Origin of the sequence: Bradyrhizobium sp. HKCCYLRH2015 (assembly GCF_051168215.1) — a bacterium.
Lineage (GTDB): Bacteria > Pseudomonadota > Alphaproteobacteria > Rhizobiales > Xanthobacteraceae > Bradyrhizobium.
On record NZ_JBNPUO010000001.1, the window covers coordinates 680,300 to 910,985 of the forward strand.

The 230,686-nt window shown below is 64.7% G+C and carries 194 protein-coding genes, 5 tRNA genes and 1 pseudogene (1 of these 200 only partly in view); 159 read left to right on the forward strand and 41 right to left on the reverse strand.

What is annotated here, in order from left to right; all coding sequences use genetic code 11:
* From ACQR1H_RS03060 to ACQR1H_RS03070, 3 genes are all read right to left on the reverse strand, one after another.
* A protein-coding gene (locus ACQR1H_RS03060) for a SprT-like domain-containing protein (RefSeq protein ID WP_434907095.1) crosses the window boundary here: on the reverse strand, positions 1-342 show its 5' end (the start). The gene continues 360 nt to the left of window position 1, outside the view; the window shows 342 of its 702 coding nt (coding positions 1-342); it begins with the start codon at positions 340-342; its stop codon lies beyond the left edge, outside the window.
* A gap of 2 nt (positions 343-344) precedes the next feature.
* On the reverse strand, positions 345-746 hold the full coding sequence (locus tag ACQR1H_RS03065) for a hypothetical protein (protein WP_434907096.1): 402 nt from the start codon (positions 744-746) through the stop codon (positions 345-347).
* Between the two features lie 159 nt (positions 747-905).
* Positions 906-1,670: an XRE family transcriptional regulator gene (locus ACQR1H_RS03070; protein ID WP_434907097.1), complete on the reverse strand. Its 765-nt coding sequence runs from the start codon at positions 1,668-1,670 to the stop codon at positions 906-908.
* Positions 1,671-1,717: 47 nt separating this feature from the next.
* Between ACQR1H_RS03070 and ACQR1H_RS03075 the strand changes: the two genes are divergently transcribed.
* A complete protein-coding gene (locus ACQR1H_RS03075; RefSeq protein WP_434907098.1) occupies positions 1,718-1,960 on the forward strand; it encodes a transcriptional regulator in 243 nt (80 codons plus the stop codon).
* Positions 1,957-2,151, forward strand: coding sequence for a hypothetical protein (locus ACQR1H_RS03080; RefSeq protein WP_434907099.1), 195 nt, complete (start codon positions 1,957-1,959; stop codon positions 2,149-2,151). The genes ACQR1H_RS03075 and ACQR1H_RS03080 overlap by 4 nt, the downstream gene beginning before the upstream one ends.
* Position 2,152: 1 nt before the next feature.
* On the opposite strand, the gene ACQR1H_RS03085 is transcribed toward ACQR1H_RS03080, so the two are convergent.
* The gene (locus ACQR1H_RS03085; protein ID WP_434907100.1) at positions 2,153-2,374 is read right to left on the reverse strand and encodes a hypothetical protein; all 222 of its coding nucleotides are present in this window, start codon (positions 2,372-2,374) and stop codon (positions 2,153-2,155) included.
* 60 nt (positions 2,375-2,434) lie between these two features.
* Between ACQR1H_RS03085 and ACQR1H_RS03090 the strand changes: the two genes are divergently transcribed.
* The 13 genes from ACQR1H_RS03090 (at position 2,435) to ACQR1H_RS03150 (ending at position 9,182) form a co-directional block, all read left to right on the forward strand.
* Positions 2,435-2,797 (forward strand): hypothetical protein, encoded by a 363-nt coding sequence (locus tag ACQR1H_RS03090; protein WP_434907101.1) that lies wholly within the window; start codon positions 2,435-2,437, stop codon positions 2,795-2,797.
* 21 nt (positions 2,798-2,818) lie between these two features.
* Positions 2,819-3,481: a helix-turn-helix domain-containing protein gene (locus tag ACQR1H_RS03095; RefSeq protein WP_434907102.1), complete on the forward strand. Its 663-nt coding sequence runs from the start codon at positions 2,819-2,821 to the stop codon at positions 3,479-3,481.
* A gap of 29 nt (positions 3,482-3,510) precedes the next feature.
* Positions 3,511-4,146, forward strand: coding sequence for a hypothetical protein (locus ACQR1H_RS03100; protein ID WP_434907103.1), 636 nt, complete (start codon positions 3,511-3,513; stop codon positions 4,144-4,146).
* A gap of 10 nt (positions 4,147-4,156) precedes the next feature.
* Positions 4,157-4,345, forward strand: a complete 189-nt coding sequence (locus tag ACQR1H_RS03105; protein WP_434907104.1) for a hypothetical protein — start codon at positions 4,157-4,159, stop codon at positions 4,343-4,345.
* Positions 4,342-5,232, forward strand: coding sequence for a YdaU family protein (locus ACQR1H_RS03110; RefSeq protein ID WP_434907105.1), 891 nt, complete (start codon positions 4,342-4,344; stop codon positions 5,230-5,232). Before ACQR1H_RS03105 ends, ACQR1H_RS03110 begins: the two co-directional genes overlap by 4 nt.
* Before the next feature lie 53 nt (positions 5,233-5,285).
* Entirely contained in the window at positions 5,286-5,786 is a 501-nt protein-coding gene (locus tag ACQR1H_RS03115; protein WP_434907106.1) for a DNA N-6-adenine-methyltransferase, read from the forward strand.
* A 15-nt stretch (positions 5,787-5,801) separates the two neighbouring features.
* Positions 5,802-6,086, forward strand: a complete 285-nt coding sequence (locus ACQR1H_RS03120; RefSeq protein ID WP_434907107.1) for a hypothetical protein — start codon at positions 5,802-5,804, stop codon at positions 6,084-6,086.
* Positions 6,083-6,334 (forward strand): hypothetical protein, encoded by a 252-nt coding sequence (locus ACQR1H_RS03125; protein ID WP_434907108.1) that lies wholly within the window; start codon positions 6,083-6,085, stop codon positions 6,332-6,334. The genes ACQR1H_RS03120 and ACQR1H_RS03125 overlap by 4 nt, the downstream gene beginning before the upstream one ends.
* Positions 6,335-6,531: 197 nt before the next feature.
* Positions 6,532-6,609: transfer RNA gene (locus ACQR1H_RS03130), tRNA-Met, on the forward strand.
* Positions 6,610-6,633: 24 nt separating this feature from the next.
* Positions 6,634-7,080, forward strand: coding sequence for a hypothetical protein (locus ACQR1H_RS03135; protein ID WP_434907109.1), 447 nt, complete (start codon positions 6,634-6,636; stop codon positions 7,078-7,080).
* Between the two features lie 108 nt (positions 7,081-7,188).
* On the forward strand, positions 7,189-7,683 hold the full coding sequence (locus tag ACQR1H_RS03140; RefSeq protein ID WP_434907110.1) for a terminase small subunit: 495 nt from the start codon (positions 7,189-7,191) through the stop codon (positions 7,681-7,683).
* The gene (locus ACQR1H_RS03145; RefSeq protein ID WP_434907111.1) at positions 7,683-7,850 is read left to right on the forward strand and encodes a hypothetical protein; all 168 of its coding nucleotides are present in this window, start codon (positions 7,683-7,685) and stop codon (positions 7,848-7,850) included. The genes ACQR1H_RS03140 and ACQR1H_RS03145 overlap by 1 nt, the downstream gene beginning before the upstream one ends.
* A gap of 3 nt (positions 7,851-7,853) precedes the next feature.
* Positions 7,854-9,182: a PBSX family phage terminase large subunit gene (locus ACQR1H_RS03150; protein WP_434907112.1), complete on the forward strand. Its 1,329-nt coding sequence runs from the start codon at positions 7,854-7,856 to the stop codon at positions 9,180-9,182.
* Between the two features lie 181 nt (positions 9,183-9,363).
* Here the strand turns inward: ACQR1H_RS03150 and ACQR1H_RS03155 are convergent, their stop codons facing one another.
* On the reverse strand, positions 9,364-10,134 hold the full coding sequence (locus ACQR1H_RS03155) for a hypothetical protein (protein WP_434907113.1): 771 nt from the start codon (positions 10,132-10,134) through the stop codon (positions 9,364-9,366).
* A 428-nt stretch (positions 10,135-10,562) separates the two neighbouring features.
* Between ACQR1H_RS03155 and ACQR1H_RS03160 the strand changes: the two genes are divergently transcribed.
* The 14 genes from ACQR1H_RS03160 (at position 10,563) to ACQR1H_RS03225 (ending at position 26,229) form a co-directional block, all read left to right on the forward strand.
* A complete protein-coding gene (locus ACQR1H_RS03160) occupies positions 10,563-12,734 on the forward strand; it encodes a portal protein (RefSeq protein WP_434907114.1) in 2,172 nt (723 codons plus the stop codon).
* 2 nt (positions 12,735-12,736) lie between these two features.
* Positions 12,737-13,156: a hypothetical protein gene (locus ACQR1H_RS03165; RefSeq protein WP_434907115.1), complete on the forward strand. Its 420-nt coding sequence runs from the start codon at positions 12,737-12,739 to the stop codon at positions 13,154-13,156.
* A gap of 9 nt (positions 13,157-13,165) precedes the next feature.
* The gene (locus ACQR1H_RS03170) at positions 13,166-14,209 is read left to right on the forward strand and encodes a hypothetical protein (RefSeq protein WP_434907116.1); all 1,044 of its coding nucleotides are present in this window, start codon (positions 13,166-13,168) and stop codon (positions 14,207-14,209) included.
* Complete coding sequence (locus tag ACQR1H_RS03175) at positions 14,209-14,982, forward strand: hypothetical protein (RefSeq protein ID WP_434907117.1); 774 nt, start codon at positions 14,209-14,211, stop codon at positions 14,980-14,982. Before ACQR1H_RS03170 ends, ACQR1H_RS03175 begins: the two co-directional genes overlap by 1 nt.
* A 48-nt stretch (positions 14,983-15,030) precedes the next feature.
* Positions 15,031-15,999, forward strand: a complete 969-nt coding sequence (locus ACQR1H_RS03180) for a hypothetical protein (protein WP_434907118.1) — start codon at positions 15,031-15,033, stop codon at positions 15,997-15,999.
* Between the two features lie 159 nt (positions 16,000-16,158).
* Positions 16,159-17,226: a N4-gp56 family major capsid protein gene (locus ACQR1H_RS03185; RefSeq protein WP_434907119.1), complete on the forward strand. Its 1,068-nt coding sequence runs from the start codon at positions 16,159-16,161 to the stop codon at positions 17,224-17,226.
* 66 nt (positions 17,227-17,292) lie between these two features.
* Positions 17,293-17,706, forward strand: coding sequence for a hypothetical protein (locus ACQR1H_RS03190; RefSeq protein WP_434907120.1), 414 nt, complete (start codon positions 17,293-17,295; stop codon positions 17,704-17,706).
* Positions 17,707-17,802: 96 nt separating this feature from the next.
* A complete protein-coding gene (locus ACQR1H_RS03195) occupies positions 17,803-18,429 on the forward strand; it encodes a hypothetical protein (RefSeq protein WP_434907121.1) in 627 nt (208 codons plus the stop codon).
* Positions 18,429-19,910 (forward strand): hypothetical protein, encoded by a 1,482-nt coding sequence (locus ACQR1H_RS03200; RefSeq protein ID WP_434907122.1) that lies wholly within the window; start codon positions 18,429-18,431, stop codon positions 19,908-19,910. The genes ACQR1H_RS03195 and ACQR1H_RS03200 overlap by 1 nt, the downstream gene beginning before the upstream one ends.
* Positions 19,907-20,215 carry a hypothetical protein gene (locus ACQR1H_RS03205; RefSeq protein ID WP_434907123.1) on the forward strand — a complete coding sequence of 103 codons (309 nt, stop codon included), beginning with the start codon at positions 19,907-19,909 and terminating at the stop codon, positions 20,213-20,215. Before ACQR1H_RS03200 ends, ACQR1H_RS03205 begins: the two co-directional genes overlap by 4 nt.
* Complete coding sequence (locus tag ACQR1H_RS03210; protein WP_434907124.1) at positions 20,199-20,609, forward strand: hypothetical protein; 411 nt, start codon at positions 20,199-20,201, stop codon at positions 20,607-20,609. Before ACQR1H_RS03205 ends, ACQR1H_RS03210 begins: the two co-directional genes overlap by 17 nt.
* Positions 20,609-21,478, forward strand: coding sequence for a tail fiber domain-containing protein (locus tag ACQR1H_RS03215; protein WP_434907125.1), 870 nt, complete (start codon positions 20,609-20,611; stop codon positions 21,476-21,478). Before ACQR1H_RS03210 ends, ACQR1H_RS03215 begins: the two co-directional genes overlap by 1 nt.
* A gap of 3 nt (positions 21,479-21,481) precedes the next feature.
* Positions 21,482-22,909: a hypothetical protein gene (locus ACQR1H_RS03220; protein WP_434907126.1), complete on the forward strand. Its 1,428-nt coding sequence runs from the start codon at positions 21,482-21,484 to the stop codon at positions 22,907-22,909.
* Between the two features lie 29 nt (positions 22,910-22,938).
* Positions 22,939-26,229 (forward strand): hypothetical protein, encoded by a 3,291-nt coding sequence (locus ACQR1H_RS03225; RefSeq protein ID WP_434907127.1) that lies wholly within the window; start codon positions 22,939-22,941, stop codon positions 26,227-26,229.
* Here the strand turns inward: ACQR1H_RS03225 and ACQR1H_RS03230 are convergent.
* The gene (locus ACQR1H_RS03230; RefSeq protein ID WP_434907128.1) at positions 26,205-26,369 is read right to left on the reverse strand and encodes a hypothetical protein; all 165 of its coding nucleotides are present in this window, start codon (positions 26,367-26,369) and stop codon (positions 26,205-26,207) included. The genes ACQR1H_RS03225 and ACQR1H_RS03230 overlap by 25 nt on opposite strands.
* A gap of 26 nt (positions 26,370-26,395) precedes the next feature.
* On the opposite strand from ACQR1H_RS03230, the gene ACQR1H_RS03235 reads away from it, so the two are divergent.
* The 8 genes from ACQR1H_RS03235 (at position 26,396) to ACQR1H_RS03270 (ending at position 32,068) form a co-directional block, all read left to right on the forward strand.
* Positions 26,396-27,028, forward strand: a complete 633-nt coding sequence (locus ACQR1H_RS03235) for a phage tail tip lysozyme (protein ID WP_434907129.1) — start codon at positions 26,396-26,398, stop codon at positions 27,026-27,028.
* Positions 27,029-27,030: 2 nt separating this feature from the next.
* On the forward strand, positions 27,031-28,038 hold the full coding sequence (locus tag ACQR1H_RS03240) for a phage tail protein (protein ID WP_434907130.1): 1,008 nt from the start codon (positions 27,031-27,033) through the stop codon (positions 28,036-28,038).
* Between the two features lie 1,223 nt (positions 28,039-29,261).
* Positions 29,262-29,792 (forward strand): lysozyme, encoded by a 531-nt coding sequence (locus tag ACQR1H_RS03245; protein ID WP_434907131.1) that lies wholly within the window; start codon positions 29,262-29,264, stop codon positions 29,790-29,792.
* A gap of 3 nt (positions 29,793-29,795) precedes the next feature.
* A complete protein-coding gene (locus ACQR1H_RS03250) occupies positions 29,796-29,960 on the forward strand; it encodes a hypothetical protein (protein WP_434907132.1) in 165 nt (54 codons plus the stop codon).
* A gap of 1 nt (position 29,961) precedes the next feature.
* Positions 29,962-30,363, forward strand: a complete 402-nt coding sequence (locus tag ACQR1H_RS03255; protein ID WP_434907133.1) for a hypothetical protein — start codon at positions 29,962-29,964, stop codon at positions 30,361-30,363.
* Between the two features lie 196 nt (positions 30,364-30,559).
* A complete protein-coding gene (locus ACQR1H_RS03260; protein ID WP_434907134.1) occupies positions 30,560-30,841 on the forward strand; it encodes a hypothetical protein in 282 nt (93 codons plus the stop codon).
* 206 nt (positions 30,842-31,047) lie between these two features.
* Complete coding sequence (locus ACQR1H_RS03265; RefSeq protein WP_434907135.1) at positions 31,048-31,653, forward strand: hypothetical protein; 606 nt, start codon at positions 31,048-31,050, stop codon at positions 31,651-31,653.
* Positions 31,640-32,068 carry a hypothetical protein gene (locus ACQR1H_RS03270; protein ID WP_434907136.1) on the forward strand — a complete coding sequence of 143 codons (429 nt, stop codon included), beginning with the start codon at positions 31,640-31,642 and terminating at the stop codon, positions 32,066-32,068. The genes ACQR1H_RS03265 and ACQR1H_RS03270 overlap by 14 nt, the downstream gene beginning before the upstream one ends.
* 958 nt (positions 32,069-33,026) lie before the next feature.
* Here the strand turns inward: ACQR1H_RS03270 and ACQR1H_RS03275 are convergent.
* Positions 33,027-33,101: transfer RNA gene (locus ACQR1H_RS03275), tRNA-Thr, on the reverse strand.
* A gap of 194 nt (positions 33,102-33,295) precedes the next feature.
* Positions 33,296-33,760 (reverse strand): hypothetical protein, encoded by a 465-nt coding sequence (locus ACQR1H_RS03280; RefSeq protein WP_316177037.1) that lies wholly within the window; start codon positions 33,758-33,760, stop codon positions 33,296-33,298.
* Between the two features lie 370 nt (positions 33,761-34,130).
* Here ACQR1H_RS03280 and ACQR1H_RS03285 point away from each other — a divergent pair, with 370 nt between their 5' ends.
* Both ACQR1H_RS03285 and ACQR1H_RS03290 read left to right on the forward strand, forming a co-directional pair.
* The gene (locus tag ACQR1H_RS03285) at positions 34,131-34,592 is read left to right on the forward strand and encodes a hypothetical protein (RefSeq protein ID WP_315801025.1); all 462 of its coding nucleotides are present in this window, start codon (positions 34,131-34,133) and stop codon (positions 34,590-34,592) included.
* 67 nt (positions 34,593-34,659) lie between these two features.
* The gene (locus tag ACQR1H_RS03290; protein WP_315801024.1) at positions 34,660-35,118 is read left to right on the forward strand and encodes a hypothetical protein; all 459 of its coding nucleotides are present in this window, start codon (positions 34,660-34,662) and stop codon (positions 35,116-35,118) included.
* A 56-nt stretch (positions 35,119-35,174) separates the two neighbouring features.
* Here the strand turns inward: ACQR1H_RS03290 and rlmB are convergent, their stop codons facing one another.
* Positions 35,175-36,005 (reverse strand): 23S rRNA (guanosine(2251)-2'-O)-methyltransferase RlmB, encoded by an 831-nt coding sequence (gene rlmB / locus ACQR1H_RS03295; RefSeq protein WP_316177041.1) that lies wholly within the window; start codon positions 36,003-36,005, stop codon positions 35,175-35,177.
* Between the two features lie 217 nt (positions 36,006-36,222).
* Between rlmB and ACQR1H_RS03300 the strand changes: the two genes are divergently transcribed.
* The 7 genes from ACQR1H_RS03300 (at position 36,223) to ACQR1H_RS03330 (ending at position 59,365) form a co-directional block, all read left to right on the forward strand.
* Positions 36,223-36,308, forward strand: a tRNA-Tyr gene (locus tag ACQR1H_RS03300).
* A 574-nt stretch (positions 36,309-36,882) separates the two neighbouring features.
* Complete coding sequence (locus ACQR1H_RS03305; protein WP_316177042.1) at positions 36,883-38,412, forward strand: TolC family outer membrane protein; 1,530 nt, start codon at positions 36,883-36,885, stop codon at positions 38,410-38,412.
* Positions 38,413-38,664: 252 nt separating this feature from the next.
* Positions 38,665-40,848, forward strand: a complete 2,184-nt coding sequence (locus ACQR1H_RS03310; RefSeq protein WP_434899274.1) for a type I secretion system permease/ATPase — start codon at positions 38,665-38,667, stop codon at positions 40,846-40,848.
* Position 40,849: 1 nt separating this feature from the next.
* Positions 40,850-42,184, forward strand: coding sequence for an HlyD family type I secretion periplasmic adaptor subunit (locus tag ACQR1H_RS03315; protein WP_316177046.1), 1,335 nt, complete (start codon positions 40,850-40,852; stop codon positions 42,182-42,184).
* 601 nt (positions 42,185-42,785) lie between these two features.
* Positions 42,786-43,466 carry a transglutaminase-like cysteine peptidase gene (locus ACQR1H_RS03320; RefSeq protein ID WP_434880653.1) on the forward strand — a complete coding sequence of 227 codons (681 nt, stop codon included), beginning with the start codon at positions 42,786-42,788 and terminating at the stop codon, positions 43,464-43,466.
* Between the two features lie 80 nt (positions 43,467-43,546).
* Positions 43,547-43,897: a hypothetical protein gene (locus ACQR1H_RS03325; RefSeq protein ID WP_434890694.1), complete on the forward strand. Its 351-nt coding sequence runs from the start codon at positions 43,547-43,549 to the stop codon at positions 43,895-43,897.
* Positions 43,898-44,308: 411 nt separating this feature from the next.
* Positions 44,309-59,365, forward strand: coding sequence for a VCBS domain-containing protein (locus ACQR1H_RS03330; RefSeq protein WP_434907137.1), 15,057 nt, complete (start codon positions 44,309-44,311; stop codon positions 59,363-59,365).
* 94 nt (positions 59,366-59,459) lie between these two features.
* On the opposite strand, the gene ACQR1H_RS03335 is transcribed toward ACQR1H_RS03330, so the two are convergent.
* Positions 59,460-59,939 (reverse strand): hypothetical protein, encoded by a 480-nt coding sequence (locus tag ACQR1H_RS03335; RefSeq protein ID WP_434907181.1) that lies wholly within the window; start codon positions 59,937-59,939, stop codon positions 59,460-59,462.
* A 234-nt stretch (positions 59,940-60,173) separates the two neighbouring features.
* On the opposite strand from ACQR1H_RS03335, the gene ACQR1H_RS03340 reads away from it, so the two are divergent.
* Positions 60,174-62,072 carry an acyltransferase family protein gene (locus ACQR1H_RS03340; RefSeq protein WP_434907138.1) on the forward strand — a complete coding sequence of 633 codons (1,899 nt, stop codon included), beginning with the start codon at positions 60,174-60,176 and terminating at the stop codon, positions 62,070-62,072.
* Here ACQR1H_RS03340 and ACQR1H_RS03345 read toward each other — a convergent pair.
* Positions 62,069-63,970 (reverse strand): acyltransferase family protein, encoded by a 1,902-nt coding sequence (locus ACQR1H_RS03345; RefSeq protein WP_434907139.1) that lies wholly within the window; start codon positions 63,968-63,970, stop codon positions 62,069-62,071. The two genes, ACQR1H_RS03340 and ACQR1H_RS03345, sit on opposite strands and share 4 nt — an antisense overlap.
* A gap of 372 nt (positions 63,971-64,342) precedes the next feature.
* On the opposite strand from ACQR1H_RS03345, the gene ACQR1H_RS03350 reads away from it, so the two are divergent.
* From ACQR1H_RS03350 to ACQR1H_RS03360, 3 genes are all read left to right on the forward strand, one after another.
* On the forward strand, positions 64,343-65,164 hold the full coding sequence (locus tag ACQR1H_RS03350; RefSeq protein ID WP_434907140.1) for a hypothetical protein: 822 nt from the start codon (positions 64,343-64,345) through the stop codon (positions 65,162-65,164).
* 159 nt (positions 65,165-65,323) lie between these two features.
* Complete coding sequence (locus ACQR1H_RS03355; RefSeq protein ID WP_434846301.1) at positions 65,324-65,935, forward strand: TMEM175 family protein; 612 nt, start codon at positions 65,324-65,326, stop codon at positions 65,933-65,935.
* Between the two features lie 424 nt (positions 65,936-66,359).
* Positions 66,360-66,433, forward strand: a tRNA-Gly gene (locus ACQR1H_RS03360).
* A gap of 137 nt (positions 66,434-66,570) precedes the next feature.
* On the opposite strand, the gene ACQR1H_RS03365 is transcribed toward ACQR1H_RS03360, so the two are convergent.
* Both ACQR1H_RS03365 and ACQR1H_RS03370 read right to left on the reverse strand, forming a co-directional pair.
* Positions 66,571-66,894 carry a hypothetical protein gene (locus tag ACQR1H_RS03365; protein ID WP_434884252.1) on the reverse strand — a complete coding sequence of 108 codons (324 nt, stop codon included), beginning with the start codon at positions 66,892-66,894 and terminating at the stop codon, positions 66,571-66,573.
* Between the two features lie 83 nt (positions 66,895-66,977).
* Positions 66,978-67,934 (reverse strand): LysR family transcriptional regulator, encoded by a 957-nt coding sequence (locus ACQR1H_RS03370; protein ID WP_434907141.1) that lies wholly within the window; start codon positions 67,932-67,934, stop codon positions 66,978-66,980.
* A 107-nt stretch (positions 67,935-68,041) separates the two neighbouring features.
* On the opposite strand from ACQR1H_RS03370, the gene ACQR1H_RS03375 reads away from it, so the two are divergent.
* The 8 genes from ACQR1H_RS03375 (at position 68,042) to ACQR1H_RS03410 (ending at position 77,434) form a co-directional block, all read left to right on the forward strand.
* Complete coding sequence (locus tag ACQR1H_RS03375; RefSeq protein ID WP_434907142.1) at positions 68,042-68,923, forward strand: NAD(P)-dependent oxidoreductase; 882 nt, start codon at positions 68,042-68,044, stop codon at positions 68,921-68,923.
* A 10-nt stretch (positions 68,924-68,933) separates the two neighbouring features.
* On the forward strand, positions 68,934-70,463 hold the full coding sequence (locus ACQR1H_RS03380) for an aldehyde dehydrogenase family protein (RefSeq protein WP_434907143.1): 1,530 nt from the start codon (positions 68,934-68,936) through the stop codon (positions 70,461-70,463).
* A gap of 75 nt (positions 70,464-70,538) precedes the next feature.
* Positions 70,539-71,495: an N-carbamoyl-D-amino-acid hydrolase gene (locus ACQR1H_RS03385; protein ID WP_315801008.1), complete on the forward strand. Its 957-nt coding sequence runs from the start codon at positions 70,539-70,541 to the stop codon at positions 71,493-71,495.
* 225 nt (positions 71,496-71,720) lie between these two features.
* Positions 71,721-73,322, forward strand: coding sequence for an ABC transporter substrate-binding protein (locus tag ACQR1H_RS03390; protein WP_434864133.1), 1,602 nt, complete (start codon positions 71,721-71,723; stop codon positions 73,320-73,322).
* A gap of 12 nt (positions 73,323-73,334) precedes the next feature.
* A complete protein-coding gene (locus ACQR1H_RS03395; RefSeq protein ID WP_315801006.1) occupies positions 73,335-74,276 on the forward strand; it encodes an ABC transporter permease in 942 nt (313 codons plus the stop codon).
* A complete protein-coding gene (locus ACQR1H_RS03400) occupies positions 74,273-75,190 on the forward strand; it encodes an ABC transporter permease (RefSeq protein ID WP_434907144.1) in 918 nt (305 codons plus the stop codon). The genes ACQR1H_RS03395 and ACQR1H_RS03400 overlap by 4 nt, the downstream gene beginning before the upstream one ends.
* A 283-nt stretch (positions 75,191-75,473) precedes the next feature.
* Positions 75,474-76,463: an ABC transporter ATP-binding protein gene (locus tag ACQR1H_RS03405; protein WP_315801004.1), complete on the forward strand. Its 990-nt coding sequence runs from the start codon at positions 75,474-75,476 to the stop codon at positions 76,461-76,463.
* Positions 76,460-77,434, forward strand: a complete 975-nt coding sequence (locus ACQR1H_RS03410; protein WP_315801003.1) for an ABC transporter ATP-binding protein — start codon at positions 76,460-76,462, stop codon at positions 77,432-77,434. Before ACQR1H_RS03405 ends, ACQR1H_RS03410 begins: the two co-directional genes overlap by 4 nt.
* 600 nt (positions 77,435-78,034) lie before the next feature.
* Here ACQR1H_RS03410 and ACQR1H_RS03415 read toward each other — a convergent pair.
* Complete coding sequence (locus tag ACQR1H_RS03415; RefSeq protein ID WP_434894026.1) at positions 78,035-78,442, reverse strand: hypothetical protein; 408 nt, start codon at positions 78,440-78,442, stop codon at positions 78,035-78,037.
* Between the two features lie 371 nt (positions 78,443-78,813).
* Here ACQR1H_RS03415 and ACQR1H_RS03420 point away from each other — a divergent pair, with 371 nt between their 5' ends.
* The 5 genes from ACQR1H_RS03420 to ACQR1H_RS03440 all read left to right on the forward strand — a co-directional run bounded on the left by ACQR1H_RS03420 (position 78,814) and on the right by ACQR1H_RS03440 (position 84,157).
* Positions 78,814-78,990 carry a hypothetical protein gene (locus tag ACQR1H_RS03420; protein WP_434880624.1) on the forward strand — a complete coding sequence of 59 codons (177 nt, stop codon included), beginning with the start codon at positions 78,814-78,816 and terminating at the stop codon, positions 78,988-78,990.
* Positions 78,991-79,177: 187 nt separating this feature from the next.
* Positions 79,178-80,152 (forward strand): AraC family transcriptional regulator, encoded by a 975-nt coding sequence (locus tag ACQR1H_RS03425; protein WP_434907145.1) that lies wholly within the window; start codon positions 79,178-79,180, stop codon positions 80,150-80,152.
* A gap of 155 nt (positions 80,153-80,307) precedes the next feature.
* On the forward strand, positions 80,308-81,300 hold the full coding sequence (locus tag ACQR1H_RS03430; protein WP_434874287.1) for an AraC family transcriptional regulator: 993 nt from the start codon (positions 80,308-80,310) through the stop codon (positions 81,298-81,300).
* Between the two features lie 509 nt (positions 81,301-81,809).
* Positions 81,810-82,181 (forward strand): tRNA-binding protein, encoded by a 372-nt coding sequence (locus tag ACQR1H_RS03435; protein ID WP_315800998.1) that lies wholly within the window; start codon positions 81,810-81,812, stop codon positions 82,179-82,181.
* Positions 82,182-82,201: 20 nt separating this feature from the next.
* Positions 82,202-84,157, forward strand: a complete 1,956-nt coding sequence (locus tag ACQR1H_RS03440; protein WP_434907182.1) for an alpha amylase C-terminal domain-containing protein — start codon at positions 82,202-82,204, stop codon at positions 84,155-84,157.
* 85 nt (positions 84,158-84,242) lie between these two features.
* Here the strand turns inward: ACQR1H_RS03440 and ACQR1H_RS03445 are convergent, their stop codons facing one another.
* Together ACQR1H_RS03445 and ACQR1H_RS03450 are read right to left on the reverse strand one after the other, a co-directional pair.
* Complete coding sequence (locus ACQR1H_RS03445; RefSeq protein WP_316177081.1) at positions 84,243-85,172, reverse strand: sugar kinase; 930 nt, start codon at positions 85,170-85,172, stop codon at positions 84,243-84,245.
* Positions 85,159-86,196, reverse strand: a complete 1,038-nt coding sequence (locus ACQR1H_RS03450; protein WP_434907146.1) for an SPFH domain-containing protein — start codon at positions 86,194-86,196, stop codon at positions 85,159-85,161. The genes ACQR1H_RS03445 and ACQR1H_RS03450 overlap by 14 nt, the downstream gene beginning before the upstream one ends.
* 107 nt (positions 86,197-86,303) lie before the next feature.
* Between ACQR1H_RS03450 and ACQR1H_RS03455 the strand changes: the two genes are divergently transcribed.
* A complete protein-coding gene (locus ACQR1H_RS03455) occupies positions 86,304-87,044 on the forward strand; it encodes an NUDIX hydrolase (protein WP_434907147.1) in 741 nt (246 codons plus the stop codon).
* Between the two features lie 138 nt (positions 87,045-87,182).
* Here the strand turns inward: ACQR1H_RS03455 and ACQR1H_RS03460 are convergent, their stop codons facing one another.
* On the reverse strand, positions 87,183-87,758 hold the full coding sequence (locus tag ACQR1H_RS03460) for a hypothetical protein (protein WP_434838361.1): 576 nt from the start codon (positions 87,756-87,758) through the stop codon (positions 87,183-87,185).
* Positions 87,759-88,128: 370 nt separating this feature from the next.
* On the opposite strand from ACQR1H_RS03460, the gene ACQR1H_RS03465 reads away from it, so the two are divergent.
* The gene (locus tag ACQR1H_RS03465; protein WP_316216030.1) at positions 88,129-89,355 is read left to right on the forward strand and encodes a CaiB/BaiF CoA transferase family protein; all 1,227 of its coding nucleotides are present in this window, start codon (positions 88,129-88,131) and stop codon (positions 89,353-89,355) included.
* A gap of 164 nt (positions 89,356-89,519) precedes the next feature.
* On the opposite strand, the gene ACQR1H_RS03470 is transcribed toward ACQR1H_RS03465, so the two are convergent.
* Both ACQR1H_RS03470 and ACQR1H_RS03475 read right to left on the reverse strand, forming a co-directional pair.
* On the reverse strand, positions 89,520-89,765 hold the full coding sequence (locus ACQR1H_RS03470) for a hypothetical protein (RefSeq protein WP_434907148.1): 246 nt from the start codon (positions 89,763-89,765) through the stop codon (positions 89,520-89,522).
* Between the two features lie 33 nt (positions 89,766-89,798).
* Positions 89,799-90,467 (reverse strand): TetR/AcrR family transcriptional regulator, encoded by a 669-nt coding sequence (locus ACQR1H_RS03475; protein WP_315800991.1) that lies wholly within the window; start codon positions 90,465-90,467, stop codon positions 89,799-89,801.
* 226 nt (positions 90,468-90,693) lie between these two features.
* Between ACQR1H_RS03475 and ACQR1H_RS03480 the strand changes: the two genes are divergently transcribed.
* Both ACQR1H_RS03480 and ACQR1H_RS03485 read left to right on the forward strand, forming a co-directional pair.
* Positions 90,694-91,929 (forward strand): acyl-CoA dehydrogenase family protein, encoded by a 1,236-nt coding sequence (locus tag ACQR1H_RS03480; RefSeq protein ID WP_316177088.1) that lies wholly within the window; start codon positions 90,694-90,696, stop codon positions 91,927-91,929.
* Positions 91,930-92,237: 308 nt separating this feature from the next.
* A complete protein-coding gene (locus ACQR1H_RS03485; RefSeq protein ID WP_434884241.1) occupies positions 92,238-93,296 on the forward strand; it encodes a phosphotransferase family protein in 1,059 nt (352 codons plus the stop codon).
* Between the two features lie 121 nt (positions 93,297-93,417).
* Here ACQR1H_RS03485 and ACQR1H_RS03490 read toward each other — a convergent pair whose 3' ends face one another.
* Positions 93,418-93,696 (reverse strand): hypothetical protein, encoded by a 279-nt coding sequence (locus ACQR1H_RS03490; RefSeq protein ID WP_434880619.1) that lies wholly within the window; start codon positions 93,694-93,696, stop codon positions 93,418-93,420.
* A 1,058-nt stretch (positions 93,697-94,754) separates the two neighbouring features.
* Complete coding sequence (locus ACQR1H_RS03495) at positions 94,755-95,540, reverse strand: SDR family NAD(P)-dependent oxidoreductase (RefSeq protein WP_315800987.1); 786 nt, start codon at positions 95,538-95,540, stop codon at positions 94,755-94,757.
* A 145-nt stretch (positions 95,541-95,685) separates the two neighbouring features.
* Between ACQR1H_RS03495 and ACQR1H_RS03500 the strand changes: the two genes are divergently transcribed.
* Complete coding sequence (locus ACQR1H_RS03500; RefSeq protein ID WP_434838358.1) at positions 95,686-96,393, forward strand: histidine phosphatase family protein; 708 nt, start codon at positions 95,686-95,688, stop codon at positions 96,391-96,393.
* 152 nt (positions 96,394-96,545) lie between these two features.
* Complete coding sequence (locus ACQR1H_RS03505) at positions 96,546-97,313, forward strand: SDR family NAD(P)-dependent oxidoreductase (RefSeq protein WP_315800985.1); 768 nt, start codon at positions 96,546-96,548, stop codon at positions 97,311-97,313.
* 294 nt (positions 97,314-97,607) lie between these two features.
* Here ACQR1H_RS03505 and ACQR1H_RS03510 read toward each other — a convergent pair whose 3' ends face one another.
* Positions 97,608-98,843 (reverse strand): serine hydrolase domain-containing protein, encoded by a 1,236-nt coding sequence (locus ACQR1H_RS03510; RefSeq protein ID WP_434892430.1) that lies wholly within the window; start codon positions 98,841-98,843, stop codon positions 97,608-97,610.
* Positions 98,844-98,993: 150 nt separating this feature from the next.
* Between ACQR1H_RS03510 and ACQR1H_RS03515 the strand changes: the two genes are divergently transcribed.
* A tRNA-Trp gene (locus ACQR1H_RS03515) sits at positions 98,994-99,069 on the forward strand.
* A gap of 89 nt (positions 99,070-99,158) precedes the next feature.
* On the opposite strand, the gene ACQR1H_RS03520 is transcribed toward ACQR1H_RS03515, so the two are convergent.
* Complete coding sequence (locus ACQR1H_RS03520) at positions 99,159-100,379, reverse strand: ABC transporter substrate-binding protein (RefSeq protein WP_434907149.1); 1,221 nt, start codon at positions 100,377-100,379, stop codon at positions 99,159-99,161.
* 359 nt (positions 100,380-100,738) lie between these two features.
* On the opposite strand from ACQR1H_RS03520, the gene ACQR1H_RS03525 reads away from it, so the two are divergent.
* From ACQR1H_RS03525 to ACQR1H_RS03595, 15 genes are all read left to right on the forward strand, one after another.
* Positions 100,739-102,604 (forward strand): invasion associated locus B family protein, encoded by a 1,866-nt coding sequence (locus tag ACQR1H_RS03525; protein ID WP_434907183.1) that lies wholly within the window; start codon positions 100,739-100,741, stop codon positions 102,602-102,604.
* Between the two features lie 288 nt (positions 102,605-102,892).
* Entirely contained in the window at positions 102,893-103,084 is a 192-nt protein-coding gene (gene secE / locus ACQR1H_RS03530) for a preprotein translocase subunit SecE (protein ID WP_315800982.1), read from the forward strand.
* Positions 103,084-103,641, forward strand: a complete 558-nt coding sequence (nusG, locus tag ACQR1H_RS03535) for a transcription termination/antitermination protein NusG (RefSeq protein WP_009031827.1) — start codon at positions 103,084-103,086, stop codon at positions 103,639-103,641. The genes secE and nusG overlap by 1 nt, the downstream gene beginning before the upstream one ends.
* Positions 103,642-104,023: 382 nt before the next feature.
* Positions 104,024-104,452 (forward strand): 50S ribosomal protein L11, encoded by a 429-nt coding sequence (gene rplK, locus ACQR1H_RS03540; protein WP_012045056.1) that lies wholly within the window; start codon positions 104,024-104,026, stop codon positions 104,450-104,452.
* Positions 104,453-104,458: 6 nt separating this feature from the next.
* Positions 104,459-105,151, forward strand: a complete 693-nt coding sequence (rplA, locus tag ACQR1H_RS03545; RefSeq protein WP_315754183.1) for a 50S ribosomal protein L1 — start codon at positions 104,459-104,461, stop codon at positions 105,149-105,151.
* 76 nt (positions 105,152-105,227) lie between these two features.
* Positions 105,228-106,178: a 2-hydroxyacid dehydrogenase gene (locus tag ACQR1H_RS03550; protein ID WP_434907150.1), complete on the forward strand. Its 951-nt coding sequence runs from the start codon at positions 105,228-105,230 to the stop codon at positions 106,176-106,178.
* A 214-nt stretch (positions 106,179-106,392) separates the two neighbouring features.
* Positions 106,393-106,857: a (2Fe-2S)-binding protein gene (locus tag ACQR1H_RS03555; protein WP_315800980.1), complete on the forward strand. Its 465-nt coding sequence runs from the start codon at positions 106,393-106,395 to the stop codon at positions 106,855-106,857.
* A 2-nt stretch (positions 106,858-106,859) separates the two neighbouring features.
* Positions 106,860-109,043 carry a molybdopterin cofactor-binding domain-containing protein gene (locus tag ACQR1H_RS03560; RefSeq protein WP_434907151.1) on the forward strand — a complete coding sequence of 728 codons (2,184 nt, stop codon included), beginning with the start codon at positions 106,860-106,862 and terminating at the stop codon, positions 109,041-109,043.
* Positions 109,040-109,687, forward strand: coding sequence for an Isoquinoline 1-oxidoreductase subunit (locus tag ACQR1H_RS03565; protein WP_434894029.1), 648 nt, complete (start codon positions 109,040-109,042; stop codon positions 109,685-109,687). The genes ACQR1H_RS03560 and ACQR1H_RS03565 overlap by 4 nt, the downstream gene beginning before the upstream one ends.
* A gap of 723 nt (positions 109,688-110,410) precedes the next feature.
* Entirely contained in the window at positions 110,411-110,929 is a 519-nt protein-coding gene (gene rplJ, locus ACQR1H_RS03570; RefSeq protein WP_434880768.1) for a 50S ribosomal protein L10, read from the forward strand.
* 60 nt (positions 110,930-110,989) lie between these two features.
* Positions 110,990-111,367, forward strand: coding sequence for a 50S ribosomal protein L7/L12 (rplL, locus tag ACQR1H_RS03575; protein WP_172108050.1), 378 nt, complete (start codon positions 110,990-110,992; stop codon positions 111,365-111,367).
* A gap of 548 nt (positions 111,368-111,915) precedes the next feature.
* Positions 111,916-116,034 carry a DNA-directed RNA polymerase subunit beta gene (gene rpoB, locus ACQR1H_RS03580; RefSeq protein ID WP_315800977.1) on the forward strand — a complete coding sequence of 1,373 codons (4,119 nt, stop codon included), beginning with the start codon at positions 111,916-111,918 and terminating at the stop codon, positions 116,032-116,034.
* A gap of 131 nt (positions 116,035-116,165) precedes the next feature.
* Positions 116,166-120,365 carry a DNA-directed RNA polymerase subunit beta' gene (gene rpoC / locus ACQR1H_RS03585; protein WP_315800976.1) on the forward strand — a complete coding sequence of 1,400 codons (4,200 nt, stop codon included), beginning with the start codon at positions 116,166-116,168 and terminating at the stop codon, positions 120,363-120,365.
* Between the two features lie 338 nt (positions 120,366-120,703).
* Entirely contained in the window at positions 120,704-122,767 is a 2,064-nt protein-coding gene (locus ACQR1H_RS03590; RefSeq protein ID WP_315800975.1) for an FAD-dependent oxidoreductase, read from the forward strand.
* Between the two features lie 86 nt (positions 122,768-122,853).
* Positions 122,854-125,178 carry an ABC transporter ATP-binding protein gene (locus ACQR1H_RS03595; protein WP_434907152.1) on the forward strand — a complete coding sequence of 775 codons (2,325 nt, stop codon included), beginning with the start codon at positions 122,854-122,856 and terminating at the stop codon, positions 125,176-125,178.
* Here ACQR1H_RS03595 and ACQR1H_RS03600 read toward each other — a convergent pair.
* Positions 125,106-126,338 carry an FAD-dependent oxidoreductase gene (locus tag ACQR1H_RS03600; RefSeq protein WP_315800973.1) on the reverse strand — a complete coding sequence of 411 codons (1,233 nt, stop codon included), beginning with the start codon at positions 126,336-126,338 and terminating at the stop codon, positions 125,106-125,108. The two genes, ACQR1H_RS03595 and ACQR1H_RS03600, sit on opposite strands and share 73 nt — an antisense overlap.
* A gap of 649 nt (positions 126,339-126,987) precedes the next feature.
* On the opposite strand from ACQR1H_RS03600, the gene rpsL reads away from it, so the two are divergent.
* The 34 genes from rpsL (at position 126,988) to ACQR1H_RS03770 (ending at position 148,826) form a co-directional block, all read left to right on the forward strand.
* Positions 126,988-127,359, forward strand: coding sequence for a 30S ribosomal protein S12 (rpsL, locus tag ACQR1H_RS03605; RefSeq protein WP_006611834.1), 372 nt, complete (start codon positions 126,988-126,990; stop codon positions 127,357-127,359).
* A 30-nt stretch (positions 127,360-127,389) separates the two neighbouring features.
* Entirely contained in the window at positions 127,390-127,860 is a 471-nt protein-coding gene (rpsG, locus tag ACQR1H_RS03610) for a 30S ribosomal protein S7 (protein WP_006611835.1), read from the forward strand.
* 33 nt (positions 127,861-127,893) lie between these two features.
* Positions 127,894-129,966 (forward strand): elongation factor G, encoded by a 2,073-nt coding sequence (gene fusA, locus ACQR1H_RS03615; RefSeq protein WP_316177107.1) that lies wholly within the window; start codon positions 127,894-127,896, stop codon positions 129,964-129,966.
* Positions 129,967-130,005: 39 nt separating this feature from the next.
* Positions 130,006-131,196: an elongation factor Tu gene (gene tuf, locus ACQR1H_RS03620; protein ID WP_006611837.1), complete on the forward strand. Its 1,191-nt coding sequence runs from the start codon at positions 130,006-130,008 to the stop codon at positions 131,194-131,196.
* Between the two features lie 90 nt (positions 131,197-131,286).
* The gene (gene rpsJ, locus ACQR1H_RS03625; protein WP_002712302.1) at positions 131,287-131,595 is read left to right on the forward strand and encodes a 30S ribosomal protein S10; all 309 of its coding nucleotides are present in this window, start codon (positions 131,287-131,289) and stop codon (positions 131,593-131,595) included.
* Between the two features lie 57 nt (positions 131,596-131,652).
* On the forward strand, positions 131,653-132,372 hold the full coding sequence (gene rplC, locus ACQR1H_RS03630) for a 50S ribosomal protein L3 (RefSeq protein WP_006611838.1): 720 nt from the start codon (positions 131,653-131,655) through the stop codon (positions 132,370-132,372).
* A complete protein-coding gene (rplD, locus tag ACQR1H_RS03635) occupies positions 132,373-132,993 on the forward strand; it encodes a 50S ribosomal protein L4 (protein WP_006611839.1) in 621 nt (206 codons plus the stop codon). It begins immediately after the preceding gene.
* Positions 132,990-133,289, forward strand: coding sequence for a 50S ribosomal protein L23 (locus ACQR1H_RS03640; RefSeq protein WP_172108066.1), 300 nt, complete (start codon positions 132,990-132,992; stop codon positions 133,287-133,289). Before rplD ends, ACQR1H_RS03640 begins: the two co-directional genes overlap by 4 nt.
* Positions 133,290-133,301: 12 nt before the next feature.
* Positions 133,302-134,135, forward strand: coding sequence for a 50S ribosomal protein L2 (rplB, locus tag ACQR1H_RS03645; protein ID WP_006611841.1), 834 nt, complete (start codon positions 133,302-133,304; stop codon positions 134,133-134,135).
* Between the two features lie 12 nt (positions 134,136-134,147).
* Complete coding sequence (gene rpsS, locus ACQR1H_RS03650; RefSeq protein ID WP_006611842.1) at positions 134,148-134,426, forward strand: 30S ribosomal protein S19; 279 nt, start codon at positions 134,148-134,150, stop codon at positions 134,424-134,426.
* A gap of 10 nt (positions 134,427-134,436) precedes the next feature.
* Complete coding sequence (gene rplV, locus ACQR1H_RS03655) at positions 134,437-134,817, forward strand: 50S ribosomal protein L22 (protein WP_315714562.1); 381 nt, start codon at positions 134,437-134,439, stop codon at positions 134,815-134,817.
* Positions 134,818-134,838: 21 nt separating this feature from the next.
* Positions 134,839-135,549, forward strand: coding sequence for a 30S ribosomal protein S3 (gene rpsC / locus ACQR1H_RS03660; protein WP_012045041.1), 711 nt, complete (start codon positions 134,839-134,841; stop codon positions 135,547-135,549).
* 40 nt (positions 135,550-135,589) lie between these two features.
* The gene (gene rplP / locus ACQR1H_RS03665; RefSeq protein ID WP_008963467.1) at positions 135,590-136,003 is read left to right on the forward strand and encodes a 50S ribosomal protein L16; all 414 of its coding nucleotides are present in this window, start codon (positions 135,590-135,592) and stop codon (positions 136,001-136,003) included.
* 5 nt (positions 136,004-136,008) lie between these two features.
* Positions 136,009-136,215, forward strand: a complete 207-nt coding sequence (gene rpmC / locus ACQR1H_RS03670) for a 50S ribosomal protein L29 (protein WP_006611846.1) — start codon at positions 136,009-136,011, stop codon at positions 136,213-136,215.
* 10 nt (positions 136,216-136,225) lie between these two features.
* The gene (rpsQ, locus tag ACQR1H_RS03675) at positions 136,226-136,474 is read left to right on the forward strand and encodes a 30S ribosomal protein S17 (protein WP_015667612.1); all 249 of its coding nucleotides are present in this window, start codon (positions 136,226-136,228) and stop codon (positions 136,472-136,474) included.
* A gap of 99 nt (positions 136,475-136,573) precedes the next feature.
* Positions 136,574-136,942, forward strand: a complete 369-nt coding sequence (rplN, locus tag ACQR1H_RS03680) for a 50S ribosomal protein L14 (protein ID WP_006611848.1) — start codon at positions 136,574-136,576, stop codon at positions 136,940-136,942.
* Positions 136,942-137,256, forward strand: coding sequence for a 50S ribosomal protein L24 (gene rplX / locus ACQR1H_RS03685; RefSeq protein ID WP_315737601.1), 315 nt, complete (start codon positions 136,942-136,944; stop codon positions 137,254-137,256). Before rplN ends, rplX begins: the two co-directional genes overlap by 1 nt.
* Positions 137,249-137,806: a 50S ribosomal protein L5 gene (rplE, locus tag ACQR1H_RS03690; protein WP_315800971.1), complete on the forward strand. Its 558-nt coding sequence runs from the start codon at positions 137,249-137,251 to the stop codon at positions 137,804-137,806. The genes rplX and rplE overlap by 8 nt, the downstream gene beginning before the upstream one ends.
* Positions 137,807-137,849: 43 nt before the next feature.
* Complete coding sequence (gene rpsN / locus ACQR1H_RS03695; RefSeq protein ID WP_315800970.1) at positions 137,850-138,155, forward strand: 30S ribosomal protein S14; 306 nt, start codon at positions 137,850-137,852, stop codon at positions 138,153-138,155.
* 13 nt (positions 138,156-138,168) lie between these two features.
* On the forward strand, positions 138,169-138,567 hold the full coding sequence (gene rpsH / locus ACQR1H_RS03700) for a 30S ribosomal protein S8 (RefSeq protein WP_315714559.1): 399 nt from the start codon (positions 138,169-138,171) through the stop codon (positions 138,565-138,567).
* Between the two features lie 13 nt (positions 138,568-138,580).
* The gene (gene rplF / locus ACQR1H_RS03705; protein WP_172108074.1) at positions 138,581-139,114 is read left to right on the forward strand and encodes a 50S ribosomal protein L6; all 534 of its coding nucleotides are present in this window, start codon (positions 138,581-138,583) and stop codon (positions 139,112-139,114) included.
* Positions 139,115-139,125: 11 nt separating this feature from the next.
* The gene (gene rplR / locus ACQR1H_RS03710) at positions 139,126-139,488 is read left to right on the forward strand and encodes a 50S ribosomal protein L18 (protein WP_006611854.1); all 363 of its coding nucleotides are present in this window, start codon (positions 139,126-139,128) and stop codon (positions 139,486-139,488) included.
* Between the two features lie 48 nt (positions 139,489-139,536).
* A complete protein-coding gene (gene rpsE, locus ACQR1H_RS03715) occupies positions 139,537-140,109 on the forward strand; it encodes a 30S ribosomal protein S5 (protein WP_006611855.1) in 573 nt (190 codons plus the stop codon).
* 44 nt (positions 140,110-140,153) lie between these two features.
* A complete protein-coding gene (gene rpmD / locus ACQR1H_RS03720) occupies positions 140,154-140,345 on the forward strand; it encodes a 50S ribosomal protein L30 (protein WP_006611856.1) in 192 nt (63 codons plus the stop codon).
* A gap of 11 nt (positions 140,346-140,356) precedes the next feature.
* On the forward strand, positions 140,357-140,842 hold the full coding sequence (rplO, locus tag ACQR1H_RS03725; protein ID WP_009031841.1) for a 50S ribosomal protein L15: 486 nt from the start codon (positions 140,357-140,359) through the stop codon (positions 140,840-140,842).
* Between the two features lie 156 nt (positions 140,843-140,998).
* Positions 140,999-142,333, forward strand: a complete 1,335-nt coding sequence (gene secY, locus ACQR1H_RS03730) for a preprotein translocase subunit SecY (protein WP_315714557.1) — start codon at positions 140,999-141,001, stop codon at positions 142,331-142,333.
* Between the two features lie 84 nt (positions 142,334-142,417).
* Positions 142,418-143,287 carry an adenylate kinase gene (locus tag ACQR1H_RS03735; RefSeq protein ID WP_316177111.1) on the forward strand — a complete coding sequence of 290 codons (870 nt, stop codon included), beginning with the start codon at positions 142,418-142,420 and terminating at the stop codon, positions 143,285-143,287.
* A gap of 195 nt (positions 143,288-143,482) precedes the next feature.
* The gene (gene rpsM, locus ACQR1H_RS03740; RefSeq protein ID WP_315714555.1) at positions 143,483-143,851 is read left to right on the forward strand and encodes a 30S ribosomal protein S13; all 369 of its coding nucleotides are present in this window, start codon (positions 143,483-143,485) and stop codon (positions 143,849-143,851) included.
* Between the two features lie 129 nt (positions 143,852-143,980).
* The gene (rpsK, locus tag ACQR1H_RS03745; RefSeq protein ID WP_006611861.1) at positions 143,981-144,370 is read left to right on the forward strand and encodes a 30S ribosomal protein S11; all 390 of its coding nucleotides are present in this window, start codon (positions 143,981-143,983) and stop codon (positions 144,368-144,370) included.
* Between the two features lie 112 nt (positions 144,371-144,482).
* Positions 144,483-145,514, forward strand: a complete 1,032-nt coding sequence (locus ACQR1H_RS03750; RefSeq protein ID WP_315800968.1) for a DNA-directed RNA polymerase subunit alpha — start codon at positions 144,483-144,485, stop codon at positions 145,512-145,514.
* A 117-nt stretch (positions 145,515-145,631) separates the two neighbouring features.
* Positions 145,632-146,045 (forward strand): 50S ribosomal protein L17, encoded by a 414-nt coding sequence (gene rplQ, locus ACQR1H_RS03755; protein WP_006611863.1) that lies wholly within the window; start codon positions 145,632-145,634, stop codon positions 146,043-146,045.
* Positions 146,046-146,367: 322 nt separating this feature from the next.
* Positions 146,368-147,162 (forward strand): SDR family NAD(P)-dependent oxidoreductase, encoded by a 795-nt coding sequence (locus ACQR1H_RS03760; protein WP_316237733.1) that lies wholly within the window; start codon positions 146,368-146,370, stop codon positions 147,160-147,162.
* 8 nt (positions 147,163-147,170) lie between these two features.
* Positions 147,171-147,467, forward strand: a complete 297-nt coding sequence (locus ACQR1H_RS03765) for a DUF1330 domain-containing protein (protein WP_316237734.1) — start codon at positions 147,171-147,173, stop codon at positions 147,465-147,467.
* Between the two features lie 21 nt (positions 147,468-147,488).
* Positions 147,489-148,826 (forward strand): chloride channel protein, encoded by a 1,338-nt coding sequence (locus ACQR1H_RS03770; protein ID WP_316237735.1) that lies wholly within the window; start codon positions 147,489-147,491, stop codon positions 148,824-148,826.
* Positions 148,827-148,965: 139 nt separating this feature from the next.
* Here ACQR1H_RS03770 and ACQR1H_RS03775 read toward each other — a convergent pair whose 3' ends face one another.
* A complete protein-coding gene (locus ACQR1H_RS03775; protein WP_316177119.1) occupies positions 148,966-150,429 on the reverse strand; it encodes a hypothetical protein in 1,464 nt (487 codons plus the stop codon).
* Positions 150,430-150,788: 359 nt separating this feature from the next.
* Between ACQR1H_RS03775 and ACQR1H_RS03780 the strand changes: the two genes are divergently transcribed.
* On the forward strand, positions 150,789-151,085 hold the full coding sequence (locus ACQR1H_RS03780) for a hypothetical protein (RefSeq protein ID WP_434907153.1): 297 nt from the start codon (positions 150,789-150,791) through the stop codon (positions 151,083-151,085).
* A gap of 79 nt (positions 151,086-151,164) precedes the next feature.
* On the opposite strand, the gene chrA is transcribed toward ACQR1H_RS03780, so the two are convergent.
* Complete coding sequence (gene chrA / locus ACQR1H_RS03785; protein WP_434907154.1) at positions 151,165-152,394, reverse strand: chromate efflux transporter; 1,230 nt, start codon at positions 152,392-152,394, stop codon at positions 151,165-151,167.
* A 211-nt stretch (positions 152,395-152,605) separates the two neighbouring features.
* Between chrA and ACQR1H_RS03790 the strand changes: the two genes are divergently transcribed.
* Positions 152,606-153,001: a hypothetical protein gene (locus tag ACQR1H_RS03790; protein ID WP_315800961.1), complete on the forward strand. Its 396-nt coding sequence runs from the start codon at positions 152,606-152,608 to the stop codon at positions 152,999-153,001.
* Positions 153,002-153,232: 231 nt separating this feature from the next.
* Here the strand turns inward: ACQR1H_RS03790 and ACQR1H_RS03795 are convergent, their stop codons facing one another.
* The gene (locus ACQR1H_RS03795; protein WP_434847973.1) at positions 153,233-154,249 is read right to left on the reverse strand and encodes a zinc-binding alcohol dehydrogenase family protein; all 1,017 of its coding nucleotides are present in this window, start codon (positions 154,247-154,249) and stop codon (positions 153,233-153,235) included.
* A 117-nt stretch (positions 154,250-154,366) separates the two neighbouring features.
* Between ACQR1H_RS03795 and ACQR1H_RS03800 the strand changes: the two genes are divergently transcribed.
* From ACQR1H_RS03800 to ACQR1H_RS03810, 3 genes are read left to right on the forward strand one after another with little or no spacing between them, the layout of a single operon-like run.
* Positions 154,367-154,744: a winged helix-turn-helix transcriptional regulator gene (locus ACQR1H_RS03800; RefSeq protein ID WP_431334774.1), complete on the forward strand. Its 378-nt coding sequence runs from the start codon at positions 154,367-154,369 to the stop codon at positions 154,742-154,744.
* A gap of 60 nt (positions 154,745-154,804) precedes the next feature.
* Positions 154,805-156,199: a DegQ family serine endoprotease gene (locus tag ACQR1H_RS03805; RefSeq protein WP_315800958.1), complete on the forward strand. Its 1,395-nt coding sequence runs from the start codon at positions 154,805-154,807 to the stop codon at positions 156,197-156,199.
* On the forward strand, positions 156,196-157,530 hold the full coding sequence (locus tag ACQR1H_RS03810) for a replication-associated recombination protein A (RefSeq protein ID WP_434907155.1): 1,335 nt from the start codon (positions 156,196-156,198) through the stop codon (positions 157,528-157,530). Before ACQR1H_RS03805 ends, ACQR1H_RS03810 begins: the two co-directional genes overlap by 4 nt.
* 156 nt (positions 157,531-157,686) lie before the next feature.
* Here ACQR1H_RS03810 and ACQR1H_RS03815 read toward each other — a convergent pair whose 3' ends face one another.
* Positions 157,687-158,634, reverse strand: a complete 948-nt coding sequence (locus ACQR1H_RS03815) for an alpha/beta hydrolase (RefSeq protein ID WP_315800956.1) — start codon at positions 158,632-158,634, stop codon at positions 157,687-157,689.
* A 106-nt stretch (positions 158,635-158,740) separates the two neighbouring features.
* On the opposite strand from ACQR1H_RS03815, the gene ACQR1H_RS03820 reads away from it, so the two are divergent.
* Entirely contained in the window at positions 158,741-160,123 is a 1,383-nt protein-coding gene (locus ACQR1H_RS03820; RefSeq protein WP_434892442.1) for an RluA family pseudouridine synthase, read from the forward strand.
* Between the two features lie 51 nt (positions 160,124-160,174).
* On the opposite strand, the gene ACQR1H_RS03825 is transcribed toward ACQR1H_RS03820, so the two are convergent.
* Positions 160,175-160,615: a hypothetical protein gene (locus ACQR1H_RS03825; RefSeq protein WP_315800954.1), complete on the reverse strand. Its 441-nt coding sequence runs from the start codon at positions 160,613-160,615 to the stop codon at positions 160,175-160,177.
* A gap of 89 nt (positions 160,616-160,704) precedes the next feature.
* Here ACQR1H_RS03825 and ACQR1H_RS03830 point away from each other — a divergent pair, with 89 nt between their 5' ends.
* The 4 genes from ACQR1H_RS03830 (at position 160,705) to blaOXA (ending at position 164,377) form a co-directional block, all read left to right on the forward strand.
* Complete coding sequence (locus tag ACQR1H_RS03830) at positions 160,705-161,487, forward strand: ATP12 family chaperone protein (RefSeq protein ID WP_434907156.1); 783 nt, start codon at positions 160,705-160,707, stop codon at positions 161,485-161,487.
* A gap of 61 nt (positions 161,488-161,548) precedes the next feature.
* Positions 161,549-163,198, forward strand: coding sequence for a flagellar hook-length control protein FliK (locus tag ACQR1H_RS03835; RefSeq protein WP_434907157.1), 1,650 nt, complete (start codon positions 161,549-161,551; stop codon positions 163,196-163,198).
* Positions 163,195-163,476 carry an EscU/YscU/HrcU family type III secretion system export apparatus switch protein gene (locus tag ACQR1H_RS03840; RefSeq protein ID WP_315714536.1) on the forward strand — a complete coding sequence of 94 codons (282 nt, stop codon included), beginning with the start codon at positions 163,195-163,197 and terminating at the stop codon, positions 163,474-163,476. The genes ACQR1H_RS03835 and ACQR1H_RS03840 overlap by 4 nt, the downstream gene beginning before the upstream one ends.
* An 82-nt stretch (positions 163,477-163,558) precedes the next feature.
* Entirely contained in the window at positions 163,559-164,377 is an 819-nt protein-coding gene (blaOXA, locus tag ACQR1H_RS03845) for an OXA-1091 family oxacillin-hydrolyzing class D beta-lactamase (RefSeq protein WP_434907158.1), read from the forward strand.
* Between the two features lie 164 nt (positions 164,378-164,541).
* Here the strand turns inward: blaOXA and ACQR1H_RS03850 are convergent, their stop codons facing one another.
* From ACQR1H_RS03850 to ACQR1H_RS03860, 3 genes are all read right to left on the reverse strand, one after another.
* On the reverse strand, positions 164,542-165,027 hold the full coding sequence (locus ACQR1H_RS03850) for a hypothetical protein (protein WP_316216053.1): 486 nt from the start codon (positions 165,025-165,027) through the stop codon (positions 164,542-164,544).
* Positions 165,028-165,127: 100 nt separating this feature from the next.
* Complete coding sequence (locus ACQR1H_RS03855) at positions 165,128-166,096, reverse strand: dienelactone hydrolase family protein (protein WP_316177144.1); 969 nt, start codon at positions 166,094-166,096, stop codon at positions 165,128-165,130.
* 307 nt (positions 166,097-166,403) lie between these two features.
* On the reverse strand, positions 166,404-166,838 hold the full coding sequence (locus tag ACQR1H_RS03860) for a DUF4260 domain-containing protein (protein ID WP_434907159.1): 435 nt from the start codon (positions 166,836-166,838) through the stop codon (positions 166,404-166,406).
* A 125-nt stretch (positions 166,839-166,963) separates the two neighbouring features.
* Between ACQR1H_RS03860 and ACQR1H_RS03865 the strand changes: the two genes are divergently transcribed.
* The 5 genes and pseudogenes from ACQR1H_RS03865 to ACQR1H_RS03885 all read left to right on the forward strand — a co-directional run bounded on the left by ACQR1H_RS03865 (position 166,964) and on the right by ACQR1H_RS03885 (position 171,066).
* Positions 166,964-168,496, forward strand: coding sequence for an acyl-CoA carboxylase subunit beta (locus ACQR1H_RS03865; RefSeq protein ID WP_315800948.1), 1,533 nt, complete (start codon positions 166,964-166,966; stop codon positions 168,494-168,496).
* A gap of 384 nt (positions 168,497-168,880) precedes the next feature.
* The gene (locus ACQR1H_RS03870) at positions 168,881-169,339 is read left to right on the forward strand and encodes a hypothetical protein (protein ID WP_434886662.1); all 459 of its coding nucleotides are present in this window, start codon (positions 168,881-168,883) and stop codon (positions 169,337-169,339) included.
* A 176-nt stretch (positions 169,340-169,515) separates the two neighbouring features.
* Positions 169,516-170,220: an alpha/beta hydrolase gene (locus ACQR1H_RS03875; protein ID WP_410051913.1), complete on the forward strand. Its 705-nt coding sequence runs from the start codon at positions 169,516-169,518 to the stop codon at positions 170,218-170,220.
* Positions 170,221-170,276: 56 nt separating this feature from the next.
* Positions 170,277-170,590 (forward strand): annotated as a pseudogene (locus tag ACQR1H_RS03880) (hypothetical protein).
* A gap of 128 nt (positions 170,591-170,718) precedes the next feature.
* The gene (locus ACQR1H_RS03885; protein WP_434907160.1) at positions 170,719-171,066 is read left to right on the forward strand and encodes a twin-arginine translocation signal domain-containing protein; all 348 of its coding nucleotides are present in this window, start codon (positions 170,719-170,721) and stop codon (positions 171,064-171,066) included.
* Between the two features lie 95 nt (positions 171,067-171,161).
* On the opposite strand, the gene ACQR1H_RS03890 is transcribed toward ACQR1H_RS03885, so the two are convergent.
* Complete coding sequence (locus ACQR1H_RS03890; RefSeq protein WP_316216059.1) at positions 171,162-172,166, reverse strand: alpha/beta fold hydrolase; 1,005 nt, start codon at positions 172,164-172,166, stop codon at positions 171,162-171,164.
* Between the two features lie 105 nt (positions 172,167-172,271).
* On the reverse strand, positions 172,272-172,970 hold the full coding sequence (locus ACQR1H_RS03895) for an ArsR/SmtB family transcription factor (protein ID WP_315714525.1): 699 nt from the start codon (positions 172,968-172,970) through the stop codon (positions 172,272-172,274).
* 75 nt (positions 172,971-173,045) lie between these two features.
* Between ACQR1H_RS03895 and ACQR1H_RS03900 the strand changes: the two genes are divergently transcribed.
* Both ACQR1H_RS03900 and ACQR1H_RS03905 read left to right on the forward strand, forming a co-directional pair.
* Positions 173,046-173,360, forward strand: a complete 315-nt coding sequence (locus ACQR1H_RS03900) for an NIPSNAP family protein (protein ID WP_316177153.1) — start codon at positions 173,046-173,048, stop codon at positions 173,358-173,360.
* A 46-nt stretch (positions 173,361-173,406) separates the two neighbouring features.
* Positions 173,407-174,225, forward strand: a complete 819-nt coding sequence (locus ACQR1H_RS03905) for an isocitrate lyase/PEP mutase family protein (RefSeq protein WP_434907161.1) — start codon at positions 173,407-173,409, stop codon at positions 174,223-174,225.
* Between the two features lie 67 nt (positions 174,226-174,292).
* Here ACQR1H_RS03905 and ACQR1H_RS03910 read toward each other — a convergent pair whose 3' ends face one another.
* Entirely contained in the window at positions 174,293-174,601 is a 309-nt protein-coding gene (locus ACQR1H_RS03910; RefSeq protein WP_434907162.1) for a hypothetical protein, read from the reverse strand.
* Positions 174,602-174,814: 213 nt separating this feature from the next.
* Entirely contained in the window at positions 174,815-175,231 is a 417-nt protein-coding gene (locus ACQR1H_RS03915; protein ID WP_316237753.1) for a hypothetical protein, read from the reverse strand.
* Between the two features lie 149 nt (positions 175,232-175,380).
* Here ACQR1H_RS03915 and ACQR1H_RS03920 point away from each other — a divergent pair, with 149 nt between their 5' ends.
* Complete coding sequence (locus ACQR1H_RS03920) at positions 175,381-176,025, forward strand: trimeric intracellular cation channel family protein (RefSeq protein WP_316177159.1); 645 nt, start codon at positions 175,381-175,383, stop codon at positions 176,023-176,025.
* A gap of 63 nt (positions 176,026-176,088) precedes the next feature.
* On the opposite strand, the gene ACQR1H_RS03925 is transcribed toward ACQR1H_RS03920, so the two are convergent.
* On the reverse strand, positions 176,089-176,265 hold the full coding sequence (locus ACQR1H_RS03925) for a hypothetical protein (protein WP_316177161.1): 177 nt from the start codon (positions 176,263-176,265) through the stop codon (positions 176,089-176,091).
* A gap of 77 nt (positions 176,266-176,342) precedes the next feature.
* Here ACQR1H_RS03925 and ACQR1H_RS03930 point away from each other — a divergent pair, with 77 nt between their 5' ends.
* From ACQR1H_RS03930 to ACQR1H_RS03970, 9 genes are all read left to right on the forward strand, one after another.
* Complete coding sequence (locus ACQR1H_RS03930) at positions 176,343-179,834, forward strand: indolepyruvate ferredoxin oxidoreductase family protein (RefSeq protein WP_434848747.1); 3,492 nt, start codon at positions 176,343-176,345, stop codon at positions 179,832-179,834.
* Between the two features lie 1,032 nt (positions 179,835-180,866).
* Positions 180,867-182,015 carry a thiolase domain-containing protein gene (locus ACQR1H_RS03935; RefSeq protein ID WP_316183709.1) on the forward strand — a complete coding sequence of 383 codons (1,149 nt, stop codon included), beginning with the start codon at positions 180,867-180,869 and terminating at the stop codon, positions 182,013-182,015.
* Positions 182,015-182,404 (forward strand): Zn-ribbon domain-containing OB-fold protein, encoded by a 390-nt coding sequence (locus ACQR1H_RS03940; protein WP_434848249.1) that lies wholly within the window; start codon positions 182,015-182,017, stop codon positions 182,402-182,404. The genes ACQR1H_RS03935 and ACQR1H_RS03940 overlap by 1 nt, the downstream gene beginning before the upstream one ends.
* A gap of 437 nt (positions 182,405-182,841) precedes the next feature.
* Positions 182,842-183,702 (forward strand): MaoC/PaaZ C-terminal domain-containing protein, encoded by an 861-nt coding sequence (locus tag ACQR1H_RS03945; protein ID WP_434848749.1) that lies wholly within the window; start codon positions 182,842-182,844, stop codon positions 183,700-183,702.
* Positions 183,703-183,861: 159 nt separating this feature from the next.
* Positions 183,862-184,740: an SDR family oxidoreductase gene (locus ACQR1H_RS03950; RefSeq protein ID WP_434874583.1), complete on the forward strand. Its 879-nt coding sequence runs from the start codon at positions 183,862-183,864 to the stop codon at positions 184,738-184,740.
* A 118-nt stretch (positions 184,741-184,858) separates the two neighbouring features.
* The gene (locus ACQR1H_RS03955; protein WP_316237756.1) at positions 184,859-185,812 is read left to right on the forward strand and encodes a dihydrodipicolinate synthase family protein; all 954 of its coding nucleotides are present in this window, start codon (positions 184,859-184,861) and stop codon (positions 185,810-185,812) included.
* Between the two features lie 2 nt (positions 185,813-185,814).
* Positions 185,815-186,618 carry an NUDIX hydrolase gene (locus tag ACQR1H_RS03960; RefSeq protein WP_316182079.1) on the forward strand — a complete coding sequence of 268 codons (804 nt, stop codon included), beginning with the start codon at positions 185,815-185,817 and terminating at the stop codon, positions 186,616-186,618.
* 112 nt (positions 186,619-186,730) lie between these two features.
* Positions 186,731-189,412: a PAS domain-containing protein gene (locus ACQR1H_RS03965; protein ID WP_434838333.1), complete on the forward strand. Its 2,682-nt coding sequence runs from the start codon at positions 186,731-186,733 to the stop codon at positions 189,410-189,412.
* 125 nt (positions 189,413-189,537) lie between these two features.
* On the forward strand, positions 189,538-189,993 hold the full coding sequence (locus tag ACQR1H_RS03970; RefSeq protein WP_434907184.1) for a hypothetical protein: 456 nt from the start codon (positions 189,538-189,540) through the stop codon (positions 189,991-189,993).
* Between the two features lie 16 nt (positions 189,994-190,009).
* On the opposite strand, the gene ACQR1H_RS03975 is transcribed toward ACQR1H_RS03970, so the two are convergent.
* A complete protein-coding gene (locus ACQR1H_RS03975; protein WP_434907163.1) occupies positions 190,010-190,393 on the reverse strand; it encodes a VOC family protein in 384 nt (127 codons plus the stop codon).
* A gap of 222 nt (positions 190,394-190,615) precedes the next feature.
* Between ACQR1H_RS03975 and ACQR1H_RS03980 the strand changes: the two genes are divergently transcribed.
* The 4 genes from ACQR1H_RS03980 (at position 190,616) to ACQR1H_RS03995 (ending at position 193,029) form a co-directional block, all read left to right on the forward strand.
* Positions 190,616-191,326: a hypothetical protein gene (locus tag ACQR1H_RS03980; RefSeq protein ID WP_434907164.1), complete on the forward strand. Its 711-nt coding sequence runs from the start codon at positions 190,616-190,618 to the stop codon at positions 191,324-191,326.
* 114 nt (positions 191,327-191,440) lie between these two features.
* Positions 191,441-191,905: a hypothetical protein gene (locus tag ACQR1H_RS03985; protein WP_315804851.1), complete on the forward strand. Its 465-nt coding sequence runs from the start codon at positions 191,441-191,443 to the stop codon at positions 191,903-191,905.
* Positions 191,906-192,099: 194 nt separating this feature from the next.
* Positions 192,100-192,513 (forward strand): DUF3775 domain-containing protein, encoded by a 414-nt coding sequence (locus tag ACQR1H_RS03990; protein WP_315804852.1) that lies wholly within the window; start codon positions 192,100-192,102, stop codon positions 192,511-192,513.
* Positions 192,514-192,582: 69 nt separating this feature from the next.
* The gene (locus ACQR1H_RS03995) at positions 192,583-193,029 is read left to right on the forward strand and encodes a host attachment protein (protein ID WP_315804853.1); all 447 of its coding nucleotides are present in this window, start codon (positions 192,583-192,585) and stop codon (positions 193,027-193,029) included.
* A gap of 66 nt (positions 193,030-193,095) precedes the next feature.
* Here ACQR1H_RS03995 and ACQR1H_RS04000 read toward each other — a convergent pair whose 3' ends face one another.
* The 3 genes from ACQR1H_RS04000 to ACQR1H_RS04010 all read right to left on the reverse strand — a co-directional run bounded on the left by ACQR1H_RS04000 (position 193,096) and on the right by ACQR1H_RS04010 (position 195,618).
* Positions 193,096-193,290 carry a hypothetical protein gene (locus tag ACQR1H_RS04000; RefSeq protein WP_315804854.1) on the reverse strand — a complete coding sequence of 65 codons (195 nt, stop codon included), beginning with the start codon at positions 193,288-193,290 and terminating at the stop codon, positions 193,096-193,098.
* A 161-nt stretch (positions 193,291-193,451) separates the two neighbouring features.
* A complete protein-coding gene (locus ACQR1H_RS04005) occupies positions 193,452-193,634 on the reverse strand; it encodes a hypothetical protein (RefSeq protein ID WP_315804960.1) in 183 nt (60 codons plus the stop codon).
* Between the two features lie 796 nt (positions 193,635-194,430).
* The gene (locus tag ACQR1H_RS04010; RefSeq protein WP_316216072.1) at positions 194,431-195,618 is read right to left on the reverse strand and encodes an acyltransferase family protein; all 1,188 of its coding nucleotides are present in this window, start codon (positions 195,616-195,618) and stop codon (positions 194,431-194,433) included.
* 134 nt (positions 195,619-195,752) lie between these two features.
* Between ACQR1H_RS04010 and ACQR1H_RS04015 the strand changes: the two genes are divergently transcribed.
* The 9 genes from ACQR1H_RS04015 (at position 195,753) to ACQR1H_RS04055 (ending at position 230,559) form a co-directional block, all read left to right on the forward strand.
* The gene (locus ACQR1H_RS04015; protein ID WP_315804856.1) at positions 195,753-196,043 is read left to right on the forward strand and encodes a hypothetical protein; all 291 of its coding nucleotides are present in this window, start codon (positions 195,753-195,755) and stop codon (positions 196,041-196,043) included.
* A 166-nt stretch (positions 196,044-196,209) separates the two neighbouring features.
* Entirely contained in the window at positions 196,210-196,605 is a 396-nt protein-coding gene (locus ACQR1H_RS04020) for a hypothetical protein (protein WP_315804857.1), read from the forward strand.
* Between the two features lie 222 nt (positions 196,606-196,827).
* Entirely contained in the window at positions 196,828-197,580 is a 753-nt protein-coding gene (locus ACQR1H_RS04025; protein ID WP_315804858.1) for a hypothetical protein, read from the forward strand.
* A gap of 7 nt (positions 197,581-197,587) precedes the next feature.
* On the forward strand, positions 197,588-201,217 hold the full coding sequence (locus ACQR1H_RS04030) for a hypothetical protein (RefSeq protein ID WP_434838331.1): 3,630 nt from the start codon (positions 197,588-197,590) through the stop codon (positions 201,215-201,217).
* Complete coding sequence (locus tag ACQR1H_RS04035; protein WP_316237764.1) at positions 201,214-202,629, forward strand: hypothetical protein; 1,416 nt, start codon at positions 201,214-201,216, stop codon at positions 202,627-202,629. Before ACQR1H_RS04030 ends, ACQR1H_RS04035 begins: the two co-directional genes overlap by 4 nt.
* Before the next feature lie 15 nt (positions 202,630-202,644).
* Positions 202,645-213,189, forward strand: a complete 10,545-nt coding sequence (locus ACQR1H_RS04040) for a LysM peptidoglycan-binding domain-containing protein (protein ID WP_434907165.1) — start codon at positions 202,645-202,647, stop codon at positions 213,187-213,189.
* Positions 213,190-214,215: 1,026 nt separating this feature from the next.
* Positions 214,216-227,634, forward strand: coding sequence for a polymorphic toxin type 50 domain-containing protein (locus ACQR1H_RS04045; RefSeq protein WP_434907166.1), 13,419 nt, complete (start codon positions 214,216-214,218; stop codon positions 227,632-227,634).
* A 439-nt stretch (positions 227,635-228,073) separates the two neighbouring features.
* A complete protein-coding gene (locus tag ACQR1H_RS04050) occupies positions 228,074-230,011 on the forward strand; it encodes an ABC transporter substrate-binding protein (protein ID WP_434907167.1) in 1,938 nt (645 codons plus the stop codon).
* A 77-nt stretch (positions 230,012-230,088) separates the two neighbouring features.
* Positions 230,089-230,559, forward strand: a complete 471-nt coding sequence (locus ACQR1H_RS04055) for a hypothetical protein (protein ID WP_434907168.1) — start codon at positions 230,089-230,091, stop codon at positions 230,557-230,559.
* The last annotated feature ends 127 nt before the right edge of the window (positions 230,560-230,686 follow it).

Below are 230,686 nucleotides of genomic sequence, written 5' to 3' on the forward strand. Positions count from 1 at the left end.
GGCGCGGCGCGGCATCCTGCCGAAGTGCTTCTGCCAGAGGTGACACATCTCGTGCACCAGGGTTGACAGCGTCTGCCGCACGGTGCGCGTTGAGAAATGTGTGGGGTTGAGGGCGATTTCGTCGGCCACCTCGCCGTCGCGCGATCCGAAGCGTTCCGGCGAGAAGTAGCCGTAGGCGCCCTTGTGCCGCTGCATCGTGATCAGGCAGCGCGGAAGCTCTCCGCCGAACAGCCGATCGTTGAAGAAGTCATAGGCGCGGTTCAATTCGCCGTAGGTCGTGACGGTTGGGCCGGCATCAAGCGGGATTTTTGTTTCGTACGATGCAGAGACGAGATTGCTCATGATCAGGCCGCCTTGATCGCGTCGATCGCTGCATCAATGCTCGACATGATCGCGCTGGCGCGGGCCCGCGCCTCGGCGGTGTCCTCGATCTCCTGCCAGCGGTCGCCAGTCTCCTCGGAAACCTCGCCGGTGCGGAGGACTTCCGCGACCGTCTCATCGAACAGCGAGCGGGCGGCTGCAGTGTCGGTGCGCCACGCCTTATCCGCTGCGTCGCGCGCGGAGTAGAAGGCGTCTCCGGAGAGCCGCACCGCCTCGGCCATCGCGGCGTCATAAGCCGATTTCTGGAGCTTGGTGGCGCTCTGGAAGTACCAGAGCGCGGTTTCCTCGGCACGCTCCTGGCGTTCACGATCCTCGCTGCGGTCCGGAGCGGCGTAGTGGGGATTGGCGGCATAGTAGCCCGACATGGCGAGGTCTCCAGCGATCTGATGGAGACAATGAAAGCATAGCTTTCAATTCACGGCAAGCAGAAATGAAAGTATAGCTTTCAAAAAAATGAAAGCATGAGCGACAGCCCGATTCGGTCCGGAATATGCGGGGCGGGCAGGGCGGTGGCGGCTGCGGTCTTAAGCCGGGCCGCCCATGATGATGCGGTGAACCGCAATCACCTTCGACCGCGGCCAGGTCAGCACCTTCCGCGGATTGAGCTGCAGAACCTTGAGCTGCTTGCCGTCCATGGAGATGAAGCGTTTGACAAAGCCGTGGGGTGGCTCGCCGTCACCCATGCTGATCTGAATCACGCAATCGTCGTCGCGCCGGACCGGCGCATAGGGGTGCACGAAGCAGACCTCGCCGTGTCGGTAGCGCTCCAGCATGCTGTCGCCGACCATATAGACGGCGTAAGCGTCCGGAACGTCGGCGAGGGCCGGAGGCGCAAGAACTTCGCCCAGGTACTGCTCGCCCAAAATCACGTAACCGTCTTTGCCGCCCATCGCCACGCCGCGGATCGGAATTCTTGCAAACCCGCGCGCGGCCTCGCCGATGCGAGCATTCTGCTGCGGTTGAACGGTAACGTTGTATGGCTTTTCTCCCGCCGTCAACCCCGGTTCGGCAGGTGAGTTAACAGTTTCGGGGATCTCGCCGCGTCCAAATTCGAGCCAATCGAGCGGCACGGCGAACTTGTCAGCGATCGCGGCGAGATTCGCCCGGCTGATGCCCTTTCCAAGCTCCCAATTGCCGACCGCGCCGCGGGACACCTTCACCCCGTCAACGGTGCCGAGCGTCTCCGCAAAACGCTCCTGCGACAGGCGAGCGCGCTTGCGGACGAATTTGATCCTGTTGGCCAAGTTTCCCATGGCTGGCACCATGGACGATCCGTTCAAAACTTTCATCGAAAGAGCTGCTTGCATTCCATTGAAAGCTATGCTTTCAATTCGGCATGAGCGAAGATCGAGACATCTCCGAATTGAAAGCGCTCGCGTTGGGCGAAGCGAAACGGGCTGCCAAGGGTAACACCGGGCTCTCTCGCGCTCTCAACAGCGAAATCACTCCGCAGGCCGTTGCTCAATGGAAGCAGGTGCCTGCCGCAAGGGTGCTCATGGTCGAGCGGGCCACCGGTGTGCCTCGGCATCTCCTGCGTCCAGACATCTATCCGGCTCCAGGTGCGGAGGCGGCGCAGTGAGCGATACCAGCGAACAAACCCGCAAGAAGATTGGCAAGGGCATTCGCGAAAGCGTCTGGCGCCGACGAGCGCGGGATAAGCGCGAGGCGATGCAGAGCAGCAGCGGGTATTTCGATCAGGACTACGCGACGCCTCGCACTCAGGTTCGCCATCGATATCTTTGGGAGGAGCGACATGAAGCCTCGTACTGACCTATCTGCGGTTGCTTTCGCCGCGTGCTCGCCGCTCGAACGCGGCCAGTTCGCGCAAGCGCTTCTCGACATACTCGCGGTGCTCGCCTGTTTGCTGCTGATCGTCGCGACCGGTGGCGGTATCGCCTTCGCAGTTTTCATTTTGTTGTTTGTCGCTCTGTAGCAGCCGCGCGGCGAACGTGCCGATCGGCTGGAAGGGCAGGGGATCATTGTCGCTGCTCATGGCCGGAGTAGAGGCCGCGAGCTCTCCAATTGTTGGAAAAGGATTCCGGAGGGGAAGTGCATGCGTACCGAGATCTCGATTTTAGCAGGCCCGCGGCAGTGGGGTGACACGCGCGAAAGCTGGCTCTCGCGGGTGCCAAGAGCAGTCAAAGACACGCTTCGGACGCGCGTCGAGACAGTGTCGTTCCGGACGGTCAAGAGCCTTTGGTACGGCGAAATCAGTGATCCGGAGCACCACGCGGCGCGCGATGTCCGGAAGGCGGCGGAGATCATGCAGGCGCGGAAGGACGCGCTCTCGCTGGTCGGACGCTATCGATCAATCATTGGGGGACTGAATGCCAAGAACCCGGACTTTTATCGCGAGGATATTGCTCGCCTCGAGCGCGTGGCTCGCATGCTGTGCGGTGGCGGTGGGACCGAGTGAGATGTTTTCTGGGGGGCGCCAATGATCGGGCCAACCCCAACTCAGGTTGATGCTTTGGAACGCCGCCGGAAATTCCAGCTCGCAATCAGCGAGCGGGCCGCCGCGCTGCTGCAGCAGAAGCAGGCGGAAGCAAGAAACTCCGCTTCAACAACGGTCGAGCGCCCAAGCAGCGAGCAAGGTGCAGGCACTGCCACTGCAGCGGTTCAAGCGAAGTATCCCAGCATCAAGCACATTCAGAAAACGGTGTGCGCGCATTTCGGGTTGCGGTTGCTTGACATGGTGTCGCCCCGCCGATCGGCGGCGGTGGCGTGGCCGCGTCAGATCGCAATGTACCTCGCATGTGAGCTGACGCCGCATTCGATGCCGACCATTGGGCGAAGCTTCTCGCGCGACCACACGACCGTGCTCTACGCCTCTCGCCTGGTGCCGAAGAAGGTGTGGGCCGATGCGGCGGCAGCGCATGACGTTGCGACCTTGACGCGGCTCATCGCCCCCGCGTCGGAATATGGCGGGGCGCTCGATGAGATCATTGAGTGCATTGTGCGAATGTGGGCGCGGAAGTTGGACACGGCTGAAATCGCGGAGGCGCTTGGGCTGCTGGAAAGCTTCGTCGCCGGCGAGCTGGCGCGGGTGCGGGACGCAGAGAAGTCTCAGTCGGTAGAGGCAAGCGGGGTGTCTCCGTGAGGTGCCTCATCGGGTGCGAGACATCGGGGATGGTTCGGCGCGCGTTCGCCTCACTCGGGCACGATGTATGGTCCTGTGATCTTCTGCCGGCTGAAGACGGCAGCAACCGGCACATCGTTGGCGATGTTCGCGACTACCTCGACGTGGGATGGGATTTCCTCGCGATCATGCATCCGCCCTGCACGCGGCTGTGCAACAGCGGCGTACGCTGGCTTTCCGTGCCGCCACCCGGCCGGACGCTGGCCGATATGTGGGCCGAGCTCGACGAGGGCGCGGCGCTGTTCTCGGCCTGTTGGAACGCGCCTATCGACCGGATCGCCGTAGAGAACCCGGTGATGCACCGGTACGCCAAGGAGCGCATCGCGAATTACCGACCGCCGACGCAGACCATTCAGCCGTGGTGGTTCGGAGATCCGGCCTTCAAGGCTACCGGCCTCTATCTGAAGAACCTCGCGCCGCTCGCGCCGACGCGCCGGCTCACGCCACCGCGACCGGGCACCGCCGAGCACAAGGCCTGGTCGCAGGTTCACCGCGCCGGGCAAAGCGCTGACCGTTGGAAGCGCCGTAGCCGCACCTATCAGGGAATCGCCAGAGCGATGGCGGGGCAGTGGGGAGGCGACGTGAGAGAGCAGGCGAGCTTAGCGCATTCCTCGACGGCAAGCTGAGAGGCGAGCTTTGAAACTTTGGGCCAACGTCTACGTGCCGCTCAACGGCGCCATGGGATCAATCTACGCGACGCGAGCGCTCGCCGATCAGATGGCGGGACGTGATCGCATCACCTGTATCGAAATCAATATTCCGCGCGACGCCGCGGACCTCATTGCATCGTACGATCCAAAGGAATGGAAGCTGCAACAGTCATGAGCCAGCCGTGGTTTCCATTCTACGTCGGCGACTACCTCCGCGACACGGCGCGCCTCACGACGGAAGCGCATGGCGCATACCTGCTCCTGATCCTCGACTATTGGTCGAACGGCGCTCCGCCCGACGACGATGAGACCCTGTGTAGCATTGCTAGGCTTTCGCTAGGCGATTGGCAGCGGCTCCGCCAGAAGCTTGCCCCGTTCTTCCAGATCGAGGCGGGACGCTGGAACCACAAGCGGATCGACAAAGAGCGCGAAACCGCGGCCGAAAAGCACCTTCGACGGGTCAATGCTGGCCGTGCCGGCGGCAATGCCAAGGCAACAGCACAGCAAAGCTCTAGCAATGCTACAGCAGAGCTACAAGCATTGTCCTACCAATCACAATCACAACCACAATCAGATAAGAAAGAACTCTCTCGGTCGGACGCCGACGCGCCGCGACCGGCGCGCGAGCCGTCTCGTTTCGACGAATTTTGGACGGCCTATCCGCGCCGCGACGGTCCGAACCCGCGCAAGCCGGCGGCGGTGAAGTTCGATGCGCTGGTGAAGTCCGGCGGTGATCCGCAAGTGATGATCGATGCCGCGCGCAAGCTTGCCGCCGATGAGGCCGCGCGCGGCAACATCGGGACGCGGTTCGTCCCGCAGGCGGTGACGTGGCTCAATCAGCAGCGCTGGGACGATCACGCGGCGGTCGCGGCGGCGCGGGCCAGCGAGGCGGGGCCTGATCAGATCGAGGAGGCCGTGCGGATGTTCGCGCGGATCCGCCGGTGGTCGCGCTGGGCAGGGCCTGAGCCTGGAATGCTGGGCTGCCGGGCGTCGGTCGAGCTGCTGGCGAAACACGGGCTCGGGCCTGACGGGCGGAAGTTGGCGGCGAATGCCGCGGCATGATGGGGAAGATCGTGGGACGTGTGACGGGGATGGGCGGGCACCAGAGCTCCGCCATGGTGAAAGACGAATGGTTGACGCCGCCACCGATATTGGCCGCGCTCGGTCCGTTCGACCTTGACCCATGTGCACCGATTGTCCGGCCGTGGGACATGGCGCGCGAGCACTACACGGTTGAGGACAACGGCTTGCTGAAGCCGTGGAAGGGGCGCGTCTGGTTGAACCCGCCATATGGGCCGCCGCCGATCGTTGGCCCCTGGATGCGCCGGATGGTGCAGCACAATCGCGGCATGGCGCTCATCTTCGCGCGGACGGAAACCGAGCTGTTCTTTGAGACGGTATGGCAAAGCGCGAGGGCAGTCCTGTTCGTGCAGGGGCGGCTCTACTTCCATCACGTTGACGGCACGCGCGCCGCAGCGAACAGCGGCGCTCCATCTGTGCTGATCGCTTACGGCGATGAAGACGCGGAGATCCTGCGCGCGTGCGCGATCCCGGGGCACTTTGTTCGGCTCGATAAGCAGCCGGCGCGCGCCATCGCAATTTCTGGCCTGTTCTGAAATGGGGGAGAAAGCATGAAAGCGAAGCTGTTTGAGCCTGTGAGCGTCGAGAATCGGCGCGGCTATCGGATCTCGTGCAGCTGCGGCGCGGTGGCGCGTGTCCCAATGAACACGGTCAGGTGCAGCAATGGCCGTGACAGCGATTTCGAGCGTCGATTGGTCGAGCGGAAATTTGAGAAGCTCGGTTGGCAGATCGGCGAGAAGGCAAGCGAACATGTCTGCCCGACCTGTGCGAGGGCCCGTGCCGCTGAGCGGCTGTCGGCGATGATCGGCCGCGCTCGGGGGAGGGGATTGGGATGAAGCGGAGCGATTTCGCGGATGAGAGCCGGCGCCAAATCCTTGCGCTTGCGGACGCGGTGCAAGCTTGCATGCCGGGCCTGATGGTGGAGGTGAGGCGCAACGGCGTTGCGTTCATCTGGCCGCAGGGCGGAAAGGGGATTTTCGTCGTGTCTCCGGAATATGCCGCCGGCACAAAGCCGGGCGTACCGTCCGTGCAAGCAGTCGTGGACAATCTGATGATGGTGGGGCCGGTGCTCGGTCACGCGTAGAGAGTTGTTATTCCCGCAATTATCTCATTCGTTCGGGCGGGCCAATTGAGGCGGACGGCGCTTTCGCGTTTTCCTTCGACGGGTCGTTTCATTCCAAGCGAAAGCCGGGGACCACGTGGGCGATGCGATGCTTTGTCCTCATGGGTTGATCCGGTCGGTAGGGCCAGCCGGCGGGCCGAATGCGTCAGCGACTTTTCTGCGGGGTAGAGCAGCTCGGACAGCTCGGGGCGTTCATGCCGCCCAGGTCGCCGGTTCAAATCCGGCCCCCGCAACCACTTCACACGTTTGAGGGGCTGAGAATGTCGATTGCCGATCTCAAGACGCGGCTTGCTGATGTCCATGGCATCGAGAGCCTGAACATGGAGCTGCAGGGCGGGCGCATCCTCCTGCGCTGGGGCGATTACTCGGCCTCGGCCGATGCCGCGGCGTCGGATGCCGAGATTGAGGCGGCGGTGCGCAATGCGCTCAAGCTTGCTCCCGTTGCCGCGATCCCTGACAAACCCGCTCCGGCTCCTGTCGTGTCGCCGGCCGGTCACACAGGCTCTGTGGCTCAATCCGTCGCGCAGATCATGGAGAGCCACGTTCGGCTGATGGCAGAAGGCCATGCGGCCAACGTTGCGCGGCTTCAGGTGTCGCTGCAGCGACAGCGCGACGCGCTCCAGGCCGTGGGCAACTTCGCCGACAAGATCGACGCTCAGACCGACGATTTCCTGTCCGTCATGGGCCAGTACACGAACGCGCTGTGAGGCCGCTGTGAACCTGCATGGAATTTGGTTGTTCGCTGGCATCGGAGCCGCTGGCTTTGTCGCTGCTTGTATGTGCGCCTGGTCGCTGGTCCATTGGTTGGTGTCCTGATGGCCGCGCCGATTGGAAACCGCTTCTGGATGGCTCGCACCACGCATGGGCGCGATCTCCTGTTCTCCTCGCCTGACATCCTGTTGGCCGCCTGCGTGGAGTATTTCACGTGGGTAGAGGAGAATCCTCTGTACGAGACCAGGGCGTTCTCGTCCAAGGACGGCATCCTCACGGCCGAAATTCCCAAGATGCGGGCTATGTCCGTGTCAGGACTCTGCATTTTCCTGGATATCGTCCCGCAGACCTGGGCGGACTATCGCAAGCGCGAAGGTTTTTCAGAAGTCTGTACGCGCGTAGACGAGATGATCCGGACGCAGAAGTTCCAGGGCGCGGCGGCCGAGCTGCTGAACCCCGCGATTATCGCGCGTGATCTCGGGCTTGCGGATCGCTCGGAGCTGTCCGGCGTCAACGGCGAGCCGATCAAGTCGGAAACCAAGATCACCAGGATTGAGCTTGTGCCGGCGCCTTTCCCGGATCGCGAGGGCACGGCCTGATGAACGTCTACATCCTGGCCGTTACCGAACAGCCCCCGCAGTGGATCGCCTGCGGCCGCACTCGTGCGGAGGCGGAGCACTGGTACGCGAAAGCGATTGCCGATGGCAGCGGCGCGCAACCGCTCTATCGCGTCATCGTCACTCGCAAAGCCGGTCGTGAGGGCTGATCCGTGAGCACCGCGCGCGTCATGCTGCCTCCGAAGCTCGTCCCGGTTTTCACCGGGGAAGCGATGTTTCGCGGGGCGTATGGCGGGCGCGGCTCGGCCAAGACGCGCTCGTTTGCGCTGATGACGGCGATCCGCGCGCATATGTGGGCGGAGGAGGGGCGCTCTGGCTTGGTCGTGTGCGGTCGTGAGTTCATGAACTCGCTGGCCGATAGCTCGTTCGCGGAGATTGCGGCGGCCATTCGCTCGACGCCCTGGCTTGCGGCTCATTTCGACGTCGGGATCAACTACATTCGCACGAAATGCGGCAAAATCTCGTTCGCATTCGTTGGATTGCGGCACAATCTCGACAGCATCAAGTCCAAAGCGCGCATCCTGCTGTTGTGGGTCGATGAGGCGGAGAGCGTTTCCGAAGTCGCCTGGACCAAGGCAATCCCGACCGTGCGCGAGGAAGGCGCGGAAATCTGGGTCACCTGGAATCCGGAGCGGAAGAAGAGCGCAACCCATCAGCGCTTCCGCGCGAACCCGCCGGCCGGCGCAAAAATCGTTGAGCTGAATTGGCGCGACAATCCGTGGTTTCCCTCGATCCTCGACACCACGCGGCGCGACGATCTGGCGAACCGTCCCGATCAATACGAATGGATCTGGGAAGGCGGAATGCGCACGGTCGTTGAGGGCGCCTATTACGCCCCGAGCCTGGCGCAGGCGAAGGCGGAGCGGCGCATTGACGCGGTCGCACGCGATCCGCTGATGCGGGTGCAGGCGTTTTTCGACATCGGCGGCACCGGCGCGACGGCAGACGCCGCGGCGATCTGGATTGCTCAATTCGTCGGGCAGAAGGTCAACGTTCTCGACTATTACGAGGCGCAGGGCCAGCCGCTGGCGACGCATGTCAATTGGCTGCGCGAGCGCGGCTACGGCTCGGCGCTGATCCATCTGCCGCACGATGGCGCGCAGGGCGACAAGGTCTTTGCCACCTCCTACGAAGGCGCGCTGCGGGAAGCCGGCTTCGACGTCATCGTGATCCCGAACCAGGGCCGCGGCGCTGCAAAGGCGCGCATCGAGACGGCCCGCCGCATCTTCCCGAAGGTCTGGTTCAACGCTGACACCACAGAAGCCGGCCGCGAGGCGCTCGGCTGGTACCACGAAAAGCGCTCGGACGATGAGCGCAACGTGGGCCTCGGCCCCAACCACGATTGGAGCTCCCACGGCTCCGACGCCTACGGCCTTATGTGCATCGCATACGACGAGCCGCAGGGGCGCGGGCGCAGCGAGCGGAAGCCTTACTCCGGCACGCGCCGCCGCTCGGGCGGTGGATCCTGGCAGGCGGCGTAGGGAAGCCAAAGGTCGAGCCGCTGTCACGACTGCGAGGGGGCGCGCGCCGATGGCGATCACGAATAAACTCATGATGCCACTCGACGGCTATGATCAAGAAGCCAACAACATCACGGACCAGGCCAACTTCCCCGAATCCGTGTTGACGCATTGCCACAAGTTCATTTTTGGGAATCCGAATTCAGGGCTCAAACGGGGCGCCCACTTCTTGACGTCGACACGCGACGTCAAACCAAGTGCACAGGTAGCCCTGGGTTGCATCTGGCTTAGGCGCAAACTTGGACATCGTGCTGATAACGTCCCACCTCAAGAACTCTACTGTTTGGGCACGCAAATCGCGGACCAGTAAGCCCTTGTCGAAAACCCGCAGCAGGACAAGGCGGCGAGCGGGGCCTTGACTATCTTTGAGCGCAAGGGCGTATACATCGTTGGACTTAGCAAGGTCCAAATAGCCAGTGCTTACGCCGTATCCATACGCGAGCAGCGCAACGTAAGCAAAAAATGCGCCAAGTCGCCATCGTTGTAGCCGCTCGCCCTCCGTCTTCAAGCCACGCGTCAGGAAGAAAACTACGGTCACGCCCATGAATGATAAGACCGCTAGAGAGGCAGTCAGTCCACCAAATAGGAGATAAAGAACTACTGAGATCGCAGCGATTGCCCAAATAAAATAGAAGAATCCTCGATACTTTATCTGGTGCTTCGTTTGTCCATCGTCAGTCTTTATTTCTTCAATCTCCATGGCGCTACTTAGGAACTGTACAGATAATATCGATCCCATCGCCGTCGGCAGCCAAATAAATGCATTGGCCAGATAGTCGTATGTCGTCGCAATCGTCTGCAAGTGGGATCCGACCACGCCGAAATATCCGTACTCATGTACGACAGTGAGGGTGAGGACCATAGCCGACAGAACCGCAAGAAATTTTGGTGCGAGGTCCAGAAGATCTTTCATGGACTTACATCCCTGATCTCGATTGTTTCTGTCAGTATACCCGTCATGATTGTGCAGGGCATGCCTGACCTCGACGCATCCACATCTTTATGCGCCTTGCTGGCTTCGTTGTTGAATTCGCTGAGCATTTGCTAAAGCGCCGCCGCCCCGGACATTTCTGCGCAGTATCGCCAAGAACACGCGAGTGTGCTCCCTGCTTGCAGCGCAAGGGGGAAGCCGTCAGGTGTAACTACGCCGATGGTTGGTCGCCGCGTCGGCGTGGCGCCACTGAATAGGTCGAACAACTTGCAGACGGCGCTTCGTGGCGCGCCCGAAATTCGGGATGAAAGGCTCGCGCCTGTTGCCCTGATCTTCCGCCATGCATCGTACGAGCGAAGTCAGGCGACAACAGCGTGTGAGCGCGACGCAAGCAAGGTGTAACCCTGACGATGGACGATCACGACACCGGCGACGCCGGAGCACGCCAGGAGATGGCTCGCGAGGTGGTCGGCGACGCTGACGCGCTGTTCGGCAAGCTCAAGCGCTGGTTCAAGCGCGACTATGGGAGCGAGGCGCAGACGAAGTGGCGCACCGAGGCAAAAGAGGACTACGCCTTTGAGGCCGGCGATCAACTGACCGACGACGACAAGAACATTCTGAAGGACATGAACCGGCCGATCGTCGTGTTCAACCGAATCGGGGTGACGGTCGACAGCGTTGCCGGGCAAGAGGTTGCCAACCGGCAAGAGGTGCAGTTCCTGCCGCGCCAGCAGGGCGCGGTGAAGAAAAACGAGCTGCTGACGTCGGCGGCGAAGTGGTTCCGGCAGCAGTGCGACGCAGAGGATGAGGAAAGCGACGCGTTTCGCGACGTCGTTGTCTGCGGCATGGGATGGACCGAAACATGCCTCGACTATGAGGAGAACCCGGAAGGCGAACCCCGCGTTCATCGCGTCGACCCGCTCGAAATGGTGTGGGACAGCGGCGCGAAGAAACGTAATATCGTCGATGGTCGGCGGTTGTTTCATGTGCGCCGTGTCACGATCGATGAGGCACGCGCGCTCTGCCCGGGCGATCCTGATCGGCCGTTCGAAGATGCCGATTACAACGCTTCCTGGGTCGATGGTCGCGACAGCGACAGGCCACACGAGGTTGACGCGAACTTCTACACCCGTGAGGAGAACAACGGGAAGGACGATGACGACGATGCAATGGTGACGCTGGTTCGCGCGCAGTGGTGGGAGCGCGTGCCCGTCTACCTGATGGCAGACCCTGAGAACCCTCAGAGCATCAAGACGCTGACCGCGGAGGAGCATGCAGAGCTGAGCAAGAAGTTCAAGCTTGCCGGTGCTCCCATGCCCAAGACCGTCAAGTCAACCCGGAAGGTCTACCGCCAAGCCTATCTCGGCTCTGTGCTGCTTGAAATCGGCGATGCGCCGGCCAAGGGGCATTTCAGCTTCAAGGCGATCACGGGCAAGCGCGACCGCAACAAGAACACGTTTTTCGGCATCGTCCGAGCGATGAAGGACCCGGCGCGCTGGTCCAATAAGTGGATGTCGCAGACGATGCACATCATGAACTCAAGCGCCAAGGGCGGCATTGCCGCGGAGCGCGGCCAGTTCTTCGATGACGATCAGGACGGCGAGGCGAGCTGGGCGAAGAACGATCAGGTGACGTACCTGAAACCCGGTGCCCTGTCGGGCGCGAACCCGAAGTTCATTCAGAAGCCGGTCGCGGAGTTCCCGGCTGCGTCGTTCAACCTGATGCAATTCGCGGTGCAGTCGCTGCCGGCCGTCTCGGGCGTCAATGTCGAGATGCTCGGCATGCAGGGCGCGGCCGACCAGGCGGCCTCGCTCGATCGCCAGCGTAAGCAGGCGGTCATGCTGATCCTGCAGCCACTGTTCGATGGTCTGCGGCGATACCGGAAAGAGCAGGGGCGCTTGCTGCTGTTCTTGATCCAGAACTATCTTTCGGACGGGCGGCTGATCAAGATCGAAGGTCCGGAGGAGGCGCAGTTCGTGCCGCTGATCCGGCAAACCGACGTCACCTATGAGGTGATCGTTGACGAAGCACCGACCAGCGCGAACCAAAAAGAACTGACCTGGACGCTGCTGCAACAGATCCTGCCGGTGATTGGCAAGATGCTGCCGCCCGCAACGTGGCTTGCACTGCTGAAGTATTCGCCGCTGCCGACGTCGGCGCAGAAGGATATCTCGGACAGCATCCAGCAATCGCAGCAGCAGCCGGACCCGGAGCAGCAGAAGCGCGACGCCGAATTGAAGCTCCAGAACGACAAGGCGCAAGCCGACATCGAGAACCACCGCAAGCTCACCGATGCCAAGATTGAGAGCATGACCCGTGAGCAGGAGGCGCGGGCGCAACTGGACCTGCAGAAGGCGCATCAAGACGCGCTGACGCAGGCTCTGACCGCGCCTCCGGCGGTGGGGCCAGATGGGTTGCCCGCGCCGAACCATGGCGAGCAAGCTGCGGCGCTGATCATGTCCGTCCTCGGCGAGATGCGCCGGGACATGAACATGCTGGCGCAGGCCTTCAACGCACCCAAGCAACTGATCCGTGATCCGCAGTCCGGCGAAATCGTCGGCATCGCGCCAATGAGGGGCTGAATATGGCGACGTTCAACAAATTCAATTCGTTCGTCGCCGACCTGGCACAGAAGGTGCACAACCTCAACACAGACACGCTCAAGATCCTGCTGACGAACACGGCACCCGTCGCCGCCAACACGGTCAAGGCCAACATCACCGAGATTGCCGCTGGGAATGGCTATACGGCCGGTGGCCTCACGGCCTCGCTGGTGTCCGCTGCCCAGACTGCGGGCCTGTACAAGCTTGTCCTGTCACCCGTCGCTTTCGTTGCGGCCGGCGGCAACATCGGGCCGTTTGAGTGGGCGGTGCTCTACAACTCGACGGCCGCAAGCGGCAATCTGATCGGATGGTGGGACTATGGCACGGCCATTACCCTGACGAACGGCAACACCTTCACGGTCGCGCTCGACCAGACCAACGGCACCTTGCAGCTCCAATAAGAGGCGACCATGGCCGCTTTCCTCGACGCCTGCCGCTTCACGTCGACCGCGGGCGGTACCACGGACTGGACCTTCTCGACCGCGGTGCAGGGCTACAACAGCCCCGCCCTCGCTGGCGTGGTGAACGGCCGTGCCTACAAGTACCGTGCAGAGAGCGCCGACCTGTCGCAATGGGAAATCGGCGAGGGCACCTACACCACCTTGACCGGCGTACTGACGCGGGCTGCGGTGCTTTTCAACAGCTCTGGCACCGGCACTGCGGTGGGACAGACCGGCGCGGGTGCTAAGATCAACTTTGTCGCCGCGCCGCAAATTGCGATCGTGGCGCTCAAGGAAGACTTGATCGCTGTTGAGGAGGCCAACAGCTTCACGGCAACACAGCAGGCGCAGGCCCGCGCGAACATCAGCGCGGCAGCGGTGCCGAGTACACGGACCAGGACCGTCCTCACCAATGGTTCGGGAACGTACAGCCTGAAGCCGGGATGTAAGGCGCTCTTGGTTCGCATGGTCGGCGGCGGGGGAGGAGGAGGGGGCGGCGGCACCACCGGTGCTGCATTCGGTAGCGTCGGCGGCGACACAACGTTCGGCTCGTCTTTCCTGACCGCCTCGGGAGGAGCAAACGGCGGTCCATACGGCAACGCTTATGCGAGCGGTGGTGGGGCTGCCGGTGGTGATCTGAACATTAGGGGAAATCACAGCGCGCCAACCGATGGTGCGGGTGGCGCTACGGGCGCAACTCTTCAAGGCAAGAACGGTGGGAGTTCCGTATTTGGAGGTTGCGGCGCTGGCGGATGGGTCGGTTCTGCAGGGAGTGCGGCTGCGACGAACAGCGGCAGCGGCGGCGGTGGCGGCGGTGGCACCGATGGCGGTTCTGGCGGGCGCGGTGCCACTGGCGGCGGCGCCGGTGGTTACCTTGAGAAGTACATCGCCAGTCCGGCAGCAACATACGCATACTCGGTCGGAGCAGCGGGCAGCGGTGGCACGGCGGGTGCGAATGGCACTGCTGGGGGGGCCGGCGGCTCCGGCGTTATCATCATTGATGAGTACTACTGATGTCGCTTCTTGGCTTTGACGCGCTCGGCCGTCAGTCGCTCGGCGAGCTTCCGCGCCAGACGCAGACAATCAGCCTTCCGGCGGCGGTCGGAGCGCTCGCGCTGTCGTCTCCGGCGATCGGGCTCAACGTAGCCCAGCTGGTGGCAGGATCGGCGCTTGCGCTGTCTGGCATCGCCGCGACGTCCAAGATTTCCACGCCCGACGCTTTCGGCGCGTTCGCGTTTACCGGGATCGCTGCTGCACTCAAGATCTCGGAGGCGCCGGCAGCCGGTCAATTCGCGTTGAACGGCGCTCCGGCTGCGTTCAAGATCTTCGAGCCGGCGGCGCTCGCGTCCTATGCGCTGACGTTCAAGCCCGCTGGGCTGATCCCGGCCATCGACGCAGCGCCTGGCGCATTCGCTCTGTCCGGCTTTGCAGCGAATGAACCGATCGTGGAAGTCGCGGCCGGAGCGACGGTCGCGGTCACCTTCAACCCGGCGAACCTGATCCGCTCGGGTGACGACTACGAGTTCAAGCTCGGCGGCGTTGGTCACTTCCTGCTCGAAATGGAGGAAGCAAAGCGGCTGCAGCGCATCACACGCGTTCCGCCGCCGCCGATCGACCGGCGCACCGCTCCGACGTTCGGGCCGATAGGAAGGCCGCAGAGCGCGCCCGCGGCGCCGGTGGTGGATATGGCGGCCGTCGCGGCGCGACGCATGGCCGCCGAAAAGCAGGCCGCCCAGGCAGCCAGGAAGCGACGAGACGAGGAAGCAATCCTGCTGCTCGCCTGCTGACGTTGCATCGTACGAAACAGTTCTGAGTTTCCCGGATGATCCGGGTCCGTGCGTGGCGATCCGCGCAACCTGAAGGGCAAGACAATGGCGTTGGACGAAAGCTCACTGACGGCCGAGGAGAGCAAGTTTTTCGAGACAGGTGGTGAAAGCGGCATTCCGACCGGGGAGAGCGAGAGCGGCGCCGCAGATGCCGTATCGAGTTCTGATCCCGGCGCGTCAGGCGGGGAGGGCGAGGGCCGGTCTGCGTCTGGCGCTGGCGACAAGCAGGCGGGCAACACCCATGTGCCGCTGGCCGCTCTGCAGGAGGAGCGCAACCGGCGGCGCGCGATCGACAAGGAACTGCGCGAGGCGCGCGAGAAGCTGGCGAATTTCGAGGGGCGGTTTGCGGTTCTGGAGCGCGTCGGCAAGGGCGGGGAGCCGGCGCAGCAACCCGGCGCCGAGGGACCGCCGAACCCGGAAGACGACATCTTCGGCGCGGTCAAGGCGATCCAGACGCGCTTGGACGGCCAGGACAAGGCGACGAAGGATGCCGAAGCCGAGCGCGAGCGGCAGACCAAGTTCGTTCGCGACTATCAGGCCGACGCCAACCAGTTCAAGCAGACCAATCCGGACTATATGGAGGCGTACAACTTCCTCCTGAAGTCGCGCGCCGCCGAGCTGCAGGCGATCGGCTACGACACACCGGAAGCGCTCCACAACGCGCTCACGGCCGACGAGTTCGGCATCGCAGAGATGGCGATGTCGAGGGGCAAGAGCCCGGCCGAGATGATCTACGCGCTGGCGAAACAGCGCGGCTATGCGGCGAAGTCGGTGGGCGAGAAGAGCGAGCCGAGCGCGGCCGAGCGGCTGGCGACCATCGAGCGCGGGCAGGCGGCGAATAAAAGCCTGAATAACACGGGCGGTTCGACCGGCGATGCAGACATGACGGTTGAACGCCTGCTGGCAATGCCTATGAGTGAGTTCGAGACCTGGGTGGAGAAGAACCCTGCCAAGGCCAAGCGGCTCATGGGTGGCTGATCTGCACCCATCTGACTAAGGGCCCCGCGCGAGCCTCAATCGCGTGTCTCGGCGGCGCTCCGTATGCGCCAGCCCGCGCCGAAGGCGGAATTTCGGTGGTGCGCTCGATCGCTGCGCAAAGCGGTCAATCCCCACCAATTCCCCTTCGGAGAGACAGCCGTGTCCACCACGACTTACGCGGTCAATGATCCGCTTTCCAACAAGCTTTGGGCGAAGAAGCTCAACGCCGAGATGCTGAAGCCGACCTATTTCGGCCGCTTCATGGGCGAAGAGTCCGACAACATGATCCAGGTCAAGACCGAGCTGGATACCAATGCTGGCGACAAGGTCACCATCGGCCTGCGCGTGCAATTGACCGGAGATGGCACCACCGAGGGCCAGGCGCTTCAGGGCAACGAGGAGAACCTGAGCACCTACAACGATGCCCTGGTGATCAACGAGCTGGCGCATGCTGTCCGCGTCAAGAACAAGGGGACGATCGACGCCCAGCGCGTTCCGTTCAACCTCCGCAACGAGGGCAAGAACGGCCTGCGCGACTGGTTCGCCGATCGCTTCGACCGCTGCATGGCCAACCACCTCGCCGGCAACACGCTGGTGACCGATCCCCGCTACATCGGCAACAACGCGGTGACCGCTCCGACCTTCTTCGTGCGGCCGAGCAGCTACACCGACGACGCCTCGGTGAATGGCGACAACACTGCCAAGTTCAACCTTTCGCTGATCGATGTGTGCGTGGAGCGCGCCGAGACGGCGTCGCCCGTGATGCGACCCGTCATGGTGCAGGGCGAAAAAAAGTGGCTGATGTTCCTGCACAACTATCAGGTGACCGACCTCCGCACCAATACGCAGACCGGTCAGTGGCTGGACATACAGAAGGCCGCGCTTGCCGGCGGCGCGGCGTCGAAGTCGCCGGTCTACACCGGCGCGCTCGGCGAGTACAACAACGTCATCCTGCACAAGTGGTCGCGGCTGCCGCAGGGCATTTCCAACGCGAACGCCTATCAGGCCAACACCCGCCGCGCAGTCTTCTGCGGAGCGCAGGCCGGCGCTGTCGGCTTTGGCAAGGAGTTCGCGAAGGGCTCGCACTTCAAGTGGGTAGAGGAGCTGTTCGACTACGAGCGCGAGCTCGGCGTCTCCGGTCAGACCGTGTGGGGCATCAAGAAGTCGGTGTTCAACGGCCAGGACTTCGCAACGATCGCCTGCACCACGTACGCCGTCGCGCACTGACGCGGTGAACCTCCCGGCGGCTTGACGGCCGCCGGCTTGCTCCCAATCTCAGCAGAGGAAAATCCTATGTCCACCGCTCGCAAGAATGCCCTGCAACTCGTGCACTATCTCCGCTTCAAGGTGAACTTTAACGATGCCGGCATTGCGACCGGTCTCAAGAAGCAAACCTTGCCGAAAGGCTCGCTGATCACCGGCACCGACGTGTTCGTGACGCAGGCCTTCAATGCGGCGACCACGAACGTCGTCACAGTCGGCTCCGCCGCCGGCTCGAACGCCGACATCGTCGCCGGTGCCGACGTGAACGAGGCCGCGACCGGACTGACGCAGAATGTCAAGCCGTCGGGCGCAATGCTCGGGCCGCTGGTCGCCGACACCGATGTCTACGCGCAGTTCACTCAGACCGGCTCCGCCGCGACGGCAGGCGCAGCCTATGTCGTCATCAAGTACATCCCGGACAACGATCTGAACGCCGGCCAGTAATGGATCCGGCACTGTTTCTGACACACTTCAGCGCGGAGCTGGCTGAGCAGCCGGCTCCCGCCGTTCTCCCGGCTCCCAAGATCGCGGCGGCGGACAATGGGCTCGTATCTCGACCTGCAAAACAGCATCGCAAGCGATCTGACGCGCGACGATCTCGGAAGCCAAATCCGGGGCGCGATCCAGGACGCGATCAAGCAGTATGAGCGGCAGCGTTTCTGGTTCAACACCACCCGCAGCATGACGTTTCAGACCGTGGCCGGGCAGACCGCGTACACCGGCGCCGATCTGGCGCAGATCCCGTACGCGATCCGCATCGACGATCTGTTTCTGCGCTGGAGCACGAGCACGTTTCCGCTCGATCGCGAGGAGCCGGACAAATTCGAGTTCCTGACCGGGCTTCCTAATCGGGGCAAGCCGACCACGTGGACCTATGTCGATAACCAGATCATGCTGTGGCCGATCCCGTTGATGGCCTACACCGTGCGGCCGCACATGCACTATCGGCTCACGCCGCTGTCCGCCGACACCGACAGCAATGCGTGGACCAACGAGGCCGAAAACCTGATCAGGGCTCACGCCAAGCTGATCCTCTACACCAACGTGGTCGAGGACCCGGAGGGCATGCAGCGTATCCAGGCCGAAATTCCAGGGCTCAAAGCCGGGCTCGACTATGAAACCTCTGCGCGCTCGGCGACGGGCCGCATTCGCGCGACGGATTTCTGATGGCACTCATCCCGTTCGCCGAATATCGCCCCGACGTCTCGGACTACCAGGCGGCCACCGGTCGCTCGGTGCTCAACGTCGTGCCGCGCGGTGACGGCTACGGGCCGTTTCCGTCGCTTGCCGCGCTGTCTCAGTCGCTTGGGCAGCAGTGCAGGGGGGCGTTTGCCGCCTACAAGACTGACGGCTCAGTCGTCGTGTTCGGCGCGACCGCTACCGACCTCTACGTCATGAACAACACCACCTTCGGCTGGGGTCGCGTGTCGAAGGGCGGCGCCGCCTATGCCGCGATCTCGGCCGGCGACCTCTGGCAGTTCCGGCAGTTCAACAATCTCGTGATCGCGGTGCAGGCGAATACCGTGCCGCAGGTCTACGACATCTCGTCAGCCTCGGCCTTCGTCGATCTGGCCGGCAACCCGCCGCAGGCGCGTTACATCGACATCGTCGGCCGTTTCGTAGTGCTGGCCGGACTGCTGTCCAACCCCAACCGGGTGCAGTGGTCGGGCCTCAACGACGTCAACGGTCCGAACTCCTGGACGCCCGGTCTCAATTCGAGCGACTATCAGGACCTCGCGGACGGCGGGTTTGCGCGAGGCATTGCCGGCGGCGAAACCGGCATCATCCTGCAGGACACCATCATTCGCCGCATGATCTATCTGCCAGGCGACTCGCGCGTCTTTCAGATCGAGAAAATCGCTGAAAAGCTTGGAATATATGGGTCATACAGTCTGGTGCGCTCCGGCGCTTCGGTGTTCTTCTATTCGCTGAAGGGCTTCCATCGCATCGACCCCGGCGGTTCCCCGGTTCAGATCGGGCGCGAGCGCGTCGACCGCTCGTTCTTTGCCGATCTGGACGCCTCAAGCCCGCAACTGTTCCAGGGTGCAGCGGACCCGCGTTCGTCGCGCGTCTTCTGGTTCTATCGATCGGTCAATGGTCAGGCGAACCAGTTCGACAAGGCTCTCTGCTATGACGCGGTTCTCGACAAGTTCACGCCGCTGCGCGTGTCGGGTGAATGCGTTTTCGAGCTGTCGCAACCCGGTATCACCTTGGAAGCGCTCGACACACTGGTGAATGTGAACCTCGACGCAATGACGCAGTCCCTCGACAGCTTCCAAGCGGCGATTGTCCCCGAATTGGCAGCGTTCGATAGCGCGCACACGCTCGGCTTTTTCCGGGGGCCGAACCTGGAAGCGACCTTGGAAACGGCCGAGCAGGGCACCGCCGGGCTGCGCATCAAGGAAAAAGTCGGCATCCGGCCGATTACCGATGCGCCCGTCATTTACGGTTCGGCGTCGCGGCGCGAGAATTTGCAACAGGCCGCAGTCTACGGAGCCGAAAGCCGCGTCAACGCGGTGACGGGCCTTTGCAACATGCTCTTGGACACCCGCTACAGCCGCTTCAAGTGCCGCATCCCGGCGGGTGCTTTTTGGACCTTCATCAACGGCGTCGAGCCAGCAAGTTTGCGCACAGGGGGCAGGCGATGACGGCTTTCAGCGTTTCGACGCAGGAGCGCGACCTGTCGAAATTCGCGCTGGCGATCCAGGCCGCGTTGAACGGGCGATCGAATGCGTCTGGCTCGGTGACGCTGGCTTCCGGCGCGAACAGCACCAGCGTCACCGCGCAAACCTGCGCTCCGCAAAGCGCCGTGTTGCTGTTTCCGCGTACGGCGAACGCCGCGGCGGCGCTCGCTTCCACCTTCGTTTCTGTGGTCGGGAAACAGCAATTCACGATCACGCACGCCAACAGCGCTCAATCAGATCGGACGTTTTTCTATGTTTGCCTCGGCTGAACTGGTGTGCGTTCCCCGGCATCAAGTGCCGCTCGCCTGGCCGCTGGTGCGCGAGCGGCTGCGCGCGGCCTATCTGCGCACTGATCTCGGGCACACCACCGACTTGGAGCATGACGTGCTGAACGGAGACGGGCTGCTGTGGCTCGCCGTCTCCGGATCGGTGATCGAGGCGGCGGCGGTGACGCTTCTGGTTCGGACCGATCGGCATCTTGTCTGCCAGATGACGGCGCTTGGCGGCGCGAACTTCGAGCATTGGGCGGGCCTGCTCGACAAGATCGAGGATTGGGCTCGCGCCGAGGGCGCGGCCATGGTCCGGATCTTCGGGCGCAAGGGCTGGGTGCGCCGGCTGAAGCACTACCGGGTTTCAAACGTCGTTCTCGAAAGGGGTCTGTGATGGGCGGGACCAGCAAAACCAGTCAAACGCAGACGTCGCAGCTGACCGGCTACGAGCCGGCGATGTCGACAGTCAACGGCATCCTGGGCAATCTCGGGGCCATCGCGGGCAGCACCGGCACCACGCCGAACGCAACGCAGACCGCGGCCATCAACGAGCTCGAGGCGAACGCCGCGGCGGGCAAGACCTATGCGCCGCTGATCGGCCAGAATGCGATCGGGCTGCTCAATGGCGGTGGCGCGACGAAGAACGATGCCGTAATCAACGCCAATTACGAGCGGTACCAAGGGCTGCTCAACTCGACAGCCAACGGCTCAGAGATCGGCGCGAATTCCGCGCTCAAGCCGCAGTTGGATCAGATCACGCGCGACGTCACCGATCAGGTCAACGGCTCATGGGCGGCGGCGGGGCGGGACGGCTCGCCGGGCAACGCGCAGGCGCTGGGGCGGGGCATCGCGGCCGGCGTCGCGCCTGTGATTGCGGCTCAGTACAACACGGACAAGACCAATCAGCTCAACGCCGCTTCGTCGCTCTACGGGGCCGGCAACACCACTTATGGGATGCTGAACCAGAACCAGGCGGCGGCAAACGCCAACCTGACGAACGGCGTCGGCATGGCGTCATCGGCGCTCGACGCGAACAACTACGGCGCAAACGCCACATTGGCGGCTGAAGCCCAGCGCACGGGAATTCCTCTCAGCACGTACCAGACCCTGCTGGGGATGGTTTCCCCGGTCGCGGCGACGTTCGGAACACAGAACGGCACCGCTACGGGATCGAGCACGATGAGCGGCGCACAGCAGTTTGCGACGATCGCGCAAGGGATCGGCTCGCTCTGGCCGAAGGGCAACATTTCGTTTGGGACGTGATCAATGGGCATTCTCGATTTCTTGACCGGTAACGATCAGGCGGCGTCGCCCTGGGGCGCGCTCTATCCCTCGTCGCTGCTCGCTCTTGACCCGCAGCAGCAGGCGGCGCGGGACGCGGCCGCTTACGGCTCTATGGGGCTCGATCCGTCTGCCGCGATGCGGCCCGATCAGTTCGGGGATCCGTCGAAAACCTCGGTGGTCAATCCGAATGCCCCGCCCAAGCCTGCGACCGGGTTTGGTGCGGGCGTCGTGCCGTTTGGGTTCGCCGGCCCTGGTTCCATGAATGTGCAGCCGTCGCAGATTGCGACCGTGGGGGCATCGCAGCCGGCGCCGGCTCCCGCCGCGCCGCAGACCCCGTCCGTGCCGCAGGCCGCGCCCGTGCCGTTGCCGGCGCCGCGGCCGGCGGCTGCTCCGGCCGCGTCGGCTGCAGAGGGCGGTGAGGATACTCCGGCAACCGTTGCTCCGGGCGGTGGTCGTAATGCGCCGTTTTCGCTTGGTGGCGTCGGCATCGGCGATCGGCTGGACAAGGGCGCGCGCGGGTTCTTCGGCAACATGGCGCTCGGCCCTGTCGGGGCGATCATGGGCGGTCTGGGCGCGCTTGCAACGGGCAGGAGCACGGACCCGGCGAGCATTCAGCGCGAGCAGGCTAGCGCGACCGTGCAGGCTCTGCTTTCGCGGGGCGCTTCGCCCGCCGACGTGCGGGCGGCTGTGGGCAATCCGGCACTGATGAAAGCGCTGGTCGATCAGTATTACGGCACGGGCAAGTACAAGGTCGTTCAGACCGGCGAGGATGCGCAGGGCGGAAAGTCGTTCCAGGTGCTCAACGAGCAGGACGGCACGTTGCGGCCGGTCGGTGCTCCGGCGAGCTCGGACCCGACATCAGTCATGGGGCCCGATGGGAAGCCGATCCCGATCCCGTCCGGCGTCAACGTGAAGGAGTTCGTCAAGCGCGTGACGGAAGCCTCGGCGGACGCGGCCACCGGAAAGAAGACGGAGGCCCAGGCCAAGGCGTCATCATTCGCCGCGCGCATGGAGCAGGCGGAAAGGGCTGTTGGAGGCCTGCAGAACGAGGGCCTGAGCTGGATGAGCAAGGGCCTCGATGCGCTGCCCGGCGGCGTCGGGAACGGCGTCCAGTCCTCGAACTATCAGAGATATTCGCAGGCCAAATCGGCATTCATCACCGCGTTGCTGCGTCAGGAGAGCGGCGCGGCAATCAGCAAATCCGAGTTCGAGCGCTACGACCGCGAGATGTTTCCACAACCCGGCGATGGTCCGGCGGTGGTTCAGCAGAAGGCGCAGCTGCGCGCGGCGGCCATCGAGCAGATGCGCGGCGCGGCTGGCCCCGGATATCACTCGACCGCGCCGGCAAGTCCGGCGGCGAGCGGGACGGTCTCGATCGGCGGCGCCTCTATCCCCTGGAGCGTGAAATAATGCCCGAATTGACGATTGGTGATCGGACGGTGACGGTCGGCGACGCGTTCCTGAAGCTCTCACCGGAGCAACAGAATGCAGCCGTGCAGGAAATCGCCTGGCAGATCGGCGCGAAGGCGGCGGCGCCGTTGCCCGTGACCGCAAACGAAGTCCTCGGCGCAGCGGCGGAAGGTGTGCCGATCCTCGGAGGCATGCGCAATCAGGTCAACGCGGCCGTGAACGCGACGCTTGCGCCGTTCATTGAACCTCACCTGGCGCCGAGCGAAAACGACATCAGTCGACACGGAGAGAACTGGACGGAGCGCTATGCGAAGTCCAAGCAGATGCTGGACGACCACAATCGCCAGTTCGCCGAGCAGCATCCGATCGTGAATGCCGGATCTCAGATCGCGGGGTCTGTGCTCTCCATGGCCGGGCCGATGTCCGCGGCGCCGAAAGCGTTCGGCCTGGTCGGCAGTGTGCCGCAGATGGTGCGCAACGGTGCGATCTCGGGGGCGGCGCTTTCTGGCGCGGATGCGGCGGTCCGCGGCGCTGATCCTGCTGGGGCTGCCGCGGTCGGCGGCATCGTCGGCGGCGCCGCCGGCCCGGTCGGCAAGGGCATGGGCAAGGTCGTGGCCTCAATCGCCGATCGCGTGCGGCCGGCCGCGCCCATTGCGCAGAATGTGGAGCGCGTCGCGGGTGTCGATGTTCCGCTGTCGTCATCGCAGGTGACGCAGAACCCGGCTCTTTCGGCCGAGGAGCAGGTGATCTTGCGCGGCGGTCGGGGCGAGGCGGCGCAGGCCAGCGCGCAGGGCTTCAAGGATCTGCAGGATGCGCGGATTGCGGAGGCGCGCGACAAGATCGCGGCTGGCTTCGACGCGACCGGGCAGACGGCGCGCACGCTGCCGCAGGACGCGGCGGAGCAGATTGCGGCCGAGCTGATTGCGCAGGAGCAGGCGCGGCGGTCCGCCGACGCCGCGCGCGTCGCGCAGGTCGGGCAGGAAGGGCAGGCGCTGGCGCGCTCGCTCGATGCCGGCGGACAGGTCCGCGCGCCGACGCCGTATGATGCCGGCGAGATGCTGTCGGAGCGGATCACCGCAGCGCGCGACGCGGCGAGGGCGGACTATCGCGGGAAATATGATCTCGTCGGACAACAGCCGGGCGAGTTCGCTCCCGGCTCGGCCGCCGGCTTCCGCAACGACGTGGAAGCCGGACTGAATAATGCCGAACGCCCGGTGTCGCTCGATCCGACCAACACGCCGCGAGCGCTGCAGGGGCTCGACATCATCGACGGCCGTATGAACCTGTCCGGTTCTGGGCGGCCGGGGGCGCCAACTACTGGCGCGGAGGGCTTCGGCGCCGAGCATGTGCAGAACGTTGCCGACATCCGGGCGAAGTTCGGCGATCAGGTGGCAGCGGCCTACGATCGGCAAAAGCAGAGCGCAGCGGCGCCGCCAAGCCTGCTGCAATTCATCGCTTCAAAGGGCGGCCTGGCGCCGAATGCGGAGTTGGAGGCGATCGGCCTTGCGACCGGGCACCGCGAGCAAATTCCTGGTCAGAAGGGCTTTTTCAGCGTCGTCAACAACCGCGGGACGAACCTCGATCGGATGCGTGAGGCAGCGGAGGAGGCCGGCTATCTGCGCGGCCAGAACGGCGCGACCGCGACGCCGCGCGATCTCCTCGACGCGATCGATGCGGAGCTGCGCGGGCAGAAGCGCTATCCACAAGGTTTCGAGGGCGCCAAGACCAAACGTGAAACCGCGCTTCATTCAGAGCGGGCGCAGCACGAGCAAGACGCGTTCATGCGTGGGTTCGAGGACGACTTGGCCGCTGCGGGCCACGGCGAGCTTGGGCCGGACGTCAAGAACCGCGCCGCGCGCCTGATGGCGGATGAAGGCCTCGACGCCGATACGGCGGTCGAGCACGCCATCCGCCAGCTCGAGCAGGAGGATTTCGCGACCCCGCGCGGCGCCGGCTTTCCTGGCGACCGCATCGAAGCGCCGAAGGTCTCCGCAGATGCTGCACAGGGTGGCGCCGGCTTCACCATGCGCGACGTCGAGCAGGTGCGAAAGCAGCTCGTGACGCTCTACAAGGATGCCCGTTCCAAGATGATGGCGGGCGGCTCCGGCTCGGACGTCTATGCGCTCGAACACATCATGGAGCAGTTTGACGCCCGCGTGGAACAGATGGTGGCGGCCGGCAAGTTTTCCGGCGATGGCCCGGCGGTGCTGCAGATGCAGCGCGACGCACGGGCGGCGTTCGCGGACTACAAGGCCAAGTTCGCCAGGCGCGGCTCGGGCGACACCGTCGGCGCGGCGGTCGAGAAGATCCTCGGCAAGTTCGCCGACACTGCGGCGACGCCGGACGAGGTCGCGCGGCTGGCCTATGGCTCGGCGGCATCGCCCGGCGGGCAGATGCCCGTGCAGATCGCGCAGCGCATCGCTTCGATTTTCGGGCGCAATTCGGAGGAATTCAGTGCTTTCAAGCAGGGCCTGCTTGCGCACTTGACCGCAGGCGAGCCCGAAAAGGCGGCGGCGCGGGTCAACGAGTTTCTGACAGGGACGCGCGGGCGGCTGCTGGCACAAACCGTGTTCTCGGCCGAGGAGCGCGCGGCGCTGTCTGCGCATGCGAACCGGCTCGCCTCGATCGCGCCGCGGCCGAATGAGCCGGGCCCGGCTGCTGCGGCGATCCGCCGGCTTACCGGCGCCGATGGCGCGCCGCCGGCATCGCCGAACCAGCTGGTCAACGATCTGTTCGGCGCCACCGGCAAGGGCGCCGGACGAGCGGCTGTGCCGCTGGCGCAGGAGTTGAAGCGTACGCTTTCGCCGGACGGCTGGACAGCGGTCCGGCAAGGCATGTTCGAGAAGCTGACCAGCGCGGGCGAAGGGAAGATCGAATTGGAGGCGCAGGCTCTTTCCCAGCGGCTGCACGAATTCCTGAATGAAGGCGGAAAGCAGCTTGCGCAGGTGCTCTACAGCCCGCAGGAAATCGAGCTGATGCGTAAGCTGGCCTCCGTCTACAAGCAGATGATCCCGGTGAAGGGGACCACGAACCCGTCAGGCACGGCGCCGATGCTGGCGCGGGTGGCGAGTGGGCTGCGGCAAACGCTGCTGCCGCTGCTCGGGCTGACGCAGGGCGGCTTGCCGGGGGCGGCGGTTGCGGTGGCTGCTGACAAGGGACTGAGCGCGGTCGGCAATCTCAATGCCGCGCACAACGCAAGGAGGCTGTTCTATGGACCGCAGCCGGGCCGGCAGGTGAGCAAGGGACTCATGCTCGCCTCTGGCCTGCGCGCTCAAGCAATGATCGAGCAGTCAAATCAGAGGCGTCGGCGCTCGGAATAGACGGCCGCACCATACATCGCGGCGATCGTCACCAGCCCGCCGATAACTCCGAAGTGCCCGACAATCTGATGGGCAGCAAGGTTAACTGCTTCCATCGCTGCGGCATACGCCGCGATGCAGATCAAAATCACCGGCCTCATGTGGCCGCTCTCCCGAAGGTGCGTCGATGAACGGGGATGATATCTATCACGGATTGCTTGCCCGCGGCTACAGCCCTGCCGGCGCCGCTGCGCTCGCCGGAAACATTCTCCAGGAGAGCGGAGGAGATCCGACCCGCGTCAACTCGAAAGAGGGGGCCTACGGGCTTCTGCAGTGGCGGCTGGATCGGCGGAAGGGCCTGGAAGATTACGCGACCTCGCGCGGGACGTCCGCCGACGATCCAAACACGCAGCTCGACTACATCGGCATTGAGATGGGCGGCCCCGAGCGACGCTCGGCGGCCGGCTTCTTGAATTCTAGCGACGTCGCCGCGGCCAATACGGCGCTGAAATCCTACATCCGATATGGCGACGACAGCCATGGCAAGCGGCTCGCCTATGCACAGGGCTTCTTGAACGACGGCTCGAAGGCTGCGCCGATGGCGATGGGTGGCCCGCAGGCGGCCGCCGCATCGGCTCAAGCCCCAGCAGCTGCACAGGCGACGCAAGCCGCTCCGGCAGCCTCGGCGCGGCCTTCTGCGCCGGATCAAGCCCCGGTCGATCTCGCGGCGCTCGCCGCGGTCCCGCAGCTCCGCAACATCCTTGCGGCCCGGCCGAGCTATTTCGCCCGGCGCGCCGCTCCATTCTCTTTCAGGGGGTAACAATGACGCTCTACAAGTGGTCCCAGCTCGCGGGCAATAATGGCCTTGCTGACAGCTCCTGCCAGTTTCCAGAGGGCATGGCGCCCTCAGCAGTCAACGACGGCGTGCGCGGTGCAATGGCCGCGGTTGCGAAGTATCGCGACGATACGGCGGGAGGCATCACGACAGCGGGCACGTCATCAGCCTACACGCTGGCATCATATGAGCAGTTCGACAGCTTGCCGCATCTCGCGGGGCAGGTTGTCGCCTTCACGCCGCACGCGACCAATGCAGGTGCCTGCACGCTGAACGTTGACGGCCTTGGGGCCAAGCCGCTGCGCTCCGCGCCGGGCGTCGAGCTCCCTACCGGAACGATTGTCCAGGGCACACCCTATGTTGCCCTCTACAACAACAGCGATGGAGCGTTCTACCTGCATGGCCTTTTCGGAAACCCATACAATATCCCGATCGCCGGCTGTATTGACTATATTGCGGCGACGGCGCCGAACAGCTATTTCGCGCTTCCATATGGCCAAGCCATCAGCCGAACGACCTATGCCACGCTGTTTTCTCTGATCGGCACTACTTACGGGCCCGGCGACGGTTCTACCACGTTCAATATCCCGGATTTCAGAGGGCGCGTGTCTGCTTGCCCGGATAACATGGGCGGAACAACGGCGAACCGGCTAACGAGCGGGAGCATGGCCGCTATCAGGCATAGCCTGGGCGGTGCTGGCGGGGAGGACGCTCACATTTTGGCACAATCGGAGCTTCCAACCGCGATCGGCGCGACCCAGTCAACGTCAACGATAGCGCAGTTTACTTATGACGTAACCGCGCACTCCAACGGCAGCGCGGGGGGGTTCCAGGCCGTTGGCCCAGGTCAGATCGCATCCAGCGGCTTGTCAGGGACTGTGACGACGCAACCCATCACCATCCCCAGCGTCAGCGTTACTAACGCCGGAGGGGGCGCCGCTCACAACGTGATGCAGCCCACCTTGTTGGTCAACCGCATCCTGCGGATAATTTGACCGAAAGCATTCGTGCGCCATCAACTCGCGCACGAATGCCGCCATCCCGCGTTCTGATGGATGGTAAGCGTCTATGAAGTTTTCCGGATCTGCTCCGAGCGGGGAGCGGGCGAGATCGACGAATTCTATCCCTAGCGATCTCAGCCAAGCGCCCGTTCGCTGGCTCTCGAAATCATGCCAGACGCCGTAGAAGCGGTCAGTGGGCGCCGTGCGGTCCAAGAAGTCCACTGCATCATGCAGGTAGGGGAGCTGGACGGCGATCAGCTTGATGTTCCGCTCCTTCGCCAGGGCAGCGATTTCTTCGATCGGACGTTTCTGCCGCTCCGAAACCAAAGATCCGCCGGGAATTGCATCCAGGAGAAATCTCACGTTTCGGTACTGCTTGATCGTCTGCTCGATATGCTCCTGGGTGAAGAGCCATGAGCCATCGCTTCTGAACCCTTCTCGGGTGACCATGGTCTGAGGACCAATGAAGCGCTCTTGGGCGGCGTCTAGCGAGGACCAATTCTTGAGAGCTTGCTGGGCGAAGTTGCCAAGGCTTGACTTCAAATATCTCAGCGGTTGCCCGATGATCATCGACCGCGGCTCTCTAAGCTGCTCCTCCCAGCGATCGGTAAACAGGAAATAATCGAGAGAGATAATCGCCACCTTAGGACGAGCGCGCTTCGTCGCCTTATCGAAGGCTTCGGCCAACTGGTCGGTTGTCCAGGCTGTGAATGACATGTTGTAGAACGTCAGAGGTTTGAACATCTCGGCCATTGCCGATCCGACGCGTGATGTCCCAAACCATGCGATGTCCGGGGTCACGGTCTCGATCCGCCTGATCTTGAAGGCGAGGTTATATCTGATGTCGAACGGCAGAACGATCGCGTTTGGATGTTCGATTTGCAGATCCGCAAGCTCTTCCGGTTGTTTCGTCGCCCCAAAAGGCTCCGCCAATCGATACAGCAAACCGGTTGCCCCCAGACTAACCATTGCTCCTATTGAGAGTACTGCAAGGTAGCTTCGCAAGCGCATGATCACGGCCGAGTTGGGACGGTGCGCCGGAAACAACCACGTGCGGCGCGCAATGGCAAGTTGTTCCCACATTCCTCTGCTATTTCCGTCCCTACCCGACATTCGACTTCCGCCCAGCAGTAGTGTCGCTGCGTTTTCCAATGGGGGGCGGAATGAAGACGAGGCACAAGCTTGCCGCCGGCGCGGCTGCTATCATCGCAGTTTGCGTGCCGTTCACGGCCTCATGGGAAGGGACCGACCTTACCGCCAAGGTGGACAAGATCGGCACCGGCCATCCCGTCACATATTGCCACGGCCAGACCAACGACGCCGGAGCGGTCAAGGTCGGGCAGCGCTTCACTCCCGCGCAGTGCGATGAGCTGCTGAAACAGTCGCTGCCGAAATATCTCGACGGCATCCGGCCGTGCATCAAGGTCCAGTTGCCGGTGAAGACGGAAGCCGCGCTGCTCGATGCCGCCTACAACGCGGGTCCGGCTGCTGTGTGCAGCTCGCCTATGCTCAAGAAGATGAATGCGGGCGATCTTCGCGGCGGCTGCGAGGCGTTCGCCTCCTGGTATGTGCGCGCCAATGGCGCCGCGATCCAGGGGCTGAAAAATCGCCGCGCGGGCGACTCGCGCAAGGGCGAAAAGCAACTCTGCCTGGAAGGTGTCGCCGAAGGGCTGCCCGTGCCGGAGCAGGCCCCGTCCTCCCTCACTCGCATCCTGTTTTGGCTTCTCAGTCTGTTCGAAAGGATCTGACCAATGGCGCTGATCGATATCCCCGTGTTCTTCGCAGGTGTTGCGCTCGGCGCCTGGCTGTTTCGCAAGTATGGCCTTCAGGGTGAGGCGTTGGCGAAGAAGCTGGAAGCCGACGCCGCCGCGCTCCAGGCCAAGGCTGCTGCGATCCGCGCGGCGCTTGGCGCCTGAGATGTGGGGCGCGCTCGCAAAGGCCGTGCTCGGCTTCGTCGGCGGTCCGGCCCTCGCTGGACTGGTCGATATGTACAAGGCCAAGCTCGCGGCCGGCAATGATGCCGCGCGCATCGCCGCTGATCTCGCCGCGAAGGAATTGGAGCTCGAACGACGCGAGCGCGAGCTTGCCGATCGGCGCAACGATGCCGATGAGGGCAGGTGGTGGACCGCTGCGCCGCGCGCCGTCGTGTGTTGGTCGTTCGCGCTCTACGTCGTCTACATGGTGGTGTGGGTCGGAATGTTTCATCTCGGCGTGGCGTTCGAGCTGAAAGGCAACCTCGGCCAATGGGCCGGCTGGCTGATGGCACTTTGGTTTGGTGGCCGCTCGGCTGAGAAAATCGCGAGGATCTTCCGGAAATGACCAGGCTCCTGATCGCGCTGTCCGCCGCCGCGTTGCTCGCGGGCTGCGCCGCCGGTCCGACGCCTCGGGCGGCGCCTCAAGCCCAACACCGCGCCGTCCCGGCCGTGAAGGCCAAGGCAAGCTCGGCGACGCCAGCGCCAGCCCCGCCGGCGGCTTCTGCGTCTGGCCAGCATCTCCGCTTGAAGTGGTTCCACTGATGACCCCGGCCGAAATCCGCAACATCGTGGCGGCGGTTCTCGCCGAGCAGCAGGACCGCTCCCGATCGACGGCGGAGGAGGCGGCTGCGGCCGTCCTGCGCGCGTTCGGGCTGGACGATGAGGATCACAAGGAGCTGCGGGCTGATTTCCAGCACCTGCGCCGGTGGCGCAAGAGCGTCGAGGGTGCGCAGGCCCTCACTTTCAAAATCACCCTCGGGACGATCGTGAGCGGTCTCCTCGGGGCGATTTGGCTCGGCTTAAAGGTGATCCTCAACAAGTAATTGGACCCGCATGGGAGTATCCGGTGAGGAACGGATAAGAACGACCGTTTGAGTCGCGCGTCAGTGCTCTTTCGGTCAGGCCCGTGAAATCTTTTGCCAGAAGAAGCCGCTTGTAAAGCTCGGCTCCGCGCCCCACAAGGGCGCGGCTGCAGTACAAAAAGTGAACAATATGGCGCCGCAGGGCCTCAGCGATTAGATTCGCGACAATGGGTTGTGCAGCATCCCTGAATCGAGCAACGCTGGATCGCCCAGCGCCGCGAATCGGCAGCTCATTCGATTCCCCTTACCATTTGTTGACTTTTAAATCAGCAAAGTTGTTGACCCATATGGCTACATTCGATAACCTTTTGCAGGACGGTACTATCGTGCGGGTCAAGCTCCGGTTGCCTCGCGGAAAGTTCGATGAACGTGAGTTGTATGCATATCCAGAGTGTCTCAATTGGATGAGGAAGACGGTCCCAACAATGGTGACCGGTCGTGTTCAAAGCGCCTTTACCCCCGCCGAGCAGCTAATCAACCGTTTGATTCAGTGGATTACCGGTGAACCGATGGTCCATGATCGGATGTTCAAGGATATGGAGCCTCAGCGTGATGGCGTCTGGGAATTGAAGACTGCCGATCTGAGAATATTTGGCTGGATGTACAAACCGAAGAAGTTCATCGCGGTATGCGGTGGTTATACGGATGACTACAAGGAGCCAACTAAGATCAAAAATTACGCCGACGACAAGCGAGCGGTGATGACGGCAAGAAACGCTCTCCCGCTAGACGGAGAGAAGTTCGTAATGGGAGATTTCGATGAACTCGTATGAGCTGGACATCATTGACGAAAAATCGCAGGCAGGTTCTGCGTTTATGGATCGTGTTGCAAAGGAGCTGCGACGCGCGTTGATGGCCGAAAAAGCCTCTCGGAAGATCACTCAACAGTACCTTGCGGAGCAAATTGGCACGAGCCGAGCTGTAGTGAATCGGGAAGTTCAAGGGCTGGAAAATTTGACATCCCGCAGAATCGGAGAGCTGTTTTGGGCCCTTGGATGGGAGCCGTTTTTCGAGGCCCGCAAACCGCCCGTTGGCGATAACAACTTTGTGTCAAAGGATCGTATCAAACAAGCCTCCGAGCCGTCACGCTCCGCAACTAGTAGCTCGCAAGAAGCATCTCGCGTTGTCGTTAAGCGCGCACCGGAAGGCGTGAAAATCACAGTAGACGCGAGCTTGACGGCCCAATGAGCGAACTTCCTACTGGCTCCCTTGCTGATTTTTTCGGTCACTCCCTTTTTTGTGACGATATTCGCTTCGAGGTCGATTCGAAGGTTACGTACGTTGGCGCTTACGCGGGGTCAATGTTTGTCCGCTCCGAATTCCCTGCGGTTCTGCCGAAATTCGGGATTCACGTAATGTTTTTTCAGAAATGCGAGTTGTACGATCCGTCGATAACAATCTGTATTTTTCTGCCGGGCGACAGTGAAGGGGCCCCTTCAATCGAAGCAGAGTTGCAGCCGGGTCAACCATTTCCCCCGGAATCGATCGGAGACGTAAGAGGGATTGGATCAAATCTCTTGTTTTCACCCTTCCAAATCAAAGAGCCGGGATTGATCAAGGTTCGAGCCCTTCGACAAGGTGTTCTCCATAGGCTTGGATCTTTGAACGTTCAGGCCGCCCCAAGCATTTCTGCCGCGCCAGGGGCAAGTTCCAATGCTTCCGAGCCTTCTCAACGCGGGGCGTCGGAGACTTAAGTTTCTCCAACGAGCGCTCGGATAGTTCATTATCGACCGCTGCTGCGAGGCGATCTCGCACCAATTCGGCGAATGTCTTGGAGGAGGCAAGGTCAGGCGGATCGATGTGAGATTGGCGTATTGTTGGCGTTCGCTTCAGTCGCGGCGAAGGTGGAGCGTGGAGCGCGCTCGGCCTCGATCGTCACAACTTCTCGCCGTCCCTCAATATTCTTTGCGAGCCCCACGACTGCCCAACCCGGCGGGAGATCTGCCCGCGCTCCCGTTTCAAAAGTGAAGAATTTCCGCTCTCTCATTGCTGCCTCCGCTTGTGAATGGCGGGAAACTACAATGGGAACATAAAATGAACAAGTGTGCCTGTTTTTGAGTCTTGCGAAAACGCACCCGTTCGCCATTCGTGCCGACTTTGCCGAGCGCGGGTGGAGCCAAAAACGTAAGAAGTCCAGGCGTTTTGCTGGTGCCGGCTGAGGGGATTGAACCCCCGACCTTCGGTTTACAAAACCGCTGCTCTACCGCTGAGCTAAGCCGGCGAAGGCACATTGGTGGCGCAGATCTCGTCGTCAGTTTGCGACGAGGTCTCGCGAAGCGCGGTGTTCCTACCAGAGTTGATGCAGTCCGGCTACTCCCCGCGTGAGCGCCGCTTCTCCCCATCAGCCCAGCAAAAAGGGCGGCCGTTGGGCCGCCCCTGTCGGAGCCGATCGTCGAAGCCGCTCCGGCTCGATCTTTACTGGCAGATGTGCATCAGCCCGTCGCTGCCCTTGAACATGGTGCCGGGGCGGCAGACCAGGCCGTTGCGGGTCGCGTAACTGTTCCAGTCGCCATAGTAGCCGTTCGGGCCGCGATCATAGCTCGGTTGGCCGTAAGAGGGGCCGGGACCGTAGGCATAGGCGTCGGCGGTGCGGAACGGTGCGGTGGCGATGGCGCCGGCGGTTCCGATGGCTGCGCCAGCAACACCCGCGGCGGCGCCGACGGCACCGGCGGCGACGTCAGCCGGCCAGAAGCCGGTGCCGCGGCGATTCCAGTCGTTGTTCCAGCCATTGTTGGTCCAGCCGGCGTCGGCGCGCTGCTGCTGCATCATCGCGCCGTCGTGGCGGGCCATGTGGTGGCGGTGGTGCATGTCGCGCGCCATGGCCGGGCCGGCCAGCGCGGTCGCGAGAACAGCAGCCCCGAGAATTGCAGATCTGATCATGGATGACTCCGTCGTTGCGCCCCAACTCCTAAGTTCCTCCGGCCGCCGCCGTTCCGCGGTCACGCCGTTTTTCACGACGGCCGGCGGCGCGCGTTGTCGACACTGATCGCGATCGTCGCGTGCGGGGCTAGCGGGCCAACCGGGCGGTTGAGGGAGCCGTCGGGCTGGTGACTCCACGATCGGGCTGCGCACGATGGTCGCGACCGCGCGGGCTGATGATCAGGCATTAACCCTCACGCGTGAACCCGACCGGAGCTTTAACCCGGAATGATGGCTCGCGCGTTAGTCTTACCGGCAGATTGATGTGCGCGTTTAACCCATCAGGGCGCGCGTTGCGGTATTTGTAGGACGGCAACCGGGGCGTGAATTCATGCGTATTGCAACGGCTTTTGTGATTGTGATCGGGACCTCTTCCGCCGCGCTCGCGAGCGAAGGCTTCGAGATCGTCATTCCCCAGCGACCCGGCGTGCCCGTCGTCATCGACGGCATTGATGCCTCCTATGCTGTCGTCGAAGGCCAGTCCAGTCTCGGCAAGGGTCAATACATGCAGCCCACGATCTATGGCGGCCGCACGGTCCCGCCCGAGCCATATGTCGGCCATTACTATCCGACCCTCGGAGCGAGGCCCGGCTATGGCCGGATGGAGATCGAGCCGCCGGCCGATCGCAAGCTGCCGAAGCCCGCCGAGAGCTATTCCCGCTCGTGGGGCGCTCAATCCCAGATGCAGCCGCCGGAGCCGGCGGTGCCGATGTATCCGCCTGCCGTCATCCTGGCTCCGCCCGATGGTGATCCACGCGGCTATCCCAATCGGCCGCCGGCCTACCGCCGCTAGCGAGCAATTCACCATCGACAGCCAAACACAAGCAAGACAAGCAAGAACAGATCAACAGGAGAGAGTTATGCGTGGAGTAATTTCAGGACTTGTCGCGATTGCCGGTCTCGCCGTCGCCGGCGGCGCACCGGCCGCGGCCTGCGGCGCCACCGCCTGCGGCCCGTGCGGCTATGCCACCCCCTGCGCGCCGCAGGTCACCTATCAGCCGACGGTCACCTATCAGCCGACCGTGACGTACCAGCCGACGGTGACGTATCGGCCGCAATATTTCTATCAGCCCGGCTACACCTATGGCCACGGCTGCGGCGCCTGCGGCGCGAGCTATGAGCGGCTGTCCGAGCCGACCCGGCAGTATTATTACGTCAACCAGGGGCCGACCTACAGTGGTCCAGGCGCCTTCGCGCCGTATCCGGCCTATGAGGAGCAGGCGCTGCCGGTCTACAGCTATCACCATCGCCGCCACGCCTATCGCTGGGGCGCCTCCCCTTACTATCACGGCCAGCGCGTGCTGCGCCGCTACTACTGATCAGCCGGACATTCGTTCAGGCCAACGCCCGTGCGCCTCGGCGCGCGGGCGTTTGATCATTTCGGCATCAATCCGATCCGGGTCGCGCCGATATAGAGCGCGAGCACGGCGGCATTGGAGACGTTGAGGCTCTTGATGGCGCCGGGCATGTCGAGCCGTGCCACGACGCTGCAGGTCTCGCGCGTCAATTGCCGCAGGCCCTTGCCCTCCGCGCCCAGCACCAGCGCGAGCGGCTCGCGCAAGGCGACCGCCGCGATGTCCTGCTCGCCCGCGCTGTCCAGCCCCACCGTTTGGAAGCCGCGCTCGTTCAGGCGCGTCAGGGCGCGAGCGAGGTTCTGCACCGTGATGATCGGCACCAGTTCGAGCGCACCGGAGGCTGATTTGGCCAGCACGCCGGTGGCCTCCGGGCTGTGGCGGGCGGTGGTCACGATCGCCTTCACGTCGAATGCTGCCGCCGAGCGCAGGATGGCGCCGACATTGTGCGGGTCGGTGATCTGGTCGAGCACCAGGATCAGCCCCTCGGCCGCGAGCGTGTCGATGTCCGGCGAGGGCAGGGGATCTGCCTCCGCCAGCAGGCCCTGGTGCACGGCGTCCGGACCGAGCCGCTGGTCGATCTGGCTGGGGCGCACGATCTCCGGCGTCACCCTTGTTTCGATCCGCTCGTCGGCGAGCCGCCGCGCAGCGTTCTCGGTCAGGTAAAGTTTGCGAATCCTCCGCTTCGGATTGGCCAGCGCCAGGGTCACGGTGTGCCAGCCATAGAGAATGACGGGGCCATCCGAGCCGTGGTCGCGTTCACGCCACGGCTGCGGCCGCTCGAATCCGCGCGGTTTGCCGGAGAATTTGCCGCCCGGACGGCGAAAAGGGGGCTTTCGGTCGCGTTCGCTCATGGCACGAGCTTCTGTCACGGCCTGCGGATTCTGGCAATTTGGCACCGCTCAGGCGGGAAAATTCGTCGTCCCTTGGTTGACTTCGAGGGGCGGGTTCGATCATAAGGGCCCCGGCCGCGCGCGCCCGCTCATCCGGGCCCCGCGGTCTTACCGTCTCCATGGCGCTGATGGTCCCCGACGCCGCTGTTCCGCGGCCGGCCCGAATTGCCATCGATACGGGGGAGTGTCCCGAGTGGCAAAGGGAGCTGACTGTAAATCAGCCGCCTCATGGCTTCGCAGGTTCGAGTCCTGCCTCCCCCACCATCTACTGCCTTTCAGCTCGACGAGATTTTTCGAGGGCAATGGACCCCCTTAGCCATTGTTTCGCTGCAGACCGTGCGTCGAAATATATGCCTCGCATCTCGGGCCCGGCGGTCGGTCGCGATATTCATTGGATCCTTCGTTGTTCCTTGATGCCGGGGCGGCGATTGCTCACGGCCGTCGTGGCGGGCCGGCGTGGCAATGGCGTGCGACTGATCGCCTGTTGCCGTTCCGCTGTGTCGCTTGAGGGCCCATCTCACTTAATGGCGCGGAAGCGGTCCATATTGAAGACAAACACGAAAAACTCGACATTCTCCGAGGCGAGATTTTTCTTTGTGAAATAAATAGCTGACTTTAAATCACCGCCTCGGCTTTACTTCATTCCCACTGCTTTGATTTTGCTTCAGATTCTGAAATCTCCGCTCCGGAGAATATGGCGGAGCGTAGCTATTCTGCCACAACCGGTCGATTTTTCGCCGCAACTGTGGCGAGTCGCGTTGCGAGCCGATCTCGGGTTTGTTATCGGTTCCGTATGTTCAAGAGCATATATACACCCATTTTGATATGCGTTGTGGGAATGAGCTTTAGCCCGGCATTGGGCGCTGAGCCGTTCACCATTCAGGATGCCATCAACCAAGCGGTGAAGACCAATCCCGGCGTCGGGGAGGCCGCAGCCAATCGGCGGGCCACCGAAGCCGAGCTTCGCCAGTCCCAGGGCACGCTGCTGCCGCAGGTCCGGCTCGATGCGAGCGCCGGGCCGGAGATGCTCAAGCAGTATGTCTCGCCGGCGCCGAGCAATAATGGCCGCTACCTGCGCGGCCGCGAGGCCGGCGTGGTGGTCCGCCAGTTGCTGTTCGATGGTTTTTCCTCGATCAATGAAGTGTGGCGACAGGCCGCGCGGGTCGATGCCGCCGCGTACCGCGTGCTGGAGCGAACCGAGCTGATCGGTCTCGATGCCGCCGAAGCCTATGTCGACGTGGTGCGCTACTCCAGGCTGGTCGCGCTGGCCGACAAGAACCTCAAGGTTCATCTCGAGCTGCGCAAGAACGTGCTGGCCCGTTTCCAGGGCGGCCGGGCCGGCGAGGGCGACACGCAGCAGGCCGAGGAGCGGGTCGCGGCAGCACAGGCCGTGCTCGAAGAATTCCGTCTCAGCCTCGAAGTGGCGCGGGCGAAGTACCGCAAGGTCGTCGGCGTCGAGCCCTATAATCTGCGTTTCCCCGGCCGGCTGTCCGACATGCCGCGCGACAAGGCGGAATCGCTCGACATCGCCTACAAGTTCAATCCGACCCTGCGCGCTGCCGCGGCGGACGTGACGGCCGCCAAGCGCGGCTTCGATGCCACCACCGGCACCTTCCTGCCGACGCTTTCGCTGGAAGGCCGCGCGACGACCGGCAAGGAATCGATCACCTACAACAATCGTTACGACGAGGTCAGCGGCAAGGTCGTTGCGTCCTGGGATATCTTCAACGGCGGCCAGAACAGCTGGCGCCGCGAGGAAGCCGCGCAGCGGATGATCCAGGAGCAGCAGAAGCATGCTCGCCTGCAGCGCGATGCGCTGGAGTCGATCGACAAGGCCTGGGCGGCTCGGATCATCACGGCTGATCGCGTCTCAGCTCTCGTCCGCGATGTCGAAGCGGCCCGCCGCACCTTCGTCGCCTACAACAAGGAGTATGAGCTCGGCCAGCGCACGCTGATCGATCTCCTCAACTCGCAGAACCAATACTTCAACGCCAACGTGTCGCTGGTGTCTGCGCGCGGTGTGGTGGTGTTCGCGGACTATCAGCTGCTCGCCGCGATGGGCCAGATGCTGAACTACCTGAAGACCGGGCATCCTCCGGAGACCGAGCCGGTGGATACGCCGAGCGGCTTCATCGGCTACAGTCTGGCTCCCATTCGGCTGAGTGCGCCGGCGCCCGGACCGCAGCCGCTGAGCTCTGCAGGCCCGGTGCCGCTGTTCGGCCTGCATGATGGTACGCCGAAGCATCCTGCACCGATTACCTTTGGGGATCGGTGGGCCTCGAGCGATCCCGAGGATACGACGTTGTTTGTTACCTCCGGAAAGTACGGCGGATTTGCTCAGAGCCTCAACGGGCCCGCGTCGAAATAGCTGCAACTAACAAAAGCCGGCGCATCTCGCGCCGGCTTTTCACCATATGCATTTACTTTGCGCTGAGATTGTCGAGAAACACCCGTAAAAGTCTCGAAAAAGTCGGGTGCAGGCCAAAGAACTAGGCTAGAGCAAATTATTAGCAAGAAGCAATGGGTGCAGGCCCGCGTGGGTCGTTGGGCCAGATGGATTTCCGAGGCGTTGTTGAATATTCGTCCGACAAGGTTCGAGCTCGAAGAGACGGCGCATGTGATGCCGCAGATGAGCACAGCCGTACCGGCAGCTGATCCTCTCAGCGACAGTCTGCTTTACCTCGCAGCTCATCACGGCCGCGCCTTGAGCCGCAGCGCGCTGCTGTCCGGACTGCCGCTCGAAAGCGGCGTGCTCAGCATCGCGCTGTACGAGCGCGCCGCGCAGCGGGCCGGGCTCGAGGCGCAACTGGTCGAACGGCCGCTGAGCGAGATCCCCGCGCTGGTGCTGCCCTGCGTGCTGATGTTTCACGACGGCACCACGCGCATCCTGCTGACGATCGACGAGGCCGCCGGCCGTCTCACCATCGTCGATCCCTCGCGCCGTGAACAGCCGGCGATCGAGCGCTTCGACGCGGTCGCGGCGCGATATGTCGGCTTCGCCTATCTGGTGCGGCCCGCCGCAGTCGTCGATCCGCGCGTGGCGGCGGCCGGCGAGGTGTCGAAAACGCACTGGTTCTGGTCGGTGGTCAGCCGCTTCGGCGCCAACTACGGCCATGTCGCGATCGCCGCATTCATCGTCAACATCCTGGCGCTGGCGGCGCCGCTGTTCACGATGAGCGTGTACGACCGGGTGATTCCGAATGGCGCGATCCCCTCGCTGGTCGCGCTCGGCGTCGGCCTCATGCTGGCCATCGGATTCGACTTCCTGCTCAAGGTGGTGCGCAGCCGCATCATCGACATGACCGGAAAGAAGATTGACGTGGTGCTCGCCGCCAACATCTTCGAGCACGTGATGTCGCTGAAGATGGACAAGCGGCCGCCATCGGTCGGCATCCTCGCCAACCAGCTCCGCGATTTCGATTCGGTGCGCGAGTTCTTCACGTCCGGCACCGTGGTCTCGGCGACCGACATGCTGTTCGCGGTCGTTTTCATCATCGTGCTGTTCATCATCGCGGGTCCCATCGCCTGGATTCCGCTGCTGATGCTGCCGGTGATGATTGCCGTCGGGCTGCTGATCCAGCGGCCGCTCGAACGCGCGATGCGGCAGATGCAGGCGCAATCCGCCGCGCGTCACGGCATCCTGGTGGAATCGCTCAACGGGATGGAGACAGTCCGCGCGGTCGCCGGCGAGAGCCGGGTGCAGACGGTGTGGGAGCGCTCGGTGGCGGCGCAGGCGCGCTCCAGCGAGGATGTCCAGTTCTGGGCGTCGATGGCGATGACCGCGGCGAGCGTCGCGAGCCAGTTCTGCAGCCTGCTGCTGGTCGTCGTCGGCGTGTTCCTGATCCTCGACGGCAAGCTCTCGGTCGGCGCGCTGGTGGCGGCCAACATGCTGTCGGGGCGCGTGCTCGGTCCGATCGCAGGCATCGCCGGCCTGATGACGCGCTTCACACAGACGACGTCGGCGCTGCGCTCGATCGACCGGCTGATGTCGCTGGACCGTGAGCGTCCGCCGGAAAAGATCTACGTCGCGCGCGAGATCAACCAGGGCCGCATCCAGTTCAAGAATGTCAGCTTCTCCTATCCGGGAAGCCAGACCAAGGCGCTCGACAACGTCTCCTTCGACATCAAGCCGGGCGAGAAGATCGGCATCATCGGCCGCGTCGGCTCCGGCAAGACCACGGTCGGCCGTCTCGCGACCGCGTTCTATCCGCCGACCGAAGGCAGCATCCTGATCGACGGCATCGACATCCAGCAATACGATCCGGCCGATCTGCGCGCCGGCATCGGCTTCGTGCTGCAGGACACCGACCTGTTCTACGGCAAGCTGCGCGACAACATCACGCTCGGCCGCCCCGCAGCGACCGATGAGGAGGTGCTGGAGGCGGCGCGGCTCGCCGGCGTCGAGACCTTCATCGCGGGCCATCCGCAGGGCTATGAGATGATGATCGCCGAAGGCGGCCGCAGCCTGTCGGGCGGGCAGAAGCAGGCGATCGGGCTGGCGCGCGTGCTGATCCGTAAGCCGCGCGTGCTGTTCCTCGACGAGCCGACCGCGCATTTCGACGTTCGCAGCGAGGGCGAATTCCTCGAGCGCCTGAAGTTGCTGGCCAAGGGCGAGATGTCCATCATCGTCTCGACCCACCGGCCGTCGTTGTTGTCCCTCGTCGACCGCATCCTGGTGTTCGACTCCGGCAAGATCGTCGCCGACGGGCCGACCGCGCAGATCCTCACCATGCTGCGTCCGCAGCCGCCCGCGGCGGCGCCGGCCGCGAGCCACACCGCGAAGCCGGTCCAGGGGACGAGGTGACATGGCGCACAGCGATTTCGCGTTCTCCAACGACATCCGCGCTGCCGTCGAGCTGCGCACGCCGAAGACAGCGCGGATGCTGCTGCTCGCTTCGCTCGGCCTGTTCTTCACCTTCCTGATCTGGGCGCATTTCGCCGTGCTCGACGAGGTCAAGCGCGGCAACGGCAAGGTCGTGCCATCGCGCCAGACCCAGGTGGTGCAATCGCTGGAAGGCGGCATCATTGCCGATCTCCTGGTGCAGGAAGGCGCGATCGTCGACAAGGATCAGCCGCTGGCGCGGATCGAGGACACCAATTTTGCTTCGCAGTTCGGCGAGATCCGCGAGCGCCGCGGCGCGATGGCCGCCCGGGTGATCCGGCTCGCGGCGGAGACCGAGGGCCGCAGCCCGGTCGAGTTTCCCGATGACCTCGTCGCCGACGCCCCGCGCGCGGTCCAGAGCGAGCGCGCCGTGTTCGATGCGCATGCGCGCAAGCTCGCGCAGGATGTCGACGTGGTGCAGCAGCAGGAGCAGCAGAAGAGCAAGGAGATCGACGAGCTCAGGGCGACCGAGAAGCGCTTCTCGGAGACGCTGGCGCTGCTCAATCGCGAGCTGGGTCTGACCCGCAAGCTTTATGATCAGAAGGTGGTGCCGGAGATCGAGATGCTGCGTGCCGACCGCCAGGCCACCGACATGCGCGGGCAACTCGCGGTGGTGCAGGCGAGCATCGTGAAGACCGAGGCCGCGGTGCAGGAGGCGCGTTCGCGCCGGCTCAACATCGTCACCGCCTTTCGCGCCCAGGCCGAAGACGATCTCGCGAAATCCCGCGGCGATCTCGCCGTGCTCGACGAGAACATCAAGTCGGCGCAGGACCGGGTACGGCGCACCGAATTGCGCTCGCCGGTGCGCGGCATCGTCAACAAGCTCAACGTCACCACCATCGGCGCCGTGGTCGCGCCGGGCGCCAGCCTGATGGAGATCACGCCGCTCGACGACACGCTGCTGGTCGAGGGCCGCATCCGTCCGCAGGACATCGCCTTCATCCGCCCCAACCACGAGGCGGTGGTCAAGCTCAGCGCCTATGATTCGTCTGTGTACGGCTCGTTGCACGGGCGCGTCGAGCGCATCAGCGCCGACACGATCACCGACGAGAAGGGCGACAAGAACGAGCGCGGCGAGACCTTCTATCGCGTGATGGTGCGCACCGAGAAGAACCATCTCGGCACCGCCCAGCAGCCGCTTCCGATCCTCCCGGGCATGGTCGCGACCGTCGAGATTCTGACGGGCAAGAAGTCGGTGCTGGACTATCTGGTCAAGCCCGCGCGCATGCTGCGTGACGAGGCGCTGCGCGAGCGCTGAGCAAGGAGCAGGGTGCCCGCGCTGGGTACGGGCTTCGCGAAGGCATGCGTGCCACCGGCGCCGCTGCGCTCATCCGGGCCCGCCCCGAGCGGCGGGCAGCGTTACCAGAATCTGAATCGTTCAAATGCGACACGGTTCGGTTGGCCTTGATTAGTCGCGTTCGCAGCTTGGCGGCGAACATCATTGCGGTTTAACCGGCCCGAAGCAGCGCCGGCCCTATCCCTGATCCGATAACGACCGGGACAGGGATCGACGCGATGACGTCGGCCGATGCCCCGGAGCATACGGGGCGTCACTGATGTTGCGGATCGATCGGCCGCGGGTTCTCCCGCGTGCGCTGGGGCTTGTGCTTGCCTTGTCGGTGGGGGCCGGTTGCGCCGGCGCCGCATTTGCCGAGACTTCAAACCGCAGGTCTGCGCAGGGCACTGCGGATAGCGCGCTGCCGGTGCCGCCGCCCGTCCGTTTCTTCACAATCAATGCCGTGCTCGCCAAGCATGACGGCCTGCGTCGCTCCGCCTCTGGACCCGTGGAAGTCGCATCGACCGATGCATCCGGGCGCGCCGGAGTCGTCAGCGACGCCCCGCAGGCACCAGCGGTCGCGATGCCAAGCGACGAGCCGTTCGGCCTGATGACGTTCCGTGCCCCCGAGGGCGTGCTGTGGGTGAAATGGCGCGGCATCCAGGGCGCGATGGCAAGCGAGCGGATCTCGGTCGAACGTTGCAACGGCGACGACGCACGCTGCTCGGCGTCGGAGCGGATCTTCGTCGCGCTGACGCGGTCGGCGGCTGCGGCTGGCGACGGCCGCGCGCGCGCGGAAATGATCAATCGCGGCGTCAACCAGGCGGTGCGCTACGTCAGCGACGACCAGCAACACGGCGTGCCGGACGTCTGGAGTTCGCCATTGCAGACCTTGCGCAGCGGCCTCGGCGACTGCGAGGATTACGCGATCGCCAAATACGCGCTGCTGCTGGCGGCGGGAACGCCCGAATCGGATCTCAAGCTGCTGCTGGTCCGCGACCTCGCCGTGCGGCAGGATCACGCCGTCGTCGCCGTGCGGCTCGACGGCAAATGGTCCATGCTCGACAACCGGCGGGCCGCTCTGATGGAAGGCCGCGATCTGCAGTCCTTCATGCCGCTGTTTGCCATCGATCATCGCGGCGTCAGCCTGTTCGCGGCGCCCTATGCCGAGCGGCCGCACCACGAGAGCGAGAGCGACGTCGCGCCGGCGGCGGAAGCCGATATCGGCGGCGGCCGGGATCCGGGTCGGCCGCTGCTGCTCTGAATGTCGCAGGCGGACGACTTGTAGCCGAGATCATTTACGGTCTTAATGCGCGCAGGGAAGCTGGCGAGCAGGGGGCCGGGGTGAATATCAAACAAGTGATGATTTGCGGGGCATTGGCTCTGGCGGCGATCGGTGGATTCATCGGCCGCGCGCAGGCTCACGCGGTGATGCTGCCGGGCGCGGCGTTTTCGATCGCCTGCGAGAATGGCGGCAGCTACATGCTGCGCTCACGCCCCGTGCTTGCGCCGGGCGAGATCGTCACCGCACAGCTCTACCTCCATCCCCATCGCGCGATTCCAGTTCGTCTCGTCCCGATGGGCGACGGCTATCGCTATGCGGGCCGCGGGGTGTGGCTCGATGGCATCGGTGACCAGGCTTTGTTGTATTTCGGCAAATACGAACCGGTGGCCTGCGTCGTCAGTCGCATCTGAGGCAATCTGCCGCGACTTCAATCCTCTTCAAGAATAATTCCTGCCTTTCGCAAATAATTCGCGAGAGGCCGGTTCCATTTCGGCCGTTTGATGGCGGCAAGCTCTTATTCCCAACAGCGTGCGTGGTGTTCCCCGAGTATTGCGCGATTGAATAACTGCGAATTGGCAGTAATTCTGCAGGCCTCGCCTCCATTTATTCTTGTCGTTCAGGCAGCTCCGCCCCTTAGGCGGAAGCATAGGCACAGCCTTGTTTACCTTCGCAAATGCCGCTGCACTTGACTGCATTTACCCAAAGTCCCTAAAGTCTGATTAACAAGAACCGGTAATATTGACCCGTATTCTCGTTTAATAATAGTTTAACGATAGAAATGGGGCGCCACCAAAGCGCCCCATATTTGGAGGTTTTGGCGCATGAATGCTCCTGTCCTGCTGGCCCAGTTGACCGGCACGTCCACGCAGCCATCCAGCGCCTCGGCCAAGCACCTCAAGATCGGGAAGCCACAGGGCAACCAAGCCGTCACGGTCCATCTCGACGGCTCGAACCAGATCGATTTCAGCGACATTGCCAGCGAGCGGCTGACCTTCGTCAAAATCGGCAACCGCCTGATCATCCTGTTCGATAATCAGTCGACGGTCTCGATCGACCCGGTTTTCGACACCAACGGCGCCCCGCTGAAGGATGTCAGCTTCGAAGTCGGCCCCGATCGAATCATCAATGGCGATCAGTTTGCCGAACTGTTTCCGATCACCACCGACCAGTCGGTGCTGCCGGCCGCGGGGACGCCCGGAGCGCCGGGCGTGCCTGCCGGCGCGAACTTCGGAACGTTCAAGGTCGACCCGCTGACTGTCGGCACGCCGCTGGGGCTGCTGGGAGCCGAAGACATCGGCACTCAATTCGGCGACAGGCCAGTCACGCCGAATCCGACGCCGATCGCCGGCGTTGCCGACAGCGTCGTGCTCAACGAGGACGGATTGTCCGAAGGCCGGCCCGGCGGCAGCGGCGATATCGGCGGCGTGGCGACGAGCTTCACCGGTTCGCTCAACGTCGACTTCGGCACCGACGTGATCGGCCGCGCCTTTGCGTTCGCGGCGTCGCAGCCCGGTCTCGCCGGACTGACCTCCGGCGGCCAGGAGGTGCATTTTGCGATCACCACCGTCAACGGCCAGCCTGAGCTGATCGGCTATATCGGCAGCGATCCATCGATTACCGCCAATCACGTCTTCACCGTCACGCTCGACGCCAACTCGACGATTGCTGGCACCTATACGGTCACGCTGCTGCTGCCGCTCGATCATCCGGTCTTCGGCACCGAAGACACGCTGAACCTCACCTTCAACGTCATCGCCATCGACGGCAGCGGCGACACCGCGCCGGTGACGATCGTGATCGGCATCAACGACGATTCGCCGGTCGCCGGCACCGTCGAGGCGATCAATGTCGCCGAGCACACCGGCGGCGGCAGTGAGGGCGGCGGGGAGAGCGAGCTCGGCGCCAAAATCGTGGGCGACGCCAAGCCCTCGGGCGGCGACGGCTTCGAGCCGACCACCGCGAGCGTGGACCTCCACATCGGCTGGGGTGCCGACAACGGCAACAGCAAGGTCGATGGCGGCTCCAACGGCACCGTGGTCGACGGCGACCGCTCGCTGGTGTTCGACGCGTCCGAGATCGCGACCCTGCAGGCGCTGGGCCTGACCTCGAACGGCGAGGCCATCTCCTACACGCTGTCGGCCAACGGCACCGAGATCATCGCGACGGCAGGTGAGGGCGAGGGCGCGCGCACCATCTTCAGCGTGTCGCTGTCCGACACCGGCTCCGGCAGCGCCACCTTCACGCTGTCCGACAACATCGACCACAACGGCGCCAACGACGCGTCGCTGCCGCTGACCTTCAAGGTGGTCGCGACCGACGCCGACGGCGACCCCGTCAACAGCGCCTTCACCGTCAACGTCGCCGATGACGGCCCGAGCTTCGGCGAGAAGCCGAGCTATTCGGTGGTCGACGAAGACGGCCTCGGCAACGCCGGCAACAGCTACGCCGACAGCCACGATGCCTATGGCGAGGATCTGACGGTCACCGATACGCTCGGAATCCGCTGGGGCTCCGACGACGCCAACAACAATGTCGACGGCGGCATCAACGGCACGCCGGTCAACGGCGACCGCGCCGTCACCTTCGCCGCGAACGTGGTGGCCTCGCTCGAGGCGCAGGATCTCACCTCCGACGGCTTTGCCCTGCGCTATGACGTGTCGGCGAACGGCACCGTGCTGACCGCCTATCGCTACGATGCCGCGCACGAGACCTATGTCGATGCCAACGGCAAGCCGCTGGAAGGCGAGGGTCTGTCGGGCGCCGTGGTGTTCACGGTGTCGCTGTCAGACCAGGGCCACGGCTCCTACACCTTCGCGCTGTCGGGCAACCTGGATCACCCGGTGCACGGCACCGAGGACGACATCACCCTCAACATCGGATTCGTCGCCACCGATTCCGATGGCGATGCGATCACCGACACCTTCACGGTGAAGGTCAATGACGACGCACCGACCTTCGGCGAGAAGCCGAGCTATTCGGTGGTCGACGAGGACGGCCTCGGTAACGCCGGCAACAGCTACAAGGACGACGGCGACGCCTATGGCGAAGACCTGAAGGTCACCGATACGCTCGGCATCCGTTGGGGCGCCGACAGCGCCAACAGCCATGTCGATGGCGGCATCGATGGCACGCCGGTCAACGGCGACCGCGCCGTGACCTTCGCGGCCGACGTGGTCGCGACGCTCGACGCCCAGAATCTCACATCGAACGGCTTCGGTCTCACCTATGTCGTGTCCGAGAACGGCACGCTGCTGACGGCCTATCGCTACGACGCCGAGCACGAGACCTATGTCGGCGCGGATGGCAAGCCGACGGATTCGGCCCATGCGACGGTGTTCACCGTGTCGCTGTCCGATCAGGACCACGGCTCCTACACCTTCGAGCTGAAAGGCAATCTCGATCACCCGGTGCACGGCACCGAGGACGACATCACGCTCAATATCGGCTTCGTCGCCACCGACTCGGACGGTGACGCGGTCACTGACAGCTTCACGGTGAAGGTCAATGACGACGCCCCGGTGTTCGGCGATGCGCCGAGCGCCGGCGTGGTCGACGAGGACGGCCTCGGCAATGCCGGCGACAGCTATCCGCACGGCAGCGACGTCGTGGGCGCCGATCTGACGGTGACCAGGTCGCTCGCGATCCTGTGGGGCGCCGATAGCGCCAACAGCCATGTCGACGGCGGCATCGATGGCGCCCCGGTCAAGGGTGATCGCGCCGTGACTTTCGCTGCCGACGCCGTGTCCTCGCTCGAGGAGCTGGGGCTGACGTCGAACGGAACGGCGCTGAGCTATCAGGTTTCCGAGAACGGCACGCTGCTGACCGCCTATCGCTACGACGCCGCCCACGAGACCTATGTCGACGCGAACGGCAAGCCGACGGAGGACCTCGCCAGCGCCACGGTGTTCACCGTGTCGCTGTCGGACCAGGACAACGGCTCCTACACCTTCAATCTCACCGGCAATCTCGATCACTCGGTCCACGGCAGCGAGGATAATCAGGGGCTGAATTTCAGCTTCGTCGCCACCGATTCCGACGGCGATGCGATCCACGGCAGCTTCAATGTCGAGGTCAATGACGACGCCCCGGTGTTCGGCGAACGCGTCAGCTACTCGGTGGTCGACGAGGACGGTCTCGGCAATCCCGGCAACTCCTATGCGGACGGCAAGGACGCTGCGGGCGCCAATCTGACGGTGACCGATTTCCTCGGCATCCGCTGGGGCGCCGACAGCGCCAACAGCCATGTCGACGGCGGCATCGATGGCGCCCCGGTCAATGGCGACCGCGCCGTCACCTTCGCCTCCGACGTGATCTCGACGCTCTCCGCACAGCATCTGACGTCGAACGGCGTGGCGCTGAGCTACACCGTGTCAGCCGATGGCACGCTGCTGACGGCCTACCGCTACGATGAAGCCCATCACACCTATGTCGACGGCCAGGGCCATGCCACCGGCGACTTGACCAAGGCCGCTGTGTTCACGGTGTCGCTGTCCGACCAGGGGCAGGGGTCCTACAGCTTCACGCTGATCGACAACATCGATCATCCGGGCCAAAATACCGAGGACGACGTCACGCTCACCCTCGGCTTCGTCGCCACGGATTCGGATGGCGATGCGGTCTCCGACACCTTCAAGATCAAGATCAACGACGACGCGCCGGTGCTGAACCGGGAGATTGCGACTGGCGTGGTCGATGAGGACGGGCTTGCCACCGGGCTCGCGGGCGGGCTTGGCGACGTTCCCGGCCAGAACACCGTCGCAACGGGTGCTCTCGGCATCTCCTGGGGCGCCGACAGCGCCAACAATCTCGGCAATGTCGGGATCACCGGTGCGGCACCGGTGAACGGCGACCGCGCCGTCACCTTCGCTTCCGACGCCACCTCCTCGCTCGCCGCGCAGCACCTGACGTCGAACGGCGTCGCGTTGTCCTACGCCGTCAGCGAAGGCGGCACGCTGATCACGGCCTACCGCTTCGACGGACAGCATTACATCGACGGCAACGGCAACTGGACCAGCAACAAGGCCAATGCCGCCGTGTTCACGGTGAAGCTGTCCGATCTCGATTCGGGCTCCTACACCTTCACGCTGCTCGACAATCTCGACCACCCGGTGCCCAACACCGAGGACAGCATTGCGCTGACTCTGAAATACGTCGCCACCGATTCCGACGGCGATCAGATCGGCGGCACGTTCAAGGTCAGCGTCAACGACGACAGCCCGGAGGCGCATACCGGGACGGCCAAGAGCATCAACGAAGCCGATCTCAACGCCGGCGGCGGCGATTGCGGCCCCGATTTCGGCGGTCATGATGGCGGCAGCCATGATCCCCAGGTGACCGGCGCGCTCAACATCAAATGGGGTGCCGACAACAACGACAACGGCGCAGCCGATCGCTCGGTCCGCTTCACCAACACGTCCAACGCCGCCGCCGACGTCCATGTGACCAACGGCAGCGATGTCGGTCTCAGCGGCCTGACGTCGGACGGTCAGCAGGTGAAATACGCCTTCGATCATGGCGTGCTGGTCGGTTACACCGGCAACAGCCTCAATTCCGGTCAGCGCGTGTTCGAGGTCTCGCTCGATGACGACGGCACCGGCACCTACACATTCAAGCTGCTCGGCAATCTCGATCATCCGGCGGGGCAGGGCAGCAACGTCGTCAAGCTGACCTTCGACTACACGGCGACCGATTCCGACGGCGATGCGAGCAGCAGCACCTTTACCGTCACCGTCGTCGACGACGTCCCGACGATCGGGCACGCCGAGAGCGAGACGGTCAGCGAATCCAACCTGCCGACCGATCTCTACGACGTCTTGTTCCCGGATTCGCCGTACTCGACCGTGCAGACCGGGCATCTCGCGATTTCCTGGGGCGCCGACGACAATGATTCCGGCGCGACCAACAACCGCTCGGTGGCGTTCTTCGACACGACCGCACCGGCAGGGCTGACGTCGAACGGCTATGCAATCAGCTATGTGGTCTCATCCGACGGCACCACGCTGAGCGCGGTCACTACCGATCACCGCACGGTGTTCACCGTCACGCTGAGCGATGACGGCGACGGCAGCTACAAGTTCACGCTGCTCGACAACCTCGACCATGGCAAGTCGGGTGCCGACAGCCTGGCGCTGAGCTTCGGCTTCAAGGCCACCGATTCCGACGGCGACAGCGCCACCAGCAGCTTCACGGTTGCGGTGACCGACGACGTGCCGACCGTCGGCTGCGCCGAGGACGAGACCGTCAGCGAGGCCAATCTGCCGACCGACGGTTACGACACGAGCCACCCGGATGCGTCGAACTCGACGGTCCAGACCGGCAGCCTCGCCATTTCCTGGGGCGCCGACGACAACAATACGGGTGTCGGGCACAACCGCGCGGTGGCCTTTACCACCGTCGCCGGCGCCACGGGCCTGACCTCCGACGGCTCGGCGATCAGCTACACGATCTCCGGCGACGGCACCTTGCTGACGGCGGTCACCGCGGATCACCGCACCGTCTTCACCATCCAGCTGTCCGACACTGGCGACGGCAGCTACAAGTTCACGCTGTACGACAACATCGACCACCCGGCGTCCGGCCAGAACGGCACCAGCCTGCCGCTGACCTTCGGCTTCAAGGCCACGGATTCCGACGGCGACAGCGTCAGCAGCAGCTTCAAGGTCAACGTGCTCGACACCGCGCCGGTGGCGGCGGCCGGTGATGCCAGGACCGTCGACGAGGACGATCTGCCGAGCGGCACCGATTCTTCCAAGGAGTCGACCTCGGTCAGCGGCGACCTCAACATCAACTGGGGCTCCGACGACAGCAACAAGACCGCGGGCGGCGGGCTCGGCGACCGCTCGGTCACCTTCCGCTACACCAGCGCCGGCGCGAATGTCGACGCCGAGGACAGCGCGGGCCACAATCTGACGCTGACGTCGGACGGCCAGACGGTGAAGTACAGCTTCGAGAACGGCGTGCTGGTCGGCTACACCGGCAGCGATCTCGCTCACGGCACCCGTGTGTTCGAAGTGTCGCTGAGCGACCAGAACGACGGCTCCTACAGCTTCAAGCTGCTCGGCACCCTGGATCACCCCGCCGGCAGCGGCGAGAACATCGTCAAGCTGTCCTTCAGCTTCACGGCGACCGACGGCGACGGCGACACGTCCAGCAACAGCTTCACGGTCTCGGTCAAGGACGACGTGCCGGTGCTCGGTTCGGCGGCCGCCGCGACGCTGACCGAGAACACCACGGGATCAGCCGGGTCCGAGGTGTTCCAGACCCAGACCGCGGCCAATGTCGCGCTCAACATCAATTGGGGCGCCGACGACAACAATTCGGGCGCGGCCAATCGCAGCGTGGCGTTCGACAGCGCGATCCATACCGGCGATGTGGTCAAGACCACCGGCGCGGGCAGCCCGACCCTGACCTCGAACGGCACGGCGGTGCAGTTCATCCGCGTGTCGGACACCGAGATCTGGGGCGTCGCCAACGACAATGGCGGCCAGCTCACGACGAACGACCGCAAGGTGTTCCACATCACGCTGTCCGACGATGGCTCGGGCAGCTATACCTTCGAGCTCCTGGACAATGTCGATCACGTTGGCTCGGGCCAGACCAACGCGCTGTCGCTGAAGCTCGGCTTCACCGCGACCGACGCCGACGGCGACACCGCCTCGGGCGGCAACTTCACTGTCACCATCAATGACGACAACGGCCGGCCTGCGATCGGCACGGCTGACGCCGGGACCGTCGACGAGGATGGTCTTTCCGGCGGCAACACCGGAGCGGCGACTGGCGACGTCGCCGGCGCCAATGTCACGGCCAACGGTTCGCTGGCGATCTCCTGGGGCGCCGACGACAACAACAGCGGCAGCGTGAATCGCGCGGTCGCGTTCAGCGGCATCACCAACGGCCAGAACGCCACCTCGGACGCCGGTCTGCTGACGGTCGAGGGCGTCCAGGTCAAGCTCTGGGTCGTCGGCAATACGGTCTATGGCTACACCGGCAGCAATCCGACCAACGGCAATCCGCCATCGGCGGCCAACCAGGTGTTCAAGGTCTCGCTCGATGATTCCGGCGCGGGCAGCTACAGCTTCACGCTGCTGAAGCATGTCGATCATCCGGCCGGCCAGAACGAGAACGACGTCAAGCTGAGCTTCGGCTTCACCGCCACCGATGCGGATGGCGACAGCGCCAGCTCCTCGTTCGCGGTGACGATCGACGACGACACGCCTGTCGCGACCGCGGCGGTGCTGAGAGCCAGTGTCTACGAGAGCGAGCTGCCGAACGGCACGGTGGTGACCGCCACCGGCAACCATGGCGGCGACCTCAACGGGGACGGCAACGGCAACGACTCCTACTTCACAGGCAATCTGAGCTCGCTGGTGTCGTTCGGCGCCGACAAGCCCGGCACCTATACGGTCGAGAAGACCAACCTCGCGCCCGAGCTGCTGTCGCTGACGTCGAGCGGCGTAGCGCTGACCTACAGCATCGGCGTCGACAACACGCTGATCGCCAAGGCCGGCGGGGTTACGATCTTCGAGTTCCAGGTCGACCCCAACACCGGGCAGTATTCGTTCCGTCTGAAGGGCGCGCTGGACCACGTCGGCACCGGCCATGACAACGCGCTCACGCTCGATCTGTCGACCGCGGTGACCGCCACCGATTCGGACGGCGATTCCGTCGCGCTGCACGACCAGATCATCATCACCGTCAACGACGATGCCCCGCAGTCGCAGGATGTCGACATTGTCGCGGTCTCGGAGGCGGCCGGCAATGTCTCGACCGGCGCGGTCGATCTGCGCATCACCTACGGAGCCGACGGCGACAGCTCCGGTCCGTCGGTGACCTTCTTCGGCTCGTCGCCGGTCCGCGTCTACGATGCGGCCAATCACCAGCTCTCCGGGCTGACCTCGCTCGGCTTCGGCCTGACCTATGTGATGTCGGCGGATCATACGACGCTGACCGCCTATCGCATGAGCGGTGGCAGCTATATCGGGCAGAACGGCCAGGTGACGGGCAATGCCGCCGATGCGGCGGTGTTCACGGTGACGCTGTCGGAGGCCGGCACCGGCTCCTACAACTTCATTCTGCTGCAGCCGCTCGATCACCCCGCGCCGATCGGGACCCCGAGCGCGGCCGATCAGTATCTCGACCTCAACTTCGCGTTCGCGGTCGAGGATCGCGACCACGACGTCTTCACCAACAATTTCACCATCCGGGTCGATGCCGCAGGCACCGTGACGACGACGCGCTATGACGCGCCGAATTCGCCGGTGTTCGTCAATCTCGGCGACAGCTCGGCGACGGTCCTCGGCGAGACGGTCGGCGCCCACAGCGTGACCGACCGTGCCTCGGTGACCGACAAGGTCGTCGGCACCGACAAGCTGGGCGGCGTGACCGAGGCCCACGGTTCCGGCGGCGACGACATCCTGGTCGGCGGCAGCGGCGCCGATGCGCTGTATGGCGGTGCTGGCAACGATGTCATCAAGGGCGGGGCAGGCGACGACCGGCTGTTCGGCGGCGCCGGCAACGACACCTTCCTTTACACGGTCGGCGACGGCAGCGACATCATCGACGGCGGCTCGGAGACCGGGGCGACCTCTCCGAACTACGACGTGCTGGCGATCACCGGCGATGCCAATGCCCGCAATTTCGCCATCGGCAAGACCTCGACGGGCACCGAGATCAATCCGACACTGAACGACCCCTCGGCCAGCAACGCCACCGACATTCTGGTGCGCTACGACGGGCCGAATGGCGCGACCATCCGCGCCGACGAGATCGAGCGCATCACCATCACCGGCGGCACCGCCAGCGACACGGTGACGATCACCGATATCAGCGGCACCGCGATCGCGCCGTCGACCATCGTGTTCAACGGCGGCTCCGGCAACGACACGCTGGATCTCGTCCGGTTTGCCGGCAACACCAGTGTCGTGTCCGACGGCGGCGCCGACAGCGACACCGTCAAGTTCGGCTTCAAGTTCGCCGACGCGACCTACACCAAGGTGTTCGCGACGGACGGCGTGACGCTGATCGGCGTGCAGGTCACCCACAACGGCCTGACCGATACGTTCACGAACTATGAAAGCTTCGCCTTCACCGACGGCACGCGCACGCTGACCGGCGTGTTCAACACGCCGCCTGTGGCTCACGACGACACGGTCCAGGCGAGCGAGGACGCTCCGCTCACCATCAATTCCCTGCTGAGCCTGCTCAACAACGACACCGACGTCGACCACAACACCCTGACCGTCACGGGCGTCGGCAATGCGACGCACGGCACGGTTTCGCTCACCAACGGCAACCCGGTGTTCACGGCGGACAAGAACTTCTCCGGTATCGCCGGCTTCGACTACACGGTCAGCGACGGCGATGGCGGCACCGCGACCGCGCATGTCACGGTCGACGTCGCGCCGAAGGCCGACTCGCTGACGCTGAGCTTCATGAACCTCGGCCCGGCCTCTGGCGCCGAGGATCAGACGATCGACCTGAAGCTCATCAGCGCCGCCGTTACCGACACCGACGGCTCCGAAAGCCTGCGGCTGCTGATTTCGGGCTATCCGGCCGGGGCGACCTTCTCGGTCGGCCATGCCGGAACCGGCGCCGACGCCGGCAAATGGGTGATCGACGACGCCGCAGCGATTGCCGCGTTCGACAGCCATCCGCTGCAGGTCACGCCGCCCGCGAACTACAACGGCACGTTCTCATTGTCGGTCGTCGCCGAGGTGACCGACCACGCCACGTTGTCGGACGGCAACGTCCATACCGATGTCGTCAACACCGCGCTGCAGACGATCGACGTCACGGTGACCCCGGTCAACGACGCGCCGCAGATCCATGCGCCGACGCAGGTGACGACGAACGAGGACACGCCATTTGCCTTCACCGGCGCGAATGCGTTCACCTTCTCGGATGCGGACGGCGACGTCGTCGAGTTCGTGCGGTTCGACATCTCCGGCGGCACGCTGTCGGTTCCGTCACTCGGCGTCGTCGACGCCAGCCAGACGCTCACGATGAGCGGGTTCAAGATCAGCGATCTGAACACCTATCTGGCCTCCGCCGTGTTCACGCCGACCGCTGACAACGACGCGACGGGATCGGTCACGATCACCATCAACGACAACGGCAATATCGGCAGCGGCGGCAATCTGAGCGCGACGCAGACGATCACCATCAACATCAACCCGATCGAGGACGCTCCCACGGCCGTGGACGACACGGCCAGCGTGAACGAGGACACGACGCTGACCGTGTCCGATCCCGCACAGGGCGTTCTGCACAACGATCGCGATCCGGACACCGGCGACACGCTGAGCGTGGTGGCGGGCGACTTCACGACAGCCAAGGGCGGCACCATCCACTTCAATGCCGACGGCACCTATGTCTACAAGCCGAAGGCGGACTTCTACGGCGCGGACACCGTGGACTACACGGTGCGTGATGCGGCCGGACAGACGGACACCGGCACGCTGACCATCAACGTGACACCGGTGAACGATGCACCCGAGGTCCACGCCCCGACGCACGTGACCGCCAATGAAGGCGCCGCGTTCGCTTTCACCGGCGCCAACGCGATCACCTTCTCCGATGCGGACGGCGATGTCGTCGAGTCCGTGCGGTTCGATATCTCCGGCGGGACGTTCTCGATCCCGTCTCTCGGCGTCATCGACGCCAGCCAGACGCTCACGATGAGCGGGTTCAAGATCAGCGATCTGAACACCTATCTGGCCTCCGCCGTCTTCACGCCGAACAGCGACCATCCGGGTTCGGTCACGATCACGATCAACGACAACGGCAATGTCGGCGGCGGCAATCTGAGTGCCACCCAGACCGTCAGCGTCGAGGTCATCCCCGCCAATCACCCGCCGGTGACGAACTCCGACACCCATGCGGTGCTGGAGGATGGCAGCCTCAACATCTCGGCTGCGAACGGCGTGATCCGGGGCTCGACCGGCGGCTCGGTCGCCGACAGCGACGTCGACACCCCCGTTACCTCGTTGGTCGTCTCCGGCGTCGTCGCTGGCACCGGCAGCGTGACGCAAGGGGCGGGCGTCGGCACCTCGATCGAGGGCGCCTACGGCCATCTGACGTTGAATTCGGACGGCTCCTACACCTATGTCGCCGACAAGGCCAATGCGCTGGCCGCAGGCGTCAACGCGGTCGACACCTTCACCTATACCGACAAGGATCCGTCGGGCGCGGTGTCGAACACCGCGACGCTGAAGATCACGGTCACCGGCGTCAACGACGCGGCCGTGATCAGCGGCGATGCCACCGGCACGATTGCGGAGGAGGGCGGCATCGCCAACAGCCAGAGCAGCCCGCTCTACGGCATCGCCCGCGGCGACCTCAACTCGACCGACGTCGACGGTCACAACGACGTGTGGCAGGCGGCCTCTTCGAACACGGCCAATGGCTACGGCTGGTTCGACATCGGCAGCGACGGCAAGTGGACCTACGGGCTCTACAACAACAATCCGACCGTCCAGGCGCTGAAGGAAAACCAGACCACGCTGACCGACAGTTTCACGGTCTATACCGAGGACGGCACCGCCAAGACGGTGACGATCCAGATCATCGGCAACAATGACGCGCCGACCTTGCAGAACGCGCTGGCCGACCGCAGCTCGGCGGAAGACCAGCCGTTCAGCTTCGCCATCCCGTCCAACACCTTCGCCGACGTCGATGGACGTTTCGACGGCAGCAATGGTCCGCTGACCTTGTCGGCGAACCTGAGCGACGGTAGCGCCCTGCCGGCGTGGCTGCATTTCGACGCGACGACGGGTACCTTCAGCGGTACCCCGCCGGCAAATTTCGCCGGCGCGGTCAACGTCACTGTCTATGCCAGCGACGGCGAGTATGCCGCCTCTGACGCCTTCACGCTGACGATCACGCCGGTCAATGACGGTGCTGCGACGGTGACGGTGTCGGGCACGGCGACGCAGGGCCAGACGCTGACCGCGAATCTCGGCAGCGATCCGGATGGTGCCGCGTCGAACGTCGTCTATCACTGGCTGCGGGACGGCGCCGTCATCAACGGCGCGACGGGCTCGACCTACACGCTGGGGTCCAACGACGTCGGCCACAAGATCTCGGCCAACGTCACCTACACCGACGGCCAGGGCTTTGCCGAGAACGTGACCAGCGGCCAGACCGGCTCGGTCACCGCGCCGAACCACGCGCCGACCTTCGGAGCGGGCACGACCACGGCGAGCGTCACCGAGGACGCCTCGTATGCGGCCCCGGCCGGCAACCTGATCCAGAACGGCTCGTTCGGCTACTACAACGGCAACTTCTATACGCTGGATGCGTGGACGGTCGGGGGCGCCCATGCCGTCACCGTCGTGGGCGGCCGCACGGATGGCGGCTCGGCCGATTTCTACGGCGCATCGAGCTCGATGAGCCAGACCATCAGCACCGTCGTCGGCATGACCTATACCGTCGACTTCTACGTGATGACCTACGGTACGGCCGTGACGTCGGGCGTCGACGGAACGACCGTTCTGACGACGGGCGCCTGGAACCTCGGCTGGACGGAGCAGACCTACCAGTTCACGGCGACGTCGACGACGACGACCATCAAGTTCGCGAGCGCGGGCGGTGCCGTCATCGACGACATCTCGGTGCAACCGAGCACGGCCCTGACGCCCGGCGTGGAGAAGGCGTCCGGTGCGATCGCCTTCACCGATGTGGATGGCGACGCCCAGACGGTGACCACCACGACCCCGGCGGGGAGCAACTATTACGGCTCGTTCAACGCCACCGTGGACAACGCCGGCCACAAGGTGAACTGGACGTTCACCGTCAACGATTCCGACATCCAGTCGCTGCGCGCCAGCGACCATATCGATCAGACCTACACGGTGAAGATCGACGACGGCCATGGCGGGACGACCACGCAGACCGTCACCGTCACGGTGAACGGCGTCAACGATGCGGCCTCGATCACCGGCACGGCAAGCGGAACGGCCAAGGAGGACGGCACGCTGACGGCCGGCGGGACCTTGACGGTTGCCGACGTCGACAGCGGCGAAGCCCAGTTCCAGACGCCGGCGTCGCTGGCGGGGACGTATGGCACCTTCACCTTCAATGCGGCGACCGGGGCCTGGGGCTATACGCTGAACAATTCGGCGGCCAACGTGCAGGCGCTCAACAATGGCGACGTCAAGCACGACACGCTGACGGTGAAGTCGGTCGACGGCACGGCCAGCCAGGTCATCGACGTGACCATCAACGGCACGAGCGAGCCCGCGCCGCTGTCGGTTGTGGACACCACGAGCGCCGATGGACGCTACGCGCTGTCGAAGAACACCGACTCGCCGAACATGATCAGCCTGGACGCAGCGACGCTGTTCGCAGGCGGAACAGGGACGGTTACCTACACCTACAGCCTCGTCTACAGCTCGACCGGCGACGACAGCTGGATCCACCGGACCGGGAATCAGTTCACTGGAGATCCGAACAACAACGACGCGGGCCTGTACGTCTACAAGGTCACGGCCACCGACTCGGTGTCGTCCGTGTCGACCTATCTGGCCTTCAACGCGCTCGATAATGGCGCCTTCAATCTCACCATCAACTCGCTGTCGGACAAGTCGTGGGTGGCCGGCTCGGCACCGTGGCTGTCCGGCTACAGCGCTAATGACGGTGACGCGATCACCGCCACGGTCGACAACCCGCTCGAAGCGAACGCCAACAACGGCTACGACGTGATGATCGGGTCGAGCGGTGGCAACAACTTCAACGGCGGCGCCGACGATGACGGCATCTACGGCCTGGGCGGCAACGACACGCTGCTCGGAGGCGCCGGCAACGACTATATCAACGGCGGCGCCGGCAACGACTCGATCCGGGGCGGCAGCGGCAACGACGTCACCATCGGCGGCTCCGGCAACGATACCTTCTATTGGGGCGTCAACGACGGCGTCGACACCGTCGACGGCGGCACCGGTACCGACACCCTCGTCATCGAGGGGACGTCGTCGCAGGACCTGATCTACGTCACGGTGGCCAACGGCGTGATCACCGACGTCAACGGAACCAAGCTCGGCAATATCGAGGCGGTGACCGCCGATCTTGGCGGCAACAGCAGCGACACGCTGACCTACATCACGAACGAGGACGTGACGGTCAATCTCGGGGCCGGCACCGCCACCGGCTTCAGCTCGATCGCCAACATCGAGCGCGTGACCGGTGGCTCGGGCGACGACGTCTTGATCGGCAGCAGTGCCGCCAACACGATCAATGGCGGCGACGGTGACGACATCATCCGCGGCGGTGGCGGCAACGACACCATCGACGGCGGGGCAGGGATCGACCTGCTCGACTTCTCCGATGCGACCGCCGGCTTTACGTTGACGCTGACTCAGAGCTCGACCGCCACGAACGTGTCCATTCCTGGTCTCGGCACGGACAGCTACAAGAATATGGAAGGCGTGATCGGATCGAACTACAATGATACGATCAATGGGTCGGGCAGCGCGGACGTTCTGATCGGCGGCGCTGGTTCCGACCAGCTCACGGGCAATGGCGGGTCCGACACGTTCAAGTGGAACGCCGGTGACCTCGCCGGCGGCGGGCTCGACACCATCCTGGACTTCCAGACCGGCACCTCCGGCGACGTCATCGACCTCTCGGGCCTCTTGTCCAGCGTGTCCGGCAACCATGCCGACGCGGTGCGCTTCGTCGACAGCGGCGGGCACACCAGCCTGGCCTCGGCCAACGGCAGTGCCGTGCTGAACAACGGCGACCTGACGCTGCAGATCAATGCCGGCTCCGGCTGGACCAACGTCGCCACGATCAAGGACACCGGCGGCAACCTTACGGCCGGCGACGACGTGATCAAGATGATCCTCGACAACAGCCACGCCCAGACGCAGGTCCACGTCTGATCCCGGCCCGCATGGGACGCGCGAAAGCAAAGGGCCGCCCAAGAGGCGGCCCTTTTTCATGGCTAAAGGCGGCGGCGCGTCGATGCGTTGCGGCTCAGATCTTCTGCCCCGCCGGCCCGACGCCGACGTTGATCATGATCCGCTGCACTTCGGTGCGGCCCTGCGGGAACTTGACCTCCAGCGTCACCGTGTCGGTGCCGGCGAAATCGGCCTTCGACTGGTAGAAGGCGATGAAGCCCGGCACTTCCAGGGCGAGGCACTGCTTGTAGTTGGTGGCGCTGACCTTGCCGCGCTTGATCGTGACGGTGCCGTTGCCCGGCGGCGTCACCAGGCGGATGGCGGGAAGCGGCCCGGATGAGCAGTCGGGCTGGACGTTGAGATAGATGCCGACCTGGATCGGCTTGCCGGCGACGCCCTTGGCGTTGCGCTCGACCGTGGTCTGAGCGGGAGCAGGCGCTGCGGCGCCGGGAGCCGGCGTCTGGGCTTGCGCCGAGGCTGCGGTGGTCGCCGCCAGCAGCGCCGCGACGGCTATTCCCGCGAACGCTGCCCGCCATTCTCTTCGCAACAGGTTCATCACCGCCCTCAGCCCCGCATTGTCCCTCAGCGCCGCCAGATTGCCGTATTCAAGCCGATCGTTCAACGGATTGCCGAACTTGCGGCCGACTTCGGCAGACCCCCTTCACGTCCGCCACGCCGCCGCCGGCGCGGTGTCATCGGATGGGTCCGATGACGTCATGACTGTTTCCTGCTGTTGCCATCCGTGTCTGCGCAACTCGTCCGCCTCGAGGAATGCGCGGAGTGGACGACATTGGAACGCAGTCATCGGGCTGACATCGATGCCCTCCGGGCGATCGCCGTCGTCATCGTCATCCTCTTCCACCTGAGGATCACCGGCTTCTCGGCCGGCTATGCCGGCGTCGACATCTTCTTCGTCATCTCCGGCTATCTCATCACCGGGCAGATCCTGCGCGATGTCGGCGCCCGGCGCTTCTCGCTGTCGGAGTTCTATCTGCGGCGGGCAAGGCGCATCCTGCCGGCGCTGGTTGTAACCATTGCGGCCACGTTCGCGGTCGGCTGGCTGTTCCTGTCGCCGGAAGCCCTGCGCCAGCTCGCCAAGGAGGCGACGCATGGGCTGCTCTCCATCGCCAACATCCAGTATTGGCGCGAGGCCAGCGCCTATTTCGCGCCGAGCGCGGATGAGTTGCCGCTGCTGCACCTGTGGTCGCTGTCGGCGGAGGTCCAATTCTACGCGCTGGCGCCGCTGCTGCTGATGTGGCTCGGCACGCGCCGACATGTGTTCCGCGCCATTGCCGCGATCGGGTTGTTGTCCCTTGCCGCGGCCGCACTCTGGTCATCGCGCGATCCGGACGCCGTGTTCTTCCTGACGCCATTCCGGGTGTTCGAATTCGCCATCGGCGCGCTCGCCATTCCGCTCGAGGCTCGCCTGGCAGCGTCGCCGCGCGCCCGCTCTCTCGCCGCCGCCTGCGGTGATGTTCTGTTGTTCGGCAGCCTTCTCCTCATCGGCTACTATCAGTCCCAGGCAGGCGTCGCCGCGCTGCTGCCCTGCATCGCCACGGCCGTCATCATTGCGGCCAATGCCCCGACGTCGCTGGTGATGGCTCACCCGGTTCGCGCTGTCGGCGCCGCGTCCTATTCGCTCTATCTCGTGCACTGGCCGGTGATCTTCTTCGTCCGCTTCATCTTCGGCGATGCGGCGCAGACCGCGGCGGGACTGGCAGCGCAGCTCGCGCTGATGGCAGTGCTGACCACGCTGATGTTCGCCATCGTCGAGCGGCCGCTGCGGCGGTTGCCGTGGCCGCGCGTCGCGCAGGTGGCGAGCTTTGCAACGGTGCTTATCGTCGGTGCCGCGCTCACCCACGTCACTTTCCGCGCCAACGGCGTCGTGTCGCGGCTGCCCGACGATCAGCTCGCGCTGTTCCAGCTGCAGGGCTTCGGCCTCAACAAATGCGGCCGCGCCGTCGGCCGGCTGTGCGCGTTCGGCGATCTCGAGGGCACGCGCGGCGTCGAGCTGCTCGGCGATTCCTACGTCCAGCAATATGTCGCCGCGCTCGATGCGACGCTGAAGGCGCGCGGCATGATCGGGCACGTCTCCACCATGAGCGGATGTCCCACCCTCGCGGGGCTCACCGCCGAGGGACCTCGCGCCCAGGTCTGCGCCGAGCTGCGCGACAGCGAGCTGCCGCGGATCCGGCAGTCGCCGGCCGATTTCGTCGTGATCGGGCAGGCATGGCAGCACTATCTCGATCTCGGTGATGGGCCGGCGGCGCGGACCCGCAACGCCGCGGTCGCCGGTCATCTCGCCGAGACTATCCGTCTGCTCGACCGGCCCGGCCGGCATTTCCTCGTCGTCGGCGGCCAGGTCCGTCCGGTGAATTGCGCCTTCGATCAGTTGCGCATGCTGCCGGGGCCGCGCTGGCACGCACCCGCCAAGCCGTGCGATGCCGTGCCGAAGAGCGAGGCGATCGCGACCAACCGCGTGATCGACGCCGTTCTGTCGGAGGCGATCAGGCCGCTCGCCAAGGTGACACTGCTCAGGCCCTCGGAGGTCTATTGCGACCAGGATTGCCCGGTCGTCGAGCATGGCGTGTGGCTGTTCCAGGATGCCGGCCATTTCACCGTGGCAGGGGCCGAGCGGATGGGCGAGCGCGCCGCGCCGGTGTTTGCGAGATTCCTGTCGGACGACTAGTTGGCGCTGTTCGCCGTCAGTTGCGGCGCGCTTGCGGCCGCGGCCAATGCCGGCGACGCCGCGACGATCCGTGGCCCTGCGAGCTCCGAACCCTGCGCCGTGAGATGGCCACCGTCCCAGGCGAGCGGCGCGCCGTCGGAGGTCTGGAGCACGCAATCTCCGGCCGGGCACAGCAGCGCGAGCAGCGAGACGTAGTCGGTCCGCGCTGAATCCTTCAGCAGAACACGCATGAAGCCGTCGACCTCGCCGAGACCATCCAGCATGTGCCCGTCGGTCGAGACGCCGAAGCGCTTCGCGGCAATCAGCAGATGCGGCAGTGGGCGGTCGAACTGCGGGCTCGGCCCGACCACCACCACCTTGCTGCCGTTGTCCGTGATCGCCTTGATCGTGGCGAGCAGGCTCGCCTGTGCGGCCGGCGTCATCGCGGTGCGCGTCCAATTGCCCGAGAGAACGACGATGTCGGGTGTGAGCTCGCGCACCAGAAGTGGCAGCCGGCGGTTGAAATCCGCACAGGCGGCGGACTGGCCTGCTTCGGCGTGAGGAACGCATTGCGCGAGGCTGGCGCGCAGCAGCGAGGCCTGGGGCAGGGCTCGCTTCAGGCCAGGGATGAGGTGAGCGGCGTGGCTGTCGCCCCACACCAGGATGCGCGGGCGCGGGCCTTTGGCAAGGCACGACGGCTGCAACGCCTCGAAGGTCTGGCCCGGATCGAGGAAGCAGGTGCCGCTCTCATAGGCGGACTGATGGTCGTAGCTGATGAATTCCGCCAGCGTCCGCTCCTGCGGCGAGAAGCGGGCGGGAAATCCGGCAAGCCCGATGATCGCGAGTGAGGCCAGCAGCACGACCGATGCGCTCGCGACCAGCGCGCGCACCGTGACCGGCGACTGCGCGCGCCTCGCCGGCTGCTCGATCAGATAGAAGCTCGTCAGCGCCATCGCGGTGCAGGCGCCGAGCAGCGCCAGCTTGTGCTGAATAGAGCTCGGCGGACCCCAGACCGCCGTCGCCAGCGAGACGACGGGCCAGTGCCAGAGATAGAGCGAGTAGGACCACAGCCCGACCGCGATCATCGGTTTGACCGCGGTCAGCACGGCCTTGCTCGGGGACGGGTTGGCCCAGATCACGGCGGCGGCGCCGAGGCACGGCAGCAGCGCGGCCGTGCCGGGATAGGGCGTGTGCGGCGAGAACAGGTTGACGGCGGCGCCGAGCGCGATCCAACCCAGTGCGGCCAAAGTGATCCTGAGCCACTGGCTGTGCGGCGCCGGCGGGGCTTCCATGGCCAGCAGCGCGCCCAGCGCGAGCTCCCAGACCCGGGCCGGCAACAGAAAGAACGCGGCGGCGGGCTGCAGCCGGGTCTGGATCACGCAGAGCAGGAACGAGGTCGCGCAGATCCCGGCGAAGCTCGCAAGCATCAGCGGCCGCCGCAGCGCGAAGGCGGCGAGCGCCAGCATGGGAAACAGCAGATAGTACTGCTCCTCGACCCCGAGCGACCAGGTGTGCAGCAGCGGCTTGGTGATGGCGGCGGCGTCGAAATAGCCCTGCTGCGACCACAGCAGGACGTTGGAGCAGAAGACGAGCACGGCCAGCGCCTGCTGCGCCACCGCCACCGCGTCCCCAGGCAACAGGATCACGCTGGCGGCGAGCAGGGTCACGCACAGCATCGCCAGGGCCGCCGGCAGGATGCGCCGGGCGCGGCGCCGGTAGAACGCCGCGAACGAGAACGTTCCGGTCTGCACCTCCGCATGAATGATCCGCGTGATCAGGAAGCCCGAGATGACGAAGAAGATGTCGACGCCGACATAGCCGCTGCGAAACGGCGAGATGTCGTAGTGGAACGCGATCACCGAGATCACTGCGAAGCCGCGCAGGCAGTCGATGTCGGGACGATAGCCGGTTGCGCTCAAGGGTTCTGTCCGGACGCTCGCATCTGGCGGCGGCCGTCAATTCCCGACGGTCACTGCACGCAGGCGACCCTGGTAGGCTCCGATTGCAACCGCATTGAGGGATTCCTGCGGCACCGTTGGTCGTGCAAACAGGACACAATGCCATCGAATTGAGATCGCAGCGGGAATCCGCGGCTTGCCTTCACAGACTTGCCTCAATGGCGTGATGGCCTTGCCGGAGTTCATGCGTCGAGCGAGCGTGTCATGCGTACATTGGGGCAGAAGGCCGGCCGGGCCGGATTGTTGTGCGGCGTTGTTCTATTTCAGGTTGTGGTTGGCGTTTCGCTTGCGCGAAGCGCCGAGCCCGGCGGCTCCTCACCACCCGCAGGCGAGGTGGCCAAGGATCAGGGCAAGGAGAGCGGGCCGTTCGGCGGATGCGAGCCGATCGGGTTGACGGCATCGGGCGAGCTGGTGTTCCCGCTGGACTGCAAGAAGCTGATCAAGAAGCCGGTCGAGGCGCCCGTCGCCGAGGACAAGACCCCAGCCGACGACAAGACCGCGTCGGTCGATCCCGCGCCATCCGTTCCGAGCCAGGCGGCCAGCGCCGACATTCCGGCCGGTCCCGAGGTCAAGCCTGCCGCGGCTGCGGAAGCGGTTGCGACGATACCCACCGCGTCGGCTGAGCCGAAGCAGGCCGCAGTTACGGACAAGCAGGATGCGGTTCAGAAAGCTGCCGCGGCAGAGCCAGTCGCCGGCAAGCCTTCCCTGACCAAGCCGTCCGTGAAATCGCCATCGATGGCGGCGCCAGCGACCAGGCCGTCCTCTGCCAAGTCGTCCTCTGCCAAGTCGTCCTCTGCCAAGCCGTCCTCTCCCAAGATGGTCGCGGCCAATCCGCCTGCGACGACGCCATCCCCAGCCGGCGCCCCATCGGGCAAACCGTCATCCGGCAAGGCGGCCCAGGCGCAGGCCGTTGTGGTCGCCGCCAGGGATGCAGCGGCCAAGGATGCCGGCAGGACATCGCGCATGGTCGCCAGCCGGCCGATGATCGTGATGGCAAGGCCTGCCACCGCAACCCCGGCCTCGGCCCGGCTGCAGGCGGAGGGCAGGCCGCGACTGCGCACCGCGGGACTGCCGGCCTGCGTCCAATTCCGCAGCTACAATCCGGCGACGCACAGCTATCGCGGCTTCGATGGCCACACCTATGCCTGCCGGTGAGCGCTGACGCTCGAGGGCCGGTGGTCTGGAGGCCGGCGGCGAGTGACGTGACGGCCTGCCGCCCAAGGGCGGCAGCGAAGTCGAGCAGCGCGGCGCCGGAGCTGCTATAGAACCGGAGTCCTCATCTCCGTCCCTCGCCGCGGTTGCTTCCGATTCGACATGGCAGAGCCTCAGTCCGACCTGTTCGAGATGCGCCGGCTGGAATCGCTCTCCAACACCATCTTCGGTGTTGCGATGACGCTTCTCGCCTACGACCTGCCGAAGCCCAATTTCGCGCATATGCCCGGTTGGATCGACCTGGTGCACACCTATTCCGGGCGGCTCGCCGGGCTGGTCCTCAGCTTCATCATCGCCGGCGTGTTCTGGATCAGCCACCACCGGCGGCTGGCCCGGCAGCCGTTCGCGGGCCGGCCCGTGGTCATCCTGAATCTGTTCTTCCTGTTGTCGATCGTGCTGCTGCCGGTGACCAACGGGCTCTACGGCGGCTACAGGCTGAGCAGCGCGGTGGCCGTCCTCTATGGCCTGCATCTGACGATCATTGCGTCGCTGAACGCCGCGCTGTGGTGGCTCGCGCTTCCCAGCGGCCGCCATGCCGAAATCGCCGGCGCGATCTTTCCCGTGATCGTGTTCGTGCCGGGCATCGTCATCGCGGCGATTGCCCCGGAGTACGTGCAGTATTTCTGGATGCTCGGCTTCGGCGGCTTCCTGGCGCGGCGGTTCGTCCGCAGCCCGCCGGCGGCGCTGGCCGGCGAGCAGGCGGAGCTGCCGTAAAAAAACGCGGCGGGCCGTGAGACCCGCCGCGCTTCCGTTCTTGAACTCGCTGGTCCAGGGCCGAGACCGCCCCGTTGCCGAGCCGCGATGGCGCTGAAACGCTGACGAATCATGCGCTCACACGTCGCTCATGAAGAGCCGCTCAGCGGGCGATCCCAGCGAGGTGACAGCGCTTGGTGAAAGACACTGGATCACCTCCTTTCGTTGTTGATGGTGACCGGAATATAGGATGGTCCGGGCCGCGAGGGTAGGGGGGGCCGATTACGGAACCCACCAGCCGCCGCCGTCGTGCTGCGCTGCGGCTCGGGTCGCGGATTCCGCTCGATTCCGGCCGTTCCAACCGCGGATCCCGATGCATCCGCCTCCAGACCCCGTGGCGAAGAGGTTGAGAGCCGCCGCGGACCATGTTAGGGAACGCCCCGATGCGGGTGTAGCTCAATGGTAGAGCAGCAGCCTTCCAAGCTGAATACGAGGGTTCGATTCCCTTCACCCGCTCCAAGGCTTCCGCGGCCACTCCGTCATCCGACCAGAAGCGATCCTCGTCATGGGGCGCTCACGCGATGTCGCAGTCCCAATCTTCTGGGGACGTCGGTTTCCCTGGTCGTCGGTGCAGACTCCCCAGCCGGTCCGGCCGATTAGTCGCAAGCGACGCGATTGCCCATCCGCCGGCACGTCCTGCCGTCGCTGAAATAGGTCGTGTTTCCGATCGTATGCGCCGACGTGCCATCGCTGTAGTAGGTGTGATTGCCGATCTGCTGCGAGCTGCTGCCGTCGTTGTTGTAGGTGAAGCGCCCGATCTGCTGTGACGAGGAGCCGTCGTTCCAATAGGTATTGGTGCCGATCCGCTGCCCCGACGTCCCGTCGTCGCACAGGATCTGGTTGCCGATGAGCTGGCAGGTCTCGGCCTGAGCTGCTGTCGCCGCCCACAGGCCGAAAGCGATCGCGAGAACGTGGCGCATGAGATCGACTCCCGAAATTGCAACATCCAATCTCAACCCCTGTGCCAGCGCAACCGGAAACGATCCGTGATGATCGGCGCGGATCAACGTCCGGCGCCGCGTGTCCTGGTCTTGCCGGCGGCTCCGCCGACCCGGAACGCCCGCATCTGGCCGCTGAGAAAGCGCAGCAGATGGCTGGCGGCATGCGGCAGCTCGCGGCCGCGCCGGGTGATGACGCAGGCTTCGCTCGACGACAGCAGGCGGTTGTCGACCGGCACCGCGGCGAGCGAGCCGTCGGCAAGATCGGCGGCGATCGCGAAGGCGGGCAGGAGCGTCAGGCCGAGGCCGCCCTTGACGAAGTGGCGGAGCACGTTGATCGAGCTGGTGATGAGCTTCGGCGACAGAGCGATGCGCTCGGCGGCCTCCGCCATCGCCACGATCTGACGCGTGCCGTAGCTTGCATGCATCAGGCCGAGCGGGTGGTCGGCGAGCTCGCGCAGGCGCAAGGGACGGCCGAGCCGCGCCAGCGCGTGATCCGGCGGCATGATCGCGCAGAGCGGTTGGCGGCTCGCGGTGGCGATCCGGATGCGCGGATCGGCTGATGGATTGAACACCAGGCCGATGTGATGGCGATCCTCGGCAACGGCATTGACGACCTCGTTGGTGCCGGCGAGGTCGAACGACATCGTGAGGTCGGGATGGCGCTGCCAGAACCGACCGAGCGGGCCGGACATCAGGTCACTCACAAAGCCCTCGCCGAGCACGATGTCGACATGGCCGCGCTTGAGCCCCTGCAATTCGCGCAGCTTGGCGACGGTGTCGGCCTGGTCGGCCTGCCATTGCCGGAAGCGCTCGACCAGCAGCGCGCCGGCCTCGGTGGCGCGGATGCCGCGGCTGAGGCGCTCGAGCAAAGTGAGGCCGAGTTCCTTCTCCAGCAGCGCGATCTGCCGGCTGATGACCGACGCGTTGACGTCGAGCGCTTCGGCGGCGGCGCGCACCGAGCCGAGGCGGATCGTCTCGTGCAGATAGTGCAGGCGGTGGTGATCGAGCAGGGCGGACATGGCCTCGGACAGTGTTGACTAGAGGTCAACACTAGCGGTGGAGGGCGCTGATGTCTGCCCCGGAATCGCGCGGTTACGCTGGCGGGGCAAATCGGGCAGGAGGCTTCGTGACCGCCGTTGGCATCATCGGACTTGGCAAGATGGGGCGCGGCATGGCGCTGACGCTGAAGGGCGCCGGCTTTGCCGTCACCGGCTACGACACGCTGGCCGCGACGCGCGCGGCGCTGGCGGCCGAGGGCATCGCGATCGCCGACGGCATCGGCGGCGTGATCGCCGCAGCCGACATCGTGATCCTGTCGCTGCCGACCGCCGGGATCGTCGCCGATGCCGTGGAAGGCCCCGGCGGCATCCTCGCGCATGCCAGGGCCGGCGTCGTCATCGTCGACACCTCGACCTCGCATCCCGAGACCTCGCGCCGGCTTGCGGCCGTTCTCAAGGCGCGCGGCATGGGCTTCGTCGATGCGCCCGTCAGCGGTGGCCCAAAGGGGGCGGCGACGGGCACCATGACCATGGTGATCGGGGCCGATGAGGACGACCTCGCGCGTGTGCTGCCGGTGCTGGAGCGGATGAGCGCCAAGCGCGTCCATGTCGGCGGCGTCGGCGCCGGCAACGTTGCCAAGATCGTCAACAATCTGCTCTGCGCCGCCCATCTGCTGACCGCCGCGGAGGCGCTGCGCATCGCTGATGCGGCGGGTGTCGATGCCGGGCGGCTGCTCGAAGGCCTGAATGCCGGCTCCGGCCGCTCCGGCGTCACGCTCGTCAACGTGCCCAATTGGATTCTCAACGGCGCCTTCGATTCCGGATTCACCATGCTGTTGATGCGCAAGGACGTCAGGCTGGCGGCGCAGTTCATCGGTGAACTCGGACTGTCGCTGCCGATCGCAAGCGATACCGCGCGCATCTGGGCCGACAGCGCCGCGAGCATCGCCGACGCCGATGATTTCAACCGCATCGTCGAGCTGCAGCTCGGCCCGATGCCGAAGCCGTGAGCGTACCGCCATGACCCATTTCATCGATCCCCGCCTGCGCGCCGCAGCGCTGCCGTTCTGGCCGGATCTGAAAGCCGTCGGCTCCCATGTCGGCGGCGACGTCATCGTCGGCGAAGGCGCGACGGTCTCGGTCAACGATCCCGCCACCGGCCGATTGCTGTTCACCTATGCCGATGCCGGCGCCGACGTCGCGGCCAAGGCGGCTTCTGCTGCCGCGGCGGGGCAGGCGGAGTGGGCGAAGCTGACCGCCGCGGGCCGCGGCCGCGTGATGCAGGCGGTGGCGCGGGCGATCCTCGCCGCGGCCGAGCCGCTGGCGCATCTGGAAGCGCTGTCCGCCGGCAAGCCGATCCGCGATACCAAAGGCGAAGTCGCCAAGGTCGCGGAGATGTTCGAGTACTATGCCGGCTGGGCCGACAAATTCCACGGCGACGTCATCCCGGTGCCGTCGAGCCATCTCAACTACACGCGCCGCGAGCCGATGGGCGTGGTGCTGCAGATCACGCCGTGGAACGCGCCGGTCTTCACCGCGGGTTGGCAGATCGCACCGGCGATCAGCATGGGCAACGCCGTGCTGCTGAAGCCGTCGGAGCTGACGCCGCTGACCTCGCTGGCGCTGGCGGGGATCGCCGAACGCGCCGGATTGCCGAAGGGCGTCGTCAACGTGCTCGCGGGTCTCGGCCACACAACGGGGCAGGCGGCGCTGGCGCAGCCCGCCGTGAAGAAGGTCGTGTTCGTCGGCTCGGTGCCGACGGGGCGGCTGATCGGCGAGGCCGCGGCGCGCAGGCTGCTGCCGTCGGTGCTCGAGCTCGGCGGCAAGTCGGCCAACATCGTGTTCGCCGATGCGGACCTCGAACGCGCCGCCATCGGCGCGCAGGCCGCGATCTTCGGCGGTGCCGGCCAGAGCTGCGTCGCCGGCTCCAGGCTGCTGGTGCAGGGCGCGGTCTATGACCGCTTCGTCGATCTGGTCGCGCAAGGTGCTACGAAGATCAGATGCGGCGATCCGCTGTCGGCGGAGACCGAGATCGGGCCGATCAACAACGCCAGGCAATATGACCACGTGCTGTCGCTGATCCGCGAGGGCGCCGCCGAGGGCGCGGAGATCGTCACCGGCGCGAGCGGCGGCGTGGGCGAGGGCGGATATTTCGTCAGGCCGACCGTGCTCAAGAACGTCACCAACGCCATGGGCATCGCGCGCAAGGAGGTGTTCGGACCCGTCGTCGCCGCGATCCGTTTCGATACCGAGGCGGAGGCGATCGCGATCGCCAATGACAGCGAGTTCGGCCTCGCGGGCGCGGTGTGGACCAGGGACGTCGCGCGCGCGCATCGCGTCGCAGCACAGGTCAAGGCCGGCACGTTCTGGATCAATGCGTACAAGACCATCAACGTCGCTTCGCCGTTCGGCGGCTACAACAACAGCGGCCATGGCCGCTCCTCCGGCATCGAGGCGCTGTACGAATACACGCAGGTGAAGAGCGTGTGGGTCGAGACCGCGGCCGAGCCGGCGGTGGCGTTCGGCTACGCGCCGGGCTTGCGCGACTGAGCAAGCATGGCATGATCGGTGCAAGAGCTGCGCGCCACGGAACGACCACTTAGTTCCGAAATAAGGAACGGAAACATGCCGCGCTTCGTCAACGTCGCCATTGGTCAGCTCGGCCCGATTGCCAAGAGCGAAACACGGACCGCGGTGGTTGCGCGACTGATGGCGTTGATGCGGCAGGCGCACGCCAATGGCTGCGACCTGATCGTCTATCCCGAGCTCGCGCTGACGACGTTCTTCCCGCGCTGGTACATGGCCGATCAGGCCGAGATCGATCAATATTTCGAGCGCGAGATGCCGGGGCCGGAGACGCAAGTCTTGTTCGCGCTCGCGAAGGATCTGCGCATCGGCTTCTGCTTAGGCTATGCCGAGCTCGCGGTCGAGGACGGCATCGTGCACCGCTACAACACCGCCATTCTTGTCGACAAGACGGGCACCGTCGTCTCGAAATACCGCAAGGTGCATCTGCCGGGACATGCCGAGCACGAACCGTGGCGCAAGTTCCAGCATCTGGAAAAGCGCTATTTCGAACCGGGCAAGAGCTTTGGCGTCGCCAACGCCTTTGGCGGCGTCATCGGCATGGCGATCTGCAACGACCGCCGCTGGCCCGAGACCTATCGCGTGATGGGCCTGCAGGGCGTCGAGATGGTGCTGATCGGCTACAACACGCCGGTGCATAATCCGCCGGCGCCGGAGCATGACGACCTTTCGCTGTTCCACAACCGCCTCGTGATGCAGTCGGGTGCCTATCAGAACGGCACCTGGGTGATTGGCGTCGCCAAGGGCGGCGTCGAGGAGGGCATCGACCACATCGCCGGCAGCTGCATCATCGCCCCTTCAGGCGAGATCGTCGCGGCCTGCGCCACCAAGGGCGACGAGATCGCGCTGGCACGCTGTGACCTCGATTTGTGCAGATCCTACAAGCAGACGATCTTCAACTTCGACGTCCATCGCCAGCCGCACGCTTACGGCATGATCGTCGAGCGCAAGGGCGAGACGCTGATGGCCGACGGCTCGCCGGTGCGGAAGGCATGATGCGTTCGGCAATCGCGCGCAAGTCCGTAGCCCGCATGAGCGCAGCGACATGCGGGTTCACACGAGGAGTCTCGGAGAACCCGGGGTCGCTGCGCTCGCCCGGGCTTCGATAGGCTTGCGCCCCATGCCTCATTTGCGTTCAAATGAACGCGCTCCACACGCGTGGCATGGGCCTTGCTTACAATTTCGGCAATTGAACTTGGGCATGTTGCATCAGGAGAGAACATGGATCGCAGAACGGTATTGAAGGGATTGGCGGGCGCGGGTGGTCTGGCGCTGACGGGATTTGCGGCGCCGGCGATCGCCCAAGGCGCTGCCGCACGCACCTTGCGTTTTGTGCCACAGGCCAATCTCGCCAATTTCGATCCGATCTGGGGCACCCAATATGTCGTGCGCAACGCAGCCGCGATGGTGTGGGATACGCTGTACGGCATCGACGATCAGTTCGTGCCGCAGCGCCAGATGGTGGAATCGGAGGAGGTGTCCTCCGACGGCCTGACCTGGACCTTCAAGCTGCGTCCCGGCCTCAAATTCCACGACGGCGAGCCGGTGCTCGCCAAGGACGTCGTCGCCAGCCTCACGCGCTGGTCGGCGCGCGATCCGATGGGCCTGATGCTCAAGGCGATCCAGAACGAGCTCACGGCGGTCGACGACAAGACCTTCAAATGGGTGCTGAAGCAGCCTTATCCGAAGATGCTGTTCGCGCTCGGCAAGGGCAACGCGCCGTGCGCCTTCGTGATGCCCGAGCGCATCGCGCAGACTGATCCGTTCAAGCAGATCTCCGAATATGTCGGCTCCGGCCCGTTCAAATTTGCCAAGGGCGAGTGGGTGCCGGGTGCGAAAGCCGTGTTCGAGAAGTTCGCCGACTACCTGCCGCGCCAGGAGAAGCCGCTGTGGCTCGCCGGCGGCAAGCAGGTGCTGGTCGACCGCGTCGAATGGGTGATCATGCCGGATCCGGCGACGGCCGCGGCCGCGCTGCAGAACGGCGAGGTCGACTGGTGGGAGAACCCGATCACCGATCTCGTGCCGGTGCTGAAGGGCAACAAGAACATCGGCGTCGACATCGGCGATCCCCTCGGCAATGTCGGTGCGTTCCGCATCAATCATCTGTATCCGCCCTTCAACAATGTGAAGGCGCGGCAGGCCATCCTCATGGCAATGAGCCAGGAGGACTACATGCGCGCGCTGGTCGGCGACGACAATGCGCTGTGGAAGCCGCTGCCCGGCGTGTTCACACCCGGCACGCCGCTCTACACCGAGGAGGGCGGTGACATCCTGAAGGGCAAGCGCGACTTGGCGAAAGCCAAGAAGCTGCTGGAGGAGGCCGGCTACAAGGGCGAACCGATCACCTGCCTCGTCGCGCAGGATCAGCCGATCACGAAGGCGTTCGGCGACGTCACCGCGGATCTTCTCAAGAAGCTCGGCATGAACGTCGATTTCGTCGCGACCGACTGGGGCACGGTCGGTGCCCGCCGCGCCTTGAAGACGCCGCCGGCGCAGGGCGGCTGGCACATGTTCCACACCTGGCACGCCGGCGCCGACTGCATCAATCCGGCTGCCTACAACGCGCTGCGCGCCAACGGCGACAAGGCCTGGTTCGGCTGGCCGAACAGCGAGCCGGTGGAGAAGGAGATCACCAACTGGTTCAACGCCAAGTCGCTGGACGAGGAGAAGACCGTCGCCGCGCGCATCAACAAGGCCGCGATCGACGACGTCGTGTTCGCGCCGACCGGCTTCTTCCTCGGCTACACCGCGTGGCGCAAGACCGTCTCCGGCGTGACCAAGGGGCCGATCCCGCTGTTCTGGGGCGTGTCGAAGACCGCATAGGCACTGACATCCATGCTCGCTTATGCGCTCCGACGCGTGCTGTCGACCTTGCCGGTGATGGCGATCGTCGCGCTGTTCGTCTTCAGCCTGCTCTACATCGCGCCGGGCGATCCGGCCGTGGTGATCGCGGGCGACCAGGCGAGCCCGGCCGATGTCGAGCGCATCCGCGCCAATCTCGGACTGGACCAGCCCTTCCTGGTCCAGTTCGGAAGCTGGGTGTGGCGCCTGCTGCACTTTGATCTGGGCACCTCGATCTTCACCAATCTCCCGGTGGCTTCGATGATCGCCCAGCGCATCGAGCCGACCTTGTCGCTGATGATGGTGACGCTGTGTCTCACCATCATCATCGCCGTGCCGCTTGGCGTCATCGCCGCGTGGAAGGCCGGCACCTGGATCGACCGGATCATCATGGCGTTCGCCGTGTTCGGCTTCTCGGTGCCGGTGTTCGTGGTCGGCTACATCCTCGCCTATGTCTTTGCGCTGAAGTTCGATTGGCTGCCGGTGCAGGGCTACACGCCGCTGTCCCAAGGATTCTGGCCGTGGCTGCAGAACCTGATCCTGCCGGCGGTCGCGCTCGGCTGCGTCTACATCGCGCTGATCGCGCGCATCACCCGCGCCGCAATGCTCGAAGTGCTGCAGCAGGACTACATCCGCACCGCGCGCGCCAAGGGCCTGGGGCAGGGCGGCATCCTGTTCATTCACGCGCTGAAGAACGCCGCTGTGCCGATCGTCACCGTGGTCGGCATCGGCATCGCGCTCCTGATCGGCGGCGCCGTCGTCACCGAGAGCGTGTTCGCGATTCCCGGCCTCGGCCGGCTCACCATCGATGCCATCCTGCGCCGTGACTATCCGGTGATCCAGGGCATCGTGCTGTTGTTCAGCTTCGTCTACGTGCTCGTCAATCTCCTGATCGACATCACCTACACCCTGGTCGACCCGAGGATCCGCTATTGACCGTCACGACATCAACATCGCCGCCGCCGGGCCTCGTCCTCGCGCCTGTTCTGCCGGACCTGATGGTCGCGCCAAAGATCCGGCGCGGCGCCATCGGCTTCCTGCGCAACCATCCGACGGTCGCGATCGGCGGCGCGCTGCTGTTGCTGCTCGTCATCATCGGCGTATTCGCGCCGTTCCTGTTCACCGTCGATCCCACAGCGATCGCGCCGGCCAAGCGCACGCGGTTGCCGTCGGCGGATTTCTGGTTCGGCACCGATGCGCTGGGACGCGACGTCTATTCGCGCGTGCTCTATGGCACCCGGGTCTCACTCACGGTCGGGCTGTCGGTGGCGCTGGCGGCGTCGCTGATCGGCCTTTCGATCGGTCTCGTCGCCGGCTTCCTGCGCTGGGCCGACGGCGTGCTGATGCGCTGCATGGACGGGCTGATGTCGATCCCGCCGATCCTGCTCGCGGTGGCGCTGATGGCGCTCACGCGCGGCAGCGTCGGCAATGTCATCCTCGCCATCTCCATCGCCGAGATCCCGCGCGTGGCCCGGCTCGTCCGCGGCGTCGTGTTGAGCTTGCGCGAGCAGCCTTATGTCGATGGCGCGGTTGCCTCGGGCACGCGCACGCCGATGGTCATCCTGCGCCACATCCTGCCGAACACCATGGCGCCGATGCTGGTGCAGGCGACCTACATCTGCGCCAGCGCGATGATCACCGAGGCGATCCTGTCCTTCATCGGCGCCGGCACGCCGCCGACGATTCCCTCCTGGGGCAACATCATGGCCGAGGGCCGCGCGCTGTGGCAGGTCAAGCCCTACATCGTGTTCTTCCCGGCCGCGTTCCTGTCGGTGACCGTGCTCGCCGTCAACCTCGTTGGCGACGGCCTGCGCGACGCGCTCGATCCGCGCATGGCCAAATCACCATGAGCAGCGGAGTGAGGCGGGCGAGCCACGAGGTCCGAGCAGGGGCCTGGCCCTTCGAGACACCCGCCTTCGGCGGGCTCCTCAGGGTGAGGGGTGGGAGCATTTCACATGGCGACGCTGCTCATCGCCGATGTGCAGCACCGGCCTCGGCGCTAACGCCTCATGGTGAGGAGCGCCGCGCCGAGTTGGTCGTGATATTCGGCAGTCGCAATGCGCGACGCGTCTCGAACCATGAGGCCCCTATGTCTCCGCATGAGGCCCCAAACCGCGGCCGGGAGCCGATCTGATGCCGCTGCTCGAGGTCGAGAACCTCCAGGTCCATTTCCGTACGCCGACCGGCATCAACCGTGCCGTCGACGGCGTCTCCTTCCACGTCAACCCGGGCGAGACGCTCGCCATCGTCGGCGAATCCGGCTGCGGCAAGTCCGTGACCTCGATGTCGATGATGCGGCTGATTCCGGAGCCGCCGGGCAAGATCGCGGGCTCGATTCTGCTCGAGGGCCGGGACATCCTGACGCTGTCCGACCGCGAGATGCGTCAGCTCCGCGGCAACGACATCTCGATGATCTTCCAGGAGCCGATGACCAGCCTCAACCCGGTGCTGACCGTCGGCCGCCAGATCGGCGAGACTCTGCGGCTGCACCAGGGGCTCGACCAGGCGCAGGCCGAGGCGCGCGCGGTGGAGATGCTGACGCTGGTCGGAATCCCTGAGCCGGCACGGCGCGTGCGCGAATATCCGCACCAGCTGTCCGGCGGCATGCGCCAGCGCGTGATGATCGCGATGGCGCTGGCCTGCAATCCAAAGCTCCTGATCGCGGATGAGCCGACCACCGCGCTCGACGTCACCATCCAGGCGCAGATCCTCAAGCTGATGCTGGAGCTGAAGCAGCGCGTCGGCGCAGCGATCATCCTGATCACCCATGATCTCGGCGTCGTCGCCGAGGTCGCCGAGCGCGTGATGGTGATGTATGCCGGGCGCAAGGTCGAGGAGGCGCCGGTGAAGGAGCTGTTCCGCACCCCCCGCCACCCCTACACGCAGGGCCTGCTCGGCGCGCTGCCCAAGCTCGGCTCGTCGCTGTCGGGCGAGACGAAACGCCTCGCCGAGATTCCTGGCCAAGTGCCGGATTTGAAGCAGCGCATCGAAGGCTGCGTGTTCGCCGGCCGCTGCGCGCTCGCGACCGACCTGTGCCGTCAATATGCGCCGGGGCTGGAGCAGAAGGCCGCGCACCACATCGCCGCCTGTCATTTCGCCGCCAAGGAGCAGGCCGCCGCATGACCATGCCGCTGCTCCAGGTCAACGACCTCAAGAAGCACTTCCCGATCTCCAGCGGGCTGTTCGGCCGCAGCAAGAGCAAGGTGCATGCGGTCGACGGCGTGTCATTCGAGATCGCGCGCGGCGAGACGCTCTCCCTGGTCGGCGAATCCGGCTGCGGCAAGTCGACGGTCGGCCGCGCCATCCTGCGGCTGTTCGACGTCACCGCCGGCCAGATCGTGCTCGACGGCCAGCGCATCGACGATCTTCCCCCTGGCAGCCTGCGCGAGATGCGCCGCCGCGTCCAGGTCGTTTTCCAGGATCCGTTCTCCAGCCTCAATCCGCGGATGCGGATCCGCGACATCCTGGCCGAGCCGATCAACAATTTCGGCCTCGCGAAGACCGCCGCGGAGCGCGACGCGCGCATCGCCGAGCTGATGGAGATCGTGCGGCTGCCGCGCGACGCGGTGAACCGCCGGCCGCACGAATTCTCCGGCGGCCAGCGCCAGCGCATCGGCATCGCCCGCGCGCTCGCCGCCAAGCCGGACCTGATCGTCTGCGACGAGGCGGTCTCCGCGCTCGACGTCTCCGTCAAGGCGCAGATCGTCAACCTGCTGCAGGATCTGCAGCGCGAGTTCGGCCTGGCGCTGCTGTTCATCAGCCACGACCTCGCGATCGTCGAGCACATGACGCACCGCGTGGCGGTGATGTATCTCGGCAAGATCGTCGAGATGGCGCCAAGGCGGCAGATCTTTGCCACACCGGGTCATCCCTACACCAAGGCGCTGCTGTCAGCCGTGCCCATTCCCGAACCCGGCGCCGAGCGCACACCGATCATCCTCAAGGGCGACGTTCCGAGCCCGGTCAACCCGCCCAAAGGCTGCCGCTTCAACACCCGCTGCCCCCTGGCCTTCGACCGCTGCCGCGTAGAGGCTCCCGAGCTGCGGCTGAAAGGCGAGGACCAGTGGGTGGCGTGCCATTTGGAGAATGTGTAGTTACGTCCTTGCGCAGGATTGGCAAAGCGGCCGCCGAAGGCGGCGGCGTGCTCACTAAGCAGGTGCAATGACAGCTTGATGCGCGACCGCCGCGCCAATCACGGAGGAGAGACGGTGCGTTTCTCATGCGGATCTCGGTGCGGCGCGTAGCCCGCATGAGCGACAGCCGGCGCGTGGGACACGTCGGCGCCAGCCGACGTGCGGGGCCTCACGTGTCGTGTCGGTGAACCGGGATGTCGCTGCGCCCATCCGCGCTACGTGGCGACTGAACGAAACTTCGATGGCACGCAACATCGCTGCGCCGCGCGCCGTCGCTGCCCATCATGTTTTGAGGAACGGTATCGCAGCCGCGCCCGGTTGCGACCAGGCATCGGCTCACCGGGTACGGCTCTCGCCAGCTTTAGGCTGCAAGCGACCGATTGAATCTCGTCCAACAGAACGTCGCAAAGCGCGATCTGCGACAACAGGTCGGCCTCTAGGGACTGGCACGACGTCGGCCGATCGAGGCGCAGCTTTGCTGTGCGGATTCTACTTAGCGATTTCAATACTGCAGGATTGGACAGGTCGCCGCCTCGAATATTGGTCATCTTTGCACCACGACTACACCAGATCCGCCGCGGCAGGACCGATTTGGTTCGATGCAATCGGTATGCCGCGAATTGGGGCGGGAGCGGACGACGCAACCTTGCGGTACCCTCCGGCGTCTGCAAAGCAGCGGCCAGGGACATCAATTGGCGGTTTACAGTCGTTTCCGAATTTGGAAATTGGCACGGTGTATGCTGGCCTCTGTACGGGTGCTTTGTTGTTGAGTTGACGCGTTGCTTGCCAGATCGCCAACTTATCGCCTTTGGTCGAGCGATTGGCGATCTGCTGATAACGTATTGCAGTGGTGCCAGATTGGAAGATGGTCGCTGTGCCCGGCGAGGGGATGGCATGGTGTACTGCCACTGAACTGGTAATGCCTACAAGATAAGTGATAGAATGCAACGTGACCGTCTTGATAAGCATGACAGAACTCACTCCATACCGACTCATATCGACAGGCGTGTGGACGTTGCCAGGTTCGCGTTGTGACGAAGTCATAAGTCCATCGTCTCGGTGACCTGCTTCGCAAGATCGGGTATCTCAAGCGCCCAGCGTCGACGGTTGGGTGGCGCTTGTCTTGCTCTGCTGATCCCATTGCGCCTCAAAGCCGTCGAGCAGGTGGCGAGCGAGACCGGCTTGAGCTTGAGAGCCAATCATGAGGACTGTGTCCCATGGGAAGTGTGTCAGTGTTCCGAACATCATCGTCTCCCAAAAGTGCCGCGGTTCTCAGCTTGTTCGGGTCACGTTCACCCTTGGCTGCCGCTGCCAGGATGCGCGCAGCGAGCTTTGACTTCATGGTGGAGTTCTGCTCGGCCTTTGCCGCCACGTTCGCCTCCTCGCTTGCCGCCGCATTCTGGAGAGACGGCCGCCTTGCCCCTCTCAACGAGATTGAAGCGCGTCGCGCGGCGATTCTGAAGTCATTCTCAAGTCCAAACTCTGCAAACATCGCTCAGGATTTGCTGCATCATTAGCCAATTACCGCCTTCAAAATAACATGCGATAAATCGGGGACGTGATCGAACTGTTGCGCCCGGCCGCCGGCCGCCCGACGGGAGCTTTTCCGATGTTGACTTGGATCAGTCCGGAAGACTTGCGCTCCAGTATTTTGACAGAGCCTTATAAGCGAGGACTGATCCTTCGATGGACTTGGAGCGATCCGTGAGCCCGCTGAGCCGCGCTCCCGTCATTCGTACAGACGATCCGGAGGCGATGGAGCACGCGTTGCGGACGGTCTACGGGGCAACCGGATTCGCAGTCACCAACGCAGATGAATTCCAGGGGGTTGGCAACTATCTTCAGCTCGGGAGCATCGGTCTCGGCTTTTGTGCATATAGCGGGGCAAGGTCGCTCGTCGAGTTCCCGGAGAGCGACTTCGCGCGCCTGCAAATCGGCCTCAAAGGCAGCGCTTTGACCGTTCTAAATCGCACGGCGATCGCAATAAACGAGCGGCAGTCCTGCATAGTTGCGCCGGGCGAAGCCAACAAGATTATGTTCGAGCCAGGTTATGAGCAGCTCATTCGTCGAATAAGCGCGAGGGCGTTGGAGCAGACATTGACGATGCTGCTCGGTGCAAAGCCAGCCGGTGTTCTCAAGTTTGATCCCATTGCCGCAGCGGTTCAGCCGAACGCTCTGGTCTTGCGCGATCTGGCGATGTTCCTCGCTCATCAGTTGGATGCGGCGGCGACAGAGCTGCCACGCACGGTGCTCGTCGAACTGGAGCAGGCTCTCATCGTTTCCTTCCTGTCGGCTCACCGCCACAATTTCAGCGAGCTGTTGAAGAGAGGCGAAAGAGATGTCACCCCGCGGATCGTTCGACTGGCCGAGGAATATATCGAGGCCTCTTGGGACCGCGCCATCACGATCGAGGAGCTGGCTTCGCAGACAGGCGTCAGCGTCCGCGCGCTCTATGCTGCGTTCAAGAAGAGCCGCGGATATTCGCCGATGGCGTTTGCGAAGACGGTGCGATTGCGTCGGGCAAAACAGATGCTCTCGCTGCCAAATCAGCGTACCTCCGTCTCTGCAGTCGCCTTCAATTGCGGTTTCGGAAATCTCGGACACTTCGCAAGAGACTATCGCGACGTGTTCGGTGAGCTTCCATCCGAAACTCTGTCGCGCGCGCGGCGCGCCGCCTAGCTCGCCTGACAGACGCGTCGGCCACACCATTCTCAAGAGCGCTGGGACGGCCTCAAAAGCTATATCGGCTTTCACGAAGATCGAGCTGCGACACCGCGCCGCTGACCGGGTTTTTCCCAGGTTTGAGTTCGGTCAATCTGAGATACTATCTTTGGATGAACCTGGACCGATCCGTAAGCCTGCTGAGCCGCGCTCCCGTCATTCGTACAGACGATCCGGAGGCGATGGAGCACGCGTTGCGTACGGTCTATGGGGCAACTGGCTTCGCAGTCACCAACGCAAATGAATTCCAGGGGGTAGGAAACTACCTTCAGCTTGCGAATATCGGCCTTGGCTTCTGTGCATATGGCGGGGGAAGGTCGGTCGTAAAGTTCCCGGAGAGCGACTTCGCGCGCCTGCAAATCGGCCTCAAAGGCAGCGCTTTGACCGTTCTAAATCGCACGGCGGTCGCGATAACCGAGCGGCAATCCTGCATAGTTGCGCCGGGCGAAGCCAACAGGATTGTGTTCGAGCCAGGTTATGAGCAGCTCATTCTTCGAATAAGCGCGAGGGCGTTGGAGCAGACACTGACGACGCTGCTCGGTGCAAAGCCGGCCGGTGTTCTCAAGTTTGATCCGATCGCCGCGGCGTTGCAGCCGAACGCTCTGGTCCTGCGCGATCTGGCGATGTTCCTCGCTCATCAGTTGGATGCGACGGCGACAGAGCTGCCACGCGCGGTCCTCGTCGAACTGGAGCAGGCTCTCATCGTTTCCTTCCTGTCGGCTCACCGCCACAATTTCAGCGAGCTGTTGGAGAGAGCCGAAAAGGACGTCGTGCCGCGGATCGTTCGGCTGGCCGAGGAATATATCGAGGCCTCTTGGGACCGCGCCATCACGATCGAGGGGCTGGCTTCGCAGACGGGCGTCAGCGTCCGCGCGCTCTATGCTGCGTTCAAGAAGAGCCGCGGATATTCGCCGATGGCGTTTGCGAAAACGGTGCGATTGCGACAGGCAAAGCAGATGCTCGAGGGGCCCAATCAGCGTACCTCCGTCTCTGCAGTCGCCTTCAATTGCGGCTTCGGAAATCTCGGACACTTCGCAAGAGACTATCGCGACATGTTCGGTGAGCTCCCATCCGAAACTCTTTCGCGCGGGCGGCGCGCCGCCTAGCTCGCCTGTCAGAAGCGCCGGCCAGGACCATCCCAAGAGCGCAAGAGCAGTGAGGCAGCAACGCGCGGCAGGCAGGTTGTGCCTGGCGACGGGTGCTGACGATGTCCGCTATTCGCGGGCAGGCTGAGCCTCCGTGCTGCGTCTGGAGGCAAAAGCGAACGAACTGCGACATTACAGGTGACGTGTCAGGGTCATTGCGCTCGGCGGCGGGCATGCTGCAGGACGGGGAAACGCGCGCATGCGACGATGTGGCGGGTAGCAGCACGCCATGGCGATTCACGGAACTCCGCTCGGCGATGCAGAAAGCCGGTACCCCGCTTGCTCGCCAGAGATTGGAGGCTTCTCAGCCTGCGACCGGCCCGCCACACCAACGCAGCCAATCGTCCATATGCCGTGCCGTCGCCGGGCGGGTGCATTGTCAGGAGCCCGTATGGCCATTAAAGATTCCGGCCCAAACCGCGTCGGGATCGCAAGCCTTCCCGCGCGGTCCCGCGTTTGATGAGGCCGCCATGCATCTCTCCCACGATCCGACAGCACCGGCGGCAGCAGGGATCGGCTTTGACCAGTTCCTGGCCGTCGACATCCGCGTCGGCACCATCGTCGCGGCCGAGCCCTATCCGGAGGCGAAGAAGCCGTCGCTGAAGCTGACGATCGATTTCGGGCCCGGTATCGGCACGAAGCGCTCCAGCGCGCAGATCGCGGCGCTGTATGATCCGGCCACCCTGGTCGGCCGCCAGGTCGCCGGCGTCGTCAACTTCCCGCCGCGTCAGATCGGCAAGTTCATGTCCGAGGTCCTGACGCTCGGCTTTCCCGATGAGCAGGGCAACGTCGTGCTGTTCCAGCCCGACAAGGCCGTGCCGAACGGCGCGCGGCTGTTCTGAGCGGAGGGCCGGCCGTGGATATGCTGCTCGAACCTGTTACGCTGCCGCCGTTTCCCGAAGGCCTACGGATATCGCTCAGGCAAATGCATCTTCTCCAGGCTCCGATGGGTGGCACCCTGGTGACCGGCGGCGCCACCTTCCGCGTGTTCGCGCCGCATGCCAAGGCGGTCTACGTCTCCGGCCCGTTCAACGACTGGGCGCAGGATGCGAGCTGCCGTCTCGCGCCGATCGGCAACGGCCATTGGGCGATCTTCGTGCCGTCGCTCAAGGACGGCGACGCCTACATGTATTTCGTCGAGGGTGAGGGCTCGTCCGGCTACAAGCGCGATCCGCATGCGCGGCTGCTCACCGTCGATCCGCCGTTTCCCCAGGCGCACTCGGTGCTGCGCAATCCCGGCGCGTTTCCCTGGCACGACACCGACTTCACGCCGCCGCCCAACAACGAGCTCGTGATCTATCAGCTCCATGTCGGCACCTTCGACATGAAGGCGGGCAATCCCGACGGCTGCTTCTTCGACGTCATCGAGCGCGTGCCGCATCTGGCGAAGCTCGGCGTCAACGCGATCGAGCTGCTGCCGGTGCAGGAATTCCCGACCATGTTCAGCATGGGCTACAACGGCACCGACCTGTTCAGCCCGGAGACCGAATATGGCGAGCACGAGCAGGCGCATCTCGCGGCCTACTTCAAGCGAACCAACGAGATCCTCTCGGCGGCGGGCGCCATGCCTTACGCCGATGTCAGCGTGGTCAGGCATTGCGACGACCAGCTGCGCGCGCTGATCGACGTCAGCCATGTCCATGGCATCGCCGTGCTGTTCGATGTCGTCTACAACCACGCCGGCGGCGGGTTCGACGAGAGCAGCGTCTGGTTCTTCGACCGCCAGGCCTATGGCGATCCCAACCGCAGCCTGTATTTCACCGACCAGGGCTGGGCCGGCGGCCAGGTGTTTGCCTATTGGAACGCCGACGTGCGGCAGTACCTCGTCGACAACGCCATCATGATCTATCGCGAGTATCACGCCGACGGCCTGCGCTTCGACGAGGTCAGCGTGATGGACCGCTTCGGCGGCTGGGCGACCTGCCAGCAGCTCACCGAGGCGCTGCGCGCCGAGAAGCCGGATGCGATCCAGATCGCCGAATACTGGCCTGTCAACCCGTGGGTGGTGAGGGACATCGCGCAGGGCGGCGCCGGCTTCGACGCGACCTGGAGCGACGGCCTGCGGTTGTCGGTGCGCGGCGCCATCGCGAGCGCGGCCGGCGGCGCGGGCGCTGTCGTCCCGATGCAGCCGATCGCCGCGGCGATCGCCGATCTCAGCCTCGACAAGCGCTGGCGCGCGGCCAACTCGATCGAGAACCACGACATCGTCTATGCCGGCCGCGAGCCGCGCATTCCGCGCCTCGCTGATCCCGTCGACAGTCGCTGCTGGTATGCGCGCAGCCGCAGCCGCGTCGCCACCGGCCTGTTGCTGACCGCGCCGGGCATCCCGATGCTGTTCATGGGCCAGGAGCTGTTCGAGGACAGACCATGGAGCGACACGCCGAGCCTGGACACCACGATCCAGTGGTCGCTGCTCGACGGCGAGGACAAGATCACCGCGGATGCGATGCGCTTCACGTCAGAGCTGATCGCGATCCGCCGCACCCATCCGGCGCTGACCGCGGAGGGCTGCGCCATCGTCCACGTCCATGACGGCAACCGCGTGCTTGCCTTCCACCGCTGGGATGGCCAGGGCGACGACGTCATGGTGATCGTGAGCCTGAGCGAGACGCCATGGCGCGACTACGCCATCGGTTTTCCGGCAGGCGGCACCTGGCTCGAGGTGTTCAACAGCGACGTCTACGACAACTGGGTCAACCCGGGCGTCGTCGGCAACAATGGCTCCGTCACCGCCGGCGGCCCGCCGCTGCACGGCCAGCCGAGCTCGGCTGATGTGACGATCCCGGCGAACGGCGTGCTCGTGTTCGCGAGGAAATGAGGATCGTAGGGTGGGCAAAGCGGCCGCCGAAGGCGGCGGCGTGCCCACCATCCAGCAGCGAACTGCAGCGGCGTTCGGTATCGGTTCACACGATCAGCCGTCCCTGCCGCTCCGCGATCCCGATCACCGCTTCCGTTCCGGCATTGAAATCGAGATTGTCCGCCTCGATGCCGTCGGAGAAGATCACGCCGTTCTCGGGCATCAGCGAGCGCAGGCGCAAGGTTTCGGCGCCGTTCAGCCCGCCGCAGACCAGGGAGGTCTGCGACGTCCTGCTCGGAAACGGCTCGCGCACGGCGAAGCGCAAGCTCCGGGCGTCCCAGGGCAGGGCGGTGTAGTCGCCGTCGCCGTGGCCGCCGTAACGGCCGGCTATGGCCAGCGCGCCGGTGACGATGCTCTTGAACCAGGCGGTCGAGCCGAGCCCGGTGGCGACGATCAGTCCGCTCGACGACTGCCGTTCCTGACCGTCGCGCGTTGCGATCTCATAGCGGGCGGAAACGTGGGTACGCGCGCCGATGAAGAGGTCGTTGACCGCATGCAGCGCCTGGCCGTCGGCGAGACTCGCGCGCGCCATGGTCACGGCCTTGGCGGCGCGCTTGTCGGCGGCGACCTCGGGCAGCAGGCTTGCGAGGTCCTCCGGCGCGAACGGCAGCAGCACGCCGTCATGGCGCTGAGCGTCGGGGTTCAGTCCGAGCAGCGGCTGGCCGTCGAGATATTTCATGGTGTTGGCGACGAGCCCGTCGGGGCCGAGCGCCGCGACGATGTCGGCGGGGCCGAAGATGAAGTTCGGCAGGAAGCCGCGGTCGACGATCTGGTAGCGGCCCCAGCGCTCCAGCGTCTGCGTCGCCGTGGCGCGCGCGGCCTGGTAGGCCGCGTGCTCGCGCTCGTAGTCGGAGAAGTCGGCGCCGAGATGCTCGACATAGAAGCGGGCCTGGTCCGCGGTGAGGAACCTTGCGATCAGCTCCTCGAGCCGCGTTCTCCGGACGACCAAGACCACCTTGCGGTCATTGCCGGACACGGGGCGCCTCCGCGGGCTTCTGCATCAGGCTGTTCAGCAGCTCCGGCGAGACGTTGAGCTGCCCGATCTTCTCGGCCTTCTCGGCGAGCCCTGAGAACGCCTGCGCGATCAGCTGGCCCGGCTGCATGCCGGTGGCGGCCAGCGCCTGAATCACGCGGGTGTCGACGCCCTCGAAGATCTTCATCAGCGCGCCGACGCGATAGGCCTCGGCGTCCGCCAGCGTGCGGGTGTTCGCCGCATTCAGCGACACGAAGTCCTTGCGCTTGGCCTCCAGCCCGATGTCGGCGACCATGCCGGCCTCGCGCAGCTCGTTCTTCTTTGCGGCGACGCTGGCCTCCGCATCCATCTGCGTCTCGCGGATCGAGCGCTTCTTCTGCTCGACCGCGATCTCGGTGTCGAGCTCGCTCTCGCGGATCGCCCGCTCGCGCTCGACCGCAAAGTTTCGCCGCGCGAAGATGGCCTCATCCGCGGTCTTCAGGATCGCCTCGCGCGCCTCGGCCTCCAGCGCCTTGGCGGTCTCCGGCGTCGGCTTCACCGCGCGCACGGCGACGCCGAGGATCTCCAGACCCAGCGCATCGATGTCGGCGCGGCGCTTCAATCCGGCCGCGATCACCTCGGCAATGCGGTCGGAGGCGCGCAGCGCTTCCTTCAGGGTCATGTCCTTGACGGCCTGCTGCGCCAGCACCTCGACCGCGCCGAGCACGCGCTGCGGCAGCTCCTCCGGGTCATCGGACTCGTAGGTCTTGCCGTCGCGCTTGAGCGTGAAGTTCAGCATCGCGGCCGCCTTCCTCGGCTCGCCGATGCGGTAGGTCACCTGGCCCTGGATCGTCAGCGTCTGAAAGTCGCGGGCGATCTGCTGGAAGATGAAGGCGGCATCGCGGCTGCCGATCGGGATCGCGACCAGCGAGGTCGCGGGCCCATAATAGAAGGTGGAGAGCCCGGCGCCTTCCTCGACCACGCTGCCGGCGCGGTACTTGAGGAGATAGGTGGTGGGTTGGGCCTTGATGAAGCGTAAGCCGAACATGGCGGCCTCCTGACGTTGACTGGCGTAAGTGTGTCACGCCAACTTAGTAAGTTTGACAGTACAACTAAGTATGCTAGTGTCAAGGGACGAATTCGGGGGCGGGCGGTATGGCAGCACGGCAGGGGCAGGGCGGCGGAGCGGCCGCGAGAGCGGGCGGACTGGATTTTCCGCGGCCGCTGACCACGGTGGACATCGTCATCTTCACGATCCGGCTGGAGGCGCTTCACGTGCTGCTGGTGCGGCGTGGCCAGGGCGAGGGGGAGCCGTTCCCGGACGCCTTTGCATTACCAGGCGGCTTCGTCGACGTGGCCAAGGACGATGATCTCGAAGCTTGCGCGGGGCGGAAGCTCGCCGAGAAGACCGGCGTCCTCAGTCCCTATCTGGAGCAGCTCGGCAGCTGGGGCAGCGCGCACCGTGACCCGCGCGGCTGGTCGGCGACGCACGCCTATTTCGCGCTGATCCCGGCGTCAGCAGCGGAGGCCGCGCTCGCGGCCGATGCGCAATGGTTTCCGCTCGCGGGCATGAGCGTGAAGCCGAAGCTCGCCTTCGATCATGCCGAGATCCTGCAGGCCGCCGTGCGGCGGCTGCGCAACAAGGTCGAGTACACCTCGCTGCCGGCCTATCTGATGCCGGAGGAGTTCACTCTGCCCGAGCTGCAGCGGACCTACGAGATCGTGCTCGATCGTCCGCTGGAGAAGAGCGCCTTCCGCACCCGCATGCTCTCGGCCGACCTGATCGAGCCGGTCGCCAAGATGCGCAAGGGACCGAACCGGCCGGCCCAGCTCTACCGCCTGAAGGCGGCGGCCGCGCCGGTGTATTTTGCGCGGACATTCAACGCGCCGGAGTGAAGCCCCGTAGCCCGCATGAGCGTAGCGACATGCGGGGCTCACGCGCTGGCTGGGAGAACCCGGCTGCCTCGCAATGACCAGGATGAGAAGACGGTGCGCCACGAGGCCGTGCGGACTACGCGGCGCGTCTTCGTTCGGTCACGCCGAGAAGTCCACCACCAGCGACTTGCTGGTCGAGCTCGACGAACTGGTGCCGCTGGCGCCGTAGGACGAGGTCGTGCTGCTGTTCGAGCTCTGCAGCGCCTCGAGCAGCTTCTTCAGGAGCTCCTCGACCTGGGACGAGGACGATGACGACGACGAGGACGAGGTGCTTGAGGTGGTGTCGCTGCTGCTGTCGTCGCTCGGCGGCGGACCGGGTGGCGGGCCACCGGCACCACCCGCGCCGCCCGGGCCGCCGGAGAAGGCGTTGGCGAACACGTTCTTCAGCTCGCTTGCCTGGTCCGACGTCAGCTTGCCGCTGTCGACCTCGCTCTGGATGAGATCGTCGATCTTCGACTGCATCTCCTTGGGCGAGGGCGGTGTGCTGGAGGTCGATGACGAGGACGAGCTGCCGCTGCCGCTCTTCAACGCGGAGTCGATGTCGTCGAGCGCCGACGACAGGGCGGTCTGGTCGGTCGAGCTGACCTTGCCGGCCGAGACTTCCTTGGTGAGCTCCTGCTTGAGCAGGTCGAGCGGGGAAAAGCCGCTCATCGAGGAGGCAGAGATCGACGTCATGGCGTGCTCCAGAGGGTAAGACATCAAACCTGCCTCCAGCTGTGGCTGTAACGCTTAACGGCTCCTTGTTCCCTGTGTCCGGATGTGTCTGGACTCCGGTCGCACACAAAATGAAGCAAGAAAGTGGCCGGCCGTCGCGAATCCGGCAATGTCCGCGCCGGAGCGGCCGTCTTGGAGCGGCGACGAGTTTCCACCGCCCAGGATTTGGGTCGCCCGGGGCGCGGTGCTCGGGGTGACGTCCTCTGCCGGGCAAGGCGGCATGCCGCCAGCGCAGTGCTCCGAGTCGCGAAATGGTGTATCGGCGGGTGACGGGCGGGGCCCTCGCTAGGGCATGTCCGCGCCAAGGAATAAGAACTCCCGGAGGAACTCCATGTCGGCCCTGCCGCTTTCTGGCATCAAGATTCTCGATCTGACCCGCGTCCTGGCCGGACCGCTGTCGGCGCAGATGCTGGCCGATCTCGGCGCCGAGGTGATCAAGATCGAGCGGCCCGGCACCGGCGACGACGCGCGCGCGTTCGGTCCGCCCTACCTCAGGGATCCCGACGGCAAGGCCAACAACAACAATTCCTTCTACATCTGCGCCAACCGCAACAAGAAGTCCGTCACAGTCAACATCGCCTCGCCGGAGGGGCAGGAGATCATCCGCGCGCTCGCCAAGGACTGCGACGTGTTCATGGAGAACTACAAGGTCGGCGATCTCAAGCGCTACGGCCTCGACTACGAGGCCATCAAGGCGATCAATCCCGACGTGATCTACTGTTCGGTGACCGGCTTCGGCCAGACCGGGCCGTATTCACCGCGCGCCGGCTATGATGCGATCTTCCAGGCCATGGGCGGGCTGATGAGCGTGACCGGCCACATGGACGGCGAACCGGGGGCGGGGCCGATGAAGGTCGGTCCCTCGATCGTCGACTACATGACCGGCATGAACACCTCGATCGGCATCCTTTCGGCGCTGTATCACCGCGACGTCAATGACGGCGGCGGCCAGCACATCGACGTCTGCCTGTTCGACACCGTGATCGCGTCGCTGTCGCACTACGCCCAGATCTTCCTGGTCAACGGCAAGTCGCCGCCGCGCCGCGGCACCTGGGGCAATGGCGGCATGCCGGCCGGCGTGTTCCGCTGCACCGACGGCGAATTGATGCTGGTGGTCGGCAACGACGCGCAATTCGCGCGCACCTGCGCCGTGCTCGGCTCGCCCCAGCTCGCCACCGATCCGAAATTCGTCAGGAACAACGACCGCGTCGTCAACGGCAAGGAGATCATGGCGATCTTCGCGGGCCTGTTCCTGAAGAACTCGGTGGCGCATTGGCTGGAGGAGCTGGAGAAGGCCGGCGTGCCATGCGGGCCGGTCAACGATTTTGCGCACGTGTTCGCCGATCCGCATGTCCGCTCGCGCGGCATGGAGGTGAAGGTCGAGCACCCGTTCGAGCCGCAGCTGTCCCTGATCCGCAACGCGCTGACCTTCTCCGGCACCCCGATCACCGAATATCGCGCGCCGCCGCTGCTCGGCGAGCATACGCAGGACGTGCTGTCGGGGCTCGGCTATGACGAGGCGAAGATCGCGGCGTTGAAGCAGCAGGGCGTCGTGTAGGGCACCGCTAGTCGCGTCATTCTCCGGTGTCGTCCCGGCGAACGCCGGGACCCATAACCACCGGCCGGCGTGCTGACTCTCGATATCTCTCCGCGTGCCTCAAGACGGATCATGCGGTATGGGTCCCGGCGTTCGCCGGGACGACCCGTGGAGAGAGTTTGCTCCTAATTGTGGCTGTGATGACGGTGCCGCTTCGCCTTGTGCCGCGGCGCATGATAGCGCGGCTCTACAACGTACCGGGCGGGCGGTGGCGCGCCAAGCTGCTGCCGCGATTCCTGCAGACGGCGCTGATAGCCCGGCGAGTTCATGATGCTGGCGGCGGCGCCGCGGGCCAGCACCGGCTCGCTGGCGGTCACCATCAAGAGCGTGGACGCGACGAAGGCGAGTAACAGGTGCGGTCGGTACGTCACGAGTGGACTCCATGGTGGATGGTGGGATCCCGGCTACGGGCTGCGCGCTGCAATCTTGACCTTCGACTTTGCCGCCTGATCGCGCGCGGTCAAGCCGAGCACGGCGCCGCGCACCACCCGCGCGATCACATCCTCGACATCGTCGAGGTCGCATTGACCGTCGGAGAGCTTGGTGAGGCGCTCACTCTCGCGGATGGTGTGATGCGCCATGGCGAGCGCAAAATGCAGGCCCCAGAACAGATCGACCTCGGAGCTGTCGGGCAGGGCGCGCTGCATTGCGCTTGCGAACTTCCGCAGATGGTCGATTTCCTTGGTCTTGATACGGCGAATTGGCGGCACCGATTCGATCGAGGCGCGGATCATGAACTGCGCCACCGCCGAGCGCTGGTTCTCAGGGCCGAGGCAGCCGCGCAGGATCGGGCCGACGAGGGCGCGCAGGATGTCGGAGATGTCGGCGCGGCCGCCGCCGGCATCCTCGGCTTCACGCAATTCGCGCAGGCGCTCGCGGTTGAGCGCGATCGAGCGCGTCACGAACAGTTCGGCGATCAGCTCGTCCTTGGAGCCGAAATGATAGTTCACCGCGGCGAGATTGACGTTCGCCTCCGCCACGATGTCGCGCAAGGTCACGTCGGAGAAGCCGCGTTCGGCATAGAGCCGCTCGGCGGCGATCAGGATCGCAGTCCGGGTCTGGTCGGTCGCCATGCTCGTCCTCCCGAACGATGAAGCGGGGAGTTGCGTTTCAAACAATTGTATGAAACTATTGTTTGAGACGGCCGCAATGTCAATCACGGTTCTTCCGTGGGGCGACATTTCGGCGCTGCAGCGACGGTTCGCGCGGTCGTGTCGCGCAAGATCACACTTGCACGGACGCCGTGGGCGGGCCGACACTGCGGCCAAAATTTCAGAGGAAACACCCAAGGAGAGTCCCATGGACTTCACGATGTCGGCGAAGCAGCAGGAATGGCTGGAGCGCGTGCGCAGCTTCATGACCAAGCATGTCCGCCCGGCGGTGCCGATCTACAAGCAGCAGGACGCCGAGGGCGATCGCTGGAAGGTGATCCCGATCCTGGAGGACCTCAAGGCCAAGGCGAAGGCCGAAGGGCTGTGGAACATGTTCATGCCGCCGTCGCCACATGAGGACGACGAGTTCCGCGGCGCCGGTCTGTCCAATCTCGAATATGCGCTGCTGTCCGAGGAGATGGGCCGCATTTCGTGGGCCTCCGAGGTGTTCAACTGCTCGGCGCCGGACACCGGCAACATGGAGGTGTTCATCCGCTACGGCACCAAGGAGCAGAAGCGCAAATGGTTGCGCCCGCTGATGGACGGCGAGATCCGCTCGGCGTTCCTGATGACCGAGCCGGCGGTGGCGTCGTCGGATGCCACCAACATCGAGACGCGGATCGTGCGTGACGGCGATCATTACGTCATCAACGGCCGCAAATGGTGGTCGTCGGGCGTCGGCGATCCGCGCTGCAAGATCGCGATCCTGATGGGCAAGACCGATCCGTCGGCCGCCAAGCATCAGCAGCAGTCGCAGATCCTGGTGCCGCTCGACACCCCCGGCATCAAGGTCGAGAAGATGCTGCCGGTGTTCGGCTTCGACGACGCGCCGCACGGCCACGCCCAGGTGCTGCTCGAGAACGTCCGCGTGCCCGCGGAGAACATCCTGCTCGGCGAGGGCCGCGGCTTCGAGATCGCGCAGGGCCGCCTCGGCCCCGGCCGCATCCATCACTGCATGCGCACCATCGGTAAGGCCGAGGAGTCGCTGGAGAAGATGGTGCGCCGGCTAATGACGCGCACCGCGTTCGGCAAGAAGATCATCGAGCATTCGGTGTGGGAGCAGCGCATCGGCGAGGCCCGGACCAATATCGAGATGTGCCGGCTGTTGTGCCTCAAGGCGGCCGACATGATGGACAAGGTCGGCAACAAGACCGCGCAGGGCGAGATCGCGATGATCAAGGTCGCCGCCCCCAACATGGCGCTGAAGATCATCGACGACGCCATCCAGGCGTTCGGCGGCGCCGGCGTGTCGGATGATGCGGGTCTTGCCAAGGACTACGCCAACATCCGCACGCTCCGTCTTGCCGACGGCCCCGACGAGGTGCACAACCGCGCCATCGCCCGGCTCGAAATGAAGAAATACGCCAACGAGCCGCGGCATTGAACTCGTAGGGTGGGCAAAGCCTCCGGCTGTGCGCAAAGCGCGCAGTCGGGGGCGTGCCCACCATTGTCGAGCGCGAAGCAAGATGGTGGGCACGCTTCGCTTTGCCCACCCTACGTAACTGAGCCCTCTCACGGGCATTGCAGGCGGCGCCCGCAATCACGACCTCCGTCATTGCGAGCGTAGCGAAGCAATCCAGAGTCGTGAGCGGAATCCTGGATTGCTTCGCTGCGCTCGCAATGACGAAAAAAAACGAGCGACGGCAATCGCCGCCGCTCGTAGGATGAGACGTAACACCAAGGGAGTTCGTCGTGGCCGACGGCGTCAAGAAGGACGAAGAATTCTCCGGCACCAAGCCGGTCGAGGAGCGGCATCGCTTCGACGAGGCCAAGCTCGCGGCCTGGATGGCCGAGCATGTCGAAGGCTATCAGGGCCCGCTGACCGTGCTCCAGTTCAAGGGCGGCCAGTCGAACCCGACCTATCGCCTGAACACGCCGGCGCGTTCCTACGTGCTCAGGCGAAAGCCGTTCGGCAAGCTGCTGCCGTCGGCGCATGCAGTCGATCGCGAATTCCGCGTCATCGCAGCACTCGGCAAGCAGGGCTTTCCGGTCGCCAAGGCCTATGCGCTGTGCAACGACGACAGCGTCATCGGCGCGGCCTTCTACATCATGTCGATGGAGGAGGGCCGGGTGTTCTGGGATCCGACCCTGCCGCATGTCGCAGCGCCCGAGCGGCGCGCGATCTTCACCAGCAAGATCGAGACCTTGGCGAAGCTGCACAGCTATGATCCGGCGGCGATCGGCCTCGCCGAGTTCGGCAAGCCGGGCAACTACTTCGCCCGCCAGGTCGATCGCTGGACCAAGCAATATCGCGCCTCCGAGACCGAGCACCTGCCGGAAATGGAGAAGCTGATCGAGTGGTTGCCGCGCACCTTGCCGGTGCAGCAGCGCGTCTCGATCGTGCATGGCGACTACCGGCTCGACAACATGATCTTCCACGCATCAGAGCCGCGCGTCATCGCGGTGCTCGACTGGGAACTGTCGACGCTCGGCGATCCCATGGCCGATTTCACCTATCTCTTGATGCAGTGGATCATGCCGGGCCTCGACGGGGTCGACCTGAAGGCGCTGAACATCCCGACCATGGAGGAGGCGGCCGCGATCTATCGCGGCGTCACCGGCACCGAGCTGCCGGACCTCAACTGGTACTTCGCCTACAATCTGTTCCGGCTCGCCGGCATTTTGCAGGGCATCATCGGCCGCATCCGCGACGGCACCGCCGCCAACGACAAGGCCATCGAGTCGGTCAAGCGCATGGTGCCGATGACCAAGCAGGCCTGGGCCTACGCGCAGAAGGCGGGAGCGGCGTAGCTTGGTAGCCCGGATGAGCGTGAGCGTAAGCGACATCCGGGTTCTTCACCGGCAGAAGTGCTGAACCCGGATGCCGCTTTCGCGCATCCGGGCTCCTCATCAGGCCCGCGTTGGTGCGGGCTCAGCGCCCACCGCCGCCACCACCACCACCTCCGCCGCCACCACCGGCCGCGGTCAGCGCGCCGCTGTAGCGCGGATCGGTCTGCTTCATGTAGATCGGCGAGGTATCGCGGCTCTGGCGGCGCTGCGATTGCTGCACCTGTGCATCGGTGCCGCAGGCCGTCCAGGAGACCAGCTCACAGCCCGGCCATTGGGTCTCGCGCGCGCTCGCGCCCGTCATGGCCGCGCCGGCCGCCAGGGCGCCCAAGGTGAGCAGGGCTAGTTTCGACAATCTCGACATCTGATCCATCCTTCGGTTTCGGCGAGGCCGGAATGGTCCGCTTGCGACGTTCGACGGAGGCTCGAAGCAGGCGGTTCGAAGACGTGGGCTGAAAAAATCGCAGCGAGCGCCGATGCCTGCGCTTGAACCGGACCGCTGTCCGCTGCGACACGACGCGGTCGCGCCGGCAAAGAAAGATTGCGAGCGTGATCAAGGTGATCGCCTCGTTCAGCCTGGGCAGGCGAAAGATTTTACTTTCGCTTTTTCGGAATTTGTGATTTGATGGCCGCCATCCCGCCTCACTCGGAAGGGGCGTTGCGCGCGATCGTCACGACACGCGAGGCGGGGAGGCGGTGGCCGCGGAGATGTCGCAGCGTAGCTTGCTACGCGGACGAACGGCAGTTCGCGGACGTGAAGTCGCAGGGTCCTGATACCCCGATGCTGGTATCAAGTCGCGTTGGCCTGAGCGCCGCGCGGCGATGGTGGCCAACAAGCCCGGCGCACCAGGGAGACTGCGTATAAGCGTTAAGACCATCGCGCAGGGAAGGCCGGGTGTTCTCGGCTGCACCTGTGGTACCTGCCGCCTGCATTTCTTTCGCAGGCGGGCCGCAGGCGTCAGCCGACGCCTGGCCTTCCCTGCGCCCTTCGATTGCGAAGGGCGGTGAGTTTCTTGGGATCACTCGGGCGCGGATGCGTCGCGGGAATGAACGCGCATGTTTGGATATCGTCATTGCGGCCAAGCATCGACAGCGTGAACGCGCTGGCGGTGCGCAGAGCCGGGATCCATACGCCGCAGCAGATGTGTTGGGCCAAAAGCCAACCGTCGGCCTGCCTCAAACCGCTCCCTGGGGGTATGGGTCCCCGCGTTCGCGGGGACGACAGCGGTGGGGATGGCGGGCAATCGTGGTTTAGGGGCCGCAGTCGTGCGGCAACAACAGGTGTCGTCCCCGCGAACGCGGGGACCCATACCGCGTGATCCATCGAGGGATGTCGCTGTCAGTTACCTGCCTCACCCCGGCCGGTGGTTATGGGTCCCGGCGTTCGCCGGGACGACAGCGGAGAGTGAGGCAGCCATTCAATTAGATCGGCTTGCCCGCATACGGCATCGACGCCGTGAGGCCGCCATCGACCGGAAAAGCCTGGCCGTTGACGTAGGAGGCCTCGTCGCTGGCGAGGAACAGGGCCATGGCGGCGATCTCATGCGGCTGGCCGGCGCGCTTCAACGGATTGAGCTGGCCGATCTTGCCTTCGGTGCCGCGCTCCTTGGCGCCGTCGAAGATCGGCTTGGTCATGCCGGTCTCGATCAGGCCGGGACAGACCGCATTGATCCGCACGCCGGTGCCGGACAGCGAGTAGGCCGTGGTCTGCACCAGGCTGATGACGCCCGCCTTGCTCGCCGCATAGGGATGGCCAGAGGCGCCGGACTTCAGGCCCGCAACGGAGGCCGTGCAAACGATGGCGCCGCGCTGCTGCCGCACCATGTGCGGCATCGCGTATTTCACCGCGAGGAACGGGCCGATCAGATTGATGCGCAGGATCTCCTGCCAGTGCTCGACGGTCTGTTCGGCAATCGGGATCAAGCCGCCGGAGATGCCGGCATTGGCCCAGATGACGTCGAGCTTGCCGTAGGTGGCAACGGCGCGATCGATGAAGCCGCTCACGTCGGCTTCCGAACCGGCGTCGGCCATCACGGCCTCCGCGATGCCGCCCTGCTGCTTGACGAGCTCGACCGTCTCCTTGACGCCTTCGCTGCGATCGACTGCGATCAGCCGCGCGCCTTCCCTGGTGAACATCAGCGATGCGGCGCGGCCGATGCCGCTGCCGGCGCCGGTGATGATGACGGATTTGCCTTCGAGGCGGCCCATGTTTCCTCCTGCTTCAATTGTGATCAGTTGCGTGCCGCGCAACGGAATTCAAACGCAGTTTCAAACGTGCTGAGATCGCCAAGCGGCTTGAGACGATCTGGGCCTTCACGTACAGCGAGAGACGAGCGGAGGGAAGGGTTGAGCGATGTCGGTTGATGCAACGAAACCTTCTGTCGTCACCACGCGCTGGTGGTGGGTGCGTCACGCGCCGGTGCGCAGCGACGGCGGCAATATCTACGGCCAGTCCGACATCGCCTGCGATACCTCCGATCGCGAGGTGTTCGAGGCGGTCGCAAAAATCCTGCCGCGCAGTGCGGCGTGGTATGCGAGCAATCTGATGCGCACGCATCAGACCGCCGAGGCGATCTGGGCCGCCGGCTTCCCGCGTCCCGCAGCGATGGTCAGGGAGGCCGCTTTTGCCGAGCAGCATCTCGGACAATGGCAGGGCATGAACCGCGCCGCGTTCCTGGCCAGCCGTCCCGCGGGCAGCCACTGGTTCGCCGCCATCGATGAGCCGGCGCCGGGCGGCGAGAGCTACATGGATCTGTACACCCGCGTCACCGCGGCGATTGCTCGTATCACCGTTTCGGAAGCCGGCCGCGACGTCATCGCCGTCGGCCATGGCGGCACCATCAAGGCCGCGGTGGGCCTCGCGCTCGGCGGCCTGGTCGAGAAGGGGTTGGCGTTCGACATCGACAACTGCTCGGTGACCCGGCTCGACCACATCGTGGCTGGCGACGTCAGCACTTGGCGGTTGCCGATGGTCAACCAGCAGCCATGGATCGCCGATGCCGCGCACCGCGCGATGCACCAGCCGGCCGGGCCGGAGGTGACGACGAGCAAGCTGGCGTAGTGAACTTCGTAGCCCGGATGAGCGCAGCGACATCCGGGTTCACCGTTGCAGCGCGTGAGACCCCGGATGTCGCTGCGCTCATCCGGGCTACGCGACCGAGCTCGCGGCTGCCATTCCGCAACTCATAACAACTCAACCCAGGAGGACTCCCCATGACCCTGTTCGACATGACCGGCAAGGTCGCCGTCATCACCGGATCGACCCGCGGCATCGGGCTCGCCATTGCCGAGCGCATGGCCGAGCATGGCGCCAAGGTGGTGATCTCGTCGCGCAAGGCCGATGTCTGCGATGCCGTCGCCAAGGAGCTCAATGACCGCTTCGGTGCAGGCACGGCGGCGGCCGTCGCCGCCAATATCTCCAGCAAGGAGAACCTGCAGAACCTGGTCGACGAGGCCAACCGCATCTACGGCAAGATCGACGTGCTGGTCTGCAACGCCGCCTCCAATCCCTATTACGGGCCGCTCGCCGGCATCTCCGACGATCAGTTCCGGAAGATCCTCGACAACAACATCGTCGCCAACAACTGGCTGATCAGCATGGTCGTGCCGCAGATGATCGCGCGCAAGGACGGCTCGATCATCATCGTGTCGTCGATCGGCGGCCTGAAGGGCTCGACCATCCTCGGCGCCTACGCGATCTCCAAGGCTGCCGACATGCAGCTCGCGCGCAACCTCGCCTGCGAATACGGCCCGCACAATGTGCGCGTGAACTGCATCGCGCCCGGCCTGATCAAGACCGATTTCGCCAAAGCCTTGTGGGACAATCCGGACAACCTCAAGGCCTCCACCGCGCGCTCGCCGCTGCTGCGCATCGGCATCCCCGACGAGATCGCCGGCGCGGCGGTTTTCCTCGGCTCCGCCGCCGGAAATTTCATGACGGGCCAGACCATGGTGATCGACGGCGGCGCGACGATCAGTTGAGGGGAACTATTCGCGTGGCCGGCGTTGCGGCCTCACCCAACAGTGTCGTCCCGGCGAACGCCGGGACCCACAACCACCGGCCGTCATGAGGCAGGCAACTGGCAGTGACATCCCACGACAGATCACACGGTATGGGTCCCGGCGTTCGCCGGGACGACAGTTGTGATTGTCGCTGCATCCGGGCAAACGTCATAGGCCCCGTAGCCCGCATGAGCGGAAGCGACATGCGGGTTCACACGAAGAGTACGGGAGATCCCGGATGTCGCTGCGCTCATCCGGGCTACAAACGCCCCCTCACTCCACCGCGGCATACACCACGTCGCGCACCAGCGTGCGCAGGTAGTCGCGCTGTCCGGGAGCCTGGGCCATGAACACGCAGAACAGCTCCTCCTTCGGATCGATCCAGAAGAACGTGCCGGCGATGCCGCTCCAGAAGAAGGTGCCGGGCGAGCCGGGGAAGGGGGCGATGCCGGCCTCGCGGCGCACGGCGAAGCCGAGGCCGAAACCGTGACCGGGCGACAGCAGGGTGCCCTGCGTCTTCACATGAGGCCCGAGATGGTCGGAGGCCATCAGCTCCAGCGTCTTTCGGCCGACCAGCCTGATGCCATCGAGGCTGCCGCGGTTGAGCAGCATGGCGCAGAACCGCGCGTAGTCCATGGTGGTCGCGACAAGGCCGCCGCCGCCGGATTCCATCAGAGGCTGCTCGGTCATCTTGAACAGGTTGACCGCCTCGCCGGTCCACGGGTCCTTGGCGAACGGCTCGGCGAGCCGGCCGGCATTGACCTCCGCGGTGAAGAAGGCGGTCTCGTTCATGCCGAGCGGCTTGAGGATGCGCGCGGCGAGGAAGGCGCCGAGCGATTGGCCCGAGACGACCTCGATGATGCGCCCGAGAATGTCGGTCGAGCGGCTGTAGTTGAACTCGGCGCCCGGCTGGCAGATCAGCGGCAGGCCGGCGACGATTGTCGCGTGCTCGGCATTGGTGATCTTGCGGCTGCGCACCCGCGACTGCTGGTAGAGCTGGTGCACCGGCCCGGTGCCGGTGTGCTCATACGCGAGGCCCGAGGTGTGGCGCAGCAGGTCCTGGACCGTCATCGGCTGGGCGACCGGCACCAGCTCCAGCTGGCCGCCGGTCTCGACGCCCACTTTCTGCTCGCCGAATTCCGGGATGAACTTGGCGACCGGATCGGACAGCAACAACTCGCCGTCCTCGACCAGCATCATGATCCCGAGCGAGACGATCGGCTTGGTCATCGAGAAGATGCGGAAGATCGAATCCGGCCGCATCGGCGTGTCGGCGTCGGGCGTTTGCCGGCCGATGGCGTCGAACCAGCCGATCCGGCCGCGGCGGCCGACCAGCAGGGTGGCGCCGGGGATGGTTCCCTTGTCGGCCTCGCGCTTGAATGCATCGGAGGCCCGCTGCAGCCGAGCCTGGGACAGGCCCAGCGCCTCGGGGCGGTCATCCGGCAGCGGCGGCGTCAGCGAGCGGAGCGCGGAAAGGGGCGCGCTGGATGCGGCGGTCGGCGGGGTCATGGGCTCTCCCTGAAGTCCTGTTGTCGGTTTGCATCAAGTCTGGCGCGGAAGTTGTGGTCTGACCAGTCGATTTGCCCCATTGCACCCTTGCATTCGGGGGGAGGTCTATGCTTCAAAGCGCGCGAACCGGCGACACTGTCCCGGCTCGCTAGGAGTGTAGCTCAATTGGTAGAGCACCGGTCTCCAAAACCGGGGGTTGGGAGTTCGAGCCTCTCCACTCCTGCCAGCGAGATCAAGCACTTAAGCCAAAAATCGACGAGACAGGTGAGGCCGGGGCCCGCGATGCGCGAGCCCCGAATGCGTTTCGGCGACCTCTTATTGCTTCACATAGGGACAGTTGCCGTCCTTCAGCGGCCGGAACACCTGGTCGCCGGGCACCTCCGCCAGCACCTTGTAATAGTCCCACGGGCCCTTCGATTCCTCCGGCTTCTTCACCTCGAACAGGAACATCGAGTGCACCATGCGGCCGTCCTCGCGCAGCACGCCGTTGTCCGTGAAGGCGTCGCGCACCGGAGTCTCGCGCATCTTCGCGAGCACCGGCCTGGTGTCGCGGGTGCCGGCGGCCTTCACGGCATTGAGATAGTGCAGGGTGGCGCTGTAGGTCGCGGCCTGGTTCATGGTCGGCATCCGCTTCATCCGCTCGAAGAACTTCTTGCCGAAGGCGCGGGTGCGGTCGTTGAGATCCCAGTAATAGGCCTCGGTGATGATCAGGCCCTGCGCCAGCTTCAGGCCGAGGCTGTGGATGTCGGAGATGAACATCACGATGCCGGCGAGGTTCTGGCCGCCGGCGACGATGCCGAACTCGGCGGCCTGCTTGATGGTGTTGATGGTGTCGCCGCCGCCATTGGCCATGCCGATGATCTTGGCCTTGGAGGCCTGGGCCTGCAGCAGGAAGGACGAGAAATCCTGGTTGTTGAGGGGATGGCGGGCGCTGCCGACCACCGTGCCGCCGGCGGCACGCACGACGTCGCCGGTGTCGCGCTCGATCGAATGGCCGAACAGATAGTCGGCGGTGATGAAGAACCAGGTGTTGCCGCCGTTCTTGACGATGGCGCTGCCGACCGTGTGCGCATTGCCGTAGGTGTCGTAGGTCCAGTGCACGGTGTAGGGCGAGCAGGACTTGCCGGTGATGTCGGAGCTCGCGGCATCCGTCACGATCATCAGCTTCTCGAACTGCTTCGACATCTCCATGCCGGCGAGCGCGGTGGCCGAGGTCGGCATGTCGATGACCATGTCGACGGCCTCGTTCTCATACCATTTGCGCACGATCGCGGCGGCGATGTCGGCCTTGTTCTGCGGATCGGCGCTGATCACCTCGATCGGCTTGCCGAACATCGTGCCGCCGAATTCCTCGATGGCGAGCTTGGTCGCCTCGAGATTGCCCTGGCCGCCAATGTCCGAATAGACCGACGAGAAGTCGCTGAGCACGCCGATCTTGAGCGGCGCCTGGGCGCGGGCGGGGACGGCGGTGAGGACGAGAGTGGCAAGGCCGATGGCCGCAAGGCTCATCACGCCCTTCCGCGGGGCAGACATCATGGATTTCCTCCGGATCATTGTTCTTATGGGCTGCAGCATGCGGGCCCGAATCATCATGAGCAAGCGCGGGCTGCGCATGAACCACGGCATTTCGTCGCGGTGCTCCGCCGTTCTCCCATCGCGCGGAAAGACAGGGGCGGCAGCGGTAATCCGTGGCCAGCCTTCGGTGCCCGCGCGGCCGTCGAGCGAATGCGCGTTGTCGGTCGGGCAGGCGCTGTTTTTTCCGTGCCGCGAACCCGGCAACACGGTAGGCTGCCGTTCAACCCTGCATTGAAGGCGCGAAAGAGGTTGGGAGCATGAGGAGTTTTGCTGCGCTGGCGGTCGGGAGCGGCATCGCACTGGCGCTCGGCTTGTTGTCGGTGCTGGCCTCACCCGCGATAGCGCAGACCAAGCCCGCGCAGGAGATCAAGCTGTCGTATTCGCCATGGGCGAAGGCCTGTACGCGCGAAGCAGATGTTGACGGCAAGCAGATCTGTTTCACCACCAAGACAGCGCGGTCCGCCGAGAACGAGCGAGTTGTCGTGGCCGTGCTCGTCGAGAGAGACGGGGAGGCCCGTAAGGTCTTAAGGGTGGTTCTCCCGCTCGGTCTGCAAACCGTTCACGGAACGCGGATCATCGTCGACGCGGAGAAGCCGATCCAGAGCACCTATTTGTTCTGCGGCGCAGACGGCTGCGTCTCGGACTACAATGCGACGCCTGAGCTGATCGAAATGCTGAAGAACGGCAAGAGCCTGGTCGTTCAAGCCATCAATGCGAATGGCGCACCGCTGTCGCTTCCGCTTCCGCTCGCCGATTTGGCCCAGGCGCTCGGTGCCAAGGCAGGCAACTGGAATGCTGTCGACGAGCAGCAAAGAAAGATGTTCGTGGCTCTGTTCAAGATCAGGAACAACAAGAGCCTCCCGATTTTGAAACCGAATCTCTCTGTCATGGCGCCCTGGACCAAGTTCTGCCTGAAGGGCAAGGACGCCGATGCCAAGTTGGTCTGCTTCACGGGCAAGGACGGCCGGATCGAAACGGGCCAACCCTTGCTCGCGGCCGTGGTCATCGAGCCGGAAGCCGACCCGAAGAGGCTGCTGCGGATCACGCTGCCGTTGGGCATGGATTTCGCCGAAGGCACCCGGTTGATGATCGACAGCGAGCGGAGTCTGCAGAAGCCGTTCATCATCTGCTTCAAGAACGGTTGTATGTCGGACTACGAGCTCACCCCGGAACTGTTGGGCAGCCTGCGCCGCGGTCAGACCATCAACGTTCAGGCCACGATGAATACCGGGCAGGTGGTTTCGATGAGCCTGCCCTTGCGTGACTTCAACAAGGCCTATGACGGGCCTCCGACGGACCCAAAAGCGTTCGAAGCCCAGCAGAAGAAGCTGCAGCAGGAGCTGGCGCAGCGCGCGAAGGGATCCAAGACGGGGCAGCAGGCCAACATCGCCGACGCCATCGGCGCCGACGCTGCGCCGCCCGCCCAGACCAAGCCGGCTGCCCTCGGTGCCGTTCTTGCTTCCGGCCACTCACCCGGCAAACGGATCGCTCTGGTGATCGGCAATTCGGCCTATCAGAACGTTCCGGCGCTCCCCAATCCTGGCCGGGACACCGCTCTGGTGGCGGACGCGCTACGTCGGGCGAATTTTCAGACCGTGATGCTGGAGAACGACCTGGGCAGAGATCAACTCGTCGGTGCGCTGCGCGAGTTTGCACGGCAGGCCGAGTCCGCCGACTGGGCCGTCGTCTATTACGCCGGACATGGCATGGAGGTCGCAGGAGTCAACTATCTCATCCCGGTCGATGCCAGGATCGCAAGCGATCGCGACATCAGCCTCGAAGCGGTCTCGATCGATCAGGTGCTCAACTCTGCGGAGCGGGCCAAGCAACTGCGCCTGGTGCTGCTGGATGCATGTCGCGACAATCCCTTCGCCAGTCAGATGAAGCGAACCATGACGGTGGCGTCCAGGTCCGTCAGCCGCGGTCTGGCGCAGATGGAGCCCGATCCCGGGACGCTGGTCGTGTTCGCCGCAAAGCATGGCGAGACCGCTCTCGACGGCGATACAGCGAACTCGCCGTTCGCCACGGCCTTCGTCAAGAACATGCAGGTTCCAGGTCTCGAGGTTCGCCGCCTGTTCGACAACGTGCGCGACGACGTGATGGACATGACCGAACGCCGGCAGCAGCCGTATACCTATGGCTCGGTGCCGGGGCGGGTCGACTTCTATTTTGCGACGCCGAAGTGAAACGCGTCGGCCGCACGCGCCCGGGGCAGATCCACCAACCGACCGGGCCGGAGGGCCGTAGGAGCGTCGTTCACCTCGGTACCTTGACCTTCGGCCGGGTCGACAGTAGATATCGAGGACCTGCAGCCGGCCCGCTACACGCGGATATCCGGCGCGGCTTTTCACTCCCCGAACAAGCGAGCCCGTGGATTCGGCTCATCTCTCCGACAAGAGGGTGGGCCACGGTCGGCTGTTCGGTTTTCCCAGTCAACTCTTCAATCGTCCGATGACGGACGAGGACCCCTGACGATGGCTACCAGCCCGTTCAAATTCCTGCAGGAAGTGCGCTCGGAGACCGCCAAGGTCTCGTGGCCGAGCCGTCGCGAGGTCACCATCACCACGATCATGGTGTTCGTGATGGTGGCGCTGGCCTCGATCTTCTTCTTCGCCGCCGATCAGATCATCCGTTATCTCATCACCCTCGTGCTGGGCATCCACTGATGGCAATCGCAACGCAAAGCTCCGACAAGCGCTGGTACATCGTTCACGCCTATTCGAACTTCGAGAAGAAGGTCGCGGAGTCGATCCGCGAGCAGGCCAAGCAGCGCAATCTCGAGGATCTGTTCGAGCAGGTGCTGGTGCCGATCGAGAACGTCACCGAGGTGCGCCGCGGCCGAAAGATCAACGCCGAGCGCAAGTTCTTCCCCGGCTACGTGCTGGTGAAGATGAAGCTGACCGACGAGGCGTTCCACCTGATCAAGAACACGCCCAAGGTGACCGGCTTCCTCGGTGCCGAGAACAAGCCGATGCCGATTTCCGAAGGCGAGGCGATGCGCATCCTGAACCAGATGCAGGAAGGCGTGGAGCGGCCGAAATCGTCGGTGTCGTTCGAGATCGGCGAGAACGTCCGCGTCGCCGACGGCCCGTTCGCCTCGTTCTCCGGCGTGGTCGAGGAAATCGATGAGGCCCGCTCGCGCCTCAAGGTCGCGGTGTCGATCTTCGGCCGCGCCACCCCGGTCGAACTCGAGTTCAACCAGGTCGAGAAGGTCGTCGGCTGAGGCCGGCGATCCACGCTTTCTCCGCCGTCAGAGCTGAGCCCGGAATCCATAGCCTCGATCGGGAATGGGACGGCGAAGTGCCAGCTCCAGCGTGCCTCACGCGGCACCCTGTGGCTATGGAGTCCGGGCTCGCCCTGCGGGCGCCCCGGAATGACGGGAGGAGGGAGCTTTGCCCTCAACCCTTTCCTTTTCGTCCGATCTCGTGTATCGGGCGCGCTTCGCTCCCCGGACGGGGGCGATTTCGTTCGTGGGAGGCGTGACCGGCTTTGCCAGCCGGGCCAAGCGCGCCGGACCACGGTCCCAAACCTCGCCTGACGGGTTTTGTCGCCCCAAGGCGTTGCGTTCGCATCAGGCAAGGTCGCGAGCGCATTGGAGAATCCCAATGGCAAAGAAAGTAACCGGCTACCTGAAGCTTCAGGTGCCGGCCGGCGCGGCCAACCCGTCGCCGCCAATCGGCCCGGCGCTCGGTCAGCGCGGTCTCAACATCATGGAGTTCTGCAAGGCGTTCAACGCGCAGACCCAGAAGGAAGAGAAGAACACCCCGATCCCGGTGGTCATCACCATTTACGCGGACCGGTCCTTCACCTTCGAGATGAAGACCCCCCCGATGTCCTACTTCCTCAAGCAGGCCGCCAAGATCCAGTCGGGCTCCAAGGCCCCGGGTCGCGACAAGGCCGGCAAGGTGACCAAGGCGCAGGTGCGCGAGATTGCCGAGAAGAAGATGAAGGACCTGAATTGCGACTCGATCGAGTCGGCCATGAAGATGGTCGAGGGCTCCGCCCGCTCGATGGGTCTGGAAGTTGCGGGGTAAGCGGCCATGGCACTCGGAAAGCGTTTGAAGAAGGCCCGCGAGGGTATCGACCGCACCAAGCTCTACCCGCTTGCTGACGCGATCAAGATGATCAAGGAGCGGGCCGTGTCGAAGTTCGACGAGACCATCGAGGTCTCGATCAACCTCGGCGTCGATCCGCGCCACGCCGACCAGATGGTCCGCGGCGTCGTCATGCTGCCGAACGGCACCGGCCGTACGCTGCGCGTGGGCGTGTTCGCCCGCGGCGCCAAGGCCGAGGAAGCCAAGGCCGCCGGTGCCGACGTGGTCGGCGCGGAGGACCTGGTCGAGAAGGTGCAGAACGGCAACATCGACTTCGACCGCTGTATCGCCACCCCCGACATGATGCCGCTGGTCGGCCGTCTCGGTAAGGTGCTCGGTCCGCGCGGCATGATGCCGAACCCGAAGATCGGCACCGTGACCATGGATGTCGCCGGTGCCGTCAAGGGCGCCAAGGGCGGCTCGGTCGAGTTCCGCGTCGAGAAGGCCGGCATCATCCAGGCTGGCGTCGGCAAGGCCTCGTTCGCCGAGGACAAGCTGGTCGAGAACATCAAGGCGCTGGCGGATGCGGTGGTGAAGGCCAAGCCGGCCGGCGCCAAGGGCACCTACGTCCAGCGCGTCGCTGTGTCCTCGACGATGGGCCCCGGCGTCAAGGTCGAGCCGGGCACCGTGCTCGCGTAAGCGGCCGGGCATAGGTTAGTTAGAAGGGCGGGATCGTTCATCGATCCCGCCCTTCGCATTTGGAGTGCCTGCCGCCATGCCCGACAAGGTCCTGATCTATTCCCGCCTGCCGAAGTCGCTGACCCAGCGCTTTGCCGACCGCTTCGAACTGCTCGACAGCGGCGGCAAGCCGGCGCACGAGGTTTTTCCGGCGGACGAGGTCGCGCGGATCCGGGCGCTGATCACGGCCGGCGGCACGCCGCTCGGCGCAGTCGACATGGACAGGCTCCCGGCGCTCGGGGCGATCGTCTGCTATGGCACCGGCTATGACGGGGTCGACCTGAAGGCGGCCGCGGCCCGTAACATCGCCGTCGCACATAGCCCGGGCGCCAATGCCGCGGCGGTCGCGGACGTCGCTGTGATGCTGATGCTGGCGAGCACGCGGCGGCTGATGGTGGCAGACGCTTACGTCCGCGACGGGGGCTGGGCGTCCGCAAAACCATCGCCGCTGATGAAGCCGCCGCCGAGCCTCGCCGGCTGCAAGGTCGGCGTCTACGGCATGGGCGAGATCGGCCGCAAGATCGCGGCCCGGGTCGTGGCGTTCGAGACCGAAATCGGCTATTTCAGCCGCACGCGCTACGACGACCTGCCGTATCAATATTTTCCGAGCCTCGAGGCGCTCGCCGAATGGTGCACCGTGCTGATGATCGCGGTCCGTGCCAGCGCCGAGACCACTCACGTCGTCAACGCCGGGCTCCTGAAGCGGCTGGGGCCCGACGGCCATGTCGTCAACATCTCGCGCGGCTCCGTCATCGACGAGCGCGCGCTGCTGGCGGCGCTACAGGACGGCACCATCGCCGGCGCCGGCCTCGACGTGTTCGAAACCGAGCCGCATGCGCCGGATGAGCTGACCATGCTGCCGAACGTGGTGGTGACCCCGCATATCGGCGGCAACACCAGGGAGGCGCACGTCGCCATGCAGGCCTGCGTGGTCGCCAATCTTACCGCGTTCTTTGCGGGCGAGACGTTGCCTCATCAGGTGAAGTAGCCGCAGGACGCGTGTCGTAGCCCGGATGAGCTTCGCCTTCGCCCTTTCGGGCGCAGCCGTCCGCTCATTCGGGCTACGGATCTCGCTCCGTCGCTGCCGGATCGTTCCGCGCCGGTGCAGAAATATTTCGATGCACTGCACGGCTCTGTGAATTGCGAGCCATTCTCGAATGCATCTAACTCGCGTTGTCGAACGAAAGACAGCGAGGGCGGCAATGGCGGCGTTCACATTGAAGATCAACGGGCGCGAGCATCAGGTCGATGTCGATCCCGGAACTCCCTTGCTCTGGGCCATCCGCGACAATGTCGGGTTGACCGGCACGAAGTATGGCTGTGGCGTCGCGCAGTGCGGCGCCTGCACCGTCTATGTCGATGGCCAGACCGTCCGCTCCTGCTCGTTGCCCGTCTCGGCGGTCGGAAAGAGCGAGGTGACCACGATCGAGGGGCTGACCTCCACTGAAGCCGTCGCCGTGCAGAAGGCCTGGGCCGCGCACGATGTGCCGCAATGCGGCTACTGCCAATCGGGGCAGGTCATGAGCGCGGCCGCGCTGCTCGGCCTCAATCCCAAGCCCACCGACCAGGACATCGACCTGGCGATGAACGGCAACATCTGCCGCTGCGCGACCTATGTCCGCATCCGCGCTGCGATCCATTCCGCCGCCAAGTCGCTGGAGGGCTGACGATGAATGCATATGTGAAGCCCGCTGCCTCAACCGCATTGTCCCGGCGTTCGCTCCTGAAAGCCGGCGCAGGCCTGGTGCTCGCCACCTATGTCGCCCGCAACGGTGTGGCTTACGCGCAGGATGGCGCCGCGGCCAAGTCCGTCAACATCGCGCCGAACACGTTTCTGGTGATCGGCCAGGACGACACCGTCACCGTTCTCTGCAAGCACATCGAGTTCGGACAGGGCCCGTTCACCGGCATGGCCACCCTGGTGGCCGAGGAGCTCGATGCCGATTGGTCGCAGATGCGCGCCGATCACGCGCCCTCGAATCCGGTGCTCTACAAGAATCTCTTGTTCGGGGTGCAGGGCACTGGTGGCTCGAGCGCGATCGCCAATTCCTACGAGCAGATGCGCAAGGTCGGCGCCGCCGCGCGCGCGATGCTGGTGGCTGCGGCCGCCGACGAATGGAAGGTGCCGGCTGAGGAGATCACGGTCGATAAAGGCATCGTCCGACATCCCTCCGGCAAACAGAGCGGTTTCGGCGCGCTGGCCGCGAAGGCGATGCAGCAGCCGGTGCCGGCGAATCCGCAGCTCAAGGATCCCTCCGCCTTCAAGCTGATCGGCAAGGAAGGCGCCGTGACCCGGCTCGACAGCGTGGCGAAGTCGAACGGCTCGGCCGAGTATACGCTCGACATCAAGGATCCGGGGACCTTGACCGTGCTGGTGGCGCGCTCGCCGCGCTTCGGCGGCAGGGTGGCCTCGTTCGACGCATCAGCAGCGAAGGCCGTGCCTGGCGTCGTCGACGTCAAGGAGGTGCCAAATGGCGTCGCCGTCTATGCCGAGGGCTTCTGGCCGGCCAAGACCGCGCGCGACCTGCTCGAGATCTCCTGGGACGACAGCAAGGCGGAGACGCGCGGGACGGCGCAACTGCTGGAGGAGTTTCGCGCGCGCGCAAAGAAGCAGGGCGCGCTGGTGAAGCAGGAGGGCGACGTTGACGCCGAGATCGCCAAAGGCGGCAGGCTGATCGAGACCGAGTTCGTCTTCCCGTATCTGGCCCATGCGCCGATGGAGCCGATCAACGCCTTCATCCACTGGAAAGGCGACACCGCCTCGGCGCGCTATGGCAGCCAGTTTCCGACGCCTGATCACGCCGTGATCGCGCAGGTGCTTGGGCTCGACATCGCCAAGGTCGATCTCAAGACGATTCTTGCTGGTGGCAGCTTCGGCCGGCGGGCGCAGCAGTCGACCCACGTCGCCACAGAGCTGGCGCAGGTCGCCAAAGCGATCGGGCCGGGACGTCCGGTCAAGCTGGTGTGGTCCCGCGAGGATGATATGCGCGGCGGCTACTACCGACCGTTCAGCCTGCACCGGATGCGTGGTGTGGTCCGCGACGGCAAGATCGTGGCGTGGTCGGATACGATCGTCGGGCAGTCGATCATGAAGGGCTCGCCGTTCGAGGCGATGACCATGAAGAACGGCCTCGATTCGACGGCCTATGAGGGCTCCAACGAGATCCCTTACCAGGTGCCGAATTTCCGCTGCGACCTGCATCAGGTCGATGTCGGCGTGCCCGTGCTGTGGTGGCGCTCGGTCGGCCACACCCATACCGGCTACGCCGTCGAGGCGTTTGTCGATCAGTTGCTCGAAGCCGCCGGCCAGGATCCTGTGGAGGGACGACTGGCGATGATGGCCGACAAGCCGCGTCACGCCGGTGTGCTCAAGGCGGTCGCCGAGCTCGCGGACTGGAAGGGCGCCAAGCTCGAAGCGGGCCGTGCCCGCGGTGTGGCCGTGGTCGAGAGCTTCAACACCTACGTCGCCCAGGTGGTCGAGCTGTCGATGGGCGCCGACGGACCGGTCGTGCATAAGGTCTGGTGCGCTGTCGACTGTGGCGTCGCAGTCAATCCCGACATCATCCGCGCCCAGATGGAGGGCGGCATCGGCTTTGCGCTAGGCCACATCCTCTATGCGCAGCAGCCGCTCGACGAGGGACGACCGGTGTCGGGCAATTTCGACACCTACCGCTCGCTGCGCATCCACGAGATGCCGCAGATCGAGGTTGCGATCGTGCCGTCGGCCGAGAAACCCTCGGGAGTCGGCGAGCCCGGCGTGCCACCGCTGGGACCTGCCGTCGCCAACGCCATGGCCAGGCTAGGTCTGCCGCGGCCGACCCAACTGCCGATCCGGCCGGGAGACACCGCATGAGCCTGTTCAGAACGGCGACGATGGCGCTGCTCGCTGGCAGCCTGGCTGCGGTTGCGATCGTAGCCCTGCCGGCACTGCGGCGCGCCGATGCGGCGCCCGAGGCGACGCGCGTCGCCGGCGTGCTCAAGCCGGTGGCGGACTTCGCCAGGATCAAGAGCAAGGACAAGCGCGCCGTGGCGCTGTTCGAAGAGGCCGGAAAGGTGCTGCAGTCGCCGCGATGCATGAACTGCCATCCGGCCGGCGACCGGCCGACCCAGACCGACAGGATGATTCCGCATCAGCCGCTGGTGGTCCGCGGCGAGGCCGGCATGGGTGCGCCCGGCGGGCTCGCCTGCACGACCTGCCACCACGAGGCCAATTTCGACGCGGCGCGCGTGCCGGGTAATCCCAAATGGCAGCTGGCTCCGATCGAGATGGCTTGGCAGGGCAAGTCGCTCGGCCAGATCTGCGCACAGATCAAGGATCCAAATCGCAACGGCGGCAAGACCATGGCGCAGCTGATTCACCATATGGCTGAGGATGAGCTGGTCGGCTGGGGCTGGAATCCGGGAGCAGGGCGGACCCCGGCCCCGGGAACCCAGAAGCAGTTCGGCGAGCTGATCAAGGCCTGGGCCGACGCCGGAGCGGCCTGTCCGAAGGGCTGAGGCGGGATTGCGCCCTGCGCGCGCAATGCCCGGTGGCCCTGATGAGCGCAGCGACATCCGGGTTCTCCGGCAGGGCACGTGAGACCCCGCACGTCGCTATCGCCGAACGCGCGTCCCGCGCGCCGGCTGTCGCTCATCCGGGCGACGGGGCTCCTACCCGGCTCCACGGCATGGCCCAACTGGTGCGATTTTTGCTCTTGGGGTCTTGGCAAGTCGCGATCGAGCGGTTAAAGAACCGGCTTCCAGGCGGGCCGGCTGTTGCTGGCGCGCCTGTGCGCGCATTCCGAAAGTTGAGAGGAGCCAGCATTCCTTTTGAGGATATCCGTTTGGATTTCTCGGAAGGAAGAAGGATCTTTCTGCTCTCGAAAATGCCGCAGGGGAGGTCGGTCCGCCGATCACCCCGATCCTGTCCGAGACTGCAGGCGCCGGCGTGGAATCCAATTTCCTCAATGGCTTAATCATCCAGCCTGCATAGACGGGTGAAGACCGGATTTCGGCATGTCCACTGCCTTCGTCGTGGTGGCATGCAGGTTTGGTTCGAACCTCGACACTCCGCGAGCCTCCCAGGGATCCCTGGGGCTTTCGGAAGGGCAGGCTATTCATCGCCGTTTTGCCTTGCGTGTCCTCGGGTTCTTCCGTCCGGAGGTCAGGTTTGGTGGGACGGCGGGTGCAACCCGGCGGTCCCGCTTTCGGGCGAAGGCCGCCAACCGGAGAGAGCTTGCTGTGGAACGAGCGGCAAAAAAAGAGGCGGTCGAGCAGCTGCACGAGGTCTTCAAGACCACGGGCGTTGCCGTCGTCGCTCACTATTCCGGCCTCACCGTGGCCCAGATGCAGAAGCTGCGCATGCAGATGAAGCAGGCTGGCGCGTCGGTGAAGGTCTCGAAGAACCGTCTCGCCAAAATTGCTCTTGAAGGCACGGACGTCGTCGGCATCGGTTCCCTGTTGAAGGGGCCGACCGTGATCGCAACTTCGAGCGATCCTGTCGCGGCGCCCAAGGTTGCCATCGAATTCGCCAAGGCGAACGAAAAGTTCGTCATCCTCGGCGGCTCGATGGGCTCAACCGTCCTGAATGTCGACAGCGTCAAGGCTCTGGCCTCGCTGCCGTCGCTGGACGAACTGCGCGGCAAGCTCGTCGGCCTGATCCAGGCTCCGGCGACCAAGCTCGCCCAGCTCGCCAATGCACCCGCGGCCAAGGTCGCGCGCGTCATTCAGGCTCATGCCTCAAAGGGCGAAGCGGCCTGACGCCCTTCGCAAACACTCACAACCTGGTTTCGAACCGAACCAAATCAAGGAACTACTTCAATGGCTGACCTGCAGAAGATCGTCGACGACCTCTCGGCCCTCACCGTTCTCGAGGCCGCTGAGCTCGCCAAGCTCCTGGAAGAGAAGTGGGGCGTGTCCGCCGCGGCCGCCGTGGCCGTCGCTGCTCCGGGTGCCGGTGGCGCCGCTGCCGCTCCGGCGGAAGAGAAGACCGAGTTCACCGTTGTCCTGGCTTCGGCCGGCGACAAGAAGATCGAGGTCATCAAGGAAGTCCGCGCCATCACCGGCCTGGGCCTGAAGGAAGCCAAGGACCTCGTCGAGGGCGCTCCGAAGCCGGTCAAGGAAGGCGTCAACAAGGACGAGGCCGAGAAGATCAAGGCTCAGCTCGAGAAGGCTGGCGCCAAGATCGAGCTCAAGTAATCGCTTCGATTACGCGAACGAAGTCCCCGGGCTGCCATGGGCAGGTCCGGGGCTTTCGAGAGATTATGATGGCCGGGTGGTAACATCGCCCGGTCATCATGTGGACAAGGAGTTTTGCAGGGGTATTGGGCGCGGCTCGGAATCACTGCAAAAGGCGTGCAACGGAACCGTCTGTTGTGGGCTGAACACGGAAAAGTGTGGAGATTTGGGGGCTTCGCTCTCGAATCTCGATTATTGTCAACCCATATTGGGTCGGCAGCACGAAAAGCCGGTTGATCGGTGGAGTGGCGTCTCCGTCCGTAAGCCGCTGGGAGATAGGCAATTTCGGGCTTTTGCAGTCCGTGACGAGATGGTTGTGACGAGCGGGTGCGTCCTCGCGCCTCGCGCGTCGTTTTGCGTTTTGCTGGTCTGAAGAACAGATCTGGGACGTTTCCGTTCCGGCTTTGAGCCTCAGATCCTCGAAATGGATCGAAATTCAACCCGAAGGGGCGGTGGCAGCCGCTGTTTCGGAAGGTTCGCCCCTCCGGGCGACGAAATGAGAGGCCACGATGGCGCAGCAGACATTCACCGGTCGCAAACGCGTTCGCAAGTTCTTTGGACACATCAAGGAAGTCGCGGAGATGCCGAACCTCATCGAGGTTCAGAAGGCGTCCTACGACCAGTTCCTGATGGTGGACGAGCCCACGGGCGGGCGGCCGGATGAGGGCCTGCAGGCGGTGTTCCGCTCGGTGTTCCCGATCTCCGACTTTTCCGGCACCTCGATGCTGGAGTTCGTCCGCTACGAGTTCGAGCCGCCGAAATATGACGTCGACGAGTGCCGTCAGCGTGGCATGACCTTCGCTGCGCCGCTCAAGGTGACCTTGCGCCTCATCGTGTTCGATATCGACGAGGAGACCGGCGCGAAGTCGGTCAAGGACATCAAGGAGCAGGACGTGTACATGGGCGACATCCCGCTCATGACCATGAACGGCACCTTCATCGTGAACGGCACCGAGCGCGTCATCGTCTCGCAGATGCACCGTTCGCCGGGCGTGTTCTTCGACCACGACAAGGGCAAGACCCATTCGTCGGGCAAGCTGCTGTTCGCCGCCCGCGTCATCCCGTATCGCGGCTCCTGGCTCGACATCGAGTTCGACGCCAAGGACATCGTGTTCGCGCGCATCGACCGTCGCCGCAAGCTGCCGGTGACGTCGCTGATGTTCGCGCTCGGCCTCGACGGCGAGACCATCCTGTCGACCTTCTACAAGAAGCTGATCTACAAGCGCATCAAGGAAGGCTGGCGCGTTCCGTTCGACGCCAACCGCTTCCGCGGCTATTCGACCGTCAACGACCTGATCGACGCCGACACCGGCAAGGTCGTGCTCGAAGCCGGCAAGAAGCTCACCGTCCGCGCCGCCCGCCAGCTCCAGGAGAAGGGGCTGAAGGCGCTGCGCATGTCGGACGAGGAGCTGCTCGGCAACTACATCGCCGAGGATCTCGTCAACCCGAAGACCGGCGAAATCTACGCCGAGGCGGGCGAGGAGATCACCGACAAGCTGTTCAAGGTGCTGAACGAGCAGGGCTACAAGGACCTGCCGCTGCTCGACATCGACCACGTCAATGTCGGGCCCTACATCCGCAACACGCTCTCGGCGGACAAGAACATGACGCGTGAGGACGCGCTGTTCGATATCTACCGCGTGATGCGTCCGGGTGAGCCGCCGACGCTCGATTCCGCGCAGGCGATGTTCCAGTCGCTGTTCTTCGATGCCGAGCGCTACGACCTCTCCGCGGTCGGCCGCGTCAAGATGAACATGCGCCTCGAGCTGGATGCGCCGGACACCCAGCGCACGCTGCGCAAGGAAGACATCCTGGCGGTCATCAAGACCCTGGTCGACCTGCGCGATGGCAAGGGCGAGATCGACGACATCGACCATCTCGGCAATCGCCGCGTCCGCTCGGTCGGCGAGCTGATGGAGAACCAGTACCGCATCGGTCTCTTGCGCATGGAGCGCGCCATCAAGGAGCGCATGTCGAGCGTCGACATCGACACCGTGATGCCGCAGGACCTGATCAACGCCAAGCCGGCCGCGGCCGCGGTGCGCGAGTTCTTCGGCTCGTCGCAGCTGTCGCAGTTCATGGACCAGACCAATCCGCTGTCGGAGATCACCCACAAGCGCCGCCTGTCGGCGCTTGGACCGGGCGGTCTGACCCGCGAGCGCGCCGGCTTCGAGGTGCGCGACGTGCATCCGACGCATTACGGCCGCATCTGCCCGATCGAGACGCCGGAAGGTCCGAACATCGGCCTGATCAACTCGCTGGCGACATTCGCCCGCGTCAACAAGTATGGCTTCGTCGAGACGCCGTACCGCAAGGTCAAGGACGGCCGCGTTACCGACGAGGTGGTGTATCTGTCCGCCATGGAGGAAGGGCGCTACCGCGTCGCGCAGGCCAACGTGCCGCTCGATGCCAAGGGCCGCTTCACCGAGGACCTCGTGGTCTGCCGTCATGCCGGCGAAGTCGTGCCGATGACGCCCGACAAGGTCGACTACATGGACGTGTCGCCGAAGCAGCTGGTTTCGGTGGCCGCGGCGCTGATCCCGTTCCTCGAGAACGACGACGCCAACCGCGCGCTGATGGGCTCGAACATGCAGCGCCAGGCGGTGCCGCTGGTTCGCGCCGAGGCGCCGTTCGTCGGCACCGGCATGGAAGGCGTGGTCGCCCGTGACTCGGGCGCCGCCATCGCGGCGCGCCGCTCGGGCGTGATCGACCAGATCGACGCCACCCGCGTCGTCATCCGCGCCACCGAGGATCTCGATCCGACCAAGTCGGGCGTCGATATCTATCGGCTGATGAAGTACCAGCGTTCGAACCAGTCGACCTGCATCAACCAGCGTCCGCTGGTGAAGGTCGGCGACATCGTCAAGAAGGGCGACATCATCGCCGACGGTCCGTCGACCGATCTCGGCGAGCTCGCGCTCGGCCGCAACGTGCTGGTCGCGTTCATGCCGTGGAACGGCTACAACTTCGAGGACTCCATCCTGCTCTCCGAGCGGATCGTGAAGGAGGACGTCTTCACCTCGATCCACATCGAGGAATTCGAGGTGATGGCCCGCGACACCAAGCTGGGTCCGGAGGAAATCACGCGCGACATTCCGAACGTGTCGGAAGAGGCGCTGAAGAACCTCGACGAAGCCGGCATCGTCTACATCGGCGCGGAAGTGCGCGCCGGCGACATCCTGGTCGGCAAGATCACGCCGAAGGGCGAGAGCCCGATGACGCCGGAAGAGAAGCTGCTGCGCGCCATCTTCGGCGAAAAGGCCTCGGACGTCCGCGACACGTCGCTGCGGGTGCCGCCGGGCGTGCAGGGCACGATCGTCGAAGTCCGCGTGTTCAACCGCCACGGCGTCGACAAGGACGAGCGTGCGCTGGCGATCGAGCGGGAAGAGATCGAGCGTCTGGCCAAGGACCGCGACGACGAGCAGGCGATCCTGGACCGCAACGTCTACAGCCGTCTCGCCGACATGCTGGATGGCCGCCAGGGCATTTCCGGTCCGAAGGGCTTCAAGAAGGACACCAAGATCACCCGCGCGGTGCTCGACGAGTATCCGAAGTCGCAGTGGTGGCTGTTCGCATCGCCGAACGACAAGCTGATGGCCGAGATCGAGGCCATGCGGAAGCAGTACGACGAGTCGAAGAAGGGGCTGGAACAGCGCTTCCTCGACAAGGTCGAGAAGCTGCAGCGTGGCGACGAGCTGCCGCCCGGCGTGATGAAGATGGTCAAGGTCTTCGTCGCCGTGAAGCGCAAGATCCAGCCGGGCGACAAGATGGCCGGCCGTCACGGCAACAAGGGCGTCGTGTCCAAGATCGTGCCGATCGAGGACATGCCGTTCCTCGAGGACGGCACCCATGCGGACATCGTGCTGAACCCGCTGGGCGTGCCCTCGCGCATGAACGTCGGGCAGATCCTCGAGACCCATCTGGGCTGGGCTTGCGCCGGCCTCGGCAAGCGTATCGCCCAGACGGTCGATGCCTACCTGTCGAAGCAGGACGTCAAGCCGCTGAAGGAGACCTTGAAGCGGATCTACGGCGACGACGAGACCATCAAGTCGCTCAACGACAACGAGTTGATCGAGCTTGGTCACAATCTGAGCCGCGGCGTGCCGATCGCCACGCCGGTGTTCGACGGCGCCAAGGAGGCCGACATCGAGGAGATGTTGAAGCTCGCCGGCCTCGACGCATCCGGTCAGTCGACGGTCTATGACGGCCGCACCGGCGATGCATTCGATCGCAAGGTGACGGTCGGCTACATCTACATGCTGAAGCTGCACCATCTGGTCGACGACAAGATCCATGCGCGTTCGATCGGCCCGTACTCGCTGGTCACCCAGCAGCCGCTGGGCGGCAAGGCCCAGTTCGGCGGCCAGCGTTTCGGCGAAATGGAGGTGTGGGCGCTCGAAGCCTACGGCGCGGCCTACACGCTGCAGGAGATGCTGACGGTGAAGTCGGACGACGTCGCCGGCCGCACCAAGGTCTACGAGGCGATCGTGCGCGGCGACGACACGTTCGAGGCCGGTATTCCGGAATCGTTCAACGTGCTGGTCAAGGAAATGCGCTCGCTCGGCCTCAACGTCGACCTGCACAACTCCAAGCTCGGACCGGCGCCGACGTCGGAAGCCGCCGAGTAGGTCAAGAGATCAGGCCCGGCCGTCTCGGACGGCCGGGTGCCGGCGCCTTCCCCCGCGGGTCAGGACAAGGCGCCCGTTGAGAGATTTTCGAATTTGCGGCCGACCCCCGATCGGCCCGCGAGGAGAATACGATGAACCAAGAAATTATGAATCTCTTCAATCCGACGACGCCGGCTCAGGTCTTCGACCAGATCCGGATCTCGATTGCGTCTCCGGAGAAGATTCTGTCCTGGTCCTACGGCGAGATCAAGAAGCCGGAAACGATCAACTACCGTACCTTCAAGCCCGAGCGCGACGGCCTGTTCTGCGCCCGCATCTTCGGGCCGATCAAGGACTACGAGTGCTTGTGCGGCAAGTACAAGCGGATGAAGTACAAGGGCATCATCTGCGAGAAGTGCTCGGTCGAGGTGACCTTGTCGCGTGTCCGGCGCGAGCGCATGGGCCATATCGAGCTCGCCGCTCCGGTCGCGCACATCTGGTTCCTGAAGTCGCTGCCGTCGCGCATCGGCCTGCTGCTCGACATGACGCTGAAGGATCTCGAGCGGATCCTGTACTTCGAATACTACGTCGTCCTCGAGCCGGGTCTGACCGCGCTCAAGGACCGTCAGCTGCTGTCGGAGGACGAGTACCTCAAGGCGCAGGACGAATACGGCCAGGACAGCTTCACCGCCATGATCGGCGCCGAGGCCATCCGTGAGCTGCTGCGCGGCCTCGAGCTCGAGAAGCTCGAGCAGACGCTGCGTGCCGAGATGCAGGAGACCGACTCCGACATCAAGCACAAGAAGCTCGCCAAGCGCCTGAAGATCGTCGAGGCGTTCCGCCACTCCGGCAACAAGCCGGAATGGATGATCATGACCGTTGTTCCGGTGATCCCGCCGGATCTGCGGCCGCTGGTGCCGCTCGACGGCGGCCGCTTCGCGACCTCGGACCTCAACGACCTCTACCGTCGCGTCATCAACCGCAACAACCGCCTGAAGCGGCTGATGGAGCTGCGCGCGCCGGACATCATCATCCGCAACGAGAAGCGCATGCTTCAGGAGGCGGTGGATGCGCTGTTCGACAACGGCCGCCGCGGCCGCGTCATCACCGGCGCCAACAAGCGTCCGCTGAAGTCGCTCGCCGACATGCTGAAGGGCAAGCAGGGCCGCTTCCGTCAGAACCTGCTCGGCAAGCGCGTCGACTATTCCGGCCGCTCGGTCATCGTGGTCGGTCCCGAGCTGCGCCTGCACCAGTGCGGCCTGCCGAAGAAGATGGCGCTCGAGCTGTTCAAGCCGTTCATCTACTCGCGGCTCGACGCCAAGGGCCTCTCGACGACCGTCAAGCAGGCCAAGAAGCTGGTCGAGAAGGAGCGCCCCGAGGTCTGGGACATCCTGGACGAGGTCATCCGCGAGCATCCGGTGCTGCTGAACCGCGCCCCGACCCTGCATCGTCTCGGCATCCAGGCGTTCGAGCCGGTGCTGATCGAGGGCAAGGCGATCCAGCTGCATCCGCTGGTCTGCTCGGCGTTCAACGCCGACTTCGACGGCGACCAGATGGCCGTGCACGTTCCGCTGTCGCTCGAAGCGCAGCTGGAAGCGCGCGTCCTGATGATGTCGACCAACAACATCCTGCATCCGGCCAATGGTCAGCCGATCATCGTGCCGTCGCAGGACATCGTGCTCGGTCTCTACTACGTCTCGATCATGCGCGAAGGCATGCCCGGCCAGGGCATGGCGTTCGGCAACATGGCCGAGCTCGAGCATGCGCTGCACGCCAAGGCCATCCATCTCCACAGCAAGATCAAGTACCGCTGGGAGGGGATGAACGAGGAAGGCAAGATCGCCAAGCGCTGGATCGAGACCACCGCGGGCCGCGTGATGCTCGGCAACCTGCTGCCGAAGCATCCGCGCGTGACGTTCGAGGTCATCAACAAGCTGATGACCAAGCGCGAGATCTCGGGCGTGATCGATCAGGTCTATCGTCACTGCGGCCAGAAGGAGACGGTGATCTTCTGCGACCGCATCATGGCGCTCGGCTTCTACAACGCCTTCAAGGCGGGCATCTCGTTCGGCAAGGACGACATGGTCGTGCCGGCGGGCAAGTGGAAGATCGTCGACACCACCCGTACGCTGGCGAAGGATTTCGAGCAGCAGTACAATGACGGTCTGATCACCCATGGCGAGAAGTACAACAAGGTCGTCGACGCCTGGTCGAAGGCCTCGGAAGAGATCGCCAAGGAGATGATGAAGGAGATCTCCGTCACCAAGAAGACGGCGACGGGGGCGGATGCCGACATCAACTCGATCTACATGATGTCGCATTCCGGTGCCCGCGGTTCGCCGGCCCAGATGCGTCAGCTCGCCGGCATGCGCGGCCTGATGGCCAAGCCGTCGGGTGAGATCATCGAGACGCCGATCATCTCGAACTTCAAGGAAGGTCTCTCGGTTCTCGAGTACTTCAACTCGACCCACGGCGCCCGCAAGGGCCTCGCGGACACCGCGTTGAAGACCGCGAACTCGGGCTACCTGACCCGCCGTCTGGTCGACGTGGCGCAGGACTGCATCATCACGCAGGACGATTGCGGCACCCATCTCGGCATCAAGATGCGCGCCATCGTCGATGCCGGCACGGTCGTGGCCTCGCTCGGCTCGCGCATCCTGGGCCGCGTGCCCTGCGACGACGTGCGCGATCCCGCGACCAACGCGGTGCTGGTCAAGGCCGGCACCTTGATGGAGGAAAGCCACATCGACGCCATCCAGCAGGCTGGCGTGCAGGAGGTGAAGATCCGCTCGGCGCTGACCTGCGAGCTGGTCAACGGCATCTGCAAGATGTGCTACGGCCGCGATCTGGCGCGCGGTACGCCGGTCAACCACGGTGAGGCCGTCGGCGTCATCGCCGCGCAGTCGATCGGTGAGCCCGGCACCCAGCTGACGATGCGCACTTTCCACATCGGTGGTGCGGCGCAGCTGAACGAGCAGTCCTTCGTGGAATCGAACTTCGAAGGCAAGGTGGTCATCAAGAACAAGGCGATCGCCCGCAACAGCGAGGGTCACCTGATCGCGATGGTCCGCAACATGGTCGTGACGATCGTCGACCCCGACGGCACCGAGCGTGCGACGCACCGCATCCAGTACGGCGCGCGCATGCATGTCGACGACGGCGACATGATCAAGCGCGGCCAGCGCATCGCCGAGTGGGATCCTTATACCCGTCCGATCCTCACGGAAGCCGAGGGTACGATCGGGTTCGAGGATCTGACCGAGGGTCTGTCGATCTCGGAAACGCTCGACGAATCCACCGGTATCGCCAAGCGCGTGGTCATCGACTGGCGTGGAACGCGCGGTGGCGCGGATCTGCGTCCGGCAATCGTGATCAAGGGCAAGGACGGCAAGGTGCTCAAGCTCGCCCGCGGCGGCGATGCCCGCTACATGCTGTCGGTCGACGCGATTCTGTCGGTGGACGTCGGTTCGACGGTGAAGCCGGGCGACATCCTGGCGCGTATCTCGACGGAAAGCGCCAAGACGCGCGACATCACCGGCGGTCTGCCGCGGGTGGCGGAGCTGTTCGAAGCGCGCAAGCCGAAGGATGCCGCGATCATCGCCGAGATCGCCGGCACCATCCGGTTCGGTCGCGACTACAAGAACAAGCGTCGCATCTCGATCGAGCCGGTCGACAAGACCGAGGAGCCGCGCGAGTACCTGATCCCGAAGGGCAAGCACATCCATCTGCAGGATGGCGACATCGTCGAGAAGGGCGACTTCATCGTCGAAGGCAACCCGGCGCCGCACGACATCCTGGCGATCAAGGGCATCGAGGAGCTCGCGGCCTATCTGGTCAACGAGATCCAGGAGGTCTACCGGCTGCAGGGCGTGCTCATCAACGACAAGCACATCGAGGTGATTGTCCGTCAGATGCTGCAGAAGGTGGAGATCACCGACCAGGGCGATACCGACATGATCTCGGGCGAACAGGTCGACAAGATCGAGTTCGACCTGCTCAACGCGAAGGCCGTGGAGGAGGCGAAGAAGCCGGCCACGGGCACTCCGGTTCTGCTCGGCATCACCAAGGCGAGCCTGCAGACCCGGTCGTTCTTCTCGGCGGCCTCGTTCCAGGAGACCACCCGCGTCCTCACCGAGGCGGCGGTCAACGGCAAGATCGATCCGCTCGAGGGTCTCAAGGAGAACGTCATCGTCGGCCGTCTGATCCCGGCCGGCACCGGCGCCTCGATGGCCCGCATCCGCGAGGTCGCCTTGAAGCGCGACAAGCTGATTCTCGACGAGCGCGAGAAGCAGGCGGCGATCGTGCCGGCGCAGCCCGAGCCTCAGCCGCTCGCGCTGCCGCCGGCAGAGTAACGGACGGTTGCGGCATGACCCTGACGGTGTCGGGGTCTGCCGTGCGTTCATCACGCGTAGAAAAGGCCGGCGTTTGCCGGCCTTTTTTTGACATTTTCTTCTCCTGTTGCCGCGCTGCTGCCCCGTTGTTCATCTTCCCTTCAGGGACAGAGGCGCTTTTGGAAGCATCAGATCCGCTGAGCTGATTTCCGTCGACTCCCGTGGCGATGCGCCGATTTGCTCCGGCGCAAACCTTCTGCGGGCCGGGTAGGCTATGGCCGATCGAGCCCCGAGGGTGGCAGGACCCCTGATATGGACGACCGGCAACGTCGCTGACAGCCGGAGATGGCGGAACTTCGATGCTTGACCTTGCGATTGTTGGTGGCGGTCCGGGTGGCCTGATGAGCGCCTGGTATCTGAGGCGCAAACTCGGCGATCTCTGCAAGGTGACGATCTACGAGGCATCCGACCGGCTCGGCGGCAAGATCGTGACGCGCAAGTTCGATACCGCTCCGGCGATGTACGAGGCTGGTGTCGCAGAAATCTACGACTACTCGATGACCGGCCCTGATCCGCTGCGCGAGCTGATCCAGCATTTCGGGCTGCAGACGATTCCGATGGATGCGCTGCAGGTCCAGCTCGACGGCGAGCTGCTCGACGACGTGCCGGGGCTGCGCCGCAAATACGGGCCGAAGACGGCTGCCGCGGTCGAGGCGTTCCGCAAGCGCTGCACCGACGTGATGTCGCCGGTCGAATATTACGAGGGCGTCGGCGCCCACGACAACGAGCACCCCTGGGCCTACAAGACCTGCGAGGAGCTGCTCGATGAGGAGGTCGAGGATCCCACCGCCAAGCGCTTCTTCAAGGTGATGTCGCGCTCCGACCTCGCGACCGAGGCCCACAACACCAACGGCCTCAATGCGCTCAAGAACTTCGTGATGGATATCGACGACTATATCGGCCTGTACTCGATTCAGAACGGCAACGAGCAACTGATCGAGTGCCTGCGCTCCGAGGTCGATGCCGACATCCAGCTCAATCATCGCGTGCTCCGCATCGGCAAGACGGAGGCGGGCCGCTACCGGCTCAACATGATGAACGGCAAGGGGCCGGAGACGCGCGAGTTCGATCTCGTGCTGGTGTGCCTGCCGCATTCCTGGCTGTCGACGGTCGGCTGGGAGGGCGAGAAGCTGCGCCAGTCGATGATCAAGCACATCGCCTATTTCGATCGTCCCGCGCACTACCTGCGCGTCTCGATCCTGTTCGACGAGCCGTTCTGGGGCGAGAAGATTCCGGGCTCCTGGTTCATGTCTGAGGCGTTCGGCGGCTGCTGCATCTACAACGAGGGCTCGCGCCACGATGTCGGCAAGCACGGCGTGCTCAACTGGCTGATCGCAGGCTCGGATGCGCTCGCCTTCGCCAACCTGTCGGACCAGGAACTGATCGATGCCGCGCTGAAGTCGCTCCCGGCGGCGCTCGGCGACGCGCGCGCGCACTTCATGGAAGGCAAGATCCATCGCTGGCTGTCGTCCGTCAACGCGCTGCCCGGCGGTCTGCCGGTACGCGACGTCATGACCAATCACCGGCCTGAGCCGAAGGAGCACCCCGGCATCGTCGTGGTCGGTGACTACCTGTTCGATTCGACCTTGAACGGACTGCTCGATTCCTCGGACGCCGCCACCGACATCATCCTGACCGAAATGATGCGGCTGCGCCGCGTCCGCTCGCAGGCCGAGATGCCGCTGTCGGACAAGATCGACCGAGACTATTTCGACAATTATCGCGGGCAGGGGCCGTACAGCGAAGCGTGGTCGCAGTTCACCGATCCGGACTATCTGACCAGCCTGATCAAGATCGTCTGGAACCGGGCCGGCAAGGGCAAAGGCTACAAGCTCCTGGTCGCCGGCTCCGCGAGCGGTGAACTGGTGGGAGCGCTCCGCGAGCGCGGCATCGATGCCTGGGGCATCGAAAACAACCGCTACATCCACGGCAAGACGCCGAAGGCGCTCAAGAAGTACAACAAGCTCGGCTCGATCACGGACATGCCGTTCAAGACCGGCGAGTTCGATTTCGTGTTCGAGACCAGCCTCTGCCACCTCGGTGACAAGCAGGTTGCGCGCGCGATTCGCGAACTGAACCGCGTCGTCAAGACCGGCCTCGTGTTCGGCTCGATCACCTCGGACATGGCTCCGGCGCTCGTCGACCGCTACGACCTGCTGCGCGGGGTCAAGAAGCTCGGCACCTGGTGGGAGTGGTCGGAGCTGTTCTTCGGCAACGGCTTCGATCTTGCCATGCATCGCCGCGACTGCACCGACGAGGTGTGGGCCGCGACGCTCGCGGCCAACAAAGGCCCGGGCCAATGGTACGCCGACGCGGACAGCCTGCGTTACTCGTTCTTCGACAAGGTCGAGGACGAAGACTGAGGACGCTGGCCGCGGCGCCGTGCAGATGTTAAAGGCCTGACGCGCAAGGCTGGCGCGTCGTCGGTCACGCTGCTTCGGTTGGTTGCATGGCGCCCAAGAAACCAGAGTCCAAGTCAGGGTCGGGTCCGGCCTCCAAATCAGGCTCGAAGCGAGGCTCGAAACCCGGTTCGGTCTCGGCTGCGCCCGGTCAGACCGAAGACGATCGGATCGCTGGCGAACGAATTGCGGCTGCCGCCGGCGCCGCTGCCGAGATCGCAAAGCGGCTTTCCGGAACCGCCGCGACGCCAACGACACCCGAATCGCCGCCGGCAACTCAAGCACCGGCCGCCGCCCTGCCGCCGGCCACCGAAGCGCTGCAGCCCTCCGAGCCGTTACTGGCCGGCACGCCGCCGGAGGCGACCAAGCCGGCACAGCCGCCAGAGCCGGCGCCGCCTTCAAAGCCGGCGCAGCCCTCAAAGCCGCCACAAGCCAGCAAGCCTGCGCCGCCGCCTTCCGACGATGATGACGACGAGGACGGCGAGGACGAGGACGACGAGCTCGACGACGACGATGACGACGAAGACCTCGTCGTCTACACCGCGCGCGAGGCCGCCGGCGCGCTCGCGACCATCTACGGCTTCGTCTCGCCGCTGCTCGCGAAATACAAGAAGATGCTGGCCTTCGTGTCGATCGGCGTGCTGATCGAGACCCTGTTCAACGTCATCATGCCGCTCAGCCTCAAGTTCCTGATCGACGATGCGCTCGGCGAAGAGGATTTCGAGGCGCTCTATCGCATCCTCGGCGTGCTGGCGGTTGCAGGCATCGTCACCTCGATCATTGCCGTGCTCTACGAGCGCTGGGATGCGCGGCTGGCGGCCTGCGTCATCTCGGATGTCCGCACCCGGCTGTTCGACCACGTGCAGAACCTGCCGGCGGCCTATTTCCAGCGCACCAAGCGCGGCGAGATCCTGTCGCGCTTCTCGGTCGACATGTCGGCGTTCGAGAACGTCGTGAAGAGCTTCGCCAACAGCGCCGTGCTGCCGTTCCTCGAGCTGATTGCGGGCATCATTCTGATGCTGTTCCTGAACTGGCAGCTCGCTGCGATCGCGCTCCTGGTGTTTCCGATCACCCTGATCGGCCCGCGCATCCTGACTCCGAAGGCGGTTCAGGCCAATTACGAGCAGAAACTGAACGAAGCGTCGCTGCTCGGCGTGATCCAGGAGAACATCGCGGCACAAGCCGTCATCAAGGCCTTCAGCCTGCACCGCAAGGTCTTCGGCTGGTTCAGCTTCCGCAACGACGCGGCGCGGCGCAAGATGGCCGATGCGATGTTCCTGTCGACCATGGTCGAGCGCACCGTCACGATCTCGGTGCTGCTGCTGCATCTCGTCGTGCTCGCTCTCGGCGCCTATCTCGCCACCAAGGGCCAGATCACGATCGGCACCTTCGTCACCTTCGAGAGCGCATTCTGGGAGGTGTCCTACAACATCGCCCATGTCATGCACTTCGTGCCGGTGTCGATCTCCTCGGCGGCCGCGATCCGGCACATGCAGGAGCTGCTGGACGAGCCGACCCGCGGTGCCGACCGGCCCGGCGCGCCGGATCTGCCCCGCATCAGCCACGACATCACCTTCGAGCGCGTGACCTTCCAGTACGAGGGCAGCCAGACGCCGGTGCTCGACAATCTGAGCCTCAAGCTCGACGTCGGCAAGCGGATCGCGATCGTCGGTCCGTCGGGCTCGGGCAAGAGCACGCTGCTCAACCTGATCCTGCGGCTCTACGTCCCCGATGAAGGCCGCGTCACCATCGACGGCGTCGACATCCGCAAGGTGACGCGCGATTCGTTGCGCGGCAGCATGGCCGTGGTGTTCCAGGAGAACATGCTGTTCAACATGTCGCTGCGGGAAAACATCCGGCTCGGCAAGGAGGGCGCCACCGACGCGGAGGTGGAGGAGGCGGCCAAGAAGGCCGAGATCCACCGCTACATCATGAGCCTGCCGCAGAAATACGACACCATCGTCGGTGAGCGCGGCGACACGCTGTCCGGTGGCCAGCGCCAGCGCATCGCGATCGCCCGCGCCATCATCCGCAACCCGTCCGTGCTGCTGCTCGACGAGGCGACCTCGGCGCTGGACCAGACCACGGAAGCCGCGATCAACCGCACCCTGCTGAAGGTCGCCAAGGGCCGTACCATGATCTGGTCGACCCACCGCCTGACCTCGGTGGTCGAGATGGACGAGATCATCGTCATCTCCGGCGGCCGGGCGATCGAGCGCGGTAGCCACGCCGAGCTCCTGGCGAAGAATGGGACCTATCGCAAGCTCTGGGACGACCAGGGCCATCAGCCGAGCCGGCTCGATCAGGCCGACGACGACAGCGATGATGAGGAGGATGACGACGACGAGGAGGATGATGACGATGACGAGGAATAGACGTTGAGCGGCGCATTGGTCTTCGTCAGCCGCTGCTGAATCCCGCGGCCGAGCGAGACCGCAAAGCGCGCCCAGCGTTGTGCCTGCCAATAGGGGCTGGCCCCGATCGAGACCGATCGGAAATTCCAGGCCTTGTCGAGCGACCACGCATCGCAGGCGATCTTGACCGGGTCGGCATAGAAGGCCGCGATCTTGGCCTCGCCCATGCCGTCAGTCGCCAGCCAGCGCGGAATGTGGACGTTGCAGAGGCGCTCGACGTCGGTGAACACCTTGTCGGAGCCGGTGCCGGTGACGGGGCAGGTGGTGCAGAAGGCATCGCCGATGAGCACGACGCCCGGCATGCGGTATCCAGTGTTGATGGTGAGGTCGGCGGGGCGGACCTTCACTTCCCCCCTCACGGCGTACGGGCCGGTGATCCGCCGCAGGCCGGGCAGGGCGGCCATCAGCGTTTCGACCGGGGCGCGCCGGATCGCCCGCAGCCAGGGGTCGTCCACCTCGCGATAGGCGAACAGGTTCGCCCGCATGCGCTCGCCGATCGGGAACAGGGTGATGTAGGGCACCCGCGCGTCGGCCCGCTCCTGGAAGTAGGTCATGGCCGGGAACGGGAAGGCGGCGCGGCCGGCCGGCGTCAGGTCGAACCCGATCGAGATCGAATGGGCGGGGCTGGTGATCTTGCGGGTGATTCCCAGCATGTGCCGCAGCCCAACGTTCAGCCCGTTGGCGAGCACGACGAGACGGGCGGAGATCGTCTGCCCGTTGGACAGCACGACCGACTGGCGATCCTCGCCTGGCGTGATCGCCACGGCCTTGGCGACGATTCGCGTCACGCGGCCGCGGATCTCGTCGCGCACGGCCGTCACCAGCGTGTCGTAAAGGATGCCGTATTGCGGGACCGGAGCCCGTTCGAGCACGTAGCCGAATCGGGCGATCCAGTTCTCCGGGGTCAGGGTGGCTTGGGTTAACGCCTTGTCGGCGATCCCGGTGCGACGGAATCGGCCGATCTGCCCGGCACCGGAGATCTTCTCGATTCGAAAGTCGGGCGGGGAGATCGCGTGGGGATCGACCAGAATCGCCGGGATGCCGGCACGCCCGAGCATGGCGGCCGTGATCGAGCCGGCCAAGCCGCCGCCAATGATCGCAATATCGGTATAGTCTGTCACGGGGCGCCTCGTCGTGGGCGCCATCCTTGTCGGCCAAAGCCAAAAAAAGCCTTATCTTCAATGTCTCTGGATATGTCCCTGGGTTGGAGAGGGGCTGGGCCGGCGCGGGCAGGGCTCTGCGGTCTACAGATACCTTAGGATGTAGGGGCGCGGTCGGAGCGGAAACTGCAGCGGCCAGAAGCGCTTCTTTGCGCGTCCTGCGGCGTCGTTTTGCTTGACTTGGATATTTACCGCTTATAAAAGGCCGGCACTCAACGACAGGCGGTGAGCTTCGCCAGCGTCGGTACGGATCACCCAGACCACCCGGAACAGGGCGGGACGGGCACCACCCTCGACGAATGCCGCTCAAACGCTGTCGATCATAGCTAGGCAATGCCAAAACGATATTAGATCTCTCGAGCTCGTTCTCTGGAGACCAATTTCGGATGCATGACCTCGGTAGGCCGCCCGCCAGCGCAAGCTGTTTGGTGGTGATCGCGGTCCTCTGTGGCGTCAAGCGCTTTCCGTTCAGCGATGAACGGTTGGCGCGATTTCGTTTTGCGCGGGTTTTGATCGCGCGAAACGGCCCGGTGAGGCGGGGAACCTCGAACAGAATTTGCGGAAGCCGGTCGCGGTCTCCGTGCGAACGTTGAGAAGGGTGAAGGCCAAGATGCCGACGATCAACCAGCTGATCGCAAATCCGCGCGAAGTGCAGAAGTCGCGCAAGAAGGTGCCGGCGCTGCAGCAGTCGCCGCAGAAGCGTGGCGTTTGCACGCGCGTCTACACCACGACCCCGAAGAAGCCGAACTCGGCGCTTCGTAAGGTCGCCAAGGTGCGCCTGACCAACGGCTTCGAGGTGATCGGCTACATCCCGGGTGAAGGCCATAACCTGCAGGAGCACTCGGTGGTCATGATCCGCGGCGGCCGCGTCAAGGACTTGCCGGGCGTGCGCTACCACATCCTCCGCGGCGTGCTGGATACCCAGGGCGTCAAGAACCGTAAGCAGCGCCGTTCGAAGTACGGCGCGAAGCGTCCGAAGTAAGACGTTCGAGAGAAGCGGGAACAAGATCACATGTCGCGTCGCCATTCAGCCGAAAAGCGTGAAGTGCTTCCGGATCCGAAGTTCGGGAACATCATCGTCACCAAGTTCATGAACTCGGTGATGTACGCCGGCAAGAAGTCGGTCGCCGAAGGTATCGTCTACGGCGCGTTCGGCATCATCGAGGCCAAGACCAAGCAGAGCCCGCTGACGGTGTTCGAGCAGGCCCTCGAAAACGTCATGCCGACCATCGAGGTCCGCTCCCGCCGCGTCGGCGGCGCGACCTACCAGGTGCCGGTCGAGGTTCGTTCGACCCGCCGGCAGGCGCTGGGCATCCGCTGGCTGATCTCGGCCGCGCGCGACCGCAACGAGAAGACGATGACTGAGCGGCTTTCGGCGGAGCTGCTCGACGCCTCGAACAATCGGGGTAACGCCGTGAAGAAGCGTGAAGACGTGCACCGGATGGCGGAAGCCAACCGCGCCTTCTCGCACTACCGCTGGTAACAGCGGCCCGAACGGAAATCAGGGAACACCTTCATGCCCCGCCAACATGCCATCGAGGACTACCGTAACTTCGGTATCATGGCGCATATCGACGCCGGTAAGACCACGACGACCGAGCGCATCCTCTATTACACCGGCAAGAGCCACAAGATCGGCGAAGTGCACGAAGGTGCCGCGACGATGGACTGGATGGAGCAGGAGCAGGAGCGTGGCATCACGATCACCTCGGCTGCCACCACCGCGTTCTGGAACGGCAAGCGCCTGAACATCATCGACACCCCTGGCCATGTCGACTTCACCATCGAGGTCGAGCGTTCGCTTCGCGTGCTCGACGGCGCCGTGTGCGTGCTCGACTCCAACCAGGGCGTCGAGCCGCAGACCGAGACCGTCTGGCGCCAGGGCGACAAGTACAAGGTGCCGCGCATCGTCTTCGCCAACAAGATGGACAAGACCGGCGCCGACTTCTTCAAGTGCCTGGCCGACATCGTCGACCGCCTGGGCGCGAAGCCGGTTGCGATCCAGCTGCCGATCGGTGCTGAGAACAACTTCAAGGGCTGCATCGACCTCGTGACCATGAAGGCGATCGTCTGGAACGACGAGGCGCTCGGCGCGAAGTTCGACTACGCCGAGATCCCGGCTGATCTGGCCGATCAGGCCAAGGAATATCGCGAGAAGCTGGTGGAAGCCGCCGTCGAGCTCGACGACGACGCGCTCACCGCGTTCCTGGACGGCAAGGAGCCGGACGAGGCGACCCTGAAGCGCCTGATCCGCAAGGCGGTGCTGACCGGCGCGTTCTATCCGGTGCTGTGCGGCTCGGCCTTCAAGAACAAGGGCGTGCAGCCGCTGCTGGACGCCGTCGTCGATTATCTGCCGTCGCCGCTCGACGTTCCCGCGATCAAGGGCACCGACGACAAGGGCAACGAGGTCGTGCGCAAGGCGGACGACAAGGAGCCCCTGGCGCTGCTGGCGTTCAAGATCATGGACGACCCATTCGTCGGCACGATCACCTTCTGCCGCATCTATTCGGGCATCCTGACCTCGGGCACCGGCGTCGTGAACTCGACCCGCGAGAAGAAGGAGCGCATCGGCCGCATGCTGCTGATGCATGCGAACAACCGCGAGGACATCAAGGAAGCCTATGCCGGCGACATCGTCGCCCTCGCTGGCCTCAAGGAAGCCCGCACCGGTGATACGCTGTGCGATCCGTCCAACCAGGTGATCCTGGAAAAGATGGAATTCCCGGAGCCGGTCATCGAGATCGCGATCGAGCCGAAGTCGAAGGCCGACCAGGAGAAGCTCGGCGTCGCGCTGGCGAAGCTGGCCGCGGAGGATCCGTCCTTCCGCGTGTCGACCGATCACGAGTCGGGGCAGACCATCCTCAAGGGGATGGGCGAGCTCCATCTCGACATCAAGGTCGACATCCTCAAGCGCACCTACAAGGTCGATGCGAACATCGGCGCGCCGCAGGTGGCGTTCCGTGAGCGTATCACCAAGCCGGCAAATGTGGACTACACCCACAAGAAGCAGACCGGTGGCACGGGCCAGTTCGCGGCCGTGAGCCTCGTGGTCGAGCCGAACGAGCCGGGCGGCGGCTACGTGTTCGAGTCCAAGATCGTCGGCGGTGCGGTTCCGAAGGAATACATCCCCGGCGTCGAAAAGGGCATCGAGAGCGTGCTCGGCGCGGGCGTTGTCGCCGGCTTCCCGGTGGTCGACGTCAAGGTGGCGCTGGTCGACGGCAAGTATCACGACGTCGACTCGTCGGCGCTGGCCTTCGAAATCGCCTCTCGCGCGGCTTTCCGCGAGGCGCTGCAGAAGGGCAAGTCGGTTCTGCTCGAGCCGATCATGAAGGTCGAGGTGGTGACCCCGGAAGACTACACCGGCTCGGTCATCGGCGACCTGAACTCGCGTCGTGGCCAGATCCAGGGCCAGGACATGCGCGGCAATGCCAACGTCATCAACGCGATGGTGCCGCTCATGAACATGTTCGGTTACGTGAACAACCTGCGCTCCATGAGCCAGGGCCGCGCGACCTTCACGATGCAGTTCTCGCACTACGCTGAAGCGCCGGCCAACGTGTCGGCCGAAGTCCAGAAGAAGTTTGCCTGATTGTCGTTAGCTCAAGTTAGCGACTGAACGGAGAGTCAAATGGCCAAAGCTAAGTTTGAACGTAACAAGCCCCACTGCAACATCGGCACCATCGGTCACGTCGACCACGGCAAGACCTCGCTGACGGCTGCAATCACCAAGATCCTGGCCGAGACGGGCGGTGCGACGTTCACTGCCTACGACCAGATCGACAAGGCGCCGGAAGAGAAGGCTCGCGGCATCACCATCTCGACCGCTCACGTCGAGTACGAGACCAAGAACCGCCACTACGCGCACGTCGATTGCCCCGGCCACGCCGACTACGTGAAGAACATGATCACCGGCGCCGCGCAGATGGACGGCGCGATCCTGGTCGTGTCGGCTGCTGACGGCCCGATGCCGCAGACCCGCGAGCACATCCTGCTCGCCCGCCAGGTCGGCGTGCCGGCGCTGGTCGTGTTCCTCAACAAGTGCGACATGGTCGACGATCCGGAGCTGCTCGAGCTCGTCGAGCTCGAGGTCCGCGAGCTGCTCTCGAAGTACGAGTTCCCGGGCGACAAGATCCCGATCATCAAGGGCTCGGCGCTCGCCGCTCTGGAAGATTCGGACAAGAAGCTCGGCCACGACGCCATCCTCGAGCTGATGCGCAATGTCGACGAGTACATTCCGCAGCCGGAGCGTCCGATCGATCAGCCCTTCCTGATGCCGGTCGAAGACGTGTTCTCGATCTCGGGCCGCGGCACCGTCGTGACCGGCCGTGTCGAGCGCGGCATCATCAAGGTCGGTGAGGAAATCGAGATCGTCGGCATCCGTCCGACCCAGAAGACCACCGTCACCGGCGTTGAAATGTTCCGCAAGCTGCTCGATCAGGGCCAGGCGGGCGACAACATCGGTGCGCTGCTCCGCGGCACCAAGCGCGAGGACGTCGAGCGCGGCCAGGTGCTGTGCAAGCCGGGTTCGGTCAAGCCGCACACCAAGTTCAAGGCTGAGGCGTACATCCTCACCAAGGAAGAGGGCGGCCGTCACACTCCGTTCTTCACCAACTATCGTCCGCAGTTCTACTTCCGCACGACCGACGTGACCGGCGTCGTTCACCTGCCGGAAGGCACCGAGATGGTGATGCCGGGCGACAACATCGCGATGGAAGTGCACCTGATCGTGCCGATCGCGATGGAGGAGAAGCTGCGCTTCGCCATCCGCGAGGGCGGCCGCACCGTCGGCGCCGGCGTCGTCGCCTCGATCATCGAGTAACAACAGCGAATAGGGAATGGCGGGTGGCGAATGGAGATATCCATTCGCCGTTCGCTACTCGCCACTCACTACTCAAAGAAAGATACGGCAATGAACGGCCAAAATATCCGCATCCGTCTCAAGGCGTTTGACCATCGTATCCTCGATACGTCGACGCGCGAGATCGTCAACACGGCGAAACGGACCGGCGCGCAGGTTCGCGGACCCATTCCGCTGCCGACCCGCATCGAGAAGTTCACCGTGAACCGTTCGCCGCACGTCGACAAGAAGAGCCGCGAGCAGTTCGAGATGCGTACCCACAAGCGCCTGCTCGACATCGTCGATCCGACCCCGCAGACCGTCGATGCTCTCATGAAGCTCGACCTGGCCGCCGGCGTCGACGTCGAGATCAAGCTCTAAGTTTTTGGATTCACGTTCGCCCCATCGCGGACATAGATAAGAACAGGAAGCACGCCGATGCGCTCCGGAGTGATCGCACAAAAGGTCGGGATGACGCGGGTCTTCACGGAGACCGGCGAACATATCCCCGTGACCGTGCTGAAGCTCGGCAATTGCCAGGTGGTCGGTCACCGCACCACCGAGAAGAACGGCTATGTCGCGCTGCAGCTCGGCAGCGGCAGCCGCAAGACGGTCTACATGCCGAAGGCGGAGCGCGGCCAGTTCGCGGTCGCCAAGGTCGAGCCGAAGCGCAAGCTCGCCGAATTCCGTGTCAGCGAGGATTCGCTGATCCCGGTCGGCGCCGAGATCCAGGCCGACCACTTCGTCGTCGGCCAGTTCGTCGACGTTACCGGCACCTCGGTCGGTAAGGGCTTCGCCGGCGGCATGAAGCGCTGGAACTTCGGCGGTCTTCGCGCCACGCACGGTGTGTCGATCTCGCATCGTTCGATCGGTTCGACCGGTGGTCGTCAGGACCCCGGCAAGACCTGGAAGAACAAGAAGATGCCCGGTCACATGGGCGTCGATCGCATCACCACGCTGAACCTGCGTGTGGTGCAGACGGACGTCGAGCGCGGCCTGATCCTGGTGGAAGGCGCAGTGCCCGGCTCCAAGGGCGGATGGATCTCGGTGCGGGACGCCGTCAAGAAGCCGCTGCCGAAGGAAGCGCCGAAGCCCGGCAAGTTCAAGGTCGCGGGTGAGCAGGCTGCCGAAGCGCCGGCCGTGCAGGAGGGCGCATAAATGGAACTGAAAGTCACCACCCTCGAGGGCAAGGAAGCCGGCTCCGTCCAGCTGTCCGACGCCATCTTCGGTCTGGAGCCGCGCGCTGACATCATTCAGCGTTGCGTCCAGTGGCAGCTGAACAAGCGCCAGGCCGGCACTCACAAGGCCAAGGGGCGCGCCGAGATCTGGCGCACCGGCAAGAAGATGTACAAGCAGAAGGGCACCGGCGGTGCTCGTCACGGCTCGGCTCGCGTGCCGCAGTTCCGTGGCGGCGGCCGCGCCTTCGGTCCGGTCGTGCGCTCGCATGCGACCGACCTGCCGAAGAAGGTCCGTGCGCTCGCTCTGAAGCATGCGCTGTCGGCCAAGGCCAAGGACGGTGATCTGGTCGTCTTGGAGAACGCCACCCTCGAGGCGGCGAAGACCAAGGCGCTGATCGGCCACTTCTCGGGTCTCGGCCTGACCAACGCGCTGATCATCGACGGCGCCGAGCTGCACAACGGCTTCGCCGCTGCGGCCCGCAACATCCCGAACCTGGACGTGCTGCCGATCCAGGGCATCAACGTCTACGACATCCTGCGCCGTCAGAAGCTCGTGCTGACCAAGGCGGCGATCGATGCGCTGGAGGCGCGCTTCAAATGAAGACCATCGATCCGCGCCACTACGACATCATCATCGCGCCGGTCGTGACCGAGAAGGCGACGTTCGCCTCGGAGCACAACAAGGTTCTGTTCAAGGTGGCCGCAAAGGCGACCAAGCCGCAGATCAAGGAAGCGATCGAGAAGCTGTTCGACGTCAAGGTCAAGAGCGTCAACACGCTCGTCCGCAAGGGCAAGACCAAGGTGTTCCGCGGCAATTTCGGTTCGCAATCGGACAGCAAGCGCGCGATCGTGACCCTCGAAGAGGGCCACCGTATCGACGTGACCACCGGACTGTAAGGCTGAGCTGCCATGGCACTGAAGACATTCAATCCCACGACGCCCGGCCAGCGCCAGCTGGTGATGGTCGATCGTTCGGCCCTGTACAAGGGCAAGCCGGTCAAGGCGCTGACCGAAGGCAAGCAGTCGAGCGGCGGTCGCAACAACACCGGCCGCATCACGGTTCGCTTCCTCGGCGGCGGCCACAAGCAGTCGTACCGCACGGTAGACTTCAAGCGCGACAAGGTCGACGTTCCCGCGACCGTCGAGCGCCTGGAGTATGATCCGAACCGGACCGCCTTCATCGCCCTGGTCAAGTATCAGGACGGCGAGCTCGCCTACATCCTGGCGCCGCAGCGCCTGGCGGTCGGTGACACCATCGTCGCCGGCAACTATGTCGACGTGAAGCCGGGCAACGTCATGCCGCTGGGCAACATGCCGGTCGGCACGATCGTGCACAACATCGAGGTCAAGATCGGGAAGGGCGGCCAGCTCGCGCGTTCGGCCGGCACCTACGCCCAGATCGTCGGCCGCGACCAGGACTACGTGATCGTCCGCCTGAACTCGGGCGAGCAGCGCCTGGTGCATGGCCGCTGCCGCGGCACCATCGGTGCGGTGTCGAACCCGGACCACATGAACACCTCGATCGGCAAGGCCGGCCGCAAGCGTTGGATGGGCCGCAGGCCCCACAACCGCGGTGTCGCGATGAACCCGATCGACCATCCGCACGGCGGCGGCGAAGGCCGTACCTCGGGCGGTCGTCACCCGGTCACTCCGTGGGGCAAGCCTACCAAGGGCAAGAAGACCCGCACCAACAAGTCGACCGATAAATTCATTCTCTTGAGCCGCCACAAGCGGAAGAAGTAAGGAACGACGGACATGGTTCGTTCAGTCTGGAAAGGCCCGTTCGTCGAGGCGTCGCTGCTCAAGAAGGCAGATGCGGCGCGCGCGTCCGGCCGTCACGACGTCATCAAGATCTGGAGCCGCCGCTCGACCATCCTGCCGCAGTTCGTCGGCCTGACGTTCGGCGTCTACAACGGCCAGAAGCACGTGCCGGTGGCGATCAACGAAGAGATGGTCGGCCACAAGTTCGGCGAGTTCTCGCCGACCCGCACCTTCCACGGCCATTCGGGCGATAAGAAAGCCAAGAAGGCTTGAGGATTAAGCGATGAGCAAACCAAAGCGCGAACGGAGCCTCCCCGAAAACGAGGCCAAGGCTGTGGCCCGGATGCTTCGGGTGAGCCCGCAGAAGCTGAACCTGGTGGCGCAGATGATCCGCGGCCGCAAGGCGTCGGCCGCCCTCGCCGACCTGCAGTTCTCGCGCAAGCGGATTGCGGTCGACGTCAAGAAGTGCCTGGAATCGGCGATCGCCAATGCCGAGAACAATCACGAGCTCGAGGTCGACGATCTCGTCGTCTCGCAGGCTTTCGTCGGCAAGGGAATCGTGATGAAGCGTTTCTCGCCGCGCGGCCGTGGCCGTTCGGGCCGAGTTTTCAAACCGTTTTCGCAGCTGACGATCATTGTGCGTCAGGTCGAGGCGAGCGCTTAAAGCAGGCGCTGGGAGAATACGATGGGTCAAAAGATCAATCCGATCGGTCTGCGTCTCGGCATCAACCGGACCTGGGATTCGCGCTGGTTCGCCGGCAAGGCCGAGTACGGCAAGCTGCTGCATGAAGACGTCAAGATCCGTGAGATCCTGCACAAGGAGCTCAAGCAGGCGGCCGTTGCCCGCATCGTGATCGAGCGTCCGCACAAGAAGTGCCGCGTCACGATCCACTCGGCACGTCCGGGCGTCGTGATCGGCAAGAAGGGCGCCGACATCGACAAGCTGCGCAAGCGCGTCGCCGACATCACCTCGTCGGACGTCGTCATCAACATCGTCGAGATCCGCAAGCCGGAGCTCGATGCCACGCTGGTCGCCGAATCGATCGCGCAGCAGCTCGAGCGTCGCGTTGCGTTCCGCCGCGCCATGAAGCGCGCCGTGCAGTCGGCGATGCGTCTCGGCGCCGAGGGCATCCGCATCAACTGCTCGGGTCGTCTGGGCGGCGCGGAAATCGCCCGCATGGAGTGGTATCGTGAGGGCAGGGTGCCGCTGCACACGCTGCGCGCCGACATCGACTACGGTGTGGCCACCGCGTTCACCACCTTCGGCACCTGCGGCGTGAAGGTCTGGATCTTCAAGGGCGAGATCCTCGAGCACGATCCGATGGCACAGGACAAGCGGATGAACGAAGGCGGCGGCGAGAGCTCGCAGCCCCGGTCGCGCCGCGACGCGGCCTGATCGATCAGCCGCGACAAGACAGGTTTGAGGGCTCAAAGCCATGATGCAACCAAAGAAGACCAAGTTCCGAAAGGCGCATAAGGGCCGTATCCACGGCGTTGCGTCCTCGGGCGCGACGCTGGCCTTCGGCCAGTTCGGGCTGAAGGCGATGGAGCCGGATCGCGTCACCGCGCGCCAGATCGAGGCCGCTCGTCGTGCCTTGACCCGTCACATGAAGCGCGCCGGCCGCGTCTGGATTCGCGTGTTCCCGGATCTTCCGGTGTCGAAAAAGCCGGCCGAGGTCCGCATGGGCTCCGGCAAGGGCTCGCCGGAATTGTGGGTGGCCCGCGTCAAGCCGGGCCGGGTGATGTTCGAGATCGACGGCGTGAGCAACCAGATCGCGCGCGAGGCGCTGCTGCTGGCGGCCGCCAAGCTGCCGATCAAGACGCGCTTCGTCGAACGCATTGCGGAGTAATGGTCATGGCCGAGATGAAGATTGCCGACATTCGCGCGATGAGCCCCGACCAGATGGACGATGCGATCGTCAATCTGAAGAAGGAGCGCTTCAACCTGCGCTTCCAGCGTGCCACCGGGCAGCTGGAGAATACCGCGCGGCTGCGTGAGGCGCGCCGCGACATCGCCCGTATCAAGACCATCGCCGCGCAGCAGCGCGCCAAGACGAAGTAAGAGGCTCGACATGCCGAAACGGACCCTTCAGGGCGTCGTCGTCAGCGACAAGCAGGCCAAGACGATCGTTGTGCGCGTCGACCGGCGCTTCACCCACCCGATCTACAAGAAGACCATCCGCCGCTCGAAGAACTACCACGCGCACGACGAGAACAACGAGTTCAAGCCGGGCGACATGGTGTGGATCGAGGAGAGCAAGCCGATCTCGAAGCTCAAGCGCTGGACCGTGATCCGGGGCGAGCACAAGAAAACCGCCTGAGGCGCGAGACGCGGCCCTGTCAAAGGGGCCGGTTTCGCTTTCGGGATCAAACAAGGCGCAGCTTTCCTGCGCAGCAGATGAAGAGGACGAGGTGCATCAATGATTCAGATGCAGACCAACCTCGACGTGGCCGATAATTCCGGCGCACGCCGTGTCATGTGTATCAAGGTGCTGGGCGGCTCGAAGCGCCGCTATGCCACCGTCGGCGACATCATCGTGGTGTCGATCAAGGAAGCCATTCCGCGTGGCAAGGTGAAGAAGGGCGACGTCATGAAGGCCGTCGTGGTGCGCGTCCGCAAGGACATCCGCCGCGCCGACGGCTCGGTGATCCGCTTCGACCGCAACGCGGCCGTCCTGATCAACAACCAGTCGGAGCCGGTCGGCACCCGCATCTTCGGGCCGGTGCCGCGCGAACTGCGCGCCAAGAACCACATGAAGATCATTTCGCTTGCGCCGGAGGTGCTGTGATGGCTGCCAAGATCCGCAAGGGCGACAAGGTGATCGTCCTGACCGGCCGCGACAAGGGTCGCACCGGGGAGGTGTTCGAGGTGCGTCCCGACGAGGGCACCGCGCTGGTACGCGGCATCAACCTGGTGAAGCGTCACCAGAAGCAGACCCAGAACCAGGAAGGCGGCATCATCTCCAAGGAGGCGCCGATCAACCTGTCTAACGTCGCGTATGTCGGCAAGGACGGCAAGCCGACGCGCGTTGGATTCAAGATTCAGGCGGACGGCAAGAAGGTCCGCGTTGCCAAGAGCTCGGGAGTTGAGATCGATGGCTGAGACCGCTTACACCCCGCGCCTGCGCGAGGAATATGATCGCAAGATCAAGAGCCAGCTGACCGAGAAGTTCGGCTACGCCAACGTCATGCAGGTGCCGCGGCTCGACAAGGTCGTGCTCAACATGGGCATCGGCGAGGCGGTTAACGACCGCAAGAAGGCGGAGACGGCGGCGGCCGACCTGTCGCTGATCGCCGGCCAGAAGGCGGTCGTGACCTATTCGCGCGTCGCCATCGCGACCTTCAAGCTGCGCGAGAACCAGCCGATCGGCTGCAAGGTCACCTTGCGCAAGACCAAGATGTACGAGTTCATCGACCGCCTGATCAACGTCGCGCTGCCGCGCGTCCGCGACTTCCGCGGCCTGAACCCGAAGAGCTTCGACGGCCGCGGCAACTATTCGCTCGGCATCAAGGAGCACATCATTTTCCCCGAGATCGACTTTGACAAGGCCGGGGAGAGCTGGGGCATGGACATCACGGTGTGCACCACCGCGACGACCGACGACGAGGCCCGTGCCCTTCTGACCGCATTCAATTTCCCGTTCCGGCAGTGAGACGCTGAACAGCCTCTCAAACGCGGATACCCAGGAGCCAAGCATGGCAAAGAAGAGTTCAGTCGAGAAGAACAACCGGCGCAAGCGGATGGCCAAGAACGCCGCCCCGAAGCGCGCCCGGTTGAAGGCGATCATCGCCGACAAGGAAAAGCCGATGGAGGAGCGCTTTGCCGCGACCCTGAAGCTGGCCGAGATGCCGCGCAATTCGTCGGCGACCCGCATCCGCAACCGGTGCGAGCTGACCGGCCGTCCGCGGTCGAACTATCGCAAGAACAAGCTGAGCCGCATCGCGTTGCGCGAGCTCGGGTCCAAGGGCCTGGTTCCGGGCCTCGTGAAGTCGAGCTGGTAAGGAGGATCGCACCATGTCAACGCACGATCCCATCAGCGATCTGATCACCCGCATCCGCAACGCGCAGATGCGCTCGAAGTCGAAGGTCTCGACTCCCGGCTCCAAGATGCGCGCCAGCGTGCTCGAGGTGCTGAAGTCCGAAGGCTACATCCGCGGCTATGCCACGCTGGAGCATCCGTCGGGCCGCAGCGAGATCGAGATCGAGCTGAAATATTTCGACGGCGAGCCCGTGATCCGCGAGATCGAGCGCGTCTCCAAGCCCGGCCGCCGCGTCTACACCTCGGTGAAGAACCTGCCGCGCGTGAACAACGGGCTCGGAATTTCTGTTTTGTCGACGCCGAAGGGAATCATGGCCGACCATAGCGCGCGTGACGCGAATGTCGGCGGTGAAGTTCTCTTCACGGTGTTCTAAGAAGGATTGAGCCATGTCACGTATTGGCAAGAAGCCTGTGGCGGTGCCGTCCGGAGTGACGGCCTCCGTCGACGGACAGACCGTCAAGATGAAGGGGCCGAAGGGCCAGCTTCAGTTCATCGTCCATGACGACGTGGACGTGAAGTTCGAGAACGGCCAGGTCAAGGTTGCCCCGCGCGCCGAGACCAAGCGCGCCCGGTCGCTGTACGGCACCGCGCGCGCCCAGATCGCCAACCTGGTCGAAGGCGTGACCAAGGGCTTCGAGAAGAAGCTCGAGATCACCGGCGTCGGCTACCGCGCCGCGATGCAGGGCAAGAACCTGCAGCTCGCGCTCGGCTACAGCCATGACGTCGTCTACCAGATCCCGGAGGGCATCACGATCGCCGTGCCGAAGCCGACCGAGATCACGGTCACGGGCATCGACCCGCAGCGCGTCGGCCAGGTGGCCGCCGAAATCCGCGCCTACCGGCCGCCGGAGCCCTACAAGGGCAAGGGCGTGAAGTACGCGGGTGAATTCATCTTCCGCAAGGAAGGCAAGAAGAAGTAACGGAGCCGGACATGTCGAGAGCAAAGGTTACGAATGCCCGGCGCAAGCAGCGCGTGAGGCTGTCGCTGCGCCGCTCCGCCGGCGGCCGTCCACGCCTGTCGGTGTTCCGTTCGTCGAAGCACATCTACGCTCAGGTCATCGACGATCAGAAGGGCGAGACGCTCGCCTCCGCGTCGTCGATGGAGAAGGAGATGCGCTCGGCCGGCAACACCGGTGCCGACATCGATGCGGCGAAGGCGGTGGGCAAGCTGCTCGCCGAGCGCGCGGTGAAGGCGGGGATCAAGGAAGTCGTGTTCGATCGCGGCGGCTATCTCTATCACGGTCGCGTCAAGGCCCTGGCCGACGCGGCGCGCGAGAGCGGGCTGAGCTTCTAACATCAATGGATATGGGCGCGAGAGCCCCTCAGAAGATTGGATAGCACCATGGCAGGTGAACGGGAACGAGGCGGTCGCGATCGCAAGGAGCGCGAGGAGCGCGACAGCGAGTTCGTCGACAAGCTCGTCCACATCAACCGAGTCGCGAAGGTCGTGAAGGGCGGTAAGCGCTTCGGCTTTGCGGCGCTCGTCGTGATCGGCGATCAGAAGGGCCGGGTCGGCTTCGGCCACGGCAAGGCGCGCGAAGTGCCGGAGGCGATCCGCAAGGCGACGGACTCCGCCAAGCGCAACCTGACCCGCGTCGCGCTGCGCGAGGGCCGGACCCTGCACCACGACATCTTCGGTCGTCACGGTGCGGGCCGCGTCTATCTGCGTGCGGCTCCGGCCGGTACCGGCATCATCGCCGGCGGCCCGATGCGCGCCGTGTTCGAGACGCTGGGCATCCAGGACGTGGTGGCGAAGTCGATCGGCTCGTCCAACCCGTACAACATGGTGCGCGCGACCTTCAACGCGCTGAAGCACCAGGATTCACCGCGCTCGGTTGCCGCGCGCCGCAACATCAAGGTGTCGACCCTGCAGGCCCGCCGCGTCGGTGGCGATGCCGAGGCAGCTGCCGACTAACGAACGCGCGCCGCCTCTGGCCGGCGCATCTCGGAGTGAAGACCATGGCTAGCGCCAAGACGATCAAGATCGAGCAGATCGGCAGCCCGATCCGCCGGCATCACTCGCAGCGCGAGACGCTGATCGGGTTGAAGCTCAACAAGATCGGCCGCGTGACCGAACTGCCGGATACGCCGGCGGTCCGCGGCATGATCACCAAGGTTCATCATCTCGTCCGCATCGTCGACGAGAAGTAAGGAGAAGGGCGATGAAGCTCAGCGATATCGCCGACAACGCCGGCGCGCGCAAGAAGCGCATGCGCGTCGGCCGCGGCATCGGCTCCGGCAAGGGCAAGACCTCGGGCCGTGGCGGCAAGGGCCAGACCGCGCGCTCCGGCGTGCGCATCAAGGGCTTCGAAGGCGGTCAGATGCCGATGCATCGCCGTCTGCCGAAGCGCGGCTTCAACAACATCTTCGCGCTCGATTTCGTCGAGATCAATCTCGACCGGATCCAGCAGGCGATCGATGCCAAGAAGCTCGATGCCGGCAGCGTGATCAACGCCGAGTCCCTCGTGAAGTCCGGTGCGCTGCGCCGCGCCAAGGACGGCGTGCGTCTGCTCGGCCGCGGCGAGCTCAAGGCCAAGATCAACATCGAGGTGCATGGTGCCTCGAAGTCGGCGATCGCGGCGGTCGAGAAGGCCGGCGGCACCGTCAAGCTGCTGGCGCCAGCCAAGGACGAAGGCGAGGCGGCGTAACATCTGCGTCATTGCCCTGCTGCCGGCTTGTGCTGGAGAGGGCAGGGCAATGGACAGAACGCGCTCGCGTACCAGATAATATCCGACGTCTGCCCAAGCCTCGCGAGCCCTCGCGGGGCTGATGCGGTCAAGAAGGGCGGCGGGAGAAAGCTAGACATGGCCTCAGCAGCGGAACAACTGGCGGCAAACCTCAATTTCGGCGCGCTCGCGAAGGCCGATGAGCTGAAGAAGCGCATCTGGTTCACCCTCGGCGCGCTGCTGGTCTACCGCCTCGGCACCTACATTCCGCTGCCCGGCATCGACCCGAACATCTGGGACTCGGTGTTCCGCACCCAGGCCGGCGGCATTCTCGGCATGTTCAACATGTTCGCCGGCGGCGGCATTCACCGCATGGCGATCTTCGCGCTGAACATCATGCCGTACATCTCGGCATCGATCATCATTCAGCTGCTCACCACCGTCTCGCCCCAGCTCGAAGCCCTCAAGAAAGAGGGGGAGGCTGGCCGCAAGATGCTGAACCAGTACACCCGCTATCTGACGGTGATCCTGGCTGCCGTGCAGTCCTACGGCATCGCCGTCGGCCTCGAAGGCGCCGGCAACGTCGTCGCCGATCCCGGCCTGTTCTTCCGCCTCTCGACCGCGATCACGCTGACCGGCGGCACCATGTTCCTGATGTGGCTCGGCGAGCAGATCACCTCGCGCGGCATCGGCAACGGCATCTCGCTGATCATCCTGTCCGGCATCGTCGCGGAGCTGCCCTCTGCACTCGCCAACATGCTGGAACTCGGCCGCCAGGGCGCGCTGTCGACCGGCCTGATCCTGATCGTCATCGTGATGGCGGTTGCCGTGATCGCCTTCATCGTGTTCGTGGAGCGCGCCCAGCGCCGGCTCCTGATCCAGTATCCGAAGCGCCAGGTCGGCAACAAGATGTTCGAGGGCCAGTCCTCGCATCTGCCGCTGAAGCTGAACACATCGGGCGTGATCCCGCCGATCTTCGCCTCGTCGCTGCTGCTGCTGCCGACCACGGTCGCCAATTTCAACGCCGGCAAGGGACCCGAGTGGTTCCAGTGGATCACCACCCAGCTCGGCCACGGCCGGCCGCTGTTCCTGGTGCTGTATCTGGCGCTGATTCTGTTCTTCGCCTTCTTCTACACCGCGATCGTGTTCAACCCGACCGAGACCGCCGACAATCTGAAGAAGCATGGCGGCTTCATCCCGGGCATCAGGCCGGGCGAGCGCACCGCGGAATATATCGATTACGTGCTGTCGCGGATCACCGTGCTCGGCGCCATCTATCTGGCGATCGTGTGTCTGATCCCGGAAATTCTGATTTCCTACGCTTCCGTCCCGTTCTACTTTGGTGGCACTTCGCTTCTGATCGTGGTCAGCGTTACGATGGATACCGTGGCGCAGGTTCAGGGTTATCTGCTCGCCCATCAGTATGAGGGGCTGATCAGGAAGTCGAAGTTGCGGGGGCGCCGCCGCGGATAGCGGCGGATCGCGGCCCGGGAACCACCAAGCCAAGAACAAGGTGTGCGGGAGGGTCGCTCACCGTGTGCCGGGGGGCGAAATTCGATGAGACTCATTCTTCTGGGGCCGCCCGGTTCGGGCAAGGGGACGCAGGCGCAGCGCCTGGTCCAGCAATACGGCATCGTTCAGCTGTCGACCGGCGACATGCTGCGCGCCGCGGTCGCCGCTCAAACGCCGATCGGGCTCAAGGCCAAGGACATCATGGCTGCCGGCGGATTGGTGCCTGACGAGGTCGTGGTCGGCATCATCGCGGACCGTATCGAGCAGCCGGACGCCGCCAATGGCTTCATCCTCGATGGCTTCCCGCGCACGGTGCCGCAGGCCGAGGCGCTGGATGCGCTGCTGAAGCAGAAGCAGATGAAGCTGGACGCGGTGATCGAGCTCCGCGTCAACGAGGGCGTTCTGCTCGAGCGCGTCGAGCGCCGGGCCGCCGAGACCCGCGCGCGCGGCGAGGCCGTGCGGGCCGACGATACGCCGGAGGTCCTCACTAAGCGCCTCGCCAGCTACCGCGACCAGACCGAGCCTCTGATCCACTATTATTCGGACCACCGGATGCTGGCGACCGTCGACGGCATGATGCCGATCGAGCAGGTCACCGAGGAGATCGGACGGATCCTGGCCGCCGTCGGTAACACCGGCGGCAGCCGGGCGGCGAAGAAGGCGAGCCCGGCCAAGCGCAGTGCCAAGGCTGCGGGGAAGACCGCGCCGGCCAAATCGGCCAAGAAGGTCGCTAAAAAGGCTCCGAAGGCGCCTGCGCCGACGAAAAAGGCCGCAAAGACAGCCAAAAAGGGAGCAAAGGCGGCCCCCAAGAAAGCCTCCAAGGCCTCGAAGAAGGCTCCCAAGCTCGCTGCCAAGGCGGCCAAGGGAACCCGGAAAACCTCTGCAAAGGCTGCAAAAAAGCGCGCCAAGAGGTGATCGAATCTTGTAGGGGCGGTTGACGACCGCCGTGTGAATCCATTAATAAGCCCGCATCCAAGTCGGATGGTTTTCCAAAGATGCCGGGCCCCACGAATCGAGGGGTGGGCGTCTTGTTCGCGTTTGCGGACGCCTGCCCGAGATAGCGAGAACGAAGACCGGTCCATCCTGGGATCGGTGACAGGAGAGAAGTCCGTGGCCCGTATTGCCGGTGTCAACATCCCGACCAACAAGCGCGTCCTGATCGCGCTCCAGTATATCCATGGCATCGGCCCGAAGATCGCGGGCGAGATCATTGACAAGGTCAAGATCGCCGAGGATCGCCGCGTCAACCAGCTGAGCGACCAGGAAGTCCTGCAGATCCGCGAAATCATCGACCGCGACTACGTCGTCGAGGGCGACCTGCGGCGCGAGACCGGCATCAACATCAAGCGTCTGATGGACCTCGGCTGCTATCGCGGCCTGCGCCATCGTCGCGGCCTGCCGGTGCGCGGCCAGCGCACCCACACCAATGCGCGCACGCGCAAGGGACCGGCCAAGGCGATTGCCGGCAAGAAGAAGTAATCTGGCGAACTGCTGATAGCGGGTGGCGAATAGGGGCGATCCCTGTTCGCTACTCGCTATTCACCATTCGCCTTTCTGGTGTAGCCGCTGGCACTACGGCGGCGTTGAGATCTCGAGAAAGGTACTTATATGGCCAAGGAAGCCGCACGTGTCCGCCGTCGTGAGCGCAAGAACATCGCCTCCGGCGTCGCCCATGTGAATTCGTCGTTCAACAACACCACCATCACCATTACCGACGCGCAGGGCAACACCATTGCCTGGTCGTCGGCCGGCACGATGGGGTTCAAGGGATCGCGCAAGTCGACCCCGTATGCCGCCCAGGTCGCGGCGGAGGACGTGTCCAAGAAGGCTCAGGAACATGGCATGCGCACCCTCGAGGTCGAGGTTGCCGGCCCTGGCTCCGGCCGTGAATCGGCGCTCCGTGCGCTGCAGGCTGCGGGTTTCACCGTCACCTCGATCCGCGACGTGACGACGATCCCGCACAATGGTTGCCGCCCGCGCAAGCGTCGGCGCGTCTAATCTGAAAGAGGCGGACAGCATGTCCGCCTCGTCGTGCTTTTGAGACATTTCGACTGCCGCGATCTGAAGCGCGGTTCTCCAACGCCAGTCAGTCAGATCCCATGACTGGCCCATGGGTGAAACAGTGACGATCCAGAAGAATTGGCAAGAATTGATTCGGCCGAACAAGCTCCAGGTCACGCCGGGCTCCGACGCGACCCGTTTCGCCACCGTGGTTGCCGAGCCGCTGGAGCGCGGTTTCGGCCAGACGCTCGGCAATGCGCTGCGCCGCATCCTGCTGTCGTCGCTGCAGGGCGCCGCTGTGCAGTCGGTGCACATCGACGGCGTGCTGCACGAGTTCTCCTCGATCGCCGGTGTCCGCGAGGACGTCACCGACATCGTGCTGAACATCAAGGACATCGCGATCAAGATGCAGGGCGAAGGCCCGAAGCGGATGGTCGTGAAGAAGCAGGGTCCGGGCGCGGTCACCGCCGGCGACATCCAGACCGTCGGCGATATCGTCGTTCTGAACCCCGACCTGCAGCTCTGCACTCTGGACGAGGGCGCCGAGATCCGCATGGAGTTCACGGTCGCGACCGGCAAGGGCTATGTCGCCGCCGATCGTAACCGTCCCGAGGACGCGCCGATCGGCCTGATCCCGGTCGACAGCCTGTTCTCTCCGGTCCGCAAGGTCTCCTACAAGGTCGAGAACACCCGCGAGGGCCAGATCCTCGACTACGACAAGCTGACCATGACGATCGAGACCAACGGCGCGATCTCGCCGGAGGACGCGGTGGCCTATGCCGCGCGCATCCTGCAGGATCAGCTCAACGTGTTCGTCAACTTCGAAGAGCCGCGCAAGGAAGTCGCTCAGGAGATCATCCCGGACCTCGCCTTCAACCCGGCCTTCCTCAAGAAGGTGGACGAGCTCGAGCTGTCGGTGCGTTCGGCGAACTGCCTGAAGAACGACAACATCGTCTATATCGGCGACCTCGTGCAGAAGTCGGAAGCGGAAATGCTGCGCACCCCGAACTTCGGCCGCAAATCGCTGAACGAGATCAAGGAAGTGCTGGCCCAGATGGGTCTGCATCTCGGCATGGAAGTGCCCGGCTGGCCGCCGGAGAACATCGACGAGCTGGCCAAGCGCTTCGAGGATCACTACTGAGTGGCGGGCGGGTAGGGTCCTACCCGCCACCGTAACCACCCGGGCGAACGCAGGCAGCCCACCTGAGCAACATGTCCGACGAACCGTCGCGGCAGATTGAAATGAAGGACTAACACTATGCGTCACGGCAAGGTTCATCGGAAGCTCAACCGCACCGCCGAGCACCGCAAGGCGATGTTCGCTAACATGTGCGCCGCGCTGATCAAGCACGAGCAGATCGTCACCACGCTGCCGAAGGCCAAGGAGCTGCGGCCGATCGTCGAGAAGCTCGTCACCCTCGGCAAGAAGGGCGGACTCGCGCTGCGCCGTCAGGCGATCGCCGAGATGCGCGACGTCGACCAGGTCAAGAAGCTGTTCGACGTGCTGGCGCCCCGCTACAAGGACCGCAACGGCGGCTACACCCGCATCATCAAGGCCGGCTTCCGCTACGGCGACAACGCCGCGATGGCCGTGATCGAGTTCGTCGACCGCGACGTCGATGCCAAGGGGCAGGATTCCGGCCCGGTGCAGGAGACCTCGGAAGCCGCGTAAGCGGCGATCCGACCCGAGTTTTCAGAATGGCGCCTTCGGGCGCCGTTTTCGTTTGAGGGGGGTCGCTTCTAGGGTGGGCAAAGACGGGTCGACGCCGTCGCCTCGCACGTGCTCTTGGCGGCGCCGCGCCCGCCATCTCACCGAGAATTCGTCGATCGATGGTGGGCCCGCCGCCGCCTTCGGCGGCCGCTTTGCTCACCCTACGGAGGCCGCCGGCGGCATTTGCGCGCGCCATTCACCGTTCTTCTCGAGGATCAGCTCTGCGTTGCGTTGGCGCGACGACGCCCCACATCCGTTGCTTCAGCACAACGGAGAGCTGCTCATGCACATCGACCTCTCGGGAAAGACCGCCCTCGTCACGGGTTCGACCGCCGGCATCGGTTTTGCCATCGCCAAGGGGCTTGCCGCTGCAGGCGCGGAGGTCGTCGTCAATGGTCGCAGCCAGGTCCGTGTCGATGAGGCGGTCGCGAAGCTCAAGCAGGCGGTTTCGGCCGCCAGGCTGCGCGGCGTCGCCGGCGATGTCGCTCAGATCGACGGCTGCAACGCCATCGTCACTGCGCTGCCCGAGGTCGACATCCTCGTCAACAATGCCGGCATCTTCGAGCCGAAGGACTTCTTCGACATTCCCGACGAGGATTGGAGCCGCTTCTTCGAGATCAACGTGATGTCCGGCGTGCGCATGGCGCGCGCCTACATGCAGGGCATGCTGAAGCGCGACTGGGGCCGCATCATCTTCATCTCCTCGGAGTCGGCGGTAAACATTCCGACCGAGATGATCCACTACGGCATGACCAAGACCGCGCAGCTCGCGATCTCGCGCGGCCTCGCCAAGCTGACCCGCGGCACCGGCGTCACGGTCAACGCGGTGCTGCCGGGACCGACGATGTCGGAGGGCGTCGAGACCTTCGTCAAGGATCTCGCCCGCCAGAACGGCCAGTCGGAGGAGGAGGCGGCCTCGTCCTTCGTCAAGCAGCACCGGCCGGCCTCGCTGCTGCAGCGCTTCGCCAGCGTTGACGAGATCGCCAACATGGTCGTCTACGCCGCCTCCAAGCAGGCATCCGCCACCAACGGAGCCGCGCTGCGCGCCGAGGGCGGCATCCTCGACACCATCGCCTGAGGCCGGCCATGGCGGCCTACGTCATCTCCGAGGTCGAGGTGCGCGATGCCCAGGCGATGGAGCGCTATCGCACGCTCGCGGCGCGCTCGATCGCGCAATACGGCGGGCGTTATCTGGTCCGCGGCGGGACCGCGGAGACGGTCGAGGGCAGTCCGCCGGCCAAGACCCTCATCATCGTCGAGTTCCCGTCGATGGCCCGGCTGCGCGAATGGTATGCGTCGGCCGAATACGCGGACGCCCTGGGCGAACGCGGGAAGGCGCTGGACCGCCGGCTGATTTTCGTCGAGGGTGCTGCACCTGCGTAGAGAACGGACTCCGTTGCGCCCATGCTGACCATCACCCCCCGCCGCAAGCGTTGGCTCAAGCTGACCTCGGCGCGCTGGCAGCGGCGGGTGCTGTTCGTGGCTGGCGGCCTGATGGTGGGCGCGGCGGCCGTGGCCCTGGCGGAGCTCGCCGACCTGGCCCAGCTCGCCTTCAACTGGCTGCTGTCGAAATCACGCTACGCCTCACTGATCGTGACGCCCGCCGGCTTCGCGCTGTCGGTCTATCTGACCCAGCGCTTCTTCCCGAATGCGCAAGGCAGCGGCATCCCGCAGGCGATCGCCGCTCGGCACCTGACCGACACGAGCGCGCGAAGCCCGCTGGTGTCGATCCGCATCGCCATCGGCAAGGTGCTCTTGACCCTGCTCGGGTTGTTGTGCGGCGGCTCGGTCGGCCGCGAGGGCCCGACGGTGCAGGTCGGCGCCTCCATCATGTTCGCGCTCGGCCGGCTGTCGCCGCGGCGGCAGCCGGGCTTGATCCTGGCGGGCGCCGCCGCCGGGGTCGCGGCCGCCTTCAACACGCCGCTGGCCGGCATCGTGTTCGGCATCGAGGAGATGAGCCGTGCCTTCGAGACGCGGACCTCGAGCCTCATCATCGCCACCGTGATCGCCGCGGGCCTGACCTCGCTGGCCCTGATGGGCAATTACGCCTATTTCGGCACGACGCCGATCGCGCTCGGCAAGGGCATCGACTGGCTGGCGGTGCCCGTCTGCGGGGTCCTGGGCGGCGCCGCCGGCGGCCTGTTCAGCCGCATCCTGATCACCATGGCGCGCGGACTGCCCGGCGCTGGCGGCCGCCTCATCAAACGCCACCCGCTGCCGTTCGCGCTCGCCTGCGGCTTTGCCGTCGCGCTGTGCGGGCTGGCCTCGGGCGATACGGTCTACGGCACCGGCTATGCACAGGTGAAAGGCGCGCTGGAGACCGGAACGCCGCTGCCGAGCGATTTCGGCGTGCTGAAATTCCTCGCCACCACCTTTGCCGCGATCAGCGGCATTCCCGGCGGCATCTTCGCGCCGTCGCTCGCAGTCGGGGCGGGCATCGGCGCCAACGTCGCCAGCCTGTTCCAGCAGTCGCCGCTGGCGCCGATCATGCTGCTCGGCATGGTCGCCTATTTCGCCGGCGTGGTGCAGGCGCCGATCACCGCCTTCGTCATCGTCACCGAGATGACCGACAACCACGCCATGGTGGTGCCGCTGATGATGGCGTCGCTGATCGCCTACGGCACCTCGCGCCTGATCTGCGAGGAGGGGCTCTATCACGCCCTCGCCAAGGGCTTCGTCGCCAGAGCTGAGACGAAGGCTGAGGCAGCGCAGGAGCCGAAGCAGGTTGCCGCGCCATCCTGATCCCAGCGCTCAAGCAGCGGTTCGGAGCGCGCCGATAACCGGCGTCGGTTCAATCGCTTGATGGCAGATCCTGAGATCTGCCATCGGCTCGAAACGGCAGCGGCCCCGTTGCCGGCACCGCTGCGCAAGCGTCGTCGGTCTACTTCCTGAACGGATCCGGCCGCATCAGGAGCCGGCCGGAGATCGAGTTCGGCACCTCGTAGGGCGAGCCGATCGACAGCACGTGGCTGAGCGCGATCAGCCGGTTCGGCAGCTTGGCCGGCGGCGGCGTCTGGAACGAATAGGACGTCGGGTTGTGGCACAGGAAGCAGTTCAGCACGTTCTTGATCGGCGTGTTGTCGGCGTTCTGCACGAAGGTCTCGGCGGTGGCGTTGGCGAGATTGACCGAACCGACCGCATTGGTCTGGTTGCTGTTCAGATTGTACGAGTTGGGGAGCATCCAGACGGTGCCGTCGAGGGCGTAGTTCGCGAACGTCGATTGCGGGCCCTTCAGGCCGGAGAGAAAGCCCTGGGCTTGCGCCGTGATCGCGAAGATGTTGCCGACGCCGTTGGGCTGGTTCTCGCCGCCGGTCTGGTTTTCGAGCACGACGTTGGTCACCGGCGTCAGCTTCTGGGTCGCCGGATCGAGCCGCAGTTGCGGCCGGTTGGCACCGGGCTGCGCCGCGATGTTGACCTGCGAGAACGGCGTGCTGCCCTTGTAGAGGGTATAGTTCTTCGGATCCGAGCGGCTTGCCGAGGGCGCGAAGGTGTTGTCCGGCGTCTGCGGCGAGTTGTTCTTCAGCTCGAACGTGCCCCACAGGAATTCAGGGTGGTTCTCGGTGTAGCCGACGACGTGCAGGCCGACCAGCGCCACCGTCACCGTGACGAATTTGCCGGGCGCCGGCCGGATCGTGATCAGGCCGGGGGTGACGTTGTTCTCCAGCACCGGCACCTGTGCCTGGGTCGTATAGGCGCCCGCGGGCGGCGCCTGGCCGGGGTCGAGCCGCAGCCACGTCGCCTTGAACACTGCATCGCCCACGGCGAAGGAGGAATCTGCCGGCTGGCTCTGGTAGCCGCCGGTCGCGATCAGGTTCTTGCGCGCGGTGTTGAAATAGCTCTGGTTCATGTGAACCGAGGCGTAGACGGGATAGCCGTTCTGCGCGACCAGCATGTTGCCGTCGGCTTCGACGATGGCGCCGGCGCCTTCGGTGAAGCCGGCCATGCCGTGGAAGACCTGGGCACGGGCCGCCAAGGTCAGCGGGCGCGGCCGTGGGGCGCCGGCATTCTCGGCGTTGTTGAGCAACTCGTCGGGCGTCGCCAAGGTCATGAACCGCGGCACGGCGGCGCCGGAGCCCGAATCCTTCACCAGAGCCGTCGCCCAGACGAAGGCCTCCCACGACCATTGATGGAAATTGCAGTCCGGCGTCGGGATGGTCTTGGTGTCGGAGGTGGGGAAGGCGGCGTCCGGCTTGAGATAACTGCCAAGTCCCTCCGACCAGCCGAATGCCGGGCAGTTCTTCGCCGGCGGAGGCGGGGCGGCGCTCGCAGGGCTGAGGGCGCCGGCAAGGCCGCTTGCGGTGACGGTCGTCGCGAAAGTGAGCATGAGCCACTGAATCGTTCTCATGGCCGGTCTCCATGGATGTGCGCGCTGGGATGGGCCGTTGGTCTCGCCGCCATGCGTCGCCAATGATTGTTAAAAATGATTCATTCAAAAGTAGTGCGCGGCGAACATGCACCCAAAGGTGAGATTTGCAAGACCGGCAGCTCACGCAAGCCGCAATTTTTTTGCGGAGGCCCCCGCGGCGTGACATGCGGCTCCACCCGACGATCGATCACTGCAGCATTCATCGTCATCGGACGACACGCCGTGTGAGCCCGGGCACGGTCGACACGGCCGATCGCGCGCATCCTGGCAGCCGTTCGCTGGAGCCGTGCGGACAATGACGTCTTCACGCCGGTGGACGACAACCACAGGAGAGTGAAATGAAGTCCATCATGGCCGCTGCGTTGCTGCTCGCGCTGACGTCGGGAGCAAGCCTCGCGGGCACGCCGCTGATCGATGCGCGTCAGCGCAACCAGTCACATCGCATCTACAATGGCATCGCGAGCGGACGGCTGACCTATCCGGAGGCGCAGCAGCTCGTCCGCGGCCAGATCCACGTGCAGAAGCTGGAAAACAAGGCCAAGGCCGATGGCGTGGTGACGCCGTTCGAGCGTGAACGCATCAACGTCGCGCAATCCGTGCAGGGCGCGCGCATCTTCTGGAAGAAGCATAATTAGCCGCGCACGGCAGCTCGCTGGGGGCAGAGCGCCGCTTCGGCGGCGCTTTGCCAACCATGTGATGCGGCGGCGCCGCCGCTTACACCAGCGCGGCCGCGACGCCGGCAATGGCGCTGAACGTCACCACGACGAGCGGCGGCGCGCGCCAGGCAACCAAGAGGACGAAACCGACCAGCGCGATGCCAAAATCTGCCGCGTTATGGACGGTGGTTGTCCAGACCGGGTTGTACAGGGCCGCTCCCAGCACGCCGACGACCGCGGCGTTGACACCCCGCATCATGGCCTGGGCGCCGGCGCGCTTGCGGAACGAGTCCCAGAACGGCAGCGCGGCGAGCAGGACCAGCATGCCCGGAAGGAAGATTCCGAGGAGACCGAGCGCGGCCCCGATGATCCCATGCGGCTCCGGAGCGACCACGGTGCCGAGATAGGCGGCGAAGGTGAAGAGCGGGCCCGGGACGGCCTGCGCCGCACCGTAGCCGGCGAGAAAGGCGTCGTCGCTCAGCCAGCCAGGTCCGACGAAGGCTTCGCGCAGCAGCGGCAGCACGACATGTCCACCGCCGAACACGAGCGCGCCGGAGCGATAGAACGCGTCGAACAAGGCAAGCGGCGTCGATCCCGTTGCGCCGCGCAGCAGCGGAAGTCCCGCCAACAGGATGACGAACAGCGCGAGCGCCATGAACCCCACGCTCCGCGGCACCGGGATCGCGACGTGTCCCGACGGCGCCGCCTCGCCGCGGCACAGCCAGAGGCCGGCGAGTCCGCCGAGCACGATGGCCCCGATCTGCGCGGCCGAGGCCGAACTGAGCAGAATGATCAACGTTGCGGCGACCGCGATCGAGGCGCGCGTGCGATCGGGACAGAGCGTGCGCGCCATGCCCCAGACCGCCTGTGCGACGATGGCGACTGCGGTCAGCTTCAGCCCGTGCAGCAGGCCGCTGCCGATCGGTCCACTCAATCGGCCCGCACCATAGGCGAACAGGATGAGCACGGCGGCCGACGGCAGGGTGAAGCCGGTCCAGGCCGCGAGCGCACCGAGATAGCCGGCGCGCATCAGCCCGATGGAGAAGCCGACCTGGCTGCTGGCGGGACCGGGCAGGAACTGGCACAGCCCGACCAGATCGGCATAGGCATGCTCGTCGATCCATTTTCGCCTGACGACGAACTCGTCGCGGAAATAGCCGATATGGGCAATCGGCCCGCCGAAGCAGGTGAGGCCGAGCTTGAGGAAGATGCTGAGGACCTCGAGCGGCGATCCGCTGCGCGGGCCGCGATCGGCGGACGAATGGGTCTCTTGCTCGATGCTGCTCACGGACGCCGTTCCAGATGCGAATGTCGCGCTTCGTTAAAGGAGATCGGCCCGGCCGGCCAGTCCTCGCCCATCATGGCCTCGCGGCCCTCCGAATTATCGAATGCAGGGCGAATATGCAGCCCCTACATGCCGCGCTATGATCCATGATCAAGATCTGCCTGGAGGTTTCTTGTTTCCGGACCCTTCCATCAAATGGCGTCCTTACCCCTCGATGATCGACGGCATCGAACGACCGCCTGCGGTCTTCGATCAAGGTCTCTGGCGCGGCGTGCTCCACCTGATCGTCGTGGCATCGCCGCCCGGTTTGCGCGCCTACGGCATCGAGATCGCGTGCCAGATCTATGCCGGGTTCGAAGAGGTCGCTTACGCGGTGTCGGCGCATGGCGCCGACACCGTCGTGTACGACGGCGGCGTCTATATCAAGGAGGCCGGGCAATCGGCCTTGTTGAATGCCTATGAGGCGATCGATCCGGTCGGCCGTCGACCCCGGCATTTCAGTTTCGTCGGCAGTGAGTACTGCTACGAGGCGCTCGGCTTTTCCGAGCCGGTGATCAGGGCGTTCAGCACTCCCGATGAGGCCTACGCTTGGGGACCAGCGCGGCAATGAGCGACCGGACGCCGTTGCCGCTTCGCTCTCAATGACGGAAAGCTATGAAGCGCGGGCTTGTTAGTTGAGGGTGGCGGTGCCGTAGGGTGGGCAAAGCAGCCGCCGTCAGGCGGCAGCGTGCCACCGTCCGTCAGCGAGCGCACCGGCGAGATGGTGGGCACGGCGCCACCGCGACCTCGAACGTGAAGAGACCAGAGCCCTGCCTTTGCCCACCCGACGAGCTGATTGTTATCAGTCCCACCCCTCCAGCACGATCTTGCCGCGCGATGTGTTGCTCTCGATCAGCGCATGGGCGCGCTTGAGGTTGGCGGCGTTGATGGTGCCGTAGTTGTCGCCGAGGGTGGTGCGGATCACGCCCTTGTCGATGAGATCAGAGACATCGTTGAGCAGGTTGTGCTGCGCAATGATATCGGGCGTCGTGAACGAGGAGCGCGTGAACATCGATTCCCAGTGGATCGAGATCGCCTTGCCCTTGAAGGCTGCGAGTGAGAACTCGGCGGGATCGTCGATCAGGCCGAACTTGCCCTGCGGCGCCATGAAGTCGGCGATCGCCTTGTAGTGCTGGTCGGTGTGGGTGAGGCTCGCGATGAGCGCGACCGGCGGCAGCTTCAGCGCATCGATCTGCGCCTTCATCGGCTTGCCATGGTCGATCACGGCATGGGCGCCGAGCTTCAGGCACCAGTCGCGCGACTCGGGCCGGGTGGCGGTAGCGAGCACGGTCAGGCCGGTGAGGCGGCGCGACAGCTGGATCAGGATCGAGCCGACGCCGCCGGCGGCGCCCGTGATCAGCAAGGTGCGGTCATCGAGGCTCTTGCCGGGGATGGCGCCGAGCCGGTCGAACAGCAGCTCCCACGCGGTGATCGAGGTCAGGGGCAGGGCGGCGGCCTCGGCGAACGACAGGCTCTTCGGCTTGCGTCCGACGATGCGCTCGTCGACCAGATGGAATTCGGCATTGGTGCCCTGGCGCAGGATCGAGCCGGCGTAGAACACCTCGTCACCGGGCTTGAACAGGCTCACGTCCGGGCCGACAGCCTCGACCACGCCAGCGGCGTCATAGCCCAGGATCTTGGTTTCGCCGGCGGGCGGTGCGGCGCGCTTGCGCACCTTGGTGTCGACCGGATTGACCGACACCGCCTTCACTGCGACGCGGATGTCGCGTCCCTTCGGCTCGGGTTTGGCGGTCTCGAAGTCGAACAGCGCGCGGTCCTCGGTGATGGGGAGCGACTGCTGGTATCCGACGGCCTTCATGAACAACCTCCTGGTTGGCTTGGCGATAGGATCTGTTTGTCCTTCTGGCGTCATTTCAGCAAGTACTGTAAAAATGGGGAACTAGTCCCCGTTTGGATACTATTGGGCCAAAACGCGATGAAACGGAAGAATTTCACCCGCCGTCCGGGCTGCGCGGTCGAAGCCACGCTCGATCTGATCGACGGCAAGTGGAAGGGCGTGATCCTCTACCACCTGCAGGGCGGCAGCCAGCGCTTCGGCGAGCTGCGCCGCCTGATGCCCGGCATCACCCAGCGCATGCTGACCAAGCAGCTGCGGGCGCTCGAGGACGACGGGCTGGTGGTTCGCAAGGTCTATGCCGAGGTGCCGCCGCGGGTGGACTATACCCTGTCCGAGGTCGGCGAGAGCCTGCGGCCGGTGATCGAGGTCCTCAGGAGCTGGGGCGAGCGGCACCAGGAACGGCTGTCCTGCGGCCCCGTTGCAGAGACCATCAAAACGCCGCATCAGGCCGCCTGAGCTTGGCCGCGGCGGCCGTTCCGCCTATATCCAAGCCGTCATTTTCCCAGGATTGTTCGCATGACGTTGATTCGCTCCACACTGGTCCTGCTGCTGTCTCTGCTGGCAGCCACTCCGCTCGCGGCGCAGGACCGGCGCGTGCCGCAGTCCGCGGCCGAGCTGCGGCTGTCCTATGCGCCGATCGTGCAGCGCGTGCAGCCGGCGGTCGTCAACGTCTATGCCGCCAAGGTGGTGCAGAACCGCAATCCCTTTCTCGACGATCCGATCTTCCGCCGCTTCTTCGGCCTGCAGGGCGGGCCGCAGGAGCAGATGCAGCGCTCGCTCGGCTCGGGCGTGATGATCGATGCGTCCGGTCTCGTCGTCACCAACGTGCACGTGATCGAGGGCGCCGACGAGGTGAAGGTCTCGCTCGCCGACAAGCGCGAGTTCGAAGCCGAGATCGTGCTGAAGGACAGCCGCACTGATCTGGCCGTGCTCAAGCTGAAGGGCACCAAGGAGCAGTTTCCGACGCTCGACCTCGCCAACTCCGATGATCTCCTGGTCGGCGATGTCGTGCTGGCGATCGGCAATCCCTTCGGCGTCGGCCAGACCGTGACCCACGGCATCGTGTCGGCGCTGGCGCGCACGCAGGTCGGGATCACCGACTATCAGTTCTTCATCCAGACCGATGCCGCGATCAATCCCGGCAATTCCGGCGGCGCGCTGGTCGACATGACCGGACGTCTCGTCGGCATCAACACCGCGATCTATTCCAAGTCCGGCGGCTCGCAGGGCATCGGCTTCGCGATCCCTGCCAACATGGTGCGCGTGGTCGTGGCTTCGGCGAAGAGCGGCGGCAAGGCGGTGAAGCGCCCCTGGCTCGGCGCGCGGCTGCAGGCGGTGACGCCCGAGATCGCCGAGAGCCTCGGCCTGCGCTCGCCGACCGGCGCGCTGGTCGCCTCCGTGGTCGCGAACAGCCCGGCGGCGAAGGCGGGCATCAAGTCGTCGGACCTGATCGTGTCGATCGACGGCCAGACCGTCGATGATCCGAACGCGTTCGACTATCGCTTCGCGACCCGGCCGCTCGGCGGCACGGCGCAGATCGAGCTGCAGCGCGGCGGCAAGCCGGTGAAGGTCGCGGTCGCGCTGGAGACCGCGCCGGACACCGGACGCAACGAGATGGTGATCAACGGCCGCTCGCCGTTCCAGGGCGCCAAGGTCGCCAACATCTCTCCGGCGGTCGCCGATGAGCTGCATCTCGATGCCGACACCGAGGGCGTGGTCGTGCTCGAGCCGGGCGACGGCACCACCGCGGCCAATGTCGGCTTCCAGAAGGGCGACGTGATCATGGCCGTGAACAACCAGAAGATCGCCAAGACCGCCGACCTCGACAAGGCGTCGCGCGAGGCCGCCCGCATCTGGCGCATCACCGTGCTGCGCGGCGGCCAGCAGATCAACGTCACGCTCGGCGGATGAGCCCGAAGCGTCCCCAGCAGGGAGGCCCGAGCCTCTTCGCCGCGGCGGGGATGGAGCACGACGCGCCGCGGCCGCTGCCGGAGCGGCTGCGCCCGCACAAATTGTCCGACGTCGTCGGGCAGGACCACATCCTCGGTCCCGACGGCGCGCTGACGCGCATGCTGGAGACGCGCACGCTGGGCTCGCTGATCTTCTGGGGCCCTCCTGGCACCGGCAAGACCACGGTGGCGCGGCTGCTGGCCGATGCTACCGAGCTGCATTTCGAGCAGATCTCGGCGGTGTTCTCCGGCGTCGCCGACCTGAAGAAAGTCTTCGACGCCGCGCGCGCGCGACGCGAGACCGGGCAGGGCACGCTGCTGTTCGTCGACGAGGTGCATCGCTTCAACCGCGCGCAGCAGGACTCTTTCCTGCCGGTGATGGAGGACGGCACCGTCGTGCTGGTCGGCGCCACCACCGAGAATCCGTCGTTCGAGCTCAACGCCGCTTTGTTGTCGCGTTCGCGCGTGCTGGTGTTCCACTCGCTCGATGCCGCCGCGATCGAGAAGCTCTACAGCAACGCGGAAGCTGTCGAAGGCCGCAAGCTGCCGCTCGACGACGAGGCGCGCGCCGTGCTGATCCGCATGGCCGACGGCGACGGCCGCGCCGCGCTGATGCTCGCCGAAGAGGTCTGGCGCTCGGCGCGCAAGGACGAGATCTTCAACGCGGTGCAGTTGCAGGACATCCTGCAGCGCCGTGCGCCGATCTACGACAAATCGGCCGACGGCCACTACAACCTGATCTCGGCCCTGCACAAATCGGTGCGCGGCTCCGATCCGGATGCGGCGCTGTACTACTTCGCCCGCATGCTCGACGCCGGCGAGGATCCGCTGTTCCTTGCTCGCCGCATCGTTCGGATGGCGGTGGAGGACATCGGCCTCGCCGATCCCCAGGCGCTGGTGATCGCCAACGCCGCCAAGGACGCCTATGATTTCCTGGGCTCTCCCGAGGGCGAGCTCGCGATCGCGCAGGCCGTGATCTACGTCGCGACCGCGCCAAAATCGAACGCCGCCTACAAAGCGTTCGGCGCTGCCAAGCGCGTGGCGAAGGAGGGAGGCTCGCTGCTGCCGCCGAAGCACATTCTGAACGCGCCGACCAAGCTGATGCAGGGCGAAGGCTACGGCGCGGGCTATCAGTACGACCACGATGCGCCGGACGCGTTTTCGGGCCAGGACTACTTCCCCGACGCCCTCGGCCGCCAGCAGTTCTACGATCCCCCCGAGCGCGGCTTCGAGCGCGAGATCAGGAAGCGGCTGGACTACTGGGCGAAGCTGCGGAAGGAGCGGGGTGGGTAGGAGCCCCGACGCCGCTCGTTCTGTCACCGCATGTCGCGCTGCTTATGTTGCGTCATGCTCTCTCCACGTCATTGCGAGCGCAGCGAAGCAATCCCGAGTCCTCGCGACGCCCTGGATTGTTTCGCTGCGGGTAATGACGGTGGAGGGAGCGTGCTACTACTTCCCCGTCTTGACGAACTCCGCAATCTCCCGCGTCAGCCGGTCGTCCTCGGTGTTGATCGCATACACCTCCGACATGTGGCTGTGCTGCGGCAGCATCACCGCGCGGGCGCAGCCGGACGGTCGCTTGCAGGCGGCCTGCTTGAGCAGATCGAACTGCTCGACAAAGCGCGGCGGGTCGAGCTCGGCGGAGACGATCATCAGCGGCAAGGGCGAGGCTTGCAGCCCCTGCAGCGACGAGCGTTCCTTGAAGCGCGAGGGATCGGTGCCGAAATAGGCCATCTCCTGGTCGCCAAGCGGCGTCGCGGTGAGGTCGTAGACGCCCGAGGCCATGATCGCGCCCGCAAGGCCGCCGCCGGCGACCTTGTGGAATTCGGGATGCGCCACATAGGTCGCGACGTGCACCGCGCCGGCCGAATGGCCCATCAGATAGATGCGCGCGGGATCGCCGCCGTTCTCGGCGGCGTGGGCGGCCACCCATTGCACCGCGCTGGCGACATCCTCGACGCCGGCAGGCCAGGAGAATTTCGGCGCCAGGCGGTAGGTGATGTTGACGCCGACGAAGCCGCTCTTCACCGCCCACAGCATGATGTTGTCGTAGAACGGGCCGTCCGGCGTGGTGCGCTTGTTGCCGCCGATGAAGGCGCCGCCATGCACGAAGATCAGCACGGGCCGGGGCGCGGCCGCGGCATCCGGCGTGAAGACGTCGAGCAGATTGCGTTCGGCCGTGCCGTATCTCACATCGCGCTGCACCTTGACGCCGGTGTAGGGTTCCTTGGCCTGCAGCGGCGCGTAGATCGCGGCGGTCTTCGGCGGGGCGATGACCCGGCCGATCTCGATCAGCTTCCAGGCGATGTCGTCGGGCATGGGGCTCTGCTGCGCCTGCGTGGCGGTCGTCGCCAGCGTGGCTGCCAGGATCGCCAGGCCCAGTCGCGTGAGCGTCATTCGAATTCGCTCCGATCAGTATCGATGGCCCAAGCGGCCGACTCACAAGCGGATTTATCGCGATTTCGCCGTGACTGGCAGGGGCTTTTGCGATACGCAACCTGCCATGAGCCGCCGTATCAAGCGAACCCAGACCCGATCCGATCGCCCGACCGATCGCCGCAGCGAGCGGCCGAAGGCCGAGGCCGCCCGCAGCGCAGGCGCCGCGGCCAAGCGTGAGTCTGCGAAGCGTCCCGATGCCGAGCGGCCGCGGCGCGACCGTTTTGCCGGTGACCGCGAGGCGGCACCGCGCGGCGATTTCGGGCGCGGCAAGGCCGAGCGCAGCCGTGCGCCGCGCGCCGAGGGAGAGGATCGCCGCGACAGCTTCGCCCCGCGCGAGCGGCCGCCGGCCAAGCGCGCCGGTGCCGGCAAGCCCGCGCGGTTCAGCTCGGAGCGTGCCGAGCGCAGGCCTGCGGCGCTGCCGCCGAAGAAGGTCGAGCCGGAGACGCCGCTGCTGCCGACGAAGGTGCAGACCGTGGTGGTCACGGCCGACGAGAACAACATGCGCGTCGACCGCTTCCTCGAGGCGCGCTTTCCCGGCCTGTCGTTCTCGCACATCCAGCGCATCGTCCGCAAAGGCGAGCTGCGCGTCGACGGCAAGCGCGCCGACTCCAAGGATCGCCTTGAAGAAGGCCAGAGCGTGCGTATTCCGCCGCTCAAGCTGGACGCGCCGAAGGAGCGCGCCGGCCTCACCGAGGGCGAGCGCAAGACGCTGGAGAGCCTCAAGGCGATGACCTTGTACGAGGACGACGACGTGCTCGTCCTCAACAAGCCGGCCGGGCTCGCGGTGCAGGGCGGCTCCGGCATGACCCGTCATATCGACCAGATGCTGGAGGTTATGCGCGACGCCAAGGGCCAGAAGCCGCGGCTCGTGCACCGCATCGACCGCGAGACCTCCGGCTGCCTGCTGATCGCCAAGACCCGCTTCGCCGCGACGCATCTGACCGGCGCCTTCCGCAGCCGCTCGGCGCGCAAGATCTACTGGGCGCTGGTGGCGGGCGTGCCCAAGCCCAAGCAGGGCCGCATCTCCACCTATCTTGCCAAGGAGGAGAGCGAGGACGACACCATCATGCGCGTCGCCGCCCATGGCGACGAGGGCGCCAGCCACGCCGTGACCTATTACGCGGTGGTCGAGGCCTCGGCCAACAAGCTCGCCTGGGTGTCGCTGAAACCGGTGACCGGCCGCACCCATCAGCTGCGCGCGCACATGGCCCATATCGGCCATCCCATCGTCGGCGATCCCAAATATTTCAACATCGAGAACTGGGCGCTGCCCGGCGGCCTGCAGAACCGGCTGCATCTGCTGGCGCGCCGCATCGTCATCCCGCATCCGCGCGGCGGATTCATCGACGCCACCGCGCCGCTGCCGCCGCACATGCTGCAGTCGTGGAACCTGCTCGGCCTCGAGCACGACCGCTTCGACCCGATCGAGAACGCGCCGGAGGAGTGAGCGGCCTCTCGTAACACGGATATCGCTTCGCTCATCGGGCTACGCAGCGGCTCAATTCCGGAACTGCCGCAAAAACTCCCGCAGCGAATCGTGCGGGGTCTCAACGTCGAGGATGACCCAGCCGTCCGGTCCCTTCACGACGATGAAGTTCAGCGTGACGCGGTGGCCCTGGTTGTCGAAGCTGGCCGCCACATACGTCTTGTCGAACTGCTTGCGCAAGATCGAGATCGCGACCGGGCCGAGCTTCCAGCGTGGGCTCTGCACCAGGAAATCGTAGGGCTCACGCCGCGGCGCCGCCCAGGCCCCGGCGAGGCTCGGATCGAAGAACTGCCGCGCGGTCTCGGCCGTCCGCGGCAGCCCGGCGGAGAGCTCCGGCGCGCCCCGGCCGTAATGCGCATAGACGTTGCGCACCAGCGATTCCGGCGAGCGGAAGCCGGCGGCGGCCTCAACGGCGCTGCCGAGCAGGACGAGGGCGGAGAGCAGCGGACGCATCGGCAGCTCGCATTTCGGGCGGACAGGGCTTATCTACCGCGAAAACAACGGATCCCGTGTGATCATCCCGCGAGAGGGCTGGAATTCTGATGCGTGAACTGTTTGACGAGGTCGTCGGCCGGTCGCCGCTCGATCCGCAGGAATCGGCGCGCCAGGCGATGCGGACGCCGCTGCGCAAGCGCTTCTACAAGGAGGCCGGGACCGCCGCGGCCGAGGGCGGCTTCAACGTCACCCTCGACGGCCGGCCGATCCGCACACCGTCGGGGCGCGTCGTCATCGTTCCCGCCGAGGAGCTGGCCGAGGCCGTCGCCGCCGAGTGGCAGGCCCAGGGTGAGAACATCGATCCCGCCACGATGCCGCTGACGCGGTTCGCCAACAGCGTCGTGCAGTCGGTGGTCGACCGCACCGACGCGGTGCGCGAGGACATTGCCAAATATCTCCAGTCCGACCTGCTGTTCTACCGGGCCGGTCATCCCGAGGGGCTGGTCGCGCGCGAGGCCGAGCATTGGGACCCGGTGCTGGACTGGGCGCGCGACGGCCTGGGCGCGCATTTCATCCTGTCCGAAGGCATCATGCATGTGGCCCAGCCGGAGGCTGCGGTGCAGGCCGCGCGCGCTGCGCTGCCGACCGGCCCGTGGACGGTGGCGGCCGCGCATGTCGTCACCACACTGACCGGCTCGGCGCTGCTGGCGCTGGCGCTGGTGCATGGGGTGCGCGACGCCGATCAGGTCTGGGCGGCAGCCCATGTCGACGAGGACTGGAACGTCGCGCAATGGGGCGCCGACGAGGAGGCGATGAGCCGTCGCGCCGCCAAGCAGATCGACTACCAGGCCGCCGTCCGCATCCTCCGGGCAGTCGACGCCGCGCTCTGAGGCCGGTTAACGCCGGGTTTAGGGGCACCCGCTAGGCTGTGCGCGTAACCCGAGTACGCGCATGGTCCAGAGTGTCACCCCGTCGCCTTCCGTGAGCGCCGTCCGCGGCGTCGGCAGCTCGCCGGCCGGAACCACGGTGGCGGCAGCGACCACGCTGCAGGCCGGCGCACTGGTCAGCGCGAGGGTGCAGCAGGTGCTCGCCGAGAACCTGGTCCAGGTCGCGATCGGAAACCTGTCGATGGAGCTCGCGAGCGAGCTGCCGCTGCAGGCCGGCCAGACCGTGCAGGTCGCGGTGTCGCAGACCGCGCAAGGGCTGCAGCTCGCCATCGTCGGGCAGGGCGGCAGCGCTGCCACTGGCACCACCGGCACCCCGACCCCGGCCGCCACCGTCGTCGACGTCACCGGCCGGCTGGCACCGGCGCTGCCTCCGCCGCCGGATCCACTGACCGGGCTGGAGCGGCTCGCATTGTCAATCGCCAGCGAGGAGGCGGCGACCCGCCAGGGCAGCCAGGGCCAATTATTCGCCGATCTCCAGGCCGTCGCCGACTCGCCGAACCTTCCCCCGGCCTTGCGCGCCGCCGTGGCCCAGGTGCTGGCGCAGCAGACCCCGCTCTCGCCGGCGCTGACCGCGGAGGATGTGCAGACCGCCGTGCAGCAATCCGGCCTGTTCCTGGAATCCTCGCTCGCCAATGGCACTACCGGCACCGGCACGCCCGACCTGAAGGCGGCGCTGATCGTGCTGCGCCAGACGCTGGCGACGGTGCTGCAGACCGCCGAGCCCGGCATGGCGGCGTCGACGCAGCCGCCGCCCGGTGACTCCTACGCCTCGATGCTGTCCGAGGCCGGCCGCGCCGCCGCCGCGCAGCAACAGAGCGGCGCCCCCTCGCTGGTGCCCGACATCGAGATCGAGCTGCCGCCCCAGCCCTGGGCCACGGGAATGGGGCGGCCCGACGCCGCGTCTGCTGGCTTCACCGGCTCGGCGCTGATCGAGGCCCTGACGGGCGCCAAGGCGCAGTCGCTCACGCCCGGCACGGTGCTGGCCGTGCTGCAGGAAGCGCAGCAGCAGATTCCGCGCGCCGCGGGCCTCGTTCCCGGACGCAACGCCAACGGCCGCGCCGATATGGTCGTGCGCACCAACACCCCGCCGCCGCCGTTCCGCGGGGCTGCACCGATGCCGCAGGCCGTGGCGATGCCGACGCTCGGTCCCGACTCGCCGCTGTCGGCGATCGCGCACCGGCTGCTCGACGAGACCGACCAGGCGCTGTCGCGCCAGACCCTGCTGCAGGTCGCCTCGCTGCCGGATCGCCCGGACGCCTCGACCGCGCGCACCGACCCGGCGCCGCCGCGCTGGAACTTCGAGATTCCCTTCGCCACCCCGCAGGGCACGGCCATGGCGCAGTTCGAGATCGCGCGCGACGGCGGCACGCAATCGCCGGACGCGGCCAAGCGCGTCTGGCGGGCGCGCTTCTCGCTCGACGTCGAGCCGGCCGGCCCGGTGCATGCGATGATCTCATTCAGCGCCGAGCGCACCTCCGTGCGGATGTGGGCCGAGCGTCCGGTCACCGCCGCGCGGCTGCGCGCCGGCCTTGCCGACCTCAGCCAGGCCCTCAGCCGTGCCGAGCTCTCGCCGGGCGATCTCGTGGTGCAGGACGGCGCGCCGCCGGCCGTGATGCCGCCCAGGGCCGGCCATTTCCTGGATCGCGCGCTATGAGCATCGAGGTGAAGGCCGCCAACAAGACCCAGCTCGCCGTCGCCTTGCACTACGACAAGGGCCAGGGCGCGCCGCGCGTCGTCGCCAAGGGCAAGGGCACGATCGGCGCCAAGATCATCGAGGTCGCGAAGGCGCACGACATCCCGATCGAGGAGAACGAGGTGCTGGCCGGCGCGCTCTCCAATGTCGAGCTCGGCGACGAGATCCCGGAGGAGCTCTACAAGGCCGTCGCCGAGGTGCTGGTGTTCGTGCTCAACCTGTCGCGGCCGATGCGCTGAGCGCGCCGCATTTGTGATCTCCGTCACGCGTCGGTCGTCACCGCCCTGTGGTAGGGAGGGCGAACGACGACGGAGATTTGCGATGCCCATGATGAGCCGCCGCCACGCGCTCGCCCTGATGACCGGCGCCAGCCTGTTGCCCGCGCGCGCATTTGCGCATGTCGCACCGCCGCGCAACGAGATCCGCAGCGATCTCGCCAAGCGCTTCACCGACGAGAACACCAAGGGCACCTTCCTGGCCTACAAGGTCGAGGACTATCTCATCATCGCCAGCGATGCCGATCGCTCCGGCGAGGCGAAGCTGCCGGCCTCGACCTTCAAGATCGCGAACTCGCTGATCGCGCTGGAGACGGGCGTCGTCGAGGATCCCGACAAGGATGTGTTCAAATGGGATGGCGTCACGAGATCGATCGAGGCCTGGAACAGGGATCACACCTTGCGCAGCGCGATCGCGGTCTCCGCCGTGCCGGTCTATCAGGAGATCGCGCGCCGCATCGGTCCCGAGCGGATGCAAAAATATCTCGAGGAGCTCGACTACGGCAATCACGACATCGGCGGCGGCATCGACCAGTTCTGGCTCACCGGCGCGCTTCGCATCGATCCGGTGGAGCAGGTCGATTTCATCGATCGCCTGCGCCGTGGCGCGCTGACGGTGTCGAAGCGCAGCCAGGATCTGACGCGCGACATCATTCCGACGACCAAGGTCGGCGACGCCGTCATTCACTTCAAGTCGGGATTGCTCGGCAAGGAGCAGGGCTCACTCGGCTGGATGGTCGGCTGGGTCGACAAGGCGGATCAGCCGACCGTGTTCGCGCTCAACATGGATTGCCCGGAGCCGCGTCACGTCGAAGCCCGCATGACGTTGACCCAAGCGTGCCTGAAGGAGATCGGCGCGTTGTGAGCGTATCGTGAGGCGCGCATGCTCTCACCACCGTCATTGCGAGCGTAGCGAAGCAATCCAGTGTGGTGTGTGGGACTCTGGATTGCTTCGCTGCGCTCGCAACGACGTGGATAGAGCGGCGCGTTGCTACGCGAAGCAACGATATCGTGGCGACCTAGCGTACGTCACCGCCGCGCCAGCTCCAGGTCGACGCCCCTGATGTCCGTGCCGGCCGGGCGGATCGACACGGTCTGCCGGCGTCCCTGCGTCGTCAGCGAGAGGCCGGCGGAAAACGTCTGCCCGCGCGCCTGGGCCTCGATGCGGTTGCCGACGGCGCGGCCCTCGATCGTGCCGGAAGCGTTGTGGCTCGACTCGCTCCATTGCCCCGAGATCTCGCCGCCGCGATAGGCGACGTCGCTGGAGAGATCGATGTTGTAGCTGTCGCTGGCGCAGCGGATGTTGAGCCGGAGCTGCTCGCCGGCGCCGCCGACGTCATAGGCCGCGCGGCAGCGCAGCCGCTCCTGGTTGCCGTCGGACAAGCTGATCACGCCGCCGCCGGTCCAGGAGCCCTGCAGCCCCCGGAACGGCGCGGCAGGCGCCGCATGGGCCGCGCCGCCCAAGGCGAGGGCGGTCAGCAAAGTGGGGATCGCAAGGCGAGAGGCGCGCATCATCGGGCTCCGTTTCATCGTCGAAAAGCGAGCGACAACGCAGCAAGACCCGATACGTTCGATCTGTCACCTCAAAAATTGATCCAAATCGTTCTATTTTTGCTCACGACAGCTTGAACAGCGCGCGCAGGAAATCCGTCACCGCCTGGCGCGCCGCCTCGGCCGTGGCCGGATTGCCGCCGACATGCGGATCGAACTCGACGCAGGCGTCCTGATAGGTGAAGGGCTGCTGCGTGTCGGCATTGATCAGCATCCCGCCGTCGCTCTCCTTGATGCGGCAGTTGCGCACGGTCTGCGCCTTCGGCGCGACGGCGAGCATGTTGGCGCCGAGCAGGCCGAGATCGAAGCCGTGCGGCGAGTCCGCGTATTCCGTCAGCGCGACGTCGCGGCCCGCGGCCTTCAGCCGCTCGACATAGGCCTTGCAGGTCCGCACCGGATTGTAGTCGTCCGGCCCGCCGTGAAAGATCCGGATCGGCCGCGCCACGACGTCGGTGTCGCCGAGATAGGTCGTCGAGCAGTCGGGATAGAACGGGATATAGGCGGCGAACTGCAGCCCGGAATTGTTCCAGCGCCTGTGGAAGCGCTCGAGGCTCGCATACAGCGCCGCCTGACCGCCGCGTGAAAAGCCCATCAGCACGATGCGCTCGGGATCGACGCGCGGATGCTTCGCCAGCACGTCCAGCGCACGGTAGATGTCCATGATCAGGTTCAGCCGGCCGAGCTGGGCCTGGTTGGTGCTGGTCGCGGTGATGCCGCGCCCGGTGAAGCCGTCGATCGCGAAGGTCGAGATCCCCATCGCATTGAAGGTGCGGCTCCACGCCGCGATGTTGGCGCCGACGCCGCCGGAGCCGTGCATCAGCACCACCACCGGCAGCCTGCCGCTGCCCTGCGCGACGCGCATTTCGCCGACGACGGTCACCGGCTTGCCGCCGTCGTCGCCGGAGAGGAACTGCCGATCGGATAAGGTCAGCGACGGGATCGGATACATCTCGACCCGGGCGGGCATATCCTTGGTGAAGCCCTGGGCGCTGGCGCTGCTGCCGAAGTCACCGGCCAAGGCTGTCAGCAGCATCGTCACGGCCACCGCCGCCTGTCGGCAACGGGACCCTCCAACGGCGCGGCGCGGTCGATGCGAGACGGCAACACGAGCGTCCATGGCAAGCGTCGATGAGGCAGCAACAATGTGTCGCTCCATGACCGTCCTCCTGGCTCGCCGCTTGTGGCGCGGCTTTGCAACCAAGTAGAACGAGCGATCGCGGAGCTGTCAAACAGCCGTGCGCGGCGCGTTGGCTGACAGCGGTGGACAACACCGAGCCTGGTGCGCCGCGAAACAAGGGGCGGCGGGCCTCTTTGAGACTCCGGCATCTCGGACCGCGGTGTCAGGCTCGACGAACTCCGCCGATCCGGCCGAGATGGGTGAAGCCGAAGCCGTCGGCATATTTCAGGCCGTAGCCGGCGAGCCGGTCGACGCCGACATGGGCCAGCCAGATCGTGGCGATCTCGACCACCAGTGGCTGTCCGGCCGCCAGCCCGATCGCGAGCAGGGCGGCGGGTGCCAGCGTGCTGTGGACGGCATTGTAGGCCACGGCGCCGATCCGCGGGCCGCCGAGATAGGCGGCGAAGCTGACGTCGGGCGCCAGGAACAGGGCCGCGAACAGCCACCACGAGCCGCTTTGGTGGGCGTAGAAGGCGATCGCGGCGGCCGCCAGCACCAGCCCTTCGAGCCGCAGCAGCAGGCGCAGGCCGCCCTGGACGGCGCCACGCGATGGGCCGGCAGGCTCAGTGACCAGGTCCGGTTGAGCGGCCATATCCATGATTCTGCTTCCAATTCCGAACTGTGGGAGGAGGGGCGGCATCGCCGAAAGCGGCTTTCCGGCTCCGAAATAGCCGTGATAGAAGGCCGCCAACAGTCACGACATCGGGAACGGGCGGGAAGCGCATGAAGGACATTCTGGACACCCTCGAGGAACGGCGCAAAGGCGCCAAGCTCGGTGGCGGCGAGAAGCGCATCGAGGCGCAGCATGCGCGCGGCAAGCTGACGGCGCGGGAGCGCATCGAGCTGCTGCTCGACAAGGGCTCGTTCGAGGAGTTCGACATGTTCGTCGAGCACCGCTCCACCGAGTTCGGCATGGAGAAGACCAAGGTCCCCGGCGACGGCGTCGTCACCGGCTGGGGCACCGTCAACGGCCGCAAGACCTTCGTCTTCGCCAAGGATTTCACCGTGTTCGGCGGCTCGCTGTCCGAGACCCACGCGCTGAAGATCACCAAGCTGCAGGACATGGCGATGAAGGCGCGTAGCCCCATCATCGGCCTCTATGATGCCGGCGGCGCCCGCATCCAGGAGGGCGTCGCGGCGCTCGCGGGCTATTCCTACGTGTTCCGCCGCAATGTGCTGGCCTCGGGCGTGATCCCGCAGATCTCCGTCATCATGGGTCCCTGCGCCGGCGGCGACGTCTATTCGCCGGCCATGACCGACTTCATCTTCATGGTGAAGAACACCAGCTACATGTTCGTCACCGGCCCCGACGTCGTGAAGACCGTCACCAACGAGGTCGTCACCGCGGAGGAGCTCGGCGGCGCCTCGGTGCACGCGACGCGCTCCTCGATTGCCGACGGCGCCTTCGACAACGACGTCGAGACGCTGCTGCAGATGCGCCGACTGATCGACTTCCTGCCGAGCAACAACAGCGACGGCGTGCCGGAATGGCCGAGCTTCGACGACATCGAGCGCGTCGACATGTCGCTCGATACCCTGATCCCGGACAATCCGAACAAGCCCTATGACATGAAGGAGCTGATCCTGAAGGTCGTCGACGAGGGCGATTTCTTCGAGATCGCGGACGCCTTCGCCAAGAACATCGTCACCGGCTTCGGCCGCATTGCGGGGCGCACCGTCGGCTTCGTCGCCAACCAGCCGATGGTGCTGGCGGGCGTGCTCGACTCCGACGCGTCGCGCAAGGCCGCGCGCTTCGTGCGCTTCTGTGATGCCTTCAACATCCCGATCGTCACCTTCGTCGACGTTCCGGGCTTCCTGCCGGGCACCGCGCAGGAATATGGCGGCCTGATCAAGCACGGCGCCAAGCTTCTGTTCGCGTACTCGCAATGCACGGTGCCGCTGGTGACGGTGATCACCCGCAAAGCCTATGGCGGCGCCTTCGACGTCATGGCCTCCAAGGAGATCGGGGCCGACATGAACTATGCCTGGCCGACGGCGCAGATCGCGGTCATGGGCGCCAAGGGCGCGGTCGAGATCATCTTCCGCGCCGACATGGCGGACCCGGACAAGATCGCCGCGCGCACCAAGGAATACGAGGACCGCTTCCTGTCGCCGTTCATCGCCGCCGAGCGCGGCTATATCGACGACGTCATCATGCCGCACTCCACCCGCCGCCGCATCGCGCGTGCGCTCGCGATGCTCCGCGACAAGAAGATGGAGATGCCGGCGAAGAAGCACGACAATCTGCCGCTGTAGGCATCGGCTCGAGCCGTCGTCCTCGCGGGCGGCGGCGACAAAATCATTGCGAGCTGCCGCGTGGCCCTGGATTGCTTCGCTTCGCTCGCAATGACGGAGAACGCGGCGCGCGCGCCGGGCGCCGTCGCCGTCCTGCTGCGTCGGCCGGGGGATGAGAGCCAGCCGCACCCATCGTCATTGCGAGGAGCGCAGCGACGAAGCAATCCGGGGGCCTCGTGCCCGGCTCTGGGTTGCTGGTCGCATTGCGGGAATTGCGGCAATCCGGAGCCGGGTCGGGCCCTGGCGTTAAGCCTGTCGCTTAACTAACCTTTAACGATGGGTTTGCGGGAACTGGGCCGCTGGCCTAGCCTTGTCGGGTGGGTCGGAAGAGTAGGGTCGCGTATCATGGCTGACAGAACATCGGCATTTCGGAATTCAGGCGTTTTCGTCGTCTGCGCGGCGGCCGCTGCGCTGATCTTCTCGACCGAGGCCGCATCGGCCCGGTCTGGCGCCGCGGTGACTGCCGGTCCCGTTGGACCGAGCCAGGTCGTCCGGCCGGCGCCTGGGATCAGGCCCGGCCTGCGTCATCACCATTATCGCGGCGCTCGCGCCTATCTGCCGGCCGCCGGCGCCTTCGCCTATGGCGGTTATGACGAGCCCGTGCCGCAGCAGATCCCGGAGCGGACCTCGGCCGACGTGCGTTACACCTATACCTACGACGTCCCGTGGGACTGGGCCCACCGCTTTCCACCGAACGTCGTGCCATCCGATCGCCCCTACGTATCGAGCTGCCCGATGCAGACCGTGACGGTGCCGGGACGCCGCGGCGGCGATCACACCGTCACGATCACGCGCTGCTACTGACGTCTTGAGCCAGCTCAATGCGATCGGCGTGATCGGACGCTAGACATTGTCAAATACCGACCGGCTTCGCTCGCGCGAGGTCGCGAGGTGACGAGGCCCGGACTCCTAGGCACTCCGGGCCTCGTTGATTTCTGATAGCCTCCCGCGGCAGCGCGAGTCCGCGCGGGGAGGCTCCGATGATCAGACCGGCGAATTGGATACGTATCTGGCTGGCAGTTGCGATGTCGGCTGTCGCAGCCGGAGCAGCCTTCGCCGATGAGACCGTGACGATCGGCGGCTCCCGCGTCGCGCTGATCAGGCCGGCCTCGGTGCGCGCCAGCGTGATCCTGCTGCCCGGCGGTGACGGCGCCATCCATGTCGGCGAGCGCGGCGACATTCACGGCCTGCTCGGCAACCAGCTGGTGCGCACGCGCAACGCTTATGCCGCACGCGGGCTCGCCGTGATGGTCGCGGACACCAGTACCGATCTGAAGGCCGCGGTGGACTACATGGCCACGATCAAGCGGCCGGTGACGGTGATCGGCACCAGCCGCGGCACGTTGCGCGCCGCGGAAGGCATCGCGCGCGGTGCCCGGCCGGATGCGTTGGTGCTGACCTCGGGCTTCCTCAGTCCGGAGTCGGGGAGCTCCTCGAACGTGATGTCGATCCTCGGCTCGCCCTCGGCCTTGCCGCGGACGCTGGTCATCCATCATACCAGCGACGCCTGCAAGTTCACGCTGCCGGCAGGCGTCGACCCGTTCATCAGATGGTCCGGCGGCCGGGCGCGCGCGAAGTGGCTGTCGGGCGGCGCGGAAGAGGGGGATCCCTGTCAGGCGCGCGGCCATCACGGCTTCAACGGGCTCGACGGGCAGGTGGTCGGCCTGGCCGCGGGGTTTCGCTGAGCTGCGGATTGCGGGTCGACTCCGGAACAACACCAACGTGGTCCGGAGGAAACTCGATGCCGTCAGCCATCTTCGTCGTGCGCGCGACCGTGCCTGATCCCGCCCGGCGCGATGCGTTCGATCGCTGGTATCGCGACGTTCATCTGCCCGACGCGATCAGGAGCTTCGGCGTGCGCAAGGCGTGGCGGGTGTGGAGTCTCGCTGATCCCAGGGTGCATCAGGCGATGTATCAGTTCGATGCCATCGCCGCGGTGGAGCGTGCGATCGGCGGCGCGAGATGAAACGCCTGACCGCCGATTTCAATCGCGACTGGCCCGACGTGACCCGGACGCGCGAGAGCTTCGTGCTGGCGCAGACGGTCGACGGCTGAGCTTGCGTTGCCTTCGACGACGAAGGCGTGGCGCTTCCATCACCGTACTGCGATCCGGTTCAGCTAACGTTCAGGTGATCGGCCGAATACTCCGTCATGCTCTGGCTCGTGGATCATGGAGGCGTGCGATGGAACGACGGAATTTCCTCAAGCTGGCATTGGGGTTCGGCTGCGCGGCGGCGGCCGGCGCCGTGCTTCGCACCAGCGATGCGGTCGCCGCGCCGCTCTCGCCGTCGCCGCTGAACGAAGCCGCGCCTTCAGCCAGGGATCAGCACGTCGAGCGCGCGGTCGGCTCGCAGGACGAGGCCGATCGGCTCGCGCCGGAGCAGGTGCGCTGGGGACATCACGGACATCACGGCCACGGCCATCACTGGGGCTGGCGCCGGCGGCATTGGGGTTGGCGGCGCCGCCATTGGGGCTGGCGTCACCATCATCGGCACTGGCGCCGCCATTGGCATCGGCGCCACTCCTGGTGATCGGCCCGGCCGCGTTGCGGCCAGGCGCCGTTTCGGACTCGTGATTGCGGCACGGCAGGGATCGGCGCGATCCCTGCCGGTCGTGTCCGTTTGAACTACCTGCCGAGGAAGTCCAGCAGCAGCGCGTCGTATTTGTCCGGCGCGTCGAGGAAGACGAGGTGGCCGGCATTGGCGACCACCTCGGCGCGGGCATCGCGCATCCGGCTGGCCAGGTCCTTTGCCAGCTCGGCGTTCTGGCCCATCTTCGCTCTCAAGGCTTCCGGCGCGTTCGGCCGTCCCGGCGCGTTGTGATCGTCCGCGCCCATGATGAACAGCGTCGGCTGCGTCAGCAGCGGGATCTCGTGCACCACCGGCTCGCGGTAGATCATCTGATAGGAGCTGACGAAGCTCTTCAGCCAGCGCGGATAGTCGGCGCTTTGCTTCAGGTTGAAGCGGGCATCGATGAACGGCGTGACCTGCTCCGGCGGCAGCTTCAGCGCGTAGTTGGTCTCCAGCTGCTTGCGATAGCCGTCCGACGTCAGCCGGTCCTCGCTCTCGCTGATCTTTTCCGACGGGACCGGCGGCACGTAGGCGCGGTAGTCCTCGAGCCCGATCGGCGCGGTCAGCACGAGATGCGCGACCCGGTCGGGATAGGCGCGGGCGATGCGGACGGCCAGCATGCCGCCCATGGAATGCGCGACGATGTCGGCCTTGGCGATGCCGAGGTGATCGAGCAGCGTCATCGTGTTGCGCGCCAGCGTGTCGAAATGCAGTTCGCCCGACGGCTTGGTTGATTTGCCGAAGCCGACCTGGTCGGGCACCACGACGCGGAAGCCGGCGTCGGTCAGTGTCTTGATCACGGGCGCCCAGTAGCTCGAGGGGAAGTTGCGGCCGTGGAGCAGCAGCGCAACGCGGCCGTTCGGCTGCGCCGGCGCGACATCCATGTAGGCCATGCGCAGCTGCTCGCTGTCGTTGACCAAGGGCAGCAGGCTGACCGGGTAGGGATAGGCGAAGCCTTCGAGGTTGATGCCATAGGGCTCGCGCGGCATCTCCGCAGCGCGGGCGGCGATCGGCGCGACGGTGAGCAGGGCAGCGCAGAGCGCGGCAGCGAAACGGGACATGGAGACTCCGGGAGTGAGATGGGGTCGTCAACCGTCTCGCCGTGCCCTGCGTTCGCTCTGGCCGCAATGCACGAAGGCATTGCTGCGATAAACAGCACGTGATCGTCAGTCCTCGGCCGGACCGAACAGCGCCGCGAAATGCTTTTCGCCGGCGCGGCTGAAATTGACCACGCGACTGCCTGGAGTGGCATCGCGCGCCGCCCATTTCAGCTCGGTGAAGCGCTTCATCAACGCTGCGCCGAGCGTGCCGGCGAGATGATGCCGCCGCGCGCTCCAGTCGAGGCAGGCCTTGCAGACGGGCCGGCGCGGATGCGCCAGCATTTCCGGCGAGATCCGCAAATGCTGCGCCAGGAAATGTTTGCCGTCCTCGGTCAGCACGATCTCCTGCTTGCGCCGGCGCACCAGCTTCTGCCGGGTCATGCTATCGAGCATCTGCACGCCGAGATCGCCGGCAAGATGATCGTAGCAGATGCGCGCCCGCCGCAGCTCCGGCTCCTTCGGCCCGGTGCGCACCCGCATGTGGCCGGCGCGCGCGGCAAGGCCGGCGAGCTTCTCCAGCACGTCGGCGACGTCCGGATCGGCGAGCCGGTAGTAGCGGTGACGGCCCTGTTTTTCCGGCTCGACCAGGCCGCCGCCTTCGAGCTTGGCAAGATGCGAGCTCGCCGTCTGCGGCGTCACGCCCGCTTCCTGGGCGAGCTCGGTCGCGGTCAGCGCCCGGCCCGAGAGCAGCGCCGTCAGCATGTTGGCGCGGGCGGGATCGCCGACCAGCGCCGCCACCATCGCAATGTCCGGACCCGATTTCATAGTTCGATGCTAGCCGAAGCATTCTCGCCCCGCAAGCGGATAGTGTCGATGATACGAAACTTACCGGAGGTTGTCATGGCCATCACCGTCTTCATCCGCTATCGCATCGATCCGCATCAGCGCGACGTGTTCGAAGCCTACGCCAGGCGCTGGCTGTCGATCATTCCCCGCTGCGGCGGCGACCTGATCGGCTATTTCATGCCTCATGAAGGCACCAACGACGTCGCCTATGGCCTGATTTCATTCGACAGTCTCGCGGCTTACGAGCGCTATCGCGCAACCTTGCGAAGCGATGGCGAGGGACGGGCGAACTTCGCACTCGCGGAGGAGCACAAACTCATTCTGGGCGAAGAGCGAACATTTCTGCGCAATGTCGTGGCGGCGCCATGAGAGCGGGACTATCCTGGTGCAACGAAGAGATGCATGGGAGGATGACATGACGGTGACCAGCACGGCGGACAAGCGCGCGGCCTTTCGCAAATTGCACGAGACCGGCTGCTTTATTTTGCCGAACCCGTTCGATGCCGGCACGGCGAAAATGCTGCAGCATCTCGGCTTCAAGGCGGTCGCCTCGACCAGCGCCGGCTTCGCGTGGTCGATCGGCAAGGCCGACACCGGCACGACGCTCGACGAGATGCTCGCGCATCTGGCGGCGCTGTCCGCGGCGGTCGACATTCCCGTCAACGCCGATTTCGAGGGCGGCTTCGCCGATGCCCCCGAGGGCGTGGCCGCCAACGTCACGCGCGCGGTCGCGACCGGCGTCGCGGGTCTGTCGATCGAGGACTCCACGGGTGACAAGGATGATCCGCTCTACGAACGCGAACTGGCGGTGGCCCGCATCCGCGCCGCACGGCAGGCGATCGATGCCAGCGGCGGCGACGTGCTGCTGACCGGCCGCTGCGAGGCGTTTCTCTGGGGCAAGCCCGACCTGGGGCTCGTGACCGACCGTCTAACGGCCTATGCCGAGGCCGGCGCGGACTGTCTGTATGCTCCGGGGATCAAGACGGTCGAGGAGATCACGGCGGTCGTCAAAGCGATGGCGCCAAAGCCGGTCAACCTGCTGATCGGGGCGTCCGGTCTCTCACTCAGCCAGGCCGCCGAGCTCGGCGTGCGCCGCATCAGCGTCGGCGGTTCGCTGGCTCGGATGGCCTGGGCCGGCTTCATGCGCGCGGCCAGGGAGATGGCCGAGCAGGGCACCTTCACCGAGCTGGCAGGCGGCTATCCCGGCGGCGAGCTGAACAAGCTCTTCGGTTGAGTTGGGCCACGCATGTAGAAAAGCCGCGGACTTGCCGCGGCTTTTCCAATCCGTTCGCTACGACTGTTCAGTAGCGGTCCGTTCCGATGCCGACGCTCACGCCGGGGGCGCGGATGCCGATGCCGTCGCGGTGTTCATAGGTGCGACGCTCGATGTAGCGCTCGCGCGGCGCATAGGCGTAGGAGTCGCGGTCGTCGTGAATGATCACACGGCGCTCGTGGCGCTCGCGCCAGCAATGGCCGTCCTCGTTGCAGACCATGCGGACGGTCTGGACGTCGCGCTGGGGGACGGCCGACACATCGACCGAGAGCGGCGCAGCCTGTGCTGCGGTCATCACGAGCGTGCCTGCTGCGGCCGCGAGAATGAAAGCCTTCATCACAAATCTCCTCCAATCAGTGTGGGTCAAAGTGCCGCACAGGCAATCGGCAAGCGCGCAGATCGTTCCACCCTGACACTCGTTTGTTGGCGCCATGACGTGCGCGCCGATATCAGCCTTGCTGATGAGCGGGCGCAAAAAGGCGGCGGATGATCGCTCATCCGCCGCCCGAGTTGAGAACGGCGGCATGCCGTTCGTGGGATAGTTGACGAATTACTTCGCGTTGTTGGTGTTAGTCGGAGCCTTCGGGGCCGCCGGCGGCGGCGTGGTGCGGTCGCCCGCGGCGCCGGTGGTCACGCCGGACGAGCTGTTGCTGCTGCCATTGCTCGTCGACGCCGACTGCGAGGCGGGCGTCGTGCTCGCCTGGTCGCTCCGCATCGACATGTTGTTGAGGCCGTAGAAGACGGCGCCGAGCAGGATCGCGATGCCCAGGGCGTAGGCGGCAATACGCCCGGTCGAGGCGGAGCCTTCCCTCAGCTCGGGATCGGGCTGCAGCTGGCTGTCCATCCGCGCCGTGCGCTCGTACTCGGCAGCGGTCATGTCAGCACCGGCCATGCCGGGGCGCGTGGTCATGTCCGGCCGGTTGATGCCGTCGGGATAGCGTTCGTTCGGGAGCCGTTCGTTGGCCATGATGTCCTCCTTTGCGATTGTCACCCGACAACCAGCGCAGCCCCGGCTCTGTTCCGCGAAACCTTGCGAATTCCCCAGTCGATCCGTTGCGTGCCGCGCTAAGGTTCCTCGCCTACTTTGCGATTCTCTGTCCAGCTGGAGCCCCCTCGATGTGGAACCTGCCGCCCGGTGACAGCGTGCTGCATCTGTTGACCTGGGTGGCGCTGGCGGCGCAGGCGATGACGGCCGCGCTCGCGGCGGGACGCCGCAGCATGGACTGGATGGGCGTCTGTTTGTTGGGGGCGATCACCGCGCTCGGCGGCGGCACCTTGCGCGACGTTCTGCTCGGCCACTATCCGCTCGCCTGGGTCGAGCGGCCGTCCCTGCTGCTGCTCACCGTGCTGGCGCCGTTCGTGACGATCGCCATGGCGCGCCTGGTTCACCGGCTGACGATGGCGTTCCTCGTTCTCGATGCCGTCGGCCTCGTCGTGTTCACGATGACCGGCTGCGACATCGCCTGGCAGATGAACGTGCCGATCGGCATCGTCATCGTCGCCGGGATGATCACCGGCTGCGCCGGCGGCGTGCTGCGCGACATCCTGTGCAATGACGTGCCATTGCTGTTTCGCGCCGAGCTCTACGCCAGCGTCTCCCTCGTCACGGGCCTGGTCTATGCGACGGGGCTGTCGCTCGGCATCGCCAGCGGATGGTGGACGGCGCTGACCTTCGCGCTCGGACTGTCGTTCCGGCTGCTCGCAATCCGCTACAAATGGAATATGCCGCGCTTCGTCTTTTCGGGCGAGGAGCGTGGCTGAACGGCGGCGGTCTTATCGCATTGCACAATTCGTTGGGGCCAGAATCGCGCCGGCCACAACGGTTCAATCACCGTCCGCCGAGCCGCCAAAGCCATGGCGCGCATCATCCCATTTCGCGGCAGCCGCCGTTTTCGACACAAACCGCAAAAGCCGCAGCCGGCTGCCGCCATGAAATTGCGATTTCGGTTGGCTGCCCTGCGCGGACGAGATTTGTGATGCGCATTCTTCAAAAGCAGACATAAATGATTGGCAGAACGCGCGCTTCCGCCGTCCGGCGGCAGTCGCGCACCCCTGATAAAGCACGGCAAGAGGGCGGAATGGGCATCAACGAGAGCGAGATCAATCTCGACCAGAAATACACCGCAAGCTCCGGCCACATCTTCCTGACCGGCATCCAGGCGCTGGTGCGGCTGCCGATGGCCCAGATCCGGCGCGACCGCGCCGCCGGCCTCAACACCGCCGGCTTCATCTCCGGCTATCGCGGCTCGCCGCTCGGCGGCTACGACCAGCAGCTGTTCTCCGCGCGCAAGCATCTCGAGCAGTACAATATCAAGTTCCAGCCCGGGGTGAACGAGGACCTGGCAGCGACCGCCGTGTGGGGCTCGCAGCAGCTTCATTTGTCGCCCGGCGGCAAGTATGACGGCGTGGTCGGCATCTGGTACGGCAAGGGCCCCGGCGTCGACCGCTGTGGTGACGTGTTCCGCCACGGCAATGCCGCGGGCTCCGCCAAGAACGGCGGCGTGCTCTGTCTCGCCGGCGACGACCACGGCGCCAAGTCCTCCACCGTGCCGCACCAGTCCGACCACGCCTTCATGTCGGCGCTGATGCCCTACCTCTATCCCTCGTCGATCCACGAGATGATCGAGATGGGCCTGCTCGGCATCGCCATGTCGCGCTATTCCGGCTGCTGGGTCGGCATGAAGGTGATCACCGAGACGGTGGAGACCACCGCCGAGATCAACCTCAACGACGAGATGACGCCGTTCGTCATTCCCACCGACTTCGAGCTGCCGCCGGGCGGCCTCAACCTGCGCTGGCCCGACGATCGCTTCGACCAGGACCGCCGGCTGCAGGACTACAAGGGCTTTGCCGCGATCGCCTTCGCCCGCGCCAACAAGGTCAACCGCATCACGATGGACTCGCCGAACGCCCGCTACGGCATCATGGCGTCGGGCAAGAGCTACGAGGACATCCGTCAGGCGCTGCGCGAGCTGGGGATCACCGAGGAGGTCGCCGCCAAGATCGGTCTCAGGCTCTACAAGATTGGCATGCCCTGGCCGCTGGAGCCGGAGGGCGTGCGCCAGTTCGCGGTCGGGCTCGAGGAGATCTTCATCGTCGAGGAGCGCCGCGAGATCGTCGAGAACCAGGTCAAGCAGGAGCTGTTCAACTGGCGCGATGACGTCCGCCCGCGCATCGTCGGCAAGATGGACGACCACGACAAGCGCTTCCTGCCGTTCGCGACCGAGCTCTCCGTCGCCTCGCTCGCGACATCGCTCACGGAGCGGCTTCTTCGCCTCGACCTCAATCCCGAGATCAAGGCGATGCTGCGCGCCAAGGCCGACTGGTTCAACGGCCGCGACGCCTCGCAGATGCAGCTGGTCTCGCCGGTGGCGCGCACGCCGTATTTCTGCTCCGGCTGTCCGCACAACACCTCGACGAAAGTGCCCGAGGGCAGCCGCGCGCTCGCCGGCATCGGCTGCCACTTCATGTCGCTGTGGATGAACCGCAACACCGAGACCTTCACGCATATGGGCGGCGAGGGCGTGCCGTGGGTCGGCATCGCGCCGTTCACCAATGAGGAGCACATCTTCGCCAATCTCGGCGACGGGACCTATTTCCACTCCGGCAGCCTCGCGATCCGCCAGGCGGTCGCCTCCAAGGCCAACATCACCTACAAGATTCTCTATAACGACGCCGTCGCGATGACCGGCGGCCAGCGCCATGACGGCGATCTGTCGCCGCAGCAGATCACCTTCCAGCTGCATTCCGAGGGCATCCGCGAGATCTACCTGGTCTCAGAGAACCCGGATGCCTATCCGGCCGACAGCATCGCGCCCGGCGTCAAGCTGGCGCATCGCGACGAGCTCGACAACGTCATGAAGACGCTGCGCCAGACCAAAGGCGCTTCCGCCATCGTGTTCGTGCAGACCTGCGCCGCCGAGAAGCGCCGCCGCCGCAAGCGCGGCACGATGGAGGATCCGCAGCGCCGCGTCTTCATCAACCCGGCCGTCTGCGAAGGCTGCGGCGACTGCTCGGTGCAGTCGAACTGCATCTCGGTCGAGCCGCTGGAGACCGAACTCGGCCGCAAGCGCGTCATCAACCAGTCGTCCTGCAACAAGGACTATTCCTGCGTGAAGGGCTTCTGCCCGTCCTTCGTGACCATCGACGGCGGCAAGCCGCGCTCGCGGGCTCCGGCCGAGCTCGGCGACATCGGCGTGATGCCGGAGCCCCTGACCAAGCCGTCGCTGGAGCGGCCCTACAATGTCGCCGTCGGCGGCGTCGGCGGCACCGGTGTGCTGACCATCGGCGCGCTGCTCGGCATGGCCGCCCATATCGAGGGCAAGGCCTCGATGATCCTCGACATGTCGGGCCTCGCGCAAAAGGGCGGCGCGGTGCTCAGCCACGTCCGCCTGTCGAAGAACACCGCCGACGTGACCTGCTCGCGCATCGTCACCGGCACCGCAGATCTCGTCATCGCCGCCGACGAGGTGGTGGCGGGTGCCAAGGAGACGATCACGCTGTGCGATGCCGAGCGCACCCATGGCGTCATCAACAGCCATCTGATCCCGACCGCCGATTTCGTCCTCAACCGCGATTTCAACTTCCAGAACCGCAAGGTGACGAGCCTGCTGGAAACGGCGCTGCGCAAGGACTCGACGTTCTTCGACTTCACCAAGCCGGCCGAGGCACTGCTCGGCGACTCCATCGCCACCAACATGATGATGATGGGCTATGCCTATCAGAAGGGCCTGCTGCCGCTCTCGGCCGAGGCCATCGAGAAGGCGATCGCGATCAACGGCGTCGCGGTCAAGATGAACACCGAGGCATTCCGGCTCGGCCGCCTCGTGGTGGTCAACCCCGAGCGCGTCGCCGGCATGATGACCGGACAGGACGAGACGGTGCCGCCGAAATCGCTCGACGCGATGACGCTGGACGAGATCATCGCCCATCGCATGACCTATCTCGCGGCCTACCAGAACGCCCGGCTCGCCAAGCGCTACCGCAAGCTGGTCGACCAGGTACGCGAGGCCGCCGACAAGGGCGGCTACGGCGAGGCACTGCCGCGCGCCGTTGCGATCAACTACGCCAAGCTGCTCGCCTACAAGGACGAGTACGAGGTGGCGCGGTTGTTCTCCGACGGCACCTTCGAGAAGCAGCTCCACGACGCCTTCGAAGGCGATTACAAGATCTCCTTCAACCTGGCGCCGCCGATCTTCAATTCCGGCCTCGATCCCCAGGGCCGGCCGAAGAAGAAGAGCTATGGCCCGGGCATGATGAAGATGTTCCGGCTGCTGGCGAGGCTGAAGGGCCTGCGCGGCACGCCGCTCGACATCTTCGGCTATTCCGCCGAGCGCAAGATGGAGCGCGACCTGATCGCCGGCTACGAAAAGGACGTCGCGACGGTGCTCAGCCTCTTGTCGCCCGCCAATGCCGACATCGCCGTCGAATTCCTGTCGCTGCCCGACAAGATCCGCGGCTACGGCCCGGTGAAGGACAAGGCCGTGCAGGACGCCAAGGCGCGCTACGCGCAACTGGCGGCCGACCTCGCCAACCCGCCGTCGGCGCCACGCCAGATGGCGGCGGAGTAGGGCCCGTAGGGTGGGCAAAGCGCCGCCCCTGGCGGCGCGTGCCCACCGTCTCACCGCAAGCTCGGAACCCTACGGTTTCAACGTCATTGCGAACAGCGCAGCGACGAAGCAATCCAGAGTCCTACGGGCCGTCCTGGATTGCTTCGCTTCGCTCGCAATGACGCGGAGAGAGCCGTAGCCCGCATGAGCGAAGCGATATGCGGGACGGCTGTCCCGGGTGTCGCTGCGCTCACCCGGGTGACAGGCCTCGTTCAAATTCTGATTTACAGATTTATATTGACGAATATCGGAAATCATGCTTTATTGCCGCCATCCCGCCTCACTCGGAAGGGGCGTTGCGCGCGATCGTCACGACACGCGGGGCGGGGAGCGATGGCCGCGATGGAGCCGCAGCGTGTCCTTGAGGGATGCGCGGACGAACGGTTCGGCGCGGACGTGAAGTCGCAGCGTGCTGGCACCCCGACGCTGGTGTCACGTTCGTGACGGCGCTGACGCGCCGCGCGGATCATGGTGGCCAACAAGCCCGGCGCACCAGGCAGACTGCGTATAAGCGTGAAGACCATCGCGCAGGGAAGGCCGGGTGTTCTCGGCTGCACCTGTGGTACCTGCCGCCTGCATTTTTTTCGCAGGCGGGCCGCAGGCGTCAGCCGACGCCTGGCCTTCCCTGCGCCCTCCGATCTGAAGAGGGCGAACAAGATCAGCATGACCCGGGCAGTGATGTCGCGGGAGTGCTGGGTGACGTGTAGTTCGATATGTGCTCGCTCGCGCCACACGATCGCTGTCGTCCCGGGCTTGACCCGGGACCCATAACCACCGGCGGGTGTGAGAGGGCACGCGGGGCGACCATCGAGTCCAACAAGATCCGCCGGTGGTTATGGGTCCCGGGTCAAGCCCGGGACGACGGCGGAGTGAAGGGCGAGACCATGCGTCATCTCCACCTCGCGGAATATTTTCCACGCTTGCCAAGCCTCCTGCGAGGGTCCAGAAAATCTCCAACCATCGGGCAGGACACGACAGGAAGCGGAGACGGAATTGACCATCAAGGGCAAGGCCTACATTGCCGGGATCTATGAGCATCCGACCCGGCACGCACCGGACAAATCGACCGCACAACTGCATGCCGAGGTCGCCAAGGGGGCGCTGGAGGATGCCGGGTTGAGCGCGAAAGATGTCGACGGCTATTTCTGCGCCGGCGATGCGCCGGGCGGCGCGTGGCCGATGGTCGACTATCTCGGCTTGAAGGTGCGGCACATCGATTCCACCGAGACCGGCGGCTGCTCCTATCTGATCCACGTCGGCCACGCCGCTGAGGCGATTGCCGCCGGCAAATGCTCGATCGCGCTGATCACGCTGGCCGGCAAGCCGCGCACCGGCCCGATGCCGCCGCGCGCCGCCGGCGCGGAAGCCGACTTCGAGATGGCCTATGGCGCCACCACGCACAATGCCTACGGCATGTGCGCCATGCGCCACATGCACGACTATGGCACCACGTCGGAGCAGCTCGCCTGGATCAAGGTCGCGGCCTCGCATCACGCGCAGTACAATCCGCATGCGATGCTGAAGGAGGTCGTGACGGTCGAGGACGTGATCAACTCGCCGATGATCTCCGATCCGTTGCACCGCATGGATTGCTGCGTCGTTACCGACGGCGGCGGTGCGCTGATCGTGACCACGCCGGAGATCGCCAAGAGCCTGAAGAAGCCGCTGGTGCGGCTGATCGGCCATGGCGAGGCGATGAAGGGGCCGCGCGGCGGCAAGGACCTCGATCTCACTTATTCCGCCGGTGTGTGGTCCGGCCCGCGCGCCTTCGAGGAGGCGGGCGTGACCCCGAATGATATCAAATACGCCTCGATCTATGACAGCTTCACCATCACGGTGCTGATGCAGCTCGAGGACCTCGGCTTCTGCAAGAAGGGCGAGGGCGGCAAGTTCGTCGCCGACGGCAACCTCATCTCCGGCGTCGGCAAGCTGCCGTTCAACACCGATGGCGGCGGCCTGTGCAGCAACCATCCGGTCAACCGCGGCGGCATGACCAAGGTGATCGAGGCCGTGCGCCAGCTGCGCGGCGAAGCTCATCCGAAGGTCCAGGTGCCGAATTGCGACCTCGCCATCGCCCATGGCACCGGCGGCCTGCTCGGCGTGCGCCACGCCGCCTCGACCTGCATTCTGGAGCGCGTCTGATGTCCGAAGCCAAGAAACTTCCGGCCCCCGTCACCAATCCCGAGACCAAGGCGTTCTGGGATGCCGCCGCCGAGGGCAAATTCATGATCAAGCGCTGCACGGCATGCGGCGAGGCGCATTATTTCCCGCGCTCGATCTGCCCGTTCTGCTTCTCCGACCAGACGGTGTGGGAGCAGAGCGCGGGCGAGGGCGAGATCTACACGTTCTCGATCATGCGCAAGTCGCCGACCGGGCCCTATGCGATCGGCTACGTGACCTTGAAGGAGGGGCCGTCGCTGCAGACCAATTTCGTCGATTGCGATTTCGATGCGTTGAAGATCGGCCAGAAGGTGAGGGTTGTGTTCAAGCCCACCGACGGCGCCCCGCTGCCGTTCTTCACGCCGGTGTAGGTGAGGGAGCACGGATGCGGCTCCACGTCATTGGAGCGAAGCGACGAAGCAATCCAGAGTCCTCGTGCGGCTCTGGATTGCTTCGCTCCGCTCGCAATGACGATGGGGCATGCATCTGCGTGCTCCAACAATGGTGTACCCTCTCCCTTTGTGGGAGAGGGTGGCGAGATCGAGCGAAGCGAGATTGAGCCGGGTGAGGGGTCTCTCTCCGCGCAGACAGCGCGGCTGTGGAGACAACCCCTCACCCGAGTGAGGTCGGAATTGATAGTTGCGCTGCCCTCTCCCACAAGGGGAGAGGGCGCAGCAATGGGCATCGGAAGACGTGCGTAGGGTGGGCTAAGGCGCGGAGCGCCGTGCCCACCGATATACAACAAGAAAGGCGGTGGGCACGCTTCGCTTTGCCCACCCTACAAGAGAACGAAGTTCGGGGAGGCGACATGCCGATCAACTACGATGAGCTGATGGCGATGAAGGCGATCGGGCAGCCCTATGCCTACGGTGATCGCGAGGTGATGCTGTACGCCTATGGCATCGGCATGGGGGCCGATCCCATGGATGAGAAGGAGCTCGCCTTCGTCAACGAGGCCACCGCCGAGCCGCGGCCGCTGAAGGTGGTGCCGACCTTTGCCTCCGTCGCGGCCTGGGGCGCCGGTCCCGGCGACATGAAGCTCAACCGCGTGCTGGTGGTCGACGGCGAGCGCGACATCACCTTTCACAAGCCGCTGGCGGTGGCCGCGAAGATCACGGCCGACTCCTCCGTGCTCGCGGTGTCCGACAAGGGCAAGGACAAGGGCGCCGTCATCCGCCATCAGACCATCCTGCGCGACGAGGGCGGCGCGCCGCTGGCGACGCTGGTCGCCTCACGCTTCGCCCGCGGCGATGGCGGCTTCGGCGGCCCGTCCGGCGGCATCCCCGACCCGCATCCGGTGCCGACCCGCGCACCGGACCGCAGCGTCGACATCTCGACACGGCCTGATCAGGCGCTGATCTACCGCCTGTGCGGCGACCGCAACCCGCTGCACTCCGATCCCGAGTTTGCCCGTCGCGCCGGTTTCCCACGGCCGATCCTGCACGGCATGTGCACCTACGGCCTCACCTGCCGCGCCGTTCTGCAGACCTATGCCGACTACGACGCCTCGGCGTTCCGCCAGCACGCCGCGCGGTTCTCGTCGCCGGTGTTCCCCGGCGAGACCGTGACGGTCGATCTCTGGAAGGATGGCGATGTGATCTCCTTCGAAGCGCGCGTGAAGTCGCGCAACGTCACGGTGATCAAGAACGGCAAGACAGTGCTGGGATGATCCTCGTGATGTGAGGCACAGCTGTTAGTTATCGTCATGCCCGGGCTTGACCCGGGCATCCATCCTCTTCTGGTGATGGATGGACGGTTCAGGAGATGGATGGCCGGGTCAAGCCCGGCCATGACGGAGAAAGCAAGAACATAAGCGGAGGACGCGCCCATGGGACTGCTCGACGGCAAGGTGGCGCTGATCACCGGCGCAGGTGGCGGCCTCGGCGAGGCCTACGCCAAACTGTTCGCGCGCGAGGGCGCGGCGGTGGTGGTCAACGACCTTGGCGGGCCGCGCGACGGCTCCGGCTCCGACCTGTCGATGGCCGAGCAGGTGGTGGCCGCGATCAAGGCCGAGGGCGGCCACGCCGTCGCCAACGCCGCCGACATCTCCACCATGGCCGGCGGGCAGTCTGTGTTCGACGAGGCCATCCGGCATTTCGGCCGCGCCGACATCCTGGTCAACAATGCCGGCATCCTGCGCGACCAGACCTTTGCCAAGTCGAGCGAAGCGGATTGGGACAAGGTGATCCAGGTGCACCTCAAAGGCACCTTCTGCTGCACCCTGCCGGTGTTCCGCTGGATGCGCGACAACGGCGGCGGCGTCATCGTCAACACCTCATCGACCTCGGGCCTGATCGGCAATTTCGGCCAGTCCAACTACGGCGCCGCCAAGGGCGGTATCTGGGGCCTGTCCAACGTGCTGGCAATCGAGGGCCGCAAGTACAACATCCGGGTGTGGACCCTGGCGCCCGGCGCGCTGACGCGGATGACGGCCGACCTGCCGCGCTACAAGGAGAACCCGGGCGCGGCGCTGACGCCCGAGGGCATCGCGCCGGCCGTGCTCTACATGGTCAGCAGTCTCTCGGGGGATCAGACCGGCAAGGTGCTCGGCGTCTCCGGTCCACGCGGCGTGCGCGAGTTGCGCATGATGGAAATGGACGGATGGAAACCGCCGTCGTCGGCCTGGAAGGCCGAGGACATCGCCGCCCATGCAGGGGAGATATTCTTTTCGGAGGCCGAGATAGCCAAGTCCGCACGGCGGTTTTGATGTATTCAGGTCGTCATTCCGGAGCGCTCGCGACGGCGAGCGAACCCGGAATCTCGAGATTCCGGGTCTCGTCCTGCGGACGATCCCGGAATGACGCCAGAGAGATTGGAGACAGATGATGAAGCTCACCGCCGCCGCCAAGGGCACCTTCGCGATCGCGCCGACCCCGTTCCATGATGACGGCCGCATCGACGACGCCTCGATCGACCGGCTGGTCGATTTCTATGCCGAGGCCGGCTGCGACGGCATCACGGTGCTCGGCATCATGGGCGAGGCGCCGAAGCTGGACGCGGCGGAATCCGAGCAGGTTGCGGTGCGCTTTGCCAAGCGCGCCAAGAACCTGCAGATCATCGTCGGTGTCTCCGCGCCGGGGTTCGCGACGATGCGCGCGCTGGCGCGCGCCTCGATGGATGCCGGCGCTGCGGGCGTGATGATCGCGCCGCCGCCGACCCTGCGCACCGATGATCAGATCACGGGCTATTTCAAGCAGGCCCAGGAGGCGATCGGCGAGGACATTCCGTGGGTGCTGCAGGACTATCCGCTGACGCTGAACGTGCAGTTCACGCCGGCGGTGATCCGCAGGATCGTCATGGACAGTCCGTCCTGCGTGATGCTCAAGCATGAGGACTGGCCGGGCCTGGAGAAGATCTCGGCGCTCCGCGGCTTCCAGAAGGACGGCTCGCTGCGGCCGCTGTCGATCCTGTGCGGCAATGGCGGCCTGTTCCTGGACTTCGAGATGGAGCGCGGCGCCGACGGCGCGATGACCGGCTACGCCTTCCCGGAAATGCTGGTCGACGTCGTCAAGCTGTCGCAGGCTGGCAAGCGCGATGCCGCGCACGACCTGTTCGACGCGCATCTGCCGCTGGTCCGCTACGAGCAGCAGCCCGGCGCCGGCCTTGCCGTGCGCAAATACGTGCTGCAGAAGCGCGGCGCGATCGCCTCCAGCGCACAGCGCAAGCCGGGCTCGGCGATCACGGCGGCCGCCAAGGCCGAGGTCGACTATCTGCTGTCGCGTGTCGCCCGCACCGACGCCCGCGCCAATCTGCAACCCCGAGCCACCGCCGCGGAGTGACCATGGCTGACGCTGCCGCCGTCCGTCCCGCCTCGACCGTGCTGCTGCTACGCGACAGCGCAGCCGCACGTGAGATCGAGGTATTCATGATGGTGCGCCACCATCAGATCGAGTTCAACTCGGGCGCCCTGGTGTTTCCAGGCGGCAGCGTCGACAAGGGCGATCAGGAGATCGCCGGCAGGCCGGAGCTCTATGCCGGCGACGATGGCCTGGACGCCGAGGCGCTCGGCTTCCGCATCGCCGGGGTGCGCGAGACCTTCGAGGAGAGCGGCATCCTGCTGGCGCGAGCGCGCGGCGCGCGCACGCTGATCGAGGCCGCGGCCGCCCGCGAGATCGAGGCTGCGCATCGCCTGGCGTTGTGCGAGGGCAAGACCAGCTTTCTCGAGGTCATCGAGGCGCACGGCCTGGTGCTGGCGCTCGACACGCTCATCCCTTACGCGCATTGGATCACGCCCGAGGGCATGCCGAAGCGCTTCGACACCTGGTTCTTCCTGGCGGCCGCGCCGCCGGACCAGCTGGGCGCCCATGACGGCCGGGAATCGACCGACTCCGTCTGGGTCTCGCCGCGCGAGGCGCTGGCCGGCGGCGAGGATGGCCGCTTCAAGCTGCCGTTCCCGACCACCCGCAACCTGATCCGGCTCGGCAAGCAGCCGGCGGTGGCCGGGGCATTGGCGGCGGCGCGCGACATGGAGATCATCACCGTGATGCCGGTGATGACCAGGACCGCCGAGGGTGGCCGTCAGCTGCGCATCCCCCGCGAGGCAGGCTATGATGGGGAGGTGTTCGAGTTCGGTGCGGCCGGTTAACCGCACAGGCTATTTTTCGTCCGGTGGATGATGCGCGGACGGGATTGTTCCCTATCTGTTCATTCAGCCGCGCGGCGGCTCGTATATAGTGCGGTTCCGACCATCGGATCCCATGAGTAGATTACCGGACCTCGACACGGCCTGCAGCAGCCTCCGATCGATGACGATCGGGCGGATGATCTTTGGCAGCTTTTTGCTGCTGCTCGCCGTCATCACCGCGACCAGCATGGCGAGCGTGATCGCCATCCGTCACATCGATTCGACCTTTGCCGAATTGCAGCGGCTGCAGGGCGTCGGCGATCTCGCCGAGGAGATCGACCAGCGCATGAACGAGCTGCGGCTCGCGGCGCGTGATTTTGTCACCGATCCCGGTTCGCGTTCCGACCGGGCCATGGAGGCGGCGACCGAGCTCAGCGCGCTCCTGAAGAAGACGCGCCTGCAGCTCGCGCCGGAGCAGCAGGCGACCATCGATGGCGTCGCCCAGCGGCTCGCCAATTACCGCGAGGGCATCGACCGGATCAGTGCGCTGATCGCCCGGCGTGCCGAGCTGCTGTCGGGTTTGCCGGCGGCGCGCGAGGGCTTCGAGGACGCCATCGCCGGCTTGACCGATCGGGGCACGGCGCGGGCCTTGTTCCAGGTGCAGAACCAGGTTGGCGCGGCGCTGCTGGCGCGTGACCCGGCCGGCGCCGAGCAGGCCGCCCGCAGCATGCGCGCGATGCCGATCGAGGACGGCGCGCTTCGTGCGGCCGCCGACCGCTATGCCGAGGCGATCATCGCCATCGCCGGCACCGAGGACGAGATCGCGCGGCTCGACAAGGAGGTGCTGGGCATCGAGGGGCGGCTGATCGGCCGGGTCACCGAGTTGCTGCGCGCCTTGAGCGCGAGCCAGGGCAAGGTGCTGTCGCGCGACTTCGCCCGTACCCTGGCGGAGACGAAATGGCAGAGCATCATCTTCGGCACGGCGGGCGTTCTGATCGGCATCTTCGCTGCGTCTTTCGTGGTCCGGCGCACCGTGCGGCCGCTGGCCTCGATCGCACGCTCGATCAGGGCGCTGGCGGCAGGCGAAAAGGCGGCGTCGATCCCCCAGACCGACGTTCAGAACGAGATCGGCGACATCGCGCGGGCGGCCGAGGTCTTCCGGCAGACTTTGCAGGACGCCGACGCGGCGCGCGAGGCGGCGGTCCGCGCGCTGGCCGAGCAGCGGCTGGCCGAGGAGAGCTATCGCAAGCTGTTCGAAGCCTCGATCGACGGCATCTATGTGACCACACCGAGCGGTCTTGTGCTCAATGCCAATCCGGCGCTCGCGCGCATCATGGGCTACGAATCCGCGAGCGAGCTGATCCAGAGCGTCAACGACATCGCGGATACGATCTATGTCCATCCCCTGGCGCGCGAACGCTATCAGCGGCTGATGCGGCGCGACGGCATGGTGCGCGAGTTCGAATACCAGGTGCGCCGGCGCACCGGTGAGGTCCGCTGGCTTTCCGACAGCGCCACGGTGGTGCGGGACGAGAGCGGCGAGGTGGTTCGCTACGAAGGCGTGGTCCGCGACATCACGGATCAGAAGCGCGCCGAGGACGCGATCGCGGAAGGCCGGCGATTGCTGCAGCAGGTCATCGACACGGTGCCGGCGGTGATCAACGTCAAGGATCGCGAGCTGCGCTATGTCCTGATGAACCGCTATATGGCCGGCATCTTCAACGTCGAGCCCGAGGATGCGCTCGGTCGTACCACGGGCGAGCTGATGTCGCGCTACGGCGCGAACAAGACCGACTCGAACGACAAGCGCGTGCTGGCGACGAAGGCGGGCCTCGGGTTCTACGAGGAGGAATACCTCGATTCATGCAACGTCATGCGGCAATGGCTGGTCAACAAGCTACCGCTTCTCGATGCCGACGGCGAGGTCGACAAGATCGTCACGGTGGCGCTCGACATCGGCGAGCGCAAGAAGAGCGAACTGGAGATGCGCAAGGCCAAGGAGGCCGCCGAGACCGCGCTCCGGAACCTGCGCGAGACCCAGGCCTCGCTGATCGAAGCCGAGAAGCTCGCGGCGCTCGGGCGCATGGTCGCCGGTGTTGCTCACGAGGTCAACAACCCCGTCGGCATCAGCCTGACGGTCGCTTCCGCGCTCGAGCGCAAGACCGAGCGCTTCAGCGAGGCGGTCACGCGGGGCGAGCTGCGGCGGTCGAGTCTCACTGAGTTCATCGAGATGAGCCGCAGCGCCGCGGGACAGCTCGTCGCCAATCTCAATCGCGCGGCCGAGCTGATCCAGTCGTTCAAGCAGGTGGCGGCGGACCGCAACTACTCCGATCAACGCAGCTTCGATCTCGCCGATCTCACCGAGCAGGTGGTGATGAGTCTTCGCCCGGGCGTGCGCAGACAGAACCTGACGGTGAATGTGGATTGCCAGCCCGACCTGGTGATGAACAGCTACCCCGGGCCGTACGGGCAGGTCCTGACCAATCTGTTCCTCAATGCGGTCGCGCACGCGTTTCCGGACGGCAGGAGCGGCGTGATCGAAATCAGGGCGCGTGAGTCCGGCCGCGACAATGTCGAGATCATCTTTTCCGACAATGGCTGCGGCATGTCGCTCGACGTTCGCCGCCGCGCCTTCGATCCTTTTTTCACGACGCGCCGCGACCAGGGCGGCACCGGGCTCGGCCTGCACATCGTCTACAGCATCGTGACCAGCCGGCTCGGCGGCCGGCTCGATCTCGACTCCGAGCCGGGCGCCGGCACGCGCGTCCAGATCATTCTGCCGCGGGTCGCGCCGCTGGAGCAGGCGGCCGAATAGGGCGGTCTGCGTAAAACCCCGGATTGACTCTCACGAAGCCGAGATCGAAACGAAATCTGGCCCGGTTGATGCATTTCTATCCGTGCACCCTGGGGTGGTGCAGGAGCCAGATGGACCAGATGGAAATGAGCAAATGGATCGTGTCCCGCGGCCATGGGCCGCATCGAGCTGATCGTGCTGACATCAGCAACACGGGTTCGAAGCGGCAAAGGGCCGCGCGATGGAAGCCGCCTGTGCAGGTCAGCAGCGCGGCGCTGCTGATCGCACTCGCCGCGCCACCGTCACTGGCGCGTGATCGCGGCCAGTACGCGAACTCGTCGCCGGAGATCAAGGCATGGTTCGACGGTCTGCGCAGCGGCAAGGGCCCGTGCTGCTCGGACGCGGACGGCAGCGCCGTCAGCGATGTCGACTGGGAGAGCAGGGACGGTCACTACCGCGTCCGTATCGAGGGGGAATGGCTCGACGTCCCCGATGACGCTGTGATCACCGAGCCCAACCGGGTCGGCCGCACGATGGTGTGGCCGATGCGCGGCTATCAGGGCCTCCAGATCCGCTGCTTCATGCCGGGTAGCATGTCGTAGCCGGGCGGGGCGGCGCTCAGGTGTATTTCTTGTCGCGCTCCAGCAGCTCGATGGAAATGCCCTCCGGCCCGCGGATGAAGCAGATGCGAACACCGGGGCGGATCGTGGTCGGCTCGGTCGTGAAGGTGACGCCCTTCGCCTTGAGCTCGGCGGCCGCGGCGTCGATGTCCTTCACGGTGAGGCCGAAATGATCGAGGCCCTGGTGCGGCGTCACAGGCGGCGCGTTGACGCCGTCGTTCGGCTCGACCTTGGCGACGAACACGCTGGCGCCGCCGAGCCTGACGTCGATGCGGCCGGGATTGCGGATGATCTCGCCGCCGAGAATGTCGTGAAGCCAGGTAGCGGTGGCTTCCGGGTCCGGGCTGCGGAGATGGATGTGGTCCCACGTGACATTCAACATCGTCGAGATCTTTCGAAGGAGTGAACCGCCTGCGGCGCGGCGGCGTTTCTCGAGGTGCCGGCAACGGGTCGGATGTTTACCGGCCCGTCACCGGCCGCGCCAGCCCGGCATACCGACCGGTATCCGGGCCTGCCCTCCAATTGTCGGCTTTGCATGCAACCCTATCGATGTTTGCCGATTGAAGCTTCCAGATGCCCCCGCCGGGCAGCCGATGGTGCAGACATGAGCGCGGGTCTCTCTCGTTTGCTGGGGCGCAAGCCCGATGCCACGGCGTCGCTGGCCATGCGCCGAAGCGACGGAGCGTCCATCCCTTTGGGAGCCGCGGTGTCGGGGTTGGCGATCCTCGCGCTGATCATGTTCAGCGTCGTCGGGTGGCTGATCATGTCGGTCGAAGAGGAGGAGGTGGCCGACTCCAGCCTCACGCGGGTCGGATCGGCCTCCCCGAGCAGCGGCTATGAAGGAGATGAAGACGGGACGGAGACGTCGCCTGGGCTCTCATTCGTGGTGCCCAGCCCGGCGGCCAAGTCCAGCGCGCACCCCGATTCGTCCCCGGTGGTCGGCTCCGGCCGGACCGTCATGGACGCCAATGCCAGCCTGTCGCCGACGATACCGCCTGCTTCATCCCCTGCGCTCGACCCGGCCGCTCTGTCCGGCCTGCGGATCAGTTCCCAGTCCTGGCGGCGCGGCGGTCTTGGGTCGAGGGCGCTGGTGACCTTCACGGTACGGAATGCCAACAGTTTCGCAATCAAGGACGTCGAAATCACCTGCGCCTTCAGCCGGCGGGACGGTAGTCATGTCAGCGACCGCCGACGGATCGTGCCCGGCCAAGTCGGGCCGCGCAGCCGGAAGACCTTCGCGGCGGTCCATGTCGGATTCGTCAACGTTAACGTCAGCACGGCCAAATGCGCGCTGGTTGCAGCGACGAAAATCTAATTATGTCGCGCTAGTCTCCCACGGTTTTTGAACCCGAGCGTTCGACGCGGGAACATACTGTCATGATCCTCCGTTAGGTGGATGTCGGCGCAGGTGCCGACGGAGCGGTAAATTATGCCCATTCTGCGTTACTTTCTTTTCGTCGGTGGAACTTTGCTGGCGCTGCTGGTCCTGGCGGATGCCGTGCTTCCCAGCGTACCATTGCCTGCAAGCCTGTCGTCTGCGTCGGACCTTCCCCCGGTGCGCATTCAGTCCACCAGAAAGTGGCCGGAGCGGATCGTGATGGACACCTCGATCGCCACGCCGGCTCCGGTGAAGCTCGCGAAGGCGGAGCAGCCTGCGGCAGAAGTGGCCAAGCCCAGTGCCCGCGACGCCTTCGCGCAGATGAGCGCCGTCGAGACCAACCCGCAGGTTGCGGCCGTGAAGTCCGCCGAGAAGCCTCGCGCGACGCGGATTGCCGACACAGGCAAGCCGGCTGCAGAGGCGAAAAAGCGAAGGACCGCAAAAGCTCATCCGGGCAGACCGATGATTCTGGTCGCGCAGCAGCCGCATGTCGGCTCTCTCGATTGGACTTGGTAGTATCGATCGCCCGCGGTCCCTGGTCGATCCAAGCGGTCCCGCTGCAATCGCGCTCCGGGGCTCGCGCGGGGTGCTGCGCTGGTTTTCACGCCGCTACGCTGCCTTGATCTTGCGCAAAGTGCGCTCCTTCCGGAACGCCTAGCGTCTCTGCACGGGACCTGGGGGCGTTTGCCCGGGGACCCAGGAGACGCTGAATGACGACTACCACGCCCACCCTCTCGATCTCGCCGGAGAAGGTCGCCTTCGTCGTGACCAAGATCCACCAGCACGAAATGGAAGCGGCCGAACCCGAATTGCTGGCAGATTTGGCAGATGACGACACGGCGCCCGGTACCGGTGGGCGAGGCCTGAAAACGGACCGGTCGGAGCTCGTCAGCTTCATCAGGGGCCTCAATGTCGACGAACAGATCGATCTGGTCACGCTGATGTGGCTGGGCCGGGGTGACGGCTCGCTGGACAATTGGGATGAGCTTCGTGCGCAGGCCGCTCAGGCGCACAACAATCGCACGGCGACGTATCTGATCGAAACGCCGATGCTCGGCGACTATCTGGAGGAGGCTCTCTCGGAGTTCGGCCTTTCCTTGGAAGATTTCGAAGAAGGCATATAGCTGCGGCGGCTTCTCCCGATGAGCTCGCCGGCACATTCTTCGCTGTAATTCGGATGATGGAGTAATCTCATGGACAAGATGAAGGTCGGAACCGGTGATTGGATCGTCGTGTGCGACGGGCGCAAGGCGCTGATCCTCGAGAACGTCGGTGACAGCATGTTTCCGAACCTGCACACCAAAGAGGTCCGTGAACAGGAGAACGACCGCACGAGCGCTCAGGGCACTGACGCTCCCGGCTCGGTGCAGCCGTCATTTGGCAATGCTCGGAGTTCAGTGGATCAGACGGATTGGCATGATCAGGCTGAGCGTATCTTTCTCAAGCAGCTTGCCGATCGCCTGCATCATGCTGTCATTTCAGGCGAAACCAAAGCCGTCACGATGGTGGCGTCGCCGCGCGCGCTCGGGATCATCCGCGCCGACTATTCCGACGCGGTACGAAAGGCGCTGCATGGCGAGGTCCACAAGGATCTGGTCAAGCTTCCGGTCTACGAAATCGAGAAGCAACTGCTTGCCTGAGCCAGGCTGTCTCATGCCAATGAGTGTCCGGAGACCCCGTTCGCGGTCTCGGTGATCGCGACGGGATCAATGTGTGCTTTCATGCGACGGTGTCGATTCCGGCGCCGCAGGCACGAGGCTTGCGCCCACATGCGCAGCTCCTTTTTCGACGATCTCGTAGCCGCAATCGTCCAGCCAGGCGATCAGGCGATCGGCCATGGCGTAATCCCAGGTCGGGTAGGAGCGTGCGATGACCTGGCGTGGCGTGAGCTTGCGAGACATTGGTGATCCTTCCCTGATCTCATGGTGCTCGATGAAACGTCGAGCGTTGGTCTTGTCATCCTGAACCCCAGGACGGGATGCACAGTTCCTGCGGCGCCCGAGCGCTGCCGCTCAAGGAGCGCTGATCGTTCACCGCGCCCCGGCGAAAGGCGCTCAATTCATCAAGCGCCGATCACGTGTGGCCGCGCGTCATCGGTCACGAGAGCCGCGGTGCGCTCCGGCTTCTTCTCCACGATCTCGTAACCACAATGATCGAGCCATGCGATCAACCGATCCGCCATGGCATAGTCCCAACTGGGATAAGATCTGGCAATGACTTCGCGGACTGAAAGCTTTCGTGTCATGATGTCGATCTGTCGCTCCCTGCATTCGCCACGGGCCCGTCCGGCATACATCCGGACGATCCAAGGCTGGCCGGCAGTTCGTGCCGCCGGTTCTTGATGTTGTTTGGCTCGTCCCGCTTCTAAGCGCGCGCCCCAGCGCCTCACCACGATCAAACTGGCGTGGAGAGGTGACTTTTCCGCTTCCGGCTCGCCCAGGCTGCGCAATCATCGCCCAACATGGTGAAAACCTTCTCGCTACGATGGTTTCCCATTCCCGTGCACGGATATGGCGCAGTCGTGCGCGTAGTGGGGCTGGAGTGTGGTGGCGGCGCGGTGTTTCGTCACAGGCTGGCGGCGACGATCTCCGACGAAAGCAGCTCGAGCAGGCTGCGACAAACTGAGGAACGGTTTGGCACGTTCATGGTTTCAGCTGGGGCGCAGTCGCATGGGCTCGTCGTCTCAGAGGCAACGGAGCGAAGCGATGAGGCTGATGTTCTCGGTCGTGCTACTGACCGGCCTTGCGGCAGGGGCCGGCCGGATGGACGCCAATGAGTCCTGCGGCCCAGGGTGCCACGTCGCGCCGAATGGCGGCTGCGTCGTGAATGGCTGGGAGGTGGGAGCGCCGGTGTGGAACGAATGCCCCGCGGGCGCTCGGCCAAGACCGCCGTGCGGAACCGCGTTCAAATGGAGCAGACAGGCGAAGGCCTGTGTCAGCAGGTGAATATACGAGGGCTGATCACCGGCGCGAGAACGTGGGTCGGACCGCCGGCTGTCGCGAGCCGTGCCTTGTATCAGGAGCAAGACGAAGCTCCGGCGCTCAGACCGGCCTCGCATGGATCACGTCGCGTGGTGCGCTGGTGCGGAAGGCTCTCCGTAACCATGCCCGCGACGGTGCCTCGATGAGCATGTAGGTGATCCAGGCCATCGCCGTCGCAATCGCAACGAACAGACCGAGCCGCAGTGCGAGCTCAAGAGCGCCAGGAGCATCTGACTTTCCGATCATCGCAAGCCGAATGAGAAAGGGATGCAGCAGATAGATCGAATAGCTGCATTCGCCACCAATGATCAGGGCTCTGGACGACAGCCAGGGGGCATGGCCGTATCGACTGGCGGCGACGAAGACGATCGAAAATCCCGAGATCTCGATGAGACGTACGGCAAGTTCGATCGCGAATGACCAGCCGGGCAGACGAGGCTGCAGAAACAGCAGCACAGGCGCACAGATGAGGCTCACCAGCGAAAGCCAGAACAGGAGCCTCACGCAGCGCCGCTCCCCGTCACCGACGCTGGCATCGGCGCGGTTCCTGTAGATCATGGCGGCAAGGCAGCCGGCCAGGAACTGAGCGATGTGAAGATAGGGAGAGTAGTAGGTGAGCCACTGCATCCCGTTTTGCGTCAGGCTCGGCGCGACGGCCCGCAGCAACGCATCCCCGAAGGTGAAGGCGGCCGCGATCGTCAGCGCGAACGTCACGATGTTCACCAGCGCGATCCAGATGATCGTTTGCAGCCGGACGACGGCTGCAAACAGCAGGCAGACGAATGGAAACAGCAGGTAGAAGAACAGCTCCACGCTGATGGACCAGAGGTGCTGCAGCGATGGCACGACTGCGACCAGCATGGTGCCGTTCTGCACGGGAAACCAGGCTTGCGTCATCGTGAGGATGAAGCCGAGCGACGGGGCCGAAAGACCTCGCGCAATCACGATGTATGCGACGACTGCGAGCGCAATCACGGCGTACATGGGGTAGAGCCGGGCGAAGCGCGCGATGGCAAATTCGCGAAGAGCGCTTCCGAGCGGTTGCGACTGGAAGCGCTCGGCGTAGTTGAGCCACAGGACGAATCCGCTCAGCACGAAGAACATCGTCATTCCGATGCTGCTGATTTGTGCGATGAGCTCCGGCAGCGGGCCTTGCGCCAACGACGGGGCGCCATGGCCGATGGCGACCGTTGCGGCCGCGACGAAGCGCAAGCCGGTCAGCGAGCCGATGAAGCGTTGCTCGTTCACTTTTGGGGATGGTCCTGATGCTTGGGAGGCGCTCCGGCTGTTGTAGAAACAGCAGGGCCTGGAGGCAACCCGACGCACGCCGCCGGAGACGGGATTGCCGCCCGCCGAGCGACGATCAGGCGTCCAGGCCGGAGATGATTCTGCGCCTGATCATTCCGGCGTCTGCCGCTTGCGACGTCCGCCGCGGCGGCATCTCACGTTGCAGTCACGACAACGGATTGAAAAATATGGAAAAATCAACTTTGCCGTCAGCAGCGTCCGACCACCGGTCGAGGCGTTTCCCGGCGCGCGGCATGCGATCGGCGGGGGGGAAGGAGCGGGCAACAGGGCTGCTAGAGTTTGAGGAAACCTGGGAAGAGCAGCTCTTGCAGCGGATCGGGCCGGTTGCGAAAAGCCGCCTGGACTCCTCGATCCGCGGGACGTGACGGCCAGGGGCATGGTCGCCCCTGCGTGAGATGCAGAGCCCCCGTCCGGACTGGTGCAGGGGCCGGATTGCAAATGGACTCGCAAACCGACCACAGCTAGTTATTTGTTACCCTCTAGCGGGTCGTTTTGCACGACGCTGAGCGCCTGAAGAGAACGGGAGTCGCCTTGCTCGCTGCGCCATCTCAGCTCACCGATCAAACCGTCAACACCCAGCTGACGACGAATTGCAATGCGCAGGTGGCTGCAACGTTCGACACGAATGACAGCACCTGGGTGACCTTCTTTTTCAACGGTACGATCCCGTGCTGGAGAGCGCTGGTGTCGATTGGCGAAGTGGAGGTCGAGCTGACCGAGGACATTGCCATTGCAGGCATCGTCCTGCGCAAGGGACTGACCGTGACCATGCACCCGATGGGTCGCTACTACACGGTCACGATGAGCGGGGAGATTGTCGATTCCGGAAAGGAGAGCAGCTTTACCGGATTCGTGCTCGGCTCGTTCATCCGGTCCGCGGCGATGAAGCGTGCAATGCAGATGCTCCGGAAACAAGTCAGCCGCTGAGCGGCGCCCGGCTTCGCCTGAAATGTAAACACCAGAATGTGACCGGGCGTGGGGGGAAGACTGTGATCTGGCCCGATTGACCACCGCGGCGAACCCTGTTACACGCCACAACCTCTGATAGATTTCAATCATTGGTAGCTTAGTTGATTTTCCATTCGTTTCAGCCGCGCCGGCGGTTGCGTACTGCGGGTTTCAATCTGTGTTTTAGAAAAGGAGATAGCCATGGCTCATCATGAAGGCCTTCGTTTTTCGGCTCCCGCCGTTGTCACCACCCCCACAAGCCCCAACACCGAGGTCGTCGCGACGCCGACGGGCGATCAAAACAACACGACGCAGCTCGTGTTCGAGTATCAGGGGCGCATTCCGGTCTGGACGCCGGTTGTCTCGCAGGCGCAACCTCAGGTCGTTTTGGCGACTGACATCACGATCGGCGCAACGACTTGGCGCAAGGGCATTACGATCCAGTATGCGGCGCTGGGATCGACCCAGTACACCGTGACCATCATCTCGGGCGAGATCGTGGACGATCGTGGGCTCTACCTGCTCCAGGGCGTGACGCTCGGCATCTTCCCGATCGGTTTGGATGTCAAGGCAGCGCCGCCCGCGACTACGCGGACCGAAGAGTATCCGCGCGCCGCCTTCACGGCGCTGCCGACGGTGAATACGCCGACCAGTCCGAACAGCAACGTGGTGACGACGCCAAGCGGCGACACCAACAACACGACCTACGTTTCGTTCCAGTACCAGGGCCGCATCCCGGTCTGGACGCCGATCGTCTCGCAGTCCCAGATCACCGCGGTTCTCGCCGCGGATATCACGATCGGCGCGACGACGTGGAAGGCGGGCATCACGGTGCAATATGCTGCGCTGGGCTCGGCGCAATATACGGTGACCATCATCAAGGGCGATATCATCGACGATCGCGCTCTCTATTCACTGGCGGGCACCTTGCTCGGCATTTTCCCGATCGGGTGATACGAGCATGGACGCGTCCGCGTCAGCGCAGTTCGAGCAGGTCGACTCCTCTGCGATTTACGAGACCAGGGTTGCCGGCTCGGTTGGCTGGGCCGGCTACCTTCTCGGCACGGGCTCGTCGCTGCCACCGTTCATCAACTACGATGACTCGCTGAAGAAGTACGGTGGCAGCTATATTTTCGCGACGCAGCGGCCCGCCGATCTTGATCGTGATCCCGGCGGGTTCGCCGAGCGTGTGCGGACCTATATCAGCAAGGCGACGCGCAACCGCGCCGTCGTCTGGCTGGCCTCGGCCAATCCGGTCAGGTTTGGCGACTTCGAGAGTTACGGCATCTCCTTCATCAACCTGCCGCCGGTCTACCAGGTCTCGGGCAACCTGAACCTCTGGTTCGCCCGCAACGCCAAATTCTACATTCTCGATCAGACCCGGATCGAGATCGATGGTGGGGCGCTGCGCCTGTCGGGCTCGGCGCTGAGCTCGCCTCCGTTCGTCGGCTTCTCGGGCAAGGGCGACAACCCGCTCGGCATTCGGCTTGCGCGGACCTCCAACAATCGCATCTACGCCTACGTGCCGTTCGGCGGTGCCAACACCGGTTGCGTCACCTTTGATGGGCTGCTCGATTCGAAGCAGGCGTTCGTCAGCCAGGGCTTGGAGCAGGGCGTCCGCTACGTCATCAACAACAACGCGACGACGTCGCCGCAAGCTGCGCAATATGCCGCCATTACGGTGGCGGCGTTGCCGTCGCAGCTTTCGATCGCAGGCGCCTTCGACCTCGGCGATCCGGCCAACCGCGCGATCGGCCGAGAGCAGCTCGAGCAGGGCTATCTGCGTTCGGGTTTCGCCATCAAGGGGGCGCCGGCGCTGACCAGCGAATTCCGTACGACCGGCGGGCGTGTCGTGCAACTGACGCCGCTCGGGGCTGGCAGCACGGATACGGCGCCGGCGCTCGGGGCAGGGGGCTTCGCCTTTGCGACCAGCGCCGCCAAGACGGTCGCGGTCGAGACAGGCACGACCTATCTGAGCCTGGCCGGCCACTACGCGCTCGGCGCCGATGGCAGCTCGGCGGGGCAGCTGGCGAAGCTGATGGGCGGACTGTTCGGATCGGAAGCGCTGAGCTTCAAGGCGTACGACGTCAGCCTGCCTGCAGCCCAGAACGATCGTCTCAACGCCATTCCCTCGAAGCCGGGCTACGCGCCGGTGTTTCCATTCGAGACGGCGGACCTCAACCGTCCCACGAGCGGTGCCGTCGCGGCGCGCCTGACGGACGAGCATCAGACCTCCTGGGTGACCATCGTCTCCGGAGGCGGCGCCGTCGACTATCTCGCAGAGCCCGAAGGCAGCGCGATCTACGCTGCGGCTGAGGCCGGCGCCGGCGCCGAGGACGTCGCGATCCTGCAATCGGCGCCGCCATTCATGCCGCTTGCCCAGGGCAGCGACAAGACGTTTCCGCTGGTGCCTTATGGAGCTGCTGCGAGCAGCGGCCTCGATGGCGCTACGCTCGTCCAGTTCGAAAGCCAGATCGTGGCCGCGACCCGTAAGTCGCTGATCTCGAGCTATGGCAGCAAGACGTGGTCGGCGCGCGTGCAGGCGGCGCGGGCTCACGCGCTGCGCGGCACGCTGCCGGACGGCCCGAGCACCGATGGGACGACGCCGCAGGGCTTCATCATCGCGGGCGATCCGACGACGGGTGCCTATCTGAAGGTCAGCATGGCGCAGTCGATCGACCGCGACGGCAACACCCTGCCATTCGCGCTATCTGCTCCGACCCAGGCGATGCAGGACGCCTTGCAGACCAACCAGCTCTTTCTCGTCGCCGTCAATCCGGAGCCGTTCGGCACCGGCGCGCAGTTCGCCAACACCGTCAACATCGCGGGCTGGACCATGACCGCGGCGGTCGGCGCCGGCGCGTCGGCGACCGCCTACCGCAACGTTGTCATCATGAAGTTCTGCTCCGGTTCGTTGCTGGAGCGGGTCACGAATGCCAATCGCTGGACGTCGGCGGAGCAGTTCTCGCTGTTGCCCGGCACGCCGCCGGTCACCGCCGCGCTGTCCTACACCGGCCTGTCGCAATGGCTGCAGGACTACATCGCGGAAGCCGTCGTGCGTTCGAAGGGAGCGTCCGGCCCATTCTACGAGAATTTCGCGCGCATCGCGCAGGATCCGAACTGGACCGGCGTCATCGTGCTCGCGGCCGATCTCGGCCAGCGCGACATGCCGCCGGAGATTGCGGGGCTTGCCGCCGGCATCGACTTCACCCGCTTCAACGCCCATCATTTCGGCTTCACCGTCAGCCGCGTCACGGTCGATGGCCGGAGCGGCCGGATCACGATGCCCCCGGGCAATTCGAGCCTGTTCGGCCTGATCGACTACGAAGATCCGCGCTATGCAATGAACATCTCCAACGGCGTTGCGCCTGACGTGCCGGTGGCGGTGCAGATGAGCGGTGAGTTCGACTTCACCGTGCTGCAGTTGCAGTCGTTGTTCGAGAACGCCAGGCTGACGCGGTTCGACAGCCACGTCCAGCTCTCGGTCGCGGCGCTGTTCGGCGCGCCGGTCTCGCGGCTGTACTCGCGCCGCACGCCGCAGCCCTTCACGGGAATCGTGCTCAAGGGCAGCTATGTCGACCAGGGCGGCCGCGGCGCCTATGTCTTCGAGCAGAACACGACCAACGTGCTGACCAGCCCGTCGAACGTGCTACCGGCCGTTGCCTTCGACCGCGTGCAGTTCAACACGATTGGCACCCAGGACCAGGGCGCCACGGTGGCCAGCAACTTCCTGGTCTGGGGACAGTTCGATTTCACGGCGCTTGAGAGCACCATCGGAGAGACGCTCGACCTGCTGTCGTTCGGCAGCCCGCCCGACACGCCGGAGGAAGCGCTCGGCGTCGGGCTTGCCTTCTCCGGCCTCGTGATCGGCATGACCTATCCGCAGGCGACGCCCGGAGCCAAGCGGTTCCAGGTCGCGACCGGCAACCTGGCCTGGAATCTCAACGGCTCGAGGATGCGCGACACCAGCCTGTTCCGCGGCTTCGCACTGCAGCTCAAGAGCTTCGTCAACGCGACCGGCGATCAGAAGCCGTCGGATCTCGGCTTCCTGCCGGTGACCTCGCAGCTCAACCTGACCGAGCTGGAGGGACCCTGGTTCGGCGTCGTCTACGACATCACGCTGGGCGGCCCGGGAGCGCTCGCCTCCGGCGTCGGCTTCCAGTCGCAACTGCTTGCGGCATGGTCGCCGGTCACCACCGGCTCGGACGCGCAGCATGCGGTCTTCATCGGCATGAGCCTGCCGGGCGCGGCGCCCGGCGCCAGCCTGTTCAGCATCCAGGGCGTCATCAAGGTTGCGGTCGGCGCGATCTCGATCCTGCGCCAGCCGGTGCCGACCGCATCGGGACGCAAGCTGCCGGAAGACGGGCCGAAGTGGTTCTACTGCCTGCGGATCGACGATATCGCGATCAAGATCTTCGGCATCGCCAAGCTGCCGCCGTCCGCCAATATCCAGTTCTTCCTGTTCGGCGATCCCGACAACACCGGCAGCCTCGGCTGGTATGCCGCCTACGTCGCCGACGACAATCCGGGCTGCGAGCAGTCGCTCGCATTTGCCGCCCGCAAGCCCGAGCTGCAGGAGCCGTCAACATGACGCGGATCCTGTTCTGGAACATCGAGAACTTCTCGATCAACAAGATCTTTTCGGCCTCGATCAAGCGGCAGCGCGGGCATGGCGGCCTCAACGACATGCAGAGCGCGATCCAGCGCCGCGCGGTGATCAATGCCGTGCTGACGGCCACCCAGCCGGACATCATCGTCATCATCGAGGTGAGCTCCGGCGACAATGCGCCCAACGCGCTGGCGAGCCAGACCGGCGGCATCAATGCGCTCGCCATGGTGCAGTTCGGGCTCAACAACCCCGCCACCATGGTGGCGGGCGGATGGAACGCCGTGCCGCCGCTCTACACCGGGGTGGGCGGGCGCGCCGAAACGGTCGGTATTCTCTATCGCCGCACCAACACTGCGGGCACCCTCAACCGCTACTTCACCGGGCCCAACATCTGGACCGGCGGGCATGGCGGCATGTCGGTGCCGCCGGGCGGCGGCGTCGCCACGCCGTACAACGGCATGCTGGTGCCTCTCGGTGCCGTCAACGTCAACGGAATGCTGGTCCCCCCGGGGCTTGGTGGCGTCCGGCAGATTCCTGCGGCCGCTCAGCACAATGGCGGGCTCAACGAGGACGTCGTGGCCGCGCGCATCGCCTTCACGACCACGCTCGGCGCGCCCGTTGCCTTCGCCGGGTTGCGCGAGCCGTTCATGGCGACGTTCACTGAGGTCGACAATCTCGGCAACGTCCAGCGCGACCTCACCATCTTCGGCATCCATTCGCCGCCGAACAACCCCGCGGCGGCGAACTACATCACCACGATGTCGACGATCAACGACGTCGTCGGCGCCCTGGGTGTGAACGAGACGCGGGTGATCGGCGGCGACTTCAACGTCAATCTGTTCGCCGTCAACGGAACGGCCTCGGGTCTCTACAATCCGCTCACCGGCGGACCCGGTGCCTACACGCTGCTCGTCAGTCCGACGGCGGTGGGCGTTCCCGTCAATCTGGACCAGTACAAGGGCTATTTCTCCACCCATATTCGCGGCAAGGACAAGACGGCGGCGTCCAAGTTTCTCTGGTCCAACGGCGGCGGGCCGGGACAGAGCTTTTATCCCGGCTACGGCTATGTCGGCTCGAACTTCGTCGCCGCGCCGTTCTACTCGATCGACAACGTCCTGGTCTGGCCGCACAACGGCATGCACAACTATCAGACCACGATCATGAACACGGTGACCGGCACGCCGATGAACGGGGTCATGGCGCCGCCGGACAATCCTCCCCTCGGCACCGTCGCGTTGGCCAACCAGTTCACCGCGGCGCCGATGGGGTGGCCGGGCGCGCCGACGGCGGCGAACTATCCCGGGATCGGCGGCGCCGGAAATCTGACCGGCTGGAGCAACTACGGGCGCGTCCGCAACACCAGCGATCATTTCGGCGTCTTCGCCGACATCTGAAGGGAGCGCCGGCTGATGAGCGCTATCGACAATCTCCGCGCCGCTGTCGAAGCCGCCGCCGGCGAGACCGCCTTCGCGCTCGATGCCGCCTTCCTGACGGCGGGCCTCGCCGATCCCGCCGTGAAGGTCCCCGCCGACTACGACACCTGGCTGAGCCAGGCCTTCTTCCTCAAGACCGCGGCCGATTTCAAGGTCACGGTGGAAAAATCCGACGTCGGCCCCGTGGAAGGGGCGGCGTTCACGGTGCAGTCGGCGACGATCCCGTTCATCGGCGCCACCGCTCCGCTGGCCGCGAAGGCCACGCTCGTGTTCACGGTGGACGGCGACCAACTGATCGTGCAGGCCGAGGCGACGCCGTCGAACTGGACCTGGACCAGCAGCTTCGCCTTCATGGGCGGCTTCCCGTTCAATCAGTTCGGCACGCTGAAGAACGTCAGCTTCGTGTTCTCGACGGCGACCGGCAGCTATCCGTACGGTGACTCCGCGGGGCGTGCCGTGAGCGGCGGCGCGGTGCAGAATTTCGACGCCAAGGTCGCGCTGCCGGACGTCGCCAAGCCGTTCCTGCTGCTGTTTCCGGGGCTCACCGCGCCGACCGGCGACCTGCTGCTGAGCGGCGCCCTCAACATGGGCATCTTCAACGGCGAGACCGTTCTGTTCCCGCCGGGGCAATTGCGGGCGGCGATCCAGGACGGCACATTCAAGCTAGCGTCGCAGTTCACGGTCAAGGATCCGAGCCTGGCCCTGACCATTCCTGTGCCCGATGGCGCTGACGAGGTCGATGGCGTCCTGGTGCTGGCCGATCTCGTCGATCCGGATGCGGGCGACCAGGCGCCGACGCTCGCGATCTCCTCGCAGTTCGACATCGGCGGTACCGGTTCCTATCAGCTCGACGTCGAGATCACGCCCGGCGCGGATGCCAACTATTCGGTGGCGCTCGCCGTGGTCACAGGCGGCGATCCGCTGACGCCGGCCACGGTGATCGAGGTGATGGGCGGCAATGGCGGCTATCTCGCCGCGACTCCCGACGTGCTGCAGCAGTTCCTCGCCTTCGTCGGTCTCAACGGCTTCTCGATCGCCGGCACGCTCGGCAGCTCACCGACGATCACGGCCGTCTCGATCGAGATCGGCAGCTCAAAGGACACGAGCTGGCAGATCCTGCCGGCGACCGGCGTTCTCGACTTCAAGATCACCAGCTTCTCGCTGCAATGGTCGATGGCGTATCCGTTCGACGCCACCAAGCGACAGCAGACCTATGATTTCACCACCGAGTTCGTGCTGGCACCGAGCGTCTTCAAGGGACCGGACGGCGAGGGCGACGGCGTATTCACCGTCCAGTTCACGTCAGCCAAGCAGTTCTACGCGTCCTTCGCGGGCACCGCCAAGCTGAGCGACTTCCTGACGGCGCTGTCCAGCGGCGCGGTTGTGCTCGACGTGGAGAATGTCGGGGATTTCGAGCTCGGCGACATCGCGGTCGCGGTCGACTACGGCGCGCAGAGCTTTCAGTTCGATGCCGGCTTCAGCCTCACGCTCAATCTGCTCAAGATCAACGATGAGCCGATCCTTGCCGTGCGAGAGGGGACGGTCTCGATCGCGGCGCAGACTCCGACGCAGGCGCCGGACGGGGGCAATGCGACGACGCTGCTGCGGGCGGCGCCGCTGCAGATGCTGCGGACCTCGCGAGCAGGCGCGCTGCAAACCGCGTCGCAGACGCAATGGAAGTCGAGCGTCGGCGGTTTCCTCGATGTCGGCCCATTGCACACCAAGGTCAGCGTGACCTATGACGGGTTCGAAACGCCGAAGCGGTGGGACCTCGCCGCCTCGCTGGAGGAGCCGCTCGAGGTCTCGGACCTCATCAACCAGTTCTTTTCGCCCGGCAGCGCCTACGGTTTCCCGAGCTTCCTGCCCGGCGACCTCACCATCTCCGAATTCGCGATCACCGCGACCATTCCGGCGGAGCAGGGCGAGCTGGAGACGAGCTACGACATCACCGTCGGCTTCGAGTGGACATTCGCATTCGGCGATCAGACCGTCGGCATCGATCCGGCACGGCTCGGCGTCAGTTATGACGGCAACAAGCCGGCCCAGCAGCAGTTCTCCGGCTTCGCGCAAGGCACCTGGGTCTACTCGGCGATCAATCTCAAGCTCACCATGGGCTATGAGTTCAAGACGACCGAGGCGGGCTCGAACAACATCCTGTTCGTCGAGTGGGAAGGTTTCCGAGCCGCCTGGGAGAGCGACAAGGAACTGGTCACGTTCAGCCTCAAGGGCTGGAGCATCGGCTCGCTAATCCAGGCGCTGGTCCGCACGCTCGGAAATCCGTACTTCACCCTCGACTCGCCGTGGGATCTCCTCAACCAGATCTCGCTCGATGCGCTACGCGTCAACGTCTCGCTCAAGAACGGCGAGAGCTTCTCGCAACGCCTGTCGGCCACTTACGAGCTGTCGAGTCCGATCAACCTCGGCTTCATCAGCATCACCGCGCTGACCTTCCGTCGCGACACCGACGGCAAGGTGACGCTTGCCATCGAGGGCTCGAGCCCGCTCGTCGCCGACGATCCGGCGTTCAAGAATCTGCTCGATCCGGCCAAGGGGCAGGACGTGAAGGACCTGCCCTCGGTGCCCGGCCGGGGCGAGGAATGGTTCAAGCTGTTCCTGCTGGTGCTCGGGCAGCGCATCGGCATTACCGGTCATTCCAGCTTCGAGAGCACCAAGGAGGTGATCTGCGCGCTGCAGTCCGTCCCCAGCACGACGGGCAAGATGAATCCGGTCGATCCCAATGCGGACGACGGCGGGACACCGGGGCTGCCCTATTACGACCAGTCCAACAACTGGCTCATCGCCGGGCATCTCGGCCTGATGAAGGTGGCGGGCGCCTGGTCGATCGATGCGATGCTGGTGTTCAACGACCCCAATCTCTATGGTCTGCGGCTGGCACTCGCCGGCGAGAAGATGGGCGGGCTCGCCAATCTCGTCGTCGACATCCTCTACAAGAAGATCACCGACGACATCGGCGTCTACCAGATCGATTTCACCTTCCCGGACATCATCCGCAATCTCAATTTCGGCGCGGTGTCGATCACGCTGCCGCAGCTCGGGATCAAGGTCTATACCAACGGCGATTTCTTCATCGACATCGGCTTCCCCTACAATCTCGATTTCCGCCGTTCCTTCTCGATCTCGGTGATCGTCTACGGCGTTCCGGTGCTGGGCGCCGGCGGCTTCTACATCGGCAAGCTCTCCAACGCGACCTCAACAAGGATCCCGAAGACCAATCTCGGCACCTTCGATCCGGTGATCGAGTTCGGCATCGGGCTGCAGCTCGGCCTGGGCTACAATTTCGAGAAGGGGCCGCTGAAGGCGGGTTTCGCGCTCACGGTGTTCGGCATCGTTGAAGGCGTCGTGGCGCCGTGGCATCCCTATAACGCCACGCGCACGCTGGCGTCGCGCGCCAGCAGCGGTGCGCTGCAAAGCGATTATTACTTCAGGCTGTCGGGCACCGTCGGCATCATCGGCCTGCTCTATGGCAGTGTCGATTTCGCGATCATCTCGGCCTCGGTCAATGTCAAGATCGTGCTGTCGATCCAGCTCACCTATGAGAGCTATCGCGAGATTCCGGTGGTCGCCAGCGCCAGCGTGACGATCAGCCTGAAGGTCAAGATCAACCTCGGCCTGTTCTCGATCTCGATCAGCCTGTCGTTCTCGGCCCAGGTGTCGGCAACCTTCGTGATCGGACAGACCAGCACGGCGCCGTGGGAGGTTCAGGGGGCACGCGCCGACGCGCTGCTGATGCAGCGGGCGCATGCCCGCGGACCGGACGCGGCGATGCGGCTGGCGCGCAGCCTGAAGCCGCGACCGAAGCGGCTCGCGCCGGCCGCCGCTCATCGCATGGGCCTTGCCGCCGTCGAAGGCAACAAGCCCAAGCTGTCGCTGATGGCAGGCGCGCAGTACACCGTGCTTGCTCCGGAGAAAGCCACCGACGCAGCCTCGAACCAAGGGGCATTCGTGCTCCTGCTCGCGATGGACGCGCCGGATGCCGCCGCCAGCGCGCCGTCCGCCACCAAGACGTCCTTCGACGTGCTGGCCGAGGTCTACTTCCCCTGGATCATTGATGCACTGGGGAACGAGAGCGGGGATGCGGCCGAGCTCGCCGAGACGCTGGCCACGTCGGTGACGCTTACCCAGCTCGAGGCCTATGTCGCGCGCCTCGCCGACACGGCCGATCCGTTCCTGTCGATCAAGGGTCTGTTGCAGTTCCTGGCCGACGCCTTCACGCTCGACATCTTCAATCCGGCGACGGCGCAATCCTCGGGGCTGAAGACCAAGCTCGATGCCGGCTCGGTGCTGTTTCCGGTGTTCGACGGATTGAAGCTGCAGGTCCCCGGCGTGTCCGGCGGCCAGACGTCGTCGATCGCGTTCGAGACCTACACCACGGCAACGCCCGGCTATGCGACCGCGGTCAGCAAGCTGTTCGCGCAGGTAGCTGCGGACATCCAGGCCCAGAACAAGGAAGCGCGCCGGCTTGCCGCGGAGAGCGATGCGAACTCGGCAGAGTCGATGGCGGCCCTGGTGTTCGTCGACACGTTCACGCTGATCGCGCGCCAACTGCTCCAGGCCGCGGCCGACGCGCTGCAGAGCTATGCCTATCCGCTGACCGCGACGAGCAGCATCGGTGCCATCCTGGATGAGCTGAACGGAATCGTCGGCAACGCCTTGACCATTGCCGATATCGTCCAGCCCAACGTCGATCATGCCTTGGGAGCCGGGCTGTCGCTGCATATCGACGACCTCGAATACGTCGTTCAGACCGGCGACACCCTGCAAAGCATCGCTGGCCGCTATTCCGACGCGGCGCCGACGCCGCGCTGGACCACGACGCCGGACCGCCTGATCGTGGCCAACCGGTCACGCCACATGCTGCAGGGCGGCGTCATCCTGCTGCTCACCAACAGCCAGGGCAAGGAGCAGATCTATGTGACGCGGCAGGGCGACAGCTTCGACGAAATCGCGCTGCAACTCGGCGCGATCTCGATCGACGCGCTCGCCGCACAGAGCGTGCTCTATGGCGCCGCCGGCCTGCTGCAGCCGACCTTGCCGCTCGCGATCTGGCCGATCACCTACAGGACCGCCGGGGCATCCGGCCCGTCCTCCGATACGCTGGCGACGGTCGCGAGCCTCTTCCAGACCACCGCGGTTGCGGTCGCGGACGCCAATCGCGGTGTCGCCGGACTGTTCTCGGTGCAGGCGGAGCGCGGCCTGCTCACCGTCGCTAATCTTCAGGCTCTGTCGGTCGGCGCATTGTGGTCGGCGATCGCGGCCACGGGCCAGGTCGGCCAGACCGCCGGCATGGTCTCGCGCTTCCTGGTCTATGGGCTGCGGCTGCCGGTCCAGGACGGACTGACGCTGTCGCCTGCGTTCCTCTATCCAAGGACGCAGTCGGGCTACGGTGTCTATCAGCTCACCGGCCAGCAGTTCCCGACGCCCAGCTCTGCCAGCGGCTACAAGATCGACTTCGCGCGCGAGACGCAGAGCCACGGTGTCCTGCTCGACTTCATCATGCTGAATGCCGGCACCGGCCTCAGCATGGAGGTTGATCTGAGCCAGGCCTTTGCCGCGTTGAACGTCGTCGTCAGCTGGGCCAGGACGCCTGGCAATTTCGTTCCGAGCCCGACGTTTGCGGCGCTGCCGCTTGCCGAGCGCCAGCCGCGGCCGTTCACCGCCAGCGGCTATGCGCGTTGGTCGAGCGGATCCGTCGCGAGTCTGCTGGCGCTGACGAATCGCAGCGGCGTGGCCGCGGCCGCCGATGCCGGTGCGCAGACGCAGCCGACGCTGTGGAGCCTGCCGCCGGCGCAGACCAATCTGGTCGCCACGCGCGAGCAGTCGATCCGCGCCGTCATGCCGGATCTACGTTCGACGTTCGCGCTGCTGCCGAAGTTCCAGCCGCAGATCGGGCGCAGCAATCCCGCGACCGCACGCACCGACTATGCTGACCTGGGGCGCTGGGCTTGGTGCACGCGGCTCGACATTGAGATCAAGCGTCTGCCGGATGCGGCGGCGCTGGCTGCTCAGGGCACGGGCGCAGGCGATCTGCCGAGCGGTCCGGCATCCGCGCCGTCGCTGCCGTTCGTCTATGAGCTGGTCGGACCCAGCTCGGAGGATGCGGTCCGGCTGCAGCGCATCCTGACCGCCATGGATGCGCTGGGCGAAGGCATCGCCTCCGCCGTCTTCCTGCTCTACAACCAGTCCGGACCGGGCGCGCCGATGCTGGTGACGCCGGCGGACGCCAACTTCCTCGCCTTCATCACCCAGACCAACCTGTCGACCGAGACCAATCCGGCGGCGGCGCTGCGGCTGATGCTGAGTGCCGAGGATGCTCCGCCGCGCGGCATTGCCAATTCTCCGGCGCAGTTCATCCGCTTGATGTGGGAGCTCAGCACGGTCCGCAGCGGCGGCTACTATCTCTACTACGAGAACGTCGAAAGCGAGGAGGGCCTGCCGGCGGCCGTGTTCGATTCCTCGGGCTCCGGCATCGTGACGATGGTCGTGACGTTCGCGGCGCAGGGCAGCGAGTCCTTCGGCACCACGCTTCCCGATTTCGTCAACGCCTTCGTGACGACCGACGCCGTCGATCCGCAGAGCGACCTGGTGCAGACGGTGTCGCTGGCCTCGACCGGCCCAACGGCGCCGGTCGCGGCAGGAGCATCGCTCGACGCGCTCGCGGCGATCTACGGCCCCGGGCCCGGACGGATCGCCGAGGTCAACGCGACCAGGCCGCTCGCCGCGGACGCACTGGTGCCGATCGTGGGCGCGGTCCGCCAGCTCACCGAGGCGGATCTGGTCCGCGGCACTGGCGGGGCGATCGATGCGCAGGCTACGCTCGACAAGCTCGCCAGGCTGTTCTCCGCCGGTGCAGTCCGTCCGATCACCGGCCAGGACATCGCCGCATTCAATCCGCAAGTCGCCGTTGCGCTCGCGGCGGTGTTCTACATCCCGCCGCTGACCTATCAGGTCAATTCCTCGGCCGCGCCCGGAATGAGCTTTGCCAGCATGGCCGCCTATTACGGCCTGGACGTCGACCTGATCGCCCGCGGCGCCTGCGCTGCGCCCGGACTGTTCCCGGTCAATGCCGTGCTCGATCTCGATCCTCAGCTGTTCTCGCTACGCGACCAGTTGCCGCCGCAGAACATCGGGTTCGCCCTGACGCGCGACAATTTCGGCCTCCCGCCGGACGATCCCGCCGCGCCGGACTTCGCCAAGAAGACGATGTATCAGCTCTACACCTCGCTTGCCGCGGGGCTTGCCGGCAACGTCTTCTACAAGGTCAGTCCGCTCGGCATGCCGTTCGGTCCGCAGGATCACGACGACAACGAGGCCGGCGCGTTCGACAGCCATGCCCGCTCGGCGAGGACGCGCAGCAACCGCCTTGCGCAGGTCGCTCTCGCCGATCTCGACTATCGCCAGTCGATCGGCATCGGCGCGCAGTTCGCGCTGGTCAACGCCGCGCCCGATCCGTCCGATTCCAATCTGCCGCCAAAGGCGGCCAATCCCTATCTCGGTGTCGGCACCATGGCGCAGGTCGCGCTGCAATGGCGCGATATCTTCGGCAACACCACGGTGACGCCGTTCGAGGCGCCGCCGCAAGGGTATCGCGGCGCGCTCAACGGGGCTGCGGTGCCGATGCTGTACCGCGACGAGCTGATCGGGCTCGGGTCCTGGATCAATACCAACGCCAGCTACACCTATGAATCCGCGAGCGGTGCGGCGTTCAAGCTTGCATTGTCCCTCAACGCTGCGGCCTATGCAGGGCCGGACGGTGCGGCGCGGGCCGCCGACGATCTCTCGCTCTACACCCGGATCTACTATCAGCTGCATCAGGACTATTCCGCCAATGTCTCCGTGAAGGTGCCGGGCGTTTCCGGCAACGCGGTGGCAATGCGGCTGTCGAATTCGCTGCTAGCCAAGCCCGACGTGGACCTCACCGATGCGCAGGCGGACATCATTCGCGGCTATGTGCGCGCCTGCTTGCTGTATCTGAAGCTCGTGACGCAGGGACAGGCGCCCGCAGCCCCCGCTGCGACGCTGTCGCTTCCTGTCGACGTCAATGCGATCGCTGCGGGCAACATCCTCGAGCTCGACGTGACGCTCGCGCTCAGCCGCAATCCGCTGCTGGTCGATCCGGCCGTGGCGGCGTTGCAGGGCGGCACCGGCGTGGTCGCAGCGATCCTGCCGCGGGCCGACGGCGACGGCAACGTGTCCTATACGGTGTTCAGCACAGCGGTCGAGGCGATTTTCGCCACGGCCGATTGGTATCTCAAGGTCGGGCAGGGCCTGTCCCGCGACGGCGAGGATGCGGCCGACGGCGCGCAGCAGCTCTGGGCGGTGCGCTTCGGCAAGGCGGCCGGGAAAGGCATCCATTTCAAGCTGGGCACGTCCCCGAGCTATTTCGCGCCGAAACCGATCGCCAAGGCGTTGACGAGCGGCGATGTGACGATCACGCGCTACGACACCGGCGAGATTGACACGCTGCATCTTGACGGCGCCGACCTGAACCAGTGGTTCCAGAGTACGCTGGACGCGATCGATCTGTTCCTGTCGGCGGCCTATGCGCCGCACGCCTTCATCCTCGACCTGATCGACGATGTGACCGATCCGCTCACGGATGGTTCATTGGGACGCGTGCTGTCGACCAAGGAATTGCTGGCGGATACGATCAGCCTGAAGACGCTGCCGGTGCTGTCGACCAGCGCGGGCGATCCCTCGACCGCCTTTGCCGCAGCTGAGAAGCTGCGCCAGCAGCTGCTCAACCAGCTCGGCGCAGCCTATCGGGCCGGTGCGGCCGTCGTGTTCGGGCTGACCGAGGTCACCGGTGGCGGCGACAACAATCCGGCCGGTCCGCCGAACCTCTACGGTCAGCCGGGCGGAAGCATCAAGGGCGCGGCGGACAATCAGAACTACACGCTGACGCCGACGCGCATCCCGCTCGGCGAGGTCTACGATCCCGCTAGCAAGACCTGGTATGATCCGCGACTGGCCTTCGTGTTCGCCACCAAGAACGTCATCGATCAAGCCTATGTGCCGCTGAAGCTTACGCTGTCGCTCACCCATCTCGAGTTCGAGCGGCGCACCGTCCCCGGCATCGACGGCTATGTCGGTTCGCGATGGCTCGCCTTTGTCAATGGACCGTTCGATTATCCGTTGGGAACGCAGGTCGCCAACATTCCGGTCGTCAATCGCGACCTGCCGACGCCGCCCACGGTCTCCGCCCAGCAGGCGCTGCAGCTCACCGGCGAGGGCGCGACCGATCCGTCGAAGCTGAGCGCCTGGTGCTATTCGTTCGACTATCTCTATCAGCAGGCGGCAGCAGACGCGGTGTCCTGCACGGTGGAGTTCAACCGTCCGACCATGCCAACGCTGCGCCGCTCGGCCAGGCTGAGCGGGGAGCCGGATCTTTTCACCGCGCTGGCGCAGTTCGTGACCAACTATCCGGCGATCCTGCGCGATCTCAACCAGTATCTGGTCGGCATCGATGGCGCCGAACCCGATCCGGCGACGCTGGCGGCTGCGCGCAAGGCGACCGCCGCCTTTGCACTGGAAACCAGGCAGGTCGCGGATGCCTACGCGCGGGAGAGCGTGGGAGCTGCAAGACTGGCGGCCGCACCGGCACATGTGATCGTGAAGTTTCTGTCGACGCTCGACGGCACTGCGGAAGGACACGCGCGCACCAATCTGGTCAACATCACCATCGATGGGATGGCGGCGAGCTGGAATGCGGTAGCCAATACGATCTCGAACGGCACCACCACGCTCCCGGCGCCGGTCATCGCAATCATCGCGCCCGAGCTCTATACGCCCCAGGCGGTGCCGCCGGCGGAGCTGCCCGCAGGCGTACAGATCGCCTACGTCTATACGCGTCAGGTCGACGGCAAGACGGTTTATCTCGGCGAAGCGGAGGCACGTGGTTTGCCGGCCCGGACGGTGTCGGTCGCGACGCTCGACGTCCTGCTGTATCAGAGCGGCTGGGCCTCGGTGTTCGTGCAGCGCAATCTCGCGCTGTTCCCGCTGGCCGATCTCAAGACCACCAGCACCAACCCGGCATTCCTGTTCCAGACGCCCGAGGTGCGGTTCGCCTCCACAGTGGTTCCCCAGCTGAATTATACGTCGTTCCCGCTCGACGCGATGCCGGGCGCATCCGGTGACCTCGACGCGCGCCTGACGAAGTTCTTCGCCGCGCTCTATGCCAACGGCAATGGCAGCACCAGCGACGAGGTCGCGATGCAGGGCATGTACAGCTATGAGATCGTGGCCGGCCAGCCGGCGATCCCGCGCGTCCGGGTGCCGATCAACCTGCTGACGCCGACCCCATCGGTGGTCGATCCCGGTGTGAAGCCGACCTTCGTGGCCCCGTTCGCGCAGATGATCGATACGTGGCGCGGGACGACCAGGCCAACGACCGCGGGCCATGCCCGTGTCGAGATCGAACTGAAGGTCTTCGGCGGCGTCGGCGATGCGACACAGCCGTTGATCCAGGTCGGCCGGCTCACTCACGACGTCGCGACCGCTTGAGCCCGTCGGTCCCGGCATCGAAACTGCGGCCATCGTGGGGGGCATCTGGACAGGCCGCCCGCAGGGTGGGATCGCATTGGGTCCGGGCGCAGGGCTGGTCAATGGCTCTGGCGCGCTCGGAGAGATTCGAACTGAGCTCCTAACATTTTGATCTGTATATATCATTTCTCGCGCATTTGACACGAGGGGCAAATCAAGGGACCGATCGTCCTGTCTTGCAGTTATCAACAATCTTATTGCTCGAAGACTGTTGCGCCGAACAAATCGTGAATTTCCTAGCCAATCGATCGGTCGTCACCGATAGCCAATGTTCCGCAAGCGATCAGCCAGCAAGGGCGCAGCCACTCACTCCTCCGCTGATATCATCGATCGCACGATTTGAGCCCGCCTTACGCGCATCCGGCACGAAGGCTGTTTATGGATTTCGCAGCATATAGAGCGAATGGGAGCGGCTTGCCGCTTGCCTTACACGCCCCTTCGATGAAGAGCCGAGCGGCTCGGGCGTACGAGTAAGCTCCCTCGATAGCCGTACCCAATTGGGCTCGGTCGGCCTCACTTGAGCTCGGACACCGTCCTCCCGAGCTATTTCGTGCGTTCCTTCAACCTGATCTGCGATTCAGTCCGGGTAGCCCGTGCCATGATGTGTATTTGGGCGCGCTGGTGTTCGATGGTCAAGCATCGCACTCATCTGATCGACGCCGCTTAAAATCAGAAAGCTGTCAACCCGATCCTCATGTCGGCGATCTCGGCCGCAATTTATTGCATCGATTTTCTGCGCCGTGATGATGCTTCCCAATAACCAACAGTTCTTCAGGGGCGTCATTTCAGATTTGCGAGTTGGTAGGCGGGCCTCGCCACCGCTTGTGTATTGTCGTTGCGGCATATACCGCCATCAATCATTTCAGTGATGACGTGTATATTTGCCAGTCAATCGGAAAGTACCTTGAACAGCGATCCGCCGCTTACCGCGATCCGCGCAACCAGAAATAGAAACAAGAATTGTTCTATCGTCAGAAAAACAATTAGTTGAATGGTGGCTGCGTATTTGTATCTGTTGCTGCACTGCGGGGACTAAAGGTCAAGATAGACAGCCTGGTTGAATTGCGTTATCGTTTGTTATTTCGTTCTTCGATTTCATCAGAAGAGTTTTCGGAGAAGGCGCAAATGCGCAAGTCTTGTTTCGTGCCTTCGTTTGCGGTCGTTCTCATTGAAATTGTGTTCGCGATTGTTTTTTCCTTAAACGGAGCTACTTCCGCTAACTGGTCTCATCAAGAGACGCGTTCTGGGAAGGCTTCTCAGATTTTCTCCCTCGACGAAAAAAACCGTCGAGTGTCGTTCGCCGGACTCGATGTGGTGCTGCTTGACCGGTACGCAGGACCTCTTCCGGTGATCGTTCGCGCAGATTGTCTTGCCCAGAATGAAACGCCTCCTCTCGCGATCGATCCGGCGACCTTCGGGGCTGCAGCCCGTCTCTTGAACCTGACCCGTCTGCCCGATAATCAATGTGTAGCCTACCAGGTTGTGGCCCAGGCTGCCGGGGGCAGTGCTTCGACGGCGGCTCGCGCTTCGAACGAGTCGCCTGGCATCGCGGTGATCGTTCACCATTCGTCACCACCTCCGGCCGGGGACTTGTTGAAGGAGCCGGCTGTTTTCGTCTTCAATCCTGTCCACGGCAATTGGACGGAGGCAAAGCCCTTCACTCCGCCCAATGCCGAGCCGCAACACGTGTATGCAACCCTGCTCGAACAGAGTCAGCGGATCATCAGCGGCGTGATCGCGCTGCCGGACGCTTCGCAGCAGCAGCCGGCGAGAAACGATACCGCCTCGCTAACAAGGCCGCTGGAGCAGATCAGCCCGACAAGCGGATATCTGTCCATCGATCGAATCGAGCCGGACAATAAAGGGGCCTATAGCGTCAATCTGCCGCTTCTGCTGCGCCCCTCCCGGGGGCCGGGCCCGAGCTTTTCGATCAGATACAGTTCGCAGGGCGCGCCTGGTGTTTTGGGGCGGGGCTGGGACCTATCGATCAGTACGATCGAAGTGCGGGGACCGTCACCAATCTACAATCCTCAGTATGAAACCGAGGACTACGTTCTCGACGGAATGGATCTGATCGCCCTGGACGGTGACGGCACGGATGTCGCACCGCTGTACAAGGGAGGCCCGATCCTGCCGCGCGTGCCGGCTCCTCGCTTGTTTCACCCGCGAAACAATTCGAGCGGGCTCATCGTCAGGAGGTACGGCAATAGTCCAACGGAATACTACTGGGAGGTCTGGGACCCGAATTCGCATGTGACACGGCTCTATGGCGGCGAGTTCGCTGGGAACGAGACCCAGCCGGTCCCTAGCCATGGGCCGGGTGGCAATTTCCTCAAAGGGACGGTGGCGTCCGAGAGCGGCTTGATCGGGCAGTGGGCGCTGACGCAGGAATTCGATAGCCAGACCGCCCGCAACGGGACGCGGTATGCCTATGAGCAGGACGAGGCGAGAGGGCGAGGCTGCGTAGACACGAGCGCTTGGGGCGGGTCGGACTGCAGGGCGGCGCTGCGCCTGTCCCGTGTCGAGTACAACACGGCCATCAACAACAATACCCTCTTTGCCGGCGGAGTGAAGCTCGATCTCAGTGGCGTCACGAGGGTGGAGTTCGGCTGGGAGAAGCGAGACCTGACGCGGTACAACAGCGACGGACGCCTTGGCTTTTTCAGGGCGCAGGAACACTGGCTGAAAACACTTACGGTCCTCTATCAGCGCGTTCCGAAAAACCCGCTATTTACGGGTGTTTCCCTTCGTGATCAGCAACTGCCGCCTGCAGATCCCAAGAGACCAGATCCAGCGTTGCCCAATGAGGATGAGAGCGGGTTTATTCTGTTCGCAAAACATCGCTTCATTCTCGAGAGTAATAGCGCATGTATGAACTTTGACACCTATCTTTCTTCCTATGAAGTCGAAGGGAATACAAAATACGACTGGAGCGAAGCGAAGGGGGTTGTCGCTCCCCTAGAGAAGCAGACCTTTTCTTTCAGCTACGAAGGCGACCGGACAACCAGCAACGACGGGCATTGCGCGCGAGAGTGGTCCGGAAAGGAAGTTCCGAATCTAGGAACCTTGCCCGAAAAGGCGGTTGACGGCAGCATCGGCTTTCCAAGCGGGCTCGTCAGCAGCCTCGGAAAGGGCCTTCTGGTCGGTCGATCTCTTCTGGGAACCAGTCGTACTCAGGAGACCGGTGCATCAATGTACGTCGGCATAGGTCTGGCCGGCAGCACCGACGACAAGAGCAACACGGTCGGCGTAAAGGGCGGGATCAATTTCTCGAAATCCGAGGGCAACTCCACACTTGTGGATGTCACGGGAGACGGCATCGACGACATCGTCTATCGTGATGGCGGCGGGCTCAAATATTGCGCAGGCGAGCGGCAATCTGATGACTCGATTGTCTACCTGGACAGTCATTGCGGTACCATCGAAGGCATTTCCGAGTTCTCGCTGTCGAGTGCGTCCACCATCAGCATCGGGGTGGAGTTCTATCCAGGATTCACGAGCTTCGCCGGCATCGGGTTGAACAGCTCGAACAGCAATACCTATGTCTATTTCACTGATCGAGACGGGGACGGGCTGATCGACCTCGTCGCTTATGGCCAGGTATTTTACGGTCAAGGAGAGGACAGCAGGCGGCGCGTGGTTGGATTCGCACCGAGAAGCGCGCTGACGCCGCCCATACCGCAACAATCCACGCCGAGACTCGCGACGCGAGTTCCGGCGGACATCAGAAGCACGATCAAGGATATCGAAGCGCGCCTGGAGGCGGTGAGCGAGCGGCTCCGGAGGTTGCGTTATACCCAGACCACGGTGGCGTGGGAAGCGCCGTTGGACGGTACGGTCACGATTGCAGGTGCGTTTGCAACCGGTACGTCGACCACGGTCGCGGATGATCTCGGAACGTTGTCGGAATTTGGTCCTCGTCAATTCGAGCAGCTCTACGCCGAGGTCAAGAACAACCAGAAGGATTACATCGATCCGAGATATCCGGATGCCGTCGATCGATCGCTTGGCTGCAACAAGTGGTCCGAAGCCGACACGTGTCACTCCGTCTACTCGGATCCCTTCAGGCCGCACTACGCGGTACGATCGGCTCAGATATCCTTCCCCGACACCCCGAAGCCGAAGGTGCAGATTTCGCTGTTCAAGAAGACGACCGGACAGGTCTTGGTCTGCCTGCCTGACGATGATTTCGACAACAACGGGGAATACAGTTTTGCAGGCAAAACATTTGCCGACGCTTGCCACAAGGCAAATCCCCATGGTGAGCAGATCCGCGTCGAGAGCGGCGACGTCATCTATCTGACGTACAGCGTTCATCCGCACTTCAGAAAATGGCTGAGACCCGACGCGTCGATCCAATATGTGCAGGTTGACGATGATCCCGCTTTCAATCTGATTGGTCACGACCCAAACGGCTTGCTGGACCGTCTGAGCTGCAAGTGGAAAGAAGAGACGAAATCTGCATCGCCCGATTGTCTGCTGGCCAGTCAGACACGGTATAGGTTCGACCTGAAAACAGGTCTCCTTCCCTACGCTCCCCACGCGATGACCCGCTTGCCCGCGGGAACGGACCGCCAATTCTCTGGACGTTTTGAGATTCCTTCCGATCTCACCAGAGATTATCAAGTCTTTTTTGAGGTGCTGGGAGCGCCGACACCGATTGCTGACAAAGCTTTCGATAGTATCAACGACGTTCCGAAGAGTTCCTTTCAGACGATACCGAACGTCGCGCCGACCCTGCTGTTTCGCCAGGATGTATCCGATATCTGTCGCGGGATAAGGGGAACCTGCATCGTCGACGTGAGGCGAAATTGCGAGGCTGAGCAGCAGAAGGTCTGTGGTGAGTTCACCGGCGACTACGTGCTTTCGACCAGGATCACTGTTCTTCACAAGGTCAAGGGCGTCGAACTGCCGGCGCGCAACATCAGCGATCGATTGAGCGCGCTCAAATGGCGCGTTGCGCCCCAGGTTACGTCGTATCTCAAGGACAAGGATGCTCCGGCAAACGCCATCAAGCGTCGGACAACCACATATCTGCCGGTCACCATGGGAGACCCCGATCTCGAATATGTTCGGGTCGAACAGGGACGTTTCGCAAACGTGGATTCGAGGCTGAACGATACAGGCGCGACGATAGACTTCAGTGCGGTGCTATCCGATGAGAAACGCAACGTGAATTTGGCACGTTTGCGGCAGACTGCGGGGCTGTGCGGCTTTGCAAGAGAAATCATTGGATTCCTGCGGTCGCATTTCTCGTCCAGCGGGCAGCCCTATGCAGACGACTATTTGGAGTTCTGGCAATCCAGGTACAGGACGGCGTATGAGTCGCGGTGCGAAGCGACGTTGGCCAGCCTGAGGAAGGTGGCTCTTACGGACAACGCTCAGTTGGACATCGGCTTGACGAACGGCCTGCGGCTGCCTGCCATCCTGCAAAATCTCAGATACGCCGAACAGGTGACGAGTGCAGAGACGTTGCTGGAGAGAGTGCTCGCGAATCTCGCCCTTGGAGAAGAGTTTCTGACCGACGGCCCCCGATTGACCCGCCGCGGCTATCGTTTGCCCCTAAAGGTCAATCCGCTGGATTGCGAGACCATGGCGCGGATCAACCGGGCCGGCAAGCCGCCGGTGCCGCTCGACGAGGCGATCGTTGGCTCGGAGGGACCCTGCGCTTACCGGATTTCGACGAATTTCGCCATGCAACGGCTCGAGGATCTCGGCATCGGCGAGGATGACGCGAACAATATCCGTGAGATGCTCGGCCGCTTTGCAAAGAGCAATCAGGCGGCCTTCAACATCGAATTGACCGCGACGGTGAACGGGAAGCCGGTGAGCTTTCGCGAACTGACAGGTTCGGAAACCGGAAATCAGACTTGCGAACCAACGACGACGAAAACCTGTATTGGAAACTACGGAACCGGCACGCCGCCTGATGATCCCGTTGAAGATTACTTCTATCCGCCGCCACGGAAAGGAAAGAGTGACACGCACGGAGACGTGTTTCAACGCATAACCGCGAACAAGCGTGCGGGTCGCGCGGTCGCGTTCAGCAGCGGGATCATCAGCGGCAGTATGGCGCGGGCCGATTGTCCGCATAACCTTCCCGACTACCATTCGCTCGGCGAGATGGAGTTGAAGCAGGATTGTCTGGTCGGGAACAGCGATATCACGGCGGATCAGAAGTACAAGGCAGGTGAGCTGTACCGGGTCGAGTACTCGATCGGTGAGAACAATCAGTTCGACGGTCGCAATCGTGTCCTCGAATTCCGCGCATCGCCGCTCGATGTCGTAGAATTCCGGTATCGGATTTCTGGTGCACAGAACGCGGTGTTTCCCGATCCGAGCAACGCCGACGACAAGATCACGGGAAAATTTTCGATCTTCGAGGCGAAGAACGATCCGACTAATCCGCCGATGGGTCTGCAGCCCGGCCGTCACTTGATTCCACGCTCACCGTCGCAGATCCTGCCCGGAGGAGATGTGGACATCCAATGTAGAAAGGCTCCCGACGTTCCAGCCCGCAACTACACCGGAAGTGACCTGCTTCTCACGAAATGCAGACCCTGGACGCGACTGGGATGGACCGAGACTCTTCTGGGCGCGCAATATCGTACTTATAGCGATGCGGAAAAAATCCGTCCCGGACTGCCCAGTGATACCTTCTCGATTTTGCGACGCCGCGAGATTCTTCGGCTTCAGCCGGAGATCGAAGTCGAGGCGGATGGCTACGTGCTTGAACATCGCGATGACCAGCTCCCCGTGGTCGAGGCGCTGGTTCGCGACAGCAACGGCAGGGTGCCGTATCGATATCGGCAGATCTTCGATCGGAACGACCCCAATGTATTCAAAACCGGCGGAGATTGGGTACTGTTTGCTGGCAGGACGCAGTTCTCGGGCGATGCAAAGCTCCTCGATACCTTAAGCCCGCTGCCGCCGTTTGTAGCCTACCCGTTCGCTTCTGCGCGGCCGGCGCGGTCGCTGCGTTATGGTCCCAAGATCGTGCCGACGGGGATCGACGGACAGGATCCCGATCAGGCCAAGAAGGGCTTTTTCGACGCGCGAAGTGCCTGCACCACAGATGACCATGCGGACTACGGCCGGTGCTCAGCAACATTGGGGACGAAGGGCGATCTGGCCTTGAGTCTCGATGCCTTCGACTTCTTCCCGTTGGCGCATCGCTTTGTCGGTCCCGCGAATGTCGCTACGGCGGTGCAACTGCGAGGAGCCAATCCGGTTAGACCGGAAACGAGCGTCTGCGCGGCGGAGTATCCGACGCTGGTGGCGAGCTGCTGGTTGGGAGTTGACGATACGGTATTCCTCGAGATGGCAACGCTGGACTCCGACGGGCCGAATTTGCCTGTCTATTCAGTGTCGGCGCTCAGAGGCGCCGAAAGGCCGCCGCTCGTTCAGTTCATTTCCGAGTTTTCAACCTATCGAAAGCTTGCCTGCAACGATCCCGAGGGCTTGCGGGATGCGTGCTCGTCGCTGGACTCGTCCGAGATCGTATCGCCTGACCGGGCAAGAAATCCAGATCCTCTGCTGCCGGACCCACTACCCGCGTTCCCCAATCGCCCGCTGCCGCCTGAGGTGGCTGTCGATGTGTTCGCGCCTGTTCAAAGCATGGAGTCGCAGTCGATATCGGCCAACGTCGGCAACGACTACGCCAATATCGATGCCGCTCGCACGACCAGAAGCACCACGCGTCTCTTCCAGGACATCAATGGCGACGGCTTCCCCGACGTCATTACAAATGGCGTCGCGGAATTGACCTCGCCGGTTGGACTGAGCAGACGGGACTGGTGGACCTACTTCCGTGCGAGGCGGGATGCGCCGACGCCGGGCTTGCCGCTGCTGGCCGGCGATTATGAGCAATCGGGTGTGTCGTCCAACAAAGGTGCGGGCGTTGGACTGTCGGCTTCGACTTTTGCAAATATTCTCAAGCCGAGGGGAAGCGGCTCTCCCGACGCCAATGTCGATCCCGGTTTCAGTGCAAGCCTGGATGATGGGTACGACGATCGGTTCATCGATCTCCGGGATTTCAATGGTGACGGTTTGCCGGACAGAGTGCAGGGCACGACGACCGATGCAGGATTGACGCTGTCCTTCAATACCGGAAACGCCCTTCGAGGTCCCTCGACAATCACAGGCAAGGGATTGTCGACGATTCATTACAATACGACCCATGGGGCAGGGCTGGGGGTCCGTCTTGGATACTCGTGGGGCGCCGCCAGCTTCGTGGCCGGCGCGGGATTGAACCACCACGATGGAGGCTCCCAGGCGGCTCTGATCGACTTTACAGGCGACGGACGCCCCGACCTCGTCCTTCCCGACGGCGATGGCGCATTCAGGGTCTATCCGAATCTCGGCAATGGGTTCGATCCGGCGAATTACAGGATCCATCGCCTGAATGACTGGAGGCTTTCGTTCCGGAATGAGTTCGGTGTCGATCTGGGAATGCAGACGCAGATGTCGGAAACGACGCTGGTGGACGCTGGCGCGGGATTCACGTTCGGATTCGATGTCTGGTTCCTCAAGATCGCGTTCTCGCCGCAGTTCAAGACGTCGCACAATCAGACCCGTGAGCTGTTCAACATCCGCGATCTGAACGGGGATGGTGTTCCGGACATCGTTTCGGTCAATGGTGAATTTCCGTCCCTGCCGGGCGCCGACCGCGTTCACACGCAGGTTCACTACAATCCGGACGGTAAGTATTACCTGCTTGCCGGAGTCAAGAATCCGTCCGGCTCGGAGCTGGTGCTGCGGCATGGCCTTTACGGTAATTCGGGCCCCGAGCACGGCCGACCGGTTTGGGCGCTGACGGCAGTCGCCCGGTTCGACGGCTTCGAGCCAACCAAGGTGGCGACGAAGCAGGAGCTTCCGCCAGATGGCCAGGACGTCCTGCTGACGACCTACGACTACGCTCACGGCTACTACAATCGCGCCGAGCGCCAATTCTACGGCTTCGCTGAGCGGAAGAGCACGGTCTATGGCTGCGATGTCGGGACGGAAGGCAAGCCCGGCTGTCTCGGCGTTGTCAGAGATGTTGCAGCTTTGGCCAAGGAGTCGTTGAAGGGCGCAGGCTATGTGGAGCTGCAGCGCGTTCAGCAGACGTTTGCCAATCGCGATTACCTCACCCAGGGCCTCGAACTGTCTCGAACGGTCGCGGGAACAAAATCACCGGCGCGGCCAGAAGACACTCCGCAGGTCGTGTCGCGCAACCTGTTCGGCTACTCGATCGACGACCTGTCCCACCTGCCAGGCAGCGGCGGTGCCTGCATGGTGCCGTCGCAGCCGTTGAGTGCTTCATGGTCGATCGACAGCGAGGCAATCAAGACGTCGAGCCTCTCTCCGACCTGGGATGGACGCGCGTTCCACGATAATGGCAGGATCTTCGGTTCCGGCAGCATTTGCGGAACGAGTGTGCAGAGCTGCGTACGTCGGCTCAGCGAGACCATGTGTTCGGACGGCTTCATGCGCGAGCAGACGGCGTTCTGGGCGCAGCAATCGGGTGCGGTCCGACAGCGGCTCGTCACTCAGGAATCCTTCGGTGACAAGCCGACTGCCGGTACTATCGACGTCATAGACCCCGACATCTCGCGTCTACGATCTGCGACGGCCTTTGATCATGATCAATGGGGACAGGTCCTGAGGCTGAACAGTATCGTCGAGGCAAGTAGGAGCTGGGACTTTGTCGAAGAATCGTCCGCCAATGCTGAGGTCGTCTATGCCCCGCTGCAGGGAAAGAACGCCTTCAGGCGATCGAACTGTGAGGACCTGAAAGAAGCGGAGCGCCCTGGGTGCCGTGCCGATGTCGCCGATGGGAAACTGAATTCTCTGAAGGGAGCGAATTGCACGGATTTGCAGGACAAGGACAAGCATACCAGATGCGGCTACCCGCTTCTTGGCCTGGCGGAGACCATCCGGATCTATTCCGGACCCACCCACGCCGACACCGATGTGGCGCCAGCCTTGCGCGCCCGCGAGGCCATCTATGCCGACGACGGACGTGGCAATCTCAGCGATATCTGCGTCTATCCCGGTGGCAAGGGCTTCATTTTCTCGCCTGGGATCTGCAAGGCTTTTCGCGACAGCATGACATCGACGCTCGCCCACGGCTATGCGAGCGTGCAGTCGTCGCTCAGGACGACCTACGACACGGTTCCCGGCCTGCCGAAAGGTGTCTCAGAATTCAACGCCATCATCCACCATCAGCTTGCTGCGTACGATGAATTCGGCAATCTCACGCACAGCATTTCGCCGCTCTCCGACAACAAGGAATGGATCGAGCGCCGCTACAATTACGACAATGATCCCTTCCGTCGCACCGCGACCGAGACCCGGTTGACGCGTTGCGTGAATGCGGTTGCGGGAGCCGGTACGGACTCCGACGGATATGCGCACGAGCATGAGCCGGATGCGGGATGTACCTATGGCCTGGCGGCGCTGCCCGAACCGGTCCGCCGCAAGGCGATCACCCATGCCTCGCAGCTTCGCGTAGACACCCATTTCGGCGCGGTCGCCGAGACGCGCGATATCAACGGCAATTCGATTCTGCAAGATTTCGATCGCTGGGGCCGGCTGCGGCTGCTCGCGCGCTCCTGGGGCAATCCGGCGCCTGAGAACCGCACCTTCAAGGATGGGCTGCAGCTTGCGCTGGACAAGACCGACCGGCCGACGTCCACCGCCAAAGCCGCGGTAAAGGACTGGCGCCTGCTCGCGATCGTGGATTACGCGAAGCTCTCCGATGGCTTGTTGCGCAGCAACGTCCGCCGGTTCGAGAACTCCGACAGCTATGCCGGGCTGCTGAGCCGCGGTAACACCACGCGTGAGACGGCGCTGTTGTCTGATGGTCTCGGCCGGCCGATCCAGAGCATTCGGGAGGCCGATGTATGCCTGGGCGCCAGAGACGAGATCATTGACGGACCGGGTGGCCCCCCGCCGTCGGCGGACCTGCGGGCGCGTTGCACCGGCGTCGCGACGGCAATCGTCACGCCCTCGACCAGTATCGATGCGCTCGGGCGCGATCTGCAGTCGTTCGAACCGTACCGGTACGATTCGAACAGACTTGCAGGCAAGCAGCCGGGTCTGGGGCCCGGCAATGAGCCACGAGCCAGTGTCGATCTGCGCTTCACCGGCTTGGCGAACATCCCGGATCCCGGGAACGATCCGCCCCAATTCCTGACCCGCACGACCTATGACGGCGGCAGCCGTCCGGTGCTGGTCGAAACGCGGCTCTCCCAGGTCGACACGAGCAAGACCGACGCTGTGCAGGGATCGACCCAATATCGCTACCTGGTTCGCCAGGACGGCGATGCGCCGGCGCGCTTCGAGGCTCTCACGCTCTCGCCGCGATGCACAGCGAGCGCGCTGTGGTCCGATGCACGGGGCTTGAAGCGAACGGTCATGGAAGACCAGCGGAACTTCTATCTGAAAGGCGCCGTGCTTGGGCTTGGCGACCCGCCGCTCGAATCCGGTGCGCCGGTTGAACGGTACAAGCGCCTTTATGAAAAGACGCTGGGATACTGCCAGAAAATCGATGAACTCGCGGTTTCGGATGATTGGACGCGCGTGTCCTATGCCTATGACCAGCTGCAGCAGCTGACCGACGTCGACTATCCGCTCGACGCGGGGGCGCGTGCAGCGATCCGGGTCCGGCTCGACCAGGTCGGCCGCACGCTCCAGATCAACGAGCCGGACTCCGGCTGCACGCGCTTTGCCTATGACGGCCTGAACGCGCTGACAGCGGAAGCCGGCTTCCGCTACGAGGACAAGTCGGGCAGCGACTGCGGCACCTCTTCCAGGGTCCGCAACGAGAAATCCTACACCTATTCCGGTGGCCGCCTGTTGGAGATGGCCTACCATTCACTGGAGGAGCAGGGCGGAGTAGATGACCGGCGCGATACGGTCCGCTTCTACTATGACCGCTATCCGCAGGCGAAGCTGCATGGAGAAACCCAGGAGGCGTCGCGCTTCGTTCCCAACGACGAGGCCAACACGCGGTTCATCGAGACCACCAACCGCAAGTGCGACAACTGCATCGGACAAATGACGGTCGTCCGCGACCGCACGGGGGCACGGGCCTTCTTCTACAACGAGCTCGGGCAGGTCTCGCGCGAGACCCGCTCGATCGTGGCGCCCCTTGTTCGCGTCAAGCCGAACCGGGGAGGCAGCGAGACCTATCTGCCGGAGGTCGCCTTCTACGAGGTGGATCACGCCTATACCGCGTTCGGTGATCCCGTGCGGGACGCCTTCGCGGAACGGCCGCCGACCAATCCTGCCGACGCTTGCATCGAGGCGGGTGTCTACACCTGCCTCGCGACGTTCTCGATCGGGCGCCGATACGGTCCCGACGGCACCATCGCGCAGCTCCTGTTCAATGACCATCCGCTGATCGAATCGGCACAGGATACGCTGTCGCGGCCCGCGGTGCGCTGGACCTCGAATGGCCTGACCACCGGCTATCGCTATGATCCGTTCGATCTGCGTCTCAACCAGATGACGACCCTGACGGCGGCCGGAGCCGGGGCAACCAGCAGGCCCGTCCAGGTCAATGGCTATCAGTACGATGGCGGCGGCAACGTTCTCGGCTATGCCAACCGCGCCACGGCGATGGAGGCGTATGAAAGCGGCTTCGAATTCCAATACGACGCGGCCAACCGCCTGATCCACTTCAAGGCAGCCGCTGCCAGGGGCACGCAAGGGCTGTTGAGCCATGGCGACTATGCCTACGATGCCGGGCATCGCTTCACCGACCGTTCACTGTCGATCCAGGGCGGCTCCGCCGTGCCGGGAAAGGTGACGCCTAAGGGCACCTCCTTCGATCGGTCCTGGAAGTATGACTACGCAAGCGACGCGACCAAGGGACCGCTGCACGCGCCCAGGTCGATCGCCTTCGCGCTCGACAAGAATCCCGCAAGCGGCCGCACCAGCCTGTTCGGCTACGACGATCTCGGCCGCATGACCCAGATCGTCTCTGCCAAGCCTGGCGACGACAGGCTAGGGCTGCTCTCCGACCGCGCCATGACCTGGGACGCCGAGGGACGGCTCGCCCGCGTCCGCGGCATTGCCGACACTGCGAGCCCCGACAATGTCAAGCTGCTACAGGAAGACTACGTCTATGATTCCGGCGGCAACCGTACGCTCAGGATCGATAATCCCCGCGTCAAGCAGCCAGACGGAAGAGACATCGAGGCCGCGACGATCTACATGACCCCGTTCTATGCTAGGCCCTACGACCGGCGCGGCACGGTGGTTCTCTCGCAGGGCAGCCTGCCGACGGCCAGTCTCACGCCGCCGGCGAGCCCCAGCGAAAGTCCGATCGTCACCTATCTCTACGCCGATCTTCCCGTCGGTTCGATGACCGCGGGCGTGACCGTGTTCGGCGAGCCGACCGATCCCGGCAGCATCACCATCGCGCGGCGGGAATACGAACCCTACGGGCTCGAACTGACCACCGACGATCTCGCCCGCACCGGCCGCGACGGCACCGCGCCGATGTCCGTGTTCCACGGCAAGGAGCTCGATCGCGTCACGAACTTCTCGTCGTTCGGCGCGAGGTACTACAGCAGGGATCTGGGGATTTGGCTGAAGCCGGATCCGATGATGTTAGCCTATTTTGCTGGGGCGCCGAACGGTGGAGTCTATCGGCTTGGGAATCTGGACCCGTATGCCTTTGTAAATGGCGATCCACTAGGGCAGGGTGACCCTACAGGTCGTTGTCCATGGTGCGTAGGGGCCGTCGTAGGTGCTGGGGTCGATCTCGCGGTGCAAGGCGCGCTGGTTTATGCAGGAGCGCAAGACAGAATCAGTTGGACGAGCGTTGCAATTTCTGCAGCTTCTGGAGCGACCGGCGTTGGTCTCTCGTCAGTCGTCGCAAAAAGCGCGGCCCGATATGCGGCATCGAGAGCAATTGTCATGGGAGCCACGATTGCCGGAGAAACTGCGATTGGCGTTGGGGAACAATATTTGAGAGGTGGCGAGGTCGATGTTGGGACGGCGGCGCTGAACGTGATTGGTGGGGAGCTTATCGGGGCCGCTGCCGGTCGAGCTACAAAGGCATTCTTGAAATGGAAAATTGCTCGCTCTGTTGAGAGGGGCCTGCCGATTCCAGAGGGATTGTCGACGAGCATTCATCTAGGACAACAGGGGAAGCACATTAGGGGGCACAACAACTATATAGAGGGCCGAAGCTATCTCCACGATGGTGTAGATCCGAAGGAACTGCTTGCCGGCGTTCACAGCGGCGAATTTCCCATTATTGGGAAAGGAAGCAGGGCAAACCCAATAGTCGATTTCGGGCGGGATATTGGAGTTGACGCAGGGAGCGGGCTATCCACACCATATGGTCAGATACATTCGGGAAAAGCGGGGGCACATATTGTGCCTCACAATCCAAACATCTTGGAATAGTGTAATGAACGGATCTGCTGACTTTCCTGACTGGCTAAGCCAATGCATGAGACGAGCTCTGTTGGGAGAGATCTATCCGGAAATAAGAGCTATCGCTATTCGGTGCAGAGGCAGACAAGTTGCGATCAAGTATTACTTGGATCGGCATCCAACAGACTTTGACAACGAGAGCATCGAGGTGGTTGCGACAAATCTCGATGCTTGTGCACCGGTAAATCATATTGAGCGGATTGACGTGGAGTGCGTCTACTCAACGGATCCAGCAAGCAGAATAGATCCTTTGGACGGATTCGTTTATTTCAGGCGCGAATACGACTTGAATGATAATAAATCGAACTAAGCAGAGGTATGTAATTGATGGATGGACTCGAATTAGCGAAGTCCGGTGGAGGATATCTTGTTGTTAAGTGTTGAGGCAGGGGATAACTGCGAACGCAACATGGCGTTTGGCCGAAGAGTCACTGTACGGCGGTTTCGTAGCTTCCTATGCAAAACAATTTTCGGATTACTTTCAGTCCTTGTGATTGCTGATCTTGCGACAGCCGGTGACATTCCATCTAAATCGCCAACCTCGGCGTCGCCATCGCCGCCACCAATCACCCGCAAGGAGCAAGTCGTTTTCGAACTTTCCCACCCCATCAAGGATCTCACCAATTTCAACTGGTTCTTCCGCGAGTCGACGCGCGACGATGGTGCGCAGCAGGCGATGTGGGAGCCGCTGTTCTTGCTCGACTATGGCACGGGTAGGCTGCAGCCATGGTTGGCACGGGATCTCGTGCCCGACGACAACGACAAGGACGGCAAGACATGGAAGTTGACGCTCCGGGACGGCGTCGAATGGTCGGACAGCAAGATTCCGGTCCCGGGCAAGCCGGGAGACCGGCCCTTCACCTCGGAGGATGTCGCCTTCACGGTCAGGATGGCGATCGGACAGATCAAGGACAAATCGAACAGGCCGCTCGATCTGCCCGCCCTCGAGGCGGTCACGCTGCGTAGCCAGGTCGAGGATGTCAGTGCGCCCGACCGACTGACCGTGATCTTCAAGCTGAAGCGCGCAAATCCGCGGTTCGCGCTGGAGAATTTTGGCGGCACGCTCTTCAGCTCGTTCCTGATCATGCCCAAGCATGTCTGGGACAAGATTTCGAACCTTGACGATCCGTCGCAGTTCAGGCCGGATCCGGTCGGCACCGGCCCCTATCTCTTCAACGCCAAGGACTCGACGTCGAAGCGGGTGGTCTGGACGCGCAACGACAACTGGTGGGGCGCCCGGGTGCCGAAGGACCCCAAGGTCAAGGAGTGGCCAAAAGAGCTACCGAAGCCGGCGCAGCTGATATGGCAGGTCGTCGAGAGCGTCGCGGACAGCCAGAAGATGCTCGCAGCCAACGAGCTCGATGCGGCGCGCGAATATTCGCCGAGCGAGTTCGACAATGCCAAAAAGAACTCCAATGTGATCGGCTGGTCTTCAGGTTCGCGGGCGTGGAACGATCCGTGCGCACGCCAGATCGACATCAACACCCAGTACGTGAGAGATCCGAAAAGGCCTGACGTTCTCACCCCCTGGAACGACAACCGGCTCCGACGTGCGCTGTCGTTACTGATCGACCGAACCGCTCTCGCGCGAAAAGGCTACGGGGACACGACGACCCCATCCAAGACGATGTTTGCGGAATATGGCGGACTCACTTCGTATGTCGACGCTATCGTCGCGGCGAAGCTCGGCGTGTCCGCGTCCGCCGACGCTGCCGCCGCAGATTCGCTTCTGCAACAGGCAAAATACCATAAGGCGGCTGGCGACCAATTCTACAAGGCGGACGACGGATCGGTCCTCGGCACGACGCTCATCGTCAACGCGGACCAGAGCCAGGATGTCGCCGGCGCCGATGAGGTGGCAGCGCAGTTGAATGCCGCGGGGATCAAGGTCGACGTCGTCTCCATTCCCAACACGGAATATTGGGGCAGGGTGGTCCCGAACGGCTTCTACGAGATGGTCTATGGCTGGCTGTCGTGCGGGTCGGTCGCGGAGCCCTACACGTCGATGAGGCGCTATGCGGCGAAGGCCGTCGATATCGGCCAGCGCAGTCCGGGCTTCGACAATACCGGACGCTGGAAGGGATCGGGCGCCGATCAATACGCCAAACTGGTCAATCAGCTCGGCACGTTCGGCCCGGGCGGCAAGTCCCCCCCGGATCTCGTCGTGCAGGCCTACAAGTTCCTGAGCGACGACATGCCCTTTGTTCCCCTCGTTCAGTCCCTCAGGATCATTCCGTTCAATACGAAATACTGGAAAGGCTGGCCGACCGCTGACGATTCCTACACCGTTCCCATGCACGGCTGGCTGGCGACCCATCGCATCATTCACCGGCTGAGGGCAAACTGACCGTCAGCGTCGATCCGGCGGGCGGCCTCATTATGAGAGTACGGCGCTTTCGCGCTCTAACTCAACGGGAGAACAACATGCGCGGAAAGGAGCTGTGGAACTTCATGTTCGCGGCATTGCTCGGTGTATCGATGGTAACTTCATCCGCCGCCGAGCAGGGTCCTGCGGATACAATCAAGTCGCTCTATGCCCAGGCTTACGGGATCGGTGGCAACTCGGGTAAGAGCGGCATCGACGAGAAGCTGGCGCCGAGGTTTCTAGATGGCGCTTTGGTGAAGCTTTACAATCAAGCGCTGAAGGATGGGCGGTTGGACGCTGACTTCTTCGTTCAAGGGCAGGATTTCGCGATCACCAAGCCGATCGAGATCGACAAGGTCGAGATCCACGGCGAGAAAGCCAAGGTTTCTGCCACCTTGACACAGTCCTTTGGATCGAACCCGTCCGACGTGAAGCATTTCGTTTTCTTGCTGGTGAAGACGAAGTCTGGCTGGCGAATCGACGAAGCCTTCTGCGGGGGAGACTCGTTGACAAATTGGTGGAAGCGCTGAGATCGCTTAATGTTGAGGGGAGCTTCAAGACGGGGTAGTTCGTGTCCCAGTTTTGGTTCAGTTGGCTTAGAACCTTAGGCTGGACCATGCATGCAGCTGGGGGCAGGTGAACTTCAATGCCGACCTG

Coding starts and splice junctions, on each gene's coding strand:
- ACQR1H_RS03065 (WP_434907096.1), bottom strand. CDS start 746: ATGTCGGGCTACTATGCCGCCAATCCCCACTACGCCGCTCCGGACCGC.
- ACQR1H_RS03070 (WP_434907097.1), bottom strand. CDS start 1,670: ATGAAAGTTTTGAACGGATCGTCCATGGTGCCAGCCATGGGAAACTTG.
- ACQR1H_RS03075 (WP_434907098.1), top strand. CDS start 1,718: ATGAGCGAAGATCGAGACATCTCCGAATTGAAAGCGCTCGCGTTGGGC.
- ACQR1H_RS03085 (WP_434907100.1), bottom strand. CDS start 2,374: ATGAGCAGCGACAATGATCCCCTGCCCTTCCAGCCGATCGGCACGTTC.
- ACQR1H_RS03090 (WP_434907101.1), top strand. CDS start 2,435: ATGCGTACCGAGATCTCGATTTTAGCAGGCCCGCGGCAGTGGGGTGAC.
- ACQR1H_RS03095 (WP_434907102.1), top strand. CDS start 2,819: ATGATCGGGCCAACCCCAACTCAGGTTGATGCTTTGGAACGCCGCCGG.
- ACQR1H_RS03100 (WP_434907103.1), top strand. CDS start 3,511: ATGGTTCGGCGCGCGTTCGCCTCACTCGGGCACGATGTATGGTCCTGT.
- ACQR1H_RS03110 (WP_434907105.1), top strand. CDS start 4,342: ATGAGCCAGCCGTGGTTTCCATTCTACGTCGGCGACTACCTCCGCGAC.
- ACQR1H_RS03115 (WP_434907106.1), top strand. CDS start 5,286: ATGGTGAAAGACGAATGGTTGACGCCGCCACCGATATTGGCCGCGCTC.
- ACQR1H_RS03120 (WP_434907107.1), top strand. CDS start 5,802: ATGAAAGCGAAGCTGTTTGAGCCTGTGAGCGTCGAGAATCGGCGCGGC.
- ACQR1H_RS03125 (WP_434907108.1), top strand. CDS start 6,083: ATGAAGCGGAGCGATTTCGCGGATGAGAGCCGGCGCCAAATCCTTGCG.
- ACQR1H_RS03135 (WP_434907109.1), top strand. CDS start 6,634: ATGTCGATTGCCGATCTCAAGACGCGGCTTGCTGATGTCCATGGCATC.
- ACQR1H_RS03140 (WP_434907110.1), top strand. CDS start 7,189: ATGGCCGCGCCGATTGGAAACCGCTTCTGGATGGCTCGCACCACGCAT.
- ACQR1H_RS03145 (WP_434907111.1), top strand. CDS start 7,683: ATGAACGTCTACATCCTGGCCGTTACCGAACAGCCCCCGCAGTGGATC.
- ACQR1H_RS03155 (WP_434907113.1), bottom strand. CDS start 10,134: ATGAAAGATCTTCTGGACCTCGCACCAAAATTTCTTGCGGTTCTGTCG.
- ACQR1H_RS03160 (WP_434907114.1), top strand. CDS start 10,563: ATGGACGATCACGACACCGGCGACGCCGGAGCACGCCAGGAGATGGCT.
- ACQR1H_RS03165 (WP_434907115.1), top strand. CDS start 12,737: ATGGCGACGTTCAACAAATTCAATTCGTTCGTCGCCGACCTGGCACAG.
- ACQR1H_RS03170 (WP_434907116.1), top strand. CDS start 13,166: ATGGCCGCTTTCCTCGACGCCTGCCGCTTCACGTCGACCGCGGGCGGT.
- ACQR1H_RS03175 (WP_434907117.1), top strand. CDS start 14,209: ATGTCGCTTCTTGGCTTTGACGCGCTCGGCCGTCAGTCGCTCGGCGAG.
- ACQR1H_RS03190 (WP_434907120.1), top strand. CDS start 17,293: ATGTCCACCGCTCGCAAGAATGCCCTGCAACTCGTGCACTATCTCCGC.
- ACQR1H_RS03195 (WP_434907121.1), top strand. CDS start 17,803: ATGGGCTCGTATCTCGACCTGCAAAACAGCATCGCAAGCGATCTGACG.
- ACQR1H_RS03200 (WP_434907122.1), top strand. CDS start 18,429: ATGGCACTCATCCCGTTCGCCGAATATCGCCCCGACGTCTCGGACTAC.
- ACQR1H_RS03205 (WP_434907123.1), top strand. CDS start 19,907: ATGACGGCTTTCAGCGTTTCGACGCAGGAGCGCGACCTGTCGAAATTC.
- ACQR1H_RS03210 (WP_434907124.1), top strand. CDS start 20,199: ATGTTTGCCTCGGCTGAACTGGTGTGCGTTCCCCGGCATCAAGTGCCG.
- ACQR1H_RS03215 (WP_434907125.1), top strand. CDS start 20,609: ATGGGCGGGACCAGCAAAACCAGTCAAACGCAGACGTCGCAGCTGACC.
- ACQR1H_RS03220 (WP_434907126.1), top strand. CDS start 21,482: ATGGGCATTCTCGATTTCTTGACCGGTAACGATCAGGCGGCGTCGCCC.
- ACQR1H_RS03230 (WP_434907128.1), bottom strand. CDS start 26,369: ATGAGGCCGGTGATTTTGATCTGCATCGCGGCGTATGCCGCAGCGATG.
- ACQR1H_RS03235 (WP_434907129.1), top strand. CDS start 26,396: ATGAACGGGGATGATATCTATCACGGATTGCTTGCCCGCGGCTACAGC.
- ACQR1H_RS03240 (WP_434907130.1), top strand. CDS start 27,031: ATGACGCTCTACAAGTGGTCCCAGCTCGCGGGCAATAATGGCCTTGCT.
- ACQR1H_RS03250 (WP_434907132.1), top strand. CDS start 29,796: ATGGCGCTGATCGATATCCCCGTGTTCTTCGCAGGTGTTGCGCTCGGC.
- ACQR1H_RS03255 (WP_434907133.1), top strand. CDS start 29,962: ATGTGGGGCGCGCTCGCAAAGGCCGTGCTCGGCTTCGTCGGCGGTCCG.
- ACQR1H_RS03260 (WP_434907134.1), top strand. CDS start 30,560: ATGACCCCGGCCGAAATCCGCAACATCGTGGCGGCGGTTCTCGCCGAG.
- ACQR1H_RS03265 (WP_434907135.1), top strand. CDS start 31,048: ATGGGTTGTGCAGCATCCCTGAATCGAGCAACGCTGGATCGCCCAGCG.
- ACQR1H_RS03270 (WP_434907136.1), top strand. CDS start 31,640: ATGAACTCGTATGAGCTGGACATCATTGACGAAAAATCGCAGGCAGGT.
- ACQR1H_RS03280 (WP_316177037.1), bottom strand. CDS start 33,760: ATGATCAGATCTGCAATTCTCGGGGCTGCTGTTCTCGCGACCGCGCTG.
- ACQR1H_RS03285 (WP_315801025.1), top strand. CDS start 34,131: ATGCGTATTGCAACGGCTTTTGTGATTGTGATCGGGACCTCTTCCGCC.
- ACQR1H_RS03290 (WP_315801024.1), top strand. CDS start 34,660: ATGCGTGGAGTAATTTCAGGACTTGTCGCGATTGCCGGTCTCGCCGTC.
- rlmB (WP_316177041.1), bottom strand. CDS start 36,005: ATGAGCGAACGCGACCGAAAGCCCCCTTTTCGCCGTCCGGGCGGCAAA.
- ACQR1H_RS03305 (WP_316177042.1), top strand. CDS start 36,883: ATGAGCTTTAGCCCGGCATTGGGCGCTGAGCCGTTCACCATTCAGGAT.
- ACQR1H_RS03310 (WP_434899274.1), top strand. CDS start 38,665: ATGCCGCAGATGAGCACAGCCGTACCGGCAGCTGATCCTCTCAGCGAC.
- ACQR1H_RS03315 (WP_316177046.1), top strand. CDS start 40,850: ATGGCGCACAGCGATTTCGCGTTCTCCAACGACATCCGCGCTGCCGTC.
- ACQR1H_RS03320 (WP_434880653.1), top strand. CDS start 42,786: ATGCCAAGCGACGAGCCGTTCGGCCTGATGACGTTCCGTGCCCCCGAG.
- ACQR1H_RS03330 (WP_434907137.1), top strand. CDS start 44,309: ATGAATGCTCCTGTCCTGCTGGCCCAGTTGACCGGCACGTCCACGCAG.
- ACQR1H_RS03335 (WP_434907181.1), bottom strand. CDS start 59,939: ATGAACCTGTTGCGAAGAGAATGGCGGGCAGCGTTCGCGGGAATAGCC.
- ACQR1H_RS03355 (WP_434846301.1), top strand. CDS start 65,324: ATGGCAGAGCCTCAGTCCGACCTGTTCGAGATGCGCCGGCTGGAATCG.
- ACQR1H_RS03365 (WP_434884252.1), bottom strand. CDS start 66,894: ATGCGCCACGTTCTCGCGATCGCTTTCGGCCTGTGGGCGGCGACAGCA.
- ACQR1H_RS03370 (WP_434907141.1), bottom strand. CDS start 67,934: ATGTCCGCCCTGCTCGATCACCACCGCCTGCACTATCTGCACGAGACG.
- ACQR1H_RS03380 (WP_434907143.1), top strand. CDS start 68,934: ATGACCCATTTCATCGATCCCCGCCTGCGCGCCGCAGCGCTGCCGTTC.
- ACQR1H_RS03385 (WP_315801008.1), top strand. CDS start 70,539: ATGCCGCGCTTCGTCAACGTCGCCATTGGTCAGCTCGGCCCGATTGCC.
- ACQR1H_RS03390 (WP_434864133.1), top strand. CDS start 71,721: ATGGATCGCAGAACGGTATTGAAGGGATTGGCGGGCGCGGGTGGTCTG.
- ACQR1H_RS03395 (WP_315801006.1), top strand. CDS start 73,335: ATGCTCGCTTATGCGCTCCGACGCGTGCTGTCGACCTTGCCGGTGATG.
- ACQR1H_RS03405 (WP_315801004.1), top strand. CDS start 75,474: ATGCCGCTGCTCGAGGTCGAGAACCTCCAGGTCCATTTCCGTACGCCG.
- ACQR1H_RS03410 (WP_315801003.1), top strand. CDS start 76,460: ATGACCATGCCGCTGCTCCAGGTCAACGACCTCAAGAAGCACTTCCCG.
- ACQR1H_RS03415 (WP_434894026.1), bottom strand. CDS start 78,442: ATGCTTATCAAGACGGTCACGTTGCATTCTATCACTTATCTTGTAGGC.
- ACQR1H_RS03420 (WP_434880624.1), top strand. CDS start 78,814: ATGGTGGAGTTCTGCTCGGCCTTTGCCGCCACGTTCGCCTCCTCGCTT.
- ACQR1H_RS03430 (WP_434874287.1), top strand. CDS start 80,308: ATGAACCTGGACCGATCCGTAAGCCTGCTGAGCCGCGCTCCCGTCATT.
- ACQR1H_RS03435 (WP_315800998.1), top strand. CDS start 81,810: ATGCATCTCTCCCACGATCCGACAGCACCGGCGGCAGCAGGGATCGGC.
- ACQR1H_RS03440 (WP_434907182.1), top strand. CDS start 82,202: ATGCTGCTCGAACCTGTTACGCTGCCGCCGTTTCCCGAAGGCCTACGG.
- ACQR1H_RS03450 (WP_434907146.1), bottom strand. CDS start 86,196: ATGTTCGGCTTACGCTTCATCAAGGCCCAACCCACCACCTATCTCCTC.
- ACQR1H_RS03455 (WP_434907147.1), top strand. CDS start 86,304: ATGGCAGCACGGCAGGGGCAGGGCGGCGGAGCGGCCGCGAGAGCGGGC.
- ACQR1H_RS03460 (WP_434838361.1), bottom strand. CDS start 87,758: ATGACGTCGATCTCTGCCTCCTCGATGAGCGGCTTTTCCCCGCTCGAC.
- ACQR1H_RS03465 (WP_316216030.1), top strand. CDS start 88,129: ATGTCGGCCCTGCCGCTTTCTGGCATCAAGATTCTCGATCTGACCCGC.
- ACQR1H_RS03475 (WP_315800991.1), bottom strand. CDS start 90,467: ATGGCGACCGACCAGACCCGGACTGCGATCCTGATCGCCGCCGAGCGG.
- ACQR1H_RS03480 (WP_316177088.1), top strand. CDS start 90,694: ATGGACTTCACGATGTCGGCGAAGCAGCAGGAATGGCTGGAGCGCGTG.
- ACQR1H_RS03490 (WP_434880619.1), bottom strand. CDS start 93,696: ATGTCGAGATTGTCGAAACTAGCCCTGCTCACCTTGGGCGCCCTGGCG.
- ACQR1H_RS03495 (WP_315800987.1), bottom strand. CDS start 95,540: ATGGGCCGCCTCGAAGGCAAATCCGTCATCATCACCGGCGCCGGCAGC.
- ACQR1H_RS03500 (WP_434838358.1), top strand. CDS start 95,686: ATGTCGGTTGATGCAACGAAACCTTCTGTCGTCACCACGCGCTGGTGG.
- ACQR1H_RS03505 (WP_315800985.1), top strand. CDS start 96,546: ATGACCCTGTTCGACATGACCGGCAAGGTCGCCGTCATCACCGGATCG.
- ACQR1H_RS03510 (WP_434892430.1), bottom strand. CDS start 98,843: ATGACCCCGCCGACCGCCGCATCCAGCGCGCCCCTTTCCGCGCTCCGC.
- ACQR1H_RS03520 (WP_434907149.1), bottom strand. CDS start 100,379: ATGATGTCTGCCCCGCGGAAGGGCGTGATGAGCCTTGCGGCCATCGGC.
- secE (WP_315800982.1), top strand. CDS start 102,893: ATGGCTACCAGCCCGTTCAAATTCCTGCAGGAAGTGCGCTCGGAGACC.
- nusG (WP_009031827.1), top strand. CDS start 103,084: ATGGCAATCGCAACGCAAAGCTCCGACAAGCGCTGGTACATCGTTCAC.
- rplK (WP_012045056.1), top strand. CDS start 104,024: ATGGCAAAGAAAGTAACCGGCTACCTGAAGCTTCAGGTGCCGGCCGGC.
- rplA (WP_315754183.1), top strand. CDS start 104,459: ATGGCACTCGGAAAGCGTTTGAAGAAGGCCCGCGAGGGTATCGACCGC.
- ACQR1H_RS03550 (WP_434907150.1), top strand. CDS start 105,228: ATGCCCGACAAGGTCCTGATCTATTCCCGCCTGCCGAAGTCGCTGACC.
- ACQR1H_RS03555 (WP_315800980.1), top strand. CDS start 106,393: ATGGCGGCGTTCACATTGAAGATCAACGGGCGCGAGCATCAGGTCGAT.
- ACQR1H_RS03560 (WP_434907151.1), top strand. CDS start 106,860: ATGAATGCATATGTGAAGCCCGCTGCCTCAACCGCATTGTCCCGGCGT.
- ACQR1H_RS03565 (WP_434894029.1), top strand. CDS start 109,040: ATGAGCCTGTTCAGAACGGCGACGATGGCGCTGCTCGCTGGCAGCCTG.
- rplL (WP_172108050.1), top strand. CDS start 110,990: ATGGCTGACCTGCAGAAGATCGTCGACGACCTCTCGGCCCTCACCGTT.
- rpoB (WP_315800977.1), top strand. CDS start 111,916: ATGGCGCAGCAGACATTCACCGGTCGCAAACGCGTTCGCAAGTTCTTT.
- rpoC (WP_315800976.1), top strand. CDS start 116,166: ATGAACCAAGAAATTATGAATCTCTTCAATCCGACGACGCCGGCTCAG.
- ACQR1H_RS03590 (WP_315800975.1), top strand. CDS start 120,704: ATGCTTGACCTTGCGATTGTTGGTGGCGGTCCGGGTGGCCTGATGAGC.
- ACQR1H_RS03595 (WP_434907152.1), top strand. CDS start 122,854: ATGGCGCCCAAGAAACCAGAGTCCAAGTCAGGGTCGGGTCCGGCCTCC.
- rpsL (WP_006611834.1), top strand. CDS start 126,988: ATGCCGACGATCAACCAGCTGATCGCAAATCCGCGCGAAGTGCAGAAG.
- rpsG (WP_006611835.1), top strand. CDS start 127,390: ATGTCGCGTCGCCATTCAGCCGAAAAGCGTGAAGTGCTTCCGGATCCG.
- fusA (WP_316177107.1), top strand. CDS start 127,894: ATGCCCCGCCAACATGCCATCGAGGACTACCGTAACTTCGGTATCATG.
- tuf (WP_006611837.1), top strand. CDS start 130,006: ATGGCCAAAGCTAAGTTTGAACGTAACAAGCCCCACTGCAACATCGGC.
- rpsJ (WP_002712302.1), top strand. CDS start 131,287: ATGAACGGCCAAAATATCCGCATCCGTCTCAAGGCGTTTGACCATCGT.
- rplC (WP_006611838.1), top strand. CDS start 131,653: ATGCGCTCCGGAGTGATCGCACAAAAGGTCGGGATGACGCGGGTCTTC.
- rplD (WP_006611839.1), top strand. CDS start 132,373: ATGGAACTGAAAGTCACCACCCTCGAGGGCAAGGAAGCCGGCTCCGTC.
- ACQR1H_RS03640 (WP_172108066.1), top strand. CDS start 132,990: ATGAAGACCATCGATCCGCGCCACTACGACATCATCATCGCGCCGGTC.
- rplB (WP_006611841.1), top strand. CDS start 133,302: ATGGCACTGAAGACATTCAATCCCACGACGCCCGGCCAGCGCCAGCTG.
- rpsS (WP_006611842.1), top strand. CDS start 134,148: ATGGTTCGTTCAGTCTGGAAAGGCCCGTTCGTCGAGGCGTCGCTGCTC.
- rplV (WP_315714562.1), top strand. CDS start 134,437: ATGAGCAAACCAAAGCGCGAACGGAGCCTCCCCGAAAACGAGGCCAAG.
- rpsC (WP_012045041.1), top strand. CDS start 134,839: ATGGGTCAAAAGATCAATCCGATCGGTCTGCGTCTCGGCATCAACCGG.
- rplP (WP_008963467.1), top strand. CDS start 135,590: ATGATGCAACCAAAGAAGACCAAGTTCCGAAAGGCGCATAAGGGCCGT.
- rpmC (WP_006611846.1), top strand. CDS start 136,009: ATGGCCGAGATGAAGATTGCCGACATTCGCGCGATGAGCCCCGACCAG.
- rpsQ (WP_015667612.1), top strand. CDS start 136,226: ATGCCGAAACGGACCCTTCAGGGCGTCGTCGTCAGCGACAAGCAGGCC.
- rplN (WP_006611848.1), top strand. CDS start 136,574: ATGATTCAGATGCAGACCAACCTCGACGTGGCCGATAATTCCGGCGCA.
- rplX (WP_315737601.1), top strand. CDS start 136,942: ATGGCTGCCAAGATCCGCAAGGGCGACAAGGTGATCGTCCTGACCGGC.
- rplE (WP_315800971.1), top strand. CDS start 137,249: ATGGCTGAGACCGCTTACACCCCGCGCCTGCGCGAGGAATATGATCGC.
- rpsN (WP_315800970.1), top strand. CDS start 137,850: ATGGCAAAGAAGAGTTCAGTCGAGAAGAACAACCGGCGCAAGCGGATG.
- rpsH (WP_315714559.1), top strand. CDS start 138,169: ATGTCAACGCACGATCCCATCAGCGATCTGATCACCCGCATCCGCAAC.
- rplF (WP_172108074.1), top strand. CDS start 138,581: ATGTCACGTATTGGCAAGAAGCCTGTGGCGGTGCCGTCCGGAGTGACG.
- rplR (WP_006611854.1), top strand. CDS start 139,126: ATGTCGAGAGCAAAGGTTACGAATGCCCGGCGCAAGCAGCGCGTGAGG.
- rpsE (WP_006611855.1), top strand. CDS start 139,537: ATGGCAGGTGAACGGGAACGAGGCGGTCGCGATCGCAAGGAGCGCGAG.
- rpmD (WP_006611856.1), top strand. CDS start 140,154: ATGGCTAGCGCCAAGACGATCAAGATCGAGCAGATCGGCAGCCCGATC.
- rplO (WP_009031841.1), top strand. CDS start 140,357: ATGAAGCTCAGCGATATCGCCGACAACGCCGGCGCGCGCAAGAAGCGC.
- secY (WP_315714557.1), top strand. CDS start 140,999: ATGGCCTCAGCAGCGGAACAACTGGCGGCAAACCTCAATTTCGGCGCG.
- ACQR1H_RS03735 (WP_316177111.1), top strand. CDS start 142,418: ATGAGACTCATTCTTCTGGGGCCGCCCGGTTCGGGCAAGGGGACGCAG.
- rpsK (WP_006611861.1), top strand. CDS start 143,981: ATGGCCAAGGAAGCCGCACGTGTCCGCCGTCGTGAGCGCAAGAACATC.
- ACQR1H_RS03750 (WP_315800968.1), top strand. CDS start 144,483: ATGGGTGAAACAGTGACGATCCAGAAGAATTGGCAAGAATTGATTCGG.
- rplQ (WP_006611863.1), top strand. CDS start 145,632: ATGCGTCACGGCAAGGTTCATCGGAAGCTCAACCGCACCGCCGAGCAC.
- ACQR1H_RS03760 (WP_316237733.1), top strand. CDS start 146,368: ATGCACATCGACCTCTCGGGAAAGACCGCCCTCGTCACGGGTTCGACC.
- ACQR1H_RS03765 (WP_316237734.1), top strand. CDS start 147,171: ATGGCGGCCTACGTCATCTCCGAGGTCGAGGTGCGCGATGCCCAGGCG.
- ACQR1H_RS03770 (WP_316237735.1), top strand. CDS start 147,489: ATGCTGACCATCACCCCCCGCCGCAAGCGTTGGCTCAAGCTGACCTCG.
- ACQR1H_RS03775 (WP_316177119.1), bottom strand. CDS start 150,429: ATGAGAACGATTCAGTGGCTCATGCTCACTTTCGCGACGACCGTCACC.
- ACQR1H_RS03780 (WP_434907153.1), top strand. CDS start 150,789: ATGAAGTCCATCATGGCCGCTGCGTTGCTGCTCGCGCTGACGTCGGGA.
- ACQR1H_RS03790 (WP_315800961.1), top strand. CDS start 152,606: ATGATCGACGGCATCGAACGACCGCCTGCGGTCTTCGATCAAGGTCTC.
- ACQR1H_RS03795 (WP_434847973.1), bottom strand. CDS start 154,249: ATGAAGGCCGTCGGATACCAGCAGTCGCTCCCCATCACCGAGGACCGC.
- ACQR1H_RS03800 (WP_431334774.1), top strand. CDS start 154,367: ATGAAACGGAAGAATTTCACCCGCCGTCCGGGCTGCGCGGTCGAAGCC.
- ACQR1H_RS03805 (WP_315800958.1), top strand. CDS start 154,805: ATGACGTTGATTCGCTCCACACTGGTCCTGCTGCTGTCTCTGCTGGCA.
- ACQR1H_RS03810 (WP_434907155.1), top strand. CDS start 156,196: ATGAGCCCGAAGCGTCCCCAGCAGGGAGGCCCGAGCCTCTTCGCCGCG.
- ACQR1H_RS03815 (WP_315800956.1), bottom strand. CDS start 158,634: ATGACGCTCACGCGACTGGGCCTGGCGATCCTGGCAGCCACGCTGGCG.
- ACQR1H_RS03820 (WP_434892442.1), top strand. CDS start 158,741: ATGAGCCGCCGTATCAAGCGAACCCAGACCCGATCCGATCGCCCGACC.
- ACQR1H_RS03825 (WP_315800954.1), bottom strand. CDS start 160,615: ATGCGTCCGCTGCTCTCCGCCCTCGTCCTGCTCGGCAGCGCCGTTGAG.
- ACQR1H_RS03830 (WP_434907156.1), top strand. CDS start 160,705: ATGCGTGAACTGTTTGACGAGGTCGTCGGCCGGTCGCCGCTCGATCCG.
- ACQR1H_RS03835 (WP_434907157.1), top strand. CDS start 161,549: ATGGTCCAGAGTGTCACCCCGTCGCCTTCCGTGAGCGCCGTCCGCGGC.
- ACQR1H_RS03840 (WP_315714536.1), top strand. CDS start 163,195: ATGAGCATCGAGGTGAAGGCCGCCAACAAGACCCAGCTCGCCGTCGCC.
- blaOXA (WP_434907158.1), top strand. CDS start 163,559: ATGCCCATGATGAGCCGCCGCCACGCGCTCGCCCTGATGACCGGCGCC.
- ACQR1H_RS03850 (WP_316216053.1), bottom strand. CDS start 165,027: ATGATGCGCGCCTCTCGCCTTGCGATCCCCACTTTGCTGACCGCCCTC.
- ACQR1H_RS03855 (WP_316177144.1), bottom strand. CDS start 166,096: ATGCTGCTGACAGCCTTGGCCGGTGACTTCGGCAGCAGCGCCAGCGCC.
- ACQR1H_RS03860 (WP_434907159.1), bottom strand. CDS start 166,838: ATGGATATGGCCGCTCAACCGGACCTGGTCACTGAGCCTGCCGGCCCA.
- ACQR1H_RS03865 (WP_315800948.1), top strand. CDS start 166,964: ATGAAGGACATTCTGGACACCCTCGAGGAACGGCGCAAAGGCGCCAAG.
- ACQR1H_RS03870 (WP_434886662.1), top strand. CDS start 168,881: ATGGCTGACAGAACATCGGCATTTCGGAATTCAGGCGTTTTCGTCGTC.
- ACQR1H_RS03875 (WP_410051913.1), top strand. CDS start 169,516: ATGATCAGACCGGCGAATTGGATACGTATCTGGCTGGCAGTTGCGATG.
- ACQR1H_RS03885 (WP_434907160.1), top strand. CDS start 170,719: ATGGAACGACGGAATTTCCTCAAGCTGGCATTGGGGTTCGGCTGCGCG.
- ACQR1H_RS03890 (WP_316216059.1), bottom strand. CDS start 172,166: ATGTCCCGTTTCGCTGCCGCGCTCTGCGCTGCCCTGCTCACCGTCGCG.
- ACQR1H_RS03895 (WP_315714525.1), bottom strand. CDS start 172,970: ATGAAATCGGGTCCGGACATTGCGATGGTGGCGGCGCTGGTCGGCGAT.
- ACQR1H_RS03900 (WP_316177153.1), top strand. CDS start 173,046: ATGGCCATCACCGTCTTCATCCGCTATCGCATCGATCCGCATCAGCGC.
- ACQR1H_RS03905 (WP_434907161.1), top strand. CDS start 173,407: ATGACGGTGACCAGCACGGCGGACAAGCGCGCGGCCTTTCGCAAATTG.
- ACQR1H_RS03910 (WP_434907162.1), bottom strand. CDS start 174,601: ATGAAGGCTTTCATTCTCGCGGCCGCAGCAGGCACGCTCGTGATGACC.
- ACQR1H_RS03915 (WP_316237753.1), bottom strand. CDS start 175,231: ATGGCCAACGAACGGCTCCCGAACGAACGCTATCCCGACGGCATCAAC.
- ACQR1H_RS03920 (WP_316177159.1), top strand. CDS start 175,381: ATGTGGAACCTGCCGCCCGGTGACAGCGTGCTGCATCTGTTGACCTGG.
- ACQR1H_RS03925 (WP_316177161.1), bottom strand. CDS start 176,265: ATGTCTGCTTTTGAAGAATGCGCATCACAAATCTCGTCCGCGCAGGGC.
- ACQR1H_RS03930 (WP_434848747.1), top strand. CDS start 176,343: ATGGGCATCAACGAGAGCGAGATCAATCTCGACCAGAAATACACCGCA.
- ACQR1H_RS03940 (WP_434848249.1), top strand. CDS start 182,015: ATGTCCGAAGCCAAGAAACTTCCGGCCCCCGTCACCAATCCCGAGACC.
- ACQR1H_RS03945 (WP_434848749.1), top strand. CDS start 182,842: ATGCCGATCAACTACGATGAGCTGATGGCGATGAAGGCGATCGGGCAG.
- ACQR1H_RS03950 (WP_434874583.1), top strand. CDS start 183,862: ATGGGACTGCTCGACGGCAAGGTGGCGCTGATCACCGGCGCAGGTGGC.
- ACQR1H_RS03955 (WP_316237756.1), top strand. CDS start 184,859: ATGAAGCTCACCGCCGCCGCCAAGGGCACCTTCGCGATCGCGCCGACC.
- ACQR1H_RS03960 (WP_316182079.1), top strand. CDS start 185,815: ATGGCTGACGCTGCCGCCGTCCGTCCCGCCTCGACCGTGCTGCTGCTA.
- ACQR1H_RS03965 (WP_434838333.1), top strand. CDS start 186,731: ATGAGTAGATTACCGGACCTCGACACGGCCTGCAGCAGCCTCCGATCG.
- ACQR1H_RS03970 (WP_434907184.1), top strand. CDS start 189,538: ATGAGCAAATGGATCGTGTCCCGCGGCCATGGGCCGCATCGAGCTGAT.
- ACQR1H_RS03975 (WP_434907163.1), bottom strand. CDS start 190,393: ATGTTGAATGTCACGTGGGACCACATCCATCTCCGCAGCCCGGACCCG.
- ACQR1H_RS03980 (WP_434907164.1), top strand. CDS start 190,616: ATGAGCGCGGGTCTCTCTCGTTTGCTGGGGCGCAAGCCCGATGCCACG.
- ACQR1H_RS03985 (WP_315804851.1), top strand. CDS start 191,441: ATGCCCATTCTGCGTTACTTTCTTTTCGTCGGTGGAACTTTGCTGGCG.
- ACQR1H_RS03990 (WP_315804852.1), top strand. CDS start 192,100: ATGACGACTACCACGCCCACCCTCTCGATCTCGCCGGAGAAGGTCGCC.
- ACQR1H_RS03995 (WP_315804853.1), top strand. CDS start 192,583: ATGGACAAGATGAAGGTCGGAACCGGTGATTGGATCGTCGTGTGCGAC.
- ACQR1H_RS04000 (WP_315804854.1), bottom strand. CDS start 193,290: ATGTCTCGCAAGCTCACGCCACGCCAGGTCATCGCACGCTCCTACCCG.
- ACQR1H_RS04005 (WP_315804960.1), bottom strand. CDS start 193,634: ATGACACGAAAGCTTTCAGTCCGCGAAGTCATTGCCAGATCTTATCCC.
- ACQR1H_RS04015 (WP_315804856.1), top strand. CDS start 195,753: ATGATTCTGCGCCTGATCATTCCGGCGTCTGCCGCTTGCGACGTCCGC.
- ACQR1H_RS04025 (WP_315804858.1), top strand. CDS start 196,828: ATGGCTCATCATGAAGGCCTTCGTTTTTCGGCTCCCGCCGTTGTCACC.
- ACQR1H_RS04030 (WP_434838331.1), top strand. CDS start 197,588: ATGGACGCGTCCGCGTCAGCGCAGTTCGAGCAGGTCGACTCCTCTGCG.
- ACQR1H_RS04035 (WP_316237764.1), top strand. CDS start 201,214: ATGACGCGGATCCTGTTCTGGAACATCGAGAACTTCTCGATCAACAAG.
- ACQR1H_RS04040 (WP_434907165.1), top strand. CDS start 202,645: ATGAGCGCTATCGACAATCTCCGCGCCGCTGTCGAAGCCGCCGCCGGC.
- ACQR1H_RS04050 (WP_434907167.1), top strand. CDS start 228,074: ATGGCGTTTGGCCGAAGAGTCACTGTACGGCGGTTTCGTAGCTTCCTA.
- ACQR1H_RS04055 (WP_434907168.1), top strand. CDS start 230,089: ATGCGCGGAAAGGAGCTGTGGAACTTCATGTTCGCGGCATTGCTCGGT.